The organism is Paenarthrobacter sp. NPDC092416, assembly GCF_044755025.1.
Taxonomy (GTDB): domain Bacteria; phylum Actinomycetota; class Actinomycetes; order Actinomycetales; family Micrococcaceae; genus Arthrobacter.
In genome coordinates, this window is the sequence record NZ_JBIVQG010000002.1 from 115344 (window position 1) to 346029 (window position 230686).

The following is a 230686-nucleotide window of genomic DNA, read 5'->3' on the forward strand; positions in this document are numbered from 1 at the left end:
AAACTGCCGACTGGACCGCACTGATAGCAGCGCCGGGCGTAACGGGTGCAGTGCTCAACAGCGCAGCAGACCAGCCCTATGGTGTGGACGCGGCAACGGGCAAGACGTGGGGCTATGAAAGTGAAGGAAGTGGCACGTACGGATCGGCGGATGGAGATATCTTCTCGACTCTCCGGTATGCCGCAGGCGGACGTGACCTGACCTACAAGTTCAACGATCTGGCTCCGGGCACCTACACGGTCTACGCCGGCTACTACGATCCTTGGGCACAGTGGGATGACCGCGGCGCCAAGGTGACAGTCAACGGTGCAGTGGTCGAAGCAGACCACGACTACAGCGGGGACTACCAGTCCGCTGCCTACCAGAACGTCACGGTGGGTGCAGATGGCAAGATCACCTTCTCGCTCAGCCCGACGCGTGGACCTGACGTGCAGCTGAGCTGGCTGATGATCGCCAACCATGTTCCGACCACAACTACCGCACCTGCCCTCAACGTGACCGCGGTGGCAAGCACCAAGTGCGTGGCAGGCAAAGCTACGGTGACCGTCCTTGCGACGAACAACCACAGTGCCCCGGTTCAAATGACCTTCACCTCGGCGTACGGCACCAAGTCCTTCGCAGAAGTGAAGCCTGGCAAGAACGCGACGCACGCGTTTACCACTCGTGCTGTCTCCGTACCGGCAGGAACTGTGGCCGTCGAGGCCAAGGCCACAGTGAACGGCCAGCCTGTAACGGCAACGGTGAACGCCGCGTACAACGCAGCATCCTGCAACTGACGTAGTGCTGGTGGCTCGCCTGAAGGCGGGCCACCAGTCTTCGTCGCCCCCATCCTCCCTGGCTGGATTAGCCGGACTTTTACGAAGGAACAATGTAGTGAAACGACATAAGTACGCAGCTCGCTGTGCCGCCATCACCACCGCCACGGCCCTGTTGTTGGGTGTTGCTGGAATGGCGATGGCCGAAGAGAACCACGGCGACCAGGATGTTGATGTCAACGTTGGCATTACCGAACTTGTCGACGGCGGCGTGCTGGCGATGAGCGTGGCGGGGACCGCCACAACTTTGACCGAGGACGGCTCCACACCTACAGTCAGGCAGTTCAAGGGAACATTGCCCACGGTGACTGTCACGGATACCAGGACCGCGTCTGAGATCCCGGCGGGTGCCGGCTGGTATGTGTTGGGCACGTCAACTGATTTCGCTGGGGGAGCGGGGCAGCCAGCCATCAGCGCTTCGCACTTGGGCTGGGCGCCCAGGGTTATCGACGGCGGTGAGTCCGGTCTGGTGGCCGAAGGTGACCAGGTGGATACGGTGATGGATTCCAGTCCCATCGCTGTGGGCTTGGTTGACCAGGAGCTGCTGGCCTTGGCTTTGGACTCGGGAGCGATTGCGTCCGAAGGCCAATGGACCGCTACGGCGGATCTCTTCCTGCGCACGCCTGCGACCGTGGCCCCAGGCGGCTACACCGCGAAACTGACGCTGTCCCTGTTCGAATAACCCGCACCAGCCAGCCTGCATTATCTGACTTGGCAACGATTGGCCCGGCAATGTCGCCGGCTGAAAGTGAACACTGTGAAAATCGCAAACACACCTTTTAACCGACGTGGATTCCTGGCTGGCACCGTACTGGCAGCGGGCGCCGTCGCCTTTCCTTATTCGCAGCGAGCGGCCGCCGCTCCGCCGAGTTCCGCCGTCCTTCCGGAGCGCGGAATCTTCGACGTCAGTCCGGCATCGTCCTGGTCCGACGGATTCCTCTCGGGCAACGGCGAGTACGGAGCCATCTTCCACGGGACACCTGCGGCCGAGAAAGTAGTCCTGAACCATCACCGCTTCGTCATGCCTAACGGGACACGAGGAATGCAGGCCCCTTACCTGGCCGATCGGTTGCCGGAAGTGCAGGACAAAGCATTGGCAGGGGACTACTGGGGCGCCGCGGCCACGTTCGCGTCCGACTGGGAATTGCAATGGACGCAGTCGTTCCATCCCGGCTACGAATTGCACATTTCAAGTGCTGGACTGACTACCTTCAACGACTACGCCCGGACCACGGACTTCCGCACGGGAGAGGTAATCACCACATGGTCTGACAGTGCAGGGCTTTGGAAGCGACGGGCATTTGTCTCCAGGGCCAGCACCGCTGTAGTCCAAGAGCTCCTGCCGGCTGCGAATGGCAAGATCAATACGGTCCTGAGCATCAACACCGATCTCGAGGGTGTGCCGTCAACCGTGTCCTATGCCGTCACAGCGACTGTCAGCGGGCGGAACGGTTACCTGGGACTCAGGGGGACTTACCCGGCCGGGTTGGGTGCTTTCGGGTACGAGGGCGTGACGCGCGTAGTCATCACAGGGACCGGCTCATCCATCACCACTGATGGTTCCAAATTGACCATCAAGAACGCCACCAAGGTCATCCTGTTGACCAAGCTTGGCCGCTATGAGTCAGCCACCGAATGGAACAGCAAACCTCTTCACACTGCTTTGGGTGTTCTGTTGGCCGACTACGACGCGCTATTGCGCAAGCACACTCCCATGCATCAGGCGCTGTTCGATAAGTCAACGCTGCAGCTGAACGTTTCCCAGCAGGACCGTGAGCTGTCCACCAGTGAGCTCACGTCGAGGCAGAATTCGAACCGTTCCGTCATCGACCTTGCCCTACTGGAGCGAATGTACGACTCCGGTCGGTATTTGTTTGCCAGTTCGAGTGGAGTCTTGCCGCCGCGCCTGACTGGCATCTGGACGGGCAGCTGGATCGGTGCCTGGGCCGACGATTTCACCACGGACGCCAATATTAATCTCCAGGTTGCCGGCGGTAATATCCTGAACCACGGTGACGCGATGCAGGGCTATTTCGATCTGGTCCTTGGACAGTTGGATGACTGGCGCAGCAACGCGACCCGCATGTACGGCGCCAGGGGTTTCCTCGCGCCGACCAGAACGGACGGCGAACACGGTCACATGCTTCACTTCAATGGCACTGACTTTCCAGGTCAGGCCTGGACAGGCGGCGCAGACTGGATGCTGTATCCCCTGTTGGAGTACTACCAGGTCACTGGAGATGAGGCCTTCATGCGGGACAAGCTGGGTCCGGCATTGATGGAGCTGGCGCTGTTTTACGAGGACTATCTGACTCGAACGGACGTGGAAGGCAAGGTTGTCTTCGTACCTTCCTTCTCCATGGAGAACTCACCGGCGTCCACTGGCCAAATGCTGTCTACCAATGCCACCGGTGAAATCATGGCGGGCAGGCATGCGTTGGAGTCAGCCATCCTCGCTGCAAATACCCTGAACCGGGAGCAGGGTGTGGGGGAGGGCGTTGCCCGATGGACGGATTTGCTGGCAAAGCTGCCCAGCTATGACATCAACGGTGACGAAGCATTGGCCGAATGGTCATGGCCCGGGCTGACCGACCGCTACAGCCACCGGCACGTCCATCACCTCTATGGCGCTTGGCCGCTCCACGAAGTCAATCCGGAGGAGAAGCCGGACCTGGTCCGAGCCTCCCACCGCGCCCTGGAACTACGCGGCGACGAGAATTACTCCGCACACGGGAGCCTGCACCGCGCACTGGCCTCCGCACGCCTGAAGGACGGTGGGGGCGTTTACACCAACATCAAGAAGGTCCTTGGCAACAACATGGTCCTGCCCTCACTCATGACCACGCACAATCCCGAGCTGCACATCTATAACTCGGACGCAGCCAATTCCCTTCCAGCCATCATTGCCGAAGCGTTGATCTACAGCCGCCCGGGAATGCTGGAACTCTTGCCGGCATTGCCTGAACAACTTTCCAAGGGCTCCATCACCGGCGTTCGCGGGCGGAACCGGGTACTGGTGGAAAGCCTGACGTGGGACACCGTTGCCAGGACCGTTAAGACGACGATTGTCTCGGATATCAGCCAGAGCCTCGATGTGGTTTGCCGCCGGGGAATCACCGCCATCACCGCATCAGCGGGAGTGCTGAGCGGCTCGTCCCTCGGAGACCACGCCAGGACCCTGCAACTGGCTGCTGGCCAGCGCACCGAGATCCTCATCGACCTCTTGCCTACCACTTTCAAGCTGGTCAACCGCAGCAGCGGAAAAGTCATGGATGTCGATGGGCAGTCCCATAATGACGGGGCAGCGGTCATCCAGTGGCCGTGGACAGGGGGCACAAACCAGCAATGGACATTGATTCCTGTCCACGACGGATCGTTCAGGCTGGCCAGTGTCATGAGCGGGAAAGTGCTCGACAACCCGGCGACATCCATGATTAGCGGCCAAGAGCTGGACCAATGGAAGGACACGTATGGCCCCAACCAATGGTGGAAGCTGGTTCGTGCCGGCAGTAGCCCTTACTACAGGGTGGTCAACGTGGCCAGCGGGTTGTCCCTCGACGTGAAGGATGCTTCCAGCGCCGACGGTGCGCGACTGGTCCAGGCTTCCGCGAGTGGAAATTCAAGCCAGGAATGGAGCATCGAAGCCCTGTAGGCAGAAGCTCCCCGCACTACCCTTCGGCTGACAGCCGGAACTACCCAAAGGATTTGTTGGATGAAAAGAACACGATTTGCGGCTCGCTGTGCCGCCATCACCACCGCCACGGCCCTGTTGTTGGGTGTTGCTGGAATGGCGATGGCCGAAGAGAACCACGGCGACCAGGATGTTGATGTCAACGTTGGCATTACCGAACTTGTCGACGGCGGCGTGCTGGCGATGAGCGTGGCGGGGACCGCCACAACTTTGACCGAGGACGGCTCCACACCTACAGTCAGGCAGTTCAAGGGAACATTGCCCACGGTGACTGTCACGGATACCAGGACCGCGTCTGAGATCCCGGCGGGTGCCGGCTGGTATGTGTTGGGCACGTCAACTGATTTCGCTGGGGGAGCGGGGCAGCCAGCCATCAGCGCTTCGCACTTGGGCTGGGCGCCCAGGGTTATCGACGGCGGTGAGTCCGGTTTGGTGGCCGAAGGTGACCAGGTGGATACGGTGATGGATTCCAGTCCCATCGCTGTGGGCTTGGTTGACCAGGAGCTGCTGGCCTTGGCTTTGGACTCGGGAGCGATTGCGTCCGAAGGCCAATGGACCGCTACGGCGGATCTCTTCCTGCGCACGCCTGCGACCGTGGCCCCAGGCGGCTACACCGCGAAACTGACGCTGTCCCTGTTCGAATAGTTGCAGCGGAGGTATGTTCGTCTCATGAGGCACCCCCTCTTCAAGCCGGCCGAGGCCGGGCTCCTGCGACGATGCGTTATTGCGATCTACGTCGTCGCCACTATGGTTCTGGCAAGCATCGCTTCTGCCACCATAGTCTTTGCCACCACCAGTGATTCCCAGGACAGCCCCATCACATGGGCCGTGACTCCCGCTGATGCGGCGGGTCCCGATGGTCGCTCGTGGGTGGAGTTGGAGCTCGATTCGGGGGCCAGCGTCAACGAACACCTGGCGGTGAGGAACCTCAGCGGCAGGGACGTTACCTTCTCCCTCACCGCGGCCGACGGTTACTTCACCACAACAGGCCGCTTTAACATGCTCCCCGCTGACAAGGCGTCAGTTGCCGCAGGTACGTGGATTTCGATGGACAAGACCGTCACCGTGGTGGCCGGCGGCGTCGCCGTCGTGCCGTTCACGGTGACGGTCCCTGAGAACGCGACGCCGGGGGATCATGCCGCGGGAATTGCCGCCTCCATCTATTCGCAAGGCGGTTCGGATGGGACGCAATTGGGCGTGGAAAGCCGCGTCGGGTTCCGCGTCATGACCAGGGTGAAGGGCGAGGTCAAACCCGGACTCGGTTTGAAGGCAGCCGCCAACTACGACACGTCGTGGAACCCGTTTGAACCAGGATCTGCGGAACTCACCGTTGATCTTGAGAACACGGGAAACGTCCGGCTATCAGTGGACCCTTCCACCCTGGTGAATGACGCCAGATGGCCGGCTGTGGGCTCGGACGAGGCACGAAGTCTCGAACTGCTGCCTGGTGACCGGAGGACCGTCAAGATCCATGTGCCGGCCGTGTGGCCGCTGGGCATCATGACGTTGCCACTCACGGTTTCGCAAGGGGTCATCGCTCCGGACGGGGCAACGCAGGCCTTGGATCCGGCACTGGAAAATGTGACGCTATGGGCGATTCCGTGGCCGCAGCTCGCCATCCTGCTGGCCTTGACGCTCCTGTTTATGGGCCTTTTCTGGGGTCGCAGGCGCCGTCAGAAGGAACTCGTCCGGCTGGTCGAAGAGGCCCGCGAAGCAGGTCGCCGGGAAGTGGGAACACCCTGATCTGCAGGCGCGAACCAGACGCCGGAAAATTGTCAAAACATTCGGAATTTATCCTTGCTTTGCCCTCCATGTTTACGTAAACTTCTTGCAACTCGATGTTTACGTGAACATGCGCAGAAAACATTGATCTGATCCAACGACTTTCTGCTTCCACAAGTCCACACTTGAGCTATCAAGTGTGGGAACCAGAACGCACATGGATGAGTGACAGTCTTACGAAGAACCACGATCCAAAGGAGTAATCATGGCTACAAATCTTGGTCCGTTCCAGGCGGCGGAAGGCGCCGGTCCAGGACGGCGAACCTTCCTCAAGACGCTCGGAATTGGCGCAGTCGCTGCGTCGGGCATCCCTCTCCTGTCGGCTTGCACCGGCGGTTCGGGACCGGCGCCAGGTTCCGCATCGAAGAGCCTCACCTTTGGCTCCGGTTCGTCGGACGAAGTTCCCCGCAACGCCTACAAGGCCGTTACGGACGCCTTCACCAAGAAGTCAGGCATTGAAGTCGCAACGAACGTTGTTCCTCACAATGACTTCCAGAACAAGATCAACTCCTACCTTCAGGGCAGTCCCGACGACTCCTTCACGTGGTTTGCCGGCTACCGCATGCAGTACTACGCCGAGAAGGGACTGCTGGCCCCCGTCGACGACGTCTGGGAGAAGATCGGCGGGAACTTCTCCGACGCCATCAAGAAGGCCTCAACTGGCCCCGACGGCAAGATGTACTTGGTCCCTAATTACAACTACCCGTGGGGCTTCTTCTACCGGAAGAGCTTCTGGGCCGAAAAGGGCTATGCGGTTCCAGCCACGTTTGACGAGCTGATCGCGCTTGCGGCAAAGATGAAGGCTGACGGCATCATTCCCATCGGCTTCGCCGACAAGGACGGCTGGCCGGCCATGGGCACGTTCGACTACATCAACATGCGCCTCAACGGGTACCAGTTCCATGTGGACCTCACCGCCCACAAGGAGAGCTGGGACCAGAAGAAGGTCAGCGACGTCTTCGACACGTGGAAGGCGCTCCTGCCTTTCCAGGATCCGGCAGCCCTGGGCCAGACGTGGCAGGATGCCGCCAAGGCCCTCGAAGCCAAGAAGACCGGCATGTACCTCCTGGGTTCGTTCGTGACTCAGCAGTTCACGGATCCGGCTGTCCTGGCGGACATCGATTTCTTCCCGTTCCCCGAGATCGCAGTGGAGGGAACCGACGCTGTGGAGGCTCCCATCGACGGCCTGTTGCTGTCCAAGAAGGGTGGCGACAACCAAGGTGCCCGGGACTTCATGGCCTTCATGGGTAGCGCGGAAGGCCAGAACGCCTATGCCGCAGTGGATAAGTCCAACATCGCCACCGTCAAGGGTGCCGACACCTCAACGTTCTCCCCGTTGAACAAGAAGTGTGCAGACACCATCGCCAACGCCAAGTACATCAGCCAGTTCCTGGACCGCGATGCGTTGCCGGCCATGGCCAACAATGTGATGATTCCGGCACTCCAGTCCTTCATCAAGGACGGAAGCGTCGACGTGAAGAACCTGGAAGCACAGGCCAAGTCGCTGTACGCGGCCCAATAGCAGAGAGCCGCTCCGGCTACAGGGGTTGATGGCTTATCAGCCAGTCATCCCGGGCAGGGGCCGGCCGGGCAAGTACGGCCGGCCGGCCCCTGACACGAAGACCAAAGGAATTTCCATGAGTACCACAGCCGAAAAACCGGCCTCTCAAAACGGCGGACCCCCCAACAACGGCTCACGCCAAGGAGCCTCGCGCGTCAGGGAGGCAGTTCCCGGAAAGACACGCACCAAGTCCAGGCGGGTTCGCCGCCTCAGCCGCCGCGACAAGATCGTCCTCGGGGTCATGGTGGGCCTCCCCACCTTGATCCAGTTGTTGTTCGTCTGGCTCCCCACTCTTTTCTCCGTCGGGCTGAGCTTCACCCGATGGAACGGTTTGGACCTTGCGGACATCAAGCAAGCCGGCTTGGACAACTACGAGTTCATCGGCCAGAACTATCCACCGTTCTGGCCGGCGATTCAGCACAACGTCCTGTGGCTGGCCTTCCTGGCACTGATCGCAACGCCCTTGGGGCTGTTGCTCGCGGTGCTCTTGGACCAGAAAATCCGGGGAAGCAAGATCTACCAGAGCATCTTCTTCACTCCCGTGATGCTGTCCTTGGCGCTTATCGGCATCATTTGGCAACTGTTCTACAACCGCGACAGCGGGCTGCTGAACTTCTTGCTTGGGACGGCTGGCACGCCCCAGGCCGTGGACTGGTTCGGTGACTCCAACGTCAACATTTGGGCTGCCATGATCGCCGCCACCTGGCGCCACGCGGGCTATGTCATGATCCTCTACTTAGCCGGCCTCAAGGGCGTCGATCCGTCCCTTAGGGAGGCGGCATCGATCGACGGCGCCAACGCCGTCCAAACCTTCTTCCGCGTGGTCTTCCCGGCCATGCGCCCGGTCAACATCGTGATCGTGGTCATCACTATCATCGAGTCCCTGCGTGCCTTTGACATTGTGTACGTCATCAACCGTGGCACCAACGGCCTTGAGCTGCTGAGCGCCTTGGTCATCCAAAACCTTATTGGTGAGGGCCAAGTGATCGGCGTCGGCTCGGCCTTGGCTGTCGTACTCCTGGTGATTTCCCTCGTGCCGATCGTCTTCTACCTCATCCGCACCTTCGGCAAGGAGAAAGAGGCATGAGCACCATCGCCCGCACCCTTCCTGTCCAGACCGTCAATCCCCGCAAGCAGGGAAAGCGTCACTACGGTACGCACATCTTCCTGATTGTCATGGCAGCCATCTGGCTCATTCCACTGGTCTGGTCCCTGTACACGGCACTCCGTTCCAAAGAGGATACGGACAAGTACGGCTACTTCAGCATCGGCGGCACCTTCAGTTTCGATAACTTCATCCAGGCCTGGAACCAAGGCGGATTCTCGAAGTACTTCCTGAACTCTGTCCTGATCACAGTCCCAACGGTTCTGCTGACACTGCTCTTCGCCTCCATGATGGCTTTCGCGGTATCCCGCGTCAGCTGGAAGTTCAACATCACCCTGTTGATCATGTTCACCGCCGGCAACCTCCTGCCCCCGCAGGTCCTCGCCGCACCGCTGTTTGAGATGTTCAAGCACGTTTCCCTGCCGTACTCCTTCAGCGATTCCGGTAACCTGCTCAACACCTACATAGCGGTTATCATCGTGGACACGGCGTTCCAGGTGGGCTTCTGCACCTTCGTGCTTTCCAACTACATGAAGGCGCTCCCGGACGACCTGACCGAGGCGGCGTTGGTGGATGGTGCCGGTATCTGGCGGCAGTACTGGAGCATCATCCTGCCGCTGTGCCGGCCTGCACTCGCCGCCTTGGGAACCTTGGAAGTCATCTTCATCTACAACGACTTCTTCTGGCCATTGTTGTTCATCCAGAGCGGTGACAGGCTGCCCATCACCACTGCCATCAACAACCTTCAGGGCCAGTTCCTGAGCAACTACAACCTGATCGCGGCCGGCGCCATGATCACGCTGATTCCCACCCTGCTCATCTACTTGGTCCTGCAACGGCAATTCGTCGCCGGACTGACGCTGGGTGCAAGCAAGGGCTAGTCCAGTTCAAAGGCGTAGCTGCGGGCCGGGGTCATCCCTTGTCCGCGGCTACGCTCTTTTTTCGAGCAGCTGGCCGGCGCGTACTGGCTGGGGGAGCGGCAGTGCTTTTGCGGACCACCATGCTGGTGGGCACTGTGGTGAAATCATCCACAGAGCCGGTTCCGGCTATCTGCTGGAGCAGGTTTTCGATACTCAGGCGCCCAACGGCGTAGAAGTCCTGATGGATGGTTGTCAGGGGCGGCCAGAAGGACGTGGACTCGTCAAGGTCGTCGAACCCAACAATGCTGACATCCTCCGGAATCCGGCGTCCCAGCTCATGAAGGGCACGCATTGCTCCGAGCGCCATTTGGTCGTTGGCGGCAAAAATGGCCGTCAGTTCGGGGTTACGGGCCAGTTTAAGGCCGATTTGGTAGCCGGATTCCGTGGACCAGTCGCCATGGATGACTGGCGGTGCCTCGATACCGGCGTCCTCCAGCGTCCGCTTCCATGACTCTTCACGGTGCGTCGCCGAGAACGACCTTGTGGGGCCACCGATGTGCCATACCTGCTTGTGACCCAAGTCAAGGAGGTGCTGGGTGGCGAATCTGGCTCCCTGCGCCTGGTCGGTATCAACCATCGGATAGCCATAACCGGCGTTGGAATCGATCACCACCGCCGGCAAATTGGGGAGTGTGATGTCGGCATCGTCCAACAGATGAGCCTCGAAAATGATGATGACGCCATCCACCTCCTGCTCGCGCAGCCTGTCGTACGCTCCGGAAACTGTACCGGTAGTCGGGTCCTGCAGCGGGATGAGCGTCACGGAATATCCGGCTTGGGACGCGGCTGTGGCAATGGCATCCAGGGTGCGCATGTTGCCGAAGCTGGAAAGGGTGAACATGATGACGCCGATTGACTTGAATTGGCCGCTCTTCAGGGCCCGGGCTGCCCGGTTAGGCCGATAGCCGAGCTGTTTCATGGCATCAAGGACCCGGTTCTTGGTGGTCTCTTCGACGTTGGTGAGTCCGTTGGACACCCGCGAGACGGTTTGCGCCGAGACGCCGGCGGCCTTGGCCACATCCGCAATGGACGGACCCCGTGTGCCGCGCTTTCTGCGCGTTGCTTCCTTCGACCCGTTGGAGGCGGCCGAAGAGGTTTTCGTGTTTGCATTTTCCTGTTGCATGTTCACCTAAACATGCTACTGTTATTCGGACTCATGTTTGCGTAAACATATCTAAATGGAGGCAAAATGGTCCACAGTGTTGCGATTCCCAAGATTCCAGAGCTTCCTCTTTTGACCTGGTCGGCCTCCGCGGGACAGGCCGCGTACAACGAGGAAGAGCGCGCCCTGACGCTTGGTGCTGCTCCCGGCGTGGACTGGAGCAACGACTCGCTGGGTGGGGAGCACCAGCACCGCGCAACGGCGTTGGGATTCATCGCTCCGGCACAATTCGCCTTGTCGGCCAGGGTTATTGTCACCTCACCTCGGACCACTTTCGACGCCGGTGTGCTGAGTCTGTGGGCGGACAAAGACCACTGGGCCAAGCTGTGTTTCGAGTATTCCCCGCAAGGGGAGGCGATGATTGTCAGCGTTGTGACCAATGCATACTCGGACGACTGCAACTCGTCCGTCATAACCGCGCCGTGGATCTATTTGCGCGTGAGCAGGGTTGGTCCCGCGTGGGCCTTCCATGCCTCCGCCGATGGCCGGGTCTGGGATTTCATCCGCCTGTTTCGGCTCTCCACGGACAATCCGGTCCAGGTGGGGTTCATGTCGCAAGCTCCCATGGGGGAGACCTGCTTGGCGCGCTTCGACAACATCGTGTACTCGACCATGGCCCCAGCGGACAACCGCGACGGCAGCTAAGAATTGTCGGGCCGGGAGAAGCTGAGGCGTTTGACGAGTCGGTGCAGTACGCCGCGACGTCCTGCGGTTATGACCCCTCGGGCACCAGGATCACATCGAAGTAGGCGCGCAAGGCCTTGACTACGTCAACACTGTCAGGCGCCAAAAGCCACTGGGTTTGCAGCCCGTCCCACAATGCCACCAGGGACGTAGCCGCCACTTCCGGATCCACGCCCGGGCGGAGCCGCCCGCGGTCTGCCAGGTCCGAGAATTGGCGTGAGTAGCTTCCGCGCAGGCGTTCGAATCGATCCGTGAAATAGCCTCGGCCGGGGTGGCCCTGGGTGGTGGACTCGGCGCACAGCACTGTGTAGAGCTCAATGACGCCCGGAATCTTCTCGTTGTACACGGCGGTGCGGATCACGGCATCCACGAGTCCCTCGTCAACGTCTGCCGGATTTGCGCTGCCACTCAATTCGTCGCGCCATTCCAGGACCGCCATCAGGAGGTCGCTCTTGGAAGGGAAGTGGTGGAGGAGGCTGGTCTGGCTCATGCCCGCATGGTCGGCAACGTCCTGGAGCGAGCCGCCCAGGTATCCCTTGGCTGCAAACACGGCATGAGCGGCATCGAGGATGGTTTTTCGCTTTTCCCTCGATTTGGCGTAGGGTCCCCGCCGGCCAGTGCGTGGCGCGTCCTTTGTGGTCATGGCAAGCCAGTGTACAGCCGTCGGAGCTCCGCGAATCGAAACCAGAGTAATCACTCGAAATTTGTGTTAGCGTGGTCATACTCGAATCCCGGTGTGACGGGACGCAAAAAGGAGCCCCTGGAAATGACATCACTGGCCACGACAGCCGACGCTTCGTACATCACCCATCGTGGACCGGGATCAGGCGAGCGTATGCCTGCCCGGTCGTGGCTTCACAGTGATGCACCCACCATCCCGCTCAACGGGCAGTGGCGCTTCCGTCTCCTGCCGGGCGCGCCCGGAACGCCGGGTGGCCGCGGCGTCCTCCCGAGCGGAGAGGCCACCGAAGGAGTGGCGGCGGAGCACCTGGACGACTCGAGCTGGGACCTGATCCCCGTTCCGTCGCACTGGGTCCTGGAAGGTGAAGGCGGCTATGGCCGTCCCATCTACACCAATGTCCAGTTCCCTTTCCCCACTGATGCTCCGCATGTCCCTGATGAGAACCCCACAGGTGACTACCGGCGAACCTTCGAGGTCCCGGCGGAGTGGACCCAGGCCGAGAGAATAGTGCTGCGCTTTGACGGCGTGGAATCGCGGTACAAGGTATGGGTCAACGGAGTGGTGATCGGCGTTGGTACCGGCAGTCGGCTGGCGCAGGAATTCGACGTCACAACGGCGGTACGTCCTGGAAACAACGTGCTGGCGGTTCGCGTCCATCAGTGGTCGGCCTCGAGCTACGTCGAAGACCAGGACCAGTGGTGGATGCCGGGCATCTTCCGCGACGTGACACTGCAGGCCCGCCCCAAGGGTGGCATCAGCGACGTCTGGCTGCGGACCCCCTTCGAGGGAGGCGCGGGCATTATCGACGCCGAAATTACCGCGGCAGAGGCCGCGTACCCTGTCCGGTTGTCGGTCCCGGAACTGGGCGTCGACGTCGTCTGGGACTCTTCGGCGGACGTCGCCCCGGTGGCGATCACCGCCGTCGAACCCTGGTCTGCAGAGGTCCCGCGGCTGTATGCCGCAACGGTTGAGAGCAAAGGCGAGACCATCTCGCTGAACATTGGCTTCCGGACCGTGGACATCAAGGGCGACCAGTTCCTGGTGAATGGCCGCCGGGTGGTGTTCCACGGCATGAACCGGCACGAAACCCATCCGGACCGTGGCCGCGTCTTTGACGAGGATTTTGCCCGCGCCGATCTGGCCATGATGAAGCAGTTCAATGTGAACGCGATCCGTACAAGCCACTACCCGCCGCACCCTCGCCTGCTGGATCTTGCCGATGAGCTGGGCTTCTGGGTGATCCTGGAATGCGACCTGGAAACCCATGGGTTCCAGGCGCAGAACTGGGTCGGCAATCCCAGCGACGATCCCGCCTGGCGTGAAGCATTCGTGGACCGCATGGAGCGCACCGTGGAACGCGATAAGAACCATCCGTCCATCGTCATGTGGTCCCTGGGCAACGAGTCAGGAACCGGTGCCAACTTGGCGGCAATGTCCGCGTGGACCCACGCGCGGGATACCAGCCGGCCGGTGCATTACGAGGGCGACTACACCGGCGCCTACACCGATGTGTATTCGCGGATGTACTCCTCCATTCCGGAAACCGACGCCATTGGCCGCGACGATTCCGGCTCACTCCTGCTTGGCTGCTCGGCGGCGGAGTCCGCCCGCCAACGGACCAAGCCGTTCATCCTCTGCGAGTACGTGCATGCCATGGGCAATGGTCCCGGCGCGATTGACCAGTATGAGGACTTGGTGGACCGCTACCCGCGGCTTCACGGCGGTTTCGTCTGGGAATGGCGGGACCACGGCATCCGCACCACCACACCCGAGGGCACCGAATTCTTTGCGTACGGCGGCGACTTCAGCGAGGTGGTCCACGACGGCAACTTCGTGATGGACGGCATGGTTCTTTCGGATTCAACACCTGGCCCGGGACTGTTCGAATACAAGCAGATCGTGGCGCCCCTCCGCTTGAGCTTCTCCTCGGAGCTGTCCGACGCCGGCGTTCGGCGCCAGGTCACCGTGGCCAACCTGCGGCACTCAGCCAACGCGTCCGACGTCGTTCTTCGCTGGCGCACCGAAGTGAACGGCGAGCCGGCAGCTTCCGGAACGTTCGACGTCGTAAATTCCGACGGCGATCCACTCGCCGCTGGTGACTCCACGGTCATCGAGCTGCCCGACTTTGACGTGGTGGAGTCCGGCGAACACTGGCTGACTATGGAAATCGCGTTGCGGAAGGACACCGCTTGGGCGCCTGCAGGACATGTTATTTCTGCTGCCCAGCTGGACCTCACTCCACCTGTTGCCAGCCGCCGTTCTGTCACGCCGCGGCCACTTTCGTCGGCTGGGCGGAGGGCTGCTGCGGCAGACGGCGCTGCTTCGCTGGGCCCCGCACGGTTCGAGGATGGGCGGCTTGTTGCCCTGGCTGGATTGGCGGTTTCCGGGCCGCGGTTGGAACTGTGGCGGGCACCCACGGACAACGACCGAGGCTCGGACTTCGGCGGCTATGACCACGCAGATCCATGGCTCAACAACGGCACCGGCGTCCCGGCGCCCGCCAACCAGACCGTTTGGCTTGCGGCCGGTTTGGACAGGCTCACGGCCCGGGTGATCAAGTCTGTGCAGACGGACGACGCCGTGCACGTCACCACGCGCTACGGCGCCGCAGACAGCGAGCGCTCGGTTTCCGTGGACGAATATTGGCAGTTGGCCAGCGGTGAGCTTTGGCTGCGCCTGGACATAGTGCCGAGCTCCGGTTGGGACATTGTGTGGCCGCGGGTGGGCGTGCGCTTTGACCTGCCCGGCTCAGTGAACGGTGCGTCGTGGTTCGGCACCGGACCACGGGAATCGTATCCGGACAGCATGCATGCGGCCCTCGTGGGCCGGTATTCCGCACAGATCGACGAGCTCGGTGTGAACTACGCGCGACCGCAGGAGACCGGCCACCGCAGCGCGGTCCGTTCATTGCAAGTGGAGAACGCCGGAGATCCGTGGTTGACCTTTGACGCCGTTCCCGATTCGCGGGATCGTTTGCCTGGCTTCACGCTGTCCCGCCACACAGCACAGGAGATCTTCCGCGCGGCGCACCCTCACGAATTGCCGGAGAGTCTGAACAGCTTCCTCTACCTTGACGCTGCCCAGCACGGCCTTGGCTCACGGGCATGCGGACCTGACGTCTGGCCGGACTTTGCCCTGAAGCCGGAAGCCCGCACGCTCACGTTCAAGATTGCGGCTGCCGAGTAACTGGTTGGCGTGTGCTGCTGGCCCGGCAGGGGTGGGCCGTAGCGCGGGGCGATCTCATCACGCTCGAGGATGTCGAAGACGCGAAAGATGCGTACGAGGCGAAACTGGACTCGTCATTCTTCCGTGTTCGGTTTGACCGGGCGACTCAACTACAGATCGCGTATATGCGGGCCATGGCCCAGTTGGGTCCCGGCTCGTAGAGTCGCGGACGTGGCCGCTGTCATGGGACGTGAATCGACGCAACTGGCACCAACCCGCTCGGAACTGATCAACATGGGCCTGCTCCATACCCTGCCCATGGCTACGCCGGGTACACAGTCCCTCACTTTTGACCGTTTCATGCTGCGGGCCGTGCCAGAGCTCGATGTCCCTCCCGTCCAGAAGCGCAGGCCCAAGCCCCAGAAGGCCGGGTAAGCCCAGTTACAAACGGGTAAGGCGGAACGTGGGCTCGAAACGACCTGCCCAGTCATCGTCGCCTTAGCGTGCCGGCGCGGCCGTGCTCTTGCGCTCCAGGAGAAGCGTGGGTACTTGGGTGACACCACCGGCAGGTCTGCCTCCGTTTATCTGCTGGAGCAGTCGTTCGATGCTGAGGCGTCCCACGGCATGGAAGTCCTGGTGGATGGTGGTCAGGGGAGGCCAGAAGGAGGTTGACTCCTCAAGGTCGTCGAATCCCACGATGCTGACGTCCTCCGGAATGGCACGGCCGAGCTCATGAAGTGCCCGCATGGCCCCCAAGGCCATTTGGTCGTTGGCGGCAAAAATGGCGGTCAATTCAGGGTTGCTCCCGATTTCCAGTCCAATCCGGTAGCCGGACTCAGTGCTCCAGTCGCCGTGGTGGACGGGCGGGGCCTCAATGCCTGCGTCCTCGAGCGTCTGCTTCCACGAATCCTTCCTGTGTGTAGCGGAGAACGACGACGTCGGACCACCGATGTGCCACACCTGCTCGTGCCCGAGATTCAGCAGATGCTCCGTGGCCAGCTTGGCGCCCTCGGCCTGGTCCGTGTCCACCATGGGGTAGCCGTAGCGGGCGTTGGAATCGATGACGACGGCAGGGAGGTCCTCCGGGAGAGCGATGTCAGCGTCGTCCAGTAGATGGGCCTCGAAAATGATGACCACGCCATCGACCTCCTGCTCCCGCAGCGTGTTGTAGGCCCCGGACACTGTGCCGGTGGTGGGATCGTGCACCGGAATGAGCGTCACGGAGTATCCGGCTTGCGCGGCTGCGGTGGCAATTGCGTCCAGGGTGCGCATGTTGCCGAAGCTGGAGAGGGTGAACATGATGACGCCGATGGACTTGAATTGGCCGCTCTTCAAAGCCCGGGCCGCCCGGTTGGGTCGGTAGCCCAGTTGCTTCATGGCCGCCAGGACGCGGTTCTTGGTGGTTTCTTCCACATTGGTGAGGCCGTTGGACACCCTGGAGACGGTTTGGGCGGAGACACCGGCGGCCTGCGCCACGTCGGCAATGGACGGACCCCGGGACGCCCGTGCGGACCCCGGATGAGGGTTCCGCGTCCCATTTGAAGGGCCTGTCTTTTCGCTGCCGTCCTCTTGCATGTTCACCTAAACATGCTAATCTTCTTTCAAGAATGTTTGCGTAAACATAGCGAGAAGAGACGAAATTATCATGACAACGACGTCGCCGGTGGCCGACGCCCCACCCTTGGTGAGATTCCGGAAACACACTGGACGCTGGACGGGCTGGGCCTTTGTTGGTCCGTTCATGCTTGTCTTCCTGTTGGTGTTTGTGGCGCCCGTCCTCTACGCGTTTTACTTGAGCCTTTTCCAGAACCAGATGGTGGGCGGCGACAAGTTCGTAGGAGGCGCCAACTACCTCCAGGCGCTTGCCGATCCGCAGTTCTGGGACTCTGTGATCAGGGTGGTCGTGTTCCTGGTGGTCCAGGTCCCCATCATGTTGTTCCTTGCCCTGTTTGCGGCCTTGGCCCTGGACAGCGGCCGCCTCCGCGCGTCGTCGTTCTTCCGTATTTCAGTCTTTCTGCCGTACGCAGTGCCGGCGGTTGTGGCAACCCTGATGTGGGGCTTCATCTATGGCCCCAGGTTTGGTCTGTTCGGCAGCATCAACGATTTCTTCGGGTTGGATCTTGCAGAGCCCCTTTCCTCGAGTTGGATCCTCGCTTCCATCGGGAACGTCAACACGTGGGAATTCACCGGCTACAACATGCTGATCTTCTACTCAGCGCTGAAGGTCATTCCCGCCGAACTCTACGAGGCCGCCAACCTTGACGGTGCGGGTACTTTCCGAGTGATCCGGAGCATCAAGCTGCCGTCCATTCGCGGAGCGATCGGCATCGCCAGCATCTTCTCGGTGATCGGCAGCTTCCAGCTCTTCAACGAGCCGAACATCCTGAAGGCGTTGGCGCCGAACTCCATCAGCTCCTACTTCACGCCCAACATGTACGCGTTCAACCTGTCCTTTGCAGGTCAGCAGTTCAACTACGCCGCCGCGATCTCCATCATCATGGGCGTCCTCACGGTAGTGGTTGCCTACATTGTCCAGATTTCCGGCTCGCGAAAGGATGCCTAGCCAATGTCCGTACGTTTGAGCACGCCGCAGACCCGAGCTGAGGCAAGGGAACAGACTTCAGCCACCAACACGCCCAAGGCCAAGCCAGCAGCACCGAAGCTGAGCCCGCGCCGCGGCGTCACCCGAAAGCGCTCGTCCATACTGCTCACCATCCTGATGGGTGTCATGGCGGTGTACGCGCTGCTCCCGTTGTTCTGGTTGCTGGTCAACTCCACCAAGACGCAAACCTCCCTCTTCAGCTCGTTCGGCCTCTGGTTCTCAGGTGATTTCGCCCTCTGGGACAACGTCATCGGCACACTGACCTACAACGATGGCGAGTTCCTGCGCTGGCTTGCCAACACCGTGCTCTACGTGGTGGTGGGCGCCGGCGGGGCGACCTTCCTTGCCACCCTGGCCGGCTATGGACTGGCTAAGTTTGATTTCCCCGGCAAGCGCGGCGTCTTTGCCGTGGTGCTCGGTGCCGTGGCGATTCCCGGGACGGCACTGGCAGTTCCGACGTTCCTGATGTTCAGCCAGATGGGGCTCACCAACACCCCTTGGTCAGTCATCATTCCGTCCTTGATCAGTCCCTTTGGACTGTACCTCGTGTGGATTTACGCGCTCGAGTCTGTCCCCACGGAAGTTCTTGAAGCCGCACGAATGGACGGAGCGGGGGAGTTCCGGACCTTCTTCACCATCTCGCTGCGCATGCTCGCCCCGGGCTTCATCACCGTCCTGCTCTTCACCGTGGTGGCCACCTGGAACAACTATTTCCTCCCGTTGATCATGCTGAGCCAATCCACCTGGTACCCGCTCACGGTGGGCCTGAACAGCTGGAACGCCCAAGCCACCACGGCCGGAGGCGAAGCCATTTACAACCTGGTCATCACCGGATCCCTCCTAACGATCGTGCCCATCGTGGGCGCTTTCCTCTTCCTCCAGCGCTTCTGGCAGTCGGGACTGTCTGCAGGAAGCGTGAAGTAAACACGTCCGACGGCGGCGAGTCACCGCCGTCGGACGCTCTCCGACCGCATCAACCGTCCTTTGGACAACGATTTGAAAGGCACCAAACTTATGACGAACAACCATCGTTTGCGACGGGTGGCTTCGGCTGCCTTGGCAGCGAGCCTGCTTGTGGGCGGCCTCGCGGCGTGCGCCAACTCCGGAACCAGCGGTAACGCTGCGGCCGAAGGCTCAAGCGCCGAGGACATCGCGAAGGCGCTGCAGACCGAAACCACCCTCACGGTGTGGGGCTGGGCGCCGCAGCTTGAGCCGATCGTGGAGGCCTTCGAGGCGAAGTACCCCAAGGTCCATGTCAACCTGGAAAACGTGGGTACTGGTAACGCCCACTACACCAAGCTGCAGAACGCCGTGAAGGCCGGCACCGGCGCGCCCGACGTCGCGCAGATCGAATACAACGCTCTGCCGCAGTTCGCCTTGTCCGATGCCCTGGTTGATTTGAAGGGCTACGGCGCCGAGGAACTCAAGGACAACTACACGCAGTCCACTTGGGGTTCGGTGAACCTCAACGGCGGCGTCTACGCACTCCCGCAGGACTCCGGGCCGATGGCAATGTTCTACCGGGCAGACGTCTTCGAAAAGCACGGCATCAGCGTCCCCACCACCTGGGATGAGTACGTCGCTGCCGCGAAGACCCTGCACGCTGCAGACCCCAAGGCCTACATCACCAATGACACCGGCGACGCCGGCTTCACCACCAGCATGATCTGGCAGGCCGGCGGCAAGCCGTACACGCTCGACGGCACCACCAAAGTCAGCGTTGATCTTCAGGATGAAGGCGCGAAGAAGTGGACCGGAACCTGGAACCAGTTGCTGAAGAACGATCTGGTGGCGCCAGTGACCAGCTGGAGCGACGAGTGGTACAAGGGCCTCTCGGACGGCAGTATCGCCACTCTGGTGATCGGCGCCTGGATGCCGGCAAACCTCGAATCAGGCGCGGCAGCGGCCAGCGGCAAGTGGCGTGTAGCTCCCATGCCGACATATGAGAAGGGCAAGGCAGCTGCTGCTGAGAACGGCGGCGGCGGCGACGCCGTGCTGAAGCAGAGCAAGAACAAGGCGGCAGCCTATGGCTTCCTGCAGTTCGCGAACGGCGAGGAAGGGGCCAAGATCCACGCTGCCAACGGCGGATTCCCGTCCACCACGGCAGACCTTGAGAGCGAGTCATTCCTCAACGCCGAAAACGCCTACTTCGGCGGCCAGAAAATCAACGAAGTCCTGGTCCAAGCGTCCAAGGACGTCGTACCGGGGTGGAGCTACCTTCCGTTCCAGACCTACGCCAACAGCATCTACAGCGACACCGTGGGCCAGGCATATGGCTCCAAGGGCGACCTGAATGACGGGTTGAAGGCCTGGCAGGACGCCACTGCCAAGTACGGCCAGCAGCAAGGCTTCACCGTTTCCACCAAGTAATACGTGGCGCGGGTCCAGGGCCGCCCCAAACGGTCCTGGACTCCCGCTCCACCACTCCAGATTGGATATCCCCCATGCCAACCTTCACCATCGGCGAGCAGGACTTCATGCTTGACGGTCAGCCCCACCGCATCCTCTCCGGCGCCCTGCATTACTTCCGCGTCCATCCGGATCAGTGGGCGGACCGGATCCGGAAGGCCAGGCAAATGGGGCTCAATACGATCGAAACGTACGTTCCCTGGAACGCCCATGCTCCGTCACCAGGCGTCTTCGACACCTCAGGCGGCTTGGACCTGGGACGATTCCTGGATCTGGTCGCCGCGGAGGGCATGCACGCGATCGTCCGCCCCGGGCCGTACATCTGTGCGGAATGGGATAACGGCGGTCTGCCGGCTTGGCTGTTCGATCGGGGTGCAGCGGCCATCCGGGCCGATGACCCGGTCTACATGGCGGCCCTCACCGAGTATCTTGAGCAGCTGGCACCAATCCTCGTTCCCCGTCAGGTGGACGCCGGCGGTCCAATCATCCTGATCCAGATTGAGAACGAGTACGGTGCCTACGGCGCCGACCGTTTTTACCTTGAGAAGCTCGTGAAGGTTAACCGCGAAATCGGGTTGACCGTGCCGTTTACCACCGTTGACCAGCCCCAGGACGACATGCTGGCAAACGGAAGCCTGCCGGAATTGCACAAGACGGGCTCATTCGGTTCCCGCTCGGCAGAACGGCTTGAAACACTTCGCCGCCACCAGCCCACGGGCCCCCTGATGTGCTCTGAATTCTGGGTGGGTTGGTTCGATCACTGGGGGGCGCACCACCACACCACCACCGTGGAGCAATCCGCCAACGATCTCGATGTGCTGCTGAGCTTGGGCGCGTCAGTCAACGTCTACATGTTCCATGGCGGCACCAACTTTGGGCTCACGAACGGTGCGAACGACAAGGGTGTCTATCAGCCCATCGTTACGAGCTATGACTATGACGCACCTTTGGACGAGGCAGGCAATCCGACTCCGAAGTACTGGGCCTTCCGCGACGTCATTTCCAAATACACAAAGCTCGACGACGACGACGTGCCGGCACCGGCGCAGCTCGGGTCCGAGCTGACCGTTGCGTTGACGCGTTCGCTTCCGCTCTGGGATTGCCTGGACCGACTTGGGAAGTGGACATCACACGAGGGGCTGCGCTCCCACGACGACCTCGGCCACTACTCAGGCTTCACTCTGTACCGAAGCCGCCTCCAAACCTCCGGCACAGCCGTACTGGACTTTGACGAGGTCCGGGATCGGGCGCAGGTTTTCCTTGACCGGCAACCGGTGGGAATCCTGTCCCGTGACCACCATGAAACGTCGCTGGCTTTGCCGGGCGATGCCAGCGGAACGTTGGAGATCCTGGTGGAGGATCAGGGACGTGTGAACTACGGGCCCCGGCTAGGGGAGGAGAAGGGCCTGATCGGTGCAGCGCGGGTCAACGGCGAGCTCCTGTGGGATTGGGATGTACTGCCGCTGGCGCTGGACGACATCGTTGCTGTCAGCGCAGCCCTCGAAGAGGAAGTCCCGGTGCCTGATTCGCCGGTTTCCGGACCCGTATTCGCCCAGGGAAACTTTGACCACCCGGGTGGTGGCGATGTCTTCCTGTCCACCAAGGGCTGGACCAAGGGCCTGGTGTGGATCAACGGCTTCTGCCTGGGCCGCTACTGGTCCCGTGGCCCGCAAGCCACTCTTTACGTTCCCGGCCCACTCCTGCGAAAGCAAGGCAACACCATCACGGTGCTTGAACTGCAGGCAGCCACTACAGCTTCTGTTTCGTTCGTTGCCGCCCACGATCTGGGCCATACGGAGTTCTGACTATGACGCTGACCAATACCCCGACGGCAGGAATTGCTGCGCCAACAGGGCAGCAGTTCAGGATCACTGCGGAATCTGAACCGGGCGGCCATGCGGTCTCGGCCGTCATCACGGAGCTTGGTGGCACCGTCCGCAGCCTGACAGTAGATGGCGAACCCCTGATCGAGGAATTCCCCGAGCTCGGTCTCCCCAAGCACTGTGAGGGCGAGATCCTCATTCCCTGGCCCAACAGGGTCCGGGATGGGCGATGGTCGCACGCGGGGAAAGACCTCCAGTTGGCCATCAATGAGCCTGAGCGGTGCAATGCCATTCACGGCCTGGTCAAGTACCGGCCGCACCAGGTGGTTCGCCGGTCCGCCACCGAGCTGACTCTTCACGTACGGATCTACCCCAGCGATGGCTACCCTTTCGCCTTGGACGTAGAGACGACGTATTCCGTGTCAGCCCAAGGACTGAAGGTAACGCATGCCCTGACCAACAAGTCGGACCAGCCTGCCCCTGCTGCCATCGGTTCCCATCCGTACATACGGGTGGGTGCGACGCCTATGCAGGACGTCTCACTGACCGTCAACGCGGCATCCTACGTGGTGGTGGATGAGCGGTTGAATCCCGTTGGCACTTCGCCGGTATCCGGGACGCCCATGGATCTTGCCGCAGGGCCCAAAGTGGGCTGGCTCCAACTGGACACAGCCTTCCTGGACCTCACCCCTGCGCCGGACGGGATGTACCGGCACATCCTGGAAGCGCCCAACGGAGACACCGTGGAGGTCTGGGGTGATGCGAACTACCAATATGCGCAGGTGTACACCACCACCTCGTATCCGTCCGGGGGGCACCGGACCGCAGTGGCTGTGGAACCCATGACCGCGCTTCCCAATGCCTTCAACTCCGGGGAGGGGCTGCGGTGGCTTGAACCGGGGGAGGAATGGCTCTCATCCTGGGGGATTTCACATCATTTCAGCCAGGCACATGGCACCCAAGTCAGAGGAGAAAAGTAATATGGCGTGGCTTGTAACGGGAGGAGCCGGATACATCGGCTCACATGTAGCGATTGCCCTCATGGAGGACGGTCACGATGTTGTAGTCCTTGACGACGTGTCGAGTGGGCGGCGGGACTTCGTGCCTGCCGGGGCCGTTCTGGAGGTGGGCTCCCTGATGGACCCCGCGTTCCTGGCTGACGTCTTTGCCCGTCATGAACTGGCCGGTGTGATCCATTTGGCCGGATTCAAATACGCTGGCGTCTCCGTTGAATGGCCGCTGCACACCTATTCCCAGAACGTCACGGGTACCGGGAATTTGCTGGCAGCCATGGAAGCGGCATCCGTGACCGCGCTCGTGTTTTCTTCCAGTGCCGCGGTCTACGGAAACACCGCGGCTGAATTCGTCACCGAGACCACCCCCACCAGCCCTGAGTCTCCCTACGGGGAGTCCAAACTCATTGGGGAATGGCTCATTGCCGACCAAGCCCGGGCGACCGGCTTGCGGCACACCTCCCTGCGCTACTTCAATGTTGTTGGCTCCGGCAGCCCCGACATTCGTGACACGAGCCCCCACAACCTCTTCCCGCTGGTGTTCCAAGCGCTCAAGGAAGGGCTGACCCCCAAGGTCTTCGGGACCACCTATCCCACGCCCGATGGCAGCTGTGTCCGGGACTACGTCCACGTCTCCGATGTCGCCGCAGCCCACGTGGCCGCGGCCCGCAAGCTTCAGGACGGTGTTGAGCTGGAGCCTGTCTACAACCTGGGTAGTGGCTCCGGCGTTTCCGTGCGCCAGATCATGACAGAAATGGCTGCGGTCACCGGCATACCGTTCACTCCGCAAATCTGCGCTGCCCGGCCCGGCGACCCGGCCAGGATCGTGGCCTCCGGTGAACTGGCGCGCCGGGATATCGACTGGGAGCCCAGGCATTCACTCCGGGACATGATCTCAAGTGCCTGGTCGGCTGCCGGGACCGAAGCCACATCAACCCCCTAGCGGACCCAACACCGCACAGCGCCAAGGCGCCCCCTTCAAGGAGAATCATGATCGAAGCACCCGAGCTGCTGGCAACCATCACAGCCATCAGCAAAACCACTTTGGAAGACAACCTCAACGCCGCGGTCCGGGAAGCGGAGCAGCGTGCCCGCGCCGAGGGCCGCCGGGGAATCCTTGTGACCAAGGTTGACCACTCGCGCGTCACCGTGGAGCTGTCCCCGGATGTGCCCTACGGCTACACGTATGAGAAGCGGGACATCTGACGGTGAATATCAACCACTACTTTGCCGTGACGGCAGCCAGTCGGAGCGGGCTTGCCGTCCCTCGGGGCTAAGGCCTTGACATCAGCGCCTAATCGCGGTTGTGTTTACGTAAACGTGCGGAATGTTCACGTGAACATGCCTCTTCAGAGGACGGACTAACAGTGTCGAATGTTGGATTGCGCCCAAAGACGGCCGCGATAAGGAGCCAACGCGTCAGCGAGCGTTCTGCAGCGCCCCGGCGTTTCCACGGCCGCTTTCGTTCCGCTGATTTGGCCAGGATACTGCTCGCGTTCGTCCTGGTGGCCTTTAGTTTGGCGCTCGGCTTCACGCCGGGTTGGGCATCGGAAATCAACGGCTCCGACAACATCAAGCTGAACGTGGAGATTGCTCCGCTGAGCCAGTGCCACGGCATGTGTGGTCCTGACGGACTGCCTGTCACGGGCATGGACCCTTTGGGAGCCCTCATTGCTGCGGGGCTCTGTGGTGGAACAGGAGTGCTCCTCCTGTTCATCGGGAGGGAGCGCCCCGCTACCCGGCGCGGTGAAACAAGCAGCTAATGCTCTCCAGCGCATCGCTGGATGGAAAGGCACCAAACATGACATCGACATTGTGGTCAAAGTCTTCATGGCGAACCGGTTCCGGCCTCGCTGTCGGCATTATCGCTGCCGTCATAGCGTCCGGGGTCGCAGTCCCGGCAAACGCCGCACCTGATCCGGGTAATGCTGCATCACTGCTGTCAACAAGGACAGTGGGGTACGGAGCCGAGGAACGGGTGGTCGGCGATCCCTCCACCATGGCCCAGCACAACGCCAACCGCACAGTGGTTGACGTCACCACGTTCGGAGCTGATCCGAGTGGTACCCGGGACTCCGCGGAGGCAATCAACGCCGCCGTCGAGTACGCCAAGTCACTCGGTACACCCACCACGCTGGTGTTTCCCTGCGGGACGTATGACATTTATCCGGAGAAAACCCCTAAACGCGAACTCTACGTGTCCAATACAACGGGCGCAGACACCGGCTACGCCGTCAAGAACATCGGCGTACTGGTCGAGGGGATGAACGACGTCATAGTCGACGGTCAAGGGTCGGTCCTGCGGCAGCATGGCAAGCAAACCCAGTTCGCTTCCATCAAATCCACCAATGTCACGTTCAAGAACTTCTCCACGGACTGGGTGGCCCCCGGAACAGTCGACCTGACCGTCTTGGGCACAGGTGTTTCCGAAGGTGCGGGATACCGCGACATCCAGGTCCCGCCCGGGACCCGCTACCAACTCAACGGATCCACCGCTACGTTCCTTGGTGAGGCGAGCCCCTACACCGGCCAGCCGTACTGGACCCAGGGTCCGGACGTGAGCTGGAACGGATTCAATCAGGTCCGCAATCTCGCGACAGGGGAGACGCACCGGTCCTCCACACCCATCTGGGATGGGGCCACTGGCATCTCGGAGCTCGGCAACAACCGGCTCCGGATCAGTTACGGGGGGCGTCCCGATCCTGGCGGTGCTGGAAACGTCTATGAGATGCGCCAATCCACACGGGACACGCCCGGCGCTTTCGTATGGGAGAGCGAGAACACCGACCTCGTCGACCTGAACCTGCACTATCTGCACGGCTTCGGTATCGTGTCCCAGCTGACACGCAATGTAACCGTCGACGGCGTGCGCTTCCACAGTGCCGACGGCACCTGGCGTCAGACCGCAGGTTTCGCTGACTTCATCCAGATGTCGGGCGTCGCCGGCAAGGTGCAGGTGATCAACAGCCTCTTTGACAACCCGCATGATGACCCCATTAACGTCCATGGCACCTATGTTCAGGTGAAGAGTGTGGATCGGGGAGCCAACAAGGTGACACTCCGCTACATGCACGGGGAGACTGCCGGGTTCCCCCAGTTCCATGTGGGCGACAGCCTCCGGTTTGTTGAGCGCTCCACGATGCTGCCCACGGGCCAGAGCGAACTCAGAGTCGCTGCCGTGGAGGGGCCTTCGGGCCAGGACCACAACCAGAACCTCACAGAGATGACGTTGACACTCCAGGATCCGATCCCAGCCGGGGTGGGCGTTGACTCGCACGTCGCTGAGAACCTCACGTACACGCCGGAAGTCCTTATCGCCGGCAATACCTTCGAGTCAGTGCCGACGCGCGGCGTCCTTGTCACCACTCCGAAACCTGTGCTTATTGAACGCAACCACTTCGACCAAATGACCATGGCAAGCATCTACGTCTCTGGCGATGCCCGTTCCTGGTACGAGTCCAGTGGTGCCCAGGGCTTGGTGATCCGTGGAAACATTTTTGACCGACCCGCCACCACGAGCCCGGTGATCTTCTTCGATCCCACCAACGAGTGGTCCGTGCCAGGGCTGACTGTGCACAACGACGTCTCCATCGAGGGCAACCGGTTCAACCTGCTGCCGGGCACCGAGGTACTGCGTGCGCGCTCGGTATCGGATGTGAAATTCACCGGCAACGCCGTGCTCCACTACGGACCAACCACCGCACCGGATCCTTCGGCGGCGTCGAGCACAGCCCTCTTCCGATTCGACGGCAGCCAGAGGATCAATCTCACCGACAACCAGTACGACGTCGGGTTCAACGTCCGGGCTGATACCGGGGACATGAGCTCCTCCGAGATTTCCGGTACGGACGGGGTTGGTATCAACACTGACAACCGTCTGCCAGTCCCGGGCGCGGTGCTGGCTTCCGGATTCTCATGGGTACGGGAGGACACCTCCCGGTGGGGCGCGGTTGCTGCGGATACCGTTCGGCTGACGTCCGGCCAGAATGGCCTCTGGGCCAACCAGAACGCGGCCGTCAACGTCCTGCTGCGCGACAGCGGGGCAACTACACCCACTGAGGCCGTAGTGAAGCTCAGCGGGGCAACAAAGAGCAGCTACGAAGAAGCCGGCCTGGTGTTCTACGTGAACGACGACAACTATGTTGCACTGCACCGCAAACACGCCGGCGGTTCACCGGTGATTGCACTCGTGACTGAAACCAACCAGAACCCCAACGAAAACACACAGGTAGCGGCACCGCCCAGCGCAGACATATGGCTCAAAGTCACGCGCAGCGCCGGATCTTTCACCGGCAGCTACTCCACAGACGGGACAACCTACACGTCCATTGGCACCATCACGAACACCGGGGTGGCTGAAGGAGCTGCACGCGCAGGAGTCATGGCCGCTGGCTCATCTGATCACGCTACGTCGTTCGAATTGGCCGGATTCTCGGTGAACGGGACAGCTGCACCCTTCTTCAGCTCCGTTCCCCCGGCCCCCGCTCCGGCGGCAGCGGCGTCCGTGGCGTGGACCGGTGTGAACGTGGGTAATGCAGTGGCTCCGCGCTCCTGGTTCGCTGTCGCAAGTTCGGATGTCACCGCGGTAAGCGCCACGATCACACCCGGGGAAGCCAACACCGAAGTCCGTGCCACAGTGAATGGCAAACCGGCTTCGACCAACGGCGGCCGCCTCGACGTGACCCTGGCTGCCGGCCCCAATATCGTCGAACTCCAGACGCTCACACCCGACGGAAATGGACAGACCTACCGTTGGGCCATCGTGTCTCTGGCCGCTGGCGTCGCCGTTCAGCCCGCTAGTGGCTGCCAAACGGTAGCGCTGACGGGAGTCGCGCTGGACCACGCTCCGGTGGTCGGTCAACCAGTCACCGTGAACGCTTCCGTCGCACCGGCCTCGGCACAGCTCACCTACGGTTGGCTCGTGGACGGGGAGGCCGTGGCCGGGGCCACCGGAAGGTCATTCACGCCTTCGCCCGAGCACTCGGGCCGATCCCTGCAGGCGAGGGTAACGGCGTCGGCGGGAGGATTCACGCCCGCTGTGGTGACCACCACCGCCGTCGTAGTCGCTCCGGCACCCGGTCTGGCTGTTACCGCAACTGCCGATACGCGTTGCATTGCCGGCAAGGTGATCGTCACCGTGAAGGCCACGAACAATTCGCCCACAGCTGTGGGAATCCAGCTTCAGTCCGCATTCGGTGAGAAGACGTTCGCCTCTGTCGCGGCGGGAAAGAACGCCACGCACGCGTTCAGCACGAGGCAGGTCTCGGTGGCTGCCGGTACCGTGACGGTGGTTGCGACCGCTTCCACGGGCGCCCCCACCACGCTGACCGTCCCCTATTCCGCGACGGTGTGCGGCTAAGTATTTACTGGAAGAACCAAAAAGGCTGGTTGCCCGATCCATTGGATCGGGCAACCAGCCATTCTTTGTTCGATCAGCTGCAGGTAGCGCTTGCGAACGGCAACTTGGCCGAGTAGGTCACGGCTCCGGCTACGCTCCCGGTGACGGTTACTTCACCAGCCCCAATGAAAGCCGCGCGGCTGTTGAACGCCGACGTTGCGAATTTACCCGGTTGCACAGCTGCGAACGTCTTCGATCCGTAGGGTGACTGCACCGCGATATCAACGGGGCGATCACCAGCGTTCTTCACCGAGACTGTCACGTAGACCTTGTTCCCAACGCAGCGGGTGGTCACCTGCGTCTCAAGACCGGCGCCGGACCACTCAACGTCGCGGATCGGTTGCCATGTCCATCCAGCCAGCGCCGGCATGTTTCCGGCCGGTTTGCTGATGCCGTTGATTGCGTCGTCCCATGCGTCGATTTGGACCACCAGGTCTGCCCGGGCCGCTGCGTCGAGGCGTGCCAAGTCGATCGTCCATGACTCGCCGTGGTACAGGTCGTTGGTTACTGTGGCGCCGGCGCCGAGGAGCGACGCCCGTCCGCCCTGGTAGTCGAGAGCAAGGCGGGCCTCCACCAAGCCGGCCAAGGACTCTTCGGCAACGTTGATGCGCCATTTGCCACCGTTCTCAGCGGTAACCGTTGGTGCAGCCACGGAAGCGTCCAAGCGTGCTTGGAACCCGGCGAACGGAGCGCCGCCAGGCACAGCCGTCCATCTGCCCGAGGGGAGAAGCCCCGCAGAAGGGAACACCGCTACGGTGCAAGTACCGCCAGCCAGGCCGGAGAACCGCAGCTGCGGTTTCAGGCCCGTGATTTGGCCGCCTGAGGTGACAACAAGCCGGGACTTTCCGTCGATCTTGGCAACCATGGCGTTGAGTGATTCCGCTTCGGTCAGCAGGATGAGACGTGCCGCCGGTGTTCCGTTGGTGCCGCGAACGATGACGGAGCTGCGCTGGTCTGCTGAAACCTTGACAAGGAGCTGACCTCCTACGACCTGGCGTTCGGTGGTGCCGATTTCATCGTCAACCACGGTATCGGCGGCAAACGCCAGTGTCCGGGTGGTCCAGCTTGGTACCCAGTAGATCCACGTGGGCAGGTCGTCGCCGTCGAGCTTTGCCAACGGCTCCACTGTGGCCCACCGCAGGGTGACGCCGTTGAGGTCCGTCATGAAGGGGAAGAAGTTGTACTTGTTGACCGGCATGGTGCTGGATGTCAGAGGCAGAGATACCGTTTCAGCGGAGGTCTGGACCTCGATCTGCAGCCGGGGCTGGGGGGTCATGGTGACGTTGCGCTGAGTGTTGTTGACGAACACGAACCCGCGCCCATTGGCGTCGAACCGTCCGATGAACCGAGGCCGCCACGTGACAGTTGGATCCAGGATCTGGCCGGGGTCCCGGGAAACCCGGGTCTTGACGAGCTCGTCGGCGCACGAGTCGAGGAAAGTGTGCAGCCGACGGTATTGTGCGTAGGATTCCCGCGTCTGGCCGAACTCGCCGATGGGAGCCTGGAAATCATAGGTCAACGGCCAGCTGTCCGACAGACCCTGAACCTGGGTCCCGCCGTGGAACATGTAGTAGCCCAAGTAATTCGAGCCCCGGCCGACACTGTCGTATGCCTGCCCCACGACGTACTTTGCCTCCACAAGGAATCGGTCATTGCCCTTCATCGGGCTGCCGGTGCCAAGTTCGCAGTATCCCCGGGGGTAGTCGAGAGTGTCGTATCGGGCTCCGCCGATGTCAGTGTTTGCCGTCCATTCGTCGGTGCCGAAAACATAGCCCGATACAGGTCCCGTTCCTCCGCCCCACTCCCAGCCACGATAACTGTAGGAACCTTGCAAGGGGATCGCCACGTTGTCATCGAAGTTCGAGTTGGCGGTCACGGTGTAGAACGGTGCAACAATTCCGTGGGCTTCGCACATCTGGCGCAGCCGGGTGATGTGCGCGGGGTCGCCCTGAGCGAATTCGTTCTCAAGCTGGATGCCAACGATCGGCCCCCCATCCTTAACCCAGAGGCCAGTGAGCTGTTGGGCGATTTGGGCGAAGTAGGCGTCGACTTTGGCCAGGTATCCAGCGTCGTTACTGCGGGCACCATTCAAGGCGAACGAAGGAATTCCGCCGTTGTTGGTCTCGGCGTTGACGTAGGGTCCAACGCGGAGCCAAAGCTGGAGCCCCTGGCGCTGGGCGGCCTCTACGAATGCCCGAATGTTCCTTTTGCCGGACCAATCCCACGTGCCCTGAGTTGTCTCGTGGTGGTTCCAAAAGACGTAGGTGGCCACGATGGAGACACCTGCGGCCCGGAGCTTGCCCAACTCCCGTTCCCACTTGGTTTCCGGATACCGGACGTAGTGGAACTCTCCGCTGATCGGATACCAGGGCTGCCCATCGCGGGACCACCCGTTTTTGGTCACCGCGTAGGCAACGCCCGCTGCCACGCTGCCCGCATTGGGAACGGGATCGTCAGTGCGGTTCTCGACGACCCGCGAATCAAGCACGAACGGCCCCGCTGAGCCGGGCGGCCCTTCAAGGGCCCACCGCTGGCTGGCGTGGCCGTTATCTGCACGGATGATGATTTCCGCACCATCACTGGTGGAATCTCCGGCCACCGTGAGCAGCGTGTTGCTCGCCCGGTTCCTGATGGTTACCCGACCGTCCGGGGCGGTCTCTATGCGCCATTGCTGGCTCGGTGAGCCGGAAGCGGCCCATTGGACCACACGGGTTCCGTCTGCGGTGGCACCATTCTGGAGATCCAGGAGCTTGCCGGAATTGTAGGACGCAATGGTGGCCCACCCGTCTTCCTGGACCGAGAAGATCCACTTTTGGTTATCGGTCCCGCTGCTGGGCCACTGGATGACCTGGGCGCCGTCATGGGTTTGTCGGCCGTAAACGTCCAGAACGTCACTACTGTTCAGATTGCTCGCCGTAGAGGGGCCCAGCGGTGGGATTGCGTCAACGCCGTCGGCGGCGAAGGCATTGTTCGGGGCTACGCTCTGTTGGGCTGCGGATAGGACGACCAAAGCCGAACCTACGCCGAAGAGTCTGAGGACTCCGCGTCGGGTGATGTTTTGAGTCGCGCCGGGGATTATTGCGCGGGTTCGGGGATCTAGATGCACCATTGCTCTCTCGTCTCATGTCATGCCTGGTCTGTGCCCGGCACAGGGTGTGGAGTGAGTGCCGCCCGCCCATTTCATACGGAACGGCGATCCATGTTTAGGTAAACATTTGGAGTCAATGTCCTCCGATTGCGCCCATATGTCAAGGGTTGGCGAACATGTTCCGCGCGGACGGGTGAACGTTGGCCCGCACCCTTGCAGGATGCCGGAAACGCGTGTAAGTTTACGTAAACATTCTTGAAAACTTTTGCATAGTGAGCCTTACCCACAGGCCGTTTCGCGTGCGCAAGGGGGCGCACCGGCGGCTTGCTCACCCAACCTGAAGCCACCCGAATATTCGGGCGCGGGCGGGTGAATTTTCGCCGACCTGGATTCCGTAAAACGAGCACGGCGTCCGCCCTGGCGCCATCTATTACGCGACACCCGGATAAGAAACTTTTCGCATCCCGAAGCAAGGAGCAAGACGATGAGCAAAGCGAGCCTAATCGCGCGAATCTCGGCGGCTGCCGTTGGCACGGCACTACTGGCCGGCGTTGCCGGAGCCGCAATGGCTGAAGAAAACCACGGGGACCAAGACGTCGACCTGAACGTTGCGATCGCCCAAATCGACGAGCCTGGAATTCTGGCAATGAGCGTGGCAGGCACCACGGCCACACTGACTGAAACCGGCTCCACCCCAACCGTCCGCCAGTTCACAGGTTCGCTGCCGACAGTAACCGTGACTGATACGCGACTGCCGGATCAGATCCCGGCTGGAGCTGGCTGGTACGTCATTGGTTCGTCGACCGACTTCACCGGAGCCGCAGGTCAGCCGGCGATCGGAGCCGGCCACCTGGGATGGGCTCCCTCGCTGATCGACGGCGGTGAATCGGGCCAGGTTGCCGAGGGCGACGTGGTAGAGACAGTCATGGATTCGGGTCCCGACGCAGTAGGCCTGGTGGACAAGGAACTGCTTGCACTGGCCTTGGACTCTGCCGCGATTGCTCCTGAAGGCCAATGGACCGCGACCGCGGGACTGTTCCTGCGCACGCCAGCTACCGTCGCGCCCGGCAACTACACCGCAAACCTGACGTTGTCGCTCTTCGAATAATCGCTCTTTTGGTCCGGCACCCTGGGGGGAGCCGGACCATTTTGCGTATTTCTCCACCTGTCCAAAGCCGTGCAAGGAGCCATATGTTCACCACCACCCGCCCCCGTTCCCTCCTCACACGCGCAACGGCGACTGCCGCAATGAGCGCGCTGGCGATCACGGGAATGGCGCTATTCGAGCTGCAAAGCCGGTCGACGCCGGCATCGGCCGCTGTAGTGCTGGAAGGCGGGCAGCCCCTGTCTCCAGGTTCGTCCATGACTCCGGATCCGACGACCACGCTCTGGTATGACACTCCGGCCACCTCCTGGGAGAACCAATCCCTGCCGATCGGCAATGGCGACCAGGGTGCATCAATCTTTGGCGGTGTTTCCGAGGAGCGACTGACCTTGAATGAACATTCGCTGTGGACGGGCGGACCCGGTTCCCGGGACGGTTACAATTTCGGCAACTGGGCTGGGCCGCGTCCGGGGGCACTGGACGGAGTCAGGGACAAGCTCGACGAGCAGGGATCCATGTCGCCGGAAGAAGTCGCTGCAATTCTCGGCAACCCGAGCTATTTCAACGGTGGCCCCGGCCGTATCCCTGGTTTCGGAGCGTACCAAGTGTTCGGCAATATGTTCCTGGAAGTTCCAGGTGCCTCCGAATACACGGACTACCGCCGCAGTCTCGATATCGGCAGCGCGGTGTCCTCGGTCCGCTACAAGACCACGTCGGGGGCGACGATCACCCGCGAGTACCTTGCCAGCACACCCGACAACGTGATTGCTTTCCGGCTTACCGCTGACCAAAGCGGACAGATCGCGTTCAAGACGCGCTTCGAATCACCGCACTCGCCGCAGGTTACTGCAGGCAATGACGGCCAGATCACCGTCAAGGGATCCCTCGCGGAGAACGGCATGAAGTACGAGCTCCAGGCCAAGGTCGTGGCGGACGGAGGCACGCTGGGTGCCAACGCCGGTCAAGTCACCGTGTCGGGAGCAAATTCTGCGACGATCTTCCTGACCATGGGCACCGACTACGCCGCCGACTACCCGACGTACCGCGGCGTGGATCCGCACGATCAAGCCGTCGCCGATGTCACCGCGGCGGTGGCCAAGGGCTATGACGCTGTACGGGCCACCCATGTGGACCACTACCGCGAACAGTTCAACCGCGTTTCCCTGGACCTTGGGGGCGTTCCTCCCACTGATCCCACCAACGTAGTTCTCGCTGACTACTCGGGTGGGTCGTCGCCGCAGGATCGATGGCTCGAATCGTTGTACTTCGCCTTTGGCAGGTACTTGCTGATTTCCAGTTCACAGCCGGGCGGCCTCCCTGCCAACCTGCAAGGAGTGTGGAACGACTCGACGAGTCCGGCGTGGGAAGCGGATTACCACACCAACATCAACGTCCAGATGAACTACTGGCCCGCCGAAGTGACAGGACTCTCCGATTCAGCCGAACCGCTGATCGACTTTGTCCAGGGCTTGGTGGAGCCCGGCAGGGAGACAGCCAGGTCCATGTTCGGAACCGACGGCTGGATCGTGCAGCAGAACACGAACGTCTTCGGGTTCACGGGTGTGCACGACTGGCCCACCTCGTTCTGGATGCCCGAAGCAGCTGCCTGGCTGATGCAACCCATCTACGAGCACTACCAGTTCACTGGCGACAAAGACTACTTGGCCAACAGGGCCTACCCCATGATGAAGGAAGCCACAGAATTCTGGTTGCAGAACCTCCGCGAGGATCCCCGTGACGGGAAACTCGTTGTGACGCCGAGCTTCTCACCGGAGCAGGGTCCGTTCACGGCCGGCGCCGCGATGCCGGAACAGATCGTTGCGAACCTGCTCAGCAGCACCATCGACGCCACCAAAGAGCTCGGCGTGGACCCGGAATTCCGCGCCCGGGTAGAGGATGCACTGGGCCGGATGGATCCAGGCCTGGCCATTGGTAGCTGGGGTCAGATCAAGGAATGGAAGACCGAAGAGAGCCTGGATAACCAGTGGAATACCCACCGCCACGTCTCCCAGCTGTTCGCTCTCTACCCGGGGAATGCGATTGATGTTCGAAACGAACCCGCCCTGGCGCAGGCCGCCAAGACGGTGCTCAACGCGCGGACCGACGGAGGAACCGGATGGTCGAAGGCGTGGAAGGTCAACTTCTGGGCCCGACTCCTGGACGGTGACCGTGCCCAGAGCGTGCTCGCCGGACAGTTGAAGGACTCAACACTCGACAACTTGTGGGACACCCACCCGCCGTTCCAGATCGACGGCAACTTTGGCGGCACCTCCGGCATTGCTGAAATGCTGCTGCAGAGCCAGCACAATGAGATCGACGTCCTGCCCGCACGGCCATCGGTATGGGCCAACGGATCCTACGAGAATCTGGTTGCCCGTGGCGGCGCCAAGGTCTCGGCAAAGTGGGCCGGCGGAGCCACCCAGCTGGTCAAGGTTGCGCCCAAGGCCGCCGGCCCCGTCACGGTCCGCAGCGATCTCTTCAACGGCGGGTTCTCCGCCGTCGACGAGACCACAGGGGCAACGATCGCAGCGCAGCCTACAGCTGGAGTGCTGACTTTCGAAGCAGTCGCCGGGCACGTCTACCGGTTCGCGGTACCGGCAAGCTTGGAACTCGGCGGCGCGGAATACGTACAGGCCGGGGCGGGAGGTGTCACGACGGCCACCGTGCAGGCGCTCGGCGGAAACCTCGCACCCGGCTTGCTCAAGTTGACGGCGCCGGACGGGTGGCTCGTATCGCCGCAGTCGGTCCGTATCGGCGAGACCACGGCGGGGTCCGCCCAGCCGGTGGAGTTCACAGCGTGGTCACCGACGGGTGCGCGTGGCGATGCCACGCTTACAGCGACCTTCCAACCTGACTCCGGACCCACTCTGACCCAACAGCGCACCGTCAAGGTCACTGAAGGCATCCAATGCGACGGCATGTCCGTGGTGGCCTACAGCAGCCAGGAAACAGCCCAGGAAGATCGGCCCGCACGGAACCTGGTGGACTGCCAGGTTGAACCAGGATGGCACACACAGTGGAGCTCCAACTCGACGCCGCCGCCGCATTGGGCGGTCATTGACCTCGGCTCCGTATACCCTGTGGCAGCAGCAAGTTGCGTTCCACGGGCGGCCGAGAACGGCCGGATCAAGGACATCCGCTTCGAGACCAGCCTGGACGGGACCACGTGGACGCAGTCCGCTGAAGCTTCGTTCCCGAACGATACGTCCGCGCGGACAGTCGCGCTGAACGGTTCGAATGCCCGCTATGTGCGGATGACCGGGTTGTCATCGTTCGACGGCAATTGGATCAGCTGCGGTGAATTCACCGCCACTGCCGTCGCTGTCGGCACCCCGACTGCGCCCGTGGTGACCTCGCCCGCCAACGGAGCCACGGTCAGTCCCAACACGCCCTTTGACGTTGCAGGTACGGCAGATCCAGGTGCCACGGTTCTGATCAGCGACCCGTCCGGTGCCGTGAAGCAGAGTGCACTGACAGGACAGAACGGGCAGTGGACGGCCAGGATCGACGGTCTGCCCGCGGGCAATCACGCGTTGCAGGTACTTGCTTCGCTCAACCGCGGCGCCAAAGCCACGAGCCTCAACTTGGTGATGGCAGCTGCGCCGGCACTGGACGTCACGGCGTCAGCGGCGGGTAAGTGCGTTGCGAATAAGGCTGTGCTCACGGTGCTTGCAACGAACCGAAGCAGCGTCCCGGTGACATTCCGTTTCGATAGCGCCTACGGCACCAAGGTCATTGCGTCGGTTGCGCCGGGCAAGAACGCGACCCATGCATTCACTACCCGTCTCGGCACCCTCCCTGCAGGCTCAGTCACCGTCACGGCAACGGCCACGCTCGGGGGCGTCCCCGTCAGCCAGGCCAGTGTGGTGCCCTACGAAGCACGGAACTGCGGGAACTAAGCCAGCTGTTCCAAGAACGACGGCGGCCCCTCACCTTTCGCTGGAAAGGTGAGGGGCCGCCGTCGTCACTAGTGGTCTTCTGGGTGTTGCCGCACCAGTTCGCGCCGTTCGCGCCGGTGGGGGTTTGGGGCGCACCGGTTCGCGCCTTTCGCGCCGGTGGTTACGGGTGCGTGGGGCGGTTACGGGTGCGAGTGGGGTACGGGTGCGAGTGGGGTACGGGTGCGTGGGGCGGGAGCGGGTGCGAGTGGTTCACGGGAGCTGGTGGACTGGGCGTTGCCGCACCGGGTTCGCCATCCCTGCCGGTCGGGGTGTGCCGCACCAGTTCGCGCCACCCGCGCCAGTGGGGGTTTGGGGCGCACCGGTTCGCGCCTTTCGCGCCGGTGGTTACGGGTGCGTGGGGCGGTTACGGGTGCGAGTGGTTCACGGGAGCTGGTGGTCTGGGTTGCCGCACCAGTTCGCGCCTTTCGCGCCGGTGGGGGTTTGGGGCGCACCGGTTCGCGCCTTTCGCGCCGGTAGTTACGGGTGCGTGGGGCGGGAGCGGGTGCGAGTGGTTCATGGGAGCCAGTGGTCGGGGTGTTGCCGCACCAGTTCGCGCCGTTCGCGCCGGTGGGTACGGGTGCGTGGGGCGGGAGCGGGTGCGCGGGGTTTGCGGGAGCCTGTGGTTTGGGTGTTGCCGCACCAGTTCGCGCCGTTCGCGGCGGTGGTTACGGGTGCGTGGGGCGGGAGCGGGTGCGAGTGGGGTACGGGTGCGTGGGGCGGTTACGGGTGCGAGTGGGGTACGGGTGCGTGGGGCGGTTACGGGTGCGAGTGGGGTACGGGTGCGTGGGGCGGGAGCGGGTGCGAGGGTCCTGGGCCCGATGCTGGCCGGGCATAGCTGCTTGGCTACGGAGCAAGGGGCGTTGCCGTTGATGTGGTGGTTGGTACAGGGGAGAGCTCGGTGGTCGGCGGGACAGCCGTGGCCGTGGCCGTCGGAGTCGGTGCAGGCGCAGGGGCGGGCTCAACGGTGGGTGCCGTCGCTGGGGCGGGCTCAGCCGTGGTCGGCGCTGGAGCGGGTTCGGCCGTGGGCGAGGGTGTTGGTGTAGGCGTCGCTGTCGGTTCAGTGGTCGGCGTCGGCGTCGGCGTAGGCGTGGTGGTCGGTTCAGTGGTCGGCGTCGGCGTCGGCGTAGGCGTGGTGGTCGGTTCAGGCGTTGGCGTTGGCGTTGGCGTGGCCGTGGGTGTCGCGGTCGGCGTGGCCGTGGGCACGGTTGTCGGTGCCGGGACAGGCGTGGCTGCAGGCGGTGGGGTCGGCAGCACGGGCGCAGAAGTCGGCGGTGCCGTGGGCTCGGTTGTCGGCTCAGAGACTGGCCCGGCCACCGGCGTCCCTACAACCGACCAGATCGGTTGCTCAGCCGGCGTCGTTCCCGTTGCGGGCGTGAAGCTGGTCATGCGCAAGCCATCAATAGACGCCTCGCCTTGAAGGGGGATAAGGCTCCACGCTGACGGGTCTGCCAAGGTGCCGTTGACGATGGTTTCAAAGTGGAGATGGCATCCGGTTGACCAACCCGTGGAGCCAACCAGGCCCACAACATCGGCAGCCCCGACGGCTTGTCCCTTTTGTACGCCCACGGCCTGCAGATGGTTGTACGTGGTGACCAGGCCGTTGCCGTGGTCGACTTCGACGCGGTTGCCTCCGCCCCAAAGGTGCCAGCCCACTTCGCGGACGTATCCGGCGTCGGCAGCATGGACGGGTGTGCCACAGGCGGCGGCAAAGTCCTGACCAGTATGAAATTCGCCGGGAGAACCGGTGATCGGGCTGGTGCGCGAACCGAAAGGAGAACTCTTGACCAAGTTCAGCAGCGGAGACATCAAAGTTCCTGGGCCTGGACGCCCAAGGCGAGGCGCTGAGGCGTTCAATTCAGGCCATGAAGGAACGCCGACGGAGCAAGCACCAGCGGAGACCGGACCCCTCAAACTCAGGAAGGTGACTATCTCTTGGGCCAGCGGCCGGTACTTGGCGTAGTGGTCTGGATCCTGATTTCCCTGTACCCGGTGGATGGCGAGGCTGTAGGGCAAGAGCTGCCAGTCTTTGATGTTCCGCAGCGCCAGGAAGAAGCTGGTTGCACTGACAAAGGGATCCATGCGGTCGGCGTAGGAGCCCCAAGCCCCGTTTGCCCGCTGCTGGAACAGTCCCCGCGAATCCGGCCCTGCGGCGTCCCCGAAATCTTTAATCTCAAGGGAGGATTCACCAAGAGCGGCTTGAACGCCAAGGATTTGTGCGTCGCGCGGCAACGCCAGATTGTCGGCGGCCACCATAATGATCGAAGCGTTCCGGAGTTGGGAGTCTGAAGCGAAACCGCGGGCAGCTGGCATGCCGGGCACGGAGTCGGTTCGTGGACAGAATCCCGACGCCAAGGCGGCCGTAGCTGAATCGGAAGGTTGGGACGCTGTGGGGGAGAAGTTGCTCGCCTGCAAAGCAACGTCATTCGCGGGGGCGTTTGCTGCGGAAAATGCAGGCTCAATGGCCTGTTCCTTCAGGCTTTCGGCTGTGGACGCCGGCGCTGGAACCCCACTCGGCTGGAAGCTCAGGAGGGTGGCCGCCAGGATCAGGGCAAGGGGGAGCCGCACATGCGAGCGGAATCGCGAAGGGCCTTTTTCAGCTGGGGCGTTGTTCACTAAGCGCACCTCGGGGCTGGGGCCGTGACCCGGCGAAAGCGTTGGAAGTCGACAACATCGTCTGGATCCGATCAGTGCATGTTTGCGTGAACATAAGGGTGTCTAAGCAAAGATACCGTCAGCGCCGCCCGGTCGTCAATGCTTCCCGGTTCCGAGCATGGATCGCCAACTCCAGATCGATGAACCCATGCGCTGGGCCCATGCCTGCCATGCAAGCAATCCTGTGTATTTCCCGAGTGCCCGGATCGGCCAAACAAGGTAAGTTGGCATGGTGACTCCCTCCGCGAAGACTGCCATGACCCGCGCCCCCGGAATCTCAAAAGAGATCGAAGATGCGGCGTGGTATGTGCTCGCTCCCGCCCTCCACGGCAAACCTTCGGCCTTGGATGGCAGGACTTTGACGTGGACGGCGGACGCAGCCGCGGAGTTGCTCGAACGGCTGGATCGCGGCGTCGAGGATTCCAAAGCGCCCATGATGACCAACCTGCGCCAAAACCTGGAAGATGCCTCGCGGGAAGCCAAATTGCTGGCCGTGGAACTCCTGTTCCTGCAATCCCTTCCGCTTGCCCACGAGGTCAAGTCCCTCAGGGTGAAGCGTGCCCGCGTTGCCGAAGCGGCGTCGTGGCTGGAGCCGGCTGTCGAACTGCCGGAAGAGCTGTATGAAGGCATGACCGATCACGGCGTCATCCGCGACCGCACGGCCGAATTCAACTGGACCATTTGGGACCACCTCAAATGGTTGTGCCGCTTTGTGATCCATGTGGACGGGCAGAGCACCGAAGCCATCAACAAGGCGCTGGCCGATCCCCTGAAGTTCCACGAGCTCGCGGCTGGAACGCCGGAAGATCAGCCCGCCCTGCGGCGCAGCGTCGAATACCTGGTGTGGCCCAGCTACTTCGAGCCCGTGGTGGCAGACGTGGAGCGGCGGGAAATTCGTGATGCCTTCGCCTCGCTGGTCGGCGGCGCCAAGGGCGACACGGACGAGGACATCACGGCTGACATCCACCGCATACGCCTGCACTTGGACGAACAAGCCGGTCAGCGCATCGATTGGTACGCCCGCCAACTGGTCAGCCAGTGGCGGAAAGTGGGAGACCCCGGCCGCCGTTCGTGGCTGCTGCGCACGCATTACGACAATGCGGATCTCCTGGCCAACTGGGTCGGCGAGGAAAACGCAACCCTCCAGACAGAACACCTGCGCTCGTTGACGGCCGGCGTCACAGCCGGCGTGGTCCAGCACGCAGTGGACGAGGACTACAAGCACCTGGGCTACGTGGAACGCGAAGACACCAAAACCGCTGTCTTTGCTTTCCTCACAGTCATGAAGCCCGGCGACCTCACGCTCTTCCAGAACGCGGGGAGGGTCCGCGTAGGCGTGGTCCTTGGCGAGCCTGAACACAACGAGGACAATCGCCGCATCCGCCGCAAGGTCCGTTGGTTCGATGACAGTTACGCCATCACCGAGCTTCCCCGCCATGTGCAGCGTCAATTGTCCACGCCCGGCATCATCGTGGACGTCACCAAAGTCATCCAGGCCTTGGAAGCTTTGCTCCCTGTGGAAGCCGAAACCGATGGCGAGGACGAGGCCCCGCCCACCGCCGTCGTCGAGGTGGTCCAACAAGGTTTCCGTCCCCTGACGGAAGAGTTCGCTGCGTCCCTGCATATGGACCTCGAACCCCTGAAAGAGATCGCGGAACTCCTGGAAGAGAACCGCCAGCTGGTCCTTTACGGTCCGCCGGGAACCGGTAAGACGTACCTGGCAAAACACCTGGCCGCCGAGCTCGCCGGCGACAGCACGGACGAACGCGTGAAGTTGGTGCAGTTCCACCCGTCGTATGCCTACGAGGATTTCTTTGAGGGTTACCGGCCTGACAAGACCGACGACGGTCAGGTCTCGTTCAAGCTTGTTGCCGGCCCGCTGCGCCGTCTCGCCGAAGAAGCTGCCAGGCCCGAAAACTCCCACAAGCCGTACTTCCTCATCATCGACGAAATGAACCGCGCCAACCTGGCCAAGGTGTTCGGTGAGCTGTACTTCCTCCTCGAGTACCGTGACGATCGCATCTACCTGCAGTACAGCCCGAATGAGCCTTTCAGCCTGCCGGACAACCTGTACATCATCGGCACCATGAACACGGCCGACCGCTCCATCGCCATGATGGACGCCGCCATCCGCCGCCGTTTCGCGTTCATCGAACTGCACCCCAAAGTGGAGCCCGTCCGCGGTTCGTTGCGGCGCTTCCTCGCGGCGCGCGGGCTCGACACGCTCAACGCGGACCTGCTTGATGCCCTCAACGATGCGATCGACGACTGGGATCGGGATCTGATGATCGGGCCGTCGTATTTCATGAAGAATGCAGCGCAGAACCCTACCGGTCTGCGGCGGATCTGGAAGTACGAGCTCATGCCGCTTCTCGAGGAGCACTATCACGGTCAACTGAACCGGGCGCAGTTGGAAGAACGCTTCGGCTTGGAACAACTGCTGGGACGACTTGCGGCCCGCTAAGGCCGCGCTGCCGGGCAAGGCCGCCCTGCCGGGCAAAGCCATCCCGCCGCGGCCTGGCCGGGCTCCGGCCAGCGCAGCCAACAGCCCCAGCGCAGCCAACCGCCCCAGCGCAGCCAACCGCCCCAGCGCAGCCAACCGCCCAGGTGCGTCCGCGGCCGTCCGTCACATCGTCATGGACGAACTTTCCGGCGGCGTCGTGGACAAGTTCGACCCCGAGACGGCTGCCTTCATCAACTCCAGCGGGCTGGCCAAGGCCTCGCCAATGGGCATGGGACTCTACAGGATTGAACCAGCCGGAAAAGTGGGTTCGGTCCGGACCCCAACGGTTCAACTTGAAGTGCGGCCCAAGGACCGTCTCGGCCTTAGCCGCTTGCTGTTCCTGCTCAGCTACGCGGGCGAACAGGGTTTCCAGGACCATTCCGTTGCGGCGATCGAGCACCCTGATCTGTGGAGTGCCCTGGCTGAATCGCTGGCTCAACTGGCGGACCGGGCCTTGAGCCGCGGCGTCCTGCAGGGCTACCTCACCATCGACGAGTCGCTGCGCACGGTCAAGGGCCGTATCCGTATCTCGGACCAGATCTCCCGCAGGCCCGGCATGATGGTTCCGCTCGAAGTCTCCTACGACGAGTTCACCGAGGACATCGCCGAGAACCGCATCCTGCGCGCCGCCCTGGAACGGATGGGGAAGGTGCCCGGTGTCCGGGCCGACGTCCTGAGCCGCCTGCGGCAGCTTAAGGGAAAGCTCGACGCCGTTACCCGGCTTCAGTCCGGGGCGCCGCTGCCGCCGTGGCGGGCCAGCCGGATGAACCTGCGGTATCACGCTGTGCTGCGGCTGTCCGAGGTGATCCTGCGCAACGCCTCCGCCGAAGCAGGGGAGGGCAAGCAGCAGACGGCATCGTTCGTGGTGGACATGGCACGGGTCTTCGAGGAATTCGTGGGCACCGCTTTGCGGGAGGCCATGCGCGCCCACCCGGGGGAGATGCGCCTCCAATACGGGGCGATGCTCAACGAGGCCGTGCGCGACTCTGATCGGCTGACGGTCCGGCCCGACGCCGTGCATTTCCTGGGTGGCCGGCCCGTGGTGGTCTACGACTCCAAGTACAAAGCAGCTTCCGACGCCGGTGCTTCCCTTAACGCCGACCACTACCAGCTGCTGGCGTACTGCACGGCACTCCGCGTTCCCACGGCTTGGCTTGTGTACGCGGGCTCCGGGGAGATGAAACTGCGGCGGATCCTCAACACGGACATCGACATCGTGGAGTATCCGCTGGACCTGTCCCGGCCGCCGTCGGAAATCCTGGCCGCCGTGGCGGACCTCGCCGAACAGTCGTGGGGCGATGTGGTGCGGCAGGCTGTGGCGGGACGGACGGCGTCGGACTAGCCTGAGAGGTACACCTTTCGCGGACGGAGGCATCATGGGTCGCAGGAAATCCTGGCGCGATATGAGCAAGGGTGAACGGATCACGTTCATGGTCATCGGAGCGGCGCAGATGGCTTTTCTGGGTGCCGCCCAGCGAAGCATTGCCAAGACGCCGGACGCCCAAATTCGGGGTAAGAAAGCCGTGTGGCGGGCTGTTGCGTTCATCAACTTCTTTGGCCCGCTGAGCTACTTCCTCTTCGGCCGGCGTCGGGATGCCGGTTTGGCACGCAAGTAAGCGGGACGGCTCAGGCGGGCATCCGCACGGTAAAGCTTGTTCCGCGTCCTGGTTCGCTCTGCAGCGTAATGGTGCCGCCGTGTGCTTCGACGATCGCCTTGCTGATGGGCAGGCCCAGTCCGACGCCGGGAATGGTGCTGTTGCGTACGCTGCCGGCGCGGAAGAACTTGGTGAAGGCTTCTGCTTGTTCTTCTTCGGTCATGCCCATTCCGGTATCACTTACACGGCAGAACACATGTTCCTGGTCCTCCCAGGCAGCCACCACCACGTCCCCGCCGTCGGGGGAGTACTTGATCGCGTTTGAAACGAGGTTGTCCAGTACCTGGGCAATGCGCGACGAATCCACATGGGCTTCGAGTGCGTCGGGTACGTCCATGGACAAACGGATTCCGGCCTTCGCTGCCCTGGGACCGGCAGAGTTGACGCTGCCGCGCACCAGTTCGGCGACGTCCACGGCGTGGGGCTGGATGGCGATCTGGCCGGAACGTACTGCCAGCAGGTCGGACACCAGGGTGAGAAGGCGATCTGCATTGCGCTGGACAATCCCCAGCTGCGTGACGGCCATGTGGTCCAGCCCGGCGGGGTCGTCCAGGAGGAGTTCAACGTAGCCAAGGATGGACGTCAACGGAGTCCGGAATTCGTGCGAAACGTTGGCTACGAAGTCGTCCTTGGCGGCCAGCGCGTTGACCAGCTCGGTGACGTCGCTGAAGACCACCACGGAACCGGCAAAATTCCCGGCATCATCCAGCATGGGACGTGCGCTGGTGGTAAACGCCCGCTGCTCGGATCCTTGGCCGATCCAGACCAGCTGGTCCGTGAAACTTTCGCCGAGCACGGCCCTGCGGACGGGGCGGCGATCGGCGGGAAGGGGAGAAGTCCTGTCCTCATCAAAAACCAGCAGTTGCGACTCGTTGGGGTCTTCGATGTCCTTGGGGGTGGCCAACAGGTGTGTCCTGCGTTGGCGCCGGTTCATGAGGATGTCGTTGCCATCGCCGTCGACGGCTACCACTCCCAGGGGGAGGGCCTCCATGACGGTGTTTACCAGGCGTTCCTGTTTGGTGCTGGCTCCAAGGGCCTCTTTGAGGGCCTCGTCCTTTTCCTCCAGCGCGCGCTGTTGCCGGACCATGCTCAGCGTCAGCACGCTCACGGAAACGCCGATGCCAAGAATCAGGATGGGGAACAGCAGGGGCTTGGTGAATGCCTGCACGGTGAAAGTACCGCGGATCAGCAGTGGTGCCCAGACGATTGCCAGCGGACCAAAGAAGGACAGCGCGATGGCCAGCCGCGGGTACAGTCCGGAGGCACACAGCCAGATGACGGGCAGCACCACCAGAACGCTCAACCCTGTCAAGGACTCCTGGCCGCCCTCGCGGCCGAACGCGATGGAGACCATGTCCAACACCGGGATGACCAGGAAACTCGGAAAAGGCAGCCGGTGCCACGGCACAATAAAGCACACCGCCAAAAGCAGTGCCTGGCTGAGCAAGAACAGAAGGAACAGCGGGTTCTCAAGGGTCTCGGGGAAAAACACGTAAACCAAAATCGCCGCGATACAGGTGGTAACCGACAACGGCAATTGGCTCAAGACCACGCGCATTCGCAGGGAATGTTCGTGGAATGAGCGCCTGAAAATCAGCAGTCTTTTCTTTTCATCGATATCCCAGGTGTTTGGCTGCGTCATAGGACGGACACCACGGATACGAAGGTACGTCGGTTCATGAGATCAGCCTAACCATAGCGGATATACTTCTCAGGATATCGAAGCGGCCGAGGGGGCGACGATGAGTGAAGCACGCGTTGGGTTGGTCATCGAAGATGATCAGGATATTCGCGAATTAGTCCGTGTGGTTCTTTCCCAAGCGGGGTTCGAAGTCCACGTCGCGTCCACTGGATCCGCGGGTGTTAATTCCGCGCGTGAGTTGAACCCGGACGTTATTACCCTTGACCTCGGGCTCCCTGACATTGATGGTTTTGAGGTCGCCCGGCAGATCCGCAAGTCCTCGGATGCCTACATCATCATGTTGACAGCGCGCGCTGAAGAGCTGGACACCCTCATGGGACTGGAAGCCGGCGGCGACGATTACCTCACCAAGCCGTTCCGGCCGCGCGAGTTGCGCGCCCGTGTGGAGGCCATGATGAGAAGGCCGCGATCGGCGTCGAACGTCACCAGTCCCGTTGAAGAGCCGGATCCCGAACTTAGCCACAACGGCTTGGCCGTATCTGCCGGCTCGCGTTCGGCCGTCCTGGACGGAGCCGAACTGAAGCTGACCCGAACCGAGTTCGACCTCCTGCTGGCCTTGCTGGAGACCGGCCGGATTGTGCGGACCAAGGCGGATCTGGCACGGCGCCTCAGGAACGAACCGTACGACGTCGGCAGTTACGTCAGCGACGCGGACGAACGTGCCGTTGAGGTGCATATGGGCAACCTGCGCAAGAAGCTGGGCGACAGCATCCAGAGCCCGCGCTGGCTGGAAACGGTCCGAGGCGTCGGCTATCGGCTCGCGCCATCCTCCAGCCACAACTGAGCGTCCCCTCCTAGGGGTAGTGAGCGCGGACGGGTTCCGCGGTGATCACGGGATGGTCGCGGCCCAGGTTGCCCAGCCCGCCTGCGCCTTGCGGCGACCCTAGGTCCTCGAAGAACTCCACATTGGCCCGAACGTAGTCAGCCCATTCATCAGGGACGTCGTCCGAGTAGTAGATCGCTTCAACGGGGCACACGGGATCGCAGGCGCCGCAGTCCACGCATTCTGACGGGTGGATGTAGAGCGAGCGGTCGCCCTCGTAGATGCAGTCCACCGGGCATTCCTCGATGCACGCCTTGTCTTTTACATCCACGCAGGGCTGGGCGATCACGTAGCTCATGGCGCGCTACACACCGGTGTAAACGGTTTTGCCCCACGTGAAGAAGTCCACTGCGGACCTGCCCTGTTCGCGGAACGTGTTGGTGGACGAGTCTTTCACGCCGCCGAACGGCACGTTCAGATCCAGCCCGGCCGTGGGGCGGTTGACCTTCACGACGCCGGCCTGCGCACGGGCCGCAAAGTCCGTAGCGAGCGCCAGGGAATCCGTGCAGATGCCGGCCGTGAGCCCGTAGCGGGAATCATTGATGGCGGCGAGGCCTGCCTCGTAGTCGGGCACCTCCAGGACCGCCACTACAGGCCCGAAGATCTCTTCCGTCACGGCTGCGTCGTCAAACGGCAGTTCGGTGAGAATCGCCGCCGGGAAGAACAGCGGACCGTTGGGGTCGCCGTCGTACCGGCCGTGCAGGAGTGTCGCACCGCGTTCGACGGCGGTACGCACCGCTGCCTGGTCCTGCTCGAATTGCTGCCTGCTGACCACAGCGCCCATCCGGGCCCCGCCGTCGAGGCCGTCGCCAGCCGTGTAGGCAGCGGCTTCGGCCACCAAGGCGTCCAGGAAGGCGCCGCGGATGCCCGGTGTCACGTAGACGCGGGACGTCGCGGTGCACGCCTGGCCGGTGAGGCCGAACGCGCCTGCGGCGACTACCTGTGCTGCCTTGCGGGCATCGGCGTCGTCAAGGACCAGGACGCCGTTCTTGCCGCCCATCTCCAGCTGCACGCGAGCGCGGCGGGCGTTGAGGATCTCCTGAAGTCCGAGGCCCACGTTGGTGGAGCCGGTGAAGGACAAGCCGGCGATGCGGGGATCGCGGGCCAGGGCGTCACCCACCACGCGACCCTTGCCGTGCACTACGTTGAACACCCCTGCGGGTAGCCCGGCGTCCTGCAATGCCCGGGCCAGGTGCGTCGCGGACAGTGGGGTCAGCTCGGCGGGCTTGATGACCACGGTGTTTCCGCTGATCAGTGCGGGGGCTGTTTTCCATGCGGGGATGGCGATGGGGAAGTTCCACGGCGTGATGAGTCCCACCACCCCCAAGGCCTCACGGCGCGTGGTGATGGTGGTGTCCGGCAGGCCGCTGGGCAGTACTTCGCCGGTGGCGGCCCAGCCGAGGGAACCGAAGAAGCGCAGCACGTCCGAGGCACGCTTGACCTCGCCCTTGGCCTCGGCCAGGGTCTTGCCTTCTTCCCGGACCAGGTCTTCGGCGATTGCGGTTTGCCGTTCGATCAGCAGGTTTCCTGCCTCAATGAGGATGGCGCCGCGGGCCGGTGCGGGCAGGGCCGCCCATGCGGGCTGTGCGGCGGCGGCGGCGCTGATCGCGGCGTCGACGTCTTCGGCGGTGCCGCTGGGGGAGAGCGCTGCGAGCTCGCCTGGGCGGGCGGGGTTCATTCGTTCGGTGTCGGCCTCGCCCAGCCACTGGCCGTTGATGAGGTGCTGGGCTGTGATGGTCCGCTGGTCGGTGATCGCCTGGGGGTCAATTGCTGTGGACGTCATGGTGTTCCTTAGGATTTCGGGAGGGGTGGCTAGAGGCTGCGGATCAGGCCGCCGTCGCACCTGAGTGCGACGCCGGTGATGTACGACGCCGGGGCGCTGCACAGGAAAGCGGCAGCAGCTCCGAACTCGGCGGGTTCTCCATACCGACGGGCGGGGATGGTTTTGCGGGATTCGAGCCGAACTTCTTCGGCCGTCGTGCCACGCCGTTTCGCGGCGGCATGGTCCAGTTGGGCAACACGGTCCGTGGCGATCCGGCCGGGCAGGAGCAAGTTCACGGTGACCTCGTCCAAGGCCACTTCGGCAGCGAGGGTCTTCAGGTACCCAGCCAGCGCAGCGCGTCCCGTGTTGGAGACGGCCAGATTGGGCAGTGGGGCCGAGACCCCGCTGGATCCGATGGCCAGGATCCGGCCCCAACGCCGTTCCCGCATCCCTGGCAGGACCTGGGACACCATGGCGTGGTGTGGCTTTACCAGAAGGTCGAACGCGGCCGCGATGTCGTCGGAACTCAGGGTGGCGGCGGCTCCGGGCTTGGGGCCGGGTCCGTTGAGGACCAGGATGTCGATGGGCCCGAGGTCCGCAACGGTCTGGTCGACGGCCGATTCGATGCCCTCTGCCGTGGTCAGGTCTGCCTCGATGGCCACGGCGTCAAAGCCGCTCGTACCCAGTGACCCGGTCCCGTAGGCAGCCTGCAGCTCCGCGACGATCTCCTTGGCACGGTCCCGACGGCGGCCGACGATGGCCACCCGCACACCCTCGGCAGCCAAAGCGCGAGCCACGGCCAGGCCCAGCCCGCCCGTGGAGGCGGCAACCAAAGCGGTCTTGCCTGCGATTCCCAGATCCATCAGAAGCTCCTTACCGGAGTCTTGGCACCTTCAAGGGCAGCAGCAGCCTCGCGCAGGTGGGTGCCCATGCTCGTCCGCAGGTCCTCGGGGAAACCCGCCGCCGGTGCACGAACGCCGGAGTCCTTGATGAGGCCACGTTCACGGAGGCACTCCTTGCGGATGGAAAGCGCCACCTTGGCCTGCTGCTCGAAATTGATCAAGGGCAGGAACGGAAGGAGCTCGCGCTGCGCGGCGTCGTACCCGTCTTCCTGCCACGCCCGCACGCAGGCGATGAGCGCTTCGGGGTACGAGAAGCCCGTCATGGCTCCCGCCGCACCGGCCATGAGCTCGTCCAGCAGTCCCTGCCCGCCAAGCCCACCGAAGATGGAGACCCCGACGGCGGCACTCAGTTCCGCGATGGCGACGCTGGTGGGCGGCGCCTCGGCCTTGACGGCGATCACGTAGTCGCACGAAGCAACCACGGAGATGAGCGCCTTGGTGGGGATACTCACCCCACTCGCCAGCGGATAGTCCTGCAGCACGAACTTGGCCTTGGTAGCCCGGTGTATGGCGTCCAGGTGCGCGATCACCGTCTCAGGCTTGGCGGAGTTGGCTTGCACCATGACCGCTGCCAGGCGTTCCCCGGCAATATCCTGGGCCGCACGGATTTCCTCGATGGCCGGCCTCGTTGCCAGTGCGGTCACGCCGACTACCAGCGGCAGCCCGGTGCATTCGACGACGGTTTCCAGGACCTGGCGGCGCTCCTCGGCGGTCAATGCTGCTGCTTCGCCGAAGACCCCCAAGACCGTGAGCCCCGTGGCGCCAATGGACTCGTAGTGCTCAACGAGTTCGGCCAAGCTGTCCAGGTCCACGTCCAGTGTGCTGCCTTGGAATGGTGTGGCAACAACGCCCCACACTCCAGGAGCCAAGGATTCACGGCGCGGTACTGGGTGTCTCAGGGATTCGCGCGCGACTGATGACGGCATCGGTATCTCCTCTTGTTCGTTCGAAATGGTGTTCTGCTGGCGAAACGGGCCAGCACTAATGCCGGATCACAGAGCCGACGATCAGCGCCCAGGCCAGACGGGCGAGCGCTTTTCCTGGAAGGCCCGGACGCCTTCGGCTGAGTCCTCGCTGTCCAGGGCTGCCATGAGAGCAGGCAAGCGAAGACCGCGGGCTTCCTTGGCAGTGAGATGCATGGTCTGGGTGACCATCTGCTTCACGGCCCGGACTGAGGTGGGCGCGCACGCAAGGATCTGGTCCACCCAGCGCTGCACCGCGGCGTCGAGCTCTTCGGCAGGAACAACCTCGTTGACGAGCCCCATGGACTGCATCTCCGCTGCCTCGGCTTTCCGGCCGGTCAGGAGCATGCCCATGGCCTGCGTGTGTGGGATCCGTCGCACCAATTGGTGGATGCCGCCGTCGAGCGCCAACCGCCCAACCCGAGGCTCCGTCAAGCCGAACTTCGCGGTATCGGCCGCCACCACGATGTCGGCACCGAGCACCATTTCCATGCCGCCGCCCAGGGCGTAGCCGTTGACCCGGGCGATGACCGGAATATCCAGGGAGGTGCGCAGGCTCAGGCCGCCGAATCCGTTGGGATCCAGGCCGGCCCAGTATTCCAGGCCCGTCTTGTCCACGGCGGAGGCGGACATGTCCGCGCCAACCGAGAAGGCACGTGATCCTGCGCCCGTGATGACCACAGCACGTACTGAAGGATCGTTCTCCAGCTGTTCCCAGATCTCGTTGAGCCGGGTGTGGGTGTTGGCGTCGACGGCATTGAGGACGTGCTGGCGGTCGATCACCACCGTTGCCACGTGGTTCTCAATGGTCAGGGTGACGGTATCCACCGGAGCTTCAACCACCGCGGTCATCGCAGGACTCCCAACTGCTGCAGGCGTTCGATGGTTTCCTCGTCGAAGCCGTTCTCCAACAGGACCTCTACGTTGTGCTCGCCCAAACGTGGTGCGGCACGGCGAATAGTGGGCGGGGTGGCGGAAAGCCGGATCGGCGCATTTAGCATCCGCACCGTGCCCACCGAAGGGTGTTCGGCTTCCACGATCATGCCGTTGGCCTCGGTCTGCGCATCCGCAAGGGCCTGCTCCAAGGTGTGCACTGGAGCATTCAGCAGCCCCTGCTCCTCAAGCTGGTGCGTCCAGTACTCGGTGGTGTTGGTGGCGATGCGCTCGCGGAAGATCGCCTGCAGCGCGGGCTTGTTCTGGAACTGCTGCTCGAGATTGGCGAACTCGGGGCGCTGCGTGAGGTCCTCGTCCAAGCCCAGGGCGTCGGAGATCCGTGCGAGTGGGTCAGGCGTGAATCCGCCTACCATGCACACGGCGCCATCGGTGGTTTCGAAGACGCCGCTCAACGGCATGGCACCCCAGTTGACCTCGTAGCCGCGGTTGAGCTGCATGCACGCTTCCTGCATCTGCAGGTGCAGCATGGAGTCATACATGGTCACTTCAACCCGCTGCCCGATCCCCGACGTTTCCCGGGTGCGCAGTGCCAGCAGGATGCCCTGCATGAGGTGCATGCCCGTGATGTAGTCGCAGAGGGTGGTGGGGTAGATGGCGGGTTTGGTGTCCTCGGACTCCCTCCGCCACATCACACCGGAGTAGGCCTGCGCGATCGCGTCCTGACCACCCTTGTGGGAATAGGGGCCGTCGGGACCGAAGCCTGTGCCCGACGCCCAGATGATGCCGGGGTTCGTGGCCTTGAGGTCCTCGTACCCGAAGCCCATGCGTTCCATGACGCCGGAACGGAAGTTGCTCACCACCACGTCCGCATCAGCCATGAGCCGGTGCAGCACCTCGCGCCCTTCGTCAGTGCGGGTATCCACGGAGACGCTGCGCTTGTTCCGGTTGATGGACAGGAAGATCGGGTTGTCCTGGCCGTCCTGGTCCGGGAACGAGTTGCGCGAAATGTCGCCAGCGCCTGGGCGTTCCACCTTGATGATGTCCGCGCCGTAGTCGCCTAGCAGCTGCGTGCAGGACGGGCCCATGAACACCTGCGTGAAGTCGACGATTTTGATGCCATCCAGCGGGAGTGGCGTGGGTACCGGAGCCGAGGCGGCGAGTGTCGCCGTCGTGCTTTCCGTTGTCTGCTCGAGAATCACGGTGCTCATGCCGGCACCGCTGCGGTTGCGTCGACAGTAGCGTTCGACGACGGGACGTCGCCCGGGTCTGCACCGTGGCGGCGCATGCCCTGCTGGATGTCCAGCGCTGAGACGTCGCGGACCAGCACGTTGTTTTCCACGGCGAGGGCAGCGGCGACCCCGACGGCCTGGCCCATGGCCATGCAGGGCGGGATCTCGCGGGACATCTTCTGCGCCTCGGGTGTTGCGGAGTAGTGGCGGCCGGCCACCAAGAGCTGGTCCACTTCCTTGGGCAGCAGCGAACGGTATGGGTAGTAGTAGTCGCGGCCGCGGGCCACGGTGTCCGCAAAGTGGCGGCGCTGGGTGACATCGTCCTTGGTCATGACGTACTCGCCCTGCAGGAGCCGGGTCTGGCGGACGCCCATTTGGGAGGCGACGTCCAACATGTAGCAGTTCTCGAACCCTGGCAGGTTGGCGCGGACGTAGTCCACGGCCTCGGAGATGCGGTCGCGGGCGGCGAACTCGGCGGCAGTCATGTCTGCCGGGTCCACGCCGTCGAAACCGGACATGTGCGGGGCATTGCACCACACCACGCCGTCGATTGGCGTCTTGAGCCACCACAGTTCCCAGGCGCCCCCGAGGAGCCGCTTGATCTTGCGGTTGATGGCGCGGGCTTCCTTGGGGTTGGCCTGTTCGAAGGCTTCGGCTGCCTTGGTGTCCACGTTGCCGAGACGGAAGACGAGGGTGGTGAGGTAGTTGTCCTTGGCGTAGCTGGCACCGGCCCGGGAAGCGACGTCGATGTCGCCGGTGGTGTCGATCACGACGTCGGCCATGAAGGCCTGCGGGCCAAGTTTGGTTTCGCAGATGACGCCTTTGATCACGCCGTTGTCCACGATGGGACGGGAGAACCAGGAGTGCAGTCGGAGGTCCACGCCGGCCTCGCGGACGAGGTCGTTGGAGACGCGCTTCCAGCCATCGGGATCGAAGGCAGCGGCGTAGCAGATGGGCTTCGGGTTGGTGTGGGAGTGGAAGTCGAAGGTGCCGTAGCGCCCCCACTTGTTCCAGAGTTCCTCGGAGGTCTTGCGGTCGTCGGCGGGCGGGACGATTGCCAGCCCAAGCTTTTGCAAGCGCTCCACGTACTCGGAGACGATGCCGGTGACAGTGATTTCCTGGCCGTTGATCATGTCATCCAGCACAAGGACCATGCCGCCCGAGGCGAGTCCGCCCAACGATGAGTAGCGTTCCAGGAGCGTGACCTTGGCACCGGAGCGGGCCGCGGTGACCGCAGCGGCCACGCCTGCGGGGCCGCCGCCGACTACCAGGACGTCGGACCGGGAGATGACCGGGGCGGTGAGGTCCGCCGTCGTAGTGCTGAGTTCAAGGGTGTTCATTGGGGAGTCCTTACTTTCCGACGAAGATGCCGTTGGAGCGGCGTGCGGCGAGGTAGAAAACGATGCTGAGGATGGAGAGGACGGCCACGTAGACCGGGAAAACCCAGCTGATGTTCAGGGATTGGAACCAGACGAGCAGGTAGGAGGCCGTGCCGCCGAAGAGTGCGACGCCGATGCCGTAACCAAGAGCCACGCCGGTTCCACGGATGTTCTTGGGCATCAGGGACGAGCTGACCACGTTGTACAGGGTCATGTTCAGAACCAGGACGATCGAGCCACCCAGGAGGACTGCTGCGAAGCCGCCGATACCGGGCTGGACGTAGAAGAGCATGAGGAAAACGGACGGGATGGCAAGGATGCGGGTGATCAGGAACCAGCGCGACATGGACTTGCCGTCGGATAGCTTGCCGATGATCCAGCTGCCTGCCACCAGGATGACGCCCAGGATGGTGGTGAGGGCGAATACGGCGGTGGGGTCTTCCTTGAAACCGCTGCGGGCAGCGCTGGGAAGGCCAACATTCCAGGCGTAGTTGTAGGCCTGTGCAGCGCCCACCACGAAGATGATGGCCAGGACGGAGAGCCAATGCTTGCGGACTCCGGACCACACGGCGCGGGGCGTATTGCTGGCCATTTCCTCGGCCTTGAGGGTTTCCGGCAGTGAACGGCGAAGGTAGAGCACCACGAAGCCGAAGAGTGCGCCGATGATGAACGGAACGCGCCATCCCCATTCGGCCATGGCTGCGCCGCCAAGGATCAGGCTGCACACGAAGCTCACCAGTGAGGCCAAGAGGATGCCGATGTTCACGTAGAAGCTCATCAGTCCGGCAACGTAGCCTTCGCGCCCTTCGGGCGCCAGCTCCAGGGCGTGGGATGTAGAGAGCGGGGCTTCGATGCCCGTGGAGATGCCCTGCAGGACACGGCAGAGCAGCAGGATGATGCCGGCCCAGGCGCCAATGGTTTCATAGCTCGGGGTGATGGCAATGATCAGGGTGGTTCCGGCCATCAGCATGATGGACAGCAGCATGACGCGTCGGCGGCCGATGCGGTCTGCCAACGTTCCCAACAGAATGCCGCCCAGCGGGCGGAAGGCGAATCCGACGGCGAACACGGCCAAGGCGTTCAGCGTGGCCGAGAGGGGATCGGTGTTGGGGAAGAAGTTGGGCCCAATGAAGGCTGACAGGAGGCCGAAGACCATCCAGTCGTACCATTCCAGCGCGTTGCCCAGGCCCAGGCCGAGGAGTCCTTTGCGGACTTCGGGCGTGAATTTGGTGTTCTTGGTGACGGTTGTGCCAGACGGGACGGCGTTGTCCGTGATTTGGATGTCGAGCATGGAAAAGTCCTTACGCTGACGCCCCGGAGGGCGTGGGAGGGTATGACGCAGGAACGCCTGTTGGAGGAGGCGCTTGATGCGAAAGTGGCAAGGATTGTCTGCGGCCACGGCTACGTGTCCGGACAGTTAAGGGAAAACGCTGGCGCCGCTTCGGGGCGGCAGGTTTACCACGCGTGTGGTGCGTTGACCCAGATGGCTACGCATACCTCTTCGTAGCTGTTCTTGTACCAGTGGGGGATCTCTGAGGAGTAGGTGATGGAGTCGCCCTCTTCGAGGCTGTAGCAGACGCCGTCCAAATAGACGTCTTTACGGCCGGAGATGATGTAGCAGAACTCTTCACCGCTGTGGGTAAAAGGTGTTGCGCTCGTGTCGTGCCCTGGGGGCGTGCTGATCCACTGCGCTTCGATGTTTCCGTCGCGGTTGGGAGTCAGCAATTCGTGGACGGCCTCACCTACGGATTCGCGGGTGACGTTCTTCAGGTTGCGTCGATCGGATCTGCGGACCACGGGGGACTTCGACTCGTTCTGGCCAATGAAGAACCTCCCTACGGGGACGTCCAGGCCGTGCGCCAGCTGAGCCAGCGTTGTGAAGGAAGGGTTGGCCATGCCGCGTTCGATTTGGCTGACGATCGCCTGGCTGAGGCCAGTGATGTCCGAGAGTTGGGCAAGGGTCATGCCCTTTGCCTTGCGCATGGTGCGCACCTTGTTTCCCACAGTTGCCAGCAGTTCGCCTGTGGCCGGTGGAGCAGGAGTCTCGGTGGTCATTGCCGCATCCTTCGTTGGTGTGCTAACTCACACAACTATAGTGAAGATCTTTAGCGAGTCAATGGTTTTTCTTTATTAAGGTGAAGATCTTTACCGAAACGGGGTTTCTAGTTCCTCGATGGTGCCGCTAACGAACCGTTCAAGCTCGCGGAGCTGGGCGCTGAGCTCGGGCAGACGTTCACCCCTCCGCAGGAGCCTCATTCCGGTCTCCAGTTGCATGGCCAGCCGGTAGATGCAGACAGCGCCGACCATTTCGCTGGATACTCTCAGGCTCAGTACAGCGTCCATGGCCTCGTCCATGTCCTGGGCATCCAAGGCTCGGTAAAGCCGGGAAATACGGCGCGGAAGCAGGATGATGTAGGTCTGCACGAAGCTGCTGACAATCGTGGCATCGCCGCCAAGTTCCGCTTGGAGACCCGTGATGACAGAGGGATCCACCAGGGGTTCTGTGCATTCTTCATGCTCAGTCACCGAACCCCTCCCGCCTCGAACCAACATCATCAGAATTCAAGATTAGGACCCGCCGAACTGCCCGATGCGCCAACCGGCAAAGCTTGACCAAATCTTGAGCGGACCCAGATGAAGTCTTGAGGAGAGCCCCCGAAAGTAGTCCTGTAGCACTGCAGGATCGCGGATCTGGGAAGTCCAGGTCTTACGGAGGGATCGGGGGAATCTCAATGAACAACGGTGCTCGACCGTCGTCAGGCATCATGGTAATCATCGTGTTCTGCTTGACGGTGCTTCTGGGGATTGGCGGCACATCCGCCTTCGCCCTGTGGGAGCAGAGTTCCCGAAGTACTGGCTCAGATAAGCCCGCCGCCTCAACCGGGACCACGACGCCGTCACCCTCACCTGCCGCGTCCCGCTAACTACTCCTTGTGGCCCCACCAAGGAAGCCTGTCAGCCGGTCTTCCAGTGCGGACACGTCCTTGAGTTCGCACTCCCACACTGTGAGCACATCCCAGCCTGCCGTTCTGAGCGCGTCCACCTGCAGGGCGTCGCGCTCACGGGTGCGGGTCCGTTTAGCCTCCCAGAATTCTGCGTTGGCCGCAGGCGCATGCAGTCCCACTTTGCAGTCGTGGAAATGCCAAAAACAGCCATTCACGAAGATGACCTTGTGCCGGCTTGCGAACACCAGATCAGGGCGGCCGGGGAGCTTGGCACCGCCCGCCTGGCCGTGCAGCCGGTACCGATAGCCCTTTGCATGCAGAAGCCTGCGCACCAACAACTCCGGTTTGGTGTTCTTGCCCCGGATCCTGGACATGTTGAGGCTGCGCTGTTCCGGAGTCAGCGTGTCCCGGCTTTCGCCCATAAAATCCAGCCTACGCTTCCGGGTTTGTGCACAGATAAAGCTCAAACGGGCGCGTTTCTTGGCGTCATGAGGTGTACAAGAACAGGCTAGGAACGCTCGACTGTCACCGTCCGCGGGGCTTGGAAGGACAACAAACGGAGCCAGTCCGCGGCTGAGTCCTGCAGCCGGATGCCGTTCAGGGCCGCGGCCGTTTCCTGAACCACGACGGCGGCCTCCAGCTCTGCGAGTTTGGCGCCGAGGCAGCGGTGGATTCCGGATCCGAACGCCAGCCCGTAAGGTGTGGGCCCAACGCGCTCGTTGCCGGACGCGTCAGCCCACGGGAATCCGTGGTTGCCCGTCAATTCCAGCAGGATCTCCTCCCCGGCCTTGATGGGCCGACCATTCAGCTCGGTGTCCCGCGCGGCAATCCGGCGCCAGGTCGGAACCGACGATTCCGTGGCCAGCACATGCCGAACCAGGTCACGTGCCTTCAGGGCGGACGAACCCTCGCCCCACGAGATGCCGCGGGACCCTTCGGCCAGCCGGAACAGCGTGGTGCTGATGAGCTGCGTGGTGGTTTCCTGGCCGGCGATGAGCAGGAAATAGCCCAACGAACAGATCTCCGGAGTTTGCAGGCCGTGGTCGGCGAGCGCCTTGAACAGATTTGGACAGGACTGCTCCGGGGATTGGGGTGACTGGCCTTGGGGGGACTCCACTGATTCCACTACGAGGTCCCTGAGCCAGTGGTAGAAGGCGGCAGCGCTGTGGGCCAGTTCGAGTTGCCGGTCAGGGTCAGGCCAACCCCAGAACAGCTCGAGGGAATCCAGGCTCCAGGCTTTCAATTGTGGTAAGTCGCGGACCGGCAGGCCAAGGAGTTCCATCATGACGATGGCCGGGGGATGGGCAGCCACGGCTTGTACCAAGTCCACGGTTCCGTGGGAGTCCAGCAGAGCCCGCGCACGTGCGGCCGAGTCCCGTGCCAGTTCCCGGATGCGCGGTTCCATGGCCGCAACTTTGGCCGGTGTGAAGAAGCCTGCAACCACCTTCCGGATTCCGGCATGGGTTGAGGTGTCATTGCTGGCCAAGACCGGAGGAAGGGCGAATCGTGCCTTCTGGAGCACGCGCAACGACTGCCCGCTCAAAGGAGTCACCGCAAGGAGCGCGTTGGCGGGGCTGAAGTCATCTGGTCGGTGGAGGACTTCCCTGACGGTGTCCGGCTTGCGGAGCACCATGTACGGGCACGAGCCAGCCTCGGGGATGGCGGCCTCGGGACCTGCGACGTCGCGACCTGCGACGTCGGGACCTGCGACGTCGGGACCTGCGGCGGCGTGGGCTGCGGCGGCGATCATGCGGGCAGCCCTTCAAGCCAAGCGTCCGCCTGAGTTCGGAAGTCGTTGGGGTCTACGGCGGACGCGTCCGCGGGCACGGCACCAAGCAACCGAACGGGCCACCCGGAAATGGTGGCGCGATTGCTCAGTTCCACCGCGCCAGGAGTGGCGGGCCAACTTCCCAGGACCACGCCCACCACCGGGAGCGCGCGCCGGTCCAATGCCTCCAATGTCAGTGCTGTGTGGTTCAGGGTGCCCAACGACGCCCTGGCCACCACGGCGAAACCGGCCGCATGGCCAAGGTGCGTGCCGAGATCGGCCAGCGTGCCGCCGTCGTGATCCAACTCCACCAGCAGCCCACCGGCACCTTCCACCACCACGTGGTCATGTGTGCCGCACAGTTGGCGGATCCGCTGGGCGTGGGCTTCCACCGACGGTAGCTGCACCCCGTCCAGGACTGCGGCGGGGACGGGCGCCATGGGTTCCTCGAGGACGACGCCGGCTTCCGCCGTGAGCGGCCCAGCCAGGCGCGCCACTTCGGCGCAGTCCGAGTCGCCCATGGCGTTTCCGCTCTGGCACGGCTTGTAGACGGCGACGCTTCGCCCGCGCTGTTGCAGGGAAGCGGCGAGCGCCGCCGCGGTGATGGTCTTGCCGACGCCGGTGTCGGTGCCGGTCACCAAGAGGACGGGAGGCAGGTTCATGGTGTCCTTTCAAGGATGTCGCGCAGCGCTGCGCAGGCTTGTTCGATGTCGCTCGGGGTGAGGGTGGCGCGTGCCGTCAGACGGAGGCGGGAGACGCCGTCCGGCACCGATGGTGGGCGGAAACACCCCACCAGTACGCCGGCTGCGGAGGCTGCTTGGCTGGCCGCCAACGCGGCCGCCGCGGATGGCATCGGGACGGACTGGACTGCTCCAGCGGAACGTTCGACGGCGGTGCCGCGCCTTGCGAGCGTCTGCCTCAGTTCCGTGGCTATCGCTGCTGCGTTGTGATGCACCGCCGCAGCCCGCCATGGTTCGTCCCGGAGGATGCCGACGGCGGCCAATGCTGCGGCCGCAGCGGCGGGCGCCAGACCGGTGTCGAAGATGAAGCTGCGGGCCCGGTTGACCAGGTGCTCGCGCAGAAGCGTCGAACCAAGTACCGCTCCGCCTTGGCTGCCGAGCGCTTTGGACAGGGTTGCGGTCAGGACCACGTTGGGGTGCCCGGCCAGGTTGGTACCGGCCACAGCTCCGTGTCCTTGATGAGCGCCCGTTCCGGAGACGCCCAAGCTGTGGGCTTCATCGATCAGCAGCACGGCATCGTGTTCCTCAGCAAGGGCCAGCAGCCCAGGCAGTGGAGCCGCATCGCCACCCACGCTGTAAATGGATTCCACCGCAATGAGTGCTCGCGGCTGTGTGCGCTTGGCCAGTTTCGCCGCTGCGTCCTCCATGCTGTTGTGCCCGAACTCCTTCACGTCGGAGCGGCTGAGCCGGAAGCCGTCGATCAGGGACGCATGGCAGTGCTCATCGGCAACAATCAACGTCCCCGGACCACCCAAAGCGGTAGTGACACCAAGGTTGGCGAGGTAGCCGGAGGAGAACACCAACGCGGCGTCGGTCCCCGTGAGCGCCGCGAGCTGGTGCTCCAACTCCAGATGCAGCTCCGTGGTTCCCGCCACCAGACGCGAGGACGTAGCACCCGTGCCCCACACCCGGATCGCTTCGCTGGCGGCCTCGGCCAACCGAGGGTCCGTGGCCAGGCCAAGGTAGTCGTTGCTGGCGAGGTCGATGACACGCCCAAGTGTGGGCATGTGGGCGTTCGGGGCGTGGCTGTTTGGGATGCGGCTGTTCGGGGCGTGGCCCTTTGGGACATGGCTGTTTGGGACGCCCGCCAAGGGCGCTCGGACCATTGGTGTTCGGACCAGCCCGCGGCGCTCGCGGACAACGGCTTGCTGTTCGAGCCAGTGGTTCATGGAGGTGCTCATGTTCTGGCCACGAGGCTGTCAGGCACGTCGGCGGCGGCTGCCTCGTCTGCTGCCCCCACGTCCGCTGCCCCCACGGCTGCGACCATGCCGGAGGCCATCACGGCCACGTCTTCCGCCGAACTGACGTAGGGCGGCATGGCGTAGATCAGGTTCCGGAAGGGTCGCACCCACACCCCGTGCTCCACCGCGACCCGCGTCGCAGCTGCAACGTCCACAGCGTCCCGCAATTCAATGACGCCCACGGCGCCGATGGTGCGGACGTCCCGGACGGCGTCGAACGTCAACGCCGGAGCCAATCCGGCAGCGAGGCCGGCGCCGATGCGGGCCACGTCCGCACGCCACGATCCGGTAGCGATCATGCCAAGGCTCGCGTTTGCGGCGGCACAGGCCAACGGGTTGGCCATGAAAGTCGGCCCATGCAGGAGGGCACCGGCATCACCGCGTGAAACGGTCCGGGCCACAGCACCTGTGCACAGCGTCGCGGCCAGCGTAAGATACCCGCCGGTGAGGGCCTTGCCGACGCAAAGAATGTCCGGGACAACGCCGGCATGGTCCGCCGCGAACAGCTCGCCGGTCCGGCCGAAACCTGTCGCGATCTCGTCCAGGATGAGCAAGAGCCCGTACTCGTCTGCGATTCCGCGGAGAATCCCAACGCATTCGGCCGGGTAGATGAACATGCCACCGGCGCCTTGCAGGATAGGTTCCACGATGATCGCCGCGAGTTCGTCCGAATGCTCCCGGGCCAGATGCTCAACTCCTTCCCGCCACTCCCGGATCGCTTCGGGCGTCGCCGTGGCAGCAGCCGGCGGGCGGGGTGCGAACACGTTGGACGCCAGCAACCCCGGGAATGCCGAGTGCATCCCATCCACCGGATCACAGACGCCCATGGCAGCGAACGTGTCACCGTGATACCCGCCGCGTACGGTCAGGAAGCGCTGCCGTTTGGGCCTGCCGGAGGCTGTCTGGAACTGCACGGCCAACTTCAGGGCGACTTCCACAGAGATGGAACCAGAGTCGGCCAGGAAGACGCGCTCCAGCCGTCTATCCGATGCGCCGGATTCTTGCGAGCCCGGCGCCATGCGGATCAGGTTCTCGGCCAGGTCCACGGCCGGCTCGTGCGTCAACCCGCCGAACATCACATGGCTGAAGGCCTTGAGCTGGCGCTGCACAGCGGCGTCCATGACGGGATTCCGGTACCCATGGATCATCGACCACCACGAGGACATCGCATCCAGCACCTCATGGACGCGGCCATCCTGATCGCGGAGCCGCAGCGCCACGCCGTCGGCCGCTTCCACTTCCCACAAAGGCAACGTCCCGGAAGCCGGGGCGTACGGGTGCCACAGACTCGCGCGGTCACGCTCGATGAGCGGGTTCATGACGTCACCTTTCCGTGCCGGGAGCACTCGGCGGTCCAGCCCAACGGCGTGACCTGCACTTTCATGCGTCGGCGGCATTGCGCGCAATAGCGCGGCGGCTCCATCGCCAGCTGCTGCCTGCAGCTTTGGTGAGTGTCCGACGTCGGGCGCTTACCTTCGCTTTCTTGCACACCGGACGCAGCGGCCACCGCGCCGGACGCAGCGGTCACCGCTCCGCCGCAATGCCCGCAGTAGCTTTGCGTTAAGGCGGTGGTCACAGCGTCTTCTGGAGTTCCTTGATGGGCATGTTGAGCTCCACCAGGAGGTTGAGGTCGGCGGTGGCGGGGCGGCCCAGGGTGGTGAGGTAGTTGCCGACGATCACCGCGTTGATGCCGCCCAGGAGGCCCTCGCGGGTCCCGAGGTCGCCGAGCGTCAGTTCGCGTCCGCCTGCGTACCGCAAAACCGTGCGGGGCATGGCGAGCCTGAAAGCGGCGATGGCGCGGAGGGCGTCCTTGCCGTCCATGATTCCCTGGTTTTCCAGCGGCGTGCCGGGGCGCGGATTCAGGAAGTTCAGCGGGACTTCGTGCGGTTCCAGTGCGGCGAGCTGGGCAGCGAGTTCGGCACGCTGCGCAACAGTCTCGCCCATGCCGATCAGGGCACCGCAGCACAGTTCCATGCCTGCGGCTTTGACCATGTTGCAGGTGTCCAGGCGTTCCTCGTACGTGTGCGTGGTGACAACCTCGGGGAAGTAGCTGCGGGCCGTTTCGAGGTTGTGGTTGTAGCGGTGCACGCCCCATTCGGCCAGCTGGTCCACTTGGCGTTGCGTGAGCATGCCCAAGGAACAGGCGATGTTGATGTCCACTTCTTCGTTGATGCGGTCGATCGCGAACTTGATCTGGTTCATGAGCTTGATGTCAGGGCCACGGACGGCTGCAACGATGCAGAACTCCGTGGCTCCTGTAGCGGCGGTTTCCTTGGCGGCCTTCACCAGCTCGGGGATGTCCAGCCACACGCCGCGAACGGGGGAGTCGAACAGGCCCGACTGGCTGCAGAAATGGCAGTCCTCGGGGCAGCCTCCGGTCTTGATGGAGATGATGCCTTCCACCTCCACGTCCTCGCCGCAGTGCTTGAGGCGGACCTCATGGGCCAGCTGCATGGCTGCGGGGATGGCGTCGTCCGGGAGTTGGAGGATCTCGACAAGCTGGGCCTCGCTCAGGCCTTCGCCGCGCTCAAGAACTTGCTCGCGGGCGATGTCCAGAATGGCGTATCCGGTGGCTTCGTGGGTTGCTTGGGTCGTCATGGTCTAGACCGTATCCCCGGGTGCTGAACGCGATTTTGTGGGGTCTGTACAAACGCCGACGCCCAATTTTGGACCGGCCTGTCCCTGGCTGGGTCCATGCGGCTGAGCCAGAACGGTTGGTGCAGAAGTTACAGGTGTGAAACACGGACGTGATCCGATCGTCGCCCGGCGTCGTTAGCGTCATGGGCGAGGCAAAGTCCACGACGAAAGTGATGACGCATGAGCGAGGATCTGACGAATACCCAAACAATGGAGCCGACCGCGGCGGCGAGAACCGCCGTCGTGCCCGGAACCGGCGGCGCTGCCAATAGCGCCACCACGGCGGGCAACGCCGATGCGATGAGCGCCGCGAAGGAGAGCCTGGAGGACTACACGCTCCGGTTCGCGCCGCGTTCCTACCGGAAATGGAGCGCCGGTGTGGTGGCGACCAGCGCGTTGGGTGGCATCGCCTACCTGGCCGACTTTTCCATCGGGGCGAACATCGGCATTGCGTACGGCACGGTGAACGCCATCTTTGGCATCATCGTCGCGGCCGTGATCATTTTCGCCACGGGCTTCCCGCTGGCCTATTACGCGGCCCGCTACAACATCGATCTTGACCTCATCACGCGCGGGTCCGGCTTTGGCTACTACGGTTCGGTGGTCACCAACGTCATTTTTGCCACGTTTACGTTCATCTTCTTCGCGCTCGAGGGCTCCATCATGGCCCAAGGCCTGGAGCTCGGGCTCGGCGTCCCGCAATGGCTTGGCTACGCGGTGTCCACCATCATCATCATTCCGCTGGTGATTTACGGGATGAAGACGCTGGCCACGCTGCAGGTGTGGACTACGCCTCTGTGGCTGCTGCTGATGGTGGTTCCCGTGGGGTACTTGTTGCTCTCACACCCTGAAAGCATCGACGCCTTCTTCGCCTACACCGGCGCCGCGGGCGATGGCGGGCCCAACCTTGCCTCCGTGATGCTGGCCGCCGGCGTCTGCCTCTCATTGATGGCGCAGATCGCCGAGCAGATCGACTACCTGCGCTTCATGCCGCCCAAAACCGCCGAGAACAAGGGTGCTTGGTGGCGTGCAGTGATCCTGGCCGGACCGGGCTGGGTGATCTTCGGTGCCATCAAGCAGATCGTAGGCCTGTTCATCGCGATCTACCTGATTGCGACGCTGGATCCCGCAGCGTCCGTGCACGCCAACGAGCCCGTGCACCAGTTCCTAGGCGTGTATCAGGAGATGATGCCGGCGTGGCTCGCGATGTCCCTTGCCGTGGTGCTGGTGGTCATTTCGCAGATCAAGATCAACGTCACCAACGCTTACTCGGGCTCACTCGCGTGGACCAACTCGTTCACTCGCATCACCAAGACGTACCCGGGCCGAATGGTGTTTGTAGTGGTCAACCTCGTGATCGCGTTGATCCTCATGGAATCGAACATGTTCGAGTTCCTCAACACCATCCTTGGCTTCTACGCCAACTGCGCCATGGCCTGGGTGGTCACCGTGGCGTCCGACATCGCCATCAACAAGTACCTGCTCAAGATCTCGCCCAAGGTTCCCGAGTTCCGACGCGGCATGCTCTACGCAGTGAACCCTGTTGGCTTCGTGTCCATGCTGGTCTCTGCCGGCGTTTCCATCGCAGTGTTCTTCGGGGCGTTCGGGTCTGGTGTCCAGCCGTATTCGCCGATCTTCGCCGTCGGTTTGGCCCTCGTGTTGCCGCCCGCTCTGGCGCTCCTGACCCGGGGCCGCTACTACTTGCGGCGGACCGACGACGGCATCGCCCTCCCCATGTTCGACGCCGACGGCAACCCCAGCGACGAAAAACTCCTCTGCCACGTGACCGGCCTTGAGTTCGAACGCCCGGACATGCTCCGCTCAGGTCAGGACGGGCCCGACGGCGAACCCCAGTACATCTCGTCCCTCGCGCTGTCCACGGATAAGTCGGGCGGGCTGGTGCTGCCGGCGGAGAAGTAACGCTGGCCCAACTCTTCGCCAGCCCACTTCGCTGTGACGGCTTATACGGACATGTGCTGTCCGCTGGTTTGGCCGACGAGAAACGCCCCGCCCTCCGCGATGGAGGTCGGGGCGTTTTTGCTGCGATTACCTACTTGTCGAAGGCATTCTTGGCGGCGTCTTTGACGTTCTCACCAGCATCCTTGACGTTCTCGCCGGCCTGTTTGGCTTTCGCCGCTGCTTGATCAGCGACGCCTTCGGCTTGCAGCTTCTCGTTGTCCGTTGCGTCTCCCAGGGCTTCCTTCGCCTTGCCGGCGACTTCCTGGGCCTTGTTGCTGATCTTGTCTCCGAGTCCCATGGGATCTCCTCTGAGTTAGTCCAACACTGACAATTTCGACAGTAGCCAGAGAGTCTGGATGGTTCCTGACACCTCGGCAATAATCAGTATACTTATGATTTGTCGTCTGCGGCCATGCAGGCGGCGGCGAAACGTCCAGCGGTGATGTCAGCGCAGCTTGCTGAAGAACTCCCGGATGTCTTTGACGAGCAGGTCGGGGGCCTCCAATGCGGCGAAGTGGCCGCCACGGCCGAATTCGAACGCAGCCGCTCGGCGTCGTTCAGTCCACCCACCTCGTCCGGGTGGACCTGATCACCCTCACCGCCATCGCCGCCGCCTGCCGCGACTCCTTGCGCTTCGACTACCGAACGCACCACGGAACCAGCAGTATGCGCACCACCGAGCCGCGCCGGGTGTGTTTACGCGGGTCGGCGTTGGTACCTCATCGGCTGGGATGTCGACCGCCAAGACTGGCGCACCTACCGCGTGGACCGCCTTGACCCCCGGACGCCCACCGGCCCGCGGTTCACCCCACGCACCCCTCCGGACCCCGATATCAGCGCCTACACCTCGCGGGCGATCTCCACGTCGGCTTACCGTTACCAGGCCCGGTTCACGCTGCAGGTCAACGCCGAGACCGCGGCGGAGCGCATCGTCCCCACCGTCGGAGCGCTGGAGCCGATCGACGAGCACAGCTGTACGTTGCGTGCCGGGTCCAACTCGCTGGACGAACTGGCCATCTATGTGGCAACCAAAGGGTTCGACTTCCAGGTGCACGAACCCCCGGAACTCGTCGAGCACGTCAGGATGCTCGCAGGAAGGTTTGCCACCGCGACTGGTTAGTACCGCGGTTTAGTACCGCGGTCGGATGGGGCTTTTGCCCTGCGTCCCCGCCGATCACTGTCGCAGGGCATCCCAGGCGGCATCTGGACCGGAAACGTTCGCAGAGTCATCGCTTAGCTGGCGGTGCACGTCACCGTGCCGCTGGAACGGCGATCTCCCGCGCGGGCAGGACGGCGGCATTCAGGATGGTACGGTCTCCGAGCGGCCGTTCGAGCTTCACCGTGAACGGTGTCGCTGGGTTTCCCTGGCACGAGGCCGCCTGCGCACCCGAGGGGCGCACCCCTAAGACGACCTCCACAGTGGACTCGGTTTCGGTGAGCTTGACGACTTCCACCCGTCCCTCGGCGTCCTGACCGGAATTGCAGTCGAACTCCGTGACGAGCAGTGCGAGGCGGTCGGACTCAGAAGCCGGCGGCAACGAGGGATCGAGAGTGACTGCGCCGGCAGTCAGCTGGCCGAGGTCGAGCGTGGGCGTGCAGGTCGATGACTCAACGACATCCCATACCGGTTTGCCTGGTTCCGATGCCATGGAGTGGGTGGAAATGACAATGTACATGTAGTCACGGATATCGCCTTGGCCGCCATCTTGGGGAACTGCGAGCTTGGTCATGAGCATCACCCGATCGCTGCTCTCCTGCGCAACCAGCCATGTGACCGGGTCAAAAGCCGAGACGCCGCGGCCTTGGAGGGCCGGTGCGGCCTCGGGTGCGAGCTCGGTGGCCGGCTTCGGGTTGTCCAGCGCCTGAAGCGGCACCTTGTTGCCCTGGCACAGCACCACCTCGGGTTCAGCGACTGAGGCCGGGCTGCCGGCTGACTGCTCAGTCGACGCGCATCCGGTCCCCAACAGCAACATGGCACCGCCGACCATCGTGATTCGTGCGACGCCTGTTGACAGTTTCCCCATGTCGCTCAGGCTACGCCCAAAGTCGGCGGAGGTCGCGTCTTCAGGCGGGCCTACTTAGGAGCACCCCCTCACCTGACGTACTCGCCGACGTCGAACTTTACGACGGCTAGCCCGGCACGGGCGACTTCACGACGACGACGCTGGATCCCACTGTCATCCCCGACGAAAGCGACAAAAGCCTCGACGAAAAGCGCGCTCGGGAGCATCCGGCGGAGACTGGCGGCTGACTCGTGGACCCCTCGTGATGAAATCCGACAACTAGTAAGCAACCTGACTATTGGTGTTAAGATGGTGCTAGATATGAGTTCCGCCGCGAGCCTTCCGCCGTACTCTGACGCCTGGCCCGTCCGGAACCTCGAGATGGGCAGAGCGTGGGTTAGGTGCGGCACCCAAGAAAGCCGCTCATGAGGGAGGCGTTCCGTGGACACAGGGCTTGTGGTGTGGATTGTCGTGCTGGCCGTCGTGGTGGTGGCTGCCGTTGTACTCGCCTTGGTTTTTGGCCGGCGGCAGAAAGCGGCGCTGGATCGTCGTCGAGCAGAGTCTCTTCGCCAAAAGGCTACTGAAGAAGCCGTTGGCGCCCACGAATCGAAAGCCCATGCTGCTGGTGCAGAAGCGGCTGCAGTCCAGGCTGAAGTCGAGGCCGAGCGGCTCCGCCGGGAAGCGGAACGCCACGCGGAGAAGGCGCACGAGGCCGACGAACGGTCTGAAGAACACCTCCGTCGGGCTGCATCGTTGGACCCGGACGTGAAAAACCGGGATCAGGATGACCGTGATGTGAGGGACCGCGAGCAAACAGAGGCAACCCGTTCCCGTCGGGACCGCACCGATCGCCGGTAGCCGCTAAGAATCAGCGGACCAGGCGTCCGAGGGTTTCAACGGAGAAGCAGGAGGGTGAAGGTGAGTATCGTGGTGAACCGCTCCTCGGGGCAGGCCGTGAACGCGGAGGAGGCCAAGCGGGCAAGGCATGCGGTGGACGTCGTCCTGGGGCACCTCGGCGAGATCGGTCCGGCCGTTGCCGCCTTGCGGCGGGAGTCGTCGCGGTTGGCTGAGTGGGGCGACGAGCTGGCTCGAACGCGTCGCCGCGGAGGCAGCGTTTTTGCGGCCGGCAGCGACGGTTCCGCTCACGAAGCCCAGAGGTTCACGTCCGAATTGGCCGCCCATGACCCGGGCCATGGCGGCGCTTTCAAGGCCATCTCAGTCAGTCATGATGCCGGTGTGGACGTTGATGGAAGCATCAGTGGCCAGATTCCCGCGTTGGTTCGACGCGGTGACATCGTGGTGTTGCTCGCTGCCAAGGGGATCACGGACGATCTTCGGGATGCGGCAGCGGCGGCGAAATCCGCGGGAGCGCGAGTGTGGGCGCTGACGGGCAAGGAATCCAAAGACCTCGCCCAATCGGTGAATGAAGCCATTTGCATCGACACGGATCCACTCCATGCCGAGGAGGCGCACCTCGTCGCGGTCCTGGCGCTCTGCGAGTGCTTCGACGAAGCAATGCGGGAGCACACCAAGTAGGAGGCCCCAACTAACTGGCCCCGACCTAGCTGCCCTGACGCGAGGGCAGGCTTCACGCTCAAAGCCGTAGCGCTGTGTCACTCTTGTGCCGCCAGCGCGCGGTACCCATATGCGCCTACAGTGTCGCCGGGGTGTGATCTGCCCCTCAGATGGAATAGTTGCAAACGCCGCACAGTTACGCAGAACGAACCTGATTCATTCTGAAAGGAACTGCGCATGCTGTTTTCCCCTCTGGCCCTCGGCGAGCTTGAACTTTCCAATCGACTGGTGATGGCACCACTCACTCGCCTGCGGGCGGGCGTTGACGGCGTCCCGGGTTCGTTGATCGCGGAGCATTACCGGCAGCGCGCTTCGTTGGGCCTGATCGTCAGCGAGGGAACGTATCCCACTCCGGCGGGTCAGTCCTACACCGGTCAGCCCGGGCTCGTCACTGAGGCACAGATCGCCGGTTGGAAGAAGGCAACGGACGCCGTTCACGCCGAGGGTGGCCGCATCTTCGCGCAGGTCATGCACGGTGGCCGAGTTTCCCACGCCGACATCGCCGGAGGCCACGAGATCGTGGGTCCGAGCGCCGTCGCCATTGAGGGCGAGGTCCGTACCCCGAACGGCAAGCAGGCCTACCCGGTGCCGCGCGAACTCCGCACCGACGAACTGCCCGCTGTCATTCAGGAGATCGTTACCGCGTCCCGAAATGCGATCGAGGCCGGATTCGACGGCGTTGAGCTGCACTCTGCCAACGGTTACCTGCTGCACGAATTCCTCGCACCGAACGCGAACATCCGCACTGACAGCTACGGTGGATCGCCGGAGAACCGCGCCCGCTTCGTGATTGAGACCGTCAATGCCGTGGTTGAGGCCATCGGCGCCAACCGCGTAGGTATCCGGATTTCGCCGGAACACAACGTACAGGGCATCGCCGAAACGGACGCGGCCGATGTCCGCGCAACCTACGAGGTCCTGGTGGACACCATCGCGCCGCTCAACCTGGCGTACCTCAGCATCCTTCACCACGACCCCAAGGGTGCCCTGGTCCAGGATCTGCGCGAGCGGTTCAACGGAACGTTCCTGGTGAACACCGGCTTCAGCGAGATCACCACGCGTGACGAAGCCGTTGCCCTCATCGCCGATGGCCTTGCTGACGCTGTGGTGGTGGGTCGCCCCGCCATCGCGAACCCGGATCTTGCCCGCCGCTGGCGCGAAAGCCTGCCGCTCAACGAGCCGGACGCCTCCACCTTCTACGCCGACGGCGCCGAGGGCTACACGGATTACCCGTTCTACGCTAACTAACAGCTGGGCCCAGGCCGCGGCTAACCGCCCGGCTCGACCAAGCCGCTCGTAGCAGCCCAAGCAAACCGCTCGACGTCGGCACTCACCGTGAGTGCCGACGTCGCACTTTAACCGGTGCGCGCCCAGTTGGCCGTTCCCTCCTTGGGGGAGTGCGGGAGGAATATGACAGGCGCGTAGTCCCGGTCACTCGCGGGATATTCCCGTTTTTCCTATAGGATTTGGCCATGCAACATGCTTCCCCGGGCGCCGTTCGCCCTGGCTTTCCCGTCAGCCGACAAGTCCTGGCCGATCACGTCTACGAGGCCCTCCTCGAGTGGCTCATGGACGGCCGGCTCGAGCCCGGAGCGGCTGTCAGCATCGACGGGATGGCCCGGGAACTCGACGTTTCGCCGACTCCTGTGCGTGAAGCATTGGCGCGGCTGGAGCACACGGGCATGGTGCGCCGGGTGGCCCTCAAGGGGTACAGGGTTGCGCCGGTTTTCACCCGCGAAGACTTCGCCGAGCTCATGGAAGCGCGGCTGTCCATCGAGCCGGTGAACGCCCGGCTCGCATGTTCGAGAATGACCGCCGACGGTTTAGAAGCTTTGAAACAAGCCGTGGAAGACCTCAAAACTGCGCCACGTGGCGGCACGTTCGCGGAGTACCGCAATTACCTTGAAGCTGATGAGCGCTTCCATCAGCTCATTGCCGCTCAGGCCCAGAACCAATTCCTGTTGTCGGCCTACAACACCCTTGGTGGGCAGGTCCAGCGGTTCCGGCTGTTCGGGGGAGTGGGCATTACTGATGCCGAGCAAGCCATCGCCGAGCACCAGGCTGTCCTGGATGCGCTGGTCACCGGCGACCCGGAAAAGGCTGCGCAGGCGATGACGGACCACGTGGAGAAGGTTCGGGGCCGAGCGATGGCTGACGCGCCAGAGGACTGATCTGCACCTGAGCACGCGGGCTCTCACGTCGGAGTGACGGTTGGAGGGCCCGTCGCCGTGCTGGGGCCCGTCTCGCACCTGTTTCCGCCTGGCGCGCCACGTGGGCGTCTGGTGCGCACCCTTTCCCGCCTGGCGCGCCAGAGGTTATGGGGGCGATCGGCGGTAAGTGGTGCGCCGCGGTCTCCGGCGCACTCTCCCGCGTCGGAGTGACGGACAGAGGGCCCGCCGTCGTGCCGGAGCGTGTCTCGCACCTGTTTCCGCTTGGCGCGCCAGTCGTTATGGGGGCGATCGGCGGTAAGTGGTGCGCCGAGGGCTCCGACGCGGACTCCGCCGCGGGCTCCCGCATCCGCAGGCCGCAACCACCCGCGCGGTGACCCCCTTCACATGGATATGTAAGACATATAGGATCTAGGAAGTTTCGCTCAAAGGGTTGACAGCTTGATCAAGTTCGTAAATCCTATAGGAAACAGGATTCCACGAAGGAGTGATCATCATGGCGTACACCGCCGAGAATTGGCCCATCACCGCGGCCCTCCTGCAGTTCCCCGGCACCGACGCTGCGGGGCAACACGTCAACGACGCCGATGCTTCCGTTTGGGCTTCGGTCCTCCAGGAAGTGAAGGAGGCAGGTTTCGCCAACGCAGACCTCACCGACAGCTGGGTCCGTCCCGGTGATCTCAGCAAGGAGCGCCTCGCCGAGTTCAAGCAGACGGCTGACGAGGTCGGCATCGGCGTCCCGGTCATATCCGCCATCCGCCGCAGCGTGATCCACGAAACTGACTGGGCGGACAACCTCGCGTACAGCCACCGCACAATCGACGCCGCCGCGGAACTCGGGTGCGAAGTCGTATCGTTCGGGCTCCACCAAGCCATCACTCCTGAGCAGCAGAAGCAGCTGTGGTTCTGGACCGTCGAAGGCTACAAGGACCCGGTTGGGGACACGGAAGCCTGGGGCAAGGCGGTCTCACGCCTGCGTGAATTGGGCCAGCACGCCGCAGACGCCGGTGTCCTCCTGTCTCTGGAAATGTACGAGGACACCTACCTGGGCACCGCCGATTCCTCGGTCCAACTGGTCCAGGACATCGGCCTGGACAACGTCGGCCTGAACCCGGACCTCGGCAACCTGATCCGCTTGCACCGGCCCATCGAGGACTGGCGCGAGATGGTGGCCAAGACCCTGCCGTACTCCAACTACTGGCATATGAAGAACTACATCCGCGACGAAGATGTGGCCCGCGACAGCTACATCACCATGCCGGCGCCCATGGAAAGCGGCCTGATCAACTACCGCGAGGCCTTCAAGCTCGCGCTGTCGGTCGGCTTCCAAGGCATTCTTTGCACCGAGCACTACGGCGGCGACGGCCTGAGCGTCACGGCCAGCAACCAGGACTACCTTCGCCGGCACGTCCTCCCCAAGACCGAGGGCTACGAACTCGGTGAGAGCAAGGTTGCACAGGGACGTCAGGTACCCGCAACCCAGCTTGCAGGAGTCTAAGGAAGCCATGACACAGATTTTCGACAACCCGGCAGACTTTGCCGATGAAGCCTTGGACGGCTTCGTTGCTGCCAACCGCGGCTACGTCGCCCGAGTGGACGGCGGTGTGGTCCGGTCCACCGAAGTCGCCAACGGGCAAGTAGCGTTGGTGGTCGGCGGCGGTTCGGGGCACTACCCGGCGTTCGCTGGACTGGTCGGTCCGGGGCTCGCCACGGCGTCAGCCTGCGGCAACATGTTTGCCTCCCCGGCGGCCGGTCAGGTGTACCGCGTGGCCAAAGCAGCCAACGCTGGCGGCGGTGTGCTGCTGAGTTACGGCAACTACGCGGGGGACGTGTTGCACTTCGGTCAGGCACAGCTCCGTCTCAACGCTGAAGGCATCGAGACGCGGACGGTCACCGTCACGGACGACATCGCCAGCGCCCCGATTGAGCAAATTGAGAAGCGCCGCGGCATTGCGGGGGACCTGACCGTTTTCAAGATCGCTGGTGCGGCGGCCGAAGCGGGACTGAACCTTGACGACGTCGAGCGCTTGGCCATCAAGACCAACTACCGCACGCGGTCGCTGGGCGTGGCCTTTGATGGTTGCACCTTGCCCGGTGCCAAGGATCCGTTGTTCCATGTTCCGGCCGGGCAGATGTCGCTCGGGCTGGGGATCCACGGTGAGCCCGGCATCTCCGAGCACCCCATGCCCACTGCCTCCGAGCTGGCTGAACTACTCGTCTCCAAGCTTCTCAACGACAAGCCCGAGGACGCGGGGGACCGCGTGGTCGCAATCGTCAACGGGCTGGGCACTGTGAAGTACGACGAACTTTTCCTGCTGTTCGGCAAGGTCGAGAAGCTGCTCACGGCGGCCGGACTCACCGTTGTTGAACCTGAGTGCGGCGAGCTGGTGACCAGCCTGGACATGTCTGGATTGTCGCTCACGTTGCTGTGGCTGGACGATGAACTCGAACAGTATTGGGCAGCGCCCGCCGATACCCCCGCTTTCCGCAAGGGCAGCATGGCACCCCGTGCAGCGCGCGCCGACGCCGAAATCGACGACGCCGAAGCCTCCGACGTCGAACAGCCCACCGAAGCGGCTGCAGAGCTCGGGCGCCAGGCGGTGGCCATTCTCGCCCAGGTGCGCGGCGTCGTCGTCGAGCATGAAGAAGAGCTCGGCAAGCTGGATGCGATCGCCGGAGATGGCGACCATGGCATCGGCATGCGCCGAGGTGTGGATGCTGCCGCCGCGGCCGGACAGGCCGCGTCCGGCGCATCAGTTGCGCGAGTCCTGACAGCAGCCGGGGAGGCCTGGAGCGAACGTGCCGGCGGTACGTCGGGAGCGCTCTGGGGCTCGGCAGTGATCGCGGCCGGCCAGGCACTCGGCAACCGGGATACGTACAGCGCCGAGGACGCAGCCGCGGCAGTGGAGGCATTCACCGACGCCATCACCGAACTCGGCAAGGCCGACGCGGGAGACAAGACCATGGTGGACGCGCTCCTGCCGTTCCGGTCCGCGTTCCTGACAGAGCTCGACGGCGGTGCTCCCGTTGATCGTGCACTGGCAGTTGCCGCTGCGGCGGCGGAGTCCGCTGCCGCAAAGACCGCTGAGCTCCGGCCGCTCAAGGGCAGAGCCCGTCCGTTGGCGGAGAAGAGCCTTGGCCACCCGGATCCCGGCGCAGTCTCCTTTGGACTGATCGCGAGCAGGATCTCGCAGCACGTCAATGCACAACTGACCACCACATCTGAGCTGGCCACTGCGGCCGGAAACGGAGCCTGAGCATGAGCACCACCGAGGGCTGGCGCATCGTCGTCGGCAACGATGAAGCGGGAGTTGAATACAAGCAGGCACTCCTGGCACTACTGGAAGCCGACCCGCGCGTGGCCTCCGTTTCCGACGTCGGGGTGGGTCCCAACGATTCCACCGCGTACCCGCACGTCGCCGTAGACGCCGCGCGGAAGGTGGCCGAGGGAGAGGCCGACAGGGCACTCCTGATCTGCGGCACTGGCCTGGGCGTCGCCATCGCGGCCAACAAGGTACCCGGAATCCGCGCCGTCACCGCCCACGACAGCTACTCCGTGGAACGGTCCGTCCTGAGCAACAACGCCCAGGTCCTCACTCTCGGCCAGCGCGTGATTGGTTTGGAACTGGCCAAGAAACTCGTGGGGGAGTGGCTCGAGCACCGCTTCGACCAAAATTCATCATCCGCCGCCAAGGTGGACGCCATTTGCTCCTACGAGCCCGATTACACGAAGGCAGTTTGATCATGACCGAAACCCCCAACCCCGCCACCTCAGCGCGGAAGATCGCCGTCGTTGGCTCCGGGTACATGGGCGGCGGCATCGCCCAGGTGCTGGCCCTCGGCGGGGCGCGTGTGGCGCTGGCCGATGTTTCTGCCGAGATCGCGCAGAAGAACTACGACCGCCTGCTGGTTGAGTCCGATCAGTTCGTTGCGGACGGCCTTTTCCCCGCCGGCGCCACCGAGATTCTCAAGCAGAACCTGTGGGCCGCCAAGGACATCGAGGAAGCCGTTTCGGACGCAGACTTCATTGAGGAAGCCGTGCCCGAGGTACTCGAAATCAAGCACGCCACCCTCGCGCGGATCAGCGCTGCGGCCCGCCCGGACGCTGTGATCGGCTCCAACACCTCCACGATTTCCATTGCCGCCCTGGCAGAAGCCGTGACCAACCCGGAGCGCTTCCTGGGCGTGCACTTCTCCAACCCGTCGCCGTTCATTCCGGGCGTCGAGGTCATTCCGCACGCCGGCACCGCCGCCGCCACTGTTGCCGCGTCCCGCGAGCTGGTCCATGCGGCCGGCAAGCAGACCGCCGTCGTGAAGGACGTCACAGGGTTCGTGCTGAACCGCCTGCAGTATGCGCTGTTCCACGAAGCGGCGCAACTGGTGGAGCAAGGCATCGCAACCGCGGACGACGTCGACACGCTGGTCCGTACGACGTTCGGCTTCCGCTTGCCGTTCTTCGGTCCGTTCGCGATCGCGGACATGGCCGGTTTGGATGTCTACAACTTCTGCTACAAATCGCTGCAGACCGGCTTCCCGGAACGCTTCGCGACGCCGAAGATCCTTTCTGACCTCGTGGAGGCAGGCAAGCTCGGCACCAAGACCGGCGCCGGCTTCCTTAACGTCCCGGCCGAACGCACACCGGAACTTATCGCGTACCGCAACAAGGCCTACGTCGCCATGCAGAAGCTCATTGAAGAGCTCGGCCCGGCACCCATCAACTAATTCAAGAGGAGCAATACACATGACTTTCCCCGCTGAACGCACGGCAATCGTCACCGGCGCCGTTTCCGAACGAGGCATCGGCCGCGCAACCGTCAACTACTTGGCCGCCCAAGGCTGGAACATCGGCATCATCGACCTCGACGACGCCGCCTGCAAGATCGCGGCCAAGGAAATCGCCGCGGAATACGGCGTCAAAGCCCACGGCGTTGGTGCGAACGTCGCCATCGAAACCGAGGTCCGTGCCGCCATCGACGAACTCGAAGCCGAACTGCCGCAGATCGTCGCGCTGGCCAACGTCGCCGGTGTCAGCTCGCCCATCGGCTACCTCGAGCTCGAGCCCGCCGAGTGGGACCGCGTCCTGAACATCAACCTCAATGGGGTCCACTACGCCACCCGCCGCGTGGCCGAATCCATGGTCAAGAACCGGATCGGCCGGATCGTGAACATCTCCTCAGTGTCCGCGCAGCGCGGTGGTGGCACGTTCTCCAAGACGCCGTACTCGGTAGCCAAAGCCGGCGTGATCGGCTTGACCCGCGCCACGGCCCGCGAACTGGGCGAGTACGACGTCACCGTCAACGCGATCTCTCCGGGCCCCATCGACACTGACATCATGGGCGGAACGCTGAGTCAGGAACGCAAGGACGAACTGACCAAGGACCTCGTGGTGAACCGTGTGGGTTCCACGCGCGACATCGCCGCCGCCATCGCCTTCCTCATCAGCGAGGATGCCGGATACATCTCCGGCCAGACGCTGAATGTGGATGGCGGACTGTACATGCACTAGGTCGGGGAACCATGAAGAGCTGGACCCTATGAAGACCTGGAGCAGGGAACGCAAGATCTACCTCGCCGTGGGCATCCTTGCCTGCGCTGTGGGCATGGTGCTGATCTTCTTCCCGCGCTGATCCCTGCCACATCTACTCATCAGTCATTACCCAACTGACTACTCAACTGGTTACTCAACGAGGAGTTTCAATGTCTGTTGCCACCAATTCCACCAAAGAATTGCTGGATACGCCGGTCCTGAAATCGGCGATCTCAAAGGCCTCGCTGCGGCTCATGCCCATGCTGGTCATCCTGTACGTGGTTGCGTTCCTCGACCGCACCAACGTTGGCTTCGCCGAGGCCGCGCTGGAGGTAGACAAGGGCATCACCGCCGGTGCGTACGCGCTCGGTGCCGGTATTTTCTTCATCGGCTACGCTCTGTTCGAAATCCCCAGCAACCTGCTCCTCACCAAATTCGGCGCCAAAGTCTGGCTCGCCCGGATCGCCATCACGTGGGGCATCGTGTCCGCGTGCTTCGCGTTCGTCCAAGGCGAGACGTCCTTTGTGATCCTGCGGTTCCTGCTGGGCGTCACCGAGGCCGGTCTGTTCCCGGGCGTCATCATGTTCCTGGCGGCGTGGTTCCCCAACAAAGTCCGCGTGAAGATGTTCGCCATCTTCTACCTGGCCCAGCCGTTCTCACAGATGATGGGAGCGCCGCTGTCCGGCTGGCTCATCAACATCGGCGACCAGGTTCCGGGTGTCGCAGGCTGGCAGGTCATGTTCTTCGTTGAAGGCATGCTCGCTGTCGTGGCCGGTATTGCGGCGTACTTCTTCCTCATCAACAGCCCACAGGACGCCAAGTTCCTGAGCAAGGAAGAGAAGGCTGCGCTCACCGACGTCATGGCATTGGAAGACACCGTGAAGGAGGAATCCGGACCGCGCGGCGTCCTGGCCTCCATGCGAAATGGCCGCGTCTGGTACTTCACGGTCATCTACTTCTGCCTGCAGGTGGCCGTCTACGGCGTGACCTTCTACTTGCCACAGCAGGTGGCGCAGCTGACGGGGCAGAAGGTGGGCATCGCCGTCGGACTCATGGCTGCGATTCCGTGGTTCTTCGGTATCTTCGCTTGCTACTTCATCGGGAAGGCGGCCAACACCGTGGCCCGGCGTCGCCGCTGGGGTACCGCCCTGTTCATTTCCACTGGTCTCTGCATCTTCGGTTCCGCCTGGGCCGGCGCCAGCCACCAGCCGGCGCTTGGCATCATCTTCATCACCTTGGCGGTGTGCAGCTTCCTGTCGACGGGTCCCATTTGCTGGTCATACCCGACGGCGTTCCTCACCGGAACTGCCGCGGCTGCCGGTATCGGCCTGATCAACTCGCTCGGCAACCTGGGCGGATTCGTGGCTCCGATCCTGCGCACCACGGTCAATCAGGTGACGGCTTCGGACACCGGCACCATGGGTGTCTACGCCCTGGGTGTCCTGCCGTTTCTCGCCGCAGTGATGATGTTCGGCACGAAGAAATTCAGCAACAAGGCCGACGAACTCCTGGGCAAGTAGCTCAGCCAACCAACCATCCATCCAGGAGACTCCGTTGCAATCCACACCGGCCGACACCGTCTACATAGGTGTCAGCACCAAGATGTACATGGGCTACGCGCAGAGCCTTACGTGGCTGGAGCAGCTGGTGGCGGAAGTGGATGCCCGTCCGGCCCTTGCGGCCGGGCGGGTTGTCCCGTTCGTGATTCCGTCCTTCCCTGTGCTGCCCGCAGCCGCACAGTTGGTGGCCGGATCTCCTCTGGTGCTGGGTGCGCAGAACTGTGGCTGGTCCGATGGGCCGTGGACCGGGGAAGTGTCGCCGTCCATGCTTGCGGAGCTCGGAGTGGGGCTCGTGGAAATCGGCCATGCGGAGCGGCGTAGGTACTTTGCCGAAGACGACAGCACGGTGGCCCGCAAGGTTCGTGCCGCCGTCGACGCCGGGCTCACGCCGCTGCTGTGCGTTGGGGAGGCTATGGCGGGTGAGCCGGAGGCTGCCGCGGAGACCGTGTTCCGGCAGATCAAGGCTGCGGTGTCAGGCGACTGGTCCCTTGCCTGGCGACTCGTCATTGCCTATGAACCCGTGTGGGCAATTGGTGCCTCTGAGCCGGCCGCGGCTGGATATGTCTCAGAAATGGTGGCAGCACTGCGTTCTTCGTTGGCCGACCACGAGCTCGGCGGGCTTCCCATCATCTACGGCGGCTCGGCCAAGCCCGGGTTGTTGCCTGAACTCGACGGGCTGTCCGGGCTCTTCCTGGGCCGTTTCGCGCACGACGCCGCAAACTTCGGCTTGGTGCTGGACGAAGCCCTCGCTCTCACCCTTCCCAACTAGCCACCCCCTCCCAACTAGGTAGCAGCAGATGCCGTTTTGAGCCGTCAAAACGCGCACTAATGCGACCTAGTTGGGCGAGGACACTGAGGCGACCCCACGCTGGCAGAGCGCGACGAAACCGCCCAGGTTTTCCAGGCCCTCCGGGTGCGTCGGCAGGTAATTGGTCAGTTCGGGCGAACGCACGACGACGGCACGCCATTGACCGCGCGACACCGCCACGTTGATCCGGTTGCGGGAAAGCAGGAACTCCATGCCGCGGGGGACTTCCCCAGCTGCTGATGCAGCCATGGAGACGATGACCACCGGGGCTTCCTGGCCTTGGAACTTGTCCACGGTACCTACGCGCACCTTGCCCAGCCCGGCAGCCCGGAGCTCATGTTTGATCAGCTGGACCTGGGCGTTGTAGGCAGCCACCACCAGGACGTCCGTCTCCTCCAGGGGCCAGCGCTCAGGGGAGTCGGAAGGGTTCAGCCACTTCAGGCCGAGGTGTGCTTGGACCTGCCGCACCACCTCAACAGCTTCCTCGGAGGAGGCAGTCGAGTTGGCGGTGTGAGGGACGTAGACACAGGAAATTCCGGGGGTGAGCCCTTCCAGCTCACGCATGGCGGCTGCGGGAGCCGCCTCAAGCCGGTTGTCGTAGGACAGCTCGGAAACGGCGCTGCACAGCTCGGGATGCATGCGCCAAGACAACCCCAGGAAGTAGCCCAGGTGTTGCGGCAACGTGTTGTAGCCATCCGACAACCAGCCCAGAGCTGATTCATCAACCGGTTCCGGGTGCGTGCCCTGGGTGACTTGCGGAAGTTGCTGCGGATCGCCCAGGAGCAGGAGCCGTTTGGCCGCCCGGCTGACGGCCATGGTGTTGGCCAGCGAGAACTGTCCCGCTTCGTCGATGACCAGGAGGTCGAGCGAACCCGCGGGGACTTCCTTGCCCACCATGGCCCAGGCTGTCCCTCCGACCAGGGCGCCGCCGGGTTTGGACAAAAGCTCTTCGACGTCACCCTTGGCACAGTTCGTCCAGGGCACAGGTTCATCGTGCTTGACCTCTTTGGCCACCCGCAACGGATCGATCCCCGCCTTTTCCACAGCGGCGCAGAGCATGTTCTCTACTACGGCATGGGACTGCGCCACGACGCCGACTTTCCAGCCGTCGGCCACCAGTCTGGCCAAAACGTGGGCGCCAACGTAGGTCTTCCCGCTGCCTGGAGGACCTTGGACGGCCAGGTAGGAGTGGTCCAGGTCTTTGACGGCCGCTGTGATGGCATCGATGTAGCCATTCGGGCCGGGCGGAACGGGTGGAAGGTGGGTGAGGGTGCGCAGCCTCGGCGGCTGCCGGCGGACCAGGTCCAAGGCAGGGTCCTTGGGCCAGGAAGGCAACGATGCGCGGAGTTTGGTGGCCAATGCCGCCAATGCGGCCTTCTGGCCGTTCGTCGGAATCGGGCCATCCGGGGTCAGCGCCATGGGAGTTTGAGAGAACTCGGTTGAGTCGTTGCGAAGCCCCTCGGCAATGGTGACCGACTCGAAGTCCTCCTCTTCGCCGACCTCGATGACCTTGGTCTGGCTCCAGCCCGCGCGGCCGAGCACCGAGGATTCCTTGGCAGCCAAAGCGTCCGGTAACGGGGACTCGTACATTCTGAAGTACTTCTTGCCCGGGTCCAATCCCGCGCCGTCACCGGACCGGCCGAGCAGTTTAACGATCCGTGCAGGGTTACTGCGAGGGGTTGGTTTGGCCCAGTCCTGCAGCAGCTCAGCGTGGTCAACAATGAAGAGATCGCGGGAATCGTCCCATTGCGAGGTTGGCTTCTCCAGCCGGTCGAAGTGCCCCCACCAATGCTGTTTGTCCTCGCGGCGGTGGTACCCGACCCCGGCCGCAACAATGCCAATGGCTCGGGAATCCGGTGATGACTGTTCATCCGCGGGTAGCCCGGCAAGGTACTCGAAAAGGGCCTTCTCTTCCGGCGGAGCCTCATATTTCTCAGGCTCGGTATCTGATCGAGGTTCCTCCTCCACCGGACCACCCGGAACGATGGAGCGCTCCGCGGCACGGGCCAGCAGCCAGTTGCGTAATTCCAGCGTTGAGAGGCAGTCGTACTCGTTGTAGTCCCGGATACTTTCCAGAATGGCGGCAGCCTCTTGCGGGTGTTCGGTGTCCCGGGCGGTGCAGTAGTCCGCGTAAGCAACAACCGAGGCGCCGGCGTCCGTGACATCACCGGAGCGCAGATGCTGGCCCATGTACAGGGGTTCCAGCTTCTTGATGCTGTAGGAATTCTCGGAGACCCGGATACTGTGGCGGACGGTGTCGTAAAGGTCCACCAGGATGCCTTGGCGCAGGAGGTCGTCGACGGCGGTTTCGCCCACCACATGCGTCAGGGAAAGGTTCCGCAGAGCCGTTTTTTCGTAGGAGGCGTAGTGGTAGATGTGCATGCCGGGATATGTGGCGCGGCGCTCGGCCACGTACTCGAGGAAGTCCACAAACGCTTGCCCCTCCTCAGCGCGTGAGTGCGCCCAGAAGGGCCGGAACACAGGCTCAGCACCGGGCTCAAGAGGGTTCTCGATGACACCGAAGAGATACTCAAGACCCCATTTCCCGGTGGCCGGATCTTGCCACAAGGGATCGCCCTCGAAGTCGAAAAAGATGTCGCCCGGATCCGGTTTCGGCAGTCTGCCCAGCGTGTTGTCCGGCAGGACCTTGTAGCTCACGGCCCTGGCTTCTCCAGCCTTGTCCGCGTACTTTACGGTGCCGTCCGGAGTGCCTGTACCCGTTTGGAGTTGGGCTTGCTCACGGAGCCTGAGCAGCGTGGAATCGCCGGTGGCCGGCATCGCTGCCAACTGATCCATGGTGGTGACTCCGGCCTCGATCAGCTTCTTGCGGCGGCTGATGCGCATGCCTGCCACCATGAGGAGGTCCCGGTGCAGCTGGACCTGCTCGGCGCAATAGTCACAGCGGCCGCAGGCTGAGTACCGGGAGTTGCCCCATTCGACCGGACCGCCAGCAAGGATATGTGCCTCGGTCATGCCAAGGAAGCGTTCCCGGCGTTCCCTGAAGACTGGGAGGATCTGCGCAAGAGGGTGATCGCTGTGGACACGGTTGCCGAGCACCAAGGTCACCGTAGGGTCCGGGGTGATGCCCGCCTTCAGGAGCTGGTCGCCATATGCGGCAAGTTGCAGGAGCGCTGTGACCTTGGCATGCCGTGCCAGTTTGGTGTCGAAGACAGCGTAGTGGCCGCCAGGCTGCTTCACGAGGAAATCCGAGCGCCCATGGAACTGACCGTCGAAGAAAGCGGCTTGGAACACCACATCCGCTCCGGCGCGCAGGGCGTCGATGGATTCCGCATGCTTGGCCGAAAGAGTGGCGCGGTCCATCGCAACGGCGGGGACGACGTCGTAAACGCCCCTGCCAGTGGCGGCGTCCCAGGTTCCAAACCCAGCCACAAACTCGTCCAAAACACGGTGCTCGTGGACATCACCCAGCTTGGCCGTGCGCTCCAACATGGCATCAGCCGCAAAGTCAGGCTTGGGAGAACGGCCCAGCTTTTCGTCGAGTTTCCTGAGCAACTGGTACTCGCACGTGGCGGCAATGACGAGGTCGCTGGCAGAAAAGACAAGGTCCTGCGGGGCGCCCGCTACCTCAGGATCGAGAAAGAACACCGTGACCTACTCCCTGTTGCCGACCAACCTGAACTCCTTGCAGCCAAGCTACCAGCGGCCACCGACAATTTAGACGCCCGCTTTAGACTGCACCCATGACTGATACAGCCCGCACCGCAGACCCGGCATTCGAAGCAGCATACGAGGCAGCACAGAAGGGCCTCCGTGAAGGAGGCATTCCCATTGGCGCGGCCTTGGCCAGGGGCGGTGAAGTCATCGCCAGCGGCCACAACGAGCGAGTCCAACACGGCGACCCCATAGCCCACGGCGAGATGTCTGCGCTGCGGGCCGCAGGACGCCAAAAGACTTACCGGGACACCACGCTTTACACCACCCTTGCGCCGTGCGCGATGTGCACGGGAACCATCATTCAATTCAAGATTCCCCGGGTGGTAGTGGGAGAGGCAAGGACTTTCCCTGGCGAATTCGAGTTGCTCCGCTCGCGAGGCGTGGAAGTCATTGTCCTGGACGACCCCCGCTGTGTAGACATGATGCGTTCGTTCCAGGAGCAGCACCCGGAACTCTGGGCCGAAGATATCGCTGAGTAAGCGGCGTAAGACCGAGTAGTACGGAAAGAGCGACGGCGGCACCTAGGGGGAGGTGCCGTCGTCGCCGGCTGCGGAGGAGCCATATGTCAAAGAGTCATCCGACGACTATTTGGCAGGCTTCCTCGGAGCCGACCGGCGGGAACGGGCCGCCGGAGTTGAAGGGATCAATTCCCTGACCTGGGCCACTACGGCGGCGTTGGCGCCGCGGGTCCCCAGATCCTTGGCGAGGGTCTCTACCTCGGACTTTGCCGCGGCGGCGTCGTCCGCCTTCACGTGCAGGTCCGTGCGCAGTTCCACGAGGTTCCGGTAGGCGAGGTTGTTCGCTGCCCCGCTACCCTCTTGGTAGCTGGCGAGTCCGGCATCGGTCAACGCAAGTGCCCGCTCAGGGTCTGCGCTGTGGTGCTTGACCATCTTGTCCTCCTTGCGCCTGTAGAAGTCATCACCCACGCTCTGCGCGACGGCGGTGGCGGCCTTGACGCCCAACGGCTCGCCGCCGAAGCGCTCGGCTGCCTCGGTCAAGGCGTCCAGCCCTTTGCTCAGGTAGGGCGACATGGAGCCTTCAAAAGCGAGTGTCAGGCCGACTTCCCGCGTGAAGAAGGCCGGTGCAAAGCGGTCCTCTTCCCTGGTGACGGGGAACCCTACGCGAAGCGGCAAGGTGTTGGAGGCTTGGATGATACCGTCCGTGGAGTAGACGGCCCGGACCAGATACTGGCCTGGTTCATCGAAAGCGAAGCCCTGTACTCCATACGCGAGCTGGACGAGTTCGCTGTAGCGGTCGCTTCCGTCACTGTCGCCCTCGGGGGCGGGTGCCAAGGTGACGAGTTCCGGCAGGCCGTAGAAGCACACCACTGATTCGTGCAGGGTTACTGTCCCGTTGGGTTTCTGGACGTACACCGTGGTATTTCCGTACCTGGGATCCAGCCTGCCGTCCACCAACACTGGGAGATCACTGGTGTTCCGCAGACGGAACTCGATGGACACCGGTTCCATGTAGTCGAAGTGGTCCTTGGCTGACAGCGTCAATTCCACGTCGCTGCCCGGACCGGACACGGTCATGGCGCCGGCAGGGGATTCAAGATGTCCACCGGATGCCCACGGGTCGCCGCCCATGATCACCGAGGCGCGATCGCCGTGGCGCATGTGGAGCAGTTCGTCGTCGTCGAAGCGGAACCTGAAATTGGCCCAGAAAGTGTCGGCACCGTTGCGCTGATCGTACTTCCAGTCGTAATTCATCCAGGAGAGTGAATCGGGACGGGCTTTGTCCCACGCGTGCAGGAAGTTGAAGGCGTGACCGGCTTCGTGGACCCAGGTGTACAGGAAGTGGCGCATGGCCCAGGCCTGGTCCTGGTTACCCGGCGTAGATACCAGGTTGGTGAACCATGAGTGGTTGCGGAACACGGCGAACCCCTGCCGATCGGGACCGCGGCCAGCGCCGCCAAAGCCTGCAGCGGCGTCGAACATGATGCCACCCACGCCGGCGCTGTCGAACAGGCCGGCCTGAACGCCCCACATGTTCCATGCTGGCCAGCCGGAATTGAACTTGCCGAACGAGGTTTCCATGGCATCGTGCAGTTCGCCGACATTCCAGGAGGCGAACCCAGCGGCGCTGTCGTCGATCACCGTGTGTACAGGATCCACCGTGACGGCGATCCCGGCGTCTTTGTACGACGATTCGATGGTGATGGTCCGGTTGGAGAGGTCTGCCGGTCGGTTGTTGTGAGCGTGGCTGTTGTACACGGGGACCTTGGGTTCAATGTCCACTGACGAGCAGTAGTCCAATTCCAGGTTCATGTCGCGGAAGCAGTCCGAGCGGTAGGTGCAGGCGTAGGGCTGGCCCACGACGCCTCCGGCCGTAAACGTGGCGACGGCCCCCGTGATCGCTCCATGGGACCACGACACAACAATCTCAACGGTGGTGGCAGGATGCGTGCCCTTCCAAAAACGGACGGTCCCTGTGATGTGCGCTTCGGACCGGTTCATGGTGACTACGGGGGTGTCCACGATCCAGGACTCCACGTACGTCTTCACGAGTTGGGACACACCGCCTGCTTTAACAAGGCGTGTGCTGAAAAAATCGCCACTGACCTTGTTCATGACCGGGGATTCGACGCCTTGGCGGGGGTCGACGTCGAGCCTGAGGTCCAAGGCGCTGCCGATCGGGCCGGCGCCGCCTTGGTTTCCTTCGTACCGGCCGCTGATGGCGGCCGTGCGCCAACAGCGCCACCAATCTTCAAAGGAGGCCGGTTGAGGACCGGCGGGCGGGAATGGAACGGAATCCGAGGTGTTAGGGACAGGGACGTAGAGGGGACTGGGGACGTTGGGGATGTCCATGGGACGGTCTTTCTCGCTCTGGCAAGCAGTCAATGTGCATTCGCCGGTGCCGCCCGTTGGTGCGCTGAAGGTGACGGTGCGAGTCTGTCAGCGGCCATCTCGTTGCGGGAATTCGGCATGACGGTTCAGGGCGAGGCAATGCGTGTGAGGGTGCTGAGGAGTCGATGTGGCCTTTTGCCCAGAAGCCGTGTGTAACCCAAGACGAGAATACTCCACCGAATGGATTATATCCAGAGGAAGTTTGATTTTTTGTCTTGGCCCATGTGCGTAGCGCCTAGTCAGGCATTCGCGCCCGGCGTAGGCTGGCATCATCGGCGTCGGTGCCGAACGCCCCGCGTCGATAACCCCAATCGATGAAGGAGGACCCATGAGTGTCGTACGTGAATTCATGACGACGAATGCCCAGTGCATCGCCGAGGACAAGACTCTCCAGGAAGCCGCCGTGCTCATGAGGGACTTGGACTGCGGTTCACTTCCCGTCTGCGGCAACGACGGAAAGCTCACCGGATTCATCACAGACCGCGACATCGTGGTCAAGTGCGTTGCCGAGGGACGGGACGCCCGCGAAGTCCTGGCCCGCGAACTGGCGCTGGGCAAGCCGCACTGGATTGACGCTGACGCCGGCATCGACGACGCCATCGCCATGATGGAGAAATTCCAGGTCCGCCGCCTGCCTGTCATCTCCGACCATAAGCTGGTGGGCATCATCAGCCAAGGCGACATTGCCCGCAACTACGTCGAAGAGCGCGTCGGCGAAATGGTGGAGCACATCTCCGCCAAGCACCCCATGAATCACTGAAAATCCAGCCGCCGCGAAGCGCTCCTCCTAGAGGAACGCCTCGCGGCCCGTTCCTTCACGCAGCACGAGCCCACCGTCTTCAATGGAAACGATGAGGCTCTTCGGTTTGCCGGCGAGCTTTTTTGAGGCACTGAGTTGTCGGCTGCTGACTTCCACTCCCACTGTTGCTCCCTTCGCAGGGAGTTCCACGGTGATTTCGTCCGCCATTCCCAGCAACATCTTGGTGGAGACATCCCGCTCCGTGACGGCCTCCTTTCCGTTGACGGTCACGGTCACGTCATCGGATACGAACCCGTCCTGAAGGATGATGAGCAGTTCCTGCATGATCTCACTACAGCACTATCCGCGCCGCCGGGATAGGCCTTCCGCGAACGCGGACCTGAAACTGTCGGCGGGGTAAGGCAAACTGTCAGGGTGACTCAACTTCCCCAACACCAGTCAGCTGACTCCGCCATCCACGCCCTGATTGCCGAGGAACTCGGCGTCAAGGCCTGGCAGGTCAAGGCAGCGGTGGAACTGCTCGACGCCGGATCCACCGTCCCGTTCATCGCCCGGTACCGCAAGGAAGTCACCGGAACCCTTGATGACACGCAATTGCGGGAACTGGAGGAACGCCTCCGATACCTGCGCGAGCTTGAAGAGCGGCGCCGAACCGTGCTCGAGGCGATTGCCGCCCAGGGCAAGCTGACCCCCGAACTTGAGGCCGCCGTCGTCGGGGCCGATACCAAAGCCCGGCTGGAGGACATCTACCTCCCGTTCAAATCCAAGCGGCGCACCAAAGCCCAGATCGCCCGCGAAGCCGGACTGGAGCCGTTGGCCGATGTCCTGCTCGCGAACCCGCAGCTGAACCCCGAGGCTGAAGCCGCCAAGTACCTGAATTCCGAACACTCCATCGACGACGCCGCTGCCGCGCTCGCCGGTGCCCGCGCCATCCTGGTGGAGCGCGTCGGCCAGGACGCCGATCTTGCCGAGGACCTCCGCGAACGGCTCTGGAAGCAAGGCCGCATGGCGTCCCGGGTCAAGAAGGGCATGGAAGCCGAGGGCCAGAAGTTCAAGGATTACTTCGATTTCACGCAGGTGCCGTCCGGCATGCCGTCGCACCGCGTGCTCGCGCTGTTGCGCGGTGAGAAGGACGGTGTGCTGGAGCTGGACCTCGCTGAGGCAGACCCCACCGACGACGACGCCCTGGCCGCCGCCCGCGGCCGGTACGAGAACGCTGTGGCCAAGTGCCTCGGGGTCGCCAGCCAGGGCAGGCCTGCCGATGCCTGGCTGACGCAGACCGCCCAGCTTGCTTGGCGCGGACGCATCCTGGACCGCCTCACCACGGACCTCCGCGGACGAATGTTTGCCGATGCAGAGGATGAAGCCGTGCGGGTTTTCGCGGCCAATCTGCGCGACGTTTTGCTCGCTGCCCCCGCTGGCAACCGGTCCACGCTGGGCCTGGACCCGGGGCTGCGGACCGGTGTGAAGGTGGCGGTCGTGGACGGTACGGGCAAGGTTGTGGCCACAGACACCATCTATCCGCATGCCCCCGCCAAGAAGTGGGACGAGGCACTGGCTACCCTCGGGCGCCTCGCCAAGCAGCACAACGTGGAGCTCGTGGCGATCGGCAACGGCACTGCTTCGCGCGAGACTGACAAGCTGGCCAACGAGCTCATCAAGTCCCTTGAAGCGGCAGGATCCACGGGCATACAGAAGCTGGTGGTCTCCGAGGCCGGCGCGTCCGTGTACTCGGCATCGGCTCTTGCCGCGTCCGAACTTCCCGGCATGGACGTGTCCCTCCGTGGTGCGGTATCCATCGCCCGCCGTTTGCAGGATCCGCTGGCGGAACTCGTCAAGATCGAGCCGAAATCCATCGGCGTTGGCCAGTACCAGCACGACGTCACCGCCGCGAAGCTGGACCGATCACTGGATGCCGTGGTGGAAGACTGCGTGAACGCCGTGGGCGTGGACGTGAACACAGCGTCGCCCGCGTTGCTCAGCCGAGTGGCCGGCGTCGGGCCTCTGCTGAGCGAGAACATCGTTGCTTACCGGAACGAGCATGGCCCGTTCGCCAAGCGGAGCGACCTCAAGAAGGTGCCGCGCCTCGGTGCCAAAGCGTTCGAGCAGTGTGCCGGGTTCCTTCGGATCACCGGGGGAGCGGAGCCGTTGGATGCTTCCAGCGTGCACCCCGAGGCTTACTCCGTGGCCCGCAAGATTCTGGTTGCTGCCGGCGGTGGGCCTGCCACGGCATTGGATCCGCAGGCGTTCGTTGACGGCACGTTTGGTCTGCCCACGGTCAAAGACATCATGTTGGAACTGGAGAAGCCCGGCCGCGATCCCCGCCCTGCGTTCAAGGCGGCATCGTTCTCGGAAGGCATCGAGAAGATCTCCGACCTCAAGCCCGGCATGATCCTGGAAGGCACGGTCACCAACGTTGCCGCGTTCGGCGCCTTCGTGGATGTCGGAGTTCACCAGGACGGTTTGGTTCATGTGTCCGCTCTGTCCGACAAGTTCGTGTCCGATCCCCGTGAGATCGTGAAGTCCGGCCAAGTGGTTCGGGTCAAAGTCCTCGAAGCCGATCCCGAGCGCAAGCGCATCTCCCTGACATTGAGGCTCGACGACGAACCCGGCACTGCGGGCGGGCGCCGCCAGGCCAACCCGCGCCAAGGTGCACCTCGCCAGGGTTCAACTCGCCAAGGCGAACGTCAGGGCGAACGTCAGGCGAATCCGGGCCAAGGCCGTCAGGGCAAGCCTCAGCAGTCCCAGGCCCCAGCCAACACAGCCATGGCCGAAGCTCTGCGCAGGGCTGGGCTCGGGAAGTAGCCGGGTGCACAATGTCCGGTGGACGTCACCGCCAAACGGACTATTCACCACCGCGTGCGCTGGTGAATAGTCCGTTAGGGGGTGACAAGTGGGCTAGGGGGTTGCTGAGGGCGTCGGCTCCCGCAGGTGGGCATCGCCGTCGGACTCTTTTTCCTTCTGCCACGGCCAGCGGCCGGTGATCTCCAGCTCGAGGGAGAAACTGAGGAATGTCCGGATCAGCACGATGATCGCCAGGACGCCCACACTCTCGAACGTGGGGGTTACTGCGACGGTGCGGATGATGTCGGCTGCCACCAGGAGTTCCAGGCCCAACAGGATGGACCGTCCCAGTAATTGCCGGTAAGAGCGATACGGCGAAAACGGGGCGAGGCCGCTGGCTCGTTTGGGCTGGTAGCCGCGGAGGGCAAGCGGAATCGAAACAAGCGCTCCAACAACCATGACGGCCACGCCGGCAAAATCCATGTACCGGCCAACTACTTCGATGATGCGCTGGAAATCCATGGTCCTCCCCGGGTAGTGCACGCCGTGTGCCTCCACCGTCTCATACGGCGCCATGAAATCGAGCCATAACAACGACGGCGGCACCAAGGGTCCGTAGCTACGAAACCCAGGTGCCGCCGTCGTGCGTTAGTGAAAACCCTTACAGTGCGGGAATCGGGAAGAAGACCCGGGGATCCTGCAGCAGAGCCGGGTAGTCGAAGTCCGCGCGCTTGACCACGTCCGTGACCTCGAAGTTGCGGGCGAATTTGCCGTCCACCGTGATGGGTCGGCCCTGGACCTTGCCCACGGCGAAGACTTGTCCGCCGTCGAACGGGACCGCGAGTTCTGTCTTGCCAGGCAGGGTGTTGAACGCCGTCTCCTGAGCTTGGCGCTTGCGCGTCGGCTTCTTCTCAAGCTGCTTTACAGGGCGCTTTTTGGGGCCGCCCACCTGTCGGCGGGACTTTTCCTCGGCATACACAAACTGGTATTCGTCCGGGTTGGTGTTGGCCGCCTTCGCTTTGCCGTGGGGCGGCATGCTCACCGTGGTGAGCTGCTCCGGGCGGAGTTCGTCCACGGTGGCGCGAAGGATCCAGAGCCGGTCTTCTTCCGGGTCTTCGGGGTAGAACTCGTGGCGGGGTTCAGGCCAGATGTACTCAAGCTTTTCCTCGGTTCCGGGGAAAAGCTGCGTGTAGAACTTGGGATCCTTGCCGATCAACTTGGAACGGTGGCTCCGGTGCAGGTCCTCGTCGCCCAGCCATGGTGGCATCACTATCTTGTCCGCATAACCCGGGTGCGCGGCTTGGGGCGCGAACTCGGTGATGCTGGCGCGCGTGTTGTCCGGGTGTCCCCGATCCATCCATTCCTCGGCCATCGCCAGGCCGTACATGGTGAGCGCAGGAACATGGCCCATCCACATGCGCACGGCCGGGTGTGCCTGCCAGCCGTACTCCGGGATGACCAGCGCGCGGAGGATCTGGAGTGCTTCGACGCGCTGTTTGCCGAGTCTCGTTGTGTCGAGCGCCGCGGCACTCTCGCGGAAATCGGCGAAGGGGAGGAAAGTCTGCATCCTTTCAGTTTGGGGGTGCGAGCGCGCAGAACCAAGTTGAGTGCTCCGGGACACGTGCTGAGAAGGGGCCTAGAGTTGTCGGGTGGACACATTTGGCGAGAAAACGACGACCACGGCGCCCCCGGTTGCCGAACTGCACCTGCACATCGAAGGGACTCTCCAGCCAGAGCTGATCTTTGCCCTGGCCGAACGCAACGGCATCGAACTGCCGTACGAAGACATCGAAGAACTGCGCGAAAAATACCAGTTCACTGATCTGCAGTCCTTCCTGGACCTGTACTACGCCAACATGGCTGTGCTCCAGACCGAGCAGGACTTCACGGACATGACGCGTGCTTATTTGAAACGAGCCGCTGCCGGTGGGGTTCGCCACGCGGAGATCATGATGGACCCCCAGGCGCACGTGTCCAGGGGAGTGCCGCTGGAGACAGTCGTCAACGGTGTGGCCAACGCCCTGGCAACTTCTGAAGAAGACTTCGGCGTATCAACCCTCCTGATCGCCGCTTTCTTAAGGGACATGTCCGAGGAATCCGCACTGGAAGTTCTGGATCAGCTCCTCGCCATGCACGCCCCGATCGCCGGCATCGGGCTGGACTCGGCCGAGGTGGGTAATCCGCCGTCGAAATTTGAGCGGCTGTTCCAGCGCGCAGGCGAAGCGGGCCTGCGCAGGATCGCGCACGCGGGCGAAGAAGGCCCGGCGTCTTACATCACCGAGGCACTGGACGTGCTGCATGTGGAGCGGATCGACCACGGCATCCGCTGCATGGAGGACACGGACGTGGTGCAGCGGCTGGTTTCCGAGCAAATCCCGCTCACCGTCTGCCCGTTGTCCAACGTCCGGTTGCGGGCCGTGGACAAGCTGGCCGACCACCCCCTTCCTGCCATGCTTGCCATCGGCTTGAACGTCAGCGTGAACTCGGACGATCCCGCCTATTTCGGCGGCTACGTGGACGACAACTTCGCCGAGCTCGTTGCCGTCCATCAGTTCTCCGTGCCGGAGCAAGCCACCCTTGCCGTCAACTCGATCCACTCCTCGTTCGCGAGCGATGCCCGGAAAGCACAATTGCTGGAGGAGGTCACGGCTTGGGTGAAGGCCTCGGTGCCGGGGGAGTAGTGTCTCATTTTCGGCCCTTTTCCTGCGCCAGCCGAGACCCGTCGATCACTTGCTGCGGCCGCGAAGTCACACTCAGTCACGACACACGGTGTTAACCAATTACAGTCGCGCGAATTAACAAATCATTGGCAAACTGCAAGGGACTATCCACCGTAGAAGGAGAAGCATGGGCGCCACCACCGCCGAGAACACCAACCTTCGTCTGAAGGCCGTACTGGACATCCTCGCCGAAGGAGTCTGGTCCGGCACCACGCTGAACGCCGGTGAGGTACTGGCCGAAGCCACTGCCCGGGTCCCGTTCAACGACCATGAGGCTGAACTTCTCAGCGGGGGCATTCCCCGCGGTCACAAGACGCTCACCACAGCATCCGCCAAGCTGGTCAAGGCCGGTTGGCTGGTCAAGGGCCGCTCGGGATGGACGATTCCTGACGACGGCCTGCGCGCCACGGTCGCGTTTGCTGACGCCACCGGTTTCGCGGAAGCGCTCGACGCCGGCACTCCGGTGCCAGCCGACGTCGCCGTCCCCACTGCCCCGCCGGCCAAGCCGAAGGCAAAGCGGGCAGCCGCCCCAAAGAAGACTGCAGCGCCGAAGGCAGCGACTGCGAAAGCGGCTGCCCCCAAGGCCCCGGCTGTGAAGGCTGCTGCTGCCAAGAAGCCGGCCACCCGCAAGGCGCCGGCCAAGAAAGCGGCGGCTCCCGCCGTCGAGACCCTGCCCCAGCCGGACGCTGTGGCGATCGCCGGTGACTTCAACAAGATCCTGGGTGCACCGGAGGACTGGGCTCCGCAGTACGACGAAGCCCAGATGGAGTTCAACCCGCTGGTCCAGGTGTGGACGCTGACCGCTGAACTGCCTGCCGGGTTCTACACGTACAAGATCGCGCTCAACCGCGCTTGGGACGAGAACTACGGTGCGTTTGGCGCCCGAGACGGTGCCAACCACGAGCTGAACCACGACGGCGGTCCGGTCACCTTCACGTACAGTCACGCCACGCACGACATCGTGATCGGCTAGCGCTACGCCTTCTGAACACGCCCTTGTTCGATCTCCTCGCCCTTGTGCGGAGAGTATTTCGAACGAGGGCGTGTTTCGTTGAGACCGGGGCCTCGGCAGGGCGCGGCTGCAGCGCTACATTGAGTCCATGTCCCCGGAAATCCCCTCGGATCAAGCGAACATCAAAGACCGGCTGTCAGCCACCGTGACGGGCATCGTCCAAGGTGTCGGCTTCAGGTATTGGACTGCGCGCAAGGCCGACAGGCTTGGGTTGACCGGCACTGTGCGGAACAGGTTCGACGGCGCAGTGGAACTCGTTGCTGAAGGCTCAAAGTCTGACATCCAGGACATGCTGAGCTGGCTGAAATCGTCGCACGCGCCGGGCAGGGTTGAGCATGTCGAATCTGAAGTTTCCCCAGCAACTGGGGAGTTTTCCGAGTTTCGAATCATCGGCTAGCGAACTCAGCGATACTCTCGCAGACCGGCGAAGTGGTCTCGGGTAATGTGCAAGCAAAAATATATAGACTGGTCTATTATCAATACATGGCTACTTCGCATCCCAAAGGACTCGCTACCCGGCAGCGCTTGGTCGACTCCATGCTCGCCCTCATCCAGCTGCAGGGCTATCACGGAACGGGCCTCAATACGGTGCTCGCGCGATCCGGAGCTCCCAAAGGCTCGCTCTACTTTCATTTCCCGGAAGGGAAAACCGAACTCGGGATTGCCGCGGTAGGGCTGGCAGGCGATCAATTCGGCGAACTCATCGGGAAGGCCACCGCAGCGGCAACATCGCCGGACGGCGTCGTGGACGTACTCGTTGCCGAGCTCAAGGGCATCCTGGAAACCAGTGATTATCAAGCCGGGTGTCCGGTCTCATCGGTAGCCCTGGATGCGGGGTCGGAGAACGAGCCGCTCAGGGAGGCGTGCAGCCAGGTGTACGAGGCGTGGATCAGCGCAGTGTCCGGCTATATGTCCACTTTCGGGATCCGGGAAGAGCAGGCACGCCCCTTGTCCACGTCCATGATCTGCCTGGTGGAAGGCTCTCTGATTCTGTCCCGGGCCCACAAATCGACCCAGCCCCTGGAGGCCGCCGCGAGCACCCTCAAAACCCTGTTTCAAACGGCACTTGATACTCAAGTAAGGGAGGCAGGCGAATGACGGAACAACGGCACGCCCTGGTGTTTGGGGCAACGGGCCACATCGGAAAATGGCTTGTCCGCGAACTCCTCCTGCAGGATGTGCGAGTCACGGCCGCTGTCCGCAGCGAAGAATCCTTCACGCGGTTGGCCTCGTGGCTCCGCGACCACGATGCGGACGGACGCGCAACGCAAGCCCTCGTGAACTTCAACCGCGACGACTTGGGCCAGGATCCGACGTCGAGCGCTTTCAGTTCGGTGACTGAGGTCCACAACGTCGCTGGCGCCTTCGCGTTTGGCATGGGGGCCGAGGCTGCTTATACCGCGAACGTGACCAGCGCCGAACGCGTGGTCCGGTTCGCGGCGCGGCTGCCTGCGCTGACCAGGCTGGTGCATCTTTCCGGCTACCGGGTGGGCGGCCAGGACCCCACTCGCGTGCCGTGGGATGATGCCCGGCGTGCCAGGGAATACAAACGTTTGGGCGCCTACGAAGGGTCCAAGGTCGAGTCGGATGCCGTGGTGCAGGCGGCCGCACGTTCGCTGGGCGTGCCCTTCACCATGGTCAACCCTGCCACAGTGATCGGGGATTCCGTCAGGGGCGAATCCGGGCAGGTGCTGGGCCTCGCCACCAGTGTGGTGGACCTCTTCCGAGGAAAGCTGCCCGCGCTTCCGGGCAATGGCCGCACGTTCGTTCCGGTGGTCGCGGCCGACTATCTTGCCTCATTCATGGCGCTGATCCCCATCAGCCCCGACGCGGAAAATGCCTCGTACTGGGTGCTCGATGACGCCACACCACCGTTGCCGGACCTGTTGAGGATGCTCGGAAAACACCTGAACGTCAGGGTCCCGTGGCTCAGGATCCCCAGCGGTTTGCTGAAGAGGCTGCCCGCCAAACTCACCGGGGCGGATCCCGAGACTTTGTCATTCCTGTCTGAGGATCGGTATGCGACGGCGGCAGCAGTCGCCTTGGCGGAGGCGCACGGACTGCGCCACCCGCCAGTGGATGTTGCCTTGAAGCGTTGGGCGGATTACTTGGTGGCGGGAGAACCGGCCGCAGCCGCAGGCCGGGTCGCTTCGATGTAGTGCTCCAGCGTCTTCAGCGCGGGCTGGGACGCGGGGTCCCGGACAGCGTCTGCACCCACAGCGTTCGCCACGGCCAGGGCATGGCTGTGCTCAAGTCCCGAACGAAGGGCCAGGACCAACGCCGCGCAGAAGGCATCGCCGGCGCCAATGGTGTTGGCGATGTCCGTAACCCGAACAGCCGGGGCCTCGGCCACGCGTTCGCCATTCTCGAAGATGGCCGATCCATCGCCGCCGTAGGTCACTGCGACCAGCGGCGCGTTCTTGAGGGCGGGAATCAGCGCATACTCGGTCTCGTTGACGATCACCAGGTCGCAGCGTTCCAGGAGTTCGGGGATGAGCGGCGCGGCCGGGGCGGCGTTCAAGGCGAAGAAACCTGGGGTGCGGCGGGCTGTTTCCAGAACGAGTTCCTGGTCCACCTCGAGCTGGCAGAGCACTGCCTCGTCGGCGCCGAAGGTGACACCGTCCAAAGCCACGGAGCCATTCGCGCCAGGGCAGACAACAATCTGGTTCTCGCCGTCGCTGTCCACGAGCACCAGCGCCGTTCCGGTGGGGGCATCTACTTGGGCGATTGAGCTGGTGTCGACGCCGGCACTCGCCATGGCGCTGAGAAGGTTCCGTCCGGCGTCGTCCTGGCCTACTGCCCCGACCATGCGCGAACTGCCGGCGAGACGGGCAGCCGCGACGGCCTGGTTGGCGCCCTTACCGCCGGGCTGCTGGCGAAGGACTGCGCCGCCCACGGTTTCGCCGGGCGAGGGGAGCCGGCTGGCGGTCGCCGTGATGTCCAGGTTGATGCTGCCGACGATGGTCAGTGCAGGGCGCGCGGAAGACTGGAGGGGAGAGCTCATGGGAGAACCTTTTTCGGGAGAATTCAGGAGGACTGGATGACGGACAGGTGCCCGGCCTTGGCGGCGACGAGGCATTTCGCAAGGTAGAACGGGGAGCCGTTCCGGCGGACGTATTGGGTGAGGACAAGGACGGGTTCGGAGGGGCGGAGGTCCAGCAACTTTGCGCGGCTGGGACCTGCGGTACTCAGGCTGATTTCGCATTCGCCGGGCCCAAGGGTGGCGCCGGGGAGGTCGGACAGGACTTCAAGAAGGGTGGACGCCGAGAGGGTTGGAGCTTCGGCTGCGGCAACCAATGCCTCGGCCTCGGGGATTCCTTGGGCGACATTCTCCTGGAGGTGGGCCACGGGCTCACCGTTCCTGATGAGCACGCTTTCCCAGAACCAGCAGTCTTCGTCCGGCTGCACGCCAACACCGGGAGCCACGAATTCGGACGCAGGCTGTTTGATGGCCGCTACGCGCTTGACCTGGATGTCCTGGTCCGGGCCGCCCAGGAGCTGATCGAACGGGCGGATGTGTTCGATCCCGATCCGCGGCAACGAATCAGCCACGAATCGGCCGACGCCGCGGCGTGCCCTGGTCAGTCCGTCTTCCTCCAGGAGCATCAGCGCTTCCCGGATCACGGTGCGGCTGACGTCCATCATGACGCCCAGTTCGGTCTCTGTTGGGAGCAGGGAACCGGGCGGGAGGAGCTTGGTCCTGATCGCCTCGGCGATGCGGGAGTATGCCGCAACGCGCAGGGGCTGGCCAGGCTGGGGTGCGATGGGCCGGGACAGGAACTGGACGGCATTGTCGGTCAAGGGTGCCTCACTCAAGATCGGATACGCACACTGTATCCGAAAAGTGTGACAGGTTGCACAAGCTCGTAATACATGCTTGTATAACAACTCACATCTCGTGGCGCCACCCTGCGCCCTCGGACAAAGGAGTTTGATGTGAACATCCCCAACACAGCGGTGGAACCGCAGCCCTCGGTCCCGGCCGAATCAGCAGTGGCATCAGGCGTTACGGCAGATGACAAGCGTCCAGGCGGCCGGGCAGCAGCCTTGCTGATCACCACGCTGGTCCTGGCCGTACTGTCGTTCCAGCTGAACGCCAGCATGATCACCCCTGCGCTCCCGCACATCGGCTCCTTCTTTGGCGAAACTCCCGAGGCCGTGGCGCAAGTGCAGTCGATGTTCTTCCTCGCGGGCGCCATCTCGGGCCCGGTTATCGGACGCTGGAGCGACTTCATCGGCCGCCGCAGTGCACTGCTCCTGGTCCTCGGCATCATGGGTGCAGGAACGGTGCTGTGTATCTTCGCGCCGAACCTGCCGCTGCTGGTCACCGGCCGCTTCATGCAGGGCGTTTCCAGCGCGATCTTCGCGCTCTCCTACATCGTCCTCAACGAGCACCTTCCCGCTCGACTCTTCGGCACGTCGATCGGCATCATTGCCGCCATCAACGGTGGTGTCGGCGGTGTTGATGGGTACTTCGGCGGGCTTATGGCCGAGACGCTCGGCTTCCAGTCGATCTTCGTTGCCGTCCTGGTCCTGGCCGCGATCGCAGCCATCTGTGTCATCAAGGTGGTTCCCGGCGGCAAGTCCGCCGTGGCTCCCGGCCGCATGGACTGGTGGGGTGCAGGCTCGCTGTCCGTGTTCCTGGTGTTCATCACGTATTTCGTGTCCACAGGTTCCTCGGCCGGTTGGCTTTCGCCGTCCGCGCTTGGCTTGTTGGCCGGCAGCATCGCGTCCTTCACGGCCTTCTGGCTCATTGAAAAGAAGCGCTCCACGCCTCTGGTCGCCGTTCACCACCTCCGTTCGCGCCAGGTATGGCCGGTCATCGCCACCACAGTCCTGACACTCGCCGGCATCTTCGCCATCATCAACTTCACAGTCGTTTTGCTCAGCCAGGACAAGGAGAACGGCTTCGGTCTGCCTGCCTCGGTCGCAGCCTTGTTGTTCCTCACCCCGGCAGCACTCATCGGCGTGTTCGCAGCTCCGCTTGCTGGCTGGATTGCCGACCGCCGCGGCTGGATCAAGACGGTCCGCGTCGGTACCGCCACCAGCCTGGCCTGCGCCATCGCGGCTGCCCTGTTCGCCGACAACCAAGTTGCCGTCCTCATCGCCATCGCAGCTCTGGGCATCTTCTACAACGGCTTCTTCCTGACCGCTATCAATGGACTGTCCGTCCTGCTTTCGCCCAAGGAAGCACCGGCCGCGCTGCCGGGAATCAACGGCGCCTCCTTCGGCATCGGGGCGAGCCTCGGCGTCGTGGTTGTGGCACCGTTCGCAGGCCAAGGCACCGCCGCCGGGTACTCTGCAGCCCTATGGATTTCGGTGTCCATCACCGTCCTGGCCTTCATCGTCAGCCTGTTCATTGCCGCCCCCAAGGGCGAAAAGATCTAACGCACGACGGCGGCACGCAGCTCTGCGTGCCGCCCACCCCAGCTTCACAACAGCCCGCTAAACCTGAAACGAGAGACCATGACCCAGCGCACCGCCGCCCCCTTCTACCTCGACTGCGACACGGGCATCGATGACGCCCTTGCCCTCGCCTACCTCCTGGCATCTCCGCGTGCCGAGCTCGTGGGCATCGGTACTGTCAGCGGCAACATCAGCGCAGCCGGTGGTGCCCGGAACACCCTTGACCTGCTCAGCCTGGCAGGCCACCCGGACATCCCCGTGGCCGTCGGTGCGCACGATCCGCAGGTGGGCACCTTCCATGGCGGTGCCCCGCACGTTCATGGCGATAACGGAATCGGCGGCGTGGACCTGCCCACCTCCGACCGCGAGCCCATCGAGGCAACGGCTGCCGAACTCCTGGTCCAGCTGGCACACCAGCACGCCGGCGAACTGCGCGTAGTGGCGATCGGTCCGCTGACCAACATTGCCGAGGCCCTCCGCCTTGAACCGAAGCTGCCCGAACTCGTCGCTGAAATCACCATCATGGGTGGTGCTGCCATGGCTCCGGGAAACATCACGCCCGTGGCCGAAGCCAACATTGCCAACGACCCCGAGGCCGCGGCGGAAGTGCTGGCCGCCAGCTGGAACGTCACGTTGGTGCCGCTGGATGTCACCATGACCAACGTTTTCGAGGAATCCCACCGCCAGGAACTGTTGGCGTCCGAGCACCCGGTCTCCCAGGCGCTGGGCGAGATGCTCGGCTACTACTTCGGTTTCTACATCGACATCTTCGGTCGCGCGTGTTCAGCGATGCACGACCCCCTGGCCGCAGCCATTGCCGTGAGGGGAGTGGAACTGGCCGTCGCACCCACCGTTCGCGTGGCAGTGGACACCACCAACGGTCCGAGCCGCGGCCAAACGGTCTGCGACCTCCGCGGGCTCTACGCCGGTTTCCCGGCACAGTCAGGCGCGCGTTGCCAGGTGGTGCTGGAGCTCGGTGAGGACTTCGCGCCGCACCTGCTCGGGACCATGCAGGCAGCCTGGCTTTCCGAAGAACAGGTGGCCGCTCCCGTCGCCTAAGTGGCGGGAATGGACAGTGCGACGACGACGGCGGCAGCGGCCCGCCGTCGTCGTTCGCGTTTTGCGTGGCTACGCGTACGTCCCCGGGTTTCGCCCTCGCCGAGAGGTTCGTCCGCCTTGCACTTGCGGCGATTCCGAAACGGAACCTAGAGATTCGTCCGGACCACCGCTCCCTGGGCGATCACCGTGCTGACCTTTTCCAAGGCCGAACCATCAGTCAGGGGATCTGCGTCCACTACCACGACGTCGGCCATGGAGCCACGCACCAGTCGTCCAACGCTGTCGCCGCGTCCCAGCAAACGGGCGGCGTTCGTGGTGGCGGCCTGCAGTGCTTCCAGCGGTGTGAGCCCGGCTTCGGCGAGCAACCGCACTTCCGTGCCGATCGGCGTCACGTCCGTTCCGAAGGAGTCGGTACCTGCCACAATCGTGACGCCAGCGTCCTTGGCTGCGCGAACCGCGGCCTGCAGGATCGGCGTGTACTCCTTGCCGCGGGCGGCCAGGATGGGGTTGGCGGAGTTGGCCATGCTGGTGATCGCATCCATGGTGGGCGTGAAGAAGGTGCCGCGCCTGGCCATCTCGTCGATGGTCATTTCCGTCATGAACACACCATGCTCGATGCTCCGTACCCCGGCACGGACTGCGCCATCGATGCCTTCCGCGCTGTAGGCGTGGCACAGGACACCGGCACCCTTCGCTGCCTTGACGATCGCTCCGATCTGATCCACGTTGTAGACCAGCTCGCGGGGGTCCTGCTCGGGGAGGCCCGCCCGCGGGTTGGCGCGGGTTTTGATGACCTCGGCGCCGCGCTTGATGTTGACGCGGGTGAGGTAGGCCAGGTCCTGGGGCTCCTTGATCCCACCGCTCAGTGTGGCCAATGGGGCCAGATCCGGATCAGCCAAGAGGGAGTCTCCCTGATCCGGTGAGATGAACAGGCCTGCCGGAGTCATGCGGGGCGAGACCCCCGGCGCCCACGATGGCAATGCAGCGAGGGCGATGTCCTGGTAAAAGGTGCTCGAACCGCTGCGGACGCTGGTGGCTCCGCCTTGGAGGAGGATGCGGGCGTCGGCCAGTGCATTGGCGTGAACGTGGGCGTCCACGAGTCCTGGAAGTACCCAGCGGCCCGAAACGTTGAGTACCCGGGCGCGCTTGGCGACGGCGGCCACTGCCTTCCGCGTTTCGTCCCGGCTTCCGACGGCGGTGACCTTGCCGCCGTCGAGGACCACCACACCGTCTGCCACAGCGTCGCCGGTCCTCGGGTCCACCACGGTTCCGCCCTCGATGATCAGCGCCTGGGTGGGAAGCGGATTGCCAGGGTAGTTCGGCCTGGACGGGGTGGTGTCCGCCCGTGCGGCCGGCGCGGAGGCCAGTTGCGCGGCAATGCCAGCCACGGAGATCCCGGCTAGTGCGGCAGCTCCGGCGAGGATGCCGCGCCGCGGCAGTTCACCTTGGGGTTTGGGTGCTGAGGTGTGATCGTGAAGGCACATCGTTGTACTCCTGTGGAACGAACTGCTGGGGCCGCTGGGGAGGCGCGGTCAGCATTTGGTATTCCAGAATGCCCTACTCTGCTCGTTCAGGCAAGGATTTTTGACAATTAGGGTCTGCGCGATTGCCATTTTGGTATGCCAAACCTGCTGTTGTGAAAATGGAGGCGAGTTCGCTGCGGGTGGTAAAGGGCCTAGGGCCCTACGGTGCTCGTCCACGAACGTGTCGAACTGGACGCGGGCACTTTGGTTGATGACGTCCTCGGCGAATGTCATAGGAAGGGGGCTCATCCGAAAACCACCGTGCCGTCGTCGTCGATGTGCCAGCCGGGGTTGTGCGCGATCTCCCAGACGATGCCGTTCGGATCCTGGACGTGTCCGTGGAAAATGCCGCCGAAGGCGCCGGCCTGCGCGGGCTTCAGCACGGTCGCTCCCAGCGCCGCCAGCTTTGCGATGGTGCTGGTCACCTCGTCCTCGCTGTCCACATTGTGCGAGAGCGTCACGCCGCTGACACCGTCGGTTTTGGTGCCAGCGGCCAGATCCTGGTCGAACTTCTCGGCATCGAACAACCCGAGCACCAACCCCGGCGCGACTTGGAAGAAGATGATCTCGGCGGGCACGTCCATGAGTGGGTCCCAACCGAGCCCGTCCTTGTAGAACGTGCGGGCTCGGTCGAGATCCGCCGTGGCAAACGTGATGAAATGCAGTCGCTGGTCCATACGGGACATGCTAGTTGCAGGGTACGACGCCGGAAGTTAGCTCAGGTGCTGACGGGCGCCGTTCAGGTGGGAAGCCGGAGCGGTGAAGAGGGCCGAAACGTGGTTGCCGAGCTCATTGACATGCGTGTAGCCAGGGAACTTTCGCTGCGGTGCGGCTTCCCGCATGGCGTCGTCCAAAAGCGCTTTGACGACGAACACTACCGCTGCCGATGTCTGTTCCTTCGGCTCGGTCTTGTGGCCGGACTGGGCTGCCTGGAAGCCGTCGGCAACGCCCAGAACCCAGGCTTCGGAAGCCGCCTTGATGGCTGCGTAACTGGCGCCGGAAGCGGTGGGCTTGGCAGCCGCCGTCGCCGAGACGATGGCGAGGCGTCCGCGAGGCGAGGCCTCCAAATCCGAGTAGAACGCACGCGAGGTGTTCCGGAGCGTCGTCATGATGCTGGTGTGCAGGACGTCCCAGTCAGCGTCTGTCTGGCTCGTGATGCCCTCGCCGCCGCGCCAGCCACCCACCAAGTGGATGAGTCCGTCCACGGAACCAAGGTCGTTGCGGACGTCCGCGGCGAGCTTCTCTACAGACTCAGGATTGGCAAGGTTGCAGGTGTAGGGGATGACGCCGTCGTGCGCTGCAGCGAGTGCCTCCAAACGTGCGGCATCGACGTCGACGGCGGCCACGCGGGCTCCGGTGGCGAGCAGCGAGGCGACCACCGCTTGGCCGGCGGCACTCGTGGAGCCCGCAACCACGACGTTGAGTGGCTGGGACGATGCGGGGGATGCCACGACGTTGTGGTCATTCGTGATGGGCAATGGTTGTCCTTCCAGAGGGGATGATGTCTCAGAAGGAGCCTACCTAGTGAGTCAGGTTAGCTTACGTAAATTGTTGTGAACAGTAAGAACCTCTAATGCTCAACTGGTCAGGCGCGGGCTAAGACCGTCTGTGGCTACCGTCTCGTTATGACGTCCGGCAGCCGCTAACGATCCGGGCAAGAATCCCGGCTGGCCGTGTTTGCCCGGCGGGAACGCGGCAACAATGAGGGATGGGGTTGCACTCACATCAAAGAATTCGGAGAGCTTCCGTGTCCCTCGCTGCCGCTATGCTCCTCGCGATGGTTGCCAGCGGCTGCAATTCTTACTGGGGTGCGGCGCCGCCTTGTATGCCGCCTCCCTATTCGGTGAGCCCGTCGAGCGCGAAGCCCGGCGAGAAGGTGACAGTGAAAGCGGCTGAGGCCACCTGTGATCCCCGCTATGGCTCGAACGCGGCCATCCTCATTGTTGTCACCGACTCGGCCGGGACCGAGGTCGTCCACACGACAGCCCCGATGACCGACGCCGGCGCGTTCTCCTACACCTTCGAGGTCCCGCCCCAAATGGCTGTAGGAATGGCATCTGTGCACGCAGTTCCGGATGCCGTGGACTGGTGTGATGACACGGGCAGGAACAACCGGGTGGGTCGCGGTGACGTTGACCTGGAACGGGCTTCCTGTGCCATGCGAATTGAGCCGTTGACCATCACCAACTGAGGTTCTCCACTCGGCGCACGTCGGTGTTTCCTTGAGGCACGGTCCGCGTCGGTGGGAGGATGAGTCCGTGGAACCCTTCTTCAACTTTCTTGGGAGCTACTGGTGGCTCATTTTCGTCTTTGGCGGCGTGGCCGGCGGATGGGCCAAATCGCTGTCCAGGGCAAGCGAACGCCACCATCAACGCAAGGTCGAGCTACTCAAGCTCCGTCATCAGCTCGCCGCGGTGGAACATGCCAACCAAGCCGAAGTTGTTGCACTCGTGGCGACCCACGATTCCGTCAACCAACGATGGCTCGACTACGAACTCGACATCGGCAAGTTGATAGATTTCCCCTTCATGTCAGACGTACGGGAGCCACTCACCGTCGACTTCCTGCGGGCCAAGAAAGAGGCTGACGGCCTGAGGCCCGCCGCTTCCAAGGACATCACGACGCCGGCCCGACTGGCTGAGTATCGAACCGCCGTGCACAGGTTTGAAGTCGCCTTCGAAATTGCTGAGCGGGAAGCCAAACGGATCAAAGACAGCAACTTCACCGGCCCAGAGCGGCAACGCCTCGCGACCGCCAGGAAGCTGTTGCGGATCGCGGAGGACGCCGCGGCTACTCCGGCCGAACGGCAAACCGCTTACAAGCGGGCCCGCAAGGAATTGGATGGCCTGATTGTCCTGCCGGAAGCTACGGTGGCCGCACTGGAAGAGAAGATCGCCGGGATGATCGATGCCCGGAAAGACCCTGATACAGACGCGCGGATCGCTTGAAGAGTAGGTGGCCGTTACTTCCTGACCCTCTTTGAACTCCGGTTGGCCGTTTTTGCAACCGAATTGGGTGTGTTTTGGCCTGCTTGGGCTCCAAAGTAGGTCACCAAGACACGGGGCCGATCGACGGACCCGCCACTTCCAGAAGAGTCCGCGTTCGATTCTGCTCCGGACACCCCCGGATTCAGCCCAGCTCAACGCCCATCACAGTACGGACCATCGATCCGTGGTGGTCATCCTCAATGTGCGTCATCCCAATGCGTTCGGCCACCCGACGGGAGGGGGTGTTGTCTGGATGGATGAGGGCCACCAATCGACGAACACGCACGACTTCCCTGGCAAAGTCCCTACAGGCAGCTGCAGCTTCGGTGGCGTACCCGCGTCCTTGCGCAGGCGTCCGCAGGTGGTAGCCGGCTTCCAGCTCGGAGCGCCCGTTGACGTCCTGCCAGGTCAGGCCACAGTCGCCCAAGAACTCGCCGTCGTGCGTTTCCACGATCCATAGGCCGTAGCGGAGGCGAGCGTAGTTGGCTTCGTTCCACGCAATCCATTGCGCTGCTTCCGGCCTGGACTTTGGAGCCGGGTAGAACGCCATGACGTCAGGGTCACCCAGCAGGGCGGCCATGACGTCGAGATCGGCAGGCGACATCTCCCGGAACCGCAGCCGGGCGGTCGGTTTGGGAAGCATCTCCACAGCATATCGACAGCAGAAGCGACCTGTCGTGTGCCTTCCTGACCCCCTTTGAACTCCGGTGGGCCGTTCTGCAACCAAATGTGGCTGATTTGCGGCCGCTTGGACTTCAAAGTGGGTCACGAAGGTACAGAGCCGCCGCAACAAGACCCACTGCGGGAGACGGTCACGCAACGCCGTTCCAAGGCGTTCCATGCCGCACTTTGTACCGTTGATCGTTGGACGATAAGGTGTCTTCAGACCGTTTTGCAGAGGGCGGCTTTATTCGCTCCTTTGCTGTCTGCTGGGGATGCTTTTCAGTCAGTAGGAACGTGCCACATGGTCAACCCCCGCCCCGAGCAGGAAGCTCTCCAGAACGGATACTTTCTGGATCTTGTCCTGGGTAGCGAAGATGTCGAGGTCTTCCTCAGCGATCTCGCAAGATTCTCGGCCGAAAGCCTCTCGCATCCCCACGCTCCGGTGTTTTGCGGCATCACAGTCCTGCGCCGGAAGAAGGCTGCAACGGCGGCCAGCAGCGATGACCGGGCCCGCGTCATGGATGAACTGCAAAATACCTTTGAGGGTCCTTGTCTGACCGCCATGGACAAATTGACGTCCGTCCTGGTACCGGATCTGCTGCGCGAACACCGCTGGCCGGACTACGTCGAAGCAGCATCCCATCAGGGGCTCCGGTCCATCCTAAGCGTCCCGTTGATGGTCGAGGGGGATACGCGCGCGGCCCTGAATCTCTACGCAGAGCAGACCAAGGCGTTCAGCGACAGCGACGTGGAACGTGCCGAGGTTTTCGCATCGCACGCCTCCAAGTCGCTGCGCCTCGCCCTGAAGATCGCCCAACTCAGTGATGCCCGGAATGACCTCGCCGCAGCCATGCAGTCCCGGACCGTCATCGACCTGGCCGTTGGCGCGATCATGGCGCAAAACCACTGTAGCCAGGAAGAAGCGTTCTCCATCCTCAGGACCGCCTCCAGCAACCGCAACGTCAAGCTTCGGCATTTGGCGCGGTCGATTATCTCGGCCGTGTCGGCGGGGAAGGTCACTACTCACTTCGAGGCGTGACGGAAACCTATCGCCGCAGGGCACCCTCCCACACGAGTTTGACGGCGTTGCGGACCCGGACGCCCACCACCAGGCACCCACCTGTGTAGGGCAATCACCGGCCAATGGCGTCCGCCCTGCGGTCCCGCTTCGTGACCCGAGGCAACCATGGAGCAAACTTGGGTGGGTGACGAACAATAGACCCCGTCCCGGCCTCGCGATCGCCGCGCTGAGCCTCGGGACGGCGCTGAACCCGCTGAATTCGTCCATGATCGCCGTCGCGCTGGTGGTGCTGCGCGAGCATTTCGCGCTCGACGTCGCCACCGTCACCTGGGTGATCACATCGTTCTACCTGGCGTCCGCCGCAGGCCAACCGCTCATGGGCCGTCTTGCCGATCGCTTCGGTCCGCGCCGATTGTTCATGTTCGGTATGGCGTTGGTCGCGGTCACCTGCGCGATCGCCCCGTTCCTGCCCAACTTCGCGCTGGTTTGCGTGGCTCGCGCGCTCATGGCTGTGGGAACTGCGACGGCCTACCCCTCCGCCGTCGTGATGGTCACCGAGCTGAGCAAGTTGGCTAAGCTGCCGTCGACGCGTCCGCTGGGCCGGATCCAGATGGCGAACACCTCGGCGGCTGCCGTTGGGCCGGTGGTGGGCGGTCTCCTCGTGAGTTTGGTTGGGTGGCAAGCACTGTTCGCGATCAACGTGCCCATCGCGCTGCTCGCCATGTTTTTGGTGTACAAAGTGGCGCCTGCGGATACGGGCCGTGAGACGGGTTCGCTGGGGAAGCTGATCCGCGATTCGGACATACCCGGTATCCTCGCGTTCGTCACCTCGCTGATGCTCGCCATGATGGCCCTGCTCAACGTCTTTCCCGGCTACCGCTGGTGGCTGCTCGGTGTCGCAATCGCGGTCGGCGCCCTCTTCGCGTGGCGCGAACTGCGTTTCAGCCCGCCGTTCCTGGACCTTCGCCTGCTCGGTAGGAACCGGCCGTTGCTGCTGGTTTACCTGCTGTTCGTCGTCTTCAGCGGTGTCTACTACTTTGCGTTCTTCGGCCTTCCGCAACTGCTTCAGGAAGCAGGCCATTACGACGCCGGCGTGGTGGGCCTGCTCATGCTGCCCCTTGCGGCGTTGTCGGTTGTGGTGACGCCGCTGACCGTGCGGTTCATTGAGCGGTTCGGCGTGCGTTCGGTGCTGATAACCGGTGTGCTGATTCTGGTTGTTTCGGCTGGTGCGCTCGGCTTCCTCACCATGACTTTGTGGGCACCGTTCGTATTCGTGATCACGGCGCTCATGGGTGTGCCGTATGGGATTGTCAGTACCGCGTCCAACCAAGGTCTGTATGTGTCAGCCCGGCCTGGCGAGAGGGGAGTGGCGTCCGGGATCTTCCAGACGTGCCGCTACCTCGGGGCGATCACGGCCACCGTGCTGATCGGAGTGCTCTACGGTTCGGGAGTGAACCAGGCGAACTGGGGGCTGATGGTCCTGGTGATGCTTGGGCTGAGCGCAGTGGTGCTGGTGCTCGCGGTGATGTGGCGGAGGCCTGCTGCGGTCTAGAGCTGGTCTCTTTTGATCGTCGGGGTAGGGTCAGTGTGTGAAGCCCACATCACCTGAAGACTTGGCCCAAGCCATTGGACTGGTTATCGGCGCTGGAGACGGCACGCACTACGAGGCAACGTCGACATGGATGTGTGGTGCCCAAACTGAACAGCACAAAATTTCGGTTCATCCCCGAGCCTTTTCTTGGCAAGGTGAAAACGTCCAAACCGGTGAACGCAGTAGCTTTGATCCGGCCACCATGCGCATGCGCCTCGGTGGTGAAGATTCAACCTTGAGTCTGGATCGCATACCGTTCTCATTTCCTGGATTCGTGAAACTGGCCTTCCCACTATCGATGGCTATCTGGGGTAGATCAGGGGATGATTTCAGGCCGATTGCTCTGGAAGCTGCTGGGGCGGAGTGCGTGATCCTCCTTAGACACCAAACAGATATCCGGTTGTTCGGGTCCCTGTCGTTCGACCGAATGACCGGCCGAACGACACGGTTGGTACTGCCCACCGAGGTTTGGCACCTTGCGTAGCGGGTTGCCTATCCGAAGATTGCGGGTTGCGCTGGGGAAGATGTAGTGACTAAACTCACTTGAGTCAGGGTAAGAATGGAGACCTCCTGTTGGAGGTTCCAATCTGCCCTTTTTTTGTTTGGCTTGCGACCTCTGACGAATTGGTTTCCCGACAGAGAGGTCGGACGGATGTCCAACGTAGTTCTTCGCGGTGTGCACGACGTGGTGCAATATATCGATGCCCGCCCCAAAATTTCGGGTCGTGCCAGTGTCATTTGGTGGTTGGCTCTGGGTGGCTTGTTCCTGGATGCCTTTTCCAATTCCGCGCTCAGTGCCGGGCTAGGCCCTATGACCCGGGATTTGCAATTGAGTGCAACGCAAATTGCCATCTTGACGTCGCTGGCGTCATGGGTGGCTATTGTTTTCAATCCAATTGGTGGTTGGATGGCGGACCGATGGGGGCGAATTCCTCCTCTTGTCTTCGCCAAGTTTTTGGCCCTGATCGGTGCCGCTTTTGCTGCTTTCGCCCCCGCCTTTGAGCTCGTTTTGGTCGGCCGATTCTTCGTAGGCGCCGCCTATGGCATCGACTTCGCAATCGCGATGGCTGTGCTGGCGGAGTTCACCCCTGCTCGCCTCAAGAGCCGACTCAATACGTGGCAAGGTATTTGGTACACGGCAGTGAGCAGCAACCTGGTCCTGGCCATCATCTTCTACAACATGGGTGCGGGGAATGCCATCTGGCGTTACGCCGTCGGCTCTGCCGGTGTGGTAGCTCTGGCTTTGTTCGTTGCCCAGTTGGTCTTCATGGTTGAAAGCCCCACATGGGCAGCTCGAAAGGGTTTGCTGGACCGCGCGGCAGTATCGATGACCAGGATTTATGGCCAGTCCTTCATTGCTGCTGACATTGAAGACCGTACTCCCATCCTGAATATGGCCAACAGAGGTTTCGCCAACGCGGCACTCATTTTTCGGGGAATTTATCTGCAACGCACAATTTTAGCGGCAACTGTTCAGATGGGGCAGTCCATCCAGTACTTCGCTGTGGGATGGTATCTCCCGATTATCAGCCTCACTCTGTTCGGCTCCGACTTTGTTGTTGCCACTGTTGGCGCTCTTGTCTTCAATCTGTTCGGTATCCTGGGGGGCTTTATGTCGCCCAAAATCGGTAAGATACTCGGACTAAGAAAAGCCTCAGCCATTGGTTTCGGGGCCGTGTTTATCATGCTGCTTATTCTGGGCGTGTTCTATCAGACGATGCCTGTATTCTTGGCATTCCTGGTTCCATCCCTCTTTATTCTGTTCCATTCCGGAGGACCCGGAGCCAACGGCAAGAGCATTTCCACCCTGTCCTTCCGTAGCGAATTGCGAGCCGGCGCAAACGGCGTGATCGGCGCCTTGGGCAGCACAGGTGCAGCATTGGGGCTGCTCGTCTTCCCCATCCTGAAAGAACAGTTGGGACTTGGACCAACGTTCCTCATTCTGGCGTTGGTTCCGCTGGCGGCCTGCATCATTTGCTCTGTCATCAAATGGGATCCCACGCGTGCCACGGTGAGCCCGGACGAGGAAGCGGACGCTCCGCAATTCAAGGGCGCACCAGCCCAAGCGGCTGTTGCGATCCGCTAAGTCTGAAAGGGGACAAACGCAGATGAGCATCACAGCCATTCTGGCAATCGACGAAGGAACCACCGGAACACGGGCAGGCTGGGTCACCGGAGACGGGACCGTACATGACGTGGAATACCGCCACCTCATAGTGACGAGCCCACGGAGCGGAGTTGTGGAGCAGGACGCCAACGAGATTCTGGACAGGACCGTGGAGGTTTGCCGGGCGGCCATTGCCCGGGCTGCTGAAGCCAATGCCACCATTGAAGCGGTCTCCATGGCCACCCAGCGTTCCACAGCCGTTCTCTGGGACACCGAGACGGGCCGGGCGCTGGTGCCGGCCATGGTGTGGCAAGACAGCCGTTATGCGGATGAGCTCGCCACTATGGGGGAATCCTGGGACCAAAAGCTGGTCGCATCGGTCGGCCGTCCTGCTGGAGTGCGTTCCCCCTATCTGTGGGCGGCACATCATTTGCGGGAAACCAGCGACGTGTCAGCCGCTTACCGCGAGGGCAGGTTGGGCTTCGGAACCATCGAGACGTGGCTGCTGTGGAGCCTGACCGCTGAACGGAGCTACGTGGCGACGGCCACCAATGCTACGTCCGCCGGGGCATACATTCTGGCCGATCACGCCTATGAACTGGGGTGGATCGAAGCGTTGGGCTTCCCGACGGACCTGCTGCCGGATCTGCGCCAAGACGCGGAAATGTTGGGCCACACGGATGCGGGAAAACTCGGGATCTCCGTGCCAGTCCTGGCCGCCGTCGGTGACCAGCACGCTGGCACGGTTGGGTTGGGTTCGCTTTCTTCGGGCCAGGCGATGTGCGTCCACGGAACAGGAAGCTTTGTAGACCTGGTCACGGGGGGCAGCCTTCCCGCGAAGACTGGACTGTATCCGGGGACTCTGACGCTGACGGGTTGGCGGCGTCACCACACCAGCGTCTACGCCGTGGAAACCTTCACTGCCACCACTGGGTCTGCCCTTGATTGGCTGTGTAACACGTTGGGCTGGTTCGAATCCGCCGGAGCCATCAGCAAGATGGCGGCCACAGTGGACGGTTCCAACGGTGTCATCTTTGTCCCCGCCCTGACAGGAATCCGGACACCCATGGTGGAGCCCAATGCCCGGGCTTCATTGTCCGGCCTGTCCATGGCGAGCACCATGCCTGAAGTGGCTTATGCGGTGTTGGAAGGCATTGCCCACTCCGTAGCGTCCAGCGTGGAAGCCAACGCCGAAGTGGCAGGCATCGCCGTGACCGAAATAGCCGTGGGGGGTGGAATGTCCGTCAGCGATCCGCTGATTCAAATGCAGGCTGATCTGACGGGTATCCCGATGCGTCGTTTGGAGTCGTCGCAAACTGCAAGTCTGCGCGGAGCGGCCTTTTTGGCTGGAGCTGACGGACTGCTGTGGAACTCCCTGCCCGAAGCGGTCCAGTCCTTGGGACCTTCAGACCTCTTTGAACCTCGGTTCGGGGAATCTGAACGCCTGGATCGTCGAGCCCACTGGAAGGCGCGAATTGCCAACGAGTTGGCACTGGCCAAGCACGCCTGACGCGTGGACGCGCCAGCCCCGGCCCGACACAGACCAATACTTCTTCCCACGAATTCCCTCGAACACCTAAGTGAGAAACACTCATGATTTCCTTGCCCTCACGCAAACATAAGGCCGGCCGCGCCCGGATGGTTTCGGACACGCCTCTCAGGCTGGACCGGGCCGAGAACATTGATCGCCTTGATAACGGACAATTCGACGTCCTTGTTGTCGGCGGAGGCGTCACTGGTGCCTACACTGCCATGGACGCGGCATTACGCGGCTACCGGGTAGCCCTGCTGGAGAAGGACGACTTTGCGTCCGGCACCTCGTCAAAGTCTTCCAAGATGATCCACGGCGGCCTGCGCTACATTGAACAGGGCAATCTGCCCCTGGTGCGCCATTCCTTGCTGGAACGCCAACGGTTGCGCCGCAACGGCGGCCACTTGGTTCAGCGTCTCCCTTTCCTCTTTCCAGTCCTGTCCCAGGACGGCGTCTTCGATCGGAGGCTTGCCGCCGGTTTCGAGAGCCTGCTGTGGACCTATGATCTGGCCGGCGGTTGGCGTGAGGGGGTATTGCACCAGAAACTGACCAAGAATGAGGTCCTGTCCCATTGCCCCACCTTCAAGGCAGAAAACCTTGATGGCGGCTTCATGTACTACGACGCCCGAGCCGACGACGCCAGGCTCACCTTGGCCTTGGCGCGAACAGCGGCTTTTCATGGTGCCACCGTGCTGAATGGGGCCAAGGTTACAGACGTCACCCGCGCGGGCGGCAAGGTGAACGGTGTCGTCGTCCAAACTGACGGCAGGGAGCTGCAGGTGAGTGCCGGCGTCGTCATTATTGCCACTGGTGTGTGGCTGCGTGACTGGACTGGCGCGGGCAAGGATGTCGACGCGCCCCAGATCCGCCCGGCGAAGGGTGTGCACATCGCCGTCCCGTGGTCCAAGATCCGGAACGACTGCACCGTGACCATCCCGGTCCCGGGGCGCAACCGGCGGGCGACTATCACCCGCTGGGGAAACACGTCCTATCTGGGCACCACCGACGAGGATTACAGCGGCGATCTGGATGACGTGAACTGCACGCGCGAAGAGATGAACTTTCTCCTGGAGGGGGCTCAAACGGCGTTGAATATGGAGATCGGGCCCCAGGATGTTCTGGGCAGCATCGGCGGCTGTCGTCCGCTGGTAGCGCCTCCCGGAGGCAAGACCATCGAGGTAAAACGCAACCATGAGATCCGTACCGACGCCGACGGGCTGGTAACGGTGGTGGGAGGCAAGCTCACCACGGCGCGCCACATGGCAGAACAAACGGTCGACGCCGCGCAGAAGGTTCTCGGGCGAAGGCGCCGCTGTGGCACTAAGGACGCGTACTTGCTGGGCGCTGCCGGCTACGACGGTGAAGCAACAGTGGCTACAGGCGGACTCGCCTCGCATCTGGGGGAGCGGTATGGCACTGAGGCGAGGTTTGTGACCGACATTCTGGCCGAGAATCCTGCGCTTGGCAGGCCGATCATTGACGGGCTGCCCTATCTGGAAGCCGAAGTGGTCTATGCGGCCCGGCATGAGCTGGCCCGAAGCGTAGACGACATCCTTTCCCGCCGCACCCGAGCCCGCATCATGGCCCGGGATTCCTCCGCATCGGCCGCAGACCGTGTGGGCGAATTGCTGATGAAGGAGCTGGACCTGCCGGCAAGTGAAATCGACGCCCAAGTCGCCGAGTACAAGAAACAGACCGAACACGAACGCGCCATCCTGATGGGAGAGAAATAGATCATGATCAGCAAGGAAGCGCTAAAGCGCGGCTACAACCGGGGCAATTACACGGTGGGCGCACCGACCCAACCACACTATGCCACCGCCGTGGGACCGGTTGCGGGAGCGCCTGTATTCACAGCCAACCCGGTGAAGGTGCCCCAGGACATTGTCGAGAAACTGGCTGCTGTGGCGGACCGGATCGTAACAGGAAGCCGTGAGGTCGTTGAAGGCACTCGTGACTGGTGGGCGGGCACCATGATCGCCGAAACCAGTGGCAGGCCCGCAACTCCGGAAGCCGTCATCGTGCACGTGTCCAGCACCGGGCAGGTCCAGGAAGTCATGCGGATTGCCTACGCTTCGGAGATTCCGGTGACCGTCTCGGCTGGGCGCAGTAACGTCACCGGTGCTGCGCTGCCCGTAGCCGGCGGCATTGTGCTTGACGTCTGTGGCTTGAATAAGTTCACGGGCTTCGATGAGGAAAGCCAGATCGTGGAGGTTGAGGCAGGTGTTTTCGGGGACCTCTTTGAGGAGACCATCCAGTCCGTATACGGCATGACGCTGGGACACTGGCCGTCCTCGTACGCGATCAGCACCGTGGGCGGTTGGGTCGCATGCCGTGGCGCCGGGCAACTTTCCACCCGCTACGGCAAGATCGAGGACATGGTCTACGGACTGGACGTGGTCCTTGCCAACGGAGACCTGGTCAGCGTCGGCAACAGCACCCGTGCCGCCGTCGGGCCTGATGTGCTCCAGTTGTTTATCGGCTCTGAAGGCACGCTGGGTGTCATCACCAAGATCCGCTTTAAAGTCCATCGCCTGCCTGACTACGGCCGCGCCATCGCCTACGGGTTCTCCACCTTTGCCGACGGGCTGGAGGCCTGCCGCCAGATCATGCAGCAAGGGGCAACTCCCGCCGCATTGCGGCTTTACGACGAGCTGGAAAGCGGCGTCCAGTTCGGCCTGCCCGAGACAAACGTCCTGCTGATCGCGGACGAAGGCGCAGTGGAAGCCGTGGACGCCGGTTTTGCCATCAGTGAGCGCGTCTGCGGCACCAACGGAACCAAGCTCAATGGGGACGTCATTTTTGAGCGGTGGCTGGAAACCCGTTACCTGACCGGCAAGAGTGCTGAAGGGTTCAAACCCAGCCCTGGCTTTGTGGCTGACACCCTGGAGATGATCGGCCCATGGAAGTCCTTGCCGGCCATCTATACCGAGCTGGTGGAAGCGCTCAACAATATTCCGGGAACCCTTGCCGGTTCCGCACATCAGTCCCACGCCTATGTTGACGGCGCCTGCCTGTACTTCTCCCTACGCGGTGAGGTGGACGTGGATCAGCGCGCCCAGTGGTACAGAGCGGCGTGGGACGCCGCCAACGAGGTCATCATCCGGCACAGGGCAACTTTGAGCCACCATCACGGAGTTGGGCTGCTTCGCGGACCCTACATGGAAGCTTCCCTGGAGGCCGGGATGGAAATTCTCCGTGCAGTTAAGGTGGCACTGGACCCGAAAAATATCTTGAACCCGGGCAAACTTGGACTCTAACCACTCAGTCCATTAGTGAGGACCCTTAAATGATCGAATTTCCCCAGGAACTTGAGGTTCGACTCACGCGGAACCCGGTCATCGCGTCCGTGTTCGGCGTCGATTCCGTCCCGGGGTTCCTCACTTCGGGATGCCAGGTGTGCATCCTTGCTCACGTGGCCTTGCACGAACTCGAAGGTCTGCTTCACGTCCTGACCGACGCCGGTAAGTTCACATTCGTGAACATCGACGCCTGCTCGGGCTTGGGACAGGACCGTGGCGCCTTGGAGTACCTGAAGAAGATCGGAACCGAAGGTGTTGTGAGTACCAAGACTGCCCTGATTCAGAGGGCAAACACCATGGACATGGTGACGATGCAAAAAGTCTTCGTGACGGATCGGTCCAACCTGCCGCGCAGCACGGCCGCGGTGGAGCAGAGCAGACCACACCTGGTTCAAGTCATGCCTTGGCCCGTGATCGCGCATCTGTCTCCGCCGGAACGCCGAAGCCTGGCCCCGTTCATTGCAGCCGGTTTCATTCGGACCGGCGAGGATGTAGCCAGGGCGCTGAGGGAGGGGGCCAAGGGGGTGTCCACCAGTGCTGTGGATCTCTGGGACCTGGCGGGCCACGTTCCGGCAACGAATCGATCATCAAATAGATCTGTGGGAAGAACAGAAAACCTATGACCCAGACATACTTCCAAGTCATCGCACACTACTACGTGAAGCCGGAGGAGACAGAAACCGTTGCAGAACTCCTCGGACAGCTGGCCGAAGCCAGCCGACAGGAGAAGGCGAACTTGTCCTACGAGTTCTTCCGGAGCGTGCACGACTCCGCGCATTTCGTGATCCTGGAACGTTATACGGATGCGGGCGGGTTCGCTAAGCACCGCGAGTACGAGCATTTCAAGTCCATCGGCGTCCAACGGATCATTCCCCGGTTGGTTCGCCGCGAGATCGAAACCTATGAAGGACGTGCCGATGCGTAGCGCCGTGCTTCGCAACGCGGGTCAAACGCGCCCCTACTCTGTCAGTGTTCCGCTCACGCTCGAAGAAATCCCGCTGCCTGCTCCGCGCACAGGGGAAGTGCAGGTGAAGATCGAGCGGTCCAGCCTTTGCCATTCTGACCTGTCGGTGGTGGATGGCTCGCGGATCCGGCCCCTTCCAATGGCCTTGGGTCACGAAGCCGCGGGCATCGTCACGGAGATCGGGGCCGAGGTTACCGACGTACAAGTAGGGGACCACGTTGTGCTCGTCTTCGTACCCAGTTGCGGGATGTGCCGCGCTTGCGTTGCCGGCCGCCCTGCACTATGTCACAAGGGCGCAGATGCCAACACCAACGGAGACCTGCTCCATGGAGACGCCCTGTTGAGGGGCGCTTCCGGGGAGCGAATCAACCACCACCTCGGTGTCTCGGCCTTTTCCGAGTACGTGGTGGTGGCCCGTGAGTCGTTGGTGGTGATAGATAAGGACGTTCCTTTTGACGTTGCGGCCATGTTTGGTTGTGCCGCGCTGACCGGGATTGGCGCCGTGCTAAACACCGCCCAGGTCACGGAGGGCCAGTCCGTCATCGTCTTCGGCCTCGGAGCTGTGGGGCTCATGGCAGTCATGGCCGCCGCGCAAATACCCGGAACAACCGTCCTTGCAATCGACCCCCTGGCAGAAAAGAAGGAACTCGGCCTCCGCTGCGGAGCCGACTACGTTACGACGCCAGATAACGCTGCGGCACTGGTTGCGACCCATACCGACGGCGGTGCGGATGTCGCCGTCGAGGCGGTTGGAAACGCACGGGTCATGGAGGCGAGCCTGGGCCTCCTGGCGCGCGGCGGAGCTCTGGTGTCCGTCGGCCTGCCCCACCCTGATCAAACGATCACGACCCAGGCCCTCCAATTCGCGGGGACGGGCAAACGCCTGCTCGGGTCCTATATGGGTGACTCGGTTCCGTCCCGTGACATTCCCTTGTACTTGCAGATGTGGCGCCACGGGAAGCTGCCCGTAGAACTGCTCCATACCGACACACGCCCGCTGACGGAAATAAATGAGGCCTTGGACTCCTTGGCGGATGGAAAAATCGTGCGGCGACTCTTCTCGGCACCCCAAAACCAGACCATTTCAGCTGACGAAGGGGCTACCTTTGACTGAAGGGTGTAGACGTGAGGATCACCAGCTGCTGCGTGGCCCGGGTCATCGCGACGTAACGGTCCACCGCCCCGTCGATCCCCGGACCGAATGACTCCGGGTCCATGAGGACCACGAGGTCGAACTCCAAACCCTTCGCCAATTCCGGCGTCAGCCGACGTACGCGCGGCGAGGCCGGAAGCGAGACGCCATCTCGGCTGATGACACACGCAACCCCGTCGGCGTGCGATCTGAGCCAGGTGTCCAGGATCGATTCGAGCTCCGCGGCGGACCCATGAACCACCGGCAGGCCACTGCTGCGGATGGACGTGGGCACGTTCGCGTCGGGAAGCGCGGCCCTGATAACCGGCTCGGCTTCCACCATGATTTCCTCGGGCGTTCGGTAATTGATGCTGAGGGACGCAAGGTTCACATTGACCAGGTCGACGCGTTCCAGCCGTTCATTCCAGGACTCCGCAAATCCGTGCCTGGCCTGGGCGCGGTCCCCAACCACGGTGAAGCTCCGGGACGGGCAACGGAGCAATAGCATTTGCCATTCCGCGTCGGTCAACTCCTGTGCCTCGTCCACCACGATGTGCGCGAACGGGCCAGCGAGTACGTCCGGATCAGCAATCGGTGCCGACGAATCATCCACCAATTTGTCCTGCATGTCCTGCCCGCGCAGCATGGACATCACCAGCAGTTCGGAGTCATCGGCCGCCACCAGGTCTTCAACCACTCGGTCCATTAGCTCTTTCTCAGCGGCAGCAGTCGCCTCCCGCCGACGTTTTCGCCGTGACGTTTCGGGGTCGCCGAGTCGCTGGCGGGCCGCGTCCAAGAGTGGGAGGTCGGACACCGTCCAGGCCATGGGATCAGGTCTCTGCAGCGCGCTTATCTCAGAGTCAGTGAGCCAGGGTGCACATAAACGCAGATACGCCGGAACCCTCCAGAAGTCGCTGACGACGTCGGTGTATTCGAGCAGTGGCCATGCCCTGGTGAAGGCCGACACCAGATCCGCGTTGTGCGAGAAGGCCCTGCGCAGCACGTCTTCCGGGACGTCGTCGGCGTCGAACTTGTCCACCAAAATGGTGAGTAGTTCCTCCCAAACTTCGTCGCGCGCCTCGTTGTGCGGAGTAGCGGGGGCAGGCGCGTCGAATGCCTCGGCCCATTCGTCCGCAGTGAGCCAGACGTCGGCCCATGGCGTCTGGACTTCCATGCCGTCACGGGGCGGTTTCTCGTAAATCCGGACGGCCTGCTCGATCGCCTTCACCAGGCGGGCAGAGGACTTCAAACGTGCGACGGCGGGATTCGGCTCGAGCGCGGCCGTCGCCCCTTCGGGCACCAAGTCCCGCAGCGTGCACGTCTGAACCCCCTCTTCGCCGAGGCTGGGAAGGACGTCCGCGACGTAGTTCAGGTAGGGCTGATGGGGGCCCATGAACAGTACGCCGCCGCGACGATGACCCAGCCGGGGATCGGAGTAGAGCAGATACGCCGAGCGGTGCAAGGCGACCACAGTCTTACCTGTACCCGGACCGCCGTCGACCACTAATGCGCCCCGCGACGACGCGCGGATGATGGCGTCCTGGTCAGCCTGGATCGTCCCCAGAACGTCCTGCATTCGGGCGGATCGGCTGCTCCCCAGGCTGGCGATGAACGCGGACAGGTCCTCGAGCGCGGCGGTCCCTTCGAACTCGTCCGGGGTAAAAACTTCGTCCCAATAGTCGGTAATCCGGCCCCGGGTCCAGCGATAACGACGGCGGCTTGCCAGGCCCATCGGATTGGCGTGGGTCGCACCGAAAAACGGTTCAGCGGCAGGGGAGCGCCAATCGATGAGCAACCGGCGGCCCTCGCCGTCCGTGAGGCCAAGCCGTCCAATGTACATGGGTTCGGACTGCCCGAGCGGGACCATCCGGCCAAGGCAAAGGTCCAGTCCGAAGCGCCGCAAAGCCCGTAAACGGCCGGCGAGCCGTCGGGTTTCGACGTCCTTCTCCACCGCTTCCTGGCCAAGGCGTCCGGGGGCTTTGCGTACGGCATCGAGTTGCTCCGAGAGCTCGGCAATGGACTGCTCAAGGCTCTCCGCGACAGCAGCGAAGCGTTCCTCGTCGGCTGCGATCAGAGATGGATTGGCCTTGGGTGTGAGGTGGTCTGGGAGGTTGAACGCGCTGGTGGCGAGAGGCATGGGGCGGCTCCTTGATCCGGATTCGGCTCTCAATTTTGCAGGAACCCCCGGGCCTTGCGGCAAGCCCCCCGGTGCCGTATAGATTGAAAGTGAGGAGACACAACGTGTCTCCTTTTTTCGTGCCTTTTTGCCACTGGCGCCGTGTTAGCCGGGGTTAGCCAAGGGCCGTGTTAGCCGGGGGCCGTGTTAGCCGGGGGCCGTGGCTTCGCGACCCTCTTTGGACCACGAGTAGCCCAAAAGCAACCCCAATCAGCTGCAAAGTGACCGCGGCCAAGCAAAAGGAGGTCAGGAAGCCGCGGCCTCCCCTTGACTTAAGAATTGAGTACACTCGGAATTGAGTCAACTCAGTTATTTCGTCAGGAGAACCCCCAATGAGAGCCTTCGTCCTCAATAAGTACAAAGAACCCCTGCAAGAAGTTGACGTTCCCGAGCCGGTGGTCGGGGAGCAAGACGTGCTGGTGCAGGTGAAGGCGGCCGGCCTGAACCAGTTGGACGAGAAGATCCGGCAGGGGGAATTCAAGCAGGTTCTCCCCTACAGGCTGCCGCTGATCCTTGGCAATGACCTCGCCGGAGTCGTGGTCAGTGTTGGTGCGAAAGTACGGTCCTTCAAGCCAGGGGATGAGGTGTTCGCCCGCCCGGATAAGGATCGCATCGGCACGTTTGCCGAGCGGATCGCTGTGGCCGAGGCGGATCTTGCCATCAAGCCGGCGTCGATCAGTATGGACGAGGCGGGATCCCTGCCATTGGTGGCCTTGACCGCCTGGCAGGCGCTGGTGGAACGCGGCAAGGTTAGCCCGGGCCAGAAGGTCCTGATTCATGCGGGGGCCGGGGGAGTGGGCTCAATCGCGATCCAGCTGGCCAAGTATCTTGGGGCAATCGTTGCCACAACCGTCAGCGCCGGGAACGCGGACTTTGTCCGCGACCTCGGGGCGGACGTGGTGATTGATTATCGGACGGAGGACTTCGCGGAGCTCCTCCATGGCTACGATCTCGTTTTGGATAGCCTCGGCGGCGAGAATCTGGAGCGATCACTGAGGGTTCTCAAGCCCGGCGGTAAGGCCATCGGCATTTCAGGCCCGCCAGATCCCGGCTTTGCCCAAGAGCTCGGAGCAAACGCCGTGATGAAAGGCGCTGTGGCACTAATTGGTGCTGGCATCCGGCGCAAAGCGCGTCGTCTCGGCGTCACCTACGAGTTCCTCTTCATGCGCGCCAACGGCAGCCAGCTCCGGGAGATTGCCGCGCTCATCGACGCTGGGGAAATCCGCCCTGTGGTGGGCCGGGTAGTCCCGTTCGACCAGACGCCGGACGTCCTTGCGGAGCTGGACAAGGGCAGCGTCCGCGGCAAAACAGTAGTCAGCCACTAATTGGATCCACTAGTCAGGAACAAACATCATGAGCAATGTCATCACCGCATACAAGCACGCACCTGTCAGCACCGTCACCGCTGGCGGGGTCACCTACAGTTACCGTGAGCTGGGCCCGAAGGGTGGAATCCCTGTCGTCTTTCTGGTCCACCTCGCCGCGACAATGGACAACTGGGACCCGTCCATCATCGACCCCATCGCTGAGAAGCACCACGTGATCACCTTCAGCAACCGCGGTGTGGGTGCCACAACCGGTAACGTTCCGGGGACGATCGAGGAGATGGCTGAGGACGCCGCGTCCTTCATCAGGGCGCTCGGGTACCAGAAAGTAGACCTCTTTGGATTCTCGCTTGGAGGCATGATTGCCCAGGCTTTGGTGCTCAAATACCCGGAGCTGGTGCGGAAGCTCGTCCTTGCCGGCACGGGTCCTGCAGGTGGGAAGGACATCGACAAGGTGGCCCGCGTCACCTACTACGACATTCTCCGAGCCACCCTGAGCCGGCAAGACCCCAAGGAATTTCTGTTCTTCAACCGCAATGCGGCCGGCAAGCCCGCCGCAAGGGCGTTTGTCCAGCGGCTCAATGAGCGCATCGCCAACCGGGACGCACCCATCAAAACCAAGGCTTTCCAGACGCAGTTGAAGGCCATAAAGAAGTGGGGTCGCGCGGAACCGGCCACCCTGGGCGCGATCACCCAGCCGACGCTCATCGCCAACGGCGACAACGACCGCATGGTTCCGTCCCGGCTCTCCGAGGATATGCACCGTAGGATTCCGGGGAGCGAACTGATCATCTACCCGGATTCAGGTCATGGCGGCATCTTCCAGTACCACCAGGAGTTCGTCCCCGTCGCCCTCGAATTCCTGGGCCGATGATCCAATAACCGCTGATACGGTATTTGAATGCAGGCTGTGCCCCAGACGATTGGCCGACGTGAGCGGAATAAGCAGGAGAAGCTTGACCGCATCACCGCTGCGGCCCGCGAGCTCTTCACCCAGTACGGGGTAGACGAGGTAACCACCCAGCAGGTGGCTGAAAAGGCCGACGTCGGATCGGGAACCTTGTTCTTGTACGCCAAGACGAAGGCGGAGCTGCTTCTCCTGGTCCACAACGTCAAATACGCCGAAGCGCTCAACTCAGGCGTCGCCGCGGCAGAGCAGGAAGAAGCCGTCCTTGACGGGATCATGGCGATCATCCGCCCCATCATCAAATGCAACCGCGTCCAGATCGAGAATGGCCGGACCTATCTGAAAGAGATCGTCTTCGGTGATCCCAGCGAACCCCACCATGCGGAGGCGCTTGCGCTGACCATGCGCACCGAAGCCGCCATCGCAGAGGTGTTGGCCCGGGACGAGAAGTTGCTGGCCCGGAACCCAGCGAAGATTGCCCGCGTCATCTCGGCGATCATGTTCATCAGCATGACGTCCTCCGCCAATAGCGGTCTCACCGACGAGCAGGTCGGAGATGAGATCCGCGATCAGATCGCCGTGGTTTTGGCCGCAGGGAGCTAGCGACTACAGGCGCAGTCCTTAGTGGGAGTGCCCGTGCTCGTGGTGGTCGTGGGCGTCTTCGGTGGTGATTCCCGCAACCGCGGCAAGATGGCTCCAACCTGCGTCGCTCAGTGCGTGGTAGGCGATGTGGAGTTCCTTGGCGGGCTCGGCAACTGAGGCCGTGTCACGCCTTTCAAGGACAGCGATCAGCTGGTCGGCCGCATAGGTGAACCGGCTGGCAGTGGCCTGAAGATCGAGCGGCCAAGTGATAGCTGCGACGGCGATGTGTGCGTTGCGGATCAACGCAGCCCAGTTCCGGTCGATCTTTGGGTCCGGGCCGGTGAGGGTGGTTGCGATCCCGTGGAATCCGACGTTGTCGATATAAGTCAGTGACGCCAGCAACCCGGCCGGTGTCACCGGTTGTGCGCCTGTATTTGATGGGTCCATCGCAGCCTCCAACAGGTTCTCCCTCCAAGGATGCCTTCGATGCTTCGCCGGCTCAAGGCATCGGCGCGGCCTGTTTGGGAAATGCAAGCTTCTTGGTTGGCCGGCTGGAACCAGTCGATGCAGATGCCCGGCACGACTACCGCAGCCACGGGTCCGGCTCGTCGTGAATCGCCTAGCCAACCAGTATCCAAGTCACCGGCCTGCATATCGCAACGCGGCCTACCGGACGGCAGGCAAATGTGAAATGTTCAGACCATGACCGACGATGATTTGACCGAACTTCGGGCGCAGGCAGACCAAGGGAGCCAGGACGCCATTGACCAGCTTGTGGAGCTGGCCGCCGAACGGGGCGACCTTGAGGAACTGCGTCGTTTTGCCGCGCAGGGGAGTACCGACGCCGTAGACCTCCTCATCGAGCTTGCCTCAGAACGCGGCGATGTGGAGGAACTTCGACGCCTCGCGGACGGCGGAAGCCGGACTGCAGCCGAGGTTCTCGCGGAACTCGAAGAAGAATACGGCCCCGAATGAGAGCCCTTGGCGGCAGACTTACTTGGGGCTAGAGCCGAGGCAATTTGCGGTCAACGCGGTACGCGGAAAAGACAAGGACGCTCAGTCCCACGAGTACCGCACCGTAATAGTAGAGGACGCCGGGAAACCCAAGGTGCACCCCTAGTACCCCGCTGAGAAACAGCTGTGCGGCGATACCCACCAGGATGAAAATGGCGGCCAGGCGTCCGATCTTCGTGCCCTTGGACAGGCCGGTGCCGCGGGGAACGCCTGCCACGAAGTCAGACACACTGAACTGATCGCCGAGACTCAGACTCTTTTCATTGGCTTCTTTGAGGAGTCCGGGAATCATGTTCTCAGCGACTCCCCGCCGCCTCAATGCATACACAAGATCTTGTTGTGTGCTGGTTTCCATCGACTTACTCCATTCCCGCCTAATGCGGTTAGACAACATCCTTGGTTCGGTTTCTCCAGATGCCGATCACACAAGGAATAAGGATCCATATGACAGCTGAAGATGCGGCAGCTGTCGCGTCGCCGCCTTCAGTCAGAACGTTCGTGAACGTGGCTGATTGAAGAAATGGCGTAGCATCGCCAGCGACCAGACCAATCAGCGAGTCGAAAACAAAAGACTGAAACAGCACAAAGACAATCGCGAGTGGCGTGGACAGGAGCGCGGAAGCGACCGCAGCCCCGGACATGACGCCAACCAAGGTGGCGCAAACCAGTAGCCAGACGCTCCTGCTCAGGCTTCCGAACATGATGTCCGAACTCGTGAAAACGGAGAAGCCTGCCGACACAGCAAATGCCACCGCGCAAATCACCAGCATTGTGGCGAGACCAAAGATTGCCACAGCGATGTACTTTGCAAGAAGCAACACTCCACGCCTTGGCTGTAATACGAAGAACTTGACATTGTCGCGGTGCTGCCAGTCGGAGGTGATCGCAAGAATCGAAATAATTGGAGCACCTATGCCAGCGGGCAACGCCAACGCGGCAAGCATCATGGCCATGTCAATGGGCTCATTGCGACTGGCTGAGACGGCCACGAACGCGACGATCATCAGGATGCCGAGAAGCGTCATGCTAAAGAGAAGCCATCGTGAGCTGCGGGTATTGATGAGTTTTCGCATTTCGACGTAGACGGCAACGCCGATTGGGTTCGATACCGGACTGCTGAGGCCGCTCATTTCCCCTCCTCCGTCCTGGAGACAGCTGCAAACTCCGGGGAAGTCAGTTCACTGTAGTAACTTTCCAATGATTCCACCGGCTTTCTGTGCAGTAGGCTCACCTGGATGCCATTCCTCCAAAGGATTTCGCCGACGCGCCCCGGTGACGACATCACTGAAATTCCCTCATTGGCGGAATGAGGGGCATCGGCCAGTGCGATTCCCTCGGCAAGCAGGACGCGCCTGATTTCAGACCTGTGAGGGCCGTCGACTTCCGTGACTTCCGTTCCTCCCAGGTCTCCTATGGATGAGTTGGAGATCACGCGACCGCGGTCAATGATGACTACGCGATCGACGTAGGACTCAAGCTCATTCAGCAGGTGGCTTGAGATGAGAACTGCGCCGCCGTCTGTGGCAAAACGCCGAATGGATGCCTTGAGCCAGCTCATTCCCTCCACGTCCAACCCGTTGGCCGGTTCGTCCAGGACGAGGTACTTCGGATCTCCCAGGAGTGCGATAGCCAAGCTAAGGCGTTGGCGCATGCCGAGGGACAGGGACCGTACTTTTCGACGACCCGCACTGGCCAGGCCTACCGACTCCAGAACGGCATCCACTCTCTGCATGGGAAGCCCCATCATTGCGGCGGTCAAAGTGACTGTTTCGCGGGCCGACCTGCCGGGATGGTGCGCCGAAGGATCAAGCAGGAAGCCTATCTGTTCCCCTGGGTTCAGCAGTTCGTGGAAGGGCGAGCCAGCAATCGTAATGGAGCCGGCGTCCGGCCGGGTCAGGCCCGCGATCATTCGGAGCGTGGTGGATTTCCCGGACCCGTTTGGCCCGATGAACCCGGTAATCGTCCCTGGAGCGCAGCTGAAGCTCAACTCGTGGACGGCCTTTATGTTTCCGAAAGACTTCGAGATGTTATCCAGTCTCAGGGTCATAATTTCACGCTAGTCCGTTCTGAGACAATTCTCTTGGTTATTGTTCGTGAACACATTATAAACACCAGTAAAAATATTGCCAAGTCAATCGGAATATATATCCAGGCTTGGTGGTCATTGTGCAAGGGGGCGGCGATGGACGTCGCTGTGATATTGGAAAGCAGGTGATAAAGGAATGCTGGCCATATTGAACGGAAGTGGACTGCCAGTAAGACGGCCAGAACTGCGAAGAGAAGGCGATCCGCGTACATGACTGCAAGCGGAGATAGATGAAGCGACGCAAACGTGAGTGAAAACACTATGGCGATGCCGATTTGCGTAGTGCGGGAGGCTGCCATTCTGTAGATGAGAACCAAGGGGAGGCCGCGGAATATTACTTCTTCCATCAGGATCGCAGCCGGGCCAACGGCCGCCGTTAGGAAGTCACTGCCCCCCTGAATGCCTATCCAAACGATCCCGATAGTGGAGCAGCCAGCCAGTGCGGCGCACCGCTTGACATGCAGTGCGCCATTGGTGGTCCCCGACTGGCCTGGATTGAGCATGTTGATCTTGAAGCGTGCAGCAGGGAGTGCGATAGCAGCACAGCCGCAGATGATCAGCGAGAGCGTGGTGATGAGTCGCGGATCAACGCTAGCGGCGGCGAGCGCTTCATAGGAGAGGCCTAAAGCCAAAACAATAGCGACATTGAGCAGAACCGCCAAGGTGATTCCGTGAGCGAGAAGGCGCTTGATCTCTTTCCCCATTCTAAGATCTGGTTGCCTGGTGGCTGGGTGACGTTCAGGCACCCAGCCACCTGTCGTGCTCTTACCAGCCGAAGAAGTACCGGCGCAGTTCAAGGAAGAAGTCCCAGAGGGCTCCACCGATGAACCAGTTGATGGTGTTGCGAATCCATCCTGCCAGGCCGTTCCACCAGTTCAGGAAAGCACCCCAGCCCCACTTTACTGCGTTGACCATGGCGTTCCAGACCCATGGGGCTGCCCATCGGATCCAGTCCAGGACCGGCTTGATATTGATCCGTTTTTGCGCATCTGTGGCAGTGGTGCTCACTGTAGTTTCCGCCGTCGCCGAGAGTGTTGCTGGCAGAAGTCCCTGAGTGCTGGACGGTGCAGCGGATGCGGCCGAGATGCTAACTGGAGATGAGGCTGCTGTTGTTCCGGACATACTCCGGACGGCGCCGGGTGCCGATAGGAGTATTACGCCTGCGAGAGTCGCAGCCACCCCTCTTTTACTCCAATTGAGCACGATACCGCGCGTATCCCGTGAATTCATGAAGTCCCCCTTTCAATACACCCACTGTGAGTGCATTGCTAACTTAGAGGGTCGATTTGTAGTTAGTCAAATCAATTTAGTTTTAGTGGCCATAGGCAACATATCTTTGATATCCGGCGATTGAAACGCGATTCCCATAGCACAAATAATCGCAATCAGCTTGTCAATAACCAATGGTTACGGACTGCGTTGGCATTACCTCCGACAATCATTTGTTGTCAAATTCGAGTCTTGCATCTCAAATGCCGCCTTGGGTCGCTTCCTGTTTCATGAATTTCGGGGCGTGGCCACATATGGGCTGCAACCAGCGCTGGTGCATACCGTCACTCAGCTGGCACACGCCGTCGAACAGCCAGACCGAGCCGGATATACAGCCCGCCTGTTCAGAACTGTGCATATCGTTGCCCCGGCCTCACCACCAGCAAGAAACTCCTTGAGGAAACCACTCAACGAGGAGCCTCACTTGCACCCACATAACTTGGCCAAACGCTGGGCCGCTGCCGCAGCATCCGTGGCACTGACAGCGGGAACGCTGGTTGCCGCCACTGCGGCAGTCAGCCCCGCAGCAACCGCAGCAGAACTACCTCCCCCTCCCACCGGCGTCGTGTTTGCCAGCGACGTGCCGTGGGCCAGCATGAGCAACGGTTGGGGACCGGCTGAGCTGGACATGAGCAACGGCGGCCAGGCGCTCGGTGATGCCAACCGCAGGCCGCTGACCATCGGCGGGATCGTTTACCCGAAGGGCATCGGCACCCATGCGGCGTCGTCGATTACCTACAACCTTGGTGGGCAGTGCCGGCAATTCCTTTCACAGGTGGGGGTGGACGATACCCAGGGCGACCGCGGCCGTGTGGACTTCAAAGTCCTGGTGGATGGCGTGGAGCGATTCGCGGGGGAGCGGAAGGGAACGGACGGAGCTCTGCCCGTCAACGTGGATCTGAGGGGCGGCACCACACTGCAGCTCAAGGTGGAGCCCGGCCCGGAAGGGAACGGCAATGATCACGCCGACTGGGCCGATGCCAGGATCAACTGCTCCGATGCGTTCATCGCTGCACCACTCCGTCTCGAAGCCCAAGGTGAGACCAACCTTGGCGCGCTTGTCCCGGGAACTCCGGCGACCGTCGTCGTGCGTGATCTGCAGCCCTTGGGCGCCGTGGACTTGTCGCTCGGCGGCGAAAAGGTGACCAACGGCGTCGCGGACCAGAACGGCGTTGCCACGCTGACGTTCGTGGTTCCGGTGGGAACCGCGGGTGGGACCACGGAGCTGGCCGTCAGCGGACCGGACCCGTTCGGCACGCCGTCCACGGGCAAGACTTCAGCAACAATCGTCACGATCAGTAGCACCACGTTCTTCGTGGACTGTTCGGCAGCTGAACCGGGCGACGGCACCGAACAACGTCCGTTCAATTCGGTTGCCCAGGTCAACGCGCACGGAGCCTTCGCGGCCGGTGAGTCCATCTTGTTGCGCGCTGGAACCAGCTGCACGGGCGCACTGACGCCCGCCGGTACCGGCGTCGCGAACCACCCGATCACGATCTCAAGCTATGGCGACGGCGACAAACCAACCGTCAACGGCGCCGGCGCCGTGGCGGCTGTGCAGATCACCAACGCGAGCCACTGGACAGTCAGCGGGTTGCACGTGATCAACCCGTCGGCCGAGCTGGGCCGCCGCGTGGGCATCCTTTTTAACACCACCACAGCGTCCGCGCAGGCCGGCGTGGTGATCACCGATAACCATGTGGAGGACGTCGCGGGCTGGTCCAACAAGACCGGGCCCCGCAACGCCGAGTTCCCCTTGTCCGCGGGAATCATGGTCCAGGTGCAGGGCGGATCGGGTGCCTACAACGGCATCACCATCACCGGCAACGAGGTCAACGACGCCGGTGCCGGCGGCATTAAACTTGCTGGCGACACGTCGCAGTACCACCGCAACGTGTACATCGGGCACAACGCGATTCATGAAGTTGGCGGTGACGCGATTGTGGTGCACAACTCGGACGCGCCGCTGGTGGAGCACAACAGCGGGTTGAACCTTGGGATGGGCAAGTACCCGTTCATCGCGGGCAACTTCGCCGGAATGTGGCCGTACAACTCGCGCAACACCCTGTTCCAGCACAACGTGGTGGGCAACAGCGTCACGTCCACGTACGACTCCACCGCCTGGGATTGCGACATCAACGTGGTGGGCACCTGCATCTTCCAATACAACTATTCGTACGGGAACGCCGGCGGCTTCTACCTCAACTGCATCTCCAACTGCGCGGGCGGCGCCACGTCAGCCAACGTCGTCCTCCGCTACAACATCGCCCAGGATGACTGCCGGATCGGCGGGAGCAGCAGCGGCACGGGTAAGCACTACATCTACAACAACACCTTCTACTGCCCGTCCCGCATCTTCCTGGACGACATGACCGGACCACGCGAGGTCCGCAACAACCTCTTCGTGGCGCCCGGCGGAAGCCTCAAGACGGCGTCGGCCGCGTACGCGAACAACGCCTACTTTGGCGGCATCCTCCCGCCGGCCGGCGAGGCCGGTTCCGTACTCGCGGATCCGAAGTTGGTTGCCGGCGGCAGTGGCCAGAGGGCGCTGGACGTCCCCGGCTACCGTCTCGCGACAGGTTCACCGCTGCTCGGTGCAGGCGCACTCATTGACGACGACGGCGGCAAGGACTTCTTCGGCAACCCCACCACCGGGGGGACGCCGAACATCGGCGCCTACCAGGGGGCCGGGGTTGCGCCTGCCGCGTTGCCCTTTGGGGCTTTGGTGAACCAGACGTCTGTGGCGAGTGAGGCGAATCCCCGGAATGGTGCCATCACCGCGGATCGGCGGACGTTCTCTGAGAACGCACTGATGGCCGCGGGATTGGTCAGCGGGCAGGCGTACTCGGCGTTCGGTGTGAAGTCTGTTTGGCATTCTTCGGCCGTCGGGACTCCGGACACTCTGAAGGCCGCCGGTCAGGAAGTGGCTCTTTCGGGTCGAGGCCGGACACTGCTGGTGACAGGGTTCTCCACGGGCAACGTGTCCTCCGGTTTGGCAACCGTTCATTTCACCAATGGGCAGAGCAGGCAGGTCACGCTCAACTTGCCCAACTGGCTCTCCGGTGTGGCTACCGATTCCAGCGTTGTGGTGGCGTCGTCCGCTTATCACCAACGGCACACACAGCCCTACATCGGCGGCCCGTCCACCGTTGTCCGGGTGGATGAGGCGGCAAAGGTGTTCGCCACCAAGATCGACATTCCGCCGGCATTCGAAGTAGCGAGCGTGACCCTGCCGCAGGGCAGTGCCCTGGTCAACGAAGGGCTGAACATCATGGATATCGCCATCGGGAATCTGCCGGTGGGCCTGGGGTGACCTGGTTGCTCGGCTGAGGCAGGACAGCTGTGGGACTCGCGGGAGCGGGCCCCACAGCTGTTCAGTGCCGGTCAGACGATCTTTCGGAACCGCGGGCCCATTCCTGCGTCCGCCATCAGACCAAGGCGGTCATGACGTTCCAGCCTTCGCCGATCTTCTTCCTTGGTTCGAGGTTGCGGCTGCCGACACCGGGGTAGAGCCAGAGATCTCCGTTGGTGTCGCGGGCGATGATTTGTGAGAACCCGTGTGAAAAGGCGTCGAATCTTCCGGTGGCGATGATTGCCGTCATGACGTTCCAGCCCTCGCCCACCTGCATCCGGGGCAGCCACCCGCCCTTGCCGTTGCCGGGGTAGAGCCAGAGGCGTCCGCTGGTGTCGCGCGCCAGGAGGTCCCGTTTGCCGTCTTCGTTGAAATCACCCCGACCGATGAGGGCCGTCATCACGTTCCAGCCTTGGCCGATTTGGACGCGGGGGTGCCAGCCGCCTTGGTGGTCGCCAGGGTACAACCAGAGCCGCCCTTCGACGTCGCGGGCGATGACGTCGGCACTGTAGTCGCCGTTGAAGTCGCCAGGGACCATGATGGCGGTCATGGCGTTCCAGCCGACTCCCACGTGGATTCGCGGCTTGAATTGCCCGCCGGCGGCGGGGTAGAGCCAGAGGTCACCGTTTGTATCGCGGGCAAGGACGTCGTCCCAGAACTCGCTCTGGAATTTGCCCGCACCGATGATGGCGGTCATGGTATTCCAGCCCTCACCCATCTTGAACCGGGGCTTCTTCCAGCCGCCACGACCGTCTCCCGGATACACCCAAAGGTCCCCTGCCGCGTCACGAGCCATAACGTCGTCGAAGTAGCCGGTGTTAATGTCGATGTAATCCCAGTTGTTCTTTGGGACGCTGAGGGCACGGGTGGCTGTCTGGTCTGCGAGGGCAGGAATCGCCATTGTGCCGACGAGTAATGCCGTGGCCAGCGCCATTCCTGTTACAAGAAAGCGTCCCTGTTTTCTCGGCATTTTCCGGCATGGATTCGTGGTCGATTTCGAACGGATCATTACTGTTACCCCCATTAGCAACGTAGTCATCACACGATGCACGGGAGCTTAGCTTGAATGCGGCGCTTTGTCAGGAGCGGGCCGATTCAACCTGTCCGTGGGCGAAATCACCGAGGTAATCTGAGCTGTTCTTGCGACTGTTCGCGTCGTCCTAGACGCCGAAGAGTTTCTTGCCGATCTTTGCGAAGACGCCTGGCTCAAGCGAAGGATCGATCACCGTCGGCTCGACGCCGAAGTCAGTTCCTCGGCCAGTGACCGGTCGGCGACGGTTTTTCCAGTCCACCGACTTGAATTCCGGGTTGTAGATCGGAGGGGTTACTCCCTCGGCCCGGAAGATATCCCACATCCAGGACGGAATGTTGTCCTTTGTCCTTGGATATTTCAGTAATTGTTTGGCCCACACAGCTGCGTCCGCCGGCTCGGCGCCGGGGTACCAACGGCCGTTGTTCATTTTTCGGAGGTGTTCCTCTTCGAACACGTCCAGTCGTCCTGGCCCGTCAGGGAAGACACGGACCTCGACCGTAGTCCACGTTCCAATGCCCGGGGCGTACGCCAAGAATCGGCATTCGTCCAGCCAATCATGAAGGGCCTCGCGAGAAAACTCGTCGTTGCCTCCCTTTAGACCTCTGGTGGTCTTGCGGCCTCCTTCAACCAGGTATCCATAGCCCATCGTTCTGGAACCGCGGTGGACTAGAACGTGGATAACCTCATCCATTCCGAGAGCAAAACCAGACGCGCTAAAGGCTTCAGAAGTAAGCCGCTTCAGACCGGCAACAACAAAAGGGTCTGAGTTTAGCCTTAAGGAGTCCACCTTTTTAGCCTACTTGCGGTTCGGGAAGGTTGGTGAAGCTCGCGACATTGGGCCGCTCACCGTGGCTGGCCTGCCGTGAATTTTGAGAGACGTCGACGACGGCGGGCTCGGGGCCCGGTGTTTGGCAAGCCGTCAGCATTGGTTGAGACGCGGTCCCATCACCGGGCTGATGGGGTCCATCCTGGTGACGGTTTGCGTCGTTCTAGCCGCCGAAGAGTTTCTTGCCTATCTTTGCGAAGACGCCTGGCTCAAGCGAAGGGTCGATAACTGTTGGTTCCACCGTGAAGTCGGTTCCCCGCTCCGTCACCGGTCGGCGGCGGTTCTTCCAGTCCACAGACTTGAACTCGGGATTGTAAACAGGAGGGGTTACTCCCTCGGCCCGGAAGATGTCCCACATCCAGGACGGGATGTTGTCAGGTGTGCGGGGATACGCGAGGAGCTGTTGGGCCCATGTTCCGGCTCCTGACGGGTGAGCGCCGGGGTACCAGTTGCCGTTCGGCATCCGATCCAGATGTTCCTCATCGAAGAGGTTCAGCTGACCAGTGCTCTCCGCGAAAACGTGTACTTCAGCTGTGGTCCATGTTCCCCGACCCGGAACAAATGCGAGCATCCTGCAATCGTCGAGCCACTTGCTCAGTGCCTCTCTTGAGTACTTAGCATCACGTTCACGCTGCACCACCTTAGTGCCCGACTTCATATGGCCCCGTCTATACGTGGACGATGGCCGCTTAATGACAATGTCAACTACCTCGTCCATCCCCAAAGCAAAGCCAGTTGAACCGAAGGCTTCTTCGTGGAGCCTCTCAAGTCCCTGGGCTACTAACGCCTCAGAGCCGAGATCGTAGTTACTCAATACCTCAGCCTTCCTTTGTTAGGTTGTTGAATTCGAAATCTTGCCACTCTTCGTGGCCAAACCTGTACTCGAGTTGGACGGTGCTGGGCAGACCCTTTCGGTCTCCAGTGACAAGCTCCATCTCCCATTGGAGGTCAACGGGCCTACTTGCGGTCAAGTCTTCTTTTACTCTGGCGATGACTTCCATCTCAGTGTCGTGGAAGTTGTTCGTTTCGTCGAGGTCGTTTGGTGCCCCGGCCTTGCGGTTTTGCCATTCGTGCTGGGGGAACAGCCCGCCGCGCTCACCGATGAATCCGAGGGCTGAGGGGGCTGCGTGGCCGCCGTCGTAGCCGGGGCCGCCGAGCCGGCCGGCTTTGAGTTGCTGCCAGCCGTTTCGGTTCATGTCGCCGACCAGGGTGGAGGTGATGTGGCCTTTGGCGGAGGCGAGGTGGGCGTTGGCATCCATGACGAGTGTGAAGGTGTTTTGCAGGCCGCCGTCGACCTGAGCCACCACGTTGTAGGTGACGTTGGGCACTGGTTTGTTCAGCTCGACTGACCACGCGCCCCTGACCCCGGCATATGTATTGACGATGGTTACTTTGCCGGTTTCGTCGGTGTAGAACCCCTCCAGGGTGTTGGCTGTGTGGCCGCCGGAGCTGTCTTTCATTTTGGTGCGGTGGTCGATGATGTATTCGGTGTTTGGTTGCAGCCCGGTTTTGGCGGCGAAGTTGTCCCTCCGGCTGACCGGGAACAGCAGATCGCCGTGTTTGAGGGTGACCGTGTTCTCCACCACGTCCGGGCGGACGAAGTGGTCAGGTTTGACCACGGGTTCGGCGGGATGCGCGGGCAGGTCCGTGGTGGCAGCCTTGGGCGGCACATAGGCAGGAGGGTTAGTCTCACGGATGGTCGCGGCTCGGTTGTCGAGCCAGTCGGGCACCCCGGTGTGGATGCCGGAGTGCGTCATGACGCCGCTGGGGTCCGGGATGATGGCTCTGGGCAGGCTGGCTTCCGCGGTCCGGACACTTTCTGCGAGGTTCCCGAGTCCGTCTGCCGCTGTTCGTTTGGCACCGGCGAGGGCCTCAGCTGCACCTATTTTGGCGTTGCTGACAGCAGTCCACGTGCCGACGCGGGCCTGGGTCATGGTGTCCAGGACCTTTGACGTGGTGTTCGGCATCAGGATGTCGGAAACCTTCAGCACCAGAGAGCCCGGTTTATCGAGAAAGATCCCGGTTTTCAGCAGACCGGTCGCGGTGTTGCCGAGACCAGCTGAGAGGGACCCGAGGCGGCTGCTGTTCATCGTGGCGATGCTCAGCCGCTCAACCGCCAGCCCGGCCTTGGTGGTGACTGTCGCTGCCTTGACACCTGCGCCGGCCCCGGCAGTGACGAAAATGCTTGCAACGTTGAACGTTGTCGCACCGGCAGCCCAGCCTGCATTCGTGTCGGCGTCTTCTTGGTGGATGAAGGCTGGCCCCATCGATCCAAACAGGTCCAGGGCCTTCTGGACTTCGGGGGCTTCACGCTGCTTGCGCTCTTCGTCCCACAAGGACAATGGAGTCGCGAGCAGCGTCCCGGCGGCTGCCATGGTCGCGTTGAATCCGCCCCAGGCCTGGTCGCGCTTCTCTGGGTTCAAGGTCAGAGTGAGTGCCCAGACCCCGTTCACTGTCTCAATCAATCCACCGCCGAAGCCTTGAAGGAGCCCCATAGTCCCGTTCGGGCGGTAGGGAACAGTTTGCTTGCCCCAAGGTTGTTCCTCCTGTGGGTGCTCCACACCGAAAAATGTTCCGGCGCTCCAGAGGAGTTCATCCATCCAGTTTCCGGACTTCAAGTCCGGGCCCGCGGGCTGTGAGACGGAGTATGATTCCCCGCCGGACACCGCGGCGAGGGCCCCGGCACAGGTGTTTTGCGCTGCGAGGTAGTCGTTGTGGATGGCCTGTGCTTCTGCGGCGAGAGCGTCGTGCCGTGCCGTGAGGTCGCCTTCACCGGTCCAATGTTGCTGCACCGTGGTGGTGATTCGTTCGTCCTTGACCATGGTGGTCTTCTCCACCGAGGTGGGGAACGCGTTGATGTCCGCATCCAGAGCCCGGACCTGACGGCCGTAGGCCTCCAAGCGGTGTTTCAGCTCACGGCACGTCGACGAAAAGGCCGCCAACGCCGTCGACGTCGCGGCTCCATCGGCTTGGACGCGCTGCGCCGCCGGCGTGACTCTGTCGAAGGCCGCGAGCACAATGGGGGATTCGTCCGAGGAGTACGACGTCGACAAACCGCGCCAGATCGCCGTCGAAGTGCACACGCCGGTGAGGAAATCATCGGCGTGCTGTCGGAGGGAGTGCGCGGCGCTGTCGAGGGAATCGACGTCGGGCAGGCTGAACCCGCCGGTCGGGTTCAGGCCCGAAGGACCAACTTCTGAATTCGACACAGCGCTAATCCTTCAAGAATCGGGCCGGCCCGCCATGTACGTGCGTACCAGGATCAAGGTCAACCAGGCTGGCACTGCGTTGCGCGGCCGTGGCCATGGTCAGGTCACCTTGCTGGTAGAAGTTCAGGGCCTGTGCGGTGGAGGTGATGACGTTCTCCGAACGGCTCGCCACCTCGTTGGCCGCGGGCGTGAGTCCGAGAACCACCACGTCGTTCAGCGCTGCAAGGACCACCGCGGCGTCGCCGGGGATGGCGGCAGCGGCCTGTTCGAGAGCCTTTCCCATGCCCTCAAGGGAGGGCTGGACGCTTTCCACCTGGGACGCGGTGGCCCGGATGGTGGAGGCCGCCCCGGCCGTGTCGATGTTCCATGCAGCCATAGCTTCGGATTACCCGGGAGGTGCGGGTTAGCCGATGCTCTGCACGGCGTTGCGGGCAGAGGTGGCCGCGGTGGTGGCGGTGTCGTCGTTCGCGCCGAGGGTGGTGCGGACCAGAGCGATGATGGCTTTGACCTCGTCCGCGGCTGAACCCCAGCGGGCTTCCACGGCCTGGTATTCGGCGTCCACGCCGTCGGCCCGGAAGTCGGCCATGGCCTGGTTCACGTCGGACTGGCGGGCCGCGATCAGGGATTCGAGCTGCGCTGCGAGACCCTGGATGTCGGACTGGACCTGGGCGGAGACGTTGGTGTCGTATGCGATTCGGTTCGTTGTCATGCTCTTATGCCCTGCCTTGGAATCGTGCGGCGTCGAAGTTCGCGGAACCTTCGGACCGGCGTGCGTTATCGGACGCGGCGAGGTCGCCCTGGGTGAAGGCAGTGTTCATACCGGACTGGCCGTGCACGATCGCGGCCAGGGCCGTGTTCAGCTCCGAAGCGACCAGGTCAGAGCGGCTCTTGAAGGAATCGAACGCCGCCTTGCCGGCACCGCTGAACCGTCCCTCCAACGGGGTCACCGCGTCCACGAAACGGCGGACCAGCGCGCCGAGGTCTTGATGGGACGCGTCGGTCTGCTTGTTCAGGTTGCCGAGCGTCTCGGCACCCATATCAAAGATGGCCATTGGTTCCCCCAATAGAAGTCGTCGGTGGTGGCATGCCGAAGCACCTTAACAAGGATGGTGAACGCTGCCGGTTATGTCCAGTCGATGCAGTAAATACCCGCCGACGAATCGTGTGACTTGACGTGTCGCGTTTCTGCCGTTTAGGACGCTGGGAAATCAGGTTTCTTGATCTGTCGACTCCGCCGGAGAATGCGGATGTCAGTGCCGCGCTGCTGATCTTGCGGCACCGTGCGAATGCACTGACCGATCTGGTCAGGCCGGAGCGGGAGACGCCGATCAGTGCCTGTCACTGTCAGTTGGTAGGCGACCCGCTTGCAACTTCTGCTTTAGCCAGCTTGGCATCTGGTTCTCATCTCGAGGGAACTTCTCTTGGTCCCTGACGTATACGGCAGAATCTACGGGAAAATCCCACTGAGGTTCATCGTCGTAGTTGTATTCCGCGGTGGCACTAACTGGATGCCGTCCCAACGAACTTGACCCCAAACCACGTGCCCAAGCCCTCTTTATAGACATGAAGATCGTGGGAACCTGCCTCTTCCAGTACAACTACTCGTACGGGAACGCGGGCGGCTTCTACCTGAACTGCGTCTCGAACTGCGGCGGCGGCGCCACCGCGGCGAACATGGTGCTGCGGTACAACATCGCCCAGGATGACTGCCGGTTGGGCGGCAGCAGCAGCGGTACGGGCAAGCACTACATCTACAACAACACGTTCTACTGCCCGTCGCGCGTCTTCCTGGACGACATGACCGGCCCGCGCGAGCTCCGCAACAACCTCTTCGTGGCACCGGGCGGCGGTTTGAAAGTCGCGTCGGCTGTGTATGCGAACAACGCGTACTTCGGCGGTATTTTGCCTCCGGCCGGTGAGACTGGTTCCGTGCTGGGGGATCCTCAGTTGGTTGCTGGCGGGGAGTGGGCAGACTACGCTTACTGTTCCGGGGTATCGCCTGCTCTCAGGGTCGCCGCTGCTTGGTGCCGGTGTGCAGATTAGCGACGACGGCGGCAGGGACTTCTTCGGTAACGCCACCTCTGGTGCCTCTTCTGCTGGGGCACCGAACATCGGCGCTTATCAGGGGCCTGGGGTTGCCTCTGCCGCGCTGCCTTTTGGTTCGCTTGTGAACCAGACGTCGGTGGCGAATGCCGCCAATCCGCGGAATGGGGCTGTGACGGCGGATCGGCGCACGTTCTCGGAAGAGGCTCTGGCGGCGGCTGGGTTGGTCTCGGGCGAGCGGTATTCGGCATTCGGGGTGTCGTCCGTTTGGCATCCTACGGCGGTGGGGACGCCGGATACTTTGAAGGCTGCGGGGCAGGAAGTTGCTGTTTCGGGCAAGGGGCGGACGTTGCTGGTGACGGGGTTCTCCACTGGCAGCGTGTCCTCGGGCGTCGCGACGGTGCACTTCACCAACGGGCAGAAGCGCGATGTGGTTCTGGCCTTGCCGAACTGGCTCGCGGGAGTCCCCTCGGATACCAGCGTTGTGGTTGCTTCATCGGCCTATCACCAGCGACACACGCAGGCTTACATCGGTGGGCCGTCGACGGTGGTACGGGTGGATGAGCCGGCCCGAGTGTTTGCCACGAAGATCGACATTCCGCCGGCGTTTGAAGTCTCGAGCGTCACGCTGCCGCAGGGGAGGGCCCTAGTGGATGAAGGGCTGAACATTATGGATATCGCGGTTACCGGTGGGGTCGGGGTGATTTAGCTCGCTAGGTGAGGTAGGGCTCGTCTGGGATCCGCTGGGAAAACGGGTCCTACGCCTGTTCACACCCTTACCTCTTCTCAACATAGGTCGGGGTGCTGGGGCGGGCCGCATTTCGTAAAAGGGCGAGAGTGGGGTTCCGCGGAATCTGCTCTTAAATGGAAAATGGCTTCTATTTCAGAAGATTCGAAATAGAAAGCCTGGAAGCTGAGTGAGGTAAGTCGGTCTTAGAGCTGAGGGTGGGGCGATACCCCCAGCTTCCGATCAGTTAGTGATCGGTTCTGTTGATGGACGTCACGTGCCGCAAGGAACGTTCGTCAGCTCGTCGTATGCCGCTGCAGAGTAGCGAGTACCACCCAAATAGACTTCGCCGTATGTCTCAGTGCGGTAAGAAGTGTTGTTACCGTTCGCGCACCAGTACGCATAGTCATTCGTGAACGAGCTTGCTGGGCCAGAGTACGTCACGTTCGAAGCAACTTGGTTGTTGTAGCTGAACCACGCATAGAAACCTAGCCATGAGTCCATGTCCGCGGTGCTGAACGTGAAAGGACACGACGTTAGGTTACTGGAGATAATCCTTCCGCCATCTTGGTAAACCCAGACGGACAAACCGCACCCTGACGGGTAGAGCATGGGTGCGATGGCCGCATCTGAATTCTTGTTCTCCTTGTCCTTCTTCTCTCTCGCGTCTGCTACCACGAAGGGCGAAGTCGTCGCTGAAAGGACTTTCACACCGGACTTTCGGATCTTGGCGTCGTGCGCTGCTACGTTCGGGTCACTGAGATCCAAGGGGCCACCTTTTACTGGTTTCTGTGAATGCGACTTGCCGATTGGAGATGCACTCGACGCGTGCTCTCCTGGCGCGGCATTCGCGGACGGTGCGGTCATAACCGCACCGAACAGCAAGGCAGCCATTACGGCCGTCATCAGTCTTAGCGTTTTCAAGACGATCCCTCTCATTGCCTATGAGGGATCGTTAGCAGCCGACTTTGACTGCTTTATCCACCCCCAATGGGGGCATCCTTATCGAGGATCCATAAGTGAGACAAGACCTTGACTTAATCCTTTATGTTCATCAGTGAGCGAACATGTTTGCCATAGTCTGCTGTTGTTATGGCGGGCGCGGCTGCGCAACTGCCGATGGAGAGCCACATGAAAAGACGATCAAGATGGTGCAACGCCGCCCCGCTAACGAGAGGCGTTTGAAGGAGCCATCCCTCGAAATTGTCTGAGTCAAGCCTGAATCCACAGGGGCGGGCGCTCTCTTGCCGGAGTTGCCTGAGTAGGTCCGCGTTGCTTTCAACGCTCAAATGACTTTGAGCGAGGTCGGCAAGCTCGTACGAGAGTAGTTCGATTATCCGACCGGTCCCAAGCACTACCTCCCGGCTTGGCAGTAGCGTCAGGAGGCGCTCTGGCCCCGGGTGCAGCAGCGAATTGTTACGCGCCGATTCGTAATTTGTTACAACCAGGGAGCCGTTGGGCGTGTCCCTTGGGCCTGACACAGACGAAGGCTGTCCCGAGTGCGTTGACACCCTAACGGCGAATTTGCCGAATGCGCTTGCGGATGCGAGGGCGCGCGTGCGGCGTGCACTGGCGTCCTGGTTTTCAATTTCAGGTACGAAAATTGATCCACCCATGGATATATTCTGCTCGTTGAAGGCGGCAAATCACGGGACGTTTAGAGAGTGGCGGCGTTTTCGCATCGAATGGCGTACGGCGAATCGAGGTCTATCTGCGCGCGGGTGCAGAGCAAAGGTGGCAATAATGTCCGTGAGTAGAGATGCGCACGCGCATTTCCGGTCGTGAGCGACCGTCGCCGCTCCGGTGTTGGCGCGCTGGCTACGACTGACGTCGTGGTGGCTGTCGAGACGATGGCGGTGGTCACGTGGGGTGTCACCGAAACCGTCCAAGGTGATGACCCGTTCGCCGATGAACTGGCCCGTTAGGGGACGATAATGGGGAGCCACAATGACGCCGAGCCATCGATGAACTACGTGTCTCAGGAGTCGACGGTGCACTTCACGAATGGCCAGAAGCGTGACGTGGTTCTGTCGTTGCCGAACTGGCTCTCGGGAGTTCCTTCGGATACCAGCGTGGTTGTTGCTTCATCGGCCTATCACCAGAGGCACACGCAAGCCTACATCGGCGGTCCGTCGACCGTTGTGCGGGTGGATGAGCCGGCTCGGGTGTTTGCCACGAAGATCGACATCCCGCCGGCGTTCGAAGTGTCTAGCGTGACGCTGCCGCAGGGGAGTGCCCTGGTGGATGAGGGGCTGAACATCATAGATATCGCGGTGGGTAATCTGCCGGTGGGGTTGGGGTGATTTCTGTCATCTGTTTGGCGTAGTGCAAGGTGTGGGACCCGCTTAGCAGTGGGTCCCACACCTTGTCTTCATTGCTGGGATGGGCGTATGCGGACTCATTGTGGCGCCGGCGCCGACTTTCAAAATGCCGACGTCGCATTCGCTTTACCGACGAAAGTACTTGCGGCAAGTTAGCGACGAACACGTAGCTTGACGACCCCCGCCAGTCAATTGTCCGGTTGCCGGATCCTAAACGACGACCCAGCCGACGCTGCTACAGCGGCCACTAGTCCAATCTGATGGCCGTCATGCAGGACGCTATTGCGCCGTAGTCCACGACCCGGCCCTCATGAGAGAGCTCGTAGCGGTGCGGAGCAACGCTCGTTAGTCGTTTGCGATAATTCCATCCTGAGGACGGTCGAAGGTCGACTGCCATTGCAGATCTTCCCAGACCCTTGGGGCGATTGGTCACCGATTCAACAGCAACGAGGTTGGTTTCGCTAGCACATTCATAGGGCGCCTCACTCCTCCTCTGCAACTAACCTGTAATAAGGAGTACCGGCGATGAACTCACCAGGATGATTCAAAGATGAATAGAGTGCCTGATGTTTTTTCAGTTGCGGTATTTTGACCGCTTCCGTATCACTCAGACTCGTTAATCCCAGATGGTGTAGTTCACTGGTCCTAACGCTAGGCACCTTATGAATGAACCACGTTAGGAGTGGTTCACCAAAATTAACATCTCCCTGACGAAAATGGGATAGGTACTGCGAACAGAGAATAACTCCAAAGCCATATTCGCGCCCCTGCAGTAACAGCTGCTGCAGAACCGGGAAGCGGTACTCCATGATGTTGACAGCCTCATCAACCAGGAGGAACGAGTTGAGATTCCGCAGCTGTGGCTCATCGCCAGTGTAAGGCCATTTGGTGGATCCGAGCATATGGTCGTAGTACATATTTAGAAACAATGTAACTATCGAATTTTTCATATTCTGGTCCGTGCCGAAACTGTCAATTGCCACAACCAGAACTGTATCATTCAGTAATTCGGCGAATGTTCTAAACTCTGCAGGATCGTCCGTAAAAACCTCATTATAATGGAAACTCTGAAGAATAGCACTCAGTGCATCAGGGGCGGCCACTGCCTCAAGGTATGAAAAGTAGACGTCGCTCAATGTTGGCGAGGAGCCGTGATTAGAATCAAATAACTCAACGACTACATCATTTAGACGCTGCATTTGCTTTGGGCCGATTCCGCTATAGATTCTTTGGAGAACCGAACCGAATCGGCTCGCCGTTTGATAGGCCTTTTGACGTGAGTACTGCCCTGAGATGGAGAACAAGTTTAGAGGAATTTTATGTGGATGGAGAACGCGCCCGTGAACTGATTGAAGAAATGCGGGATCCTGAAAGTCTCTTTTGTAGTCAAATATTAATACAGAGAGAGGTGGCGCCTGCACACGGGGCGTTGTACGTCGTAGTTGGTAAACGAGCGCCTTTAGGAGCTGAGTTTTCCCTGTTCCGAGATCCCCGACGACACCAACGTTCATCTGATTTAGCGCCGTGTTGCTAGGCCAAAAATCTGCCTCGGCATCGCCAACTGAGTGTAGGAGATGGCCAACAGAGATCCGGACACCTTCTTTATGAACCTTCGCATGATCCTGGTTGGCAGAACCAGTCGTCAGAATTTCTTCGCCTACAACTCGGACTGTAGCGCGACCTTCAGTGGGCCCGAATCCTTTCTGGCCGCCTTCGCCATGCGTGCGCTCCATGGGATCAGTAGTACCTGCTGATTCCGAGCCGTCGTCAGATGCGTTGTGTTCGGACTCGGTGAGGATATCGTCCTCACTTGTAGCCCAGTCAACTAACGACCTCCATTGCTGGATTATGTCACTGCCGAGGTCATCAATAGATGCGAAAGCAGCCGAAGTATTGACCACATGTGCACCGAATTCGAATTGATCAGATCCATTGTCGCTCAAAAGATCAAAGTACGCCGCGGATTCTTGTCCTCCAGACGTATAGGCTCCATGTGAAAAGTAAGCTACCAGCGGTTTACCCATTCGCAAGCTGAGGTTTGAGTCGATAATCCTTTGAAAGCGTCTGGCAATCTGGTCAAGGTCCCGGAGGGATCTCGGTGTCAGCTTCATTCCAACTTCGACCAGAGAAGCCAGCGCGTTCGACCATATGGCGGCATCGGCAGAGTCTCGGTCAGAGCAGTCCTCTGTGTGGCGCTTGACGAGGAGACGGAGCAAAGCCACTGTTGATAGTAACTGGGTAGTCGGTTCGTTGAATGCGCCGGCTGCTGGCCCCGGAAGGACGTGGTCTGGCTCATGAGAACCCAAACCGTACGACTTGATCTCAATTGGCGTTAAGACGATGTTACCCTCGGAAACGCGAATGGAAAGTAAATCTGCTCGCTTGTCACGGGTACGAGGCTTCTTTGTTCCCGTCATTGCCCTCAAAAATACGTCGCAGGCATCAAGTGGAATCACAAAATCGTCACAGTCCGTGCGTGCTAGTCCTTCCATGAGCTTGAGGGAAAGGTAAAAGCCCACTGCTCCTGATGAATGATTCTCGCTCATCGTCAGGAGAGATGACAGGCCAATCCCGCGGGCCCCGAGCACTCCAAGGAGCGTATCAATTTCAGAATCGGAAACGAGTTGTCCCTTGACCGTCTGTAGCATTCGTGACAACTTGCTACGGAAAGACGGCGGAACCCGCGCCACCGATATGAACGGCCTGCGGTCAAGAGCAGGTATGGAGTCGTCCATTCCGAGGAAGGGCGGCCTCCATTCCCACAGCATTTGTGACCCAGATCCATGCTCTTGAATCATGGAGGACATAGCACCTGGGTTGATCATCGCTTCGCCTGAAACCGTCCAGTCTGCGCGAGGATCCACAAGAATCGAATTATGGATCATCGTTGTGACCTTGGGTCTTGTCTGGTCGCCCTCGAGAGCCTGAAGGCAAAGATTGAATGCGGTCGGGGCCACACCGTCATGAAGGGCAGGCAGGCTAGTTGAGCGTTTCGAGAGTCCGGTTGCTTCTTGCAGTTCGAAGCGGCGTAAGGGCACGTTCCCGACCAGCCCACGATGGGGTCCGTCTTGTGGAGCCGCAGGTCCAGCAAAGAGGGCTACTCCAGAATCCTGGAGTAGACGGACGTTGCATCGCTGAGTTTTCCCGGGCACGTGCTCATACCGCGTCCAGCTAAAGGGGGTGTTTGAAACGGTGGCCAGGAGCCTGCTCGCTGCTAACCGAGGAATGTCGCCCCGGCGGTTCAGAGAATCTAGAACGCGAACGCCTCCGGGGAGGTCAGCACTGGAATTCGATGCCCAAAGGGCCACGGCATCTACGACGGCTTCGTCAATTTCTGAAAGTCTTTGCGAATGGACCGTAGATGCCAGGTCAATTGAGAGGGTAGAGACTTGTGGATGAAGCCGGTGAAAATCCCTCAGCGCTGCCGAAGCTGATGTTGCATTCAACCCCGATGCTGTGTTTCCTGGGAGGGGGTCGTGTCCGAACCTGTAAGGGGCCTGCAAGGGCTTGGGAATCTGAAGCTCGGCTGACACGAGCAGCGCCCAGCCCATGAAAAGCTGCGCTGGGCCTGCGTCGCAAGGAACGCCTAGTGCGAATCCTTGAAGCGTTCCACAGGGACCGATATAGGGGAATTTCCACCCTTCGATTGTTCCGGCGAGAGCCTCGGGTTTCGTCGACTCCACGATCGTATGCTCAACTGAGGCGAGCCAAGCCAGCCTTAGTGGATGGAGCGGGCTGATGTAAATTGCCTGACATTGCGCCGCTGTGGCAGTCGACCATCCAGACATGCTAAACGGATAAGCAGCCCAGAGCATGCCGAATGGATTTCCAAGTTGTTCGGCTTTCTTGATGAGTGCCGTGTGTGCGAGGAGGTAGCCATCCAGAGCCTCCCGTTTCTCGGACCACAAATGGCGCCATGAGATCCGCGACGGCCAGTTGCGTGAACCTTCATAACCAGTCGGTTGAACAAGTTCCTCAATGCCAAGGTCCAAGAACGCTTGCCGAAATTGTTCAGCTTCCGCTGAATAAAGCAGTTCTTCGCTAACAACGCCGCCGAACACATCGTTCCAAGAAGGTCCAAGTCGTGGAGGCATTAGGACGTTGTGTTCCTCGGACCACTCTGCCTCAGTAATAGAACTTGATGACTGGTCGGTCGGGAGAATTACGTGACCCAATCCGAGCAGCCAATGTTGGTCAAAAATTCTTTCCGCAACAATCGATTCATATTTTCCCGGAAGAGAGTCTTTCATCTCTGTTGGGGCCTCATCACTACTGATTCTATTGTTGTTGATAGCCGCGATTAGTGGCGAAAAATCGGTTGAAGAGTTTTGCACCGCGCGCAACACAAAGTGGCAGGTCGCTATATCAAATTCATCCTGATCAGAAATTTTAAGAGAGAATTCGAAAATATGTGGTCGGCCATGAAGTGAGTTCATGCCTGCCGACTCAAAATCGAGCTGTGGGCCATCCTCGGAACCCCATGCAAGAAAGCGGTAAGCCTGGCCGACTTCGTCCGTGGTCCAAGACACGTCCAAGTCTTCGGGGTTTCCATTACTGACGATGCGTTCTGTTCCGACGTACTCAATCTTGCCGATGGTAGTCCCAGCATCATCCATCCGTTGCACCCAACATCCCGGAACGCTCGTTATGGCGAAAAGGAGCTGGCGTGTCTTCGATTGGTCCACCATGGGCGCCAAAGGATCCATTGAAGCAACGTTGACTCTTAATGTAGCGGGCCGCGCAGGCACTTTGAGAGGGAACCGTCCTACGGGTAGCGAGAACTTGCCGACTGCCCATAGTTCGTCATTTTCCAGCGTCAGGACTCCGGACCAACGAAGAGACTTGAGAGATGTGACGATTTCAGCTTGCGAGTTATCAACCAATTCTTGGCTTGGTTTTGAGAAGGTCGGAATGCGAATATGAAGAACGTCGGATTCCAAACCTAATGCAGGTTCCTCAGGTGAGGTGAAATAAACTTCAACTAGGTCCGGCCCTGATTCTGCCTGCTCACTTATCGACATTCCGTGCGGGTTTGTTGGGTCGCGAAAGACACGGAGATTGCTTCTTAGGGACTCCTCTGTCCACGGATCCACAAATTGCCGGTAAGTCAAACTCGCAAATGCTTGAGTGGTCCCGGGTTTGTCCCGTCCATGCTTAGCCAGAGCGAGTACGATGTTGTCTTCAATTGCGAGGGTCTGGTCAAACCCGCCCCATTCAACAGCGGCCAAAGGATGAGAGTCGTAAGCTGTATCGGGGTGGTGGGCCAACTGCTGAACAGTAGTCCTGATCGTTTCCTCGTCCGACCACGCAGCTTCGGCGGCATCCTTGAACTTGGTCGCATTAAATGGTGTACCCTTGCCAGCCGAATCCAGGCCCCGCTGTGGTAGCCCAAAGGCTGCCGGGATGTAGTCACTGAGCAGCCGTTCAAGATCGAGTGCCGGATTGTCCTCCCTCGCCAAGACAAGCGAATTACTTAGGTTCACGAGGGCGGTCGAGGCATGCTCGAACCAGCAGGCATTCCATGGTTTAGACCCCTGACGGATCTTCTCTAGGGCTGACCGTGAGTCCTCAAATGTGGAGGCTAATACCTCTACGGCAGAGTTTGGTGCTTCCCTTTGAATTCTTGCGGCATCGAAAACGACCCTTAAAGACTGTCGGGCTAACGAGCGGAGTCCCTGACGAGTTGCTCCACTTGGAAAAGACTTGTCTATGACGGCGGGAAATGAACTCGTGATCGAAGCAAGTTCAGGATGGCGGCCGTGCACGACGAGTAAGCGAAGACCATGCCGGTATTGCACGCCACCGGCGGCTGTGATTGTTGGTATTTCATCCATTGGAGAATCTCGGTTATCTGCAACCAGCAATGAGAAGGGCAGGCCGTCAATATCATTCGGGGGAAGGGTATTGTTTGCTGACTCTACGATTGCCGCTGCCGTGTTTCGCGAGACACCATCGGGTACGTAAGCCGAACGGAGACCCACTCCCTCTGCTAGCCAACGACCAAGTGCGGCCCCAAACAGTTCGTTCAATTTCCACTCCTTAGAATGCACTTTGGACAATGACCCCCTGATCAGCATCGGCGCTACCTCGAGCGAGACCGGCCTTCTCGAGGAGCCTCACGAAGTCGGCAAGCCCTGGTCGAATGCCAAGGTCGTCGAGGCCAGATAAAACCCGACCAACGTCCGTCTCCCCACCTGGTTTCGGACACGAAAGACTGGCTATGACCGCGACCCATTCAGTCCTAGGTTCAACGGTGAGATATCTGTGATTTTGCGCCAAAAGCCCGTAATGATCGGCGAATTCCCCAAAGGATTCTCTTACTTTGAGGGCATATTTGATGGCCTCCCAAGTGTTGTTACCTGAGGAAATCTTGCGCTTGCTGCCTAGCGCTCGAACAAGTGCCTTTCTAAGCACGTCATCGCGTCGCATGGCCTTCAATGCATCGTCAGCGCTAAGTGGGCCTCGGTCTTGCTCCAACCAGGTCGCGATCTCTCGCATTATTTGCGCGGCTCGGTGAACCCTCCACATCAGTACCGGTGCAAGATCCCGGACGGAAATAGATTCGCTGGCAGCATGCCAGGGGAGTGGGGAAGGCATCTGTGACCGGACATTGATCCATGTGGGATCCTGCTGCCCGATGATGACCCGTGCCATGGATTCGTACCACGCCGCTTCCCACAAGTACGCTCCCCCGAAGGCAAGCCGAAGCACAGTGGTAGCCCAGTCAGTCCAGACACGAGCTGGAAGCCGGGACACCCAGTCTGGCCTTGTAAGTCTGGTCCACATTGAGTCAAACCAGGAAAAGGGAGAATTCGGGAAAAGCCCCGACCAGTCATTGAACTCATTTGTATCGGTCGAAGCACCTTTGCGAACCCTGCTGCCGGGAAGGATCACGTCGCTAACCGCCGCATCGATGATCCGAAGCAAGGGGTCAAACGATGAACGATGTTCGACGGCGCGAGCCCACGAAGCGGAAGCCGTAGCAGATGAGTTAGCCGCTGCTCCCATTGAGCGAATTAGCTCGATTGTTTTCCCGAGATTGGGTGGGCGGAGCACCGCATGAACGCCGGCAACATTTTGAAGCATTGCCAGTGACGGTGTCATGGGCGAGGCCGCCTGCCCCATACCCTTTGCCGCAGAAACGCCGGAAATTGCATGCACGATCGACTCGCCAATGGTGTGGTCTTCCTCGGCGCTCTGAAACCCGCGACGTTTCAGAGCGGCACCGAATGCGGCTATAGCATCGTCCGTGACAGGTGCAGTTGTTTGCAGTGGTGACTTCGCTTTCGATGTATTGGATGTTGCGCGAAAAATCACCTTGCCCTTGATTTCTCCGGTTGTACCTAGGGTGAGTTGGGTACTCGTTCCGTTCGAGGAGCCGCCTAGAAGCCGATATTCCCGCCAGGCCAGGGATGTGATGAACCCCTCTGGGACTCGGATGTACTGTGGGCGCGGCAGCGGCAGGATCAATCTGGAAGCGGCGATGTTCATGTTTCCCTATCCTCGAGGGCAAACGGGATTTCCTGATTGCTGTGAATGATCTTGTACTTAAGTGTGCGTCCATCGTTCAGCACGAGCTGGGCTGCTCTTAGGCGTTCGAGCCGCGGCACTGCCGTGTCCGAAACTTCAGTGAGTCCCGACTGGCGCCCTGTACATGCCAAGGCTTCTCGGATCAAGTTGAAATCCAATTCTATTGACGCGATGTGATGCACACCGTCCACGAGCTCCAGAGCGAGCGCATCGCCCCTTTTCACCGTTCCCAAGTCAATTCTGCCAAGGGCTACAGCGACGCGCGGGTGGGGTGATTCTCCGATAATAGGATCCGTTCGACTGTCGAACAATGGAATGAAAGTTTGTGAGTGGGGATCGTCGGGTGTTCGTCTTGGTCTCAGTAGGGTTTGGAGGCTGTTCTCCAAATCTATGTGTTCCTTCTGGGGCAGGACTGGAGAGAGGTGCCACGCCTGCGTCCAGGCCTCAACCTCTCGGACGAATCCCGGGATTCCACTAGCTGTGGCGTACAACCTCGTAAGGTATCGACCGTACCAGCCGACCATGGTTCTGCGGGTTTGATCCGATAACTGGTCATCTTGTACGGCGGAGAGATAGGCCGAATCGAGCGATCGATCAAAATCGGTAAGGACATCAAGGAAAGGATCGTCGAGGCTGAGTTGTTGTTTTATGCTTTCCAAAGGGGAGCCCAATGTCCCCGAGGCAGACAATGCGGAAGTAACTGGCGTGGACCATCCGGTTATAGGTAAAAGATGGGAGTCACCGGGAATGGAGTCCAGTAGGGGGTCAACGTTGCGAGTCATTCGAATTACCGGGTTCTGAAGACGACCCATGCGATCATCAGCCCCTGAATCGAAAATGGCCTGACTAAAACGATACTTGGCCAGCTTCTGGATGGCGAAAAATCTATCTTCGGCACTCGCTGCTGCCACTACCAGATCCGTTTTCACTGCCGTCTTGAGAGTGTCAACGGGAACTAACTCAGGGAGATCACCGACGATGCAGCGAACAATTGCTCCCCACACTTCACGGTAAGTGAATCTTTGGCTTGAGGATATCTCGGCCGCACGAAGTATCGATAGTAATCCTTGCTGAATTTTAGGGTTTCTCAGAGAGCGCAGGTTGGCAAGAAATGGGTTAAAAGCATCCGGCAGAAGCGCCTTGCCCGCATCTGGTCCAAGTGATTTGACGACAGCGTCGAGAAGGTAGCCTGCAGGGATTTCGGTTGGTGCGATTCTATTGCGTTGCGAGAAAGGTGAGACAGCGTACCGTCCAGATTGCGGGATCTGGTCGTCACCAAAGGTGGGAGATTCTGGTCGTTGCTCTAGCAGTGAACAGTAGTCGAGGAAGACAGCAACGATGACTGCACGCACTTCTCCGTTTTGGCTTAGCTTGGCAGAACGAAGGTAGGAGTCTGCACTGTCGCCAGCATCGGCGGTCAGCTTCCACTGCAAACCCTCCGTGGGTGGCTGTTTGGACTGGAGCCACTCACATACGAGCTTTCCAGCATGGTTATCAGAAGTTGGCGTTCCCACTTCCAACAGCTCCTCGACGAGAACACCCCTGTTCACACACGCTACTAAATGCTCAGCAACAAAAGCTGCTTGAGCAATCTCGTGAACGAGGGGAGCAGAGCTAAATTCGACGCTGTCAATAGTTGCATCGTTAATCAAAGTCAGTTTTCGGCCGGCGGCATTGAAGCTATAACTTCGGTGAGCAAGTCCATCGTCGACGGGCGCTATTTCTTCAAAATTCCGTACGAGATCCGATGTCGTATCGGATTTGCCAGCCCCCGGTCCTCCTACCAGAAATAGGAAAGCAGGACCTTCGGCTCTGTCAACTGCATCCTCAAACCAGCAAACGGCTTCTGCTACCCCGGCAGGTCTCGGAGACCTAGGCCATTCAGCAGATGAACGACTACCGGGTCTCGCAGCGACGTCACCGCCACCAGTTGCCTTTTCCCATAGGTCCGTCAGCCCGAGCGTAGGCAGGGCGGATTCGTCGAACGACACGTCTCCTATTTCCATGACCTTCCCCCTAGTCATCCCGCGATTTGGACAGTGGTCCGCAGGAGCGCCGATCCGATTATCGTCGAGCAACTATTACCACGTTCCGTGCGCGTGTCCAGCGTGCTTGGTGCGTGTCAAAGCCATCGAACCTGGAGTTACGGCGGCGGGCGCCCACGGCCGCTGGTCGCGGGCGCAATACGATAGACTTTGATGTTTTTGGGGACTGGAACTATCTGGAGGATCATCCGTGAGTCGAGGCTTCATTGAGCTCTTCGCAGGCTGCGGCGGGATGTCACTCGGCCTTGAATCGCAGGGTTTCGAACTCTTGCTTGCAAACGAGCTGTCTCCCATGGCTGCTGAGACGTTTGCCTTCAACCACTTGGGTATCGATCTTGAACGCGGTGAGACGAAGTCGGCGGCCGGATCGCGGGTGCGGTGGATCACGTCGAATCACTCGCTGGATCAGCTTGAGCTGCGCCGACGCGAGGATCCATCGACGGCACCGCACTGGACGACGGATGCGATTTCGGAGCTACCTGCGAGCGGTGCCTTGGGGAATGGCGACCTGCTCATCGGGAATGTGATTGCATTAAATGACTATCTGCAATTCCGGGTGGAAGCCGACGGTCTGGGTTCCGTGCTGCCCACCGACATAGATCTTGTTTCGGGGGGACCTCCTTGTCAGAGTTTCTCTATGGCCGGGCTGCGCCAAAGGATGAACAAACGTAATCAGCTCCCATGGGAGTTTGCTAGATTTGTGAAAATGGCGCAACCAAAAGTGGCTCTCTTGGAGAATGTCAGTGGCATCCTTCGCGCCTTTCATGACGATGAAGGTCGTGAATATCATGCATGGCGAGAAGTTGCTAAGGCGTTTGTCAAGATTGGATACGCGCCAATCTGCCTGCACGTAAATGCGAAGTACGTGGGCGTCCCTCAAAATAGGCCCCGATTTCTAATGTTCGCCATTCGAAATGATTTGATCCGCGACATCCTGGTTGCTGGCACCACGTCGGCCGAGCGCGACGCTCTAGATCAGGCAATTAAATGCAGTTCGTTGGAATATAATTGGGAAGACTTCCGATATTGGGATGTGAGTTCAGAGAAAGACAAGCCTCTGTTTTCCGGCAAATATTTTAGCGCCCTTTATACTCATCCAACTGAAGAGGATTGGGTTACCAGTTCGATGGCGTTGGCGGATATCAAGGACGGTAACTACGAGCAGAGTGCGATCTCTAGCCATGCACGGGACGTCAATGCGGTATTCTCAAGGCCCGTCGACGAAGAGCTGACGAATGCGGACACGAGGCGGCATAGCCATCTTGTCCGGCAGCGATTCCGCCTGTATCAGGTGGTTGCCGACATTGATGACGCCAAGCTTGAGCAGGCAGTACGGACAAGTCTCCGTTCGGGGGGTGTCGGGCCGCTGCGGTCGCACATGCCAGTCCTGTTGAATCAACACTTTCTGTTCGAGCCTGGTGACCTCCGGGAACCAGAAAATGAGGATGAGCTGCTTAGTTTAGTGGCTAGCCTCACGACGAGAAAGCATTCGCAAAAGTCACTCTCGGCGAATAGACCAGCTCCTGCGGCTTTATCGATCCCGGATGATTGCTGTCATTACGACAAAGCCCATCTGCGCACGCTCTCTGTGCGTGAGATGGCTAGGCTCCAGTCATTTCCGGACGGCTTTGTGTTCCGATCGAAGGTGACAACAGGAGGTAGCAGCAGGAAGTTTGAGGTCCCGCAGTACACTCAAGTGGGGAACGCAGTTCCTCCACTGTTAGCGCGCCAAGCGGGCCAAGTGGTCCTAAACATCCTTTCAGAGATGGGTGAAAGTTGATGGACGATCATTTTCAATAGCTTACGCAGTCCCAACTACTTTTTTGTTGGTAGATTCGTGAATGATTGAGCAATTCGAGTGGCCGATCTATTTGTACCAACCCTGACCATTGTCGAACATTTTAATACTTGTCAGCTGCGCGAGCGATAGTCGTACAATCGAAGCATGGTGGACTTCATGACGCCATCGCAGCGAAGCGCCCACATGGCAAAAATTCGCTCCGTCGACACTAAACCAGAGCTTGTGGTGCGGCGGACATTGCACGCTGCTGGTTACCGCTATCGGCTTCACGATCCTCGACTTCCTGGGAGACCTGACCTAGTATTTCCGGCTCGACGCAAGGTTATCTTCGTTCATGGCTGCTTCTGGCACGGACACGACTGTCCAGTCGGGGCCCGTACCCCCAAAACGAACGCCCAGTTCTGGAATGAGAAACGGCTTCGTAATCGCGTGAGAGATTCGGCGCAGCTAGACTTACTTCTAGCGGCAGGATGGAAGGTTTTGGTTGTTTGGGAATGCGAGGTCGTTTCAAGGCAGGATCTTTTAGAGCGCTTACGACACTTCCTTGACTAGGGCGTAGAAAGGAAACCGCGCTCAAAGTTTTAGGGTTCCGTCGGGGGCATGCATTTAAATGCGCATCCCGCTTAAGGCGTCATCCATATTGGTTAGTGAATACACTTTTGTTGCGAAGTTTTCGGACAGCTTGGAAGCGGTCACAAGATGCGACCACAGTTTTTCCGTTACGACAACGTCGCAATAAGGAACAGCGCAGGACATTCCGATAAGATCTGTCCGATCATGTTGTCCCCACGCAAGGTTCTTGTCTCTGTGCTTCCAATCTCTCAAGGTTGCAAAGGTCCACGCGGTTGGCACGCTCTTCAAGAAATCTCGTATATCTTTTCTTCGCTCTGCGGCTGAGCCGGAAGTGAAGAATAGCTTGTGGGGGTCGATTCTGAGCTGTTGTGCAACGGCGTTAATATCGTCCAGAATTCGTAGAAACTCCTGACCAACAATGATGTCCGCTCTGTATTTCCACTGATCAGGGTTGCGATTCCAGCATGCTCGAAGCTCTTCTTCATCTCGTGCGAACTGCTCGCCAATTCGATGCTCGGGGGTCCGATCGATTCCTGCTGAGTCCAGCAGACTTTGAACTCCGGCTAGGTGAAGCCACTCCCATGCCAGACCCATGCGCGGTAGCTTTCGCCACTCCTCGGGGGCTTCACTTGCCGGGACTGGCTCTGAATCTGCTTGCAAGTTATTGACCAGACGAAGACGACCATCGGTGGACCCGAAGGCATGATTGACTCCTCTTCCGAGGACCTGGCCCGCGCTCAAGGGCACTGCGATGCCAGTCAATCGCTGGTTTACTGCGGAGCGTACTTCGAGGGCTTGGATCTGGTGAATAGCTTTGATCGTGGAGTAGTCCGATAAAATCTTCATGGTTTCTGCAACGTTGGTTCGAGACAGTTCATTGCCGCGGTTCCAGAGCTCCAGATAGTGAGCTGATGAAAGAGGGATTTTTATACTTCCACACCGCGTTGCCTCAAAAAGGCGCCTGAACCGTTGGAGCCAGTCTTCTGATTTGCCAAGCCGGCCCTTTGTCAGTTGGATCCAGACGTTCATGTCTAGGTAAAGCACCAGGGGGTTGTCTTGGGCCACATTCGAGTGTACATCTCTGTCTCCCTTATCGTGAGCGCCTTTAACTGATTGCCAGAACCGGTGTCTCCGTGGAGCTGGGATGTCGAGGAGGAGCAGGTCCAGCTTATGACCAGAGGCCCAGAGGCTACGTGATGTCGACATGGGCGATATTCCGCTTGGTGGAGTTTGAAGGTATCTAATGCTCCGCGGCGACAGCTGGCTGCTCGGTCTGTCGACGCAAGGCCGCAATGTATTCGTCTATCGGCTTGCGCCTGCTTTGGCCGAATTCTTGCTGGACTTCTGCTTGATGTTCCGGGAGGTCGCCGCTGCTGGCGCTGTCGCCGTCGTCTACGTTCTCTCCTGACCATTGCCTCCCCGGGGATCCTGTGGAAGCCTCGACATGATCCTGTCGCCGGGGTGACGACGGGCAGCAGGGAAGGAACCCGACATGGGACTGATTCACATTGACCTGTTCACTACGCTGGACGGCGTCGCGCAGGCGCCCGGCGGCCCCGAGGAAGATCCTGAGGGCGGTTTTGAGTTTGGTGGCTGGCAGGCGCCGCTGATTGATGATGTGGTGGGCGAGCAGATCGAATCCGGGATGATCGGGATGGATGCGCTGCTGCTCGGTCGCCGGACCTACGACATCTTTGCCTCGTACTGGCCTCACCAGGACAGTGGCATCGCGCAGTTGTTCAACCGGATTCCGAAATACGTGGCCTCGCGTCAGTCGCAGAAGCTTGAGTGGGACGGTTCCTCCCAGCTCGGTCCGGACTTGGTGGCTTCGCTGCGCGACCTCCGCAACCAGCACGAGAACATCCACGTGATCGGCAGCCTGGACTTTGTGCAGACCCTGTTCGCTGAGCGGCTGTTCGACCGGCTCAATCTGTGGGTGTATCCGATCCTCCTGGGCCGTGGGAAGAAGGTGTTTGCCGATGGGGTGGTCCCGACGAACCTTCAACTCCTCGAGCCGGTGGTCGCCTCGCCAAAGGGTGCGGTGATGCAGCGCTATGCCTTGGTTGAGGGGACGCCTGGGGTGGGGGATATGACCGAAATCGGTTAGGCTCCGCTCATGCGCCCACCCAGGAGGAGAACTGGGCTCGCCTTTGGACCATCATGATGCTGGGAGGCCTCCTGGCAGCCTATGCAATGGCCTTCGCTGCCTTGATCTTGGTCGGCCGAGGCCGGCCGCTTATGACTTCTACTGGACCCTGGTCCGCTGCTGATTACTGCGCCGCCCAGTGAAGATCGACTTACGAGCGCTTGTGCGGCAGACCCCGTCCGCGTGAGGGATGCACGTTTTCTCAAAATCATGGCACGCTATTGCAACCCGCCGGTAAGTTACTGCAAAGTAACTACGGATGCCGCGGACATAGGGGTTCGCGGCCAAGAGAAAGGCAGGCCATGCGCCGATTCCGACTCACTGCCGTCCTCGCCGCTGCAGCGCTCACGATTGGACTCTTCGCCGCACCCGCGGCTCAGGCCGACTCGATCTCGCCAGACCCGCCCGGAGCCAATGACTGGACGTGCAAGCCTTCGAACGTGCATCCATATCCGGTGGTCCTCGTCCCGGGGACGTTCGAGACAATGTACAAGAACTGGGCGCTGCTTTCGCCAGTGCTCAAGGACCAGGGGTACTGCGTCTTCGCGCTCAACTATGGGGTGGCCAACGGTGTCCCCGCCAGCGGGGCAATTCGGAACTCCGCAGCTGAGCTTGCGACGTTCGTGAAATCAGTTCTCGGCGCGACAGGTGCGAAGAAGGTCGATCTGGTAGGGCACAGCCAAGGCGGGATGATGCCGCGGTACTACATCGGCTTCCTCGGCGGCGCCAAGTATGTGCACCACCTCGTCGGCATTGCGCCGTCGAGCCATGGCACTCAAGGTCTCATCGCGCCGTCGCCCGCGGGGATGATTCTCGACACGACCGCAACGAGCACCCTGTGCCAGGCGTGCGCGGACCAGCATGCCGGGTCGGCGTTCATGGCCGAGCTCAACTCGATCGGCGACACCGTACCCGGCCCGTCCTACACCGTCATCTCGACCCGTTACGACGAGATCGTTACCCCTTACACGAGCCAAGCTCTCGTTGGGCCGGGGAAGCAAGTGTCCAACCTTGTGCTCCAGGACTACTGCCCTCTCGACACTTTCGAACACGATCAATCTCCTAACGATCCGAACGTGTGGTCCCTCGTCTCCAACGCGCTCCTCCAGAGCGGCCCCGCAGATCCAACGTATCGCCCGCAGTGCGTGTAGCGGGCAGTATCCCGCCTCGTATTATTGGTCCCCACCGACAGAGCCGCAGATTTGCCGCACCTACAATCGATGTTGGTGGTGTCCCATTCCTTCGAACCAGGAGAGTCCAAGCGGGGACACTTCCCCGAGGTTGTGACTTGATCCCACCTATTGAGTTTGTGATCGTTCGGTATGGCACCGGGCGCACGTAAGGCGATCCTTCAACGGGCGCTGTTTCAGCTGTCATACCTCTTGGGAGTGCCAATAGGAAAGCGCGGCAAATGCGGCGCCTCCGAGAATTCCGGTGGCAGCAGCGGTCACCCAGCGATCCGCATGCAGTAGCAAGGGAATAGCACCGAAGAAGGCAAAGGTCGCGACGGATGTAGATACCAGTGCTACACCACCTGTGAACATCGCACGCCTCGATCGGGATGACGATTCTGGCACTACGCGCTCAACGACATCGACGATTCCGGCAACGAGAAGTCCGAGAGCTGCTGTGGCCACCGTGATGAAGAAGAACGCGAACAGAGCCCATACGAGCTCCCCAAGCCTTGTTGGCCTACCCCACCCCAAACTGAAGAAATAGACGGCCGATCCAGCCACCCCCAGGATGACGCCCAGCAAAAGCAAACGGGGTTTCAACTCACCCCGGCGCCACCACCCAGGGCGTGAAGGTTTTCCAACCATCGTCGAGCGCTGCCTTCCGGAGGTTCTTGATAACCAGTCCAACGCCGTCGCCGGCTAATTGGGAGCAATGCTATCGGACTACCTGCGGTAGCAGGAGCGCCCGCACGACTGCCCGTTAGCGGATCCTTCACCGGACGCGCTAGAGGTTAGCAGCGGCGCCGGGCGAAGTGAGTTTCGTGCCGTCCGAGACCAGTGCCACGCGGATGGTTGCAGCGTGGAGGTCAATTGTGCCGAGGCCCCCTTCCACGGTGTAGTGGTCTCCCTCGATGATGAGTGAGTCGATATTGCCATAGTCAACTGACCCGTCAGGGTCACGCGAAGGCCGGGAACTGAGCTGACCCGTCCAGTTCAAATCTTTTACGCCATCGAACACCAGCACCCCCTTGCGGTAGCAGTATTGCTCTCCGGGGCGTGCCGGGGCATAAGAGGGGTGTTCCTTGGTCAGTACGAACTCCGCGGTGATGACAAGCTGTCCTCTGCTTGCATTGATGTCGATTACCCAGCTGTCTTCCAGGTAGAAGCCTCTAAGAACTTCATGCTCAAAGTACGGTCCCAACGTCGTCCTTCCTACCTGCCATGTCCGATGAATCGCGCGGTCCGGTCAACTGTAGCGTTGGGTGCAAAGCAAGGACATGTAGGGCGATTCCCATCCGGGCGTGCCGGCGATGGACACCGCTGGAGACTGGCGGCAGAGCTTTCACAGGGTTGCTAGATTGAGTTCGTGAAGCTTGAGGACAGCAATGACCCCGTATTCAATCAACTGCTGTCGTTGATTGAAGAGCACGGGTGGGCGGTACGTCATGTCGGCGCGGGTGATGAGGCTGCCTTTTCCTACACCGTTGGCCTGACAACACTTGGGCATCCGGAGATTGTCATGGAGGGACTGCCGTTCGAGGTGTCTCAAGCCTTCCTGAACCTCATGGGTGAAGACGTAAAAGCAGGTAAACGCTTCGTCCCGGGAAGCATCACCACCGACCTCACCGAACCTCCAGCTCCCATTGCTTTCATATCGGTAGAAAACATCGCGGGACTGACGGCGGTGGCAGATGTGTACGGTCAAGTAAAGGCCCTACAAGCAGTTTGGAGTGACTCCACCGGACGATTGCCCTGGGCGTCGTCCTACCGCAATCCTGCGGATGCGCAACCTCTCTTGGGTCCAGTACCCGACTCATTCAAGTAAATTTCTGGGTTCTCGCTTGATCGCAACGTCGCCCGGTGAAGGATCCTTTACCGGGCGCTGGCCGGCTTCTTCCTTACACGGGTGTGACAACATGTGTTCGTGTCCTTTGACGCGGACTTCCAGCGCTTCCGACACGGTGACAGCACCCCAGGCGGTGGAGAGGTAAATGTGCCAGAGCCTCCGGCCATCAATCGTGCGAGGCAATCCCGGGCAGAATTTCGCACGCGGAGATTCAGGGTGGTGACGAGGCGGCAACAATGAGAATGTCTTACACAAACTTAGACGCTGACAACATCGGAGGAACGAGTCAAGCTGACTACTTGGTTGGTCTTGATGCCGATTTCACCGTCTCGGAGGGGTCAGTGCTGCTCTATCGAGAGCTAGCCTTTCCCGTAGTCGAACTGGCTCGCAGCTTGTTCGTCTGGCTCAACGCCAATCCTCGAGGTGACTTCGTGTTCGACTCGATGTCCTTCGAAGAGGTGGGGGCGGTTTCGCTGAGACGAATGTCATCGGGATGGCTGATGGAGTCAGTATTTAGTCCTGGTGTAGTCAGCAATCCACTCGATTGGCCGGATGTTGAGCGTGGGTGCAAGGAATTTTTGGACCACATCGAATTCGATCTTTTGTCGTTGGGACTTGACCCTGTTGACGTGATCCATCGTTGAATCAGTTCGCCAACAACCAGATCCGCCCTCGCTGAGAAGGTGCCCCGGAAAGGGATCCCCTAAAGCCTGGCCGTCGCATGCTTTCTTGAGGTGAGAGACAGGAAGCTATTCCGGGAGGTCCATGAAGAACCTGCTGACCTCGTAGTTGGCGATGAGCCTTGCCAACCCGACGGGCGTCTGGCCATGCTTGTTGACGCGGAGGGGATCAGCACCGTGTGCTCGGAGGACTTCAATGAGCTCCCCGCGACCGTTTGAGTTGAAAACGGCGGTGAAAAGCGGCGTGTTTCCGAAGGTGTTCTCCGGGTCCACTGATGCACCAGCTTCGAGCAGCGCGGATGCAGCGTTCACAGAGTACTGCTGGGCTGCAAAGTGAAGCGGGGTGAAGCCCTGTCTGTCTTGAGTATCCGGTGATGAACCTTGTGCGATGAGATCTTCGATGGTCGAAACGTCGTCGTCAAAGGCTGCGTGATGGAGGGGAGTGCGTCCTGCACGATCCACTTGTTTTGCCTCGGCCTTTCGTGTTGATTTCATCCAACGTCGAACGCTGTCCGTTTATAGCGCCGCCCGTTTATGGGGCCCACTTGTCACAGAGAGCGGATCTTCTGCAGCAACTCTTCTCCTGAAGACACCATAACCACGTCCTGGTCGAGGCCTTCCGGCAAGTGAACCCGCTGTGACTCATCTGTGACGCAGGGCGGGCATCCAACTGGAAGGATTACCCATTCAGCGGCCCGCGCTCCTTCAACGAGCAGGTCCCAGGGCTTGTCGCCGACGATGTGATTGGCCAGCAGAGTGTCGTCACCAAGGTAAGCGTCGAACGAACCGGCGCCGTACTCCACGCGTGCAAAACCTCGTTCGGGATCCTCGCGCACGATGAATGGCTGAAGGGTCTGCCGCATTATTTCTCCACCGCCCGCGGCCGCATCGCCGTCTTTGAAGCGCTGGAAGTACACATCGAAGGACACGGACATATGTTGTCACACCCACTCGGAAAGACAATACGCATCACTGCCCGTAAGCATCGGTCGATCATCGTGCTAGTGAATCCGCTGGTACGTTCCGTGCAGTTGCTGGCTTGGATCATGTACGTAAGACCCGCACCATGAGATGCGCGATGATGGGGGGGGATTACTGCAACCGTGTTCCCTATGTATGACTGGAATGAAAATCGGCGCGTCTCAACGAGCGATCAGGATCTCGCTGCCCAGCGTCGTTTGATCCAACGTCCTGCGAAGGCCGGAGCATGAGCTGCCCAAGCCAACTCAGGTCGGTAGCGCGCTCGAATACCAAGACTCCCTCGTGCAATGACAGATATGAGGTCCCTGTCGCTAACTTCTGTTCGGCGGGCGGTGTGTGTCCTTAGGGATTGTTCACGCGGCAATCCGCCCCGCCACGTACTCCGCGTCCAGCCCCACGCCGCCGACAATCGCCGAGTAGTGCCGGGTCAGCCATGGCAGCCCCACGACGTATAGCCCGGGGACATCCGTGACACCTTGAGTGTGTTCCGGATAGCCCCATTGATCGACCAGGGGCATGTCCACGAATCCGAAGTCGAGCCGGTATCCCGTGGCCCACAGCACCGACGTGATGTTCGATTCGGCAAGGTTCAGTCGCGCAGGCTCGGCTGGTAGCCAGTCGTCCGCCGGCACCGGTGGCTGTTCTGGCGCATCGATCCCTGCCGCTGCAATGTACGCGTCGATCGCTTTCCGTGTTCGTTGATCGAAGCCGGACTCGACTGCTGCGAGGCGTTCGGGGAGGTCGTCGCTGAAGGTGATGTCGTCGTCGTCGATGTTTTCCAGGTGGCCGTGGAGGTGCATGCCGCGGCGGCCGAGTTCGCGGAGGTGGATGTTGTGGCCGCCGTCGGTGCCGGAGAGCAGGGGGTTGGGGGCGAGGCGCGCGGCGGGGGAGGGCAGTGCCTGGCGGGTGAGGGCGTTGATGCCGTAGTCGGGGCCGTGTTTGGCGGTTTTGAGCATCCAGTAGATGAGGTCTTGGCCGCGGTATCTGCGTGGCGCTTCCGGGACGGTGGACACGGCGAGGTGGACTTCGCGGCCGGCGGCGTGGAGTTCCTCGGCGATCTGCCCGCCCGACTGGCCGGTGCCCACGATCAGCACGGCGCCGTCGGGCAGCTGCTCCGGATTGCGATAGTCGTGGGTATGGAGGTGCGTCACAACGGCGGGAAGGTTGGCGGCCAGGGCAGGAATCTTCGGTATTTGGTAGGCGCCCGTCGCCAGGACCACGTTCCGTGCGCGCATGGTCCCGCGGGAGGTCTCAAGATGGAAACCGCCATCCGGAGAGGCGGACAAGCGGGTCACGTCGACGTCGGTGTGGACCGGAGCGCTGATCAGTTCCGCGTACCGCCGGAAGAGGTTCACCACAGCGTTGCGGGAGATAAACGCGTCCCGATCGCCGCCGTCGTACGGCATCCCAGGCAAGTCCAGCGCGAGGTTCGGCGTGTTCATGAAGAAGCTGTCCCAGCGGTCCTGGAACGCGCCGCCCAAGGAGTCGCGTCGCTCCAGGATCTGATGCTCCACGCCGAACCGGGACAGCCAGTAGCTCGTCGTGAGCCCTGCTTGGCCAGCGCCGATGATGACCGTGCCCACCGGGTCAGTTCCCACCTTTGCCCTCCTCAGCTCGGGTCCAGTGCTCGCGCAATATCCTGGCGAGCCGTTCGGGTTCGATCCGGTGCGGCGGATCGAAGTGGTGGCGCTCCGCAAACTCCTCCAACAGGAAGTCCGGGAAGACCTTGGACAGGCGATCGGCGATGTCCCCGTATTGGTCAGGGTTGCTCAGGCCTCCGATGACAAACAACACCGGCTTTGGGAATGCGGCCAGCCGTTCACGGTCCAGATGGTAGGTCTCGAAGTCCCTCAGGAACGCCTTGATTCCGGCAGGCCGCTTGGCCATCCAGGGCGGCGGGTCATCCGCTGGCGGAGGCGGAAGAACGACGTCGGGCTTCACTCCCAGCCTCGCGAACGCTGCCATGTACTGATCAGGCGGCAGTGACTCAAGGTCCTCAAATTCCTTCCACAGCCGGGAGTGCGCCGGACTCCAATCCCAGTCGCCCGCCCACGCGGCTTCCAGCAGCGTCACGCTGAGCAGACGCTCAGGGTGTTTGGCGGTGAAGGCAAGGGCAGCGGATCCTCCGCCCGAGTAGCCGATCAGATGGAACGTGTCCCAGCCTTTTGCGTCTGCCTCCCGCAATACGCCGTCGACTTCGGTGTCGAGGGACCAGGTTGGTGAGGGTTCGGCGGTCTCGTAAATCTCCAAGTCCTTGGCGACGGCATCCACGTCCGGCCCCAGCGCGTGAATGAGTTCGCTGTAGGCCGGCGCGGCCGGAAGAACGCTGCCAGGAAGGAAGATCGCCCGGGTTGCTCCCATGGGGTGAACTTTACGCTCGGGGGAGGCTGCCAGTCACAGGATCTTCGACAGTTGCATGCACTCTTCCCACAGCCGGTTCCGCGCGGCCGGATCAGAACCCATGCCCGGAGTCGGCAACTGCTTGCGCTTCGCCCAGAGCTTGCCGGACACCGAGGCAGTGGCTGGGGAGGTGGCTAGCCAGACAGCCGTATCCGCAGCTTTCTCAGCAGGCTTGCCGAAGGTGTTTGTCATCCATCGGAACGGTCCGCCAACGTCCTGCAGAAGCCCCGTATGCTTCACGAGGCCCGGATGAACGGCGTTCACCACGACGTTGGATTCACGTAGGCGCTCGGCGAACTCCTGCGTCAAGAGAACCCGGCCGAGCATGGTTGGCGGAGTGGAGCGCAGGTAACTGTAGCTACCCTTTGCCGTCTGCAGATCGTCAAAATCGATCTTGGTCACGTTCGGGCCTCCCGAATACTTGGAGGCGATATTAACGATCCGCGAGGCTTGGGCTGTGCTCGCGCCGCGCTTGAGTGCGTCCAGGAGCAGATTCGTGATCAGGAAGTAGCCCATCACGTTGGTGGCGAACGTGAGCTCGAGGCCGTCCGAAGTGACGTGGCGTTCCTTTCGGAATACCCCGGCTGCGTTGACGAGCACGTGGAGCTCGTCGTGGCGCGAAAGGAACTCCTCCACTGCCACACGGATTGATGCTTGGTTTGAGAGGTCACAGGCGAGCGGTTCAAGGGCGGCGTTTGTCACGGTGGAGCGGATGTCTCGAATCGCGTCTTCTGCCCGCGCTTTTGTTCGTCCAACCACGACGACGGTGGCACCTTCGCGGGCAAGTGCAGTGGCGATGGCCTTGGCAAGACCGCCTGTCGCTCCGGTCACCAGCGCCGTTCGTCCATTCATGGAGGCCATAGCCTGATCTCAGCACGAATCGGCGGGTTTAGCGAGGGGGCTGCAGAGCTGGTGCGTTGGCGTGTAGATGGTTCGTCATGTCGAAGTCTGCGCTGCGGCTGCTCTGGCTCCCATTTTGCTATGTGGTTGGCAATCTTCAAGGGGCGACACCGGATGAAGTGGCGTCATGACTCACCTCAGTTCCCTGCATATTGCGCGGGCTCTAGGAGGCCGATTATGTTTCGGTCAACTCCGAGGAAGAGTTGGGGCCTGAAATCGGAAGGGCAATTTTATGGACTTTTGGGTAGATCTTGCAGAAATCGTTGGAGCGTTGGCAACGTCGGTGGCGCTGTTCTTCGTTGCCAGGGCGACACTGCATTCGAAGCAAACGGTGAGGGAAGCGCAACGCATGCGGGACCTTGAGGGTGGCCGTGATGAAAGGGCCATCGCTGCGGAGGAACGGCGCCAAGCCGCGCGAGTAGCATTCTGGCCGGTCAGAGGAGAAGTCGAAGGCATCCCCCAGTGGGGTATCGAGCTTGTCAACTCCAGCGACGCGCCAGTCTTCGCTTTGGATCTGCATCGGGAAGCAGGCAAGAGCGGTAATGGCAGTGCGATTCCCGAGATTCGGGCCATGGCCAAGATCCTGCCGCCCGGACGCTACTTTTTCAGCGAGCGAAAGCGTTGGCCCGTCCATGTCGAACGACACCTCGTGCTAGAGCCCATCCCGGGAAACACTGACTACATGCCGTCGGTCCGTTTCATAGATAGCGACGGTCGCTCATGGGCACGTAAGGAGGACGGCAGGTTGGAACCAGCGACGACAAACGACAACAGCTAGGTAGGAAGCGTTGCGCTTGGACGACGAGCCGGGGGAGCGAGCGATCTACTTCTTGGACGGGCGCGGCTTTGGTGCCTTCGGTGGCAACGCTGCCACGTACTCAAAGGCTTTGGCCACCCAGGGTTCGGCCTTCTCGGCGTCATCGTTCCAAGCCTCCGGAAGGCCGGTGTAACCGCCCATCGGACGATCTTCAGGGCCGAAGGGTTGAGTTTCATGATCAGCCTCGAGCTTGGCCTTATCAGCCTCGGAAAGACGGACGCCGATGGTGGGACCGAACAGTCCGGCGAACATGTTGCCATTCACGAAAGCGCCCAGATTACCGAACATCGGCTTGACGGTGACATCCGGATGATCGGGCAGCACCGAGCGGAAGCGTTCCTTATCGGCGTCTGAGGGCTTGGGCATCTGCATTTGTTTGTCCTCCTGCGAAGTGGTCCAGGGTGAAGGGAGATAAGTCCTGGCGAGGGAGCCCAAGCTCAGACCTGGCGACTGAATGAGTTCGTCCACCCCCTCTACTGAATCACGGGGCGGAGTCGCTAGGCATCCAGGTACTTCTTGGCCGTGGCGACCTTCATGTAGAGGCGCAAGTCATCTCCGCCAGTGGCGCCGAAGCCATGGCGGGAATACCAGCCGACCAGTCCAGGATTATCGGCGTCCACCACTATGACCTGGCCTCCGCCCAGCGCGGAGGCACTGACGATGGTCTCCAGAGCCACACGCAGCAATTGCCATCCCCATTGGTTCTCCTTGTCTCCACGCATCGATTTTTCGAGGGCCAACTTAGCCAGTAGCCACCCCGGAGTATTTCGAAGCAGGTTCCGTTGCATCGGCCTCGGCATATCATCCCGGACCACGAGTGTTGGACAGATTGCGAAGTATCCGACGACTCGCTGTGCGGAATTGGGCCGGTTTTCGATGAGGAGGTAGACCATGCTTGCCCCCGATTCCACCGCCTTGGCAGCGTGCCCGGTGAGCCACTGGTTGTAGCCCTCTTCGCCGCAATCGAAGGCCCCTAGATCAAACCCAGGGGCCAATTTCGCGGTGTTGTACGTTGGTTCGCTCATCGGCCTATGCGTCGCGGGAGCTTGGACAGAACTTCCAGAGCCGCATTCTCGTCCGGGACATCCAGTGAGGCCATCATGGCGTCGAAGACCTCGGGAGCCATCAATGTAACGTCCGAGCGGGCGATGACTCGCTCCGCCGCTTGCCGGGCCGCGTCCGTGACAAAGGCTGTTTTTGAAACGTGGAGAAGTTCTGCGGCCTCGGAGATCAACTGGTCCGTGGTCTCGTCGGTGCGCAACTCCAAGCGGCGCGTTTTTGTGATTGCCATGATCGGTACCTCCTGAGATCAATGTACGGCATTTGTACGGAAGATGTTAGGCCCGTTGGTCGAGAAAACGAATCCGTCCCAGTTCCCGCGATTCATCAACGAACGGATCCTTGGCCTCAACCGAAACAAACACAGCCACAAGTTTGCGATCGGCCTGAAGACCTCCGCGCGCCATCAGTTGGATTAATTTGACTCGGTACTAGCTATCCGTCCGAATCCCTGTAGACTTGACGGTGTTGTTGTGTTTGGCATTTGGTAGTTCAGGCAGTCCCCGCAGTCCTTTCGGACGGCGACCTTCTGAAGTAACGGTGGAGAACACCCCACACCGGAGACCCGAAAGTCGGGACAATCTCCACCTTCAGTAAGGACTGAAAAAATGGCTACAGGTACCGTCAAGTGGTTCAACTCCGAAAAGGGCTTCGGCTTCATCTCTCCTGAAGATGGCAGCCAGGACGTTTTCGCTCACTACTCCGCCATCAACTCCTCGGGCTACCGCTCCCTCGAAGAGAACCAGAAGGTTTCCTTCGACGTCGAGCAGGGCCCCAAGGGTCCCCAGGCAGTAAACATCCAGGCTATCTAGTCTTCGGATACTTACAAAAAGCAGGGCCGGTCACTGACTGGCCCTGCTTTTTGCGTGCTGATTAGAATATTTGTTCCCATTGTCTGAAAGTTGTTCGAATACATATCCACATAGCGAATTACACCCCTGTAACTCACCTCCGCCCGCCCGTAGCGTGGAAGCAAGCAACCACCACGGTAATGAGGTCCAGGATGAACAACCCCACGGCGCAAGATCGCGAACAAACGCCACTGCCTCAACACCTAGACGAAGTTTGCCGGCAGTCGATTTGGGCAGAATCACCACCTAGTTGGCCCCAAAGTGGCCTGTGCAAGGCCGATTTGCCACCTAGTCCCGTTTTCCAGATCTAACCTGCGAAGTGAGCCGCATGTCGGTCATCCACAGAAACAGAAGGTTGGATCGGGTGTTCGATTCAGAGGTTCAGCGGGTTCTGGACTTTGTTGCGCGCGGTATCGGCGTGAGGGTTGTTGGGCCGCCAGGGAGCGGCAAAACCACGGTGGTCCGCAATGTCGTGTCCAATCTGGAGAAGTCGGGCATGTCTGTCCACGTCATCACCGGTCTTCGCACCCATCGGACATTTCCTTACTCGGCTATCAAGGGCCTGGGACTGGAGATGCGGCCAGGGCGGGGCGGCGTGACGGATACCGCGGATGTCCTTGCGAGCAAGCTCGGCACGCCCGGGAAACACCTGCTGGTAGTGGACGACATCCATCTGGTGGACGACGGGTCATTGGCAGTCCTTGAAGCAGTCCGGCAAAGGTCGGATTGCCCGTTGGTTGCTACGGGACCGGAAACGTTGACGTTTTCCAAGGGTCAGTTGGCCGTCCTCAATATCGGCCGCGAAGCTCTGCTCCAATTGGACCCGCTCCACTACGAACAAGTTCACGCCTTGGTGACGAGCGTTCTTGGGGCTCCGGCTGATGCTGACACGACGGCACGAATCCTCACCAAATCAGCAGGAAACCCCCGGCTCGTCGTCCGGATCGCGGAGACCGCCTCGTTGAGCAATTTGCTGGTGATGCGTGACGGGCAGTGGGGGATGAGGACTGACTCTCTCTGGAACGATCACTTGCGTGGCACGGTTGAGGGAATTCTCGCTGACTTGGACCCAGAGGAAGTTACTGCCCTTCACACCATGGCCATCCTGGGCACTGCGCGCATCGACGTGCTGCAGAAAGTCATCCATCCTGACGTCATGGACGGCCTTGAGCGCCGCGGGATTTTGTCCGTTATTGAAGATCTCCACAATGGTTCTACCGCGGCAGTCAGTCCGCCCGTCATCGGCGACTATTTCCGTGGGCAGAAACTGCTGAGGGAACGCCATCTGTTGCGGAGCAGGATCGCCAGCGTCCTGGACGATATGCCACGCGCAGCCCGGGAAGAGCCCTCAACGGCTGATCGGCTTGCCCAGGTCATGGCCTCATTGAGGCTGGAGAAAGGCAACGACGATGCCGTCACCGCGCGCTACTTCCACGAACACAGCGAGTCACGCGAAAACACACGGTTCGAGCGCTGGGATGCGAACAAAACGGCGGCCAACGGCGCAGCTCTGCTCAGGGTCTATTGGGGCGCATCCGTAGATCTTCAAAGGGCCTCACGCGTGTGCCGGGAAACGGTCATGGAGGACGCCGATCCCGGCGACGCTTTCTTCATCACCGTGACAAAGGCAGTTCTGGCCATCTATTCCGGCGAAGGCACAACTGTGGCCGCCGAGATCCTGATGAAGTTCGCCGCAGAAAACCCTGAGCAGGCCACAGAGGCCGAGGCAGCCACATTATTTCTCGCCGCGTCGCATGGCCGGGTTCCGCTGACCGCCGTGCTCCGGGCCCAGGAACTGGCAGATGAGTCCCAAGGATTCGCCCGTTTGGTGCACGGACTGCTGGAACTGTACCGGGGCCGGCCGTTGGCGGCCCTCGCCGCTGCGGAAAGTGTCGACGACTACGAGGGCTTTTCCCACCTGCGCCCATTCATTAAGGGCTTCGCGTTGTTTGCCGCTGGCAGGATTGATGAGTCCTTGGTCTTTGCCTTGGGCTGGCGCGCCGATGCACGGCGAAACATGGACCAATTCGGTGTGGTCGCCAGTAGCTACATCGCTGCTCTCGGTCTGCTCTACAACGGCTATTTTGAAGATGCTGAGTACCTCACGAGCAGCGTCCTGGCGATGGGACGGCCAGGCTTCGTGGCCGATACCCTGTACGACGCCATGCTGCGGCTTGCGGGTCTGAGGCATACGACGTCGGCCACCTCAACTGCCGTGTCCATAGCGGCCCAAGCCAAAAGCGATGTACCCGAAGTTGGGCCGCTGCCTGGCATAGGCAAGGGCGTACATGACCTCGTAGCGGCCAACTCCGGCCGGCCCGGAGCATTCGACAGACAGGCCGTCAGACTCATCAAACGGCAAATGAAGAGTGGATACATTCTCGAAGCGATGATGACGGCCTTGCTGTGTACGTGTCTGTGCCCAGGCATTCCCGTCCTGGATCTCCTCAGGAAAATGCTGCGAGATAACGGCATTGCCGTGCACGACCAACTGCTCGGCATTGCAACGGCCGTTGTGGAAAGGGACCACCAGCTGATCGATTTGCTCCTGAAACACTATGAACCGGACACCGATACTTATCAGGTAGGAATGCTGCTGCGGGGTGCGCTGAGACGCAATGTCCTTGAGGGCGATTCGTCTGCAGCAGATGCGATGGTCCAGACCATATCCCAGTTCGCTATCGCGTTCCCTGCCGCCAATGAGCAACTGTCATTGAATACGTTCAAGGCGACGCCGCTTACGGAACGTGAGTTTGAAGTGGCGATCTTGGCGGGCCACCGTTCGAATGTCGAAATCAGCGAGTATTTGGGTATCAGTACGCGGACTGTCGAGAACCACATCTCCAACGCACTTCGCAAAACAGGCGTAACGTCCAGGACGAGCCTCTTCCTGCTGGTGGGAAATTCGTTGCCGCCCGCCTAAGCAACGATAGGCTGAAACCACCTCAACGCACTTGGCCTTATCAACGTGCGCCCGGACTTCGTAGCGCGAAGGGTTTCTCGTGACAAAATCCCCGGCCTTGGCCCGCCGACTCGGCACTTTCGATGCGTCACTGATCGGACTCGGCTCGATGATCGGGGCTGGTGTCTTTGCAGCCTTCACTCCCGCCGCTGCCGCAGCTGGAGCCGGGCTGCTCGTAGGGTTGGTGGTCGCTGCCTTCGTCGCGTTCTGCAATGCGACGTCATCCGCGCAACTCGCAGCGGCATACCCAACGTCCGGCGGCACGTATGTGTACGGCAGGGAACGCCTCGGGCCGTGGGCTGGATTCCTGGCCGGGTGGGGCTTCGTCATTGGCAAGACGGCCAGCGCCGCAGCCATGGCCATGACGTTCGCGGCCTATGCCGCACCGACAGGCTGGGAACGTCCGGTGGCGATTGCCGCCGTCGTGATTTTGACTGCAGTGAACTACCACGGAGTGACGCGGACTGCTGGCCTGACCCGCATCCTGGTGATCGCCGTCTTGGCGGCGCTCGCGATCTCAACTACTGCTGTTTGGAGTGGTTCTGGGCCTGACTTCGGCAAGGTACTGGGGGAGGGACTACTGGCGAGTGGTTGGTATGGCATTCTGCAATCCGCGGGCCTGCTGTTTTTCGCGTTCGCAGGCTACGCAAGGATCGCAACCATGGGGGAGGAAGTCCGTGAACCTCGACGCACGATTCCCCGCGCCATCACCATTGCGTTGGGAATCACCATCATCATTTACGCGGCCGTCGCTCTCACGCTGTTGGCGACACTGGGCCCCGACGGCGTGGCTGGTAACCCCACTCCCTTGGCTGCAGCCGTCGACAATGGAACCCTGTTCTGGCTTGCGCCGATAGTCCGAGTCGGGGCCGCGCTAGCTTCCCTGGGTGCCCTGCTGGCGTTGGTCGCGGGGCTCGGCAGGACGAGCTTGGCGATGGCCCGTGAGCACGACCTGCCGCACTGGCTCGCGGCCGTCCACCCGCGCTATAAGGTCCCGCATCGCGCCGAAACCACGCTCGCCGTGGTGATCTGCCTGATCATTGCTGTTGCGGATCTTCGCGGGGCTATTGGATTCTCATCGTTTGGCGTGCTGCTCTACTACTTGGTGGCGAACATCGCTGCTTTCACGCAGCCAGCCGGGGACCGCCTGTATCCGAAGGCACTCCAACTTCTGGGTGCCATGGGATGTGTGGCGCTCGTTGCGACACTGCCGCCACTGTCCGTTGGGCTCGGAGCGCTGGTGTTCGCCGTCGGCATCGTTTACAGGTTGGTAAGGCTGCGGCTGGGCAGCCCGCGGAACTGAGAGTTATCGCCATTCCGGCTGGGCACGGCTCCACTGGGGGGTATTCGAGTGGAGCCGTGCCGTTAGTGCCTCCGTTCGCAGGGCGAGTGGGGTTTCCCGCCGGACACCGGGATCCCGCCCTGGAGACACCCCCCAAGAGTAGGGGCGAGTCTCGGCGTCTAGGTGGTGAAAAGTGTCTTCTAGGTGGTGAAAACGGCCAAATTAGGGGTCAAAAAGCCAAAAATAGGTAGTGCGCGAGCGGGGTCTAGGTGGTGATTGCCTGTTTCGCCGGCGTCTCCTCACTACACACCGATGACGCGGGAGCCTTCCCACCGCTGGCAGAATTACAGACATGGAGTCACCCACACTGTTGACGGGAGACCATCCGCCTTACGATCTGCGGGACCAAGTCATCCAAGCTGCGCTTCACGGGGGAGGGCTGAGAGCCAGGGCGGGCAACGGTGAGATTCCCTTATCTTGGGCTCGCGACCTGTACCACGACATCAGCCGTAGCCTGCATCGGCTGGAATTGTGGGAAGGTCCCAGCTGGGATCGATTCGAGGAGAAGTTGTCCGACGCCGGCACAAAGTTCCTGCTCGAGGTCCAGAGCCGCTGGGGCGACCGCCAGTAAGTCTGTGGCCGCCCCACCCTTGGATTACTTCTCGCAGCCGATTCCGTCTTTGTCACTGTCCAGGCCGTAGATGTCTGATCCGACCACGGTCACAGGCCCCCTGACATACGCGGGCCCGTTGCCGCTGCCTCCTGCACAGTCGACGTCGGACGCAACGGGGACGCAACCGGAGTAGTTGGGGTCGCAACCGCTCTGGACAAGAGGTGCGGGCTTCGGAGCTGCTGCAGCAGCCTGATCGGCAGCGGCTTTATCTGCCGCCGCTTGGGCCGCGGCTGCCTGCTCGGCTGCTGCTTGGTCCGCGGCAGCTTTGTCGGCCGCAGCCTTGGCCGCAGCGTCGGCAGCTGCCTTTTCTGCCGCAGCTTTCGCGGCTGCCTCGGCGGCAGCTTTGGCCGCGGCCTCGGCAGCTCGTTGATCGGACAGCTTCTTTGCGGTCGCGGAGTCCAGCCACACAAGTTTGCCGGTTTGGTCTATACCGCAAATGTAGGTGTCGCCGGCGCCCACCTGGGTGGCGTTCTCCGAGGTGCAAGCTTTCCCGGCAATCTTGCTCGGAGTCGGGGTTGGCGACGGGCTTGAGGACGCAGAACTACTGGCCGAACTGACGGCGCTGGCCGTTTGAGGTGAGCCGGCCTGGCCGCCGGTCCAAGCCACCAAAGAGGCGGTCACGCCCGCGCGTGCCGCTTCACCGTCGTCGCACGCTCCTCCGCGGATACCGAAGCCCCGGTTCCCAACCCGCGGACCGTCCACCCCGCACCGCGCCAGGCCTCAGCGTCCAGTACGTTTCGAGCGTCCAGCACCATCCGGCGTCGTACGAGTGCCCCCGCAACAGAAGGCGAGAGCGAGACGTATTCGTTCCATTCGGTGAGCAGCAGCACCAGTTCGGCGCCTTCCAGGGCGCGCTTGGTGGAGGCTTCGAAACGGATCTGCGGGTAGCGGATCCAGGCGTTGTTGATGGCTTTGGGATCGGTGATGGTCACATGCGCGCCAGCGGCGGCGAGTTGTTGGGCGACGTCCAAAGCGGGCGAGTCGCGAATGTCGTCGGTATCGGGTTTGAAGGCCGCGCCGAGGACAGTGACGGTGCGGCCGGACAGGAATCCGCGGCACATTTCGCGGGCTACTTCTACGGTGCGGGCGCGTTGGTCCAGATTGATGGAGTCCACCAACGCCATCCACTCGTCCACGGAATCTACGGAAAGCTCGCGGGCCTGGGCGCGGAAGGACCGGATGTCCTTGGGCAGGCAGCCGCCGCCGAATCCGAGTCCGGCGTGCATGTAACGGTTGCCGATGCGCGGATCCAGGCCCATCGCTTCGCTGAGCTCACTCACGTCAGCGCCGGAGGCGTCGCACAGTTCAGCCATGGCGTTGATGAAGCTGACCTTCGTGGCCAGGAACGCGTTCGACGCCGACTTGATCAGCTCCGCAGTGGCGAAGTTGCAAACCAGCCGCGGGATGCCGGCGCTGATCAGCGGCTCGTAAACGGCATCCAAGACTGCGGTGACCGGAGCGCCTGCAGCGGCACCCTTGCCGCCAGGAACGCCATAGACCAGCCGGTCCGGGACCAACGAATCCTTGACGGCCGTGCCCTGGCGGAGGAACTCCGGGTTCCAGCCGAGCAGCACGTCGGACCGTCGGGCCAGGATCGCGCGGAGCGTTTCCACCGTGCCAACAGGCACAGTCGATTTACCGACGACGGCGGCACCCTTGGCCAGGTGCGGCAGGAGGCTCTTCGTGGCGCCCAAGAGGTAGGAGAGATCTGCTGTGTCCGAGGTCTTGGATTGGGGCGTGCCCACGCACAGGAAGTGCACCTGGGCGTCGGCGGCCTCGGCAAAGTCGATGGTGAACTCGAGCCGGCCGGTGGTGCGACCGTCGCGGAGGAGTTCGTCCAAGCCAGGTTCGTGGAAGGGAGCCAGCGCTTTGTTGAGCTGCTCAACCTTGTGGGAGTCGACGTCGATGCCCACCACGGTGTGGCCCATGGACGCGAGGGTGGCGGCGTGAACCGCACCGAGGTAGCCGCAACCGATCACGGAGATCTTCATGACAAGGGTCCTTTGCTTGAGGTAAGTTCTGTGGGCTCCACCGTCGGGCGGCCGTCAATCACGTCTTCGTAGTGCCGAACCAAATCGGCGCTCAGCACCGGCCACGTCCTGCCCTGTACCGAAGCAGTCGCTGCCGTTGCGAACGCGCGGCGCTTGGCATCGTCGCCCATCAGGTCCTGCGCGTAATCGCGAAGTTGGGTAAGGTTCCCGGGCTCATACAGCCAGCCGGTGCGTGAGTTTTCCACCAGATCCAAGGGGCCGCCGCGACCGGTTGCGACCACAGGAACGCCCGAAGCCATGGCTTCCTGGATCGTCTGGCAGAAGGTCTCGAACTCGCCGGGATGGACGAAGAGATCGAAGCTCGCCACGGCTTCCGCCAGTGAATTCCCGCCGAGGAAGCCCGCAAAATGAGCATTAGGAAGTGCCAGTTCAAGAGCAGCGCGTTGCGGCCCGTCGCCCACAATCACGAGTTTCGTGTCCGGCAACCCTGCCAGCACCGCGAGGTCCTCAACCTGCTTCTCCACGGCGAGCCGCCCGACGTAACCGATGATTCGTTCACCGCCCGGCGCTACTGAGCTGCGCCACGCCGTCGAACGTTTTGCGGGATTGAAGCGCGCGGTATCCACACCGCGACGCCACATGTCCACGCGCAGTATGCCGCGTCCGCGCAACTGGTTCAGCGCGAAAGTGGACGGCACAAGGGTCCTTGAGGCCAGGAGGTGGATGTTGTCCACTCGGTTCCAGGCCCAGTTCTCCAGGAACGGCACACCGTATCTTGCGGCGTAGCTGGGAACTTCGGTTTGGTAGATCGCCACGCTCGGGATGCCGAGTTGGTGGGCCGCCTGCACGGCGCGCCAACCGAGGACGAACGGGGAAGCGAGGTGCACCACGTCGGGGGCGAAATCGGCAAGGATTCGCTTGACCCGATTCACACCACCCAACGCCACCCGCACATTCGTGTATCCGGCCAGCGGCACGGAAGGAAGCCGGTGCACATACGCACCCTTCACGACGCTCGAAACATCAGTGTCCGACGTCGACGGCGCGATCACCATCACCTCATCCCCGCGCTCCTGCAGATGCTCCAGCACCCGCAGGATGGAGTGGGTTACCCCGTTCATCAGTGGCAGGAATGATTCGGCGACGATTGCGATCCTCACCCTTCAACGGTGGGCGCGGCGGTTGGCTTTGTGGGTTCGAAAGGGTGGCTTGTGGAGGAAGAGTTGGTTAACAGGTGGGGCTTCTGTTGTCCGTGGTGCCGCGTAGACTTCCCCTATCGACGCACTGGGGCGTCAAGACTATTGGGGGTTTCAAAAAATGGGTGCTGTTGTCGATTTTTCGCGCGCTCTTGGGGGAGTAAACGTACGACGACGGCGCCGGGCGGCGGCGCGTTCAGTCGCGGTCGGATTGGGCTTGGCTTTGCTGCTGGGAACTGTCGGTTCTTTGACAACGACAGTCTCGCCGGCCGTGGCGGATGCGGTGACGGATTTCGTTCCCGTTGGTGAACGGCCGGGATCAATGGCCGTCAACCCGGTGACGAACAAGGCCTACGTGGCTACGTATGAAGGCCTTTCCGTGATCAATGGCGTGGTCGGGTCAGGCATCCTGAACATCGGCGACATGCCCTGGGACGTTGCTGTCAACAGCGCCACGAACAAGATCTATGCAAGCCAAATAGGCGGGACGGTCGCCGTGGTTGACGGGGCCACGGAGGCCACGACGGCGTCGGTGACCGTGGGCACTGATCCGTACACCGTGACGGTCAACGAAACGAACAACAAGATCTATGTCGGCGTCCAAGGTGGCGTGACGATTATTGACGGTTCTACCCTTGCTACCTCATTCGTTGCGCTCGCGGGAAGTGCGCAGGACATCGTGGTGAATCCTGTGACGGACAAGGTCTACGTTTTGTCCAACGGAACCATCAAGGTTCTTAGCGCGGACGGGACCATCGTCGGGGACATCATTATTGGTGCGGGCGGCATCCTCGCATTGGCAGTCAACCCGACCACAAACAAGGTCTACGCAACCACTATCGCCAGGTACGGTCCCAGCCTGCTGCTGATCGATGGCGCAACTGACACGACCACGGCGAACATCGCGTCTTCCAGCAAGCTGGGGAAAGTTGCCGTGAACCCGTCCACCAACCGGATTTACATTTCCGTGGACGGTCTGTCCGCTGACGGCGCCGTGAAGGTCTTCGACGGCACAACCGGGGCCGAAATCACCACCATCAGCACAGCCTCGCGTGTCAACGAGATCGTGGTGAACCACACGAACAATAAGATCTACGCCCCAACCTACGACGGTGGAACCGGTGTCATCGACGGACAGAGCAACAGCAGTTACGCCGTCTACACCGGAAACCAGCCTGTTGGCGCCGCCGTCAACACCACCACGGACAGGGTCTACGTGGCCAGCTACGCCCGGGCATCCGTGGGCGTGATTGACGCGACCGTGGAGCAACCGGTCAAGAACGACTTCAACGGCGATGGTCTTACTGACGTCTTGGCCCGGGAATCATCCGGCGTGCTGTGGCTGTACCCCGGGGACGGCGCAGGTGGTTGGTTGCCTCGCGTCCAGGTAGGTCAGGGCTGGAATGTCATGACCGCTTTGCTTGCTCCCGGTGACTTCAACGGTGACGGCAATGCGGATGTTCTGGCCCGGGACACCTCTGGTTTGCTGTGGCTCTACCCGGGCAACGGCTCTGGCGGGTGGCTGTCCCGCGTTCAGGTAGGCACGGGCTGGGCGGGTATGACCGCGATCGAGTCCGTCGGCGACTTCAACGGCGACAGTTTTGTTGATGTCGCAGCCCGGACCGCCTCAGGCGTGCTGTGGATTTACCGAGGCAACGGTTCCGGTGGCTGGTTGTCTGCCATCCAAGTGGGTACGGGCTGGAACGGGATGTCCGAGATCACGGGAGTTGGCGACTTCAACAGCGACGGCACCCCGGACATAGCTGCCCGCGACTCCGCCGGAGTGTTGTGGCTCTACCCCGGCAGCGGATCCGGTGGCTGGCTGCCGCAGCGCGCAATCGGCCAGGGCTGGAACGTCATGAACTCCCTGGTTGGGCCGGGCGACTTCAACGGCGACGGACGTGCGGACATCCTGGCTCGCAACTCCGCTGGCGAGTTGTGGCTCTACGCGGGCAGCGGGGGACTGGCGTGGCCGTCGGCTTCCCGCGTTGGCACGGGGTGGAATGGGATGACGGCGATTCTGTGAGTTTCTGATCGTAATCGCCTACAAGCTGGCGACTAGCTCGAACTGGAGCCAGCCGCCAACTTGTCGAGTCAAGAGTGAAGATTACTCACTAGTTCAGAAACGATAAACCCCAACTGACGTGAACTTCACTGCAGCGATGGGCCTTTAGTCCATTATCGAGGTGCGCTTCATGCAGTCGGGGGTTTACTGTTCCCGCGATCTTATTTGGTGGCTACGAAGACTTTGTCGCCGAACATTCCCGCCCGGACTGCCAGGACCCCTTGTCCAGCAGTCGCGCTTGGTACCTCGAAGGCTTTATTCCCCGTTGCAGTGGCACCCTTATAGAGGGTGCTCATGTTGTCGATTGGCTCGGGTGCAACGGCAAGCGTTTTGGTACCGTCTACAGTGGTTCCGTCGGCGGTGACGTACTCGAGTGATACAAAGACGGGCATCTGTCCATTAGCATCGTCACCTGTATAGGTTGCCGAATAATTGACCAAGATGTACTCAGATCCGGCCGCGGGTGCTTTGTTGAATTGATTGGCAGATACTACGGCATCTGTTGCAGCCAAGGTGACCGAATTTATTACTACACGCCAATCCTTTGACTCAATGACTGAACCAATGGGATATGGGTTTTCTCGAGTTCCAGCATTCGCTGACGCATCAGTCTTGCCTCCACTTTCAGTGGCTCCGCCTTTGGACGGCTGCACAACTTTGGTGTCACCACCAAAGGCATTGTCAAAGGACGTCGCCACAACCGCCGTAAAGACAACCACTCCAACAATCGTGCCCACTACGGACGTGATCAGGGCGGCCACTCCCATCCATTTGGCTTTGTCTTTCAGGAAGAGGGAGACGATCGCCAAGATGAAAGCGATAGGCAGCAAGACCCAGCCGACTATCAAGGCACCGGGAACGCACGCAAAGATAAACCCCAAAACAGCTGTTATAAGCGCAATCAGGCCGACTATGTTTAGCTGCTTTTTAGTGTTCGTCGGCGGTGCGGGAAGTGTGTAGGGCGGGACCCCGGCGCCTTGGGCATATTGAGGATGCTGGTGTGGGGAAGGTTGCTGTGAGCCATCCCCCGGAAGCTCTGGAGTTGTCATGGCAACACTATTGCAGAGCCGAACCCTTTAGGCACGATCCCATAAATTGCGTTTCAATAACTTAGTGTGACGAGCCTTGTTCTTTATGTGATGCCCTGCTTTCATTTTTCCTTTTAAAGGACTGTGCTCTCGTTTCTAGAAGCTTGAAGCGGGGTCCCGTGTTTTCATCGGGATGTCAGCCTTTCCCACCCCGCGCCCGCTTCAGATCCTTCCTTAACCCACGGTTGTCCGCCCGGAGCTCGCGATTGTTGTCGGCCAGGCCCCGGTTGTCCTCCGTCAGCCCCCGGTTTGCGGCCTCCAACTCCAGCACGCGCTTCACCCCGGCCAGGTTCAGGCCCTCGTCCAGAAGCGCGCCAATCCTCCGGAGGGTCGCAAGGTCCTGTTGGCTGTAGCGGCGAGTGCCGCCGTCGGTCCTTTCAGGAGTGAGAAGCCCTTTGCGTTCGTACTGCCGGATGTTCTGTTGCCCGGTGCCTACCAGCTCGGCCGCAACGGAAATGGCGTAGACGCCACGACCGTCCCGGTCTGCAGCGTCACGTGTACCAGCGCCGTCCGCCTCCGCGGGCGTACCGCCGTCGTGATCCAGCCGCTCGGTGTCACCGTCGCCAGCCATGCAAACCTCTCAAAAATCCTGGAAAAAACCTCTTGCACCACTCTCTCGCCGGTGCTATAAAAAATCTATACCAGCCAACATAGATCTGGAAGGCTGGCAGAACAATAAAACCGCATCACGATCTGAAGGAGTGAGAACCAAATGCTGATGCGCACAGACCCGTTCCGCGAATTCGACAGGCTCGCCCAACAGGTTTTTGGCACAACAGCAAGGCCTGCCGGCATGCCGATGGATGCTTGGCAAGAGGAAGGGCAATTCATTGTTGCCTTCGATCTGCCGGGCGTCACGCCTGATTCGGTGGAATTGGACGTCGAAAGCAACGTCCTGACGGTCAAGGCAGAACGTAAGTCGCCTGCGGGCGAGAACACCGAGATGATTGCCGCCGAACGCCCGCAAGGCGTGTTCAGTCGGCAGCTCATTCTGGGTGACACCCTGGATACAGATGGTGTCCAGGCAAGTTACGACGCAGGTGTGTTGACGCTCCGCATTCCCGTCGCCGAGAAAGCAAAGCCACGGCGTATCGAGATTTCTTCAAATAGCCAGCGGCAGGAGATCAACGCCTAACCAAAGCTGCCCCGCTGGAGCTCCACCCGGGGGTGGCTGACCAACGGGGCGTCCGACCGGGAGCTTCCGACCGACCGCAGAGGAATAGTTGGGCGCAGGCTTCGCGCCACGCCACAGCACTTATCGTGCAGCTGAAGCGCGGTCCCCGACGTCGTCTCCCGATTGATGGCCCCCGGCCCATGCCGGGGGCCATCGCCAAATCCGCAGCACTTATCCGGAACCAGCAGTGAGCACCAACCAACCCGACTACTACGCGATCTTGAACGTGGCTCCCAGCGCGACAGCCCGTGAAATCACCCACGCCTACCGCTCTCTGCTCCGCACCCACCACCCGGATACCCGCAAAAAAGCCGACGACGGCGGCACCTCCCAGGCGGCCGACCTCCAGGAACTGCACGCCATCATGCAGGCCTATGTTGTGCTCTCGGATCCGGCGAAGCGGAGTGCCTACGACCGCAGCCGGAGAACGGGTAGCTCGTCGAGCGGTTCATCAGGGTCGAGTGCTTCCACCGGCAAACCAGTGAAGGTCCGCATCCATAAGAAGCCCGCACCTGCAGCAGACAGCCAAATGGACCAGCCGCCGATCGTCTTCGGCCCGGTCCAGTGGGAACCGCCGCCCAGGACAACCCCCGGATTCCCGTCGCCCAAAGTCCGAAGGAGATACATATGAGTGCCTGGCGCTCGTACGACAGCCATCTGATGCCCGCGTTCTACGAACGATTCGAGAATCGATGGGGAAAGGGAACGGCGCCGTTCCTGGACCCTGAAGTGCACGAACAACCCATGCCGCGCGCCCAATGGATCAATGTTGATACCGGTGCCGCTGTGGCAGTGGTTCCGATTTGGACGGCCGATCCCGAACATCGGTCCTTTGGCGTCTTCTACCTTCCGCCAGCCGGCGACATATGGATCCTCCGCCCAGGGCCAACTACGTTCATCGAACCTGGTAAGGCCGGGACCAGAGAGCAGGTCTCACTGCGCAACGACGCCTTCAAGAAAGCCGTGAATCACGCCAAGGAATTCATTTACGGGCCTCAGCCTTAGTGTTTTGCGTTTTCGGGCCGGTGCATATGTCAGGATTCCCTCAACACCTCCGGCAGCTCCTCCACATACACCGTCTGCGGCGGCTCGAAGTGGATCACCAGCACTTTCTCGCCCACGGGGTACACGCTCGTTTTGTCGAACGGGTGGGCGAAGAACGCACTGGTGCCGCCGTGGAAGGGGAGCATGACCTCGCCGATGGTGCCTGGTCCGATGGTTCCTGTGACCCTGCCGATCTTGCCGGTGAGGCTGCGGTTGAACTCTTTATGCATCGGGGGCCTTGGCGGGCGGGGCTTTCACAGGCTTCGCAGGTGCGGAGCGTGGTGAAGGAGCAGGCGCATCCTTCCCCCTCAACGCTGAAGCGAGTGATGGCAGGAAGCTTCCCACCTGGGACAGGATTCCACCCACCATGCTGTTGAGGCCTTCTCCGCCGTTGAGCACGGTCAACTGACCGATGCGGGAGAATGGCTCCGCCGCGGCCGAAACGATCGCAGGCATGTTCTCCGCGATTTGCTGGTTGATGACGGCTTCCTGGTTCGTCTCCAAGGCTTCGCCCCTGGCTTTGATGCCTTCAGCCTCGGCCAGCGCCTTCGCTTTCACCGCCGATGCCGCAGCGTTTCCACGAGCCGTGGTGGCCGCAGCTTCTGCCTCACCAGTCACCCGGGTAGCACCTGCCATCGCGGCAGCGGCACCTGCGGCGGCTTGGGCTTCCAGCTCGACTCGTCGTGCGTTTGCCTGGGCCTCCAACTCGGTGCGCTTGGCCAACGCCTCGGCCGCGCTGATGTCTGCAGCCTTCTTCGCCTCGGCTTCGGTCCGTTGGGCGTAGGCCTTGGCATCGGCCGGCTTGCGAATGGTGGTCTGCAGTTTCTGTTCTTCGCGGTCGGCCTCAAGTTTGGCCACCTCGGTTTCCTGGACCACCACTTGCTGGCGGGCAGTGGCGTCGGCCAGCGGCCCGGCCTGGGCTGCGTTGGCGCGGGCCTGTTCCGCATTGGCTTGGGCGGCTGACTGCTTAATGGCCGAGAGGCTCTGGGCATCCGCAATGAGCGCGGCCGCTTCGGCTTCCTTCTCGGCGGCTTCGCGGTTGCGCGTAGCCTCGGCGATGCGGGCCTCCATCTTGACCTGTGCGATGTGCGGCTTGGCCAGGTTTTGGATATATCCGGTGGGATCCTGCAGATCCTTGATTTGCAGCGAATCCACCACCAAACCAAGTTTCTCCATCTCAACACCGCTGGCGCTGCGGACCAACGAGGCCAACTTGTCGCGTTCGCGGATGATTTCCTCAACCGTCATGCTGCCGATGATCGAGCGCAGGTGCCCTTCAAACACGTTGTACACCTGGCTCTCCATCTTGGGCTGTTGCCCCAGGAACCTCCGGGCGGCGTTCGCGATGAACGGGGGAGCGTCGCCGATCTTGTAGATGACTACGCCGTCAACAATCACTTGGATGCCTTGGGACGTGACACACGAAACTTTGAGCTCGGTTTCATTCAGCGTCAGCGCCAAGGTCCGCACGGTCTGCAGTCCGGGAACCACCAAAGCGCCCTTTCCGGTGACGATCTTGAAGTCCATCCCGTCCGTATTTTCCAGCGTCCCGCGGGTCAGCCCCGAAATAATCAGGGCCTCGTTCGGTTCGGCGACCTTCCACATGGCCTTCACCGCAAGCCACACGAAACCGATAGCAAATACGACGCCGAGAATCCCGGCGACCAGCGGAAAGAATGCTGCGAGGTCGTCCATTGACCTTGTCCCTTCAGACGGTGAACCGGCCACCTTGGTTGACCCCCATAGGCCAAGTGGTTGCTCGTGTACACAGTCTCGTTCCGCTGGAGCAGGGAAGTCCAGCACATTTGTGCGTCATTTGTAAGGCCACAAAAGCGGACCAAAAATGACTGCGATGGCTCGTAAGCTGAAATCACGGACCCCGAGGAAGAGGACACAGTCATGACCACGGCAGACCCGAACATCAGCACCGTCCCCACCGGCTACTCCAGCGTCAGCCCCTGGCTCATCACCCGCGACACGAACGCGCTCTTTGAATTCATCACGGCAGCCTTCGGCGCCAACGAGATTGACCGCCTTGTGGGCGAGGACGGGACCATTGGGCACGCGGAAGCGCGCATCGGCGACTCAGTAGTCCTCGCGTTCGACAGCCGACCGCATTGGCCGCAGACGCCGTCGTACCTTCGCCTTTACGTCGACGACGCCGATGCCGCCTTCCACGCCGCCCTCGCCGCAGGTGCCACCGCAGTTTCGGTCCTCGACAACAGCGCATGGGGCGACCGCGGCGCCCGCGTCCAGGACCCGCTCGGGAATGTCTGGTGGATCATGTCGCACATGGAGGACGTCAGTGAGGACGAAGCCAACCGCCGCTGGCAAGACCCCAAGTACGCGGCAGGCATGGAGTACGCCATCGAATCCCTCAAACGGCATATGACCGGACAGTCCGACGCACCGGTCCCTGAAGCCATCCGCAGCATGGCACCGGTCAAACGGGCAGTGGGCATCAGCGCGGTCCCGGCCGGATACCGCTCGGTTGAACCCTGGATCATTTCCCGCAGCACGGCCGGCGTCCTCGATTTCATCACCGCAGCGTTCGGTGCGCAGGAAGCGTTCCGCGTCCCGATGGATGATGGCTCGATTGGCCACGCGGAGGCGCGGATCGGCGATTCGAACATCCTCGCCTTCGACTCGCGCCCGGACTGGCCGCCCACTCCGGCGTTCCTCCGCGTCTACGTTGACGACGGCGATGCCTCCTTCGCGGCCGCACTCGCCGCAGGTGCCACGGCAGTCACGAACATGACGGAGATGTTCTGGGGAGAAAAGGTTGGCCGCGTCCGCGATCCGTTCGGCAACCTGTGGTGGATCCACTGCCGAGTGGCCGAGCTGACCGAAGAAGAAGCGTACGCCCGGGCCGGCGACCCCGGGTTCGTGAAAGCCATGGAGTACGTAACGAGTGCGGAAATCGTGGCGCCCTGAGGCCGGAATCCGCGCGAAAGCAGCAAAGAAAAAAGAAGGCTGGTGCAACCCCTGGAGAAATCCAAGGTGAGTTGCACCAGCTGCTAGTACGACATATCAAATGTTGGTTTCAGACCTACTCATTGGCCGCTCCTAGTTCCCGGCTTCAGTTTTTCCGGGCCTTTCTATCGTCAGTCAGGTATTGGGCGAACATCCATCCGGCAACAATCATCAGGATGCCCAGGACCATCAAAGTCCAGTTGCCCGCAGTGTTCATCGAGAGGAAGTTCGCTGCCGAATCCACTCCGACGCTCAGTCCGTAAATGCTGAGCACCACGTAGAAGGCACCAAATCCCATCAGGAAGTTACGCGCACCGTGGCCCGAGCGGGACATTGCCCACCCCGTTGCACCAATGACCATCTGCACAATATTGAGCAGGATGGACACTTGGAACAGGCCAAGGAGCATTGCGTGCGAATTTGGTCCGAGGAACTGCATTTCCCCGTATTGCATGGTGATACCCGGAATGAATCCGAGCAGGCCCACCAGCACCATCAGAAGGCCAACGCCCATGCCGATGTTTTGGACGTCTTGCCGTCCGAAGTGAACACCGTGGGCGTGCGGAGCAGAGGTGGTCATTTTGTCCTCCATTCACCCCTTGCGAACACTCCAATCGTACGTCCGCTTTGTGCAAAAAGCGCTGAAAACAGCCGGGATCACAGGGGCGCCTGCCGGGGGAGGGGTGCCCATCGTGGCACGATAGAACACGATGAAACTGCGCGCTGATCAGACCGGAAACCGTGGCCTCCCCATGCCCCTTTGGCTGCAGGGTGGTCTGGAAGCGGCGCAGGCAGCGTTCATTTCTGCCATTGTTGTGGTGCTCCCGCTCGTCGGGGTGTGGGCTACTGATGGATTCCAGAACCGGAATGTGGATGCGTTGGCGCGCCTTGCAGGCCAAGTATGGCTCCTGATCCACGGCGTCCCGTTGAATCTGGCGAAGGTCAACATCGGCACGGCCGGGCAGCCTGGATCGGGCCTTCTGTCCCTGATTCCGCTGGGCCTGACGCTCATTCCCTTCCTCCTCGCCTGGAGGGCGGGCAGACGTCTGGCCCGAGCGTCCTACACTGACCAGTTGTGGCAGGCATTCCTCGGAGCGTGGATTGTCTACGCCGCGTTCGGGGCCGCCACGGGCTTCGTGTGCCGCACATCCGAGGTAGTCATCAACTTGTGGTTCGCCATGTTCCTGCCGCTGATTTCGTTCGGCCTCGGCATGGTGATCGGCGCCCGACGCGAGGCGGGCTCGTGGAGCCGCCTGATCGGCGTCGACGCCGTTGACTGGATCGCCCGCACCAGCCAGCATTCGCGCTGGGCCGGCTCGTACGTGGGCTCTGCGTTGAAGGCCGGTTTCGTCGCGACCATGGCCGCCGTTTCGTTGGCCGCTCTGCTGCTGGCCGTGGACATTGTGTGGCACTGGACGGACATCATTGCCGTGTACGAAGGAATCCAAGCCGGTGCTTTGGGCGGCGCTGTCCTCACCATCGCGCAGCTTGGCTTCCTGCCGAACCTGGTCATTTTCGCGCTGTCATGGATGTCGGGCGCTGGATTCTCGCTGGGCGTCGGCTCGCACGCTGGTCCGCTGGGCACCGCCGTCGGGCCGTTGCCTGCAGTTCCGATCTTCGGGGGGCTGCCTGCCGGACAGCTCGACGCCGGCGCAATGGCACTCGCGCTGCCGGTGTTCGCCGGGATCGTTGCCGGCTGGTGGTTCCTCAGGGAAGGCGAGAACCACTTTGACGAGTGGCTCTCCATCAAAGTCAAGGCCCGCTGGTTCACGGCCACTGTTTCAACCCTGTTTTTGGGTGCCTTCATAGGCGCTGTTGCGGGCTTGTTGAGTGGCGGACTCTCGTGGATCGCACGTGGTTCCGCCGGAATCGGACGGCTCACGGAGATCGGACCCGACCCGTTGTGGACGGCCGTCTGGCTGGCCGCAGAGGTGGGTATCGGCGTCGTAATCGGTTACGCGGTGGGGCCGTGGCTGGAACGCCGCCAGAAGCTTCGCGAAGCGAACCTGGACGAAGCAGCGTTCGACGACGAACACGCTTGAGGCGCTTCCCCACCCCTGGCTCGAGGTGCCTCAGCGGCTTAGCGCAGGGCGCCCGGCATCGAATTTTCCAGCTGTGTGAGGCACCGTGTCTTGGCCGACTCCGTGAGTGCTGCGCGTGAGCAGTCCTGGTAGGTGGTGACCTGCTTGAAGAAGAGCGCCGACGTGATGATCAGCAGACACATGACGGCCGTGACAACCAGTCCGGAAATGGTGCCGAAAAGCATCAATCGAGGGTGCTTGTACTTCACCGTGCGGACCAGAACCACCACGCCCAGGACGCCGCCGGCGAGCGTCAGGATGCCGCTCAGCCACACATAGCTGACGTTCAGGGAGAAGACGAAGAACGATCCCAGCGCCGCCAAAAGGAACGCGCGGAAGAGGTTTTGCGTCACGGCAAACGCGGATTTTTCCGCCTCGGTGCGGGGCTGCTGGCTTGGCCGTGGAGCGACGTCGGGATTCATGTTTTCCAGCCTACGCGAGCCGCCCATAAGCTAGTGCAATGCGCATTGTTGTCCTCGTCTCCGGTACAGGTTCAAATCTTCAGGCAGTCATCGACGCCGTGAAGTCGGGTGAACTGGATGTCGAGATAGCCGCTGTGGGCGCTGACCGCCCCGATACCTACGGCGTGGAGCGTTCGGACGAAGCCGGCATTGAGACGTTTGTGGTCAACTTCAACTCGTTCCCCACGCGCGCTGAGTGGGACACCGCTTTGAAGGACAAGGTGGCCTCGTACAAGCCCGACGTCGTAGTCTCCTCCGGGTTCATGCGGATCGTCAGCGCGGACTTCATCGACGCTTTCGGGGGCAAGTACGTCAACACGCACCCCGCACTGCTGCCGTCCTTCCCCGGAGCACACGGTGTCCGCGATGCCATGGCGTACGGCGTGAAGGTCACGGGCTGCACCGTTCACTGGGCCGACGCCGGCGTGGACACGGGCCCCATCATCGCCCAGGAAGCCGTGGCCGTTCTGCCCGATGACTCCGAGGAATCCCTGCACGAACGCATCAAGATCGTGGAGCGCCGCCTCCTGGTCCAAACCCTGGCAGACCTCGCGGCCTCACCCAACTAGGTCGCAATTGTGCGCGTTTTGACCGCCCAAAACGCGCTCTGCTGCTACTTACATTCCATTCCGGTGGGTTGGGCTGTGGATAACTCCGCACCGACGCTCTGATTTTGTCAGCATGGGGCATGAAGACGCCACGCCCTTTGCCCGAACCACTTTCGTCGTTGCCTTTCACATGGCAGGAAGCCGTCCGTGCCGGAGTATCCCGACGGCGGCTCAGTCACCAGAGCTTGGACTCACCCAGCCGAGCGATTCGAGCGCCCCGGTCAGAGACTGAGCATGCCCTCGTGGACAAGGTTCGACCGGTCACCCTTGTCACACCTTTCTCAGCCGCTTCCCATGCGACGGCCTTCCTGCTGTGGGAGCTTCCAGGGTTTCTCCCCGGAAGCCATGAGCCCGCCATTCACATTTCGCGGCCCCACACTATGGCTATCCCTCGCCGGCGTGGCGTGATTGGGCACCGAGGCCAGTTCTTCGAGGACGAAATCACCACGCTGGACGGCATGTTCATCACCAGCCGCGCTCGCACATGGTTGGACTGCTCACGCAAGATGGACATCGATGAGATCACTGTGGTGGCTGACCATCTACTGCGCATACCGAGGCCTGAGTTTGATGGTCGCCAAGCGCCTTATTGCACTATGGACGACCTTGAAGAAATGCTCGATCGCCATTGGGGAACACCGGGAATCCGCAAGGCGCGTTTGGCTTTGGAACAAGCCTGCGTAGGTGCCGACTCTGCCCCCGAAACGCGACTTAGGCTGGCACTTTCGCGGGCTGGGCTGCCCACCGCGGAAGTCAACGTACCCACGGAGCTGCGTCCCGGCGTCGTGCGTCAACCGGATCTGGCGTACCGGGAGTGGCGCGTGGCGGTGGAGTACGAAGGTTCGGGGCATTCGGATGCCGAGCAGATCGTCAGGGACATTGCCCGTGAGGAAGACTTCAGCCGTGCCGGATGGATTCTTGTCCGGATCTCAAAGCGCCACATGTCCACCGGTGCCACGACTGCGGTGGCCAAGGTGAGGCGGGCGCTCGAGCAACGCGGTTGGTCCCCCAAGTAAGTATCAGTAGTGCGCGGTTTGAGGGCTCAAAACGCGCACTACTGCGACTCAGTTGGGTACGGAGGGGCGATTACTCGAGGATGCGCTGCTTCGTTTCGGGGGCGAAGAAGGCCATCCACAGCACGGACAGGAGCACCAGGCCGCCTGCCATGGCGAACGACTGCGCGAGGCCGAACTCGGGCCAGAAGAACGAGGCGAACACGAGGGGCCCGAAGCCCGCTCCGATCCGCGAGAACGTGGACGCCCAACCAAAGCCCGAGCCGCGAAGTTCCGTGGGATACAGCTCCGACACGTACGCGTAGAGCACCGGAATCGCCACCTGGACCACGAATCCGAAGACCAGCAGCCAGAACACCGCCGCCGACGGAACGTCCACCACGAACGCCACGATCACCAGCGTCAGCGCGGACAGGGGACCGGTGACTGCCAGGACCCATTTGCGGCCCACACGCTCCACCAGCAGCGCGGCGACCACCACGCCCAGAAGCCCGACGGCGGCCATGCTCGCCGTCGTGACGAACGCCTTGTACTCCTCGAACCCGGCACCAATGAGGATCCGGGGCATCCATGTCAGGGACAGGTAGTAAACCAGCAGGATGCTGAAAAACAACGCCCAGGCCGCCGTCGTGATTTTCCAATCGAAAGTCCACACGCGGCGCAACTGCTCCCACGCGCTTCCGGCGGAGAGCCGAGGAGCGGCCTGCGGCTCGGGCAGACTGTAGGCCCGGGGCTCAGCGCCCGTGGCCTCGACCAAACCGTCAATGACGGCCGCCGCCTCAGCGCGGCGGCCTTTGCGGATAAGGAACAGCGGGGACTCGGGAACACTCCGCCGGACCCAGAAAACCAGCAATGCGGGCAGCACCATCACCAGCATTGTGAGCCGCCAATCAGCGAAGGCTGCGACCAAGCCGGCGGAGACAAAGCCACACAGCGCCGCGCCGATAGGCCACCAACCATCCATGGCGGTGAGGACCTTGCCGCGCTGCTTGCGTGGCGTGAACTCGCCCACGAGTGCATAGTCCACGGGGATGCAGCCGCCCAGGCCGAAGCCCGCCATGAAGCGGAAGATGCAGAACCACACGATGTCCGGGGCCAGCGCGCCGAGGACCGTGAAAATGCTGAAAATCAGGAGGGTAGCGGTGAACGCCTTCTTGCGCCCGATCGTGTCCGCGATGGTGCCCCACGCGAACGCGCCAACGGCCATGCCGATCAGGTTGGCGGTGCCGATCCAGGCGGCGTCGGCAGGCTGGAGCGACCAATGCCTGGACAGCAGCGGAATCAGGATGCCGTTGAGCGTGACATCCCAGGCGTCGAACATGAACCCGAGCCCGCCGATCAGGAAAATCCTGCCTTGGACCTTCCACCGCCACGGCAGTTCCTGCACAACTTGTTCGCCGCTGGGCACGGCTGTGTATGTATTCATTTGCCCTCCTGCATGCCACTTTATGCGCTGGGCCGGACACCGTTGGTCGGTCTACCCGCTGGGCGGTGGAACCTTACTTTGCGTTCTCGATCGCCTTCCTCAGGAATCCGCCGGCTTCCTCCAGCGCACTCTTCGCTTTGCCTGGCTCGATCCCGGTGAGCAGCACCAGAATGGCTGCCTTCACGGATCCGTTCACCGAGTCGAGCGCCACCGCAGCCTGGTGCGCGTCCACACCCGTTGCATGCTGAACGGTCCGCTGCGAGCGTGCCAGCAGCTTCTCATTTGTGGCGCGCAGGTCCACCATCAGGTTCCCGTAGGTCTTTCCGAGCTTCACCATAACCAGCGTGCTGATCATGTTGAGGACAAGTTTCTGCGCCGTTCCCGAATTCAGTCGCGTGGAGCCTGCGATGAACTCCGGACCCACCACAACCTCAATCGCGACATCCGCCAAATGACTCACAGCCGAGCCCTTGTTGCAGGCCAGCGACGCTGTGAACGCCCCCTTCTTGCGGGCCTCCTCCAGCGCACCGATCACGTACGGTGTCCTGCCGGACGCTGTAATACCGACGACGGCGTCCGCTTCCGTCACGTTGATGTCGTGCAGGTCGCGCGCTCCTGCGGTTGCGTTGTCCTCGGCGTACTCCACAGGCTTCTGGATTGCTTGGGTACCACCAGCGATGAGTCCGACGACGAGTCCCGGCGGGGTGCCGAACGTCGGCGGGCACTCGCTTGCGTCGAGCACACCAAGGCGCCCGGCCGTTCCGGCTCCCACGTACAAAAGGCGGCCACCGCGCCGGAGCCGCTCCGCAACGGCGTCGACCGTTGCCACGATCGCCGCGCTCGCAGCCTCGACGGCGGCTGGCACTCCAGCGCTGAAGGCCACCATGGCCGCAACCAGTTCCTCCGTGCCCAGGGTGTCCAACTCGCCAAGACCTTCAGCAGCGGCCTCGGTCTGCAGCCCAGCGAGTTCCGTGCGCAAGTCCGCGAGCCGATCGGCTGAGTCTGAGGGGCTAGTCGGGCCAGTTTGTTCCGTCACGGTGGATGTACCTTTCCTGGAGGAGCCCGCGGCGCGTCGCTGCGAGGGCAGCGCCGTCCAAGCCGTCGCCGAGAGCCGCTACCACCTCAATCCCAGCCGAAGCGAGGGCGTTCCGCAAGAGGCCGCCGAAGAACTCGGAGCTGACCACCCCGCCGAGGAGCGCCACGCGTGGCGTGCTGCCCGTATCGCCGCCGGATGCGAGCTTTACGGTGTGCGTCAGGATGCGGCACGCGTCGTCCACAATGCCCTGCGCGACGCCGTCACCCGCCTCCGCTGCGTGCAGCACCAGCGGCGCGAACCGGGCCATGGCGCGGTACGGGTTCTCGGCTGCGGCGAGCCAGCCCGGCAACATGTCCGGCGACTCGACCAGAGCTCCGGCCGCGGCTGACAGCGACGTAGCGGGACCGCCGTCGAGCGCGTTCAGCACCGCCTGTAATCCCTTCTGGCCTATCCAGCGGCCGCTGCCGCGGTCCCCAAGATAGGGGCCCCAGCCGTCGGCTCGGTGGAGGATGCCGGCTTCGTCGAAGCGGAAGGCAACGGCGCCTGTGCCCACGATCAGAGTGGTCCCGGGCGCTCCTTGCAGCGCGCCGAGCTGGGCGGCTGTGGCGTCGGAAAGGACGGCGGCGGGGACGCTGAATCGCTGGGCCAACATGGTGGCGAGCTCCCGCGACTTTTCCGCCGAAGCTTCGACTCCGGCCACTGCTGCGCCGATGCCCGTGAGCGTGCTGATGGGCAGGCCGGGCGGAAGCATGGACGTGGTCTCGAGTAACAAGTCGAAAGCCAACGTTGGACCGTTGTCCACGTGTACGCCGGCGAATCCGTGCTGATCGGCGGCGCCCAGAAGCTCTGTACCGCTGCGCAATTCGACGCGGCAACGGCTCTTCCCTACGTCGGCAACCAATACGACATCGAATGCTGCATCCATGGCACAACCCTATGTTGCGGGGCCTGTTCTGCGTGCTTGGTTGGTGGTTTGCCGCGCAGAGTGGGCCCCACAACGGGTGGGCTCCATGTTGCGGGGCCTGTTCTGCGTGCTTGGTTGGTGGTTTGCCGCGCACAGTAGGCCCCACAACGGGTGTGGAGGAATAGTCATGGCCGCCTGAGAGGGTGATTTCTGTGGATAACCGAATGCGAGCCATCGTTTCCCGCAAGCATGGTCCAATGAAGAAACCCACCCCATTGCCGACGGATGTCGACCCCCAAGGCTTCCTCGTTGCCGATGCCTATGCTTCCGGTGTGCCGCGATGGCGGCTCCAAACGAGCGAACTCGTGACGCCGAGCCGTGGCATTCGTCTCGCCAGGGCCAACGAACATGACCTCGAACTGCTCGGCCGTTTACACACGGCTGTCACGCCACGTTGCGCAGTCAGCCACGTCACGGCAGCGCTACTTTGGTCCATCCCGCTCCCCATTTACCTCGAGGCCGAGGGTGCCAGCGGAATGATCCATGTGACGCGTCGGCAAGAGATCGGCAGGGTTAAACGCCGTGGGGTGATCGGCCATAGAGCTCCGCTTTTGGCCCGGGACGTCCGTGTTTTGAACGGAGTCCACTTGACGTCGCCCGAATGGACCTGGGTGGATCTGGCCAGACAAATGGGGCGGGGCTCACTGGTCGCTGCCGGTGATGCGCTGTTAGCACGGGACAACCCATTGTCGTCGATTGATGCAATCCAGGAAGTCATTGATCGGCGGCCCAAGGTCAAAGGAATCAGGATGGCCAGGGAGATATTGCCGTTGCTGCGCGCAGGTGTCGATTCCCCGCAGGAGTCCCGGCTGCGTGTGAAAATTGTCGACGCCGGTCTGCCGGAGCCAGCGGTCACCCAGCCAATATTCGATGACCACGGCAGGTACATGTCCACGCCCGACCTCCAGTACAAGGAGTACAAAATTGCCATGGAGTATGAGGGCGATCACCATCGCTCTGATCCTGTGCAATGGGGGAGGGACATCGAACGCGACGACCGGCTCCGTGCCAAGGGGTGGATCGTGCTGAGGTTCTCGGACGTCCAGATGAAGGGCGGGTGGGTCAATGCCGAACGAAAGCTGCGAGATGCGTTGACTTCGCGCGGGTGGCGACGACCGTCGTCGTAAATTTGCGGGGAAGGGGGTTCTTGTGGGGCCTGGTGTGCGCTGCAAACCGGGGGAATGGGGTGCAGAGCGGGCCTCACAACGCGGGAGGGGGGACTTGTGGGGCCTGGTGTGCGTGGCTTGTCCTGGGTTTGGGGCGCAGAGCGGGCCTCGCAACGCGGGGGAGGGGGTTCTTGTGGGGCCTGGTGTGCGTGGCTTGTCCTGGGTTTGGGGCGCAGAGCGGGCCTCGCAACGCGGGGGAGGGGGACTTGTGGGGCCTGGTGTGCGCGGCAAACCGGGGGAATGGGGGGGGGCAGAGCGGGCCTCGCAACGCAGGCCCAACGAGGACTCAAAACCGGACCAACCTCGAAACACGATAAACTCTCCGTATCCCCACACCCGCGACACCACCCGCGATATCTACGCGAACTAAGACGGAGACTTTTGTGAGCTTGACGCAGCTTGACCGTGTTCCCATCCGCCGTGCACTGATCTCGGTTTACGACAAGACGGGACTGGAGGAGCTCGCGAAGGGCCTGCACGCAGCCGGCGTCGCAATCGTTTCCACCGGCTCCACCGCCAAGAAGATCGCTGCCGCAGGCATCCCGGTCAAGGAAGTCGAAGAAGTCACCGGCTCCCCGGAAATGCTGGACGGCCGCGTCAAGACGCTGCACCCGCGCGTGCACGGCGGCATCCTGGCCGACCGTCGCGTCCCGGCGCACATGGAAACCCTCGCCGGCATGGAGATCGAAACCTTCGACCTCGTGGTGGTGAACCTGTACCCGTTCGTCGAGACCGTGAAGTCCGGCGCAGCGCAGGATGACGTGGTTGAGCAGATCGACATCGGAGGCCCCGCCATGGTGCGTTCGGCCGCGAAGAACCACGCCGCCGTCGCTATTGTTACGGACCCGAACTTCTACGGCGCAGTAGTTGCCGCCGCTCAAGAAGGCGGCTTCGACCTCAACACCCGCCGCCGCCTGGCCGCCAAGGCGTTCGCGCACACTGCCAGCTACGACAACGCTGTGGCCACCTGGACCGCCAGCCAGTTCCTGGACGAAGACGGCGACGGCGTCATCGACTGGCCTGCCTACGCCGGTCTGTCCTTGGAGCGTTCCGAGGTCCTCCGCTACGGCGAGAACCCGCACCAGCAGGCTGCACTGTACGTGGATAAGGCTGCCCCGGCCGGTATCGCCCAGGCCGACCAGCTGCACGGCAAGGCCATGAGCTACAACAACTTCGTCGACGCCGACGCCGCCCTCCGCGCGGCCTTCGATTTCGCCGAACCTGCGGTCGCTATCATCAAGCACGCCAACCCGTGCGGTGTGGCTGTCGGATCCGCTGGCGCTGCAGACCCGATCGCCGACGCCCACGCCAAGGCCCACGCGTGCGATCCCGTTTCCGCGTTCGGTGGCGTCATTGCGGCCAACCGCACGGTCACCGCGGGCATGGCCCAGACCGTTGCCGGCATCTTCACTGAGGTTGTCATTGCCCCGGACTTTGAGCCGGAAGCAGTGGAGATCCTCTCCAAGAAGAAGAACATCCGCCTGCTCGCGCTCCCCGAGGGCTACGGCCGCTACCCCTCCGAGATGCGCCAGGTTTCCGGTGGCGTGCTGGTCCAGATGAGCGACAAGGTGGACGCCGACGGCGACAACCCCGCCAACTGGACACTCGCAGCCGGCGAAGCCGCAGATGAGAAGACCCTCGCAGACCTCGCCTTCGCCTGGACCGCTTGCCGCGCCGCCAAGTCCAACGCCATCCTGGTCGCCAACAACGGCGCAGCAGTGGGCATCGGCATGGGCCAGGTCAACCGCCTCGACTCCTGCAAGCTGGCCGTCGAGCGCGCCAACACGCTGGGCGTTCAGGTGGAGTCCGACGTCGATGGTGCCGGCGGTGCGTCCAACGCCAGCGGCAGCGGCGCACCTGAGCGCGCCCGCGGTGCCGTTGCGGCCTCCGATGCGTTCTTCCCGTTCGCTGATGGCCTGCAGATCCTGATCGACGCCGGTGTCCGCGCCGTCGTCCAGCCCGGCGGATCTGTCCGGGACGACGAAGTCATCGCCGCAGCCAACGCTGCCGGCATCACGATGTACTTCACGGGCGCACGCCACTTCTTCCACTAAAAGTCAGCGGGAAAACCCGCAACGCAACGGCGGCCGCCCCCGGAAGGGGACGGCCGCCGTCGTTATTTAACAGGGTCGCGCTAAGAAGGCTGTTACGAAGCCGCCGCCGTGGTGTACGTCGACTGGATGACGGAGCCCCAGTACGGGCCGTACATGGTGCTGGAGTTGCTGCCGTAGCCGTAGCTGTTGACGGAGTTCTGGTAGCCGCTGGAGCTGGTGCCGATGAACCACGGGCCACCCGAGGAACCACCGGTCATGTTGCACGGGATGCCTTGGCTGGCGAACTGCGGGTTGTAAGGATCGTTTGTTGCGGTGCCGGAGCAGCTCTTGAGCGATTCACCGTTGAACGGAGGAGCCGCCGGGTAGCCGAAGGCCTTGTAGCTCAGGCCGCGGGCGGCGTTGAACTGGACACCGGAAGCGCCCACCACGTCTGCGAGCCTTTGGCCGTTGAGCGTGTTCATGACTGCGAAGCCGGTGTCGTACTGCATGTTGCCGCTGCCGGACCACTGTGTGGGGGCGTACAGCGCCTTTGCCGTCCACTGCCCGTAGGGTGCGGAGCCGTTGAGGTATGCCGGGACGAACACGAAGTTGGTGGCGAAGGCTCCGGGTCCCTCGTTGAGGCAGTGTCCGGCGGTGGAGACGGTGCTCTTGTTGGTGGAGGTCACGGAGTTTGCCGAGCAGACGTAGTTGGAGCCGCCCAAGGTGAAGAACACCTTTCCGATGTGTTTGACGGGGGTTTCGCTCTTGTTGACCTTCAGGTTGATGGCCTTGGAGTCGACGGCGGCCTTCTGGCCTTCGACGGTGCTGACCGCTCCTGGTGCTTCAGTCGTCAATGACTTGCCCAGATTCAGGAGCTTGCTGCGCTGCAGTGCCTTGTCCGCCAGGATGTCGCCGGATTTCGCAGTCTTCATGCGCTCCGGGGTCCAGTAACTGGCCGTGCCGCTGTCCGACGCCGTGTAGCTGCTGGCAACGGAGCCAGTGGTGTCGGTGGTGCTGACGGGGGCCGCGTTGGCGCTGGTGGTGCCAACCAGGGCCATGATCGCGGCGGCGGACAGACTCAGCAGGCTTGTGGCCAGGGTCTTGGTTTTTGTCACGTTGTTCCTACCTATCGAGGGAGTGAGGCGGCCAGTGATGGCGACCGCCGACTGACGAGATTGAAGGTATCGAACGTATGACAAGTTTGTAAAGAGTTGTTTCACATTTTGTGATATCGGCCTTTCATTTCTTGACATCGGTCATCGAACACGTGATCCCGGACACGAACGGACGCCATGAGGGCCTGCTCGGGTAAGTTAGAGATGTTGAAATCTGCAGACTTTCAGGGAGAACCCCGCCAATGGCCAAGATTATCTATACCCACACAGACGAAGCGCCGATGCTGGCTACCTACTCATTCCTGCCGATTGTGGAAGCGTATGCCTCGACCGCAGGTGTGGAGGTCGAGACCCGCGACATTTCGCTGGCAGGCCGTATCATCGCCGTTTTCGGCGATTTCCTGACTGAAGAGCAGCGCACAGGCAACGCCCTGGTTGAACTTGGTGAACTGGCAAAGCAGCCGGAAGCCAACATCATCAAGCTGCCCAACATCAGTGCCTCCGTGCCGCAGCTCAAGGCTGCCATCGCCGAGCTCCAGGCCCAGGGCTTCGCCCTCCCGGACTACCCGGACAACCCCTCCTCGGACACCGAGACGGACATCCGCTCGCGCTACGACAAGATCAAGGGTTCCGCTGTGAACCCGGTGCTGCGTGAAGGCAACTCTGACCGCCGCGCACCGCTGTCCGTGAAGAACTACGCTCGCCAGAACCCGCACTCCATGGGTGCCTGGTCCTCCGAGTCCAAGACCAACGTTGCCACCATGGGCGAGAACGACTTCCGCTCCAACGAGAAGTCCGTTGTGCTGGAAAAGGACGATTCCCTCAGCATCCAGCTGGTCCGTGAAGACGGAACCGTCAAGGTCCTCAAGAAGGACTTCCCGGTTCTGGCCGGCGAAGTTGTGGACGGCACCGTCCTGCGCGCCGACGCCCTGGACGAATTCCTCAAGGCACAGGTTGCCCGCGCCAAGGAAGAAGGCGTGCTCTTCTCCGCACACCTGAAGGCCACCATGATGAAGGTCTCGGACCCCATCATCTTCGGCCACGTGGTCAAGGCTTACTTCTCCGAGCTCTTCGACACCTACGGCAAGCAGCTCGCTGCAGCCGGCGTGAGCCCCAACAACGGTCTCGCCGCTATCCTCAACGGCCTGGAAGACCTGCCGGAGGACGTCCGCGAAGGCGTCAAGGCAGCCATCACCAAGGGCCTCGAAGAAGGCCCGGCGCTGGCCATGGTTGATTCCGACAAGGGCATTACCAGCCTTCACGTCCCGTCCGACATCATCGTGGACGCTTCCATGCCGGCAATGATCCGCTCCTCCGGCCACATGTGGGGCCCGGACGGCAAGGAAGCAGACACCCTCGCGGTCATCCCGGACAGCTGCTACGCAGGTGTCTACCAGACTGTGATCGACGATTGCCGTGCCAACGGCGCATTCGACCCCACCACCATGGGCACCGTTCCCAACGTGGGCCTCATGGCGCAGGCAGCCGAGGAATACGGCAGCCACGACAAGACGTTCGAAATCCAGGCGGCCGGCACCATCCAGCTCGTGGACCGCTCCGGCAAGGTGCTCATCGAACACCAGGTCTCCCCGGGTGACATCTGGCGCGCATGCCAGACCAAGGATGTCCCGATCCGCGACTGGGTCAAGCTGGCCGTCACCCGCGCCCGCGCTTCCCAGACCCCGGCCGTGTTCTGGCTGGACGAGACCCGCGCGCACGACGCCAACCTGATCGCCAAGGTCAAGGAGTACCTCAAGGACCACGACACCGAGGGCCTGCAGATCGAAATCCTCTCCCCGGTTGAGGCCACGGCGTTCACGCTGGAGCGCATCCGCAAGGGCGAAGACACCATCTCCGTCACCGGTAACGTGCTCCGCGACTACCTCACGGACCTCTTCCCGATCTTGGAACTCGGCACCAGCGCCAAGATGCTGTCCGTCGTTCCGCTGATCAACGGTGGTGGGCTCTTCGAGACCGGCGCCGGTGGATCCGCTCCCAAGCACGTCCAGCAGCTCGTGAAGGAAAACCACCTTCGCTGGGACAGCCTCGGTGAGTTCCTCGCCCTGGCCGTCAGCTTCGAACACCTGGCAACCACCACGGGCAACGCCCGCGCCCAGGTTTTGGCTGACACGCTGGACCGCGCCACGGGCACGTTCCTGCTGGAAAACAAGTCCCCGCGCCGCAGCGTTGGCGAGCTGGACAACCGCGGAAGCCACTTCTACCTGGCCACGTACTGGGCACAGGAACTGGCCAAGCAGACCTCCGATGCAGAGCTTGCAGCCGCTTTCGCTGCCATCGCCGAGGCCCTGACCTCCAACGAGGACGTCATCGTCGGCGAGCTGAACGCAGTCCAGGGTTCCGGCGTCGAACTGGGCGGCTACTACCGTCCGGACGCTGCCAAGGCTGCCGAGATCATGCGCCCGTCCGCTACGTTCAACAAGGTCCTCGCGACCCTGAGCTAGTCACGGCAACTAAAAGGCCCTGCAGGTGAGAACCTGCAGGGCCTTTTACGTGTACAAAACTGCCTCAGCGGGCGGCCAGGAACCGATCAGGGGCGGTCCCGCCGTCGACGATGTCCTTCAGAACCCGGCCGATCGCGGGCGTGAACTTGAAGCCATGACCGGAGAAGCCGGCCCCCACTACAAGCGGACCGAAGCGGTCCAGCACAAAGTCCTCGGTGGGCGTGGTGGTGTAGGTGCAGCTGATGGGAACCGCAGTGGAAGGGTCGACGCCGGGAAGCCACTCCTCCGCGTACCGCACCAGGGCGTCGAGCTGCTGGGGGATGGGCTCGAACGTGCGCTCGTCGGGGTCCATGACGGGGCCGACGCCGTGCCAGCCGGCCTTGACACCCTCGCCGGGGGTGAGCATGCCGTAGACGGGGCTGAACCAGTATTCGTAGGCGGGATCGTCCATGTCCGGGCTGTGGTTGAAGCTCGGCCAGACCACCGAGTTGTCCAGCGGGGTGAAGTGGGCCGGCTGCTCCTGGGTGACCACGAGTGCTGGCAAGTCGGCGTGCTTGCCGATGAGCTTGGTGGTCCACGCGCCGGCAGTGACCACCACGCGCCGGGCCATGTATTCGGTCTCGTCCGTCACCACTACCACCGAGTCGGCGCCGTTGACGCGGATGTCCCGCACCGGCGTCGAGTACTTGAAGACAGCGCCGCGGGCCTCCGCGGATGTGCGCAAGGCAACCAGTGCATCAGCCGCGCGAACCCGGCCGGACCCCGGCACAAAGAGGACGTCGGTGCTGAAGTTCATGCCCTGCCAGCGATCGGCCGCCTCGGCAGCGGAGATGAAGTAGCTCTCGATGCCACGTTCCTGATGGGCCTCCCGGACTTGCTCCAATCGGGCGACGTTCCCGTGGTTCGCCAGCCCTACGAGGTCCAGGAGCGGCGCGCCGGATTCCGCTGCGAGCTCGTCCCACAGGGTCTTGGATTCCGCGAGAAGGTCCAGGTAGTCGGCCTCGGCGTAGGCAGTGTTGAAGTTGCGGGTGGAACCGTGGGAAGCGCCGATGTGGTGACCGGGCTCAAAGCGCTCCAACAGGACCACCGAGCGACCGGACCGCGCCAGTTGCCACGCGGCCGCCGACCCCATTGCTCCTCCGCCAACAACTACCACGTCAACGTTCATTCCCGCTCCATCCACACTGTCCGGCACCCCCGGTGTGAGGCACGCCTTCCATTCTGCCCCCACTCACCCAACTGAGTAGCAGCAGTGCGCGTTTTGAGCGCCCAAAACGCGCTCAATTGCGACTCAGTTGGGTGAGGCGGGCACGTTACGCAGCCAGCCGCCTGCGGATCCACGCGGAGAACTGGTCCACCACGATGATGAGCACCAGGACGATCAGGATGTGCGTGAGCATGGAGTCGAACTGGAACGACTTGATGGACTGGTTGATCAGGAGTCCGATGCCGCCGGCACCCACCAGGCCAAGCACCAGCGAAGACCGGACGTTGACGTCGAAACGGTAGAGCAGCAGGCCAACGAACTGCGGGACCACCATGGGCAGGGTCGCGTTGGCTACCTGCTGGATGCGGTTGGCTCCCGCGGTACGGAGGGCTTCTTGCGGTCCGGCGTCGATCTCCTCCATGGACTCGGCCCACAGCTTGCCCATCACACCGGTGTTGTGGCAGATCAGGGCCAGCACGCCGGCAAAGGGACCGAGCCCCACCGCGGTAACGAAAATCAGCGCGAACACGATGTCCGGCACAGCACGGAAGAAGGACAACACAGAGCGCGCCGCCTGATACACGAGCCGGTGCGGACTGGTGTTCTCGGCGGCCAGCGCAGCCAGAAGCAGCGCGAACGGCACCGAAAGCGTGGTGCCCAGAAGGCCGATCCACAGTGTCACGAGTGTGGCTTCGAGCCCGGGCTTGAGGGTCTTCTCCCAGCTGAGGTCCGGCGGGAAGGCATCGGCAACGAACGCGGCCATGCCCTTCCAACCGTCCACCAACAGCTCCGGCTTGAAGTCCGTCCCTTCGATAGCCACAGCGTGAAGTCCGACGACGGCGGCAACGGCCACCGCCGTCGTGATCCAGCGCAGCGGCTTCTTCGGGCGGACCAGTGCCACGCGGGTTTTGCTCGAAGAGTCCCGGCGCGCGACGGCCGGGGTCAGGGTTTGGGGTGTCATGCTACGAGCTTCCTGTCCGGGGCGTACAGCGTGTCGAGGTGATCAGCCGTGACGTCGGCCGAGGGGAGGTCGAAGGTCATGGAGCCGTGAAGCAGCCCAATGGACCGATCGGCGTACCGCAGGGCCAGGTCCGGTTGGTGCAGGACGGCGGCAACGGCCAGCCCCTCGGAATGGGCGAGTTCGCGGAGCAAAGCCATGACCTGCTCGGCGGCGTGCGGGTCCAGTGCGGACACGGGCTCGTCGGCAAGTACGACGTCGGCCCGCTGGCAGAGTGCCCGGGCTACGGCCACGCGTTGCTGTTGTCCGCCGGACAGCCGACCGACGCGATCGAAGGCACGGTCAGCCAGGCCTACGCGGTCCAGGCAATCCAAGGCCTCTTGCTGCACCTCGGCCGGGAACAAGATGGGGCTCAGCGAACGAACGGTGGGAATACGGGCCAGCGCGCCAGCGCACACGTTATCCAAGGCCGTCCGCCGGGGGACCAAATGGATCTTCTGGAAGATCATGGCCATGCGCTGGCGGGCTTCCTGCTCAGCCTTCCCTTGCAGTGTCCCCAGTACAGTCCCGGCGATGCTGATGGTTCCCGCGTCGGGGGCGGTGATGCCCATGACGCAGCGCAAGGTGGTGGACTTGCCTGAGCCGTTGGCGCCAAGGAACGCGACAAGTTCGCCAGCGGCTACGGTGAAGTCCACGCCATCCAGGACCGTGCGGCCGCTGAAGGACTTGCGCAAGCCTTGGACGGAGAGAGGCATTACAGGTCCTTTTCGGTGAGGCCCATGGTCTCGGCGAGTTCGAACAGCGGCGTGTAGTTGTCCTTGGTGACCTCGAGCAGCGGGCCGGGAGGGGTGACGTCGAGGAACTCGCCTACCTTGGCCACATCAGCCGGATCCAGGCTCAGGAACGCCTCCTTGATGGCCTGCTTGAAGGCGGGATCGGCGTCGCCACGCACGGTGATGGGATCGTTCGGGATGGGGTTGGAGGTCCACACCTGGCGGAAGCTGTCCGGCGCAAACGTGCCGGCCGCGATGGCCGTGGCCAGCGTCTGGGAGTTGATCTCGGCCGCATCCACTTTGCCGTTGGTCAGCGCGAGCAGGGCTTCAGGGTGGCCGCCGGTGTAGTCCATCTTGAGGTCGGCGTCGGCGATTCCGGCTTCCCTGAGGCCGAAGCGCGGCAGGACATCGCCCGACGTCGAACCAACGCTGCCCAAGGCGAGGGACTTGCCCTTGAGGTCGCCGATGCCCTGGATGGAGCTGTCCTTGGGGACCCAGATTCCGGCGGTGTACGTGCTGAGTTCCTTCTCGGCGGTGCCGAAGGAAACCAGCGGTTCGGCGCCTGCCTTGGCGTCCGCGAACACGTAACCCAGGGGACCGAACTGGCCCAGGTCGAGCTTGCCGTTGCGCATCGCCAGGACCTCGGCGGCGTAGTCCTCTACCACCTGCACGTTGACCGGGCAGTCGAGCTTCTTGGAAAGGGCGGCGGCCAGGACGTCGTAAGCGGGCTTCAGTTTGGCCGGGTCCTCGTAAGGCTCGATGCCGAACTTGATCTCACCGTTGGGGCACGTGGCGGAGGCCGTTTCAGTGGAGCCGGCCGATTGCGCGGAACCGCCGCAAGCGGTCAGCGCGAGTGCGGTGGCGAGTGCAAGGGCCGAGCCGGTGAAGAGCGTGGTTTTCATGGGAATCCTTAGGCGAAGGGGACTGATGCGGGTTTTCAGAGCAGAACGGGAAATCAGGACAAACGCGACACATTGCGGTGTGCCAGGCCGAAGGACAGCGTCATGCCGACACCGGAGGTCACGGACACCACCGTGACGCCGGGTTGGACGTCGCGAACCAGGATTGGGGCGACCTCGGAGGAGGCGTAAATGCCTTGCCAGCGCTGGACGATCTCCAGTGGCTCGCCAATCCTGGCCGCGATTTCGGTGTTGAGGGTTTCGGTCACTGCCTCATCCAGGAAGGGGTCGGCCGTGAGGTGGTAATGGTGGGAATCGCCCAGGATCACGGTGCCATCCGGGCGCTGCGTGAACATGACGTTGGCACCGATCTCCAGCAGCTCCGGCTGGTTCTCTTGGACTTCGGCGCGGAGGGCCGCCGCAGCAGGCATGTCCGTGAAGGCCGGGTAACGGAGCATGGACGTTGCCGTCAGGACCGCGGGAGCGAACTCGACGCCGGCCGGCTTGGCAGCCAGCGACATCTGCAGCGCGCACCGCTGGATCTGGTGTTCCGCGGCAAGATCGGGGAACAGGTAGTCAACGTCGTGCCCGACGCACACGAAAACCTGCTTGGCCCGTAGCTCGCCGCGCGACGTCTGGACGCTGACACCGTCCGGGGATTGGCTGAAGCCAAGTGCCGCCGTGTTCCAGTGAAGTTCGACGCCGGACTGCTGGCTGAGCCATTCGGCCAACGTTGCGACCGTGGTCCGTGGGTCAACGCGAAGATCGTCCCGAAGGAAGGCCCCACCTACCAGACCCGGCCATCCGCCGTCGTGCGATTCTGCTGAAGGCGCGCTGGAACCGGCACCCAGCAGCTCCCGCGTCCCGGAAGGGGAGAGCAGTTCAACCTGGCCGGGTTCCCGCACGGAGGAGAGCTCACGGAGGACAGCCATCTCCGCGTCGGTGCGGGCGAGGACCACGGCTCCGGCCTCGGCGGCCCAGAAGCCGGCCTGTTCGGCGAACTCAAGCCAGTACTTCCGCGAGGTCTGGGCAAGCTCGTACAGTTCGCCCGATTGGGCGGTGATGCAGCAGTGCCCGAAGTTGCGCACGGAAGCGCCGGCCGCGTGGTGGTCGCGTTCGATGATGGTGACGGTCAGGCCGTTGGCAACTGCGTGGGCGGCGTGCGCCAGGCCAACGATTCCGGCCCCGACAATGACGACGTCGGTGGACTGGCTGGGGGTGCTGGCTGCAGTCGTGGGGGAGGTGCTTGGGTTGTTCACACCATTGACATTGGCGGCCGTTTCGAACGGAAGCAAGCCAGATCGCCACTTGTATATACAAGTTAATCTGAATTTAACGTCTGTTCATTTGAGTTCACGCCAAGTTCATCTATGACCGCGCAAAACCGGAGTTTCGAACCAAGCAGACTTGTATTATCAACTTGTGAGCACACAGCAGAACGCACCCCTCCACGTCAGGCTGAGCGAGGAATTCATGCGCCGGATCACCGACGGTGACTGGCCGCCGGGCTTCCAGTTGCCCAGCGAGGCTGAGCTGTGCCGCGAATTCGGTACCTCACGTGGGCCGATCCGGCAGGCGCTCGCTTTCCTGCGGGCCGAGGGAGCGGTGACCGGCGGGCGTGGACGTCCGCCCATGGTGCGTGCGTCCGTGCCGTCACAGTCGTTCTCCACGTTCAACTCGTTCACTGAGTGGGCATCCGGGATCGGTAAGAAGCCCGGTCAACGGACCCTGGAAGTGGCCCGCCGTGAGGCAAGTCCCGAAGCCGCTGAGGCTCTGGGCCTGGTGCCCGGAACCACCGTGGTTGAAGTCCTTCGCGTCCGGTACCTGGACGAGTCGCCGGCCATGATCGAACGCACCACGTTCGTCCTGGAGGTGGGCCGGAAGCTCTTCGACTTCGACACCGACTCCGGCTCCATCTTTGCCTTCCTCAAGGAGCAAGGCGTTGATCTTCACAGCGCCCGCCACACGATCGACGCCGTCGCGGCCAATGACGAGGACGCTGAACTGCTGGAGCAACCCGAAGGCATTCCACTCCTGCGGGAACGCCGTATCACGCGCTCCGGCGATGGGCAGCCCTTGGAATATTCCGAGGACCGCTACCTGCCGGCGCTCACGAACTTCACCATCGACAACACCGTGGAACGCCGGGCCGCCCTGGTTCGCATCCACACAGAAGGAGCCACCCCATGATCAAGCTCGTTGCCTGCGATATGGCCGGAACCACCATCGACGAACACGGCGACGTCTACGTTGCCCTTGCCCGCTGCGTTGAGGAAACCGGCGTCCCCACCACTCCCGAGGCCGTCCAGGAATGGATGGGCGCGGACAAGGTTGAGGCCATTGCTGCGCTGATCGAAGCCGGTGGCGGCACTGCCGATCCGGAGACCGTCGCGGCTGCCTTCATCCGTTTCAAGGAGCTGTTGGTCGGGTTCTACGACGCCAACCCACCTGTGGCGCTGGAGGGCGTTGAAGACGCTTTCCGCGAACTCCGCCGCCAGGGCATCAAGGTGGCTTTGACCACAGGCTTCTCACGCGACGTCGCCCAGCCCCTGCTTGAGCGGCTGGGATGGAGCGTTTCCGACGACAACCTGCTTGACGCCGTCGTGTGTTCTGACGAAGTGGCGGCCGGCCGCCCGGCACCGCATATGATCCACCGGGCCATGGAACTGACAGGGGTGCAGGATGTCCGGGCTGTGATCGCCGCCGGCGATACCCTGAACGACCTCGCCGCAGCCTACAACGCGGGCGTCACCGCGGTGGGCGTGCTGACCGGCAAGCTGGACCGCGAAGCCCTGGCCGCGCACCCGCACCACCACATCCTGGACGGCGTGAAGGACATTCCGGCGCTGCTCTCCTAGCCGGGGGCGCGGGCGGTTGGCACGGAGCGCCCAAGCATGGAAGATTGGGACGGGTGAAATTCCTTCACCCCTCTCCCAAGTCCTCAGCCCGCGGCGTCGCGATCCTCCGTGTGGTGTTCGGCGCCATGATCATGGTCCACGGCATGCAGAAACTCATGGCAGGGCACCCCGCTTTCGCCGCGTCGGTTGCCGCCATGGGCGTACAGAAGCCCGAGATCGTGGCTTGGCTGGTCATTGCCGGTGAATTGGGCCTGGGCCTGCTCCTGGTGCTCGGCGCACTCACGCGTGTGGCCGGTTTCCTCGCGGCGATCCTCTTCGCCGGGATCTGGTTCGTCACGGAAGCAGGCAAGCCACTGCTCACCGACAAAGCAGGCGTCACGGCTGAACTGCTGATCGTCTATATCGCTATTTCCGTGGCCTTTGTCTTTTTGGGCCCCGGAGCGCTGTCCCTGGATCGGAAGCTGGCGCGCCAGCCAGTCCGCCAAGGGCGTTAATACAGGCGAGTTAACTCCCGACGGCGGCAGTCACCGGCGCGCGCAAGATCCCGACGGCGGCCCTCACCGCGCGTCGTTCGGATACCGGATCCCGAGTTGAGAGCGCACGCCGTCGAACAAGCGCATGACGTTGACCGAGTCGTCCAGTGGCATGACCGGGCTCTCGGTGAGGCCTTGCTGCACGCATCGGGTTACTTCGCGGAGTTCGTACGTGTAGCCAGTGCCCACCACGTCGAAGCGTTCGTGCCGCGGCTCGTCCCATCCCACCCGGATGAGCAGCTCACGGGGATTGTTCACCGAGCCGACAGTCTGCAGGTATCCGAGCCCGCCGGCAACAGTGGCCGTCCGCGGTCCGTGGGCCATCAGGGATGACGTGAGCTGGGCCTGCGCACCAGTGGCGTAGCCGAGCGTCAGAGCGTTCTGCGTGTCCACTCCGTCCTCGTTCAGCGACCCGATTGCCGTCACGGACTGCGGGAACCCCAGTGTTCCGAGGGCCCACAACAAGGGGTACACAGTGAGGTCCAGGAGTGCGCCGCCGCCGTCATTGAGGGCCCAGATGCGTGCGGCGGGGTCGAAGGGTGCCGGGAAGCCGAGGTCCGCGGTGACCCATTGGATGTGTCCGAGCTCCCCGGAAGCAGCGATCGCGAAAGCCCGCTGCATGCTGGGCAGGAACCGGCTCCACACGGCCTCCATGAAGAACACTTTCTGCTCCCGTGCCAGCTTCACCAACCCGGCAGCTTCACGGGCGTTGATGGTCAGGGCCTTCTCGCACAGGACGTGCTTGCCTGCCCTGAGTGCTGCCGCGGCAATCTGATAGTGCTGGGCATGCGGAGTGGCCACATACACGACGTCGACGTCAGGATCCTCAACCAGGCGCTGGTAGCCGGGCACGCCGCCGTCGTCCCCGTACGCCTTGGCGAAGCCTGTTGACTGCGCGAAGGCGTCAGCCGCGGCCTGCGTGCGTGAACTCACCGCATACAATTCCGCGTCCTCCAACAAGGACAGATCCTGGGAAACGCTGTTGGCGATGTTCCCGGTGGAGACCACACCCCAGCGCAAACGCTGCCCGGTTGCAGCGCGGGGATCCTGGTTGGTCTGGGTGGACAGCCACGGCTTGGCGATAGGGAGAGTCATGCCTGTCATCCTCTCATTTCCGAGACTGTAAGCATTCTGTCGAGTCGCCCGAATGTCAGGCCAAACTATATTCCTCGCCTAGGCTGGTGCAATCATCCCTCGCAGAGGTTCTGTGGGGAGTTACCGAAATGGAGCAGGGATGGGTATTTTTCGGCGCGTCATTTTGCCGGTTGCCTGGTTGTTGGTTTTCGCAATAATTGCAGTGGCATTGGTCAAAATCGCCTTCGTAGACGGCCTCGAATCTTCCGGTGCCGAGCCGGCGCCATTGGCTCAAGTGGACATCCCGGTGGTCCCGGCGACGCGTGCCACGGTCACCAACACCGTGCAGATCAAGGGCACCGTTCAGAGCGACGCGGCGAATCCGGTCCGCAGCACCTCTGCCGGCAAGGTCATCAAGATCTTCGTCGAGCCGGGTGCCACGGTGGCCAAGGGGGACGCTCTCTTCCAGGTCAAGGCCGAGCGCGCAGTCACCACCACGCAGACGTCCAAGGACGGTACGCCCACGGCGCCGAAACCCGTGTACGACTACTTTGACATCCTCGCTCCCAGCGCCGGCACCCTGAAGACGCTGACCGCGCTGATCGACCAGCAACTGAGTGTCGGCGAGAACGTAGGCAGCATCGATCCAGGCACCTACACCGTGGCGGGATCCGTCACTGCCGCCCAGCAGTACCGTCTGCTCGGCAAGCCTGGCCCCGCCGAGATTGCGTTGGTGGGTGGACCGGCGCCGTTCCAATGCGCCGAAGTGACACTCAGGAACAACACGTCCGACGACGCCGGCAGCACCTCGGGCGGTTTGGCCGCCACTGGCGGAGGTGCCGGCATGGGCGTCGGAGCGGCTGTGGCGATTCCGGGCGGTGGTGGCCAGTCGGAGGAAAGCGGCACGCCTACTGGAACGCTCAGCTGCGCGATCCCGTCCGGCCAACAAGTCTTTGCCGGGCTCGGTGCCACCATGACCGTCAACGCCGGCGTGGCCGCAGATGTGGTCACGGTTCCGCTGACCTCGGTGAAGGGCAGCGTGAAGGACGGGATCGTGTGGATTGCCGGCGCAGGCGCCAACGGGGCCGCTCCGGAGCAGCGTACCGTCCAGCTGGGACTCAACGATGGTTCCGTGGTGGAAGTGACGTCCGGGCTGACCGAAGGTGAGCAAGTACTTGAGTTCGTGCCGGGCGCCCCGGCAGCCCCGGATCCCATGATGGGTCCCGGCCAGGTCGCCTACGCTCCGGCAGGCTAAGACATGGAGGAATCAACCAAGGAAAACCTTGTCAGTTTGCGGTCAGTGACCCGATCCGTCACGCTGCCTGACGAACAGGAACTTCATATCCTCAGGGGCATCGACCTCGAGGTGTACAGCGGCGATCACACGGCAATCGTGGGCCGATCCGGTTGCGGCAAGTCCACGCTGCTCAATCTGCTGGGCCTGCTGGACGTCCCGACCTCCGGCGAGTTGGAGTTCCTGGGCAATCCAGCAGACCAGCTGAGCAGTAATGCCCGCGCCCGTTTGCGGGGTTCCACCGTGGGGTTCGTCTTCCAGCAGTTCAACCTGCTGCCAGGGCGCAGCGCCTTGGACAACGTGATCACGCCGCTGTTCTACTCCAAGGGCCGGGAGTTCTGGCGCCGCCGGGACATCGCCATGGACATGCTGGACCGTGTGGGCCTTGCGGCCCGTGCCAACACCATGCCGAACATGCTCTCGGGCGGCGAACAACAACGCGTAGCCATCGCCAGGGCCCTGGTCCGCAGGCCACGGCTCATCCTTGCCGATGAGCCCACCGGTGCACTGGATGTTGAGACCGGTCAGTCCGTCATGGCGCTGCTGGACACTGTGGCCACCGAGACGGCCGCAGCCCTGGTGACCATTACCCACGACACCAACGTGGCAGCACTGGCCCGCGCCTGCTACCGCCTGGACTCGGGTGTGCTGAGCCCCCTCCCCGTACCAGCAACTGCAGGAGTCAGCGCATGACCGGCTTTGTCTCCACGGTGGTGGAAGCATGGCAGGAACTCCGCATCAACAAGGTACGGATCCTCCTGGCGTTGCTCGGTGTGGCATTGTCAGTGGCCGCCCTGACCTCCGTGGTGGGCGTCGGAAACCTGGCCCGCCAGGGTTTCAAAGTGGACTCAGAACGGAACGGCGGCCGGGTGGCAACGCTATCCCTGAACGTCGGTGGACCAACCATGCCGGACGCAGCCAGCCTCGAGAAGGCGTACCAAGGGATCCAGCAGCGCTACGGAATTACTACCTCCACCCATGTGGGCCGTACCCAGAAGGGCTTCCAGTTTCCCCGCGGTGTGACCGACGTGAACATGACGATCGTGGACATCGGCTACGGCATCATTCACCGCGTTCCGATCAAGCAGGGAAGCTGGTTTGCTGCCGACGACAACCAAAGGCTCGCGCCCGCCGTCGTCGTCTCCGAGTCCTTCTACAACCAAGCCGGCAGCCCCAACCTGACCACAAACCCCACTATCACCATCCCGGGTGACCAGCCGGCGACGGCGGTGATCATCGGCGTCGTGCCTGACACCTACCCGAACACGCCACCCTCCGCCTTTATCCTTGGCGACGGAGCGGCCATGACAGGCATGACGGCGCAGATGTCGGAGTTCAAAATGTGGGTAGGCGAGGAGCAGGCCGATGCGCTCACAGCAGCGATCACCGCGGACCTTCAAGGCCAGTTCCCCGGCCAGTACGCCCAAGCCAGCCGCATGGACTACGCCGCTTACGGAGATCCGTTGGCCCCTGTCCAGCTGGTAGTGGGCGGAGTAGCCGGGCTGGTGCTGTTGCTGGGCGCCGTGGGGATGCTGAACATCTCCATGGTGACCGTGCGTTACCGGGTCAGGGAAATCGGTATCCGGCGAAGTTTCGGTGCCACGTCGGGGCGGATCTTCTTCGGCGTCATGATGGAATCCGTGGTGGCCACCGCAGTTGCCGGCATCGCAGGAGTCATGCTGGCGGTCGCGGTGGTGAAGCACCCATGGATCGAATCAAAAGTTGCGCCGGGACTTACCGAATACCCGGCGTTCCCCATCGACGCCGCACTCCTTGGGTTCGGCGCGGCAGTTCTTGTGGGCGCACTCGCCGGAGCCATTCCTGCGCTCGTGGCGGTGCGCGTCAAGGTCATCGATGCGATCCGCTTCTAGCCTCTTCCGTGAGCCTGCCCTGCTGAAGGCGGAAACGGCGTTCCGTCTTCTGGGCCAGGCTGCGGTCGTGGGTGACCACCAGGATGGTGGTGTTGTGGTCGCGGCTCAATGAGCTCAGCAACTCAATGATGTGCTCACCGGTCTGCTCGTCCAGATTCCCGGTGGGCTCATCAGCGAGGATCAGCTTCGGTTCGTTGGCCAGCGCCCTGGCAATGGCAACACGCTGCTGCTCTCCGCCGGACAGCCTGTTGGTCCGGCGGGGGTGCTTCTCAGGATCCAACTGAACCTGTTCCAGCAACTCCTTGGCCCGCTGCAACCGCGCAGCCTTGCGGACACCGGCGAACTCCATGGGCAACATGACATTGTCCACGGCGCTGAGGTTCGGGATCAGGTTGAACTGCTGGAATACGAACCCGATGTCCCGGCGCCGGTACTCGGTCAGCTTGCTGTCCGGAAGACCGGCCAGGCTGACGCCATCCACGACGACGTCTCCGGAGGTGGGTTTGTCCAGCGCACCCAGGAGGGACAACAGCGTGCTCTTGCCGCTGCCGCTCTTGCCAACGATCGACGCCAGCGAGCCCTTCTCGAGCTCGAAGCTGACACCGTTGACCGGCTTGATGGTCCGGTCACCCGACTTGAACTGACGGACCAGGTCCTTGACTTCAATCACGGCTATTCTCCTCGGAGTACTTCGATGGGACGGATGCGGGCAGTCAGCAGCGCCGGAACCAGCGCGCCGATAATGGCTACCGCGAACACCGCGGCGATGCCGGCAGCGAGGACGCCGGGGGAGGCACTCGCCGTGACGGAGGTGAGCAACTGGGTGGCGCCACCGAAGGGGCCGCCCTGTCCGCCGCCGAAGCCGCCGGGGACAGCACCGTTGGGCATGGCCCCCGCAAGCCCCGCGCCGCGCTGGGTGGTGGTGGCCGCCGTCGTGGTTGTATTTGAACTAATGAGAGCGGAAGCGATGCCGCCGCTGGCGAATGACGCGATCGCGGCGCCAACCACGCTGCCCAGCGCGACCAGAACCAGCGACTCGAGCACGAACTGCAGGCCGATGGTGCGGTTGCGGGCGCCGATCGCCTTGAGGACGCCGATTTCGCGGCGGCGCTCGCGGACCAGCATCACCATGATGAGCAGGATGATGAGGCCGGCGGTTGCCAGTGCTGCGATGAAGGCCACCAAAGAGATGCCCTTGACGCTGTCCAGGGAGCTGACTGCGGTTTCGAGGTTGCGCTGACCTTGGGTGACGTCGGCCTTGTCGGTTCCGAGCGCGGCCTGGACTGCGGTCTTGGTGCTGTCCACGTTTTCCATGCTGTTCACGGTGACGATCATGGTGGAGAGCTCGTCAGGGGTTTCGGCCAGTGTCTGGGCTTCGGGGAGGGTGACGTAGACGGCGTTGTTGCCGAACGTGGTTCCGGCGCCGAAGATGCCCGCCACGGTGAACGTCTTGTCCTGGATGGTGAACGTGGAGCCCACCGTGAGGCTGTTCTTTTCAGCCAGCGTGGTGCCCACGAGTGCCTTGGATTCGGCCGCCGTGTAGTCGCCCAGGCCGGTGCCGCTGGTGATGTCCAAGGCCTTGCCGGTGCCATCGACTTCGGCGCCGACGCCTGTTGCGGTGATCGGGAGCGTTCGGGCCGGCTGGGTGGTGCTGCCCGTGGCTCCGCTCGCGTTGTTGCGGTTGCCGAGCGTACCGGCGTCGACGGCGGCCGTCAGGTTGGTGCTGACCGTCGCCTGCTGCCCACCGGGTCCTCCGCCGCCCGGGCCAGCCTGTTGGGTGGTGCCGGTTGCTGCGCCGGTGGTTGCCGCGGTTGCGGTTTGCAGGCGCAGGGCCTTGGTGCCGACGACCGAGGTTACGTTGGCGACCGATGCCGTAGTCTCTGCTTCCGCCGTCGTGAGCGGTTCGCCGCCGCCTTCGAAGCCTTGCCCGCCGGCCGGGTTCACCGTCAAGGTGGTGCCCACGGAAGCGTTGAGCTCCTGGACCTTTGCACCCACGGCCTGGTTGGCCACGAGCATGGCCAACGCCAGGCCGATGGCTACGGCCAGGACGGCGACAACCGCCGCCGTTCTGATCTTGTTGCGGAAGGCATTGCCTACGCTTCGGGCAAGGACGCTCACGTTTCTCCTTTGGACCTGCAAGTTTGCGCGGCCTGCTGGGACGCGGGCTGCAGATCCAAGACTCGTGAGTGCGGCTGTGCGGGAAGCCAGCCGAAGCTATGCGTGGGCTGTGAAAACAAAAGCTCCGGCCCACCATTGCTGGCGGACCGGAGCTTTTGCTTTGCAGAAAGGGTGTTACTTGGTGATCGGGCCGAGTACCGGATCGTCGACGTAAGCCGTCTTGACGTTCTCCGCCGTGACGATCTGCGGCGGCAGGAGGTACGCCGGAACGGTCTTGACACCATTCTTGTAGGAGTCCTTGTCGTTGATCTCCAGTTCCTTGCCGGCCTGCAGGTCCTTCACCATGGTGATGGCGTGCTCAACCAGCTTGCGGGTGTCCTTGTTGATGGTGGAGTACTGCTCGCCAGCCATGATCGACTTGACTGACTCAACCTCGGAGTCCTGGCCGGTAATGACCGGGAGCGGCTTGCCGGCAGCCTTGACGGAGGTCAGGACTGCACGGGCCAGGGTGTCGTTCGGGGACAGGACGCCGTCCAGGGAAGCCGTGCCGTAGCTGCCGGTGAGCAACGTGTCAGCACGACGCTGGGCGTTTTCAGCCTTCCAACCCTGGGTAACAGCCTGCTCGAACGCAGTCTGGCCGGAGAGCACCTTCAGCGTACCGTCGTCGATCTTCGGCTTCAGTACGCTCATGGCGCCGTCGAAGAAGACCTTGGCGTTGGCATCATCCGGGGAACCAGCGAACAGCTCAATGTTGTACGGACCGGTTGCCTTCTTGGCCTTCATGCCGTCCAGCAGGGCTTGGCCCTGCAGTACACCGACCTTGAAGTTGTCGTACGCCACGTAGTAGTCCACGTTCTCGGTGTTGAGGAGCAGACGGTCGTAGGCGATGACCGTGGCGCCGGAGTCCTTGGCCTGCTTGAGCTGCGTACCCAGCTGGGCGCCGTCGATGGCTCCCACAATGATGACCTTGGCACCCTTGGTGACCATGGCACTGATCTGGTTCTGCTGCTCGGAGACACCGCCATTGGCGAATTGGACGTCGGCCTTGAAGCCGGCACCCTTGAGGCCGTCGTTGAACAGCTTCTCCGCGAGGACCCAGTTCTCACTGGTCTTCTGCGGAAGTGCGACGCCGATCAGCGAGTCCTTGGGGAACGCTTCCCCGCCAGCTGTGCTGCTGCTGGAGCCGCTGTCCGTGCGGCCGCAGGCCGTCAGCGCCAAGGCCGCGATGGCAGCGATTGCTGCTGCCTTTCCTGCTTTACCAAACATTCGCATATCTTGGTTCACTTTCTGTGTGGGTGGGGTGGAGCGAGTCGTCCGGAAACCGATCAGGCTTCCTTGGAGATGACCTCTTTGGTGGACGTGGTTTCGTCCGGTTTGATTTCGTTACCGCGGCCGAAGTTCTTCATCATGAGGCCGATGAGCGACTTCTTGCCCTGGGTCTTGTTGTAGACATCGAAGGCGACGGCAGCCAGGAGCACCAGGCCCTTGATGATCTGGGTGAGGTCGGCACCTACGCCGAGCAGCTGCAGGCCGTTGTTCAGGACAGCCATCACCAGGCCACCGACGATCGAGCCGATCACGGTTCCAACACCACCGGTAACTGCGGCACCGCCGATGAAGACGGCCGCAATGGCGTCCAGTTCCCAACCGACGCCGTCAAACGGGCCCGAAGCGGTGGAACGGCCAACGAAGATCATGCCTGCAAGGCCAGCGAGGACAGACATGTTGAGCATGACCATGAAGTTGACCTTCTTGGACTGCACGCCGGACAGCTCGGCTGCGTGGCGGTTGCCACCCACTGCGTAGACGTGGCGGCCCAGGACGGTCTTGTCAGCAATGAAGCCGTAAATCAGGACGAGCACGGCCAAGATCAATCCGGGGATGGGGAAGGACGTACCGGGACGGCCGGTGGCGAAAAGGTACGTGGCGTAGAGGATGGCACCGCAGATCAGGACCAGCTTGGTGACCTCCACCCACAGTTCCGGGACATCGGCACCGAGCGCCTTGTTGCTGGCACGGGCGCGGAGAGACATGACCACCACGAATGCAGCCGCAAGGATGCCGATCAGGAGCGTGAGGTTGTTGAAGCCCGTTGTCGGACCGATTTCGGGCAGGTAGCCAGAGCCAAGGAACTGGAAGTCAGCGGGAACGGGGATGGTGTTGGACTTGCCCACGAACTGGTTGAAACCGCGGAACAGGAGCATGCCGGCCAGCGTCACGATGAAGGCCGGAATGCCCACATAGGCTGTCCAGAATCCTTGCCAGGCGCCGATCAGGGCTCCCAGCAGCAACCCGAAGAGCACGCCCATGTACCAAGGGATGCCCCAGTCACGGATGGCGAGGGCCACGGAGACACCCACAAATGCCGCCACTGAGCCAACGGAGAGGTCAATGTGGCCGGCAATGATGACCAGGACCATGCCGATGGCGAGGATCAGGATGTAGGAGTTGCCGTTGAACAGGTTGATCACGTTGCCGGGGGTCAGCGTGCGGCCCTCGGTGAAGATCTGGAAGAAGACGATAAGTGCCACCAGGGCGAAGATCATGCCGAACTGGCGGGTATTGCCACCAAATAGCTTCTTGAGCGCGTTCATTGTTTTGGTCCTTGTGTCAGGAAGGGGTGAGTCTGGGCCAACGGGTCAGGCGGTGTCAGGCGGACTTGCGGGAGGAAGTCATGAGTTTCATGAGGCTTTCCTGGCTTGCTTCGTCCTTGTTCAGGACGCCGGTGATGGCGCCTTCGAAAATGGTGTAAATACGGTCAGACAGGCCCAGGAGCTCAGGAAGCTCCGAGGAAATGACAATCACTCCCTTGCCCTGGTTGGCGAGCCTCTGGATGATGCCGTAGATCTCGTACTTTGCGCCGACGTCGATTCCGCGGGTCGGCTCGTCCAGGATCAGGAGGTCCGGATCAGTGAACATCCACTTGGCCAGCACTACTTTTTGCTGGTTGCCGCCGGAGAGCTTGGCCACGCCCTCCTCAACCGATGGGGTCTTGGTCCGCAGCGATTTTCGGTATTCCTCGGCTACGGAGAATTCCTGCCGCGTATCCACCACGGAGTACTTGCTGATCTTGCGAAGATTTGCCGCCACCGTGGTGGTCTTGATGTCGTCCAGCAGGTTCAGACCCAGCGATTTGCGGTCCTCGGTCACGTAGCCGAGGCCGGCATCAATGGCAGAGCGAACACTACGCATCTGGATCGGCTTGCCATCCTTGAAGACCTGGCCGGAGATGAAGCGGCCGTAGGAATGGCCAAACACCGAGCGGGCCAGTTCCGTGCGGCCTGCGCCCATGAGTCCGGCGAAGCCCACGATTTCGCCGCGGCGCACGTGGAAGTTGGACCCCTTGCACACGAGACGGTCCTGGATCTGCGGGTGTCCCACGGTCCAGTCCTTGACCTCGAAGAACACTTCGCCGATCTTCGGTTCGTGGTCCGGGAAGCGGGACTCAAGCGTCCTGCCCACCATGCCCTTGATGATGCGGTCCTCGTCCACGCCATCGGCCTTGACGTTGAGTGTCTCGATCGACTTGCCATCGCGGATGATGGTGATCTCGTCGGCGATCTGCTCGATCTCGTTGAGCTTGTGGGAAATGATGATCGAGGTAATGCCCTTGCCCTTGAGGCCCAGGATCAGGTCCAGCAGGTGCTGGGAGTCTGATTCGTTCAGGGCTGCGGTGGGCTCGTCCAGGATCAGCAGGCGCACTGACTTGTTCAGCGCCTTGGCGATTTCCACCAGTTGCTGCTTGCCAACGCCGATTTCCTTGATGGGGGTGTCCGGGTCTTCCCTGAGGCCAACACGGGCCAGCAGTTCGATGGAGCGCTTGCGCGCCTCCGCCCAGTCGATCACTCCCCACTTGGTGGGTTCGTTGCCCAGGAAGATGTTTTCCGTGATGGACAGTTCCGGGATCAGCGCGAGTTCCTGGTGGATGATCACGATGCCGGCCGCTTCGCTTGCACGGATGTCCTTGAACTGCTGGGTTTCGGCCATGTACACGATGTCGCCGGTGTAGCTGCCGTGGGGATATACCCCGGACAGAACTTTCATCAGGGTGGACTTGCCGGCACCGTTTTCACCACAGATGGCGTGGATCTCTCCGGCTTTCACCCGCAGGCTCACATTCGACAAGGCCTTCACGCCTGGGAATTCCTTCGTGATCGAGCGCATCTCCAAAAGGATGGGATCACCTTGCGTGTCGAGGGTTGTCATCAGCCCTTACGCCTCCAATGCATGACTTCGTTGTCGGCCCCGCAAACGGCGGAGCTGTCTGATGAAAAAGTAAACTGGATCACCCATCTTGTCGTCAAGACTTGAACGCAAGAACCAGCTAACGATTTCGTTACCTACCGGTAATACCGGCGTGTTGGAACACCAAAGCGGCCGCGCCGAGCGCCTCCGCGCGGGCGCCCAGGGACGACATGGCGAGGTGCGTCGTCTCGCCCACAACAGGCACGGCGTGCCTCACAAGTCCTCGCCGGATCGGGTCCAGGAGAAGGTCTCCAAGGCCCGCCAAGGGGCCTCCCACAACAATCACTTCGGGGTTGATCAAGTTGGCAACGTTGCCCAGCGCGCGGCCCACGGCGAGGCCTGCGTCGTCCACCACGCGTTGGGTGGCGGAGTCTCCCGCCAAGCAATTCCGGACGATGTCCTGGGGTGTCAGTAACTGTTCTTGGCCGCGGCCCAGCAGTTCGATCATGGTGGTGGTGGAGGCGATCGTTTCGAGGCAGCCACGGTTCCCACAGCGGCATACGAGGCCGTGCTCGTGGATGGTCGCGTGGCCGATTTCGCCAGTGATGCCAACGTTGCCGTAGTAGGGCACGCCGTTCAGGATCAGCCCCGCGCCGATGCCTGAACCGATCTTGAGGAACATCAGGTTTGAGACGCCGCTGTGTGGACCCCAGGTCACCTCGGACAGCGCCCCAAGATTGGCGTCGTTGTCAACAAATACGGGGCAATTGAGGGCTTCCTCCAGCCGGTGAAGGATGTCGATGCCCACCCACTCGGGCAGGATTGCGCCTTGGGCAACGGTACCCGAGCGGCGGTCGATTGGCCCGGGTATGCCCGCTCCGGCCCCGACCACTGCGCCTGGGTCTATGGCGTTTTCAGCGAGCAACTTTTCCAAGAGGCGGACCGCCGCGGCAATGCCCTCTTCGGCCTGGTGGCCGAGAGGGAGCTCGATGAAATCCTCCGCGATCACGTGGTAGCCAAGGGAGGCCAGGACCACCCGCAGATGCCGGCGGCCGAAGTCGATTCCGACGGCGACAGCACCGTTGCTGTTCAGCCTCACACTCGTGGCGCGGCGGCCGGAGCTCGTGGTTGGCTCAGTGGAAACCAGGCCGGCGTCCTGCATGATCTTGACGATGTTGGATACCGTGGCGGTGGAGAGTCCGGTCTGCCGGGAAAGCTCTGCCTGCGTTGAGGGGCCGCTCAGCAAGCACTCGATGATTCGTTGCTGGTTGAGGTGGCGCAGCGCGGACTGCGATCCTGGTTTTCGGGGCGGGCTCTTCGTTGAGCGCTGTGTAGCGGGCATGACAAGAAGCGTGCCTCACCAGCGGCATTGTAGTCAAGAAGTGAACGCAACCTGTGGATGGTGTGCGACATTCTCCAACGCAAAGAACCCCGCCTTCTCGCGTTGCGGGGCCTACTCTGCGCGCCAACCCGGGCTTTTGGTCCGCAGAGCAGGCCCCGCAACGTGACTATGGGCCCGGCCGCCACGTGTGTGACTTTCAGCGTTACATGGCGGCGTTCCCACGGGGCTATTTGGCGCACGATGCAGCCCGCAAGGGGGTCCCCTCCCGGACGGTAGCGCCGAAAGCAAACTCAGAGGATGCTTAGCGCACTCCGGGGGTTCAGGATGCTGAGGCTTCCTCCGTTACCGGTGCTCGAAGGAAACAAGCAACGAACATGGCAGTGGCCAAACAAAGGGCAGCGTTGACCCAGATAGCCAGGGTGACTCCGCTGAGGACCGCAGGGGCGTCGGTTGATCCGAGCGCCACGAGCCGGGCGGTGACGATCGCGCTCATGACAGGGATGCCCATGGTGATGCCGATTTGCTGGCTCATGGTGGCAAGGCCGGTGGCGAGCCCGGACTCTTTATCGGACAGGCCGGTGGTGGCGGTGACCATGAACCCGACGATGACGACCAGGTTCGCGGCGCCGCCAACGAACGTCGCGATCAGCAACAGAATGATGGATGCCGGGTCGTAACTGAGCAGTACGAGTGAGGCGGTGGCGATGGCCTGGACGGTGAATCCGTACACGATGGCGCGTTTGTTCCCGACCCTGCTGATGGCTTTGGGGCCGAGGACGCCGCCGAGGACGGTGCCCAGGCCCAGGACGGCGAAGGCGAGTCCGGCGCCGAGGGGGGTGTAGTCCAGGACCTGCTGCAGGTACAGGGTGAGCAGGAAGACCAGCGAAGTTTCGGTAACGAACGCCAGGATGCCTGAGATGTTGCCCCATGCCACCGTGGGGCGTTTCAGGATAGCCAGCGGCACCAGGGGAGTGGCTGTGCGGTGCTCGACGGCGACGAACGCAGCCAGCAAGATGACGGCCGCGGCGAATGCTCCCAAGGTGGTGGGATCCGTCCAGGAGGATTCGGCCGCGCGGGTGAGTCCGAAGACGAGGGCGAGCAGGCCCAGGGTGACCGTGATGGCCCCGGGAACATCCAACCGCGTCTTGTCAGTGGGTCGGCTTTCGGCGAGAACCATCGGAGCGAGGACCAGCACGGCGGCCGCGACGGGGACGTTGATCAGGAACGCCCATCGCCAGCTGAGCAGGTCGGTGAGCAGTCCGCCAAGGATGGCACCGGTGGTGAAACCTGCCGCCATGAGTGCGCCGTTCAGGCCCAGCGCTTTTTCCCGGAGCTTCCCTTCCGGGAAGGAAGATAACAGCAGTGACAGGGCGGCCGGCACCACGATGGCTGTCGCTATTCCCTGGGCGACGCGGGCGATGATCAAAAGGATCGGTCCGGAGGCGATACCACCGAGCAAGGAACCGGCGCCGAGCAAGGCCATGCCAATGATGAACATGCGTCGGCGGCCGACCAGGTCAGCGACCCGGCCGAAGAGCAGCGTGAGCCCGGCCGCGCACAGGGCGAAGGACGTGGCAATCCATTGCAGATTTTCGAGGCTGAATCCGATGTCCGCACCAACGGTCGGGAGGGCGACGTTCAGAATGGAGAAGTCGACGGCCAGGGTGAAACTGGCGGTGAGCAGGACGATGAGAGTCAGGCGTTGCCTGCCGGTCATTCGCGGAACGGCCGGGGCCAGGAGCTCCGTCTGGGGACGGTCCACGTCATTCGATGTTGTCACGGGTTTTCCTTCAAGGTTGTCTGAGGAGATGCTGTCTGGTTCAGCCTGCGTGGATCGGGGGAAGTCAGCCACACCACCTTGTGGGTAGCACTGGCAGGGACAGGACAACCACCTGCCCGCCCGGGCAGACTGGGGGGATGAGCAATGGAAGTGAGCTGGGGGAATTCCTGCGTGTCCGACGAGCGGCGCTGCAGCCCGAGGACGTGGGGTTGCGGAATTACGGTGTCCGGAGGGTCCCCGGGCTGCGCCGCGAAGAGCTGGCGATGCTTGCCGGGGTCAGCAACACCTACTACACCCGCCTTGAGCAGGGTATAAGTACCAACGCCTCCGAGGCGGTGATTGACGCCATTGCCCGGGCCCTGAACCTGAACACGGATGAACGCCTCCACCTGTTCAATCTGGCCAGGCCGGGCACCAAGAGCAAACGCCGCGCTGCCTCACGGTCTGATCGTGCCCGTATCGGTACGGTGCGGCTTATCAACTCGATGGGAAGCACACCCGCCGTCGTCCTGGGCCGGCGGAGTGAAGTGCTGGCCTGGAACAACCTCGGGCACAAGCTGGTCGCCGGGCACCTGGCCTTCGACAGCCCTAACGACCCGGCAGAGCGGCCCAACATGACGAAGATGCTGTTCCTGGATGAGCACACGCGCGCCCTCTACATGAACTGGCCGGAAGAAGCAGCCCGCGCTGTGTCCTCTCTGCGGCTCCTTGCAGGAGCCACCCCCAACGACCAGGAGCTGACAGCCGTGGTCGGGGAACTGACACTGAAAAGCCCGGAGTTTGCGAAGCTTTGGGCCAAGCACCCGGTGCAGAACTGCATGTCCGGTTTGAAAATGATGCACCACCCCGAAGTCGGGACCCTGGAGCTGAACTTCGAGGTCCTGGCCCAGCCCGATGAGTCCGGACACCGGATCCTGATGTACGCCGCGGACGAGGGAAGCCCCGCGGCCTCAGGTCTCCGGCTACTGGCCACCACACCGGAATCAGCGGCACCAATCAATGAAACCGTGCATTTTTCCCCATAGGACCAGAAGCGGCAGCGTTCATCGGATCGTGGGACGAATCTGGGCTGTTTCAATGTACGTCGTGGTGCTGACTCGATGAAAGTCAGGCGCCACGTGCAATGCGTCCCGCCGGCACTGCGCGCAGGTCCAAACGCCCCGCATCCATGAGAAATCCGCTGGCTACGCTGGAAGCACGAAAACCGCGGCCTATGTTCGTCAGTACATTCACCAGTGCGTTCGCAAGGCCGGGAACAAGAGAAACCAAGGTGGTAAAGATGCTGCTAGCCGTCCTGCAGGCCAACGCAAAGGTGTTGGATGTTGAAGCCAACCTGCGGACCATTGAAGATGCCGCGCAACGGGCGTCCCAAGCAGGCGCGGCGCTGCTCCTGACCCCGGAGCTGTTCCCCGTTGGCTACGCGCCGCTGAGGCTCCACACCCAACTTGACCCCGCAACGCTCCCCGGGATCCGCGAACGGCTCGCCGACATCGCCCGGCGGCGCGGAATTGGCCTGGTGTACAGCCTTCCGGCCGTCGCCCCGCAGCAGCTCACACCCCAACAAGGCGTCGCTCCTCGGCAAACCACGCACGACGGCGGCGCGGGGCCGGCTCCGGCGGACAGCGGCTGGCACATCACGGCCACCTTGCTGGACGCCAACGGAACTGAACTCCTCAACTACGCCAAGGTCCATCTCTTCGGCGCGGAGGAACACAAGGCGTTTGTCGGCGCCCAAGCACCTCCCGCCGTCGTCGATTTCAACGGCATCCGCACGTCGATGCTCATCTGTTACGACGTCGAGTTCCCGGAGGCCGTCCGGGCGGCCGCAACGCGCGGAGCCGAACTGCTGCTGGTTCCCACCGCATTGTCCGCAGGGTTCGACAATGTGCCGCAGGTGCTCATCCGCGCTCGTGCTTTGGAGAGCCAGCTCAACGTGGCCTACGCAAACCACAGCGGCCATGAGGACATCTACAACTTCCTGGGCGGCAGTGTTGTTGCCGGGCCGGATGGCTCGTTGCTGGCAGCAGCGGGGGAGTCGGACGCGCTGCTGTTCGCGGAGGTTGGTACGGAAACCGTTCGGGCGGCACGTAACGAGGTTCCGTACCTGCGTGAACGTCAGCCGGAACTGTACGCGGCGTGGGATCACAGAGACCCCGGAACCTGAAACGGTCAGGTCACCCGGGTGGTAGTTTCCGGCGTCCGCAAGGTGAATCCGTGATTCCGATTCTTGAGTCCCGTGATTAGGGCCTGTCCATCGCCGAAGACGGGTAGCAGAAAGGCGGAATGCAGGAGGAACCAGTACTGCAGGAGAGATCCCGGGGCGAAGCATGCCAGCAACGCGCCCACCGCGCACGCGGCTCCTGGACCGAACACGGCAATCACCGCAATCTGCCAACCGTAGAGTCGCCCGATTGGCGTGACGGAAAACCGGGCGGCTGTGAAGCCAACCGCGACGTGGGTGACGCCGCGGAAGACCTTCATACCGAGAACATGGGCAACCTCGTGAACCAGGAAACCGCCCATCAGGCAAAGGCTGTGAAGGAGTAGCCACGCGCCCATGTGCAGCAGAACCGGATCACCTAGCGAAGCGCAGACCACGAATCCGACGGCTACAGCGGACATCGGCCATTTGCTGGCGCGAATAAGGTGCCTGAGAATGAGGCCCGCGGTCGCGTCGCGGACGGTGACGGTGACGGTGCGAATCTCTCCCTACCCGGCGTGCGTCAGTTGCTTTTTGCGGAGCTTCAGCCGTTCCAGCATGATCGCGACAGCCACACAGAACATCACCAGCACCACGAAGATGATGGATATGGGCAAGCCGTTGACAACGCCGATCTCCAACCCTGTTGCACCGTTGGGCTGGGTGTGGGGCTCAAAGAAGATCGCCCCGAAAAGGCCGAACTTCCGGACGCCCATCTCGGTAGCGGAGAACATGGTCAAAATGAACCCCGCGACCACAGTGATCATGGTGCCGATAAACGCAATGCAAACTGCGGTGGTGATTCTAAGTAACCACTTCATGACGTGAGATCCTTTCCATTCGTTTCATACCGAGAATGCTGTAAAAGACAACCAAGATACTGAGCGCGGTATAAACCACGGCGCTCATGGTGGGCTCGAGATTGAACACATTCAATCCAAGGGCGACAATCATGATGACGACGACGGTTAGCAAGACGCCGATGAGCACCGTAAACGGATTTCCTTTCTCTGGCGGGAACGCAATGCCCACCAAAGTGGAAATGAGGATGTTGCTCACGCAGAATCCAGCCACTGGCAGGCAGGCATCCCACGCGATGCCTTGAACAAGGGAGATCGTGACCACAGGGATCGCGAGAGTGAGGAGCAAGATGCCCTGCGAGCCAACGATGCACAGGTAGTTCGTCATCGTTCTGCCTGGGTGCAGGGAGCTTCGTCGCAGCGGTTCGGAATTCGCGTACGCATAAACGCCTTGAAACGTCACCAAGAGCAGCGCGAACGGTGGAAGGACGATGTGCTGAGCCCAAGCGAAGAGGGAATAGACCACCACAAACAAGACGGCCACCATGGTTTCGAAACTGCGGAACAGGACCAGGACATATGCGCCCAGTTTTCTGTCTGCGAGACGCGACGGCAGCACGACGAAGTAGCGCCTGAGTGGTACGTAGGCTTTCGGCGCAAATGCCACAACCACGGGGATGACCACCGCCGTAGTCGTAACGAATGCCACAGCTGAAAGCCAGAACCCCACCGTGTCCTCCAGGATTGCAAAAACCAGAACAGGGGTGACGTAGTCTTTCCCATCAACAAAGCTCTGTGCGATCAGGGCGCTCTGCTCATTCGTATGCGGAAAGAGCAGAGCGAGCCCAGTGGCAAGAACCATGGGGACCACCAGACCGCGAAAACGAGCCCACCGAAGCGCCATGAGCACCCGTTCAAGGACGTAATAGCCGAGGCTGAGGAGCAGATAGGCGCTCAGTGCCGGAAACCAGATGGAAGCCAGTACCTTGGGGACGTATTCCAGGCCTTCAATGAGCACGGTTGAGATGGAGAAAGCACCGAAAACAAAGATCGTCATGCCCAGAACAATGGAGGCCTCAAACAACGAGAACGCCAGGGTCCTTTCCTTGTTCGTGACAGGCAGGTTGAACGAAAGTTTGAGGAGCTCGTCGGCTTTCATGAAGAGAACGCGAATCAACGTATAGGCGATGAGTACCCAAAACGGCACGGACGCATTGGCCACCTGAAGGACAGGTTCAAAGAGTCCCGTTCCGCCGAGATACTGCTTCAGAACCACATAGCTCAGCAGGTTGAAACCGGCAAACGCTGTCACCACAAGAACCAGCGCCGAGGTGCGCACAGCGGCGCTGGATAACAGGCCCCTCCCCAGTACACGCCGAACGATGAAGATCCAGAAAAGCCGGAACAACAGAATCACGCTGTTTCGTCGCATCTACGGTGTCTCCATTGCCTGGATGTACTCATCGGCGAGGGTTGAGAGTTTGCCGTAGTCCGCAACGATCGCTGCCAGGGTGCTCTGGTGGACCAAGACTCCGCCCACCAGAACGGCGACTTCGTCGGCGACGTTCTCCAGCAGGCTGAAGTCATGGCTGCACAGCAGGACTGAACGCCCCTCCGTGGCGAGCTCCCTAACATCCCTTTCAAAGGCCCTGATGGCGTCGATATCCACGCCATTGAGTGTCTCGTCGATGACCGTGAGCTTCCTCCTCAGCATGAAGGCAGCGATGAGCTGCAGCTTCTTCCTCATGCCGTGCGAGTAGTCCTCAATCAGGTCCCGGTGCCGGTCCCGCATGGCGTATCTAGCGAACTGCGACCTCATTGCAAGGACGTCCAGAGGTGTTCCATAGAGGCCATGCATGAATCGCAGATATTCTTCGCCGGTCAGAAATTCGGGAAGATAGTCATTGCTGGATAGATAGATTGCGGACATCTTGGCGTTTCGCGTGCGGTTGTCGTCGCCGTCGATAGTGACACGGCCGCTTTGTATTTGGAGAAGGTCCAGGATGACCTTGATGAGGGTCGATTTTCCAGACCCGTTAGGCCCGATCAGGCCCAAGACTTTATTTTCGGCAATGGCACATGAGACGTCGTGCAGGACTTGTTTTTGGGTGCTGTAGGCATAATTGACGTGGTCAACGCTGAGGGCCATGGTGAAGGTTCCGCTTCCGATGCTCGAGCCGTGGTGGCCCTCGAGTGCCACCACAGCGGTTAGCTTGCTACCGAGTTACCTGCACTCCACGAACACTGAGACGCCCCACTGGTTCCAACTCCAGTTGCCAGTGAAGTGGCCGCGTCCCTGGGCCAAGCACCAGATGGCCATTGCCGCCAGTAGGGCGAAGGCGAGGACCATGAGGATGGCGAGCAACACCAGAAACCACCCGTCATAGCGGACAATCATGTGGTCGATCTTGTTTCGTGCTGCCACCATGGCGCGGGTTGCACCTATTGCGGATGTAGTGAGCATTTTCCCCTGCAATCTCTCTTTGGGCTACCGGCGGATTCCGGTAGCTCCTCCAGAGACTACGAAGCGAAACCTCCTCCCTAGACGCCCACCTCGGAATTAGGTGGTCGAACGGCCGAATTAGGTGCTGAAAACGTCAGCACATAGTCCATCCAAATGCCGTCTAGGTGGTGCTCGGCTGTCTACACGTCGAGCCCTGCCACCAGTTCCTCCACGTACTGCAAGGCGATCCATAGCTCAGCGCGAACCGGTGCCTGGTTGAGATCCATGTCCAGAAGCTCGCCCAGGACGCCGATCTGCCGGCGCACGCTGTTCCGGTGCAGGCCCAGGAGCTTGGCGGAGCCATCCCAGCTGCCGTTTTCGCTGAGCCACCCGCGCAGGACGGCCAGCAGCGGGTCGCGCCGCTCCGGTTCCAGTGTGAGGATTGGTTGAAGCAGCCGCTCCGCCAGCATGGTTCCCGCCTCGCGGCCCAGGAGCCCGGCAACAGACCACGTGACTTCGTCCACTCGGGCGCTTTTCCCGGTAGAAAGCACGCGGCTGCGCAGCGAAGTGGCACGCTGGTACGCCGCGGTGAGGCCTCCCAGCTCCGTAGGTTCGCCGATCACCAAACGCCAGCCCAGTTTTTCGATATCGGCCAGCAAGGCGTCGTCCACCTTCAGGCGGGTCACGGCTACGAAACCGTACTCCGTGATCTCCACAAGCTTGGTGTCGAACATCCTGCGCCATTGCAGCAGTTCGCGGACGGGGCCGTCGTCTCCCGCACCGTTGACTCTGATGCCTTGAACAACCCGCATTGGCGCCGATCGTGTTGAGGACAGGCTTTGTGCCAGTAGGTCCTTGAGTCCATTGATGTGCTTGGTGCCGCCTGTGGCCAGCGATTCCGGGTGCAGCAGCACGGCCGTGGCCAGCTGGCTCGGAGCGAGGGACCCACTGGTCCGCTGCCGAACCAGCAATTCCAACAACCCCACGGCGGACTGCACCACATTGTTCTGCGCAGGAGTCAGCGGCGTATCGGAGCCGAGGATCAGCGCGCCCAGGTTCGCGTCTTTGGTACTGCGCAGCGGATGTCCGAACACCAGGGCAGATCCCGGTTGCTCGAAACCGTCCATTTCCACGCGCGGCCCGCTGCCGGACAACAACCGTTCAAGCATTGGTGCGAGGAGTGAATGGTCGACGCCGGTGCTGCCGCCGGCGTTGTTGCCACGCGCCCGGACTCGTCCGTCCGCCCCCACTAAAAGAGCCCACACCGGCACGCGCTGCACCAGCGCCGCCAGCAGTTCGTGTTCCGGCCTGGGGGAGAGGACCGCGCGCATGAGCTGGCGGTTGGTGTCGGCCAGTTGCCGGAAAACCCGTGCGTTGTCCGACTCCAGGAGCTGCGAGAACTCCAGCCCGATCGCCGCGAACGGCAAGGACTCAGGCACCTCGAACAAGGTGAGGTTGTGACGGCGGCACGCGTCGAGCAGCGCCGCGGGTACGGCGTCGAAATAGGGCTTGATACCAAATCCGAGCGCCGCAACTTTAGCCCCCACCAGCCGCTGAACATAGGCATCCACCATGGCCGCCGAGCCGCCGTCCCCCAGGAAAGGCAGCCCGGCGGTGAGCAGGAACTCGCCCTCGGGAAGGTACGGTGTGGGGTCTTCGAGCTCACTCGGCTCAACCCACCGCAGCAGCGAGGCGCCGCTGCCGCCGTCGTGAAGTATTTTCAACTCCGGCGGCAGCTGCTCCAGGAACTGCTCAAGCGTGACGAAACTCAGGCGCGCTGTGGCGGGTTCAGGCGACATCGTCCTGCCCGACGACGGCCGGCTCCTGGTAGTCGGGGCACTCATAGGCGGCATTACCTGAGGCGTATGCCCTGGGCAGCCGGGGCGCGATCCTGTTGATGATCTCGTCCCCATGGCTGCCGATCGCAGCACCCCAATCGTCGGCGCTCGCCGCCCCGCTGGCGGGGTCGCCGAACAGCACAGCCGTGTCCCCGACGTCGATCCCGGCAGCGTCCGGGCCGAGGTCCACCATGAATTGGTCCATGCAGACCTTGCCGATCACAGGCACGCTGCGGCCCGCGATGTTTACCACCGAACGGCCGCTGATGCCCTTGGGGATGCCGTCCGCGTAGCCGAGCGGAATGAGGCCCAGGTATCGGGGCTCGTAGGTGATGGCCTGGTGTTCGTAGCTGACACCCGTGCCCGCGGGAACCTTTTTGACCATCACCAGCGGGGCGGTGACGCTGAGCGCCGGACGCAGCCCGAAGTCGGCAGGATTGAGGTGGTCGGCGGGGGCGAGGCCGTAGATGGCAAGGCCCGCCCGGACCATGTCGAAGTGGAATTCAGGCCGGTCCAGGATGTTCGCCGAGCTGGAGACATGCCGGAGTTCGGGGTTCAACCCGGCCTCGCGCGCCTGCCGGACGGCGTCCTCGAATTCGGTGACGGCGGCGGCGTTGCCAGGGTGCGCCGGGACGTCTGCCCACGCCAGGTGCGTCCAGATGCCCCGGACGCGCAGGGTCCCGCCGATTTCTGCCTGGCGCGCTTGCGCTACGAGCTCCGCCCAATCCTCCTTGCGTGCGCCGCCGCGGCTGAGTCCGCTGTCCAGTTCGAGATGCACGACGGCGGGGCGGCCCAGGCGGGTCGCGATGCCAACCAGGACCTCAAGTTGGTGGACGCTTCCGAGCGACACATCGATGTCGTTTTCAAGGGCTTCCAAGATGGTTTCGCTTGTCTGGGATGCCAGATACAGCCACGACAGGATGGGCGCGGTGATCCCGGCCTTGCGCAGCGTGATGGCCTCTGTGAGCTGGGCGGTTCCCAGCCAGTCGGCCCCGGATTCCACTGCTGTCCGGGCCACTTCCACCAAGCCGTGGCCGTAGGCGTTGCCTTTGACCACGGCCATGAAGTTGGGGGCTTGGGTTCGCTTTTTCAAGGCTTTGATGTTGTCTGAAATCGCGGACAGATCGACTTTGACCTGCCCGGAAAGGGCTGTTGGGGAAGCCACAGCTTCGGGTGCATTACGTCTCATGGTTGATCACTATAGGTCATTTTGCACTGCCGTGAGAGATGGCTCACATGCCAGTCTTGTGGAGGGGAAACCGAAACTACTCAGAAGGGACGTCAACGGTGACTGTGCCTGTGAACACCGAAAACTCAACTGCCGTGAGCCTCGCCAGGCCTGGACTCGGGGCTCAATTGCTGCGCCGCAAACCGATTGGCCAGATGGTCAGCGAGGCCGGAAGCAGCGAAGGCGGTACGCCGTTGGTACGCAGCTTCGGCGTCCTGCAACTGACAATGATCAGCGTCGGCGCCACACTGGGCACCGGAATCCTGGTCATCCTCGGCGAGTCCGTGCCGCTGGCCGGTCCGGCGATCTGGATCTCCTTTGTCATCGCAGGCTTGGCCGCCTTGTTCTCGGCCGTGTCCTACGCCGAAATGGCCGGCCTGGTCCCGGTGGCAGGCTCAAGCTACTCCTACTCCTATGCCACCATGGGCGAAGGTATGGCCTGGATCTGTGGCTGGTGCCTGGTGCTCGAATATGCGGTATCCGTTGCCGCCGTTGCGGTGGGAGCGGGTCAGTACGTCAACGAGACACTGGCTGCTTTCGGTCAATTCCTGCCGGATGCCTTCTCACAGCCACCGGGTGACGGCGGTGTGGTGAATGTGCCAGCCATGGTCATCGTGGTACTGGCGATGATCCTCTTGGTTCGGGGCGCCCGTGAAAGCGCATGGATCAACACCGCGATCGTCATCATCAAAGTCGGCATCCTGGTCTTCTTCTGCGCAGTCGCCTTCACCGCCTTCAACGCGGGCAACTTCGAGCCGCTCCTGCCGATGGGCGCAGCGGGTGTGTCCGCCGCGGCGTCCAGTGTCTTCTTCTCCTACATCGGTTTCGACGCTGCCTCCACTGCCGGCGAGGAAGCCCGCAACCCCAAGCGTGACCTGCCCAGGGCCATCATGCTCTCCATGGTGATCGTTACCAGCATCTATGTTCTGGTTGCCGTCGCAGCCGTTGGTGCCCGCCCGTGGGGCTGGTTCGACGGTACTGAAGCTGCCCTCGTACAGATCCTGCACGAGATCACCGGCCAGGCATGGATCGCGTTGGTCTTCTCGGCCGGGGCAGTACTCGCCATCGCCAGCATCGTGCTCACCGTTCTCTACGGCCAGACCCGCATCCTGCTCTCGATGTCCCGTGACGGCATGGTGCCCAGGATCTTCGGCCGCGTCTCCCGCCGCACCGGCACCCCGGTTGCCGGGACGCTCATAGTGGGTATCGCCGTCGCACTCACCGCTGGCTTGGTCCCGTTGGGTGCGTTGGCCGACGCCACCAGCATCGGCACGCTGTTCGCCTTCGCGCTGGTCAACGTAGCCGTGATCTACCTGCGCCGCAACCGCCCCGATCTTGAGCGGAGCTTCCGGGTACCGCTGTACCCCATCACGCCGGTACTGGGCACACTGATGTGCGCCTACCTGATGGCCAACCTGGGTGCAGATACCTGGCTGGTCTTCGGCGGCTGGATGCTCGTTGGGATCGCCATCTACTTCGGCTATGGACGCCGGAACTCCAAGGTAGCCGCCCTCAGCGAGGCCGACTATCGTGAACTGACCGCCAAGGCTTCGAGCCAGGAACCTGTGAAAGCAGCACATTCATGACCATCGCCACTGAACTCCCAGTCGCTGACGCCGAAGCCCCAGCGCCGGCAGCTCCCATCACCATGCTGAACCCGGACTTCCCATTCAGTTACGACCACTACTTGGCGCACACCGCCGGGCTGGGCGCCATCCCGGAAGAGCGCTACGGCACTGAAGTCGCCGTCATCGGCGCCGGCCTCTCCGGGCTGGTCACCGCCTACGAACTGATGAAGCTCGGGCTCAAGCCGGTCATCTATGAAGCGGATCAGATCGGTGGCCGACTTCGGACGGCCAGCTTCCCGTCGGCGCCTGGCGTGGTGGCAGATCTTGGCGGCATGCGGTTCCCGGTATCCGGCAAGGCGTTCTACCACTACGTGGACCTGCTCGGCTTGGAGACGCAGGACTTCCCCAACCCGTTGGCGCCGGTGACGTCCAGCACCGTGATTGAGCTCGCGGGAAAGAAGCACTACGCCACCACCACTGATGAGCTCCCGGAGTTCTTCCACGAGGTGGCTGACGCCTGGAAAGCAGCCGTCAACGATGGCGCCGCGTTCAGTGAGATGCAGGAAGCCATCAAAGCCCGCGACACCAAGCGGATCAAGGAACTCTGGAACGCGCTTCTGCCGGAATTGGACGAGCAGACCTTCTACGGGTTCATCGCCGCGAGTAAGTCCTTCAAGGAGGCTGGCTTCGCCCACCGCGAAGCGTTCGGGCAGGTTGGCTTCGGCACCGGAGGTTGGGACACGGACTTCCCCAACTCCATCCTGGAGATCCTCCGGGTTGTCTATACCGACGCAGACGACCAGCACCGGCTCATCTCGGGAGGAGCGCAAAGGCTCCCCGAGGCACTCTGGAACCACGCGCCGTCGGACGTTAAGTACTGGCCTGCCGGCACGTCATTGTCGTCACTGCACTCCGGTTCGCCGCGGGGAGCCGTGGACAACATCAGCCGTGCAGAGAACGGCGACCTCCTGGTCCGCGAAAGCTGGGGGCGGGAAGCCTCGTACCCGGCCGTGGTCACCACGTGCCAGTCGTGGCTGCTGTCCACCCGGATCCACACCGAGGAGTCACTGTTCCCCCCGGAGTTGTGGACCGCGATCGAGCGCTCCCACTACATGCAGTCGTCCAAGACCTTCGTGATGGTGGACCGGCCGTTCTGGAAGGACATCGACCCCGAAACGGGCCGTGAAGTCTTGTCCATGACCCTCACCGATCGCCTCAACCGGGCCACCTACTTGCTCGACGACGGTCCGGACAAGCCCGCCGTCATCCTCTTGTCCTACACATGGAACGACGACGCCCTGAAGTGGCTCGCGCTCAGCGCCGACGAGCGCGTCAAGCTCATGCTCCACTCGCTGCAGCAGATCTACCCGGGCGTGGACATCGCAAGCCACATCGTGGGGCAGCCCATCACCGTGTCATGGGAAGCCGACCCCAACTTCATGGGCGCCTTCAAAGCCAACCTGCCCGGGCACTACCGCTACCAGCAGCGGCTGTTCACGCACTTCAAGCAGGACCAGCTGCCGGAAAGCCAGCGCGGCATCTTCCTTGCGGGGGATGACGTGTCCTTCACTGCAGGCTGGGCCGAGGGCGCAGTGACCACTGGCCTGAACGCTGTCTGGGGTGTGGTGAACCACTTGGGTGGCTCGTCCGTGGTTGGGAATCCGGGGCCCGGAGACCTGCTGGACGAGCTCGGCCCGATCTCACTGGACTAAGTACGTTGCGGGGCCCGCCCTGCGTTCCAAACCCTCGGGTTAGGACGCAGAGCAGGCCCCGCATTCGCGCTTAAGCGTGCATTTCCCGGTGCGCCGCAGCGAGATCCTTGTAATGGGCGGCGTTGTGCTTGACGCCCTCGAACTCTTCATCGGTCAGTTCGCGGCGCACCTTTGCGGGCACACCCGCAACCAGGGATCGCGGCGGAATGACTGTGCCTTCCAGGACCACGGCGCCGGCTGCAATCAGGGAGCCCGTACCGATTACCGCGCCGTTGAGGATGGTGGCGCTCATGCCGATGAGGCAGTCGTCCTCCACAGTGCAGCCGTGGACCACTGCGCTGTGCCCCACGGAGACGCGCTCGCCGACCGTACAGGGAAAGCCAGGGTCGGCGTGCAGGACCACGTTGTCCTGGAGGTTGGAGCCGGCGCCAATGCTGATGGCGGCGGTATCCGCACGAACGGACACGCCGTAGAAGGCGCTGGAGTCCTGAGCCAACGTGGCCTTGCCGATGATCGATGCCGTCGGTGCCACGAAGGCGGTTTCATGAATGGCCGGAGTGTCCCCGGCGAAAGTGTAAGAGGGAGCCATGCGCCCAGCTTAGTTCCCAAGTAGGTCGCACTTGAGCGCGTTATGAGTGTTCAAAACGCGCTTAACTGCGACTCAGTTGGGTGTTGGGGTGCTGGGTGTAGGGGTGCGCAGTATCAGGAATTGGTAGTGCTGGGTCCAGTTGCCCGCGCCCGGGCCGGATTCCAGGCCGACTCCCTCGGGCCACGTCCGGAAGTGTTCGATCACGCCGTGCTCTCCAAAGATCCGCCGCACCGTGTCGTCACTGCGGCGGCTGAAGAAACGTCGGGGTTCTTCGAGGTCCTCGGGGTTATGGACCTCAACGTCCTCACCGGACCAGAGCCCGACGGCGATCGGCGCACCGGCCGCGCTGACCCGCACAAGTTCGCCGACGACGTCGTGAATCCTGCTGTTGGGGACGTGCAAAAGGGTGCTCATGGTCCAGACGGCCGAGAACACGGAATCGGGGAACGGCAACTGGCGCCCACTCGCGACGGTGGCGTCGAGTCCTGCTGAACGCGCCACATGAACGCTCTCCGACGACAGGTCCACACCTGTGTAGTGCAGGCCGGCCCGAACAAATTCCACACCTTCAACTCCAGTGCCGCAGCCCAACTCGAACACTGAATGCCGCTGCTCATCTTTCAGCAGCCGGACGAACCATTCACGGCACTCTACGCGGTGCGGCGTGAGGGAACGCGTGTTGCGGACCGGGGCCTGGCGGTCATAGAAGACTGCCAGGTCCGCTTCGTGATCTGCCTCAGGAAGACCGTGCATACCCCCAGCTTAGGAGTGACGTTAGTTGAACACCACGGTCCGGGTGCCGTCGAGCAGTACCCGGTGTTCGGCGTGCCACTGCACAGCCTGGGCAAGGGTGCGGCCTTCAACGTCGCGGCCCATCTGGACAAACTGGGCAGCAGTGCGGGCGTGGTCCACGCGGATGACTTCCTGCTCGATGATCGGACCCTCGTCCAGGTCCGCCGTCACATAGTGGGCCGTGGCGCCGATGATCTTCACGCCGCGCGCGTGCGCCTGGTGGTACGGCTTGGCGCCCTTGAAGGACGGCAGGAAGGAGTGGTGGATGTTGATGGCCTTGCCGTTCAACTCCGTGCACAGGTCGTTGGAGAGGACCTGCATGTACCGGGCCAGGACGGTCAGCTCGACGTCGTGCTCGGCGATCAGCTTCAGGAGCTGGGCTTCAGCCTGCGGCTTCGTCTCGGGGGTCACCGGGATGTGGTGGAAGGGGATGCCGTAGAAATCGGCCAGCTCTTCCAGGTCACGGTGGTTGGACACAATCGCCGGGACTTCGATCGGCAGCGTGCCGGTCCGCTGCTGGAACAGGAGGTCGTTGAGGCAGTGTGCATCCTTGGAGCACAGGATCATGGTTCGGACCTTCTGGCCTACGGGGTTGATTTGCCAGGTCATACCGAAGGTTTCGGCGACGGGCCGCAGGGCGGCGGCCAGCTCAGCTTGCGTGGACGACGTCGTTGCCTCCACCCGCATGAAAAAGTTGCCTGTGCTGGGGCTTCCGTACTGTTGGGAATCGGCGATGTTGCAACCGGCCTCAAGAAGGGCTCCGGCTACCGCGTGGACGATGCCCGGGCGGTCGGGGCAGGAGAGTGTTACAACAAAAGCAGCAGGAAGGGTGGAGTCAGTCACATGACCAAGCCTACCTGTGCTGCGTTGTTGTACTGTTAACCTCGTCGCAACTGGCGTTGGGTGGACTACCACCAGGGAGCGGCAATCACGAAGACCACGGATCGTACGCCTGGGCCGAGGGTCATGTCTTACCGCTGCACGCACGTGACCGATCCCTCCGTCATCAAGGGGACGCGGGAATGCTGCTGCCGGTAGCCTGACCTGTAGCACCACCCGTTGCCTAGCCAGGAGATCTCCGTGACTTCCACCACCACTTCAGCGTCTGTCAGCAACCAGTCGCTCGCCGAACTCGATCCCGAGATCGCAGCAGTCCTTGACCAGGAACTTGGCCGCCAGCGCGGCACCCTGGAAATGATCGCATCAGAAAACTTCGCTCCCCGCGCAGTCATGGAAGCCCAGGGCTCCGTGCTGACCAACAAGTACGCCGAAGGCTACCCGGGCAAGCGCTACTACGGCGGTTGTGAATACGTCGACGTTGCCGAGCAGCTCGCCATCGACCGCGTCAAGGCCCTCTTCGGCGCCGAGTACGCCAACGTTCAGCCGCACTCCGGTGCTCAGGCCAACGCCGCAGCACTGTCCGCCATGATCACTCCCGGCGACAAGATCCTGGGCCTGTCCCTGGCACACGGTGGCCACCTGACCCACGGCATGAAGCTGAACTTCTCCGGCAAGCTCTACAACGTAGCTGCTTACCAGGTTGAGCAGGACAACTTCCGCGTGGACATGGACAAGCTCCGCGAGCAGGCCATTGCCGAGAAGCCGCAGGTCATCATCGCCGGCTGGTCCGCATACCCCCGCCATCTTGATTTCGCTGCCTTCCGCTCCATCGCGGACGAGGTCGGCGCGCTCTTGTGGACGGACATGGCACACTTCGCCGGTCTGGTCGCTGCGGGCCTGCACCCGAGCCCGGTCCCGCACTCCGACATCGTCACCTCCACCGTGCACAAGACCCTCGCGGGTCCGCGTTCCGGTGTGATCCTGGCCAAGGAGCAGTGGGGTAAGAAGCTCAACTCCAACGTCTTCCCGGGCCAGCAGGGTGGTCCGCTGATGCACGTCATCGCGGCCAAGGCTGTTGCCTTCAAGATTGCCGGCAGCGAAGAGTTCAAGGAGCGCCAGGAGCGCGTCCTCGAGGGTGCCAAGATCATCGCTGACCGCCTGAACCAGGCCGACGTTGCCGAAGCCGGCGTCTCGGTCCTCACCGGCGGCACGGATGTCCACCTGGTCCTGGTTGACCTGCGCAACTCGCAGCTCGACGGCCAGCAGGCTGAAGATCTCCTGCACTCGGTTGGCATCACCGTGAACCGCAACGCCGTTCCGTTCGACCCCCGCCCGCCGATGGTCACCTCCGGCCTCCGCATCGGTACGCCTGCCTTGGCTACCCGCGGATTCGGCGCCGAAGAGTTCACCGAAGTTGCCGACATCATCGCCACCGCGCTGAAGGCCGGCACCGCGACCAACACCGAAGCCCTCCAGGCCCGTGTCGACAAGCTCGCCGCTGACTTCCCGCTGTACCCGCAGCACGAGCAGTGGTAAACAGCGGTTCCCGCGACATCAAGCGCTGACAACGCATTACCCGGGCACTGAACCGGAGCCAACGGGATCCGCCGCCGCACCCTCGGCGGCGGGTCCCGTTGGCATGAGCCTCCCCAACAGGTCACCCACCAGAAAGAGCAGATGGAATGACACAGTCCACCGCACAGATCCTTGACGGCAAGGCCACCGCCGCAGCCATCAAGGCAGAACTGACCACTCGCGTTTCTGTCCTCGCCGCCAAGGGAATCGTCCCCGGCCTGGGCACCATCCTGGTGGGTTCAGACCCCGGCAGCACTTGGTACGTCGGCGGCAAGCACAAGGACTGCGCCGAGGTAGGCA

At 62.1% G+C, this 230686-nt stretch carries 206 protein-coding genes and 1 pseudogene (2 of these 207 only partly in view); 106 read left to right on the forward strand and 101 right to left on the reverse strand.

The window, feature by feature from the left end; genetic code table 11:
• The 8 genes from ACIQC5_RS04740 to ACIQC5_RS04775 form a co-directional block, all read left to right on the forward strand.
• Window positions 1–776 carry the 3' end of a family 43 glycosylhydrolase gene (locus tag ACIQC5_RS04740; RefSeq protein WP_400278861.1) on the forward strand. Its footprint begins 3535 nt before the window's first position, so 776 of the gene's 4311 nt are visible here — the last part of the coding sequence; the start codon falls outside the window, past its left edge; the stop codon is at window positions 774–776.
• A 97-nt stretch (window positions 777–873) separates the two neighbouring features.
• A complete protein-coding gene (locus tag ACIQC5_RS04745; protein ID WP_400278863.1) occupies window positions 874–1497 on the forward strand; it encodes a hypothetical protein in 624 nt (207 codons plus the stop codon).
• Between the two features lie 75 nt (window positions 1498–1572).
• Window positions 1573–4467: a glycosyl hydrolase family 95 catalytic domain-containing protein gene (locus ACIQC5_RS04750; RefSeq protein ID WP_400278865.1), complete on the forward strand. Its 2895-nt coding sequence runs from the start codon at window positions 1573–1575 to the stop codon at window positions 4465–4467.
• 60 nt (window positions 4468–4527) lie between these two features.
• The gene (locus tag ACIQC5_RS04755; protein WP_400278867.1) at window positions 4528–5151 is read left to right on the forward strand and encodes a hypothetical protein; all 624 of its coding nucleotides are present in this window, start codon (window positions 4528–4530) and stop codon (window positions 5149–5151) included.
• A gap of 24 nt (window positions 5152–5175) precedes the next feature.
• Window positions 5176–6249: a hypothetical protein gene (locus ACIQC5_RS04760; protein WP_400278869.1), complete on the forward strand. Its 1074-nt coding sequence runs from the start codon at window positions 5176–5178 to the stop codon at window positions 6247–6249.
• A gap of 244 nt (window positions 6250–6493) precedes the next feature.
• Window positions 6494–7810 (forward strand): ABC transporter substrate-binding protein, encoded by a 1317-nt coding sequence (locus ACIQC5_RS04765; protein ID WP_400278871.1) that lies wholly within the window; start codon window positions 6494–6496, stop codon window positions 7808–7810.
• A 115-nt stretch (window positions 7811–7925) separates the two neighbouring features.
• On the forward strand, window positions 7926–8936 hold the full coding sequence (locus ACIQC5_RS04770; RefSeq protein WP_400278873.1) for a carbohydrate ABC transporter permease: 1011 nt from the start codon (window positions 7926–7928) through the stop codon (window positions 8934–8936).
• Window positions 8933–9835, forward strand: coding sequence for a carbohydrate ABC transporter permease (locus ACIQC5_RS04775; RefSeq protein ID WP_400278875.1), 903 nt, complete (start codon window positions 8933–8935; stop codon window positions 9833–9835). The genes ACIQC5_RS04770 and ACIQC5_RS04775 overlap by 4 nt, the downstream gene beginning before the upstream one ends.
• A gap of 31 nt (window positions 9836–9866) precedes the next feature.
• Here ACIQC5_RS04775 and ACIQC5_RS04780 read toward each other — a convergent pair whose 3' ends face one another.
• On the reverse strand, window positions 9867–10997 hold the full coding sequence (locus ACIQC5_RS04780) for a LacI family DNA-binding transcriptional regulator (protein ID WP_400280124.1): 1131 nt from the start codon (window positions 10995–10997) through the stop codon (window positions 9867–9869).
• Between the two features lie 66 nt (window positions 10998–11063).
• On the opposite strand from ACIQC5_RS04780, the gene ACIQC5_RS04785 reads away from it, so the two are divergent.
• On the forward strand, window positions 11064–11681 hold the full coding sequence (locus ACIQC5_RS04785) for a DUF1349 domain-containing protein (RefSeq protein WP_400278877.1): 618 nt from the start codon (window positions 11064–11066) through the stop codon (window positions 11679–11681).
• A gap of 67 nt (window positions 11682–11748) precedes the next feature.
• Here ACIQC5_RS04785 and ACIQC5_RS04790 read toward each other — a convergent pair whose 3' ends face one another.
• The gene (locus ACIQC5_RS04790) at window positions 11749–12363 is read right to left on the reverse strand and encodes a TetR/AcrR family transcriptional regulator (RefSeq protein ID WP_400278879.1); all 615 of its coding nucleotides are present in this window, start codon (window positions 12361–12363) and stop codon (window positions 11749–11751) included.
• 123 nt (window positions 12364–12486) lie between these two features.
• Here ACIQC5_RS04790 and ACIQC5_RS04795 point away from each other — a divergent pair, with 123 nt between their 5' ends.
• Together ACIQC5_RS04795 and ACIQC5_RS04800 are read left to right on the forward strand one after the other, a co-directional pair.
• On the forward strand, window positions 12487–15588 hold the full coding sequence (locus ACIQC5_RS04795; RefSeq protein ID WP_400278881.1) for a glycoside hydrolase family 2 TIM barrel-domain containing protein: 3102 nt from the start codon (window positions 12487–12489) through the stop codon (window positions 15586–15588).
• A 210-nt stretch (window positions 15589–15798) separates the two neighbouring features.
• A complete protein-coding gene (locus ACIQC5_RS04800) occupies window positions 15799–16002 on the forward strand; it encodes a hypothetical protein (RefSeq protein ID WP_400278883.1) in 204 nt (67 codons plus the stop codon).
• A 63-nt stretch (window positions 16003–16065) separates the two neighbouring features.
• Here the strand turns inward: ACIQC5_RS04800 and ACIQC5_RS04805 are convergent, their stop codons facing one another.
• Complete coding sequence (locus tag ACIQC5_RS04805; protein ID WP_400280126.1) at window positions 16066–17142, reverse strand: LacI family DNA-binding transcriptional regulator; 1077 nt, start codon at window positions 17140–17142, stop codon at window positions 16066–16068.
• A 70-nt stretch (window positions 17143–17212) separates the two neighbouring features.
• Here ACIQC5_RS04805 and ACIQC5_RS04810 point away from each other — a divergent pair, with 70 nt between their 5' ends.
• From ACIQC5_RS04810 to ACIQC5_RS04850, 9 genes are all read left to right on the forward strand, one after another.
• Complete coding sequence (locus ACIQC5_RS04810) at window positions 17213–18130, forward strand: carbohydrate ABC transporter permease (RefSeq protein ID WP_400278885.1); 918 nt, start codon at window positions 17213–17215, stop codon at window positions 18128–18130.
• 3 nt (window positions 18131–18133) lie between these two features.
• On the forward strand, window positions 18134–19093 hold the full coding sequence (locus tag ACIQC5_RS04815) for a carbohydrate ABC transporter permease (RefSeq protein WP_400278887.1): 960 nt from the start codon (window positions 18134–18136) through the stop codon (window positions 19091–19093).
• A gap of 90 nt (window positions 19094–19183) precedes the next feature.
• Window positions 19184–20539: an ABC transporter substrate-binding protein gene (locus ACIQC5_RS04820; protein ID WP_400278889.1), complete on the forward strand. Its 1356-nt coding sequence runs from the start codon at window positions 19184–19186 to the stop codon at window positions 20537–20539.
• A 74-nt stretch (window positions 20540–20613) separates the two neighbouring features.
• Window positions 20614–22383: a beta-galactosidase family protein gene (locus ACIQC5_RS04825; RefSeq protein ID WP_400278891.1), complete on the forward strand. Its 1770-nt coding sequence runs from the start codon at window positions 20614–20616 to the stop codon at window positions 22381–22383.
• 2 nt (window positions 22384–22385) lie between these two features.
• Window positions 22386–23381 carry an aldose 1-epimerase family protein gene (locus tag ACIQC5_RS04830; RefSeq protein WP_400278893.1) on the forward strand — a complete coding sequence of 332 codons (996 nt, stop codon included), beginning with the start codon at window positions 22386–22388 and terminating at the stop codon, window positions 23379–23381.
• A gap of 1 nt (window position 23382) precedes the next feature.
• The gene (galE, locus tag ACIQC5_RS04835; RefSeq protein ID WP_400278895.1) at window positions 23383–24357 is read left to right on the forward strand and encodes a UDP-glucose 4-epimerase GalE; all 975 of its coding nucleotides are present in this window, start codon (window positions 23383–23385) and stop codon (window positions 24355–24357) included.
• Between the two features lie 47 nt (window positions 24358–24404).
• Window positions 24405–24620 (forward strand): hypothetical protein, encoded by a 216-nt coding sequence (locus ACIQC5_RS04840; protein ID WP_400278897.1) that lies wholly within the window; start codon window positions 24405–24407, stop codon window positions 24618–24620.
• A 176-nt stretch (window positions 24621–24796) separates the two neighbouring features.
• Entirely contained in the window at window positions 24797–25177 is a 381-nt protein-coding gene (locus ACIQC5_RS04845) for a hypothetical protein (RefSeq protein ID WP_400278899.1), read from the forward strand.
• Window positions 25178–25215: 38 nt separating this feature from the next.
• Window positions 25216–28773, forward strand: coding sequence for a DUF1349 domain-containing protein (locus tag ACIQC5_RS04850; protein ID WP_400278901.1), 3558 nt, complete (start codon window positions 25216–25218; stop codon window positions 28771–28773).
• Window positions 28774–28846: 73 nt separating this feature from the next.
• Here ACIQC5_RS04850 and ACIQC5_RS04855 read toward each other — a convergent pair whose 3' ends face one another.
• Entirely contained in the window at window positions 28847–31822 is a 2976-nt protein-coding gene (locus ACIQC5_RS04855) for a beta-galactosidase (protein WP_400278903.1), read from the reverse strand.
• Between the two features lie 562 nt (window positions 31823–32384).
• Between ACIQC5_RS04855 and ACIQC5_RS04860 the strand changes: the two genes are divergently transcribed.
• Entirely contained in the window at window positions 32385–33008 is a 624-nt protein-coding gene (locus ACIQC5_RS04860; RefSeq protein WP_400278905.1) for a hypothetical protein, read from the forward strand.
• Between the two features lie 83 nt (window positions 33009–33091).
• Window positions 33092–36904 (forward strand): glycosyl hydrolase family 95 catalytic domain-containing protein, encoded by a 3813-nt coding sequence (locus ACIQC5_RS04865; RefSeq protein WP_400278906.1) that lies wholly within the window; start codon window positions 33092–33094, stop codon window positions 36902–36904.
• An 882-nt stretch (window positions 36905–37786) separates the two neighbouring features.
• On the opposite strand, the gene ACIQC5_RS04870 is transcribed toward ACIQC5_RS04865, so the two are convergent.
• Window positions 37787–39556, reverse strand: a complete 1770-nt coding sequence (locus ACIQC5_RS04870; protein WP_400278908.1) for a M23 family metallopeptidase — start codon at window positions 39554–39556, stop codon at window positions 37787–37789.
• A gap of 268 nt (window positions 39557–39824) precedes the next feature.
• Between ACIQC5_RS04870 and ACIQC5_RS04875 the strand changes: the two genes are divergently transcribed.
• From ACIQC5_RS04875 to ACIQC5_RS04885, 3 genes are all read left to right on the forward strand, one after another.
• Window positions 39825–42059 (forward strand): McrB family protein, encoded by a 2235-nt coding sequence (locus ACIQC5_RS04875; RefSeq protein ID WP_400278910.1) that lies wholly within the window; start codon window positions 39825–39827, stop codon window positions 42057–42059.
• 172 nt (window positions 42060–42231) lie between these two features.
• Entirely contained in the window at window positions 42232–43440 is a 1209-nt protein-coding gene (locus ACIQC5_RS04880; RefSeq protein WP_400280128.1) for a restriction endonuclease, read from the forward strand.
• 61 nt (window positions 43441–43501) lie between these two features.
• Window positions 43502–43714 carry a PLDc N-terminal domain-containing protein gene (locus ACIQC5_RS04885; protein WP_400278912.1) on the forward strand — a complete coding sequence of 71 codons (213 nt, stop codon included), beginning with the start codon at window positions 43502–43504 and terminating at the stop codon, window positions 43712–43714.
• 10 nt (window positions 43715–43724) lie between these two features.
• On the opposite strand, the gene ACIQC5_RS04890 is transcribed toward ACIQC5_RS04885, so the two are convergent.
• A complete protein-coding gene (locus tag ACIQC5_RS04890) occupies window positions 43725–45395 on the reverse strand; it encodes a sensor histidine kinase (protein ID WP_400278914.1) in 1671 nt (556 codons plus the stop codon).
• Window positions 45396–45495: 100 nt separating this feature from the next.
• Between ACIQC5_RS04890 and ACIQC5_RS04895 the strand changes: the two genes are divergently transcribed.
• Window positions 45496–46239, forward strand: a complete 744-nt coding sequence (locus tag ACIQC5_RS04895) for a response regulator transcription factor (RefSeq protein ID WP_400278916.1) — start codon at window positions 45496–45498, stop codon at window positions 46237–46239.
• A gap of 10 nt (window positions 46240–46249) precedes the next feature.
• On the opposite strand, the gene fdxA is transcribed toward ACIQC5_RS04895, so the two are convergent.
• The 16 genes from fdxA to bioB all read right to left on the reverse strand — a co-directional run bounded on the left by fdxA (window position 46250) and on the right by bioB (window position 62698).
• Window positions 46250–46576: a ferredoxin gene (gene fdxA / locus ACIQC5_RS04900; protein WP_400278917.1), complete on the reverse strand. Its 327-nt coding sequence runs from the start codon at window positions 46574–46576 to the stop codon at window positions 46250–46252.
• Window positions 46577–46582: 6 nt separating this feature from the next.
• Window positions 46583–48061 carry an aldehyde dehydrogenase family protein gene (locus ACIQC5_RS04905; protein WP_400278918.1) on the reverse strand — a complete coding sequence of 493 codons (1479 nt, stop codon included), beginning with the start codon at window positions 48059–48061 and terminating at the stop codon, window positions 46583–46585.
• A gap of 29 nt (window positions 48062–48090) precedes the next feature.
• On the reverse strand, window positions 48091–48903 hold the full coding sequence (locus tag ACIQC5_RS04910; RefSeq protein ID WP_400278920.1) for an SDR family oxidoreductase: 813 nt from the start codon (window positions 48901–48903) through the stop codon (window positions 48091–48093).
• Complete coding sequence (locus tag ACIQC5_RS04915; RefSeq protein WP_400278922.1) at window positions 48903–49868, reverse strand: dihydrodipicolinate synthase family protein; 966 nt, start codon at window positions 49866–49868, stop codon at window positions 48903–48905. Before ACIQC5_RS04915 ends, ACIQC5_RS04910 begins: the two co-directional genes overlap by 1 nt.
• A gap of 81 nt (window positions 49869–49949) precedes the next feature.
• Window positions 49950–50756, reverse strand: coding sequence for an enoyl-CoA hydratase-related protein (locus ACIQC5_RS04920; protein WP_400278924.1), 807 nt, complete (start codon window positions 50754–50756; stop codon window positions 49950–49952).
• A complete protein-coding gene (locus tag ACIQC5_RS04925) occupies window positions 50753–52006 on the reverse strand; it encodes a CaiB/BaiF CoA transferase family protein (RefSeq protein ID WP_400278926.1) in 1254 nt (417 codons plus the stop codon). The genes ACIQC5_RS04920 and ACIQC5_RS04925 overlap by 4 nt, the downstream gene beginning before the upstream one ends.
• A complete protein-coding gene (locus ACIQC5_RS04930; protein ID WP_400278927.1) occupies window positions 52003–53367 on the reverse strand; it encodes an FAD-dependent oxidoreductase in 1365 nt (454 codons plus the stop codon). Before ACIQC5_RS04930 ends, ACIQC5_RS04925 begins: the two co-directional genes overlap by 4 nt.
• A 10-nt stretch (window positions 53368–53377) precedes the next feature.
• Window positions 53378–54697, reverse strand: a complete 1320-nt coding sequence (locus tag ACIQC5_RS04935; RefSeq protein WP_400278928.1) for an MFS transporter — start codon at window positions 54695–54697, stop codon at window positions 53378–53380.
• 164 nt (window positions 54698–54861) lie between these two features.
• Window positions 54862–55461 carry a helix-turn-helix domain-containing protein gene (locus tag ACIQC5_RS04940; protein ID WP_400278929.1) on the reverse strand — a complete coding sequence of 200 codons (600 nt, stop codon included), beginning with the start codon at window positions 55459–55461 and terminating at the stop codon, window positions 54862–54864.
• Between the two features lie 90 nt (window positions 55462–55551).
• Window positions 55552–55932 (reverse strand): Hpt domain-containing protein, encoded by a 381-nt coding sequence (locus tag ACIQC5_RS04945; protein ID WP_400278931.1) that lies wholly within the window; start codon window positions 55930–55932, stop codon window positions 55552–55554.
• Window positions 55933–56326: 394 nt separating this feature from the next.
• Window positions 56327–56773, reverse strand: a complete 447-nt coding sequence (locus tag ACIQC5_RS04950) for a very short patch repair endonuclease (protein ID WP_400278933.1) — start codon at window positions 56771–56773, stop codon at window positions 56327–56329.
• Between the two features lie 86 nt (window positions 56774–56859).
• Window positions 56860–58101, reverse strand: coding sequence for a cytochrome P450 (locus ACIQC5_RS04955; RefSeq protein ID WP_400278935.1), 1242 nt, complete (start codon window positions 58099–58101; stop codon window positions 56860–56862).
• Window positions 58098–58781, reverse strand: a complete 684-nt coding sequence (gene bioD, locus ACIQC5_RS04960; RefSeq protein WP_400278937.1) for a dethiobiotin synthase — start codon at window positions 58779–58781, stop codon at window positions 58098–58100. The genes ACIQC5_RS04955 and bioD overlap by 4 nt, the downstream gene beginning before the upstream one ends.
• Window positions 58778–60040, reverse strand: a complete 1263-nt coding sequence (locus tag ACIQC5_RS04965; RefSeq protein WP_400278938.1) for an 8-amino-7-oxononanoate synthase — start codon at window positions 60038–60040, stop codon at window positions 58778–58780. The genes bioD and ACIQC5_RS04965 overlap by 4 nt, the downstream gene beginning before the upstream one ends.
• Window positions 60037–61419, reverse strand: coding sequence for an adenosylmethionine--8-amino-7-oxononanoate transaminase (bioA, locus tag ACIQC5_RS04970; protein WP_400278939.1), 1383 nt, complete (start codon window positions 61417–61419; stop codon window positions 60037–60039). Before bioA ends, ACIQC5_RS04965 begins: the two co-directional genes overlap by 4 nt.
• Before the next feature lie 253 nt (window positions 61420–61672).
• Window positions 61673–62698 carry a biotin synthase BioB gene (bioB, locus tag ACIQC5_RS04975; RefSeq protein ID WP_400278941.1) on the reverse strand — a complete coding sequence of 342 codons (1026 nt, stop codon included), beginning with the start codon at window positions 62696–62698 and terminating at the stop codon, window positions 61673–61675.
• A gap of 219 nt (window positions 62699–62917) precedes the next feature.
• Between bioB and ACIQC5_RS04980 the strand changes: the two genes are divergently transcribed.
• Entirely contained in the window at window positions 62918–64657 is a 1740-nt protein-coding gene (locus tag ACIQC5_RS04980) for a purine-cytosine permease family protein (RefSeq protein ID WP_400278943.1), read from the forward strand.
• 130 nt (window positions 64658–64787) lie between these two features.
• On the opposite strand, the gene ACIQC5_RS04985 is transcribed toward ACIQC5_RS04980, so the two are convergent.
• Complete coding sequence (locus ACIQC5_RS04985) at window positions 64788–64994, reverse strand: CsbD family protein (protein WP_400278944.1); 207 nt, start codon at window positions 64992–64994, stop codon at window positions 64788–64790.
• A 99-nt stretch (window positions 64995–65093) separates the two neighbouring features.
• On the opposite strand from ACIQC5_RS04985, the gene ACIQC5_RS04990 reads away from it, so the two are divergent.
• Together ACIQC5_RS04990 and ACIQC5_RS04995 are read left to right on the forward strand one after the other, a co-directional pair.
• Window positions 65094–65285, forward strand: coding sequence for a hypothetical protein (locus ACIQC5_RS04990; protein ID WP_400278946.1), 192 nt, complete (start codon window positions 65094–65096; stop codon window positions 65283–65285).
• A 111-nt stretch (window positions 65286–65396) separates the two neighbouring features.
• Window positions 65397–65816, forward strand: a pseudogene (locus ACIQC5_RS04995) (WYL domain-containing protein); the annotation flags it as partial.
• A 130-nt stretch (window positions 65817–65946) separates the two neighbouring features.
• On the opposite strand, the gene ACIQC5_RS05000 reads toward ACIQC5_RS04995, so the two are convergent.
• Complete coding sequence (locus ACIQC5_RS05000) at window positions 65947–66720, reverse strand: hypothetical protein (RefSeq protein WP_400278947.1); 774 nt, start codon at window positions 66718–66720, stop codon at window positions 65947–65949.
• A 68-nt stretch (window positions 66721–66788) separates the two neighbouring features.
• A complete protein-coding gene (locus ACIQC5_RS05005) occupies window positions 66789–66926 on the reverse strand; it encodes a hypothetical protein (protein WP_400278949.1) in 138 nt (45 codons plus the stop codon).
• Between the two features lie 214 nt (window positions 66927–67140).
• Here ACIQC5_RS05005 and ACIQC5_RS05010 point away from each other — a divergent pair, with 214 nt between their 5' ends.
• The 11 genes from ACIQC5_RS05010 (at window position 67141) to ACIQC5_RS05060 (ending at window position 78297) form a co-directional block, all read left to right on the forward strand.
• Window positions 67141–67557 (forward strand): hypothetical protein, encoded by a 417-nt coding sequence (locus ACIQC5_RS05010; RefSeq protein ID WP_400278951.1) that lies wholly within the window; start codon window positions 67141–67143, stop codon window positions 67555–67557.
• A 60-nt stretch (window positions 67558–67617) separates the two neighbouring features.
• Window positions 67618–68235, forward strand: a complete 618-nt coding sequence (locus ACIQC5_RS05015) for an SIS domain-containing protein (protein WP_400278953.1) — start codon at window positions 67618–67620, stop codon at window positions 68233–68235.
• 216 nt (window positions 68236–68451) lie between these two features.
• The gene (locus tag ACIQC5_RS05020) at window positions 68452–69522 is read left to right on the forward strand and encodes an alkene reductase (RefSeq protein WP_400278955.1); all 1071 of its coding nucleotides are present in this window, start codon (window positions 68452–68454) and stop codon (window positions 69520–69522) included.
• Between the two features lie 224 nt (window positions 69523–69746).
• Window positions 69747–70445, forward strand: coding sequence for a GntR family transcriptional regulator (locus ACIQC5_RS05025; protein WP_400278957.1), 699 nt, complete (start codon window positions 69747–69749; stop codon window positions 70443–70445).
• A gap of 493 nt (window positions 70446–70938) precedes the next feature.
• Window positions 70939–71940 carry a sugar phosphate isomerase/epimerase family protein gene (locus tag ACIQC5_RS05030; RefSeq protein ID WP_400278958.1) on the forward strand — a complete coding sequence of 334 codons (1002 nt, stop codon included), beginning with the start codon at window positions 70939–70941 and terminating at the stop codon, window positions 71938–71940.
• Window positions 71941–71947: 7 nt separating this feature from the next.
• Complete coding sequence (dhaL, locus tag ACIQC5_RS05035; protein WP_400278959.1) at window positions 71948–73699, forward strand: dihydroxyacetone kinase subunit DhaL; 1752 nt, start codon at window positions 71948–71950, stop codon at window positions 73697–73699.
• 2 nt (window positions 73700–73701) lie between these two features.
• Window positions 73702–74184, forward strand: coding sequence for a ribose-5-phosphate isomerase (locus tag ACIQC5_RS05040; RefSeq protein WP_400278961.1), 483 nt, complete (start codon window positions 73702–73704; stop codon window positions 74182–74184).
• A 2-nt stretch (window positions 74185–74186) separates the two neighbouring features.
• A complete protein-coding gene (locus ACIQC5_RS05045; protein WP_400278963.1) occupies window positions 74187–75164 on the forward strand; it encodes a 3-hydroxyacyl-CoA dehydrogenase family protein in 978 nt (325 codons plus the stop codon).
• A gap of 19 nt (window positions 75165–75183) precedes the next feature.
• Window positions 75184–75948 carry an SDR family NAD(P)-dependent oxidoreductase gene (locus ACIQC5_RS05050; protein WP_400278964.1) on the forward strand — a complete coding sequence of 255 codons (765 nt, stop codon included), beginning with the start codon at window positions 75184–75186 and terminating at the stop codon, window positions 75946–75948.
• A 191-nt stretch (window positions 75949–76139) separates the two neighbouring features.
• Window positions 76140–77489 carry an MFS transporter gene (locus ACIQC5_RS05055; protein WP_400278966.1) on the forward strand — a complete coding sequence of 450 codons (1350 nt, stop codon included), beginning with the start codon at window positions 76140–76142 and terminating at the stop codon, window positions 77487–77489.
• Between the two features lie 34 nt (window positions 77490–77523).
• Window positions 77524–78297, forward strand: a complete 774-nt coding sequence (locus tag ACIQC5_RS05060) for a triose-phosphate isomerase family protein (RefSeq protein WP_400278968.1) — start codon at window positions 77524–77526, stop codon at window positions 78295–78297.
• Between the two features lie 66 nt (window positions 78298–78363).
• On the opposite strand, the gene ACIQC5_RS05065 is transcribed toward ACIQC5_RS05060, so the two are convergent.
• Window positions 78364–81942: a TM0106 family RecB-like putative nuclease gene (locus ACIQC5_RS05065; RefSeq protein WP_400278970.1), complete on the reverse strand. Its 3579-nt coding sequence runs from the start codon at window positions 81940–81942 to the stop codon at window positions 78364–78366.
• A 95-nt stretch (window positions 81943–82037) separates the two neighbouring features.
• Between ACIQC5_RS05065 and ACIQC5_RS05070 the strand changes: the two genes are divergently transcribed.
• Window positions 82038–82490, forward strand: coding sequence for a nucleoside deaminase (locus tag ACIQC5_RS05070; RefSeq protein WP_400278972.1), 453 nt, complete (start codon window positions 82038–82040; stop codon window positions 82488–82490).
• A gap of 105 nt (window positions 82491–82595) precedes the next feature.
• Here ACIQC5_RS05070 and ACIQC5_RS05075 read toward each other — a convergent pair whose 3' ends face one another.
• A complete protein-coding gene (locus ACIQC5_RS05075; RefSeq protein WP_400278973.1) occupies window positions 82596–84821 on the reverse strand; it encodes a hypothetical protein in 2226 nt (741 codons plus the stop codon).
• Window positions 84822–85188: 367 nt separating this feature from the next.
• On the opposite strand from ACIQC5_RS05075, the gene ACIQC5_RS05080 reads away from it, so the two are divergent.
• Window positions 85189–85620 carry a CBS domain-containing protein gene (locus ACIQC5_RS05080; protein WP_400278974.1) on the forward strand — a complete coding sequence of 144 codons (432 nt, stop codon included), beginning with the start codon at window positions 85189–85191 and terminating at the stop codon, window positions 85618–85620.
• Between the two features lie 27 nt (window positions 85621–85647).
• Here the strand turns inward: ACIQC5_RS05080 and ACIQC5_RS05085 are convergent, their stop codons facing one another.
• Window positions 85648–85944 (reverse strand): hypothetical protein, encoded by a 297-nt coding sequence (locus ACIQC5_RS05085; protein WP_400278976.1) that lies wholly within the window; start codon window positions 85942–85944, stop codon window positions 85648–85650.
• Window positions 85945–86034: 90 nt separating this feature from the next.
• On the opposite strand from ACIQC5_RS05085, the gene ACIQC5_RS05090 reads away from it, so the two are divergent.
• Window positions 86035–88425, forward strand: a complete 2391-nt coding sequence (locus tag ACIQC5_RS05090) for a Tex family protein (protein ID WP_400278978.1) — start codon at window positions 86035–86037, stop codon at window positions 88423–88425.
• A gap of 93 nt (window positions 88426–88518) precedes the next feature.
• On the opposite strand, the gene ACIQC5_RS05095 is transcribed toward ACIQC5_RS05090, so the two are convergent.
• Both ACIQC5_RS05095 and ACIQC5_RS05100 read right to left on the reverse strand, forming a co-directional pair.
• Window positions 88519–88926, reverse strand: coding sequence for a DUF1622 domain-containing protein (locus ACIQC5_RS05095; protein WP_400280130.1), 408 nt, complete (start codon window positions 88924–88926; stop codon window positions 88519–88521).
• A 139-nt stretch (window positions 88927–89065) separates the two neighbouring features.
• A complete protein-coding gene (locus ACIQC5_RS05100; RefSeq protein WP_400278980.1) occupies window positions 89066–89971 on the reverse strand; it encodes an MSMEG_6728 family protein in 906 nt (301 codons plus the stop codon).
• Window positions 89972–90053: 82 nt separating this feature from the next.
• Here ACIQC5_RS05100 and ACIQC5_RS05105 point away from each other — a divergent pair, with 82 nt between their 5' ends.
• From ACIQC5_RS05105 to ACIQC5_RS05125, 5 genes are all read left to right on the forward strand, one after another.
• The gene (locus ACIQC5_RS05105) at window positions 90054–91085 is read left to right on the forward strand and encodes an adenosine deaminase (RefSeq protein ID WP_400278982.1); all 1032 of its coding nucleotides are present in this window, start codon (window positions 90054–90056) and stop codon (window positions 91083–91085) included.
• Window positions 91086–91251: 166 nt separating this feature from the next.
• Window positions 91252–92097, forward strand: a complete 846-nt coding sequence (locus tag ACIQC5_RS05110) for a glycosidase (protein ID WP_400278984.1) — start codon at window positions 91252–91254, stop codon at window positions 92095–92097.
• Between the two features lie 127 nt (window positions 92098–92224).
• Window positions 92225–92533 (forward strand): acylphosphatase, encoded by a 309-nt coding sequence (locus ACIQC5_RS05115; protein WP_400278986.1) that lies wholly within the window; start codon window positions 92225–92227, stop codon window positions 92531–92533.
• Between the two features lie 86 nt (window positions 92534–92619).
• Window positions 92620–93234, forward strand: coding sequence for a TetR/AcrR family transcriptional regulator (locus tag ACIQC5_RS05120; RefSeq protein WP_400278987.1), 615 nt, complete (start codon window positions 92620–92622; stop codon window positions 93232–93234).
• Window positions 93231–94295, forward strand: coding sequence for an SDR family oxidoreductase (locus ACIQC5_RS05125; RefSeq protein WP_400278989.1), 1065 nt, complete (start codon window positions 93231–93233; stop codon window positions 94293–94295). The genes ACIQC5_RS05120 and ACIQC5_RS05125 overlap by 4 nt, the downstream gene beginning before the upstream one ends.
• Here ACIQC5_RS05125 and ACIQC5_RS05130 read toward each other — a convergent pair.
• Both ACIQC5_RS05130 and ACIQC5_RS05135 read right to left on the reverse strand, forming a co-directional pair.
• Window positions 94241–95140, reverse strand: a complete 900-nt coding sequence (locus ACIQC5_RS05130; protein ID WP_400278991.1) for a PfkB family carbohydrate kinase — start codon at window positions 95138–95140, stop codon at window positions 94241–94243. The genes ACIQC5_RS05125 and ACIQC5_RS05130 overlap by 55 nt on opposite strands.
• A gap of 23 nt (window positions 95141–95163) precedes the next feature.
• The gene (locus ACIQC5_RS05135; protein WP_400280132.1) at window positions 95164–95937 is read right to left on the reverse strand and encodes a GntR family transcriptional regulator; all 774 of its coding nucleotides are present in this window, start codon (window positions 95935–95937) and stop codon (window positions 95164–95166) included.
• 135 nt (window positions 95938–96072) lie between these two features.
• Here ACIQC5_RS05135 and ACIQC5_RS05140 point away from each other — a divergent pair, with 135 nt between their 5' ends.
• The gene (locus ACIQC5_RS05140) at window positions 96073–97524 is read left to right on the forward strand and encodes an MFS transporter (RefSeq protein ID WP_400278992.1); all 1452 of its coding nucleotides are present in this window, start codon (window positions 96073–96075) and stop codon (window positions 97522–97524) included.
• 78 nt (window positions 97525–97602) lie between these two features.
• Window positions 97603–98601 carry a nucleoside hydrolase gene (locus tag ACIQC5_RS05145; protein ID WP_400278993.1) on the forward strand — a complete coding sequence of 333 codons (999 nt, stop codon included), beginning with the start codon at window positions 97603–97605 and terminating at the stop codon, window positions 98599–98601.
• 146 nt (window positions 98602–98747) lie between these two features.
• Here the strand turns inward: ACIQC5_RS05145 and ACIQC5_RS05150 are convergent, their stop codons facing one another.
• From ACIQC5_RS05150 to ACIQC5_RS05160, 3 genes are all read right to left on the reverse strand, one after another.
• Window positions 98748–100085, reverse strand: a complete 1338-nt coding sequence (locus ACIQC5_RS05150) for an amidohydrolase family protein (RefSeq protein WP_400278995.1) — start codon at window positions 100083–100085, stop codon at window positions 98748–98750.
• Between the two features lie 284 nt (window positions 100086–100369).
• Window positions 100370–100801 (reverse strand): VOC family protein, encoded by a 432-nt coding sequence (locus ACIQC5_RS05155; protein WP_400278997.1) that lies wholly within the window; start codon window positions 100799–100801, stop codon window positions 100370–100372.
• Window positions 100802–100837: 36 nt separating this feature from the next.
• Window positions 100838–101602, reverse strand: a complete 765-nt coding sequence (locus ACIQC5_RS05160; protein ID WP_400279000.1) for an SDR family oxidoreductase — start codon at window positions 101600–101602, stop codon at window positions 100838–100840.
• Window positions 101603–102006: 404 nt separating this feature from the next.
• On the opposite strand from ACIQC5_RS05160, the gene ACIQC5_RS05165 reads away from it, so the two are divergent.
• A complete protein-coding gene (locus tag ACIQC5_RS05165; protein ID WP_400279003.1) occupies window positions 102007–102315 on the forward strand; it encodes a hypothetical protein in 309 nt (102 codons plus the stop codon).
• Between the two features lie 67 nt (window positions 102316–102382).
• Window positions 102383–103072, forward strand: coding sequence for a hypothetical protein (locus ACIQC5_RS05170; RefSeq protein WP_400279006.1), 690 nt, complete (start codon window positions 102383–102385; stop codon window positions 103070–103072).
• Between the two features lie 181 nt (window positions 103073–103253).
• Here ACIQC5_RS05170 and ACIQC5_RS05175 read toward each other — a convergent pair whose 3' ends face one another.
• The gene (locus ACIQC5_RS05175; protein WP_400279009.1) at window positions 103254–103754 is read right to left on the reverse strand and encodes a GNAT family N-acetyltransferase; all 501 of its coding nucleotides are present in this window, start codon (window positions 103752–103754) and stop codon (window positions 103254–103256) included.
• A 321-nt stretch (window positions 103755–104075) separates the two neighbouring features.
• On the opposite strand from ACIQC5_RS05175, the gene ACIQC5_RS05180 reads away from it, so the two are divergent.
• The 10 genes from ACIQC5_RS05180 to ACIQC5_RS05225 all read left to right on the forward strand — a co-directional run bounded on the left by ACIQC5_RS05180 (window position 104076) and on the right by ACIQC5_RS05225 (window position 115404).
• Entirely contained in the window at window positions 104076–104813 is a 738-nt protein-coding gene (locus ACIQC5_RS05180; protein WP_400279011.1) for an ANTAR domain-containing protein, read from the forward strand.
• Between the two features lie 166 nt (window positions 104814–104979).
• Window positions 104980–106347, forward strand: coding sequence for an MFS transporter (locus ACIQC5_RS05185; protein ID WP_400279014.1), 1368 nt, complete (start codon window positions 104980–104982; stop codon window positions 106345–106347).
• Between the two features lie 37 nt (window positions 106348–106384).
• Window positions 106385–106870: a hypothetical protein gene (locus ACIQC5_RS05190; RefSeq protein ID WP_400279017.1), complete on the forward strand. Its 486-nt coding sequence runs from the start codon at window positions 106385–106387 to the stop codon at window positions 106868–106870.
• 168 nt (window positions 106871–107038) lie between these two features.
• On the forward strand, window positions 107039–108472 hold the full coding sequence (locus tag ACIQC5_RS05195; RefSeq protein ID WP_400279020.1) for an MFS transporter: 1434 nt from the start codon (window positions 107039–107041) through the stop codon (window positions 108470–108472).
• 22 nt (window positions 108473–108494) lie between these two features.
• Window positions 108495–110003 carry an FGGY family carbohydrate kinase gene (locus tag ACIQC5_RS05200; RefSeq protein ID WP_400279023.1) on the forward strand — a complete coding sequence of 503 codons (1509 nt, stop codon included), beginning with the start codon at window positions 108495–108497 and terminating at the stop codon, window positions 110001–110003.
• Between the two features lie 83 nt (window positions 110004–110086).
• Window positions 110087–111757, forward strand: a complete 1671-nt coding sequence (locus ACIQC5_RS05205; protein ID WP_400279026.1) for a glycerol-3-phosphate dehydrogenase/oxidase — start codon at window positions 110087–110089, stop codon at window positions 111755–111757.
• A gap of 3 nt (window positions 111758–111760) precedes the next feature.
• Complete coding sequence (locus ACIQC5_RS05210; protein ID WP_400279029.1) at window positions 111761–113284, forward strand: FAD-binding oxidoreductase; 1524 nt, start codon at window positions 111761–111763, stop codon at window positions 113282–113284.
• A gap of 29 nt (window positions 113285–113313) precedes the next feature.
• Complete coding sequence (locus ACIQC5_RS05215; RefSeq protein ID WP_400279031.1) at window positions 113314–113949, forward strand: glycerol-3-phosphate responsive antiterminator; 636 nt, start codon at window positions 113314–113316, stop codon at window positions 113947–113949.
• A complete protein-coding gene (locus tag ACIQC5_RS05220) occupies window positions 113946–114251 on the forward strand; it encodes a putative quinol monooxygenase (RefSeq protein ID WP_400279034.1) in 306 nt (101 codons plus the stop codon). Before ACIQC5_RS05215 ends, ACIQC5_RS05220 begins: the two co-directional genes overlap by 4 nt.
• The gene (locus ACIQC5_RS05225; RefSeq protein WP_400279037.1) at window positions 114244–115404 is read left to right on the forward strand and encodes an alcohol dehydrogenase catalytic domain-containing protein; all 1161 of its coding nucleotides are present in this window, start codon (window positions 114244–114246) and stop codon (window positions 115402–115404) included. The genes ACIQC5_RS05220 and ACIQC5_RS05225 overlap by 8 nt, the downstream gene beginning before the upstream one ends.
• On the opposite strand, the gene helR is transcribed toward ACIQC5_RS05225, so the two are convergent.
• Window positions 115391–117559: an RNA polymerase recycling motor ATPase HelR gene (gene helR, locus ACIQC5_RS05230; RefSeq protein WP_400279039.1), complete on the reverse strand. Its 2169-nt coding sequence runs from the start codon at window positions 117557–117559 to the stop codon at window positions 115391–115393. The genes ACIQC5_RS05225 and helR overlap by 14 nt on opposite strands.
• A gap of 371 nt (window positions 117560–117930) precedes the next feature.
• Between helR and ACIQC5_RS05235 the strand changes: the two genes are divergently transcribed.
• Genes ACIQC5_RS05235 through ACIQC5_RS05245 form a run of 3 tightly spaced genes read left to right on the forward strand, consistent with a single transcriptional unit; the run spans window position 117931 to window position 120433 of the window.
• On the forward strand, window positions 117931–118923 hold the full coding sequence (locus ACIQC5_RS05235) for an NADP-dependent oxidoreductase (protein WP_400279042.1): 993 nt from the start codon (window positions 117931–117933) through the stop codon (window positions 118921–118923).
• Window positions 118924–118951: 28 nt separating this feature from the next.
• Window positions 118952–119797, forward strand: a complete 846-nt coding sequence (locus ACIQC5_RS05240) for an alpha/beta fold hydrolase (RefSeq protein ID WP_400279044.1) — start codon at window positions 118952–118954, stop codon at window positions 119795–119797.
• Window positions 119798–119824: 27 nt separating this feature from the next.
• A complete protein-coding gene (locus ACIQC5_RS05245) occupies window positions 119825–120433 on the forward strand; it encodes a TetR/AcrR family transcriptional regulator (protein ID WP_400279047.1) in 609 nt (202 codons plus the stop codon).
• Window positions 120434–120451: 18 nt separating this feature from the next.
• Here the strand turns inward: ACIQC5_RS05245 and ACIQC5_RS05250 are convergent, their stop codons facing one another.
• Window positions 120452–120859, reverse strand: a complete 408-nt coding sequence (locus ACIQC5_RS05250; protein ID WP_400279049.1) for a hypothetical protein — start codon at window positions 120857–120859, stop codon at window positions 120452–120454.
• A 255-nt stretch (window positions 120860–121114) separates the two neighbouring features.
• Between ACIQC5_RS05250 and ACIQC5_RS05255 the strand changes: the two genes are divergently transcribed.
• Window positions 121115–121387, forward strand: coding sequence for a hypothetical protein (locus tag ACIQC5_RS05255; protein ID WP_400279051.1), 273 nt, complete (start codon window positions 121115–121117; stop codon window positions 121385–121387).
• Window positions 121388–121415: 28 nt separating this feature from the next.
• On the opposite strand, the gene ACIQC5_RS05260 is transcribed toward ACIQC5_RS05255, so the two are convergent.
• The 5 genes from ACIQC5_RS05260 to ACIQC5_RS05280 form a co-directional block, all read right to left on the reverse strand.
• Window positions 121416–121781, reverse strand: coding sequence for a hypothetical protein (locus ACIQC5_RS05260; protein WP_400279054.1), 366 nt, complete (start codon window positions 121779–121781; stop codon window positions 121416–121418).
• Window positions 121782–121809: 28 nt separating this feature from the next.
• The gene (locus ACIQC5_RS05265; protein WP_400279056.1) at window positions 121810–122556 is read right to left on the reverse strand and encodes a hypothetical protein; all 747 of its coding nucleotides are present in this window, start codon (window positions 122554–122556) and stop codon (window positions 121810–121812) included.
• On the reverse strand, window positions 122553–123473 hold the full coding sequence (locus ACIQC5_RS05270) for an ABC transporter ATP-binding protein (protein ID WP_400279059.1): 921 nt from the start codon (window positions 123471–123473) through the stop codon (window positions 122553–122555). The genes ACIQC5_RS05265 and ACIQC5_RS05270 overlap by 4 nt, the downstream gene beginning before the upstream one ends.
• On the reverse strand, window positions 123470–124216 hold the full coding sequence (locus ACIQC5_RS05275) for a type II CAAX prenyl endopeptidase Rce1 family protein (protein WP_400279062.1): 747 nt from the start codon (window positions 124214–124216) through the stop codon (window positions 123470–123472). The genes ACIQC5_RS05270 and ACIQC5_RS05275 overlap by 4 nt, the downstream gene beginning before the upstream one ends.
• A 61-nt stretch (window positions 124217–124277) precedes the next feature.
• Complete coding sequence (locus ACIQC5_RS05280) at window positions 124278–124520, reverse strand: hypothetical protein (RefSeq protein ID WP_400279065.1); 243 nt, start codon at window positions 124518–124520, stop codon at window positions 124278–124280.
• A 685-nt stretch (window positions 124521–125205) separates the two neighbouring features.
• On the opposite strand from ACIQC5_RS05280, the gene ACIQC5_RS05285 reads away from it, so the two are divergent.
• Complete coding sequence (locus ACIQC5_RS05285; RefSeq protein ID WP_400279067.1) at window positions 125206–128094, forward strand: NPCBM/NEW2 domain-containing protein; 2889 nt, start codon at window positions 125206–125208, stop codon at window positions 128092–128094.
• 115 nt (window positions 128095–128209) lie between these two features.
• On the opposite strand, the gene ACIQC5_RS05290 is transcribed toward ACIQC5_RS05285, so the two are convergent.
• The 7 genes from ACIQC5_RS05290 to ACIQC5_RS05320 form a co-directional block, all read right to left on the reverse strand.
• On the reverse strand, window positions 128210–129034 hold the full coding sequence (locus ACIQC5_RS05290; RefSeq protein WP_400279070.1) for an FG-GAP repeat domain-containing protein: 825 nt from the start codon (window positions 129032–129034) through the stop codon (window positions 128210–128212).
• A gap of 259 nt (window positions 129035–129293) precedes the next feature.
• Window positions 129294–129857, reverse strand: coding sequence for a hypothetical protein (locus ACIQC5_RS05295; protein WP_400279073.1), 564 nt, complete (start codon window positions 129855–129857; stop codon window positions 129294–129296).
• Between the two features lie 298 nt (window positions 129858–130155).
• The gene (locus tag ACIQC5_RS05300) at window positions 130156–130806 is read right to left on the reverse strand and encodes a hypothetical protein (RefSeq protein ID WP_400279076.1); all 651 of its coding nucleotides are present in this window, start codon (window positions 130804–130806) and stop codon (window positions 130156–130158) included.
• A 4-nt stretch (window positions 130807–130810) separates the two neighbouring features.
• Window positions 130811–133201 (reverse strand): hypothetical protein, encoded by a 2391-nt coding sequence (locus ACIQC5_RS05305; RefSeq protein WP_400279079.1) that lies wholly within the window; start codon window positions 133199–133201, stop codon window positions 130811–130813.
• A 4-nt stretch (window positions 133202–133205) separates the two neighbouring features.
• A complete protein-coding gene (locus ACIQC5_RS05310; protein ID WP_400279082.1) occupies window positions 133206–133577 on the reverse strand; it encodes a DUF6507 family protein in 372 nt (123 codons plus the stop codon).
• Window positions 133578–133604: 27 nt separating this feature from the next.
• On the reverse strand, window positions 133605–133910 hold the full coding sequence (locus ACIQC5_RS05315) for a pore-forming ESAT-6 family protein (protein ID WP_400279085.1): 306 nt from the start codon (window positions 133908–133910) through the stop codon (window positions 133605–133607).
• Between the two features lie 4 nt (window positions 133911–133914).
• The gene (locus ACIQC5_RS05320; RefSeq protein ID WP_400279087.1) at window positions 133915–134253 is read right to left on the reverse strand and encodes a hypothetical protein; all 339 of its coding nucleotides are present in this window, start codon (window positions 134251–134253) and stop codon (window positions 133915–133917) included.
• A gap of 442 nt (window positions 134254–134695) precedes the next feature.
• Here ACIQC5_RS05320 and ACIQC5_RS05325 point away from each other — a divergent pair, with 442 nt between their 5' ends.
• Both ACIQC5_RS05325 and ACIQC5_RS05330 read left to right on the forward strand, forming a co-directional pair.
• A complete protein-coding gene (locus ACIQC5_RS05325; protein WP_400279090.1) occupies window positions 134696–135244 on the forward strand; it encodes a hypothetical protein in 549 nt (182 codons plus the stop codon).
• Window positions 135234–135953 carry a hypothetical protein gene (locus ACIQC5_RS05330; RefSeq protein ID WP_400279092.1) on the forward strand — a complete coding sequence of 240 codons (720 nt, stop codon included), beginning with the start codon at window positions 135234–135236 and terminating at the stop codon, window positions 135951–135953. Before ACIQC5_RS05325 ends, ACIQC5_RS05330 begins: the two co-directional genes overlap by 11 nt.
• A gap of 291 nt (window positions 135954–136244) precedes the next feature.
• Here the strand turns inward: ACIQC5_RS05330 and ACIQC5_RS05335 are convergent, their stop codons facing one another.
• Window positions 136245–136877 carry a hypothetical protein gene (locus ACIQC5_RS05335; protein ID WP_400279094.1) on the reverse strand — a complete coding sequence of 211 codons (633 nt, stop codon included), beginning with the start codon at window positions 136875–136877 and terminating at the stop codon, window positions 136245–136247.
• Window positions 136878–137752: 875 nt separating this feature from the next.
• On the opposite strand from ACIQC5_RS05335, the gene ACIQC5_RS05340 reads away from it, so the two are divergent.
• A complete protein-coding gene (locus ACIQC5_RS05340) occupies window positions 137753–137896 on the forward strand; it encodes a hypothetical protein (RefSeq protein WP_400279096.1) in 144 nt (47 codons plus the stop codon).
• 9 nt (window positions 137897–137905) lie between these two features.
• The gene (locus ACIQC5_RS05345; RefSeq protein WP_400279099.1) at window positions 137906–138274 is read left to right on the forward strand and encodes a hypothetical protein; all 369 of its coding nucleotides are present in this window, start codon (window positions 137906–137908) and stop codon (window positions 138272–138274) included.
• A gap of 500 nt (window positions 138275–138774) precedes the next feature.
• On the opposite strand, the gene ACIQC5_RS05350 is transcribed toward ACIQC5_RS05345, so the two are convergent.
• Genes ACIQC5_RS05350 through ACIQC5_RS05360 form a run of 3 tightly spaced genes read right to left on the reverse strand, consistent with a single transcriptional unit; the run spans window position 138775 to window position 147813 of the window.
• Entirely contained in the window at window positions 138775–144321 is a 5547-nt protein-coding gene (locus ACIQC5_RS05350; protein ID WP_400279102.1) for a hypothetical protein, read from the reverse strand.
• A gap of 10 nt (window positions 144322–144331) precedes the next feature.
• Complete coding sequence (locus ACIQC5_RS05355; RefSeq protein ID WP_400279104.1) at window positions 144332–145783, reverse strand: hypothetical protein; 1452 nt, start codon at window positions 145781–145783, stop codon at window positions 144332–144334.
• The gene (locus ACIQC5_RS05360) at window positions 145780–147813 is read right to left on the reverse strand and encodes a hypothetical protein (RefSeq protein ID WP_400279106.1); all 2034 of its coding nucleotides are present in this window, start codon (window positions 147811–147813) and stop codon (window positions 145780–145782) included. Before ACIQC5_RS05360 ends, ACIQC5_RS05355 begins: the two co-directional genes overlap by 4 nt.
• 244 nt (window positions 147814–148057) lie before the next feature.
• Here ACIQC5_RS05360 and ACIQC5_RS05365 point away from each other — a divergent pair, with 244 nt between their 5' ends.
• Window positions 148058–149647: a DNA cytosine methyltransferase gene (locus tag ACIQC5_RS05365; RefSeq protein ID WP_400279109.1), complete on the forward strand. Its 1590-nt coding sequence runs from the start codon at window positions 148058–148060 to the stop codon at window positions 149645–149647.
• A 177-nt stretch (window positions 149648–149824) separates the two neighbouring features.
• Window positions 149825–150220, forward strand: a complete 396-nt coding sequence (locus ACIQC5_RS05370) for a very short patch repair endonuclease (RefSeq protein ID WP_400280134.1) — start codon at window positions 149825–149827, stop codon at window positions 150218–150220.
• A 54-nt stretch (window positions 150221–150274) separates the two neighbouring features.
• Here ACIQC5_RS05370 and ACIQC5_RS05375 read toward each other — a convergent pair whose 3' ends face one another.
• The gene (locus tag ACIQC5_RS05375) at window positions 150275–151306 is read right to left on the reverse strand and encodes a hypothetical protein (protein WP_400279111.1); all 1032 of its coding nucleotides are present in this window, start codon (window positions 151304–151306) and stop codon (window positions 150275–150277) included.
• 178 nt (window positions 151307–151484) lie between these two features.
• Between ACIQC5_RS05375 and ACIQC5_RS05380 the strand changes: the two genes are divergently transcribed.
• The 3 genes from ACIQC5_RS05380 (at window position 151485) to ACIQC5_RS05390 (ending at window position 153538) form a co-directional block, all read left to right on the forward strand.
• Window positions 151485–151649, forward strand: a complete 165-nt coding sequence (locus ACIQC5_RS05380) for a hypothetical protein (protein WP_400279114.1) — start codon at window positions 151485–151487, stop codon at window positions 151647–151649.
• An 84-nt stretch (window positions 151650–151733) separates the two neighbouring features.
• Window positions 151734–152348, forward strand: coding sequence for a dihydrofolate reductase family protein (locus ACIQC5_RS05385; RefSeq protein ID WP_400279116.1), 615 nt, complete (start codon window positions 151734–151736; stop codon window positions 152346–152348).
• 341 nt (window positions 152349–152689) lie between these two features.
• Window positions 152690–153538 carry an esterase/lipase family protein gene (locus ACIQC5_RS05390; RefSeq protein WP_400279119.1) on the forward strand — a complete coding sequence of 283 codons (849 nt, stop codon included), beginning with the start codon at window positions 152690–152692 and terminating at the stop codon, window positions 153536–153538.
• A 222-nt stretch (window positions 153539–153760) separates the two neighbouring features.
• Here ACIQC5_RS05390 and ACIQC5_RS05395 read toward each other — a convergent pair whose 3' ends face one another.
• Together ACIQC5_RS05395 and ACIQC5_RS05400 are read right to left on the reverse strand one after the other, a co-directional pair.
• Complete coding sequence (locus tag ACIQC5_RS05395) at window positions 153761–154162, reverse strand: hypothetical protein (protein ID WP_400279123.1); 402 nt, start codon at window positions 154160–154162, stop codon at window positions 153761–153763.
• Between the two features lie 184 nt (window positions 154163–154346).
• Window positions 154347–154763 (reverse strand): hypothetical protein, encoded by a 417-nt coding sequence (locus tag ACIQC5_RS05400; protein ID WP_400279125.1) that lies wholly within the window; start codon window positions 154761–154763, stop codon window positions 154347–154349.
• 165 nt (window positions 154764–154928) lie between these two features.
• Here ACIQC5_RS05400 and ACIQC5_RS05405 point away from each other — a divergent pair, with 165 nt between their 5' ends.
• A complete protein-coding gene (locus ACIQC5_RS05405) occupies window positions 154929–155387 on the forward strand; it encodes a DUF4262 domain-containing protein (protein WP_400279127.1) in 459 nt (152 codons plus the stop codon).
• A 263-nt stretch (window positions 155388–155650) separates the two neighbouring features.
• Window positions 155651–156052, forward strand: coding sequence for a hypothetical protein (locus ACIQC5_RS05410; RefSeq protein ID WP_400279130.1), 402 nt, complete (start codon window positions 155651–155653; stop codon window positions 156050–156052).
• Between the two features lie 105 nt (window positions 156053–156157).
• Here the strand turns inward: ACIQC5_RS05410 and ACIQC5_RS05415 are convergent, their stop codons facing one another.
• From ACIQC5_RS05415 to ACIQC5_RS05435, 5 genes are all read right to left on the reverse strand, one after another.
• Window positions 156158–156583 carry an ankyrin repeat domain-containing protein gene (locus tag ACIQC5_RS05415; RefSeq protein ID WP_400279133.1) on the reverse strand — a complete coding sequence of 142 codons (426 nt, stop codon included), beginning with the start codon at window positions 156581–156583 and terminating at the stop codon, window positions 156158–156160.
• A gap of 53 nt (window positions 156584–156636) precedes the next feature.
• On the reverse strand, window positions 156637–157017 hold the full coding sequence (locus ACIQC5_RS05420) for a hypothetical protein (protein ID WP_400279135.1): 381 nt from the start codon (window positions 157015–157017) through the stop codon (window positions 156637–156639).
• Between the two features lie 405 nt (window positions 157018–157422).
• A complete protein-coding gene (locus ACIQC5_RS05425; protein ID WP_400279138.1) occupies window positions 157423–158667 on the reverse strand; it encodes a flavin-containing monooxygenase in 1245 nt (414 codons plus the stop codon).
• Window positions 158657–159430 carry an alpha/beta fold hydrolase gene (locus tag ACIQC5_RS05430; RefSeq protein WP_400279140.1) on the reverse strand — a complete coding sequence of 258 codons (774 nt, stop codon included), beginning with the start codon at window positions 159428–159430 and terminating at the stop codon, window positions 158657–158659. Before ACIQC5_RS05430 ends, ACIQC5_RS05425 begins: the two co-directional genes overlap by 11 nt.
• Before the next feature lie 33 nt (window positions 159431–159463).
• Window positions 159464–160330, reverse strand: coding sequence for an SDR family NAD(P)-dependent oxidoreductase (locus ACIQC5_RS05435; RefSeq protein WP_400279143.1), 867 nt, complete (start codon window positions 160328–160330; stop codon window positions 159464–159466).
• 271 nt (window positions 160331–160601) lie between these two features.
• Between ACIQC5_RS05435 and ACIQC5_RS05440 the strand changes: the two genes are divergently transcribed.
• Window positions 160602–161147 carry a hypothetical protein gene (locus tag ACIQC5_RS05440; RefSeq protein WP_400279146.1) on the forward strand — a complete coding sequence of 182 codons (546 nt, stop codon included), beginning with the start codon at window positions 160602–160604 and terminating at the stop codon, window positions 161145–161147.
• Between the two features lie 45 nt (window positions 161148–161192).
• On the opposite strand, the gene ACIQC5_RS05445 is transcribed toward ACIQC5_RS05440, so the two are convergent.
• From ACIQC5_RS05445 to ACIQC5_RS05455, 3 genes are all read right to left on the reverse strand, one after another.
• Complete coding sequence (locus tag ACIQC5_RS05445; protein ID WP_400279149.1) at window positions 161193–161558, reverse strand: TfoX/Sxy family protein; 366 nt, start codon at window positions 161556–161558, stop codon at window positions 161193–161195.
• A gap of 125 nt (window positions 161559–161683) precedes the next feature.
• Window positions 161684–162211 carry a hypothetical protein gene (locus ACIQC5_RS05450; protein ID WP_400279152.1) on the reverse strand — a complete coding sequence of 176 codons (528 nt, stop codon included), beginning with the start codon at window positions 162209–162211 and terminating at the stop codon, window positions 161684–161686.
• Window positions 162208–162477 carry a DUF1778 domain-containing protein gene (locus ACIQC5_RS05455; RefSeq protein ID WP_400279155.1) on the reverse strand — a complete coding sequence of 90 codons (270 nt, stop codon included), beginning with the start codon at window positions 162475–162477 and terminating at the stop codon, window positions 162208–162210. The genes ACIQC5_RS05450 and ACIQC5_RS05455 overlap by 4 nt, the downstream gene beginning before the upstream one ends.
• Window positions 162478–162853: 376 nt before the next feature.
• Here ACIQC5_RS05455 and ACIQC5_RS05460 point away from each other — a divergent pair, with 376 nt between their 5' ends.
• From ACIQC5_RS05460 to ACIQC5_RS05475, 4 genes are all read left to right on the forward strand, one after another.
• Window positions 162854–163057: a cold-shock protein gene (locus tag ACIQC5_RS05460; protein ID WP_011773907.1), complete on the forward strand. Its 204-nt coding sequence runs from the start codon at window positions 162854–162856 to the stop codon at window positions 163055–163057.
• A gap of 403 nt (window positions 163058–163460) precedes the next feature.
• Window positions 163461–166019, forward strand: a complete 2559-nt coding sequence (locus ACIQC5_RS05465) for a LuxR C-terminal-related transcriptional regulator (RefSeq protein ID WP_400279160.1) — start codon at window positions 163461–163463, stop codon at window positions 166017–166019.
• 79 nt (window positions 166020–166098) lie between these two features.
• A complete protein-coding gene (locus ACIQC5_RS05470) occupies window positions 166099–167361 on the forward strand; it encodes an APC family permease (protein WP_400279163.1) in 1263 nt (420 codons plus the stop codon).
• Between the two features lie 331 nt (window positions 167362–167692).
• Window positions 167693–167971 (forward strand): hypothetical protein, encoded by a 279-nt coding sequence (locus tag ACIQC5_RS05475; RefSeq protein WP_400279165.1) that lies wholly within the window; start codon window positions 167693–167695, stop codon window positions 167969–167971.
• Between the two features lie 24 nt (window positions 167972–167995).
• Here ACIQC5_RS05475 and ACIQC5_RS05480 read toward each other — a convergent pair whose 3' ends face one another.
• Genes ACIQC5_RS05480 through ACIQC5_RS05490 form a run of 3 tightly spaced genes read right to left on the reverse strand, consistent with a single transcriptional unit; the run spans window position 167996 to window position 171164 of the window.
• Window positions 167996–168634: a hypothetical protein gene (locus ACIQC5_RS05480; protein ID WP_400279168.1), complete on the reverse strand. Its 639-nt coding sequence runs from the start codon at window positions 168632–168634 to the stop codon at window positions 167996–167998.
• Window positions 168631–170004 (reverse strand): UDP-glucose dehydrogenase family protein, encoded by a 1374-nt coding sequence (locus ACIQC5_RS05485; RefSeq protein ID WP_400279171.1) that lies wholly within the window; start codon window positions 170002–170004, stop codon window positions 168631–168633. The genes ACIQC5_RS05480 and ACIQC5_RS05485 overlap by 4 nt, the downstream gene beginning before the upstream one ends.
• On the reverse strand, window positions 170001–171164 hold the full coding sequence (locus ACIQC5_RS05490; protein ID WP_400279173.1) for a glycosyltransferase family 4 protein: 1164 nt from the start codon (window positions 171162–171164) through the stop codon (window positions 170001–170003). The genes ACIQC5_RS05485 and ACIQC5_RS05490 overlap by 4 nt, the downstream gene beginning before the upstream one ends.
• Before the next feature lie 283 nt (window positions 171165–171447).
• Here ACIQC5_RS05490 and ACIQC5_RS05495 point away from each other — a divergent pair, with 283 nt between their 5' ends.
• Window positions 171448–173226, forward strand: a complete 1779-nt coding sequence (locus ACIQC5_RS05495) for an FG-GAP-like repeat-containing protein (protein WP_400279176.1) — start codon at window positions 171448–171450, stop codon at window positions 173224–173226.
• Between the two features lie 200 nt (window positions 173227–173426).
• Here the strand turns inward: ACIQC5_RS05495 and ACIQC5_RS05500 are convergent, their stop codons facing one another.
• Together ACIQC5_RS05500 and ACIQC5_RS05505 are read right to left on the reverse strand one after the other, a co-directional pair.
• Window positions 173427–174314 carry a hypothetical protein gene (locus ACIQC5_RS05500; RefSeq protein WP_400279179.1) on the reverse strand — a complete coding sequence of 296 codons (888 nt, stop codon included), beginning with the start codon at window positions 174312–174314 and terminating at the stop codon, window positions 173427–173429.
• Between the two features lie 175 nt (window positions 174315–174489).
• Window positions 174490–174924, reverse strand: a complete 435-nt coding sequence (locus ACIQC5_RS05505; RefSeq protein WP_400279182.1) for a MerR family transcriptional regulator — start codon at window positions 174922–174924, stop codon at window positions 174490–174492.
• 141 nt (window positions 174925–175065) lie between these two features.
• On the opposite strand from ACIQC5_RS05505, the gene ACIQC5_RS05510 reads away from it, so the two are divergent.
• The 3 genes from ACIQC5_RS05510 (at window position 175066) to ACIQC5_RS05520 (ending at window position 176532) form a co-directional block, all read left to right on the forward strand.
• Window positions 175066–175488: an Hsp20/alpha crystallin family protein gene (locus ACIQC5_RS05510; RefSeq protein WP_400279185.1), complete on the forward strand. Its 423-nt coding sequence runs from the start codon at window positions 175066–175068 to the stop codon at window positions 175486–175488.
• A 226-nt stretch (window positions 175489–175714) separates the two neighbouring features.
• Entirely contained in the window at window positions 175715–176158 is a 444-nt protein-coding gene (locus tag ACIQC5_RS05515; RefSeq protein WP_400279187.1) for a J domain-containing protein, read from the forward strand.
• Window positions 176155–176532: a hypothetical protein gene (locus ACIQC5_RS05520; RefSeq protein WP_400279189.1), complete on the forward strand. Its 378-nt coding sequence runs from the start codon at window positions 176155–176157 to the stop codon at window positions 176530–176532. The genes ACIQC5_RS05515 and ACIQC5_RS05520 overlap by 4 nt, the downstream gene beginning before the upstream one ends.
• A gap of 29 nt (window positions 176533–176561) precedes the next feature.
• Here ACIQC5_RS05520 and ACIQC5_RS05525 read toward each other — a convergent pair whose 3' ends face one another.
• Together ACIQC5_RS05525 and ACIQC5_RS05530 are read right to left on the reverse strand one after the other, a co-directional pair.
• Window positions 176562–176801 carry a hypothetical protein gene (locus ACIQC5_RS05525; protein ID WP_400279192.1) on the reverse strand — a complete coding sequence of 80 codons (240 nt, stop codon included), beginning with the start codon at window positions 176799–176801 and terminating at the stop codon, window positions 176562–176564.
• Window positions 176794–178266: a flotillin family protein gene (locus ACIQC5_RS05530; RefSeq protein ID WP_400279194.1), complete on the reverse strand. Its 1473-nt coding sequence runs from the start codon at window positions 178264–178266 to the stop codon at window positions 176794–176796. The genes ACIQC5_RS05525 and ACIQC5_RS05530 overlap by 8 nt, the downstream gene beginning before the upstream one ends.
• 204 nt (window positions 178267–178470) lie before the next feature.
• Between ACIQC5_RS05530 and ACIQC5_RS05535 the strand changes: the two genes are divergently transcribed.
• A complete protein-coding gene (locus tag ACIQC5_RS05535; RefSeq protein WP_400279197.1) occupies window positions 178471–179505 on the forward strand; it encodes a VOC family protein in 1035 nt (344 codons plus the stop codon).
• A gap of 145 nt (window positions 179506–179650) precedes the next feature.
• On the opposite strand, the gene ACIQC5_RS05540 is transcribed toward ACIQC5_RS05535, so the two are convergent.
• Entirely contained in the window at window positions 179651–180124 is a 474-nt protein-coding gene (locus ACIQC5_RS05540) for a DUF4383 domain-containing protein (protein ID WP_400279199.1), read from the reverse strand.
• A gap of 130 nt (window positions 180125–180254) precedes the next feature.
• On the opposite strand from ACIQC5_RS05540, the gene ACIQC5_RS05545 reads away from it, so the two are divergent.
• Window positions 180255–181586: a DUF6350 family protein gene (locus ACIQC5_RS05545; RefSeq protein WP_400279201.1), complete on the forward strand. Its 1332-nt coding sequence runs from the start codon at window positions 180255–180257 to the stop codon at window positions 181584–181586.
• Window positions 181587–181624: 38 nt separating this feature from the next.
• On the opposite strand, the gene ACIQC5_RS05550 is transcribed toward ACIQC5_RS05545, so the two are convergent.
• Complete coding sequence (locus ACIQC5_RS05550; protein WP_400279203.1) at window positions 181625–182074, reverse strand: hypothetical protein; 450 nt, start codon at window positions 182072–182074, stop codon at window positions 181625–181627.
• A gap of 11 nt (window positions 182075–182085) precedes the next feature.
• Here ACIQC5_RS05550 and purN point away from each other — a divergent pair, with 11 nt between their 5' ends.
• The gene (purN, locus tag ACIQC5_RS05555) at window positions 182086–182655 is read left to right on the forward strand and encodes a phosphoribosylglycinamide formyltransferase (RefSeq protein ID WP_400279206.1); all 570 of its coding nucleotides are present in this window, start codon (window positions 182086–182088) and stop codon (window positions 182653–182655) included.
• 419 nt (window positions 182656–183074) lie between these two features.
• Window positions 183075–183710 carry an endonuclease domain-containing protein gene (locus ACIQC5_RS05560; RefSeq protein WP_400279208.1) on the forward strand — a complete coding sequence of 212 codons (636 nt, stop codon included), beginning with the start codon at window positions 183075–183077 and terminating at the stop codon, window positions 183708–183710.
• Between the two features lie 70 nt (window positions 183711–183780).
• Here ACIQC5_RS05560 and ACIQC5_RS05565 read toward each other — a convergent pair whose 3' ends face one another.
• The 3 genes from ACIQC5_RS05565 to ACIQC5_RS05575 form a co-directional block, all read right to left on the reverse strand.
• Window positions 183781–185133, reverse strand: coding sequence for an MFS transporter (locus ACIQC5_RS05565; protein WP_400279211.1), 1353 nt, complete (start codon window positions 185131–185133; stop codon window positions 183781–183783).
• A gap of 73 nt (window positions 185134–185206) precedes the next feature.
• On the reverse strand, window positions 185207–186169 hold the full coding sequence (murQ, locus tag ACIQC5_RS05570; protein ID WP_400279213.1) for an N-acetylmuramic acid 6-phosphate etherase: 963 nt from the start codon (window positions 186167–186169) through the stop codon (window positions 185207–185209).
• Window positions 186144–187094 carry an N-acetylglucosamine kinase gene (locus ACIQC5_RS05575; RefSeq protein ID WP_400279216.1) on the reverse strand — a complete coding sequence of 317 codons (951 nt, stop codon included), beginning with the start codon at window positions 187092–187094 and terminating at the stop codon, window positions 186144–186146. The genes murQ and ACIQC5_RS05575 overlap by 26 nt, the downstream gene beginning before the upstream one ends.
• A 236-nt stretch (window positions 187095–187330) precedes the next feature.
• Here ACIQC5_RS05575 and ACIQC5_RS05580 point away from each other — a divergent pair, with 236 nt between their 5' ends.
• Window positions 187331–188260, forward strand: coding sequence for an endonuclease domain-containing protein (locus tag ACIQC5_RS05580; RefSeq protein ID WP_400279218.1), 930 nt, complete (start codon window positions 187331–187333; stop codon window positions 188258–188260).
• Between the two features lie 422 nt (window positions 188261–188682).
• Window positions 188683–190353: a bifunctional phosphoribosylaminoimidazolecarboxamide formyltransferase/IMP cyclohydrolase gene (gene purH / locus ACIQC5_RS05585; RefSeq protein WP_400279221.1), complete on the forward strand. Its 1671-nt coding sequence runs from the start codon at window positions 188683–188685 to the stop codon at window positions 190351–190353.
• 92 nt (window positions 190354–190445) lie between these two features.
• Here the strand turns inward: purH and ACIQC5_RS05590 are convergent, their stop codons facing one another.
• Window positions 190446–191552 (reverse strand): trypsin-like serine peptidase, encoded by a 1107-nt coding sequence (locus ACIQC5_RS05590; protein ID WP_400279224.1) that lies wholly within the window; start codon window positions 191550–191552, stop codon window positions 190446–190448.
• A 137-nt stretch (window positions 191553–191689) separates the two neighbouring features.
• On the opposite strand from ACIQC5_RS05590, the gene ACIQC5_RS05595 reads away from it, so the two are divergent.
• Entirely contained in the window at window positions 191690–193909 is a 2220-nt protein-coding gene (locus ACIQC5_RS05595) for an NADP-dependent isocitrate dehydrogenase (protein ID WP_400279226.1), read from the forward strand.
• Between the two features lie 64 nt (window positions 193910–193973).
• On the opposite strand, the gene ACIQC5_RS05600 is transcribed toward ACIQC5_RS05595, so the two are convergent.
• From ACIQC5_RS05600 to ACIQC5_RS05620, 5 genes are all read right to left on the reverse strand, one after another.
• Window positions 193974–195077 carry an FAD-dependent oxidoreductase gene (locus ACIQC5_RS05600; protein ID WP_400279228.1) on the reverse strand — a complete coding sequence of 368 codons (1104 nt, stop codon included), beginning with the start codon at window positions 195075–195077 and terminating at the stop codon, window positions 193974–193976.
• 145 nt (window positions 195078–195222) lie between these two features.
• Window positions 195223–196077, reverse strand: coding sequence for a phosphonate ABC transporter, permease protein PhnE (gene phnE, locus ACIQC5_RS05605; protein ID WP_400279230.1), 855 nt, complete (start codon window positions 196075–196077; stop codon window positions 195223–195225).
• On the reverse strand, window positions 196074–196829 hold the full coding sequence (locus ACIQC5_RS05610) for a phosphonate ABC transporter ATP-binding protein (RefSeq protein ID WP_400279232.1): 756 nt from the start codon (window positions 196827–196829) through the stop codon (window positions 196074–196076). The genes phnE and ACIQC5_RS05610 overlap by 4 nt, the downstream gene beginning before the upstream one ends.
• Window positions 196829–197749 (reverse strand): phosphate/phosphite/phosphonate ABC transporter substrate-binding protein, encoded by a 921-nt coding sequence (locus ACIQC5_RS05615; protein ID WP_400279234.1) that lies wholly within the window; start codon window positions 197747–197749, stop codon window positions 196829–196831. The genes ACIQC5_RS05610 and ACIQC5_RS05615 overlap by 1 nt, the downstream gene beginning before the upstream one ends.
• 53 nt (window positions 197750–197802) lie before the next feature.
• Complete coding sequence (locus ACIQC5_RS05620) at window positions 197803–199005, reverse strand: TIGR03364 family FAD-dependent oxidoreductase (protein ID WP_400279237.1); 1203 nt, start codon at window positions 199003–199005, stop codon at window positions 197803–197805.
• Between the two features lie 163 nt (window positions 199006–199168).
• Here ACIQC5_RS05620 and ACIQC5_RS05625 point away from each other — a divergent pair, with 163 nt between their 5' ends.
• Genes ACIQC5_RS05625 through ACIQC5_RS05635 form a run of 3 tightly spaced genes read left to right on the forward strand, consistent with a single transcriptional unit; the run spans window position 199169 to window position 201098 of the window.
• Window positions 199169–199936, forward strand: a complete 768-nt coding sequence (locus ACIQC5_RS05625; protein WP_400279239.1) for a GntR family transcriptional regulator — start codon at window positions 199169–199171, stop codon at window positions 199934–199936.
• Complete coding sequence (locus tag ACIQC5_RS05630) at window positions 199933–200604, forward strand: phosphonatase-like hydrolase (RefSeq protein ID WP_400279241.1); 672 nt, start codon at window positions 199933–199935, stop codon at window positions 200602–200604. The genes ACIQC5_RS05625 and ACIQC5_RS05630 overlap by 4 nt, the downstream gene beginning before the upstream one ends.
• A gap of 53 nt (window positions 200605–200657) precedes the next feature.
• Complete coding sequence (locus ACIQC5_RS05635) at window positions 200658–201098, forward strand: DoxX family protein (protein WP_400279243.1); 441 nt, start codon at window positions 200658–200660, stop codon at window positions 201096–201098.
• A gap of 63 nt (window positions 201099–201161) precedes the next feature.
• Here the strand turns inward: ACIQC5_RS05635 and ACIQC5_RS05640 are convergent, their stop codons facing one another.
• Entirely contained in the window at window positions 201162–202232 is a 1071-nt protein-coding gene (locus ACIQC5_RS05640) for a Gfo/Idh/MocA family protein (RefSeq protein ID WP_400279246.1), read from the reverse strand.
• Between the two features lie 139 nt (window positions 202233–202371).
• On the opposite strand from ACIQC5_RS05640, the gene ACIQC5_RS05645 reads away from it, so the two are divergent.
• Genes ACIQC5_RS05645 through ACIQC5_RS05655 form a run of 3 tightly spaced genes read left to right on the forward strand, consistent with a single transcriptional unit; the run spans window position 202372 to window position 205376 of the window.
• Entirely contained in the window at window positions 202372–203466 is a 1095-nt protein-coding gene (locus tag ACIQC5_RS05645) for a hypothetical protein (protein ID WP_400279249.1), read from the forward strand.
• Between the two features lie 3 nt (window positions 203467–203469).
• Complete coding sequence (locus ACIQC5_RS05650) at window positions 203470–204198, forward strand: ABC transporter ATP-binding protein (RefSeq protein ID WP_400279252.1); 729 nt, start codon at window positions 203470–203472, stop codon at window positions 204196–204198.
• Window positions 204195–205376 (forward strand): ABC transporter permease, encoded by a 1182-nt coding sequence (locus tag ACIQC5_RS05655; protein ID WP_400279254.1) that lies wholly within the window; start codon window positions 204195–204197, stop codon window positions 205374–205376. The genes ACIQC5_RS05650 and ACIQC5_RS05655 overlap by 4 nt, the downstream gene beginning before the upstream one ends.
• Here the strand turns inward: ACIQC5_RS05655 and ACIQC5_RS05660 are convergent.
• From ACIQC5_RS05660 to ACIQC5_RS05690, 7 genes are all read right to left on the reverse strand, one after another.
• Window positions 205354–206046, reverse strand: coding sequence for an ABC transporter ATP-binding protein (locus tag ACIQC5_RS05660; protein ID WP_400279256.1), 693 nt, complete (start codon window positions 206044–206046; stop codon window positions 205354–205356). The genes ACIQC5_RS05655 and ACIQC5_RS05660 overlap by 23 nt on opposite strands.
• Window positions 206047–206048: 2 nt before the next feature.
• Window positions 206049–207494: an ABC transporter permease gene (locus tag ACIQC5_RS05665; RefSeq protein WP_400279258.1), complete on the reverse strand. Its 1446-nt coding sequence runs from the start codon at window positions 207492–207494 to the stop codon at window positions 206049–206051.
• Between the two features lie 174 nt (window positions 207495–207668).
• A complete protein-coding gene (locus ACIQC5_RS05670) occupies window positions 207669–208766 on the reverse strand; it encodes a substrate-binding domain-containing protein (RefSeq protein ID WP_400279260.1) in 1098 nt (365 codons plus the stop codon).
• 53 nt (window positions 208767–208819) lie between these two features.
• Window positions 208820–210088, reverse strand: a complete 1269-nt coding sequence (gene mmsB, locus ACIQC5_RS05675; RefSeq protein WP_400279263.1) for a multiple monosaccharide ABC transporter permease — start codon at window positions 210086–210088, stop codon at window positions 208820–208822.
• Window positions 210089–210143: 55 nt separating this feature from the next.
• Window positions 210144–211700 (reverse strand): multiple monosaccharide ABC transporter ATP-binding protein, encoded by a 1557-nt coding sequence (gene mmsA, locus ACIQC5_RS05680; protein WP_400279266.1) that lies wholly within the window; start codon window positions 211698–211700, stop codon window positions 210144–210146.
• A gap of 130 nt (window positions 211701–211830) precedes the next feature.
• Complete coding sequence (locus ACIQC5_RS05685; RefSeq protein WP_400279268.1) at window positions 211831–213021, reverse strand: ROK family transcriptional regulator; 1191 nt, start codon at window positions 213019–213021, stop codon at window positions 211831–211833.
• A 319-nt stretch (window positions 213022–213340) separates the two neighbouring features.
• The gene (locus ACIQC5_RS05690; protein WP_400280136.1) at window positions 213341–214738 is read right to left on the reverse strand and encodes an MFS transporter; all 1398 of its coding nucleotides are present in this window, start codon (window positions 214736–214738) and stop codon (window positions 213341–213343) included.
• Window positions 214739–214938: 200 nt separating this feature from the next.
• Here ACIQC5_RS05690 and ACIQC5_RS05695 point away from each other — a divergent pair, with 200 nt between their 5' ends.
• On the forward strand, window positions 214939–215826 hold the full coding sequence (locus ACIQC5_RS05695; RefSeq protein ID WP_400279270.1) for a helix-turn-helix domain-containing protein: 888 nt from the start codon (window positions 214939–214941) through the stop codon (window positions 215824–215826).
• Window positions 215827–216080: 254 nt separating this feature from the next.
• On the forward strand, window positions 216081–216965 hold the full coding sequence (locus ACIQC5_RS05700) for a carbon-nitrogen hydrolase family protein (RefSeq protein ID WP_400279273.1): 885 nt from the start codon (window positions 216081–216083) through the stop codon (window positions 216963–216965).
• A 5-nt stretch (window positions 216966–216970) separates the two neighbouring features.
• Here the strand turns inward: ACIQC5_RS05700 and ACIQC5_RS05705 are convergent, their stop codons facing one another.
• From ACIQC5_RS05705 to alr, 7 genes are all read right to left on the reverse strand, one after another.
• The gene (locus ACIQC5_RS05705; RefSeq protein WP_400279275.1) at window positions 216971–217423 is read right to left on the reverse strand and encodes a hypothetical protein; all 453 of its coding nucleotides are present in this window, start codon (window positions 217421–217423) and stop codon (window positions 216971–216973) included.
• Window positions 217424–217510: 87 nt separating this feature from the next.
• Window positions 217511–217822 (reverse strand): hypothetical protein, encoded by a 312-nt coding sequence (locus tag ACIQC5_RS05710; protein ID WP_400279278.1) that lies wholly within the window; start codon window positions 217820–217822, stop codon window positions 217511–217513.
• Window positions 217806–219233: a hypothetical protein gene (locus ACIQC5_RS05715; RefSeq protein ID WP_400279281.1), complete on the reverse strand. Its 1428-nt coding sequence runs from the start codon at window positions 219231–219233 to the stop codon at window positions 217806–217808. Before ACIQC5_RS05715 ends, ACIQC5_RS05710 begins: the two co-directional genes overlap by 17 nt.
• Window positions 219234–220004, reverse strand: a complete 771-nt coding sequence (locus ACIQC5_RS05720; RefSeq protein WP_400279286.1) for an ATP-binding cassette domain-containing protein — start codon at window positions 220002–220004, stop codon at window positions 219234–219236.
• Window positions 220005–220025: 21 nt separating this feature from the next.
• Window positions 220026–220265 carry a hypothetical protein gene (locus tag ACIQC5_RS05725; RefSeq protein ID WP_400279289.1) on the reverse strand — a complete coding sequence of 80 codons (240 nt, stop codon included), beginning with the start codon at window positions 220263–220265 and terminating at the stop codon, window positions 220026–220028.
• 179 nt (window positions 220266–220444) lie between these two features.
• Window positions 220445–222043 (reverse strand): PucR family transcriptional regulator, encoded by a 1599-nt coding sequence (locus tag ACIQC5_RS05730; RefSeq protein ID WP_400279291.1) that lies wholly within the window; start codon window positions 222041–222043, stop codon window positions 220445–220447.
• A complete protein-coding gene (gene alr, locus ACIQC5_RS05735) occupies window positions 222033–223271 on the reverse strand; it encodes an alanine racemase (protein WP_400279294.1) in 1239 nt (412 codons plus the stop codon). Before alr ends, ACIQC5_RS05730 begins: the two co-directional genes overlap by 11 nt.
• A gap of 194 nt (window positions 223272–223465) precedes the next feature.
• On the opposite strand from alr, the gene ACIQC5_RS05740 reads away from it, so the two are divergent.
• Both ACIQC5_RS05740 and ACIQC5_RS05745 read left to right on the forward strand, forming a co-directional pair.
• Entirely contained in the window at window positions 223466–224896 is a 1431-nt protein-coding gene (locus ACIQC5_RS05740) for an amino acid permease (RefSeq protein ID WP_400280138.1), read from the forward strand.
• A complete protein-coding gene (locus ACIQC5_RS05745) occupies window positions 224893–226590 on the forward strand; it encodes a flavin monoamine oxidase family protein (RefSeq protein ID WP_400279297.1) in 1698 nt (565 codons plus the stop codon). Before ACIQC5_RS05740 ends, ACIQC5_RS05745 begins: the two co-directional genes overlap by 4 nt.
• Window positions 226591–226660: 70 nt before the next feature.
• On the opposite strand, the gene ACIQC5_RS05750 is transcribed toward ACIQC5_RS05745, so the two are convergent.
• The 3 genes from ACIQC5_RS05750 to purU form a co-directional block, all read right to left on the reverse strand.
• Complete coding sequence (locus ACIQC5_RS05750) at window positions 226661–227179, reverse strand: gamma carbonic anhydrase family protein (protein WP_400279300.1); 519 nt, start codon at window positions 227177–227179, stop codon at window positions 226661–226663.
• Window positions 227180–227251: 72 nt separating this feature from the next.
• Complete coding sequence (locus ACIQC5_RS05755) at window positions 227252–227932, reverse strand: class I SAM-dependent methyltransferase (protein ID WP_400279302.1); 681 nt, start codon at window positions 227930–227932, stop codon at window positions 227252–227254.
• A gap of 21 nt (window positions 227933–227953) precedes the next feature.
• Window positions 227954–228814 carry a formyltetrahydrofolate deformylase gene (gene purU / locus ACIQC5_RS05760; protein WP_400279305.1) on the reverse strand — a complete coding sequence of 287 codons (861 nt, stop codon included), beginning with the start codon at window positions 228812–228814 and terminating at the stop codon, window positions 227954–227956.
• A 237-nt stretch (window positions 228815–229051) separates the two neighbouring features.
• On the opposite strand from purU, the gene glyA reads away from it, so the two are divergent.
• A complete protein-coding gene (gene glyA / locus ACIQC5_RS05765; RefSeq protein ID WP_400279307.1) occupies window positions 229052–230347 on the forward strand; it encodes a serine hydroxymethyltransferase in 1296 nt (431 codons plus the stop codon).
• A 146-nt stretch (window positions 230348–230493) separates the two neighbouring features.
• Window positions 230494–230686 carry the start of a bifunctional methylenetetrahydrofolate dehydrogenase/methenyltetrahydrofolate cyclohydrolase gene (locus ACIQC5_RS05770; RefSeq protein ID WP_400279309.1) on the forward strand. Its footprint extends 701 nt past the window's final position, so only the first 193 of its 894 coding nucleotides appear in the window; it begins with the start codon at window positions 230494–230496; its stop codon lies beyond the right edge, outside the window.

Excerpts from the sequence above, each read along its gene's own strand:
- bioD (WP_400278937.1), bottom strand. The coding sequence starts at position 58,781 with ATGAACCTGCCTCCCGTCCTCTTGGTGACCGGCACCGACACCGGCGTC.
- ACIQC5_RS05290 (WP_400279070.1), bottom strand. The coding sequence starts at position 129,034 with ATGGCGATTCCTGCCCTCGCAGACCAGACAGCCACCCGTGCCCTCAGC.
- ACIQC5_RS05685 (WP_400279268.1), bottom strand. The coding sequence starts at position 213,021 with ATGCCCGCTACACAGCGCTCAACGAAGAGCCCGCCCCGAAAACCAGGA.
- ACIQC5_RS05595 (WP_400279226.1), top strand. The coding sequence starts at position 191,690 with ATGGCCAAGATTATCTATACCCACACAGACGAAGCGCCGATGCTGGCT.
- ACIQC5_RS05560 (WP_400279208.1), top strand. The coding sequence starts at position 183,075 with ATGGCTATCCCTCGCCGGCGTGGCGTGATTGGGCACCGAGGCCAGTTC.
- ACIQC5_RS05745 (WP_400279297.1), top strand. The coding sequence starts at position 224,893 with ATGACCATCGCCACTGAACTCCCAGTCGCTGACGCCGAAGCCCCAGCG.
- ACIQC5_RS05030 (WP_400278958.1), top strand. The coding sequence starts at position 70,939 with ATGGCGTACACCGCCGAGAATTGGCCCATCACCGCGGCCCTCCTGCAG.
- ACIQC5_RS05645 (WP_400279249.1), top strand. The coding sequence starts at position 202,372 with ATGGGTATTTTTCGGCGCGTCATTTTGCCGGTTGCCTGGTTGTTGGTT.
- ACIQC5_RS05610 (WP_400279232.1), bottom strand. The coding sequence starts at position 196,829 with ATGCCTCTCTCCGTCCAAGGCTTGCGCAAGTCCTTCAGCGGCCGCACG.
- ACIQC5_RS05575 (WP_400279216.1), bottom strand. The coding sequence starts at position 187,094 with ATGGATGCAGCATTCGATGTCGTATTGGTTGCCGACGTAGGGAAGAGC.
- ACIQC5_RS05295 (WP_400279073.1), bottom strand. The coding sequence starts at position 129,857 with ATGGATGAGGTTATCCACGTTCTAGTCCACCGCGGTTCCAGAACGATG.
- ACIQC5_RS04820 (WP_400278889.1), top strand. The coding sequence starts at position 19,184 with ATGACGAACAACCATCGTTTGCGACGGGTGGCTTCGGCTGCCTTGGCA.
- ACIQC5_RS05025 (WP_400278957.1), top strand. The coding sequence starts at position 69,747 with ATGCAACATGCTTCCCCGGGCGCCGTTCGCCCTGGCTTTCCCGTCAGC.
- ACIQC5_RS05700 (WP_400279273.1), top strand. The coding sequence starts at position 216,081 with ATGCTGCTAGCCGTCCTGCAGGCCAACGCAAAGGTGTTGGATGTTGAA.
- ACIQC5_RS05345 (WP_400279099.1), top strand. The coding sequence starts at position 137,906 with ATGGGGAGCCACAATGACGCCGAGCCATCGATGAACTACGTGTCTCAG.
- ACIQC5_RS05525 (WP_400279192.1), bottom strand. The coding sequence starts at position 176,801 with ATGCATAAAGAGTTCAACCGCAGCCTCACCGGCAAGATCGGCAGGGTC.
- ACIQC5_RS05510 (WP_400279185.1), top strand. The coding sequence starts at position 175,066 with ATGCTGATGCGCACAGACCCGTTCCGCGAATTCGACAGGCTCGCCCAA.
- ACIQC5_RS05530 (WP_400279194.1), bottom strand. The coding sequence starts at position 178,266 with ATGGACGACCTCGCAGCATTCTTTCCGCTGGTCGCCGGGATTCTCGGC.
- ACIQC5_RS05045 (WP_400278963.1), top strand. The coding sequence starts at position 74,187 with ATGACCGAAACCCCCAACCCCGCCACCTCAGCGCGGAAGATCGCCGTC.
- galE (WP_400278895.1), top strand. The coding sequence starts at position 23,383 with ATGGCGTGGCTTGTAACGGGAGGAGCCGGATACATCGGCTCACATGTA.
- ACIQC5_RS05265 (WP_400279056.1), bottom strand. The coding sequence starts at position 122,556 with ATGAGCGGCCTCAGCAGTCCGGTATCGAACCCAATCGGCGTTGCCGTC.
- ACIQC5_RS05310 (WP_400279082.1), bottom strand. The coding sequence starts at position 133,577 with ATGGCTGCATGGAACATCGACACGGCCGGGGCGGCCTCCACCATCCGG.
- ACIQC5_RS05540 (WP_400279199.1), bottom strand. The coding sequence starts at position 180,124 with ATGACCACCTCTGCTCCGCACGCCCACGGTGTTCACTTCGGACGGCAA.
- ACIQC5_RS04755 (WP_400278867.1), top strand. The coding sequence starts at position 4,528 with ATGAAAAGAACACGATTTGCGGCTCGCTGTGCCGCCATCACCACCGCC.
- ACIQC5_RS05115 (WP_400278986.1), top strand. The coding sequence starts at position 92,225 with ATGTCCCCGGAAATCCCCTCGGATCAAGCGAACATCAAAGACCGGCTG.
- ACIQC5_RS05075 (WP_400278973.1), bottom strand. The coding sequence starts at position 84,821 with ATGGACATCCCCAACGTCCCCAGTCCCCTCTACGTCCCTGTCCCTAAC.
- ACIQC5_RS05020 (WP_400278955.1), top strand. The coding sequence starts at position 68,452 with ATGCTGTTTTCCCCTCTGGCCCTCGGCGAGCTTGAACTTTCCAATCGA.
- ACIQC5_RS05070 (WP_400278972.1), top strand. The coding sequence starts at position 82,038 with ATGACTGATACAGCCCGCACCGCAGACCCGGCATTCGAAGCAGCATAC.
- ACIQC5_RS05320 (WP_400279087.1), bottom strand. The coding sequence starts at position 134,253 with ATGGCCATCTTTGATATGGGTGCCGAGACGCTCGGCAACCTGAACAAG.
- ACIQC5_RS05120 (WP_400278987.1), top strand. The coding sequence starts at position 92,620 with ATGGCTACTTCGCATCCCAAAGGACTCGCTACCCGGCAGCGCTTGGTC.
- phnE (WP_400279230.1), bottom strand. The coding sequence starts at position 196,077 with ATGACACCCCAAACCCTGACCCCGGCCGTCGCGCGCCGGGACTCTTCG.
- ACIQC5_RS04840 (WP_400278897.1), top strand. The coding sequence starts at position 24,405 with ATGATCGAAGCACCCGAGCTGCTGGCAACCATCACAGCCATCAGCAAA.
- ACIQC5_RS05730 (WP_400279291.1), bottom strand. The coding sequence starts at position 222,043 with ATGTCGCCTGAACCCGCCACAGCGCGCCTGAGTTTCGTCACGCTTGAG.
- ACIQC5_RS05130 (WP_400278991.1), bottom strand. The coding sequence starts at position 95,140 with ATGAGCTCTCCCCTCCAGTCTTCCGCGCGCCCTGCACTGACCATCGTC.
- ACIQC5_RS05455 (WP_400279155.1), bottom strand. The coding sequence starts at position 162,477 with ATGGCAATCACAAAAACGCGCCGCTTGGAGTTGCGCACCGACGAGACC.
- ACIQC5_RS04765 (WP_400278871.1), top strand. The coding sequence starts at position 6,494 with ATGGCTACAAATCTTGGTCCGTTCCAGGCGGCGGAAGGCGCCGGTCCA.
- ACIQC5_RS04810 (WP_400278885.1), top strand. The coding sequence starts at position 17,213 with ATGACAACGACGTCGCCGGTGGCCGACGCCCCACCCTTGGTGAGATTC.
- ACIQC5_RS05500 (WP_400279179.1), bottom strand. The coding sequence starts at position 174,314 with ATGACAACTCCAGAGCTTCCGGGGGATGGCTCACAGCAACCTTCCCCA.
- ACIQC5_RS05705 (WP_400279275.1), bottom strand. The coding sequence starts at position 217,423 with ATGTCCGCTGTAGCCGTCGGATTCGTGGTCTGCGCTTCGCTAGGTGAT.
- ACIQC5_RS05275 (WP_400279062.1), bottom strand. The coding sequence starts at position 124,216 with ATGGGGAAAGAGATCAAGCGCCTTCTCGCTCACGGAATCACCTTGGCG.
- ACIQC5_RS05215 (WP_400279031.1), top strand. The coding sequence starts at position 113,314 with ATGATCGAATTTCCCCAGGAACTTGAGGTTCGACTCACGCGGAACCCG.
- ACIQC5_RS05475 (WP_400279165.1), top strand. The coding sequence starts at position 167,693 with ATGGAGTCACCCACACTGTTGACGGGAGACCATCCGCCTTACGATCTG.
- ACIQC5_RS04780 (WP_400280124.1), bottom strand. The coding sequence starts at position 10,997 with ATGCAACAGGAAAATGCAAACACGAAAACCTCTTCGGCCGCCTCCAAC.
- ACIQC5_RS05650 (WP_400279252.1), top strand. The coding sequence starts at position 203,470 with ATGGAGGAATCAACCAAGGAAAACCTTGTCAGTTTGCGGTCAGTGACC.
- ACIQC5_RS05580 (WP_400279218.1), top strand. The coding sequence starts at position 187,331 with ATGAAGAAACCCACCCCATTGCCGACGGATGTCGACCCCCAAGGCTTC.
- ACIQC5_RS05240 (WP_400279044.1), top strand. The coding sequence starts at position 118,952 with ATGAGCAATGTCATCACCGCATACAAGCACGCACCTGTCAGCACCGTC.
- ACIQC5_RS04935 (WP_400278928.1), bottom strand. The coding sequence starts at position 54,697 with ATGCTCGACATCCAAATCACGGACAACGCCGTCCCGTCTGGCACAACC.
- ACIQC5_RS04775 (WP_400278875.1), top strand. The coding sequence starts at position 8,933 with ATGAGCACCATCGCCCGCACCCTTCCTGTCCAGACCGTCAATCCCCGC.
- ACIQC5_RS05255 (WP_400279051.1), top strand. The coding sequence starts at position 121,115 with ATGACCGACGATGATTTGACCGAACTTCGGGCGCAGGCAGACCAAGGG.
- ACIQC5_RS04940 (WP_400278929.1), bottom strand. The coding sequence starts at position 55,461 with ATGACCACCGAGACTCCTGCTCCACCGGCCACAGGCGAACTGCTGGCA.
- ACIQC5_RS04980 (WP_400278943.1), top strand. The coding sequence starts at position 62,918 with ATGAGCGAGGATCTGACGAATACCCAAACAATGGAGCCGACCGCGGCG.
- ACIQC5_RS04915 (WP_400278922.1), bottom strand. The coding sequence starts at position 49,868 with ATGCCGTCATCAGTCGCGCGCGAATCCCTGAGACACCCAGTACCGCGC.
- purN (WP_400279206.1), top strand. The coding sequence starts at position 182,086 with ATGCGCATTGTTGTCCTCGTCTCCGGTACAGGTTCAAATCTTCAGGCA.
- ACIQC5_RS05100 (WP_400278980.1), bottom strand. The coding sequence starts at position 89,971 with ATGCAGACTTTCCTCCCCTTCGCCGATTTCCGCGAGAGTGCCGCGGCG.
- ACIQC5_RS04920 (WP_400278924.1), bottom strand. The coding sequence starts at position 50,756 with ATGACCGCGGTGGTTGAAGCTCCGGTGGATACCGTCACCCTGACCATT.
- ACIQC5_RS05715 (WP_400279281.1), bottom strand. The coding sequence starts at position 219,233 with ATGCGACGAAACAGCGTGATTCTGTTGTTCCGGCTTTTCTGGATCTTC.
- ACIQC5_RS05200 (WP_400279023.1), top strand. The coding sequence starts at position 108,495 with ATGAGCATCACAGCCATTCTGGCAATCGACGAAGGAACCACCGGAACA.
- ACIQC5_RS04905 (WP_400278918.1), bottom strand. The coding sequence starts at position 48,061 with ATGACGTCCACAGCAATTGACCCCCAGGCGATCACCGACCAGCGGACC.
- bioA (WP_400278939.1), bottom strand. The coding sequence starts at position 61,419 with ATGAACCCGCTCATCGAGCGTGACCGCGCGAGTCTGTGGCACCCGTAC.
- ACIQC5_RS04955 (WP_400278935.1), bottom strand. The coding sequence starts at position 58,101 with ATGATCGCCGCCGCAGCCCACGCCGCCGCAGGTCCCGACGTCGCAGGT.
- ACIQC5_RS05445 (WP_400279149.1), bottom strand. The coding sequence starts at position 161,558 with ATGCAGATGCCCAAGCCCTCAGACGCCGATAAGGAACGCTTCCGCTCG.
- helR (WP_400279039.1), bottom strand. The coding sequence starts at position 117,559 with ATGCCTCTCGCCACCAGCGCGTTCAACCTCCCAGACCACCTCACACCC.
- ACIQC5_RS05755 (WP_400279302.1), bottom strand. The coding sequence starts at position 227,932 with ATGCACGGTCTTCCTGAGGCAGATCACGAAGCGGACCTGGCAGTCTTC.
- ACIQC5_RS04815 (WP_400278887.1), top strand. The coding sequence starts at position 18,134 with ATGTCCGTACGTTTGAGCACGCCGCAGACCCGAGCTGAGGCAAGGGAA.
- ACIQC5_RS05145 (WP_400278993.1), top strand. The coding sequence starts at position 97,603 with ATGACCCAGCGCACCGCCGCCCCCTTCTACCTCGACTGCGACACGGGC.
- ACIQC5_RS05085 (WP_400278976.1), bottom strand. The coding sequence starts at position 85,944 with ATGCAGGAACTGCTCATCATCCTTCAGGACGGGTTCGTATCCGATGAC.
- ACIQC5_RS04785 (WP_400278877.1), top strand. The coding sequence starts at position 11,064 with ATGGTCCACAGTGTTGCGATTCCCAAGATTCCAGAGCTTCCTCTTTTG.
- ACIQC5_RS05235 (WP_400279042.1), top strand. The coding sequence starts at position 117,931 with ATGAGAGCCTTCGTCCTCAATAAGTACAAAGAACCCCTGCAAGAAGTT.
- ACIQC5_RS05355 (WP_400279104.1), bottom strand. The coding sequence starts at position 145,783 with ATGAACATCGCCGCTTCCAGATTGATCCTGCCGCTGCCGCGCCCACAG.
- ACIQC5_RS05095 (WP_400280130.1), bottom strand. The coding sequence starts at position 88,926 with ATGGATTTCCAGCGCATCATCGAAGTAGTTGGCCGGTACATGGATTTT.
- ACIQC5_RS04885 (WP_400278912.1), top strand. The coding sequence starts at position 43,502 with ATGAGCAAGGGTGAACGGATCACGTTCATGGTCATCGGAGCGGCGCAG.
- ACIQC5_RS04795 (WP_400278881.1), top strand. The coding sequence starts at position 12,487 with ATGACATCACTGGCCACGACAGCCGACGCTTCGTACATCACCCATCGT.
- ACIQC5_RS05670 (WP_400279260.1), bottom strand. The coding sequence starts at position 208,766 with ATGCGAATGTTTGGTAAAGCAGGAAAGGCAGCAGCAATCGCTGCCATC.
- ACIQC5_RS05125 (WP_400278989.1), top strand. The coding sequence starts at position 93,231 with ATGACGGAACAACGGCACGCCCTGGTGTTTGGGGCAACGGGCCACATC.
- ACIQC5_RS05725 (WP_400279289.1), bottom strand. The coding sequence starts at position 220,265 with ATGCTCACTACATCCGCAATAGGTGCAACCCGCGCCATGGTGGCAGCA.
- ACIQC5_RS05440 (WP_400279146.1), top strand. The coding sequence starts at position 160,602 with ATGGACTTTTGGGTAGATCTTGCAGAAATCGTTGGAGCGTTGGCAACG.
- ACIQC5_RS05175 (WP_400279009.1), bottom strand. The coding sequence starts at position 103,754 with ATGCTTCCCAAACCGACCGCCCGGCTGCGGTTCCGGGAGATGTCGCCT.
- fdxA (WP_400278917.1), bottom strand. The coding sequence starts at position 46,576 with ATGAGCTACGTGATCGCCCAGCCCTGCGTGGATGTAAAAGACAAGGCG.
- ACIQC5_RS04760 (WP_400278869.1), top strand. The coding sequence starts at position 5,176 with ATGAGGCACCCCCTCTTCAAGCCGGCCGAGGCCGGGCTCCTGCGACGA.
- ACIQC5_RS04805 (WP_400280126.1), bottom strand. The coding sequence starts at position 17,142 with ATGCAAGAGGACGGCAGCGAAAAGACAGGCCCTTCAAATGGGACGCGG.
- ACIQC5_RS05615 (WP_400279234.1), bottom strand. The coding sequence starts at position 197,749 with ATGAAAACCACGCTCTTCACCGGCTCGGCCCTTGCACTCGCCACCGCA.
- ACIQC5_RS05750 (WP_400279300.1), bottom strand. The coding sequence starts at position 227,179 with ATGGCTCCCTCTTACACTTTCGCCGGGGACACTCCGGCCATTCATGAA.
- ACIQC5_RS05545 (WP_400279201.1), top strand. The coding sequence starts at position 180,255 with ATGAAACTGCGCGCTGATCAGACCGGAAACCGTGGCCTCCCCATGCCC.
- ACIQC5_RS05690 (WP_400280136.1), bottom strand. The coding sequence starts at position 214,738 with ATGACCGGCAGGCAACGCCTGACTCTCATCGTCCTGCTCACCGCCAGT.
- ACIQC5_RS05155 (WP_400278997.1), bottom strand. The coding sequence starts at position 100,801 with ATGGACCAGCGACTGCATTTCATCACGTTTGCCACGGCGGATCTCGAC.
- ACIQC5_RS05080 (WP_400278974.1), top strand. The coding sequence starts at position 85,189 with ATGAGTGTCGTACGTGAATTCATGACGACGAATGCCCAGTGCATCGCC.
- ACIQC5_RS05210 (WP_400279029.1), top strand. The coding sequence starts at position 111,761 with ATGATCAGCAAGGAAGCGCTAAAGCGCGGCTACAACCGGGGCAATTAC.
- ACIQC5_RS04770 (WP_400278873.1), top strand. The coding sequence starts at position 7,926 with ATGAGTACCACAGCCGAAAAACCGGCCTCTCAAAACGGCGGACCCCCC.
- ACIQC5_RS05710 (WP_400279278.1), bottom strand. The coding sequence starts at position 217,822 with ATGAAGTGGTTACTTAGAATCACCACCGCAGTTTGCATTGCGTTTATC.
- ACIQC5_RS04865 (WP_400278906.1), top strand. The coding sequence starts at position 33,092 with ATGTTCACCACCACCCGCCCCCGTTCCCTCCTCACACGCGCAACGGCG.
- ACIQC5_RS04830 (WP_400278893.1), top strand. The coding sequence starts at position 22,386 with ATGACGCTGACCAATACCCCGACGGCAGGAATTGCTGCGCCAACAGGG.
- dhaL (WP_400278959.1), top strand. The coding sequence starts at position 71,948 with ATGACACAGATTTTCGACAACCCGGCAGACTTTGCCGATGAAGCCTTG.
- ACIQC5_RS05150 (WP_400278995.1), bottom strand. The coding sequence starts at position 100,085 with ATGTGCCTTCACGATCACACCTCAGCACCCAAACCCCAAGGTGAACTG.
- ACIQC5_RS05600 (WP_400279228.1), bottom strand. The coding sequence starts at position 195,077 with ATGAACGTTGACGTGGTAGTTGTTGGCGGAGGAGCAATGGGGTCGGCG.
- ACIQC5_RS05370 (WP_400280134.1), top strand. The coding sequence starts at position 149,825 with ATGACGCCATCGCAGCGAAGCGCCCACATGGCAAAAATTCGCTCCGTC.
- ACIQC5_RS05435 (WP_400279143.1), bottom strand. The coding sequence starts at position 160,330 with ATGGCCTCCATGAATGGACGAACGGCGCTGGTGACCGGAGCGACAGGC.
- ACIQC5_RS05260 (WP_400279054.1), bottom strand. The coding sequence starts at position 121,781 with ATGGAAACCAGCACACAACAAGATCTTGTGTATGCATTGAGGCGGCGG.
- ACIQC5_RS05390 (WP_400279119.1), top strand. The coding sequence starts at position 152,690 with ATGCGCCGATTCCGACTCACTGCCGTCCTCGCCGCTGCAGCGCTCACG.
- ACIQC5_RS05315 (WP_400279085.1), bottom strand. The coding sequence starts at position 133,910 with ATGACAACGAACCGAATCGCATACGACACCAACGTCTCCGCCCAGGTC.
- ACIQC5_RS05565 (WP_400279211.1), bottom strand. The coding sequence starts at position 185,133 with ATGAATACATACACAGCCGTGCCCAGCGGCGAACAAGTTGTGCAGGAA.
- ACIQC5_RS05205 (WP_400279026.1), top strand. The coding sequence starts at position 110,087 with ATGATTTCCTTGCCCTCACGCAAACATAAGGCCGGCCGCGCCCGGATG.
- ACIQC5_RS04860 (WP_400278905.1), top strand. The coding sequence starts at position 32,385 with ATGAGCAAAGCGAGCCTAATCGCGCGAATCTCGGCGGCTGCCGTTGGC.
- ACIQC5_RS05430 (WP_400279140.1), bottom strand. The coding sequence starts at position 159,430 with ATGGGAGCAACCCGGGCGATCTTCCTTCCTGGCAGCGTTCTTCCGGCC.
- ACIQC5_RS05195 (WP_400279020.1), top strand. The coding sequence starts at position 107,039 with ATGTCCAACGTAGTTCTTCGCGGTGTGCACGACGTGGTGCAATATATC.
- mmsA (WP_400279266.1), bottom strand. The coding sequence starts at position 211,700 with ATGACAACCCTCGACACGCAAGGTGATCCCATCCTTTTGGAGATGCGC.
- ACIQC5_RS05380 (WP_400279114.1), top strand. The coding sequence starts at position 151,485 with ATGCTCCGCGGCGACAGCTGGCTGCTCGGTCTGTCGACGCAAGGCCGC.
- ACIQC5_RS04890 (WP_400278914.1), bottom strand. The coding sequence starts at position 45,395 with ATGACGCAGCCAAACACCTGGGATATCGATGAAAAGAAAAGACTGCTG.
- ACIQC5_RS05385 (WP_400279116.1), top strand. The coding sequence starts at position 151,734 with ATGGGACTGATTCACATTGACCTGTTCACTACGCTGGACGGCGTCGCG.
- ACIQC5_RS04850 (WP_400278901.1), top strand. The coding sequence starts at position 25,216 with ATGACATCGACATTGTGGTCAAAGTCTTCATGGCGAACCGGTTCCGGC.
- ACIQC5_RS04925 (WP_400278926.1), bottom strand. The coding sequence starts at position 52,006 with ATGAGCACCGTGATTCTCGAGCAGACAACGGAAAGCACGACGGCGACA.
- ACIQC5_RS04880 (WP_400280128.1), top strand. The coding sequence starts at position 42,232 with ATGGACGAACTTTCCGGCGGCGTCGTGGACAAGTTCGACCCCGAGACG.
- ACIQC5_RS05630 (WP_400279241.1), top strand. The coding sequence starts at position 199,933 with ATGATCAAGCTCGTTGCCTGCGATATGGCCGGAACCACCATCGACGAA.
- ACIQC5_RS04825 (WP_400278891.1), top strand. The coding sequence starts at position 20,614 with ATGCCAACCTTCACCATCGGCGAGCAGGACTTCATGCTTGACGGTCAG.
- ACIQC5_RS04895 (WP_400278916.1), top strand. The coding sequence starts at position 45,496 with ATGAGTGAAGCACGCGTTGGGTTGGTCATCGAAGATGATCAGGATATT.
- alr (WP_400279294.1), bottom strand. The coding sequence starts at position 223,271 with ATGAGACGTAATGCACCCGAAGCTGTGGCTTCCCCAACAGCCCTTTCC.
- ACIQC5_RS05655 (WP_400279254.1), top strand. The coding sequence starts at position 204,195 with ATGACCGGCTTTGTCTCCACGGTGGTGGAAGCATGGCAGGAACTCCGC.
- ACIQC5_RS05335 (WP_400279094.1), bottom strand. The coding sequence starts at position 136,877 with ATGACGGCCGTAATGGCTGCCTTGCTGTTCGGTGCGGTTATGACCGCA.
- ACIQC5_RS05040 (WP_400278961.1), top strand. The coding sequence starts at position 73,702 with ATGAGCACCACCGAGGGCTGGCGCATCGTCGTCGGCAACGATGAAGCG.
- ACIQC5_RS05220 (WP_400279034.1), top strand. The coding sequence starts at position 113,946 with ATGACCCAGACATACTTCCAAGTCATCGCACACTACTACGTGAAGCCG.
- ACIQC5_RS05270 (WP_400279059.1), bottom strand. The coding sequence starts at position 123,473 with ATGACCCTGAGACTGGATAACATCTCGAAGTCTTTCGGAAACATAAAG.
- ACIQC5_RS05485 (WP_400279171.1), bottom strand. The coding sequence starts at position 170,004 with ATGAAGATCTCCGTGATCGGTTGCGGCTACCTCGGTGCGGTTCACGCC.
- ACIQC5_RS05245 (WP_400279047.1), top strand. The coding sequence starts at position 119,825 with ATGCAGGCTGTGCCCCAGACGATTGGCCGACGTGAGCGGAATAAGCAG.
- ACIQC5_RS05520 (WP_400279189.1), top strand. The coding sequence starts at position 176,155 with ATGAGTGCCTGGCGCTCGTACGACAGCCATCTGATGCCCGCGTTCTAC.
- ACIQC5_RS05225 (WP_400279037.1), top strand. The coding sequence starts at position 114,244 with ATGCGTAGCGCCGTGCTTCGCAACGCGGGTCAAACGCGCCCCTACTCT.
- ACIQC5_RS05000 (WP_400278947.1), bottom strand. The coding sequence starts at position 66,720 with ATGGGGAAACTGTCAACAGGCGTCGCACGAATCACGATGGTCGGCGGT.
- ACIQC5_RS05055 (WP_400278966.1), top strand. The coding sequence starts at position 76,140 with ATGTCTGTTGCCACCAATTCCACCAAAGAATTGCTGGATACGCCGGTC.
- ACIQC5_RS05550 (WP_400279203.1), bottom strand. The coding sequence starts at position 182,074 with ATGGGCGGCTCGCGTAGGCTGGAAAACATGAATCCCGACGTCGCTCCA.
- ACIQC5_RS05695 (WP_400279270.1), top strand. The coding sequence starts at position 214,939 with ATGAGCAATGGAAGTGAGCTGGGGGAATTCCTGCGTGTCCGACGAGCG.
- ACIQC5_RS04790 (WP_400278879.1), bottom strand. The coding sequence starts at position 12,363 with ATGACCACAAAGGACGCGCCACGCACTGGCCGGCGGGGACCCTACGCC.
- ACIQC5_RS04950 (WP_400278933.1), bottom strand. The coding sequence starts at position 56,773 with ATGGGCGAAAGCCGGGACACGCTGACTCCGGAACAGCGCAGCCTCAAC.
- ACIQC5_RS04910 (WP_400278920.1), bottom strand. The coding sequence starts at position 48,903 with ATGGATCTGGGAATCGCAGGCAAGACCGCTTTGGTTGCCGCCTCCACG.
- ACIQC5_RS04985 (WP_400278944.1), bottom strand. The coding sequence starts at position 64,994 with ATGGGACTCGGAGACAAGATCAGCAACAAGGCCCAGGAAGTCGCCGGC.
- ACIQC5_RS04875 (WP_400278910.1), top strand. The coding sequence starts at position 39,825 with ATGGTGACTCCCTCCGCGAAGACTGCCATGACCCGCGCCCCCGGAATC.
- ACIQC5_RS05505 (WP_400279182.1), bottom strand. The coding sequence starts at position 174,924 with ATGGCTGGCGACGGTGACACCGAGCGGCTGGATCACGACGGCGGTACG.
- ACIQC5_RS05460 (WP_011773907.1), top strand. The coding sequence starts at position 162,854 with ATGGCTACAGGTACCGTCAAGTGGTTCAACTCCGAAAAGGGCTTCGGC.
- ACIQC5_RS04930 (WP_400278927.1), bottom strand. The coding sequence starts at position 53,367 with ATGAACACCCTTGAACTCAGCACTACGACGGCGGACCTCACCGCCCCG.
- ACIQC5_RS05535 (WP_400279197.1), top strand. The coding sequence starts at position 178,471 with ATGACCACGGCAGACCCGAACATCAGCACCGTCCCCACCGGCTACTCC.
- ACIQC5_RS05640 (WP_400279246.1), bottom strand. The coding sequence starts at position 202,232 with ATGACTCTCCCTATCGCCAAGCCGTGGCTGTCCACCCAGACCAACCAG.
- ACIQC5_RS05180 (WP_400279011.1), top strand. The coding sequence starts at position 104,076 with ATGGTCAACCCCCGCCCCGAGCAGGAAGCTCTCCAGAACGGATACTTT.
- ACIQC5_RS05410 (WP_400279130.1), top strand. The coding sequence starts at position 155,651 with ATGTCTTACACAAACTTAGACGCTGACAACATCGGAGGAACGAGTCAA.
- ACIQC5_RS05110 (WP_400278984.1), top strand. The coding sequence starts at position 91,252 with ATGGGCGCCACCACCGCCGAGAACACCAACCTTCGTCTGAAGGCCGTA.
- ACIQC5_RS04965 (WP_400278938.1), bottom strand. The coding sequence starts at position 60,040 with ATGAGCACCTCCATGAACCACTGGCTCGAACAGCAAGCCGTTGTCCGC.
- ACIQC5_RS05250 (WP_400279049.1), bottom strand. The coding sequence starts at position 120,859 with ATGGACCCATCAAATACAGGCGCACAACCGGTGACACCGGCCGGGTTG.
- ACIQC5_RS05415 (WP_400279133.1), bottom strand. The coding sequence starts at position 156,583 with ATGAAATCAACACGAAAGGCCGAGGCAAAACAAGTGGATCGTGCAGGA.
- bioB (WP_400278941.1), bottom strand. The coding sequence starts at position 62,698 with ATGACGACCCAAGCAACCCACGAAGCCACCGGATACGCCATTCTGGAC.
- ACIQC5_RS05740 (WP_400280138.1), top strand. The coding sequence starts at position 223,466 with ATGGTCAGCGAGGCCGGAAGCAGCGAAGGCGGTACGCCGTTGGTACGC.
- ACIQC5_RS05450 (WP_400279152.1), bottom strand. The coding sequence starts at position 162,211 with ATGAGCGAACCAACGTACAACACCGCGAAATTGGCCCCTGGGTTTGAT.
- mmsB (WP_400279263.1), bottom strand. The coding sequence starts at position 210,088 with ATGAACGCGCTCAAGAAGCTATTTGGTGGCAATACCCGCCAGTTCGGC.
- ACIQC5_RS05005 (WP_400278949.1), bottom strand. The coding sequence starts at position 66,926 with ATGCTCCCGAGCGCGCTTTTCGTCGAGGCTTTTGTCGCTTTCGTCGGG.
- ACIQC5_RS05050 (WP_400278964.1), top strand. The coding sequence starts at position 75,184 with ATGACTTTCCCCGCTGAACGCACGGCAATCGTCACCGGCGCCGTTTCC.